General features: G+C 34.9%; 211 protein-coding genes, 4 tRNA genes, 1 other RNA gene, 4 pseudogenes and 4 other annotated features. Of the genes and pseudogenes, 186 read left to right on the forward strand and 34 right to left on the reverse strand.

What is annotated here, in order from left to right:
* The first annotated feature begins 109 nt into the window (after nucleotides 1-109).
* The 6 genes from glmM to glmS all read left to right on the forward strand — a co-directional run bounded on the left by glmM (nucleotide 110) and on the right by glmS (nucleotide 8,041).
* Complete coding sequence (glmM, locus tag C240_RS08210) at nucleotides 110-1,465, forward strand: phosphoglucosamine mutase (RefSeq protein WP_271494223.1); 1,356 nt, start codon at nucleotides 110-112, stop codon at nucleotides 1,463-1,465.
* Nucleotides 1,466-1,685: 220 nt separating this feature from the next.
* A complete protein-coding gene (locus C240_RS08215; protein ID WP_271494226.1) occupies nucleotides 1,686-2,543 on the forward strand; it encodes an SAM hydrolase/SAM-dependent halogenase family protein in 858 nt (285 codons plus the stop codon).
* Between the two features lie 11 nt (nucleotides 2,544-2,554).
* Nucleotides 2,555-3,106: an ECF-type riboflavin transporter substrate-binding protein gene (locus C240_RS08220; protein WP_271494229.1), complete on the forward strand. Its 552-nt coding sequence runs from the start codon at nucleotides 2,555-2,557 to the stop codon at nucleotides 3,104-3,106.
* A gap of 109 nt (nucleotides 3,107-3,215) precedes the next feature.
* Complete coding sequence (locus C240_RS08225) at nucleotides 3,216-4,925, forward strand: ABC transporter ATP-binding protein (protein ID WP_271494232.1); 1,710 nt, start codon at nucleotides 3,216-3,218, stop codon at nucleotides 4,923-4,925.
* On the forward strand, nucleotides 4,922-5,755 hold the full coding sequence (locus C240_RS08230) for an energy-coupling factor transporter transmembrane component T family protein (protein WP_271494235.1): 834 nt from the start codon (nucleotides 4,922-4,924) through the stop codon (nucleotides 5,753-5,755). Before C240_RS08225 ends, C240_RS08230 begins: the two co-directional genes overlap by 4 nt.
* Nucleotides 5,756-6,229: 474 nt before the next feature.
* A complete protein-coding gene (gene glmS / locus C240_RS08235; RefSeq protein WP_271494238.1) occupies nucleotides 6,230-8,041 on the forward strand; it encodes a glutamine--fructose-6-phosphate transaminase (isomerizing) in 1,812 nt (603 codons plus the stop codon).
* A 78-nt stretch (nucleotides 8,042-8,119) separates the two neighbouring features.
* Here the strand turns inward: glmS and C240_RS08240 are convergent, their stop codons facing one another.
* Together C240_RS08240 and C240_RS08245 are read right to left on the reverse strand one after the other, a co-directional pair.
* Nucleotides 8,120-9,622, reverse strand: coding sequence for a sensor histidine kinase (locus C240_RS08240; RefSeq protein WP_271494241.1), 1,503 nt, complete (start codon nucleotides 9,620-9,622; stop codon nucleotides 8,120-8,122).
* The gene (locus C240_RS08245) at nucleotides 9,619-10,311 is read right to left on the reverse strand and encodes a response regulator transcription factor (RefSeq protein ID WP_271494244.1); all 693 of its coding nucleotides are present in this window, start codon (nucleotides 10,309-10,311) and stop codon (nucleotides 9,619-9,621) included. The genes C240_RS08240 and C240_RS08245 overlap by 4 nt, the downstream gene beginning before the upstream one ends.
* Before the next feature lie 121 nt (nucleotides 10,312-10,432).
* Between C240_RS08245 and C240_RS08250 the strand changes: the two genes are divergently transcribed.
* Complete coding sequence (locus tag C240_RS08250) at nucleotides 10,433-10,684, forward strand: hypothetical protein (RefSeq protein WP_271494247.1); 252 nt, start codon at nucleotides 10,433-10,435, stop codon at nucleotides 10,682-10,684.
* Nucleotides 10,685-11,058: 374 nt separating this feature from the next.
* Here C240_RS08250 and C240_RS08255 read toward each other — a convergent pair whose 3' ends face one another.
* Nucleotides 11,059-11,955, reverse strand: a complete 897-nt coding sequence (locus C240_RS08255; RefSeq protein ID WP_271494249.1) for a C40 family peptidase — start codon at nucleotides 11,953-11,955, stop codon at nucleotides 11,059-11,061.
* A 398-nt stretch (nucleotides 11,956-12,353) separates the two neighbouring features.
* Between C240_RS08255 and C240_RS08260 the strand changes: the two genes are divergently transcribed.
* The 3 genes from C240_RS08260 (at nucleotide 12,354) to C240_RS08270 (ending at nucleotide 15,086) form a co-directional block, all read left to right on the forward strand.
* Nucleotides 12,354-12,644 carry a hypothetical protein gene (locus C240_RS08260; protein ID WP_271494251.1) on the forward strand — a complete coding sequence of 97 codons (291 nt, stop codon included), beginning with the start codon at nucleotides 12,354-12,356 and terminating at the stop codon, nucleotides 12,642-12,644.
* 116 nt (nucleotides 12,645-12,760) lie between these two features.
* Nucleotides 12,761-13,738, forward strand: coding sequence for a hypothetical protein (locus C240_RS08265; RefSeq protein ID WP_271494253.1), 978 nt, complete (start codon nucleotides 12,761-12,763; stop codon nucleotides 13,736-13,738).
* Nucleotides 13,739-14,522: 784 nt separating this feature from the next.
* A complete protein-coding gene (locus tag C240_RS08270) occupies nucleotides 14,523-15,086 on the forward strand; it encodes a hypothetical protein (RefSeq protein ID WP_271494257.1) in 564 nt (187 codons plus the stop codon).
* A 216-nt stretch (nucleotides 15,087-15,302) separates the two neighbouring features.
* Here C240_RS08270 and C240_RS08275 read toward each other — a convergent pair.
* A tRNA-Arg gene (locus C240_RS08275) sits at nucleotides 15,303-15,374 on the reverse strand.
* A 59-nt stretch (nucleotides 15,375-15,433) separates the two neighbouring features.
* On the opposite strand from C240_RS08275, the gene rpoN reads away from it, so the two are divergent.
* Nucleotides 15,434-16,756: an RNA polymerase factor sigma-54 gene (rpoN, locus tag C240_RS08280; RefSeq protein ID WP_271494260.1), complete on the forward strand. Its 1,323-nt coding sequence runs from the start codon at nucleotides 15,434-15,436 to the stop codon at nucleotides 16,754-16,756.
* A 204-nt stretch (nucleotides 16,757-16,960) separates the two neighbouring features.
* On the opposite strand, the gene C240_RS08285 is transcribed toward rpoN, so the two are convergent.
* Both C240_RS08285 and C240_RS08290 read right to left on the reverse strand, forming a co-directional pair.
* Complete coding sequence (locus C240_RS08285) at nucleotides 16,961-17,467, reverse strand: GNAT family N-acetyltransferase (protein WP_271494263.1); 507 nt, start codon at nucleotides 17,465-17,467, stop codon at nucleotides 16,961-16,963.
* Between the two features lie 250 nt (nucleotides 17,468-17,717).
* A tRNA-Thr gene (locus C240_RS08290) sits at nucleotides 17,718-17,790 on the reverse strand.
* 185 nt (nucleotides 17,791-17,975) lie between these two features.
* On the opposite strand from C240_RS08290, the gene C240_RS08295 reads away from it, so the two are divergent.
* The 7 genes from C240_RS08295 to C240_RS08325 all read left to right on the forward strand — a co-directional run bounded on the left by C240_RS08295 (nucleotide 17,976) and on the right by C240_RS08325 (nucleotide 27,777).
* Nucleotides 17,976-18,236 carry a zinc-ribbon domain-containing protein gene (locus C240_RS08295; RefSeq protein WP_271494266.1) on the forward strand — a complete coding sequence of 87 codons (261 nt, stop codon included), beginning with the start codon at nucleotides 17,976-17,978 and terminating at the stop codon, nucleotides 18,234-18,236.
* Between the two features lie 67 nt (nucleotides 18,237-18,303).
* Nucleotides 18,304-18,536: a binding site (T-box leader), on the forward strand.
* Nucleotides 18,537-18,598: 62 nt separating this feature from the next.
* Nucleotides 18,599-18,850 (forward strand) — a binding site (T-box leader).
* 67 nt (nucleotides 18,851-18,917) lie between these two features.
* Nucleotides 18,918-19,988 (forward strand): methionine ABC transporter ATP-binding protein, encoded by a 1,071-nt coding sequence (locus tag C240_RS08300; protein WP_271494270.1) that lies wholly within the window; start codon nucleotides 18,918-18,920, stop codon nucleotides 19,986-19,988.
* Nucleotides 19,989-20,016: 28 nt separating this feature from the next.
* Complete coding sequence (locus C240_RS08305) at nucleotides 20,017-20,697, forward strand: methionine ABC transporter permease (protein ID WP_271494537.1); 681 nt, start codon at nucleotides 20,017-20,019, stop codon at nucleotides 20,695-20,697.
* Nucleotides 20,698-20,724: 27 nt separating this feature from the next.
* The gene (locus C240_RS08310; protein ID WP_271494273.1) at nucleotides 20,725-21,558 is read left to right on the forward strand and encodes a MetQ/NlpA family ABC transporter substrate-binding protein; all 834 of its coding nucleotides are present in this window, start codon (nucleotides 20,725-20,727) and stop codon (nucleotides 21,556-21,558) included.
* A 15-nt stretch (nucleotides 21,559-21,573) separates the two neighbouring features.
* Nucleotides 21,574-22,767 carry an amidohydrolase gene (locus tag C240_RS08315; RefSeq protein ID WP_271494276.1) on the forward strand — a complete coding sequence of 398 codons (1,194 nt, stop codon included), beginning with the start codon at nucleotides 21,574-21,576 and terminating at the stop codon, nucleotides 22,765-22,767.
* A 540-nt stretch (nucleotides 22,768-23,307) separates the two neighbouring features.
* Nucleotides 23,308-24,846: an ABC-F family ATP-binding cassette domain-containing protein gene (locus C240_RS08320; RefSeq protein ID WP_271494279.1), complete on the forward strand. Its 1,539-nt coding sequence runs from the start codon at nucleotides 23,308-23,310 to the stop codon at nucleotides 24,844-24,846.
* 80 nt (nucleotides 24,847-24,926) lie between these two features.
* Nucleotides 24,927-24,971: a sequence feature (sodium ion sensor (DUF1646 type); this cis-regulatory element may regulate processes involved in with the transportation of sodium ions), on the forward strand.
* 49 nt (nucleotides 24,972-25,020) lie between these two features.
* Nucleotides 25,021-27,777: a cation-translocating P-type ATPase gene (locus tag C240_RS08325; RefSeq protein WP_271494282.1), complete on the forward strand. Its 2,757-nt coding sequence runs from the start codon at nucleotides 25,021-25,023 to the stop codon at nucleotides 27,775-27,777.
* Between the two features lie 95 nt (nucleotides 27,778-27,872).
* Here the strand turns inward: C240_RS08325 and C240_RS08330 are convergent, their stop codons facing one another.
* The 4 genes from C240_RS08330 to C240_RS08345 all read right to left on the reverse strand — a co-directional run bounded on the left by C240_RS08330 (nucleotide 27,873) and on the right by C240_RS08345 (nucleotide 31,729).
* Entirely contained in the window at nucleotides 27,873-28,802 is a 930-nt protein-coding gene (locus C240_RS08330) for a metal ABC transporter substrate-binding protein (protein ID WP_271494285.1), read from the reverse strand.
* Complete coding sequence (locus C240_RS08335) at nucleotides 28,799-29,656, reverse strand: metal ABC transporter permease (protein ID WP_271494288.1); 858 nt, start codon at nucleotides 29,654-29,656, stop codon at nucleotides 28,799-28,801. Before C240_RS08335 ends, C240_RS08330 begins: the two co-directional genes overlap by 4 nt.
* Entirely contained in the window at nucleotides 29,653-30,405 is a 753-nt protein-coding gene (locus C240_RS08340) for a metal ABC transporter ATP-binding protein (RefSeq protein WP_271494291.1), read from the reverse strand. The genes C240_RS08335 and C240_RS08340 overlap by 4 nt, the downstream gene beginning before the upstream one ends.
* A gap of 139 nt (nucleotides 30,406-30,544) precedes the next feature.
* Nucleotides 30,545-31,729 (reverse strand): serine hydrolase domain-containing protein, encoded by a 1,185-nt coding sequence (locus C240_RS08345; RefSeq protein ID WP_271494294.1) that lies wholly within the window; start codon nucleotides 31,727-31,729, stop codon nucleotides 30,545-30,547.
* A 241-nt stretch (nucleotides 31,730-31,970) separates the two neighbouring features.
* Between C240_RS08345 and C240_RS08350 the strand changes: the two genes are divergently transcribed.
* The 5 genes from C240_RS08350 to mnmA all read left to right on the forward strand — a co-directional run bounded on the left by C240_RS08350 (nucleotide 31,971) and on the right by mnmA (nucleotide 36,897).
* Nucleotides 31,971-32,936, forward strand: a complete 966-nt coding sequence (locus C240_RS08350) for a ribose-phosphate diphosphokinase (RefSeq protein ID WP_271494297.1) — start codon at nucleotides 31,971-31,973, stop codon at nucleotides 32,934-32,936.
* A gap of 93 nt (nucleotides 32,937-33,029) precedes the next feature.
* Nucleotides 33,030-33,926, forward strand: a complete 897-nt coding sequence (gene rarD / locus C240_RS08355) for an EamA family transporter RarD (protein ID WP_271494299.1) — start codon at nucleotides 33,030-33,032, stop codon at nucleotides 33,924-33,926.
* A gap of 81 nt (nucleotides 33,927-34,007) precedes the next feature.
* Entirely contained in the window at nucleotides 34,008-35,153 is a 1,146-nt protein-coding gene (locus C240_RS08360) for a cysteine desulfurase family protein (RefSeq protein ID WP_271494302.1), read from the forward strand.
* Between the two features lie 82 nt (nucleotides 35,154-35,235).
* A complete protein-coding gene (locus C240_RS08365; protein WP_271494305.1) occupies nucleotides 35,236-35,577 on the forward strand; it encodes a DUF1831 domain-containing protein in 342 nt (113 codons plus the stop codon).
* 195 nt (nucleotides 35,578-35,772) lie between these two features.
* Complete coding sequence (mnmA, locus tag C240_RS08370; protein ID WP_271494308.1) at nucleotides 35,773-36,897, forward strand: tRNA 2-thiouridine(34) synthase MnmA; 1,125 nt, start codon at nucleotides 35,773-35,775, stop codon at nucleotides 36,895-36,897.
* 21 nt (nucleotides 36,898-36,918) lie between these two features.
* On the opposite strand, the gene C240_RS08375 is transcribed toward mnmA, so the two are convergent.
* Nucleotides 36,919-37,311, reverse strand: coding sequence for a hypothetical protein (locus tag C240_RS08375; protein WP_271494312.1), 393 nt, complete (start codon nucleotides 37,309-37,311; stop codon nucleotides 36,919-36,921).
* Between the two features lie 218 nt (nucleotides 37,312-37,529).
* Here C240_RS08375 and C240_RS08380 point away from each other — a divergent pair, with 218 nt between their 5' ends.
* Entirely contained in the window at nucleotides 37,530-37,895 is a 366-nt protein-coding gene (locus tag C240_RS08380; RefSeq protein ID WP_271494315.1) for a DUF1033 family protein, read from the forward strand.
* 64 nt (nucleotides 37,896-37,959) lie between these two features.
* Here C240_RS08380 and C240_RS08385 read toward each other — a convergent pair whose 3' ends face one another.
* Nucleotides 37,960-38,670 carry a DsbA family oxidoreductase gene (locus tag C240_RS08385; protein ID WP_271494317.1) on the reverse strand — a complete coding sequence of 237 codons (711 nt, stop codon included), beginning with the start codon at nucleotides 38,668-38,670 and terminating at the stop codon, nucleotides 37,960-37,962.
* Nucleotides 38,671-38,851: 181 nt separating this feature from the next.
* Here C240_RS08385 and C240_RS08390 point away from each other — a divergent pair, with 181 nt between their 5' ends.
* The 3 genes from C240_RS08390 to C240_RS08400 all read left to right on the forward strand — a co-directional run bounded on the left by C240_RS08390 (nucleotide 38,852) and on the right by C240_RS08400 (nucleotide 42,205).
* On the forward strand, nucleotides 38,852-40,933 hold the full coding sequence (locus tag C240_RS08390) for a DNA topoisomerase III (protein WP_271494319.1): 2,082 nt from the start codon (nucleotides 38,852-38,854) through the stop codon (nucleotides 40,931-40,933).
* 641 nt (nucleotides 40,934-41,574) lie between these two features.
* Nucleotides 41,575-41,934, forward strand: coding sequence for a hypothetical protein (locus C240_RS08395; protein ID WP_271494321.1), 360 nt, complete (start codon nucleotides 41,575-41,577; stop codon nucleotides 41,932-41,934).
* Nucleotides 41,935-42,037: 103 nt separating this feature from the next.
* A complete protein-coding gene (locus C240_RS08400; RefSeq protein ID WP_271494323.1) occupies nucleotides 42,038-42,205 on the forward strand; it encodes a hypothetical protein in 168 nt (55 codons plus the stop codon).
* 198 nt (nucleotides 42,206-42,403) lie between these two features.
* Here the strand turns inward: C240_RS08400 and C240_RS08405 are convergent, their stop codons facing one another.
* Complete coding sequence (locus C240_RS08405) at nucleotides 42,404-42,817, reverse strand: hypothetical protein (protein ID WP_271494325.1); 414 nt, start codon at nucleotides 42,815-42,817, stop codon at nucleotides 42,404-42,406.
* A 15-nt stretch (nucleotides 42,818-42,832) separates the two neighbouring features.
* Nucleotides 42,833-43,969 carry a hypothetical protein gene (locus C240_RS08410; protein ID WP_271494327.1) on the reverse strand — a complete coding sequence of 379 codons (1,137 nt, stop codon included), beginning with the start codon at nucleotides 43,967-43,969 and terminating at the stop codon, nucleotides 42,833-42,835.
* A gap of 119 nt (nucleotides 43,970-44,088) precedes the next feature.
* On the opposite strand from C240_RS08410, the gene C240_RS08415 reads away from it, so the two are divergent.
* The 10 genes from C240_RS08415 (at nucleotide 44,089) to cydC (ending at nucleotide 54,710) form a co-directional block, all read left to right on the forward strand.
* On the forward strand, nucleotides 44,089-44,490 hold the full coding sequence (locus C240_RS08415; protein WP_271494328.1) for a DUF1433 domain-containing protein: 402 nt from the start codon (nucleotides 44,089-44,091) through the stop codon (nucleotides 44,488-44,490).
* 189 nt (nucleotides 44,491-44,679) lie between these two features.
* Nucleotides 44,680-45,069, forward strand: coding sequence for a DUF1433 domain-containing protein (locus C240_RS08420; RefSeq protein ID WP_271494331.1), 390 nt, complete (start codon nucleotides 44,680-44,682; stop codon nucleotides 45,067-45,069).
* Between the two features lie 167 nt (nucleotides 45,070-45,236).
* Nucleotides 45,237-45,725, forward strand: a complete 489-nt coding sequence (locus C240_RS08425) for a nucleoside deaminase (protein WP_271494333.1) — start codon at nucleotides 45,237-45,239, stop codon at nucleotides 45,723-45,725.
* A gap of 26 nt (nucleotides 45,726-45,751) precedes the next feature.
* Entirely contained in the window at nucleotides 45,752-46,057 is a 306-nt protein-coding gene (locus C240_RS08430; protein WP_271494335.1) for a hypothetical protein, read from the forward strand.
* Between the two features lie 269 nt (nucleotides 46,058-46,326).
* A complete protein-coding gene (locus C240_RS16370; RefSeq protein WP_442896588.1) occupies nucleotides 46,327-46,413 on the forward strand; it encodes a putative holin-like toxin in 87 nt (28 codons plus the stop codon).
* 1,057 nt (nucleotides 46,414-47,470) lie between these two features.
* On the forward strand, nucleotides 47,471-48,379 hold the full coding sequence (locus C240_RS08435; RefSeq protein ID WP_271494337.1) for a magnesium transporter CorA family protein: 909 nt from the start codon (nucleotides 47,471-47,473) through the stop codon (nucleotides 48,377-48,379).
* 406 nt (nucleotides 48,380-48,785) lie between these two features.
* On the forward strand, nucleotides 48,786-50,204 hold the full coding sequence (locus C240_RS08440; protein ID WP_271494338.1) for a cytochrome ubiquinol oxidase subunit I: 1,419 nt from the start codon (nucleotides 48,786-48,788) through the stop codon (nucleotides 50,202-50,204).
* Nucleotides 50,201-51,226, forward strand: coding sequence for a cytochrome d ubiquinol oxidase subunit II (gene cydB / locus C240_RS08445; protein ID WP_271494340.1), 1,026 nt, complete (start codon nucleotides 50,201-50,203; stop codon nucleotides 51,224-51,226). Before C240_RS08440 ends, cydB begins: the two co-directional genes overlap by 4 nt.
* Nucleotides 51,223-52,953, forward strand: coding sequence for a thiol reductant ABC exporter subunit CydD (gene cydD / locus C240_RS08450; RefSeq protein WP_271494342.1), 1,731 nt, complete (start codon nucleotides 51,223-51,225; stop codon nucleotides 52,951-52,953). The genes cydB and cydD overlap by 4 nt, the downstream gene beginning before the upstream one ends.
* A complete protein-coding gene (cydC, locus tag C240_RS08455; protein ID WP_271494344.1) occupies nucleotides 52,953-54,710 on the forward strand; it encodes a thiol reductant ABC exporter subunit CydC in 1,758 nt (585 codons plus the stop codon). The genes cydD and cydC overlap by 1 nt, the downstream gene beginning before the upstream one ends.
* 202 nt (nucleotides 54,711-54,912) lie before the next feature.
* Here the strand turns inward: cydC and C240_RS08460 are convergent, their stop codons facing one another.
* Entirely contained in the window at nucleotides 54,913-55,893 is a 981-nt protein-coding gene (locus C240_RS08460; protein ID WP_271494346.1) for a polyprenyl synthetase family protein, read from the reverse strand.
* 117 nt (nucleotides 55,894-56,010) lie between these two features.
* Here C240_RS08460 and C240_RS08465 point away from each other — a divergent pair, with 117 nt between their 5' ends.
* From C240_RS08465 to rlmN, 7 genes are all read left to right on the forward strand, one after another.
* Entirely contained in the window at nucleotides 56,011-56,916 is a 906-nt protein-coding gene (locus C240_RS08465) for a prenyltransferase (RefSeq protein ID WP_271494348.1), read from the forward strand.
* 28 nt (nucleotides 56,917-56,944) lie between these two features.
* The gene (locus tag C240_RS08470) at nucleotides 56,945-58,156 is read left to right on the forward strand and encodes an NAD(P)/FAD-dependent oxidoreductase (RefSeq protein WP_271494350.1); all 1,212 of its coding nucleotides are present in this window, start codon (nucleotides 56,945-56,947) and stop codon (nucleotides 58,154-58,156) included.
* A 249-nt stretch (nucleotides 58,157-58,405) separates the two neighbouring features.
* Nucleotides 58,406-60,787: a DNA translocase FtsK gene (locus tag C240_RS08475; protein WP_271494352.1), complete on the forward strand. Its 2,382-nt coding sequence runs from the start codon at nucleotides 58,406-58,408 to the stop codon at nucleotides 60,785-60,787.
* A 226-nt stretch (nucleotides 60,788-61,013) separates the two neighbouring features.
* Entirely contained in the window at nucleotides 61,014-61,715 is a 702-nt protein-coding gene (locus C240_RS08480; RefSeq protein WP_271494354.1) for a GntR family transcriptional regulator, read from the forward strand.
* A 175-nt stretch (nucleotides 61,716-61,890) separates the two neighbouring features.
* Nucleotides 61,891-62,640, forward strand: coding sequence for an ABC transporter ATP-binding protein (locus tag C240_RS08485; protein WP_271494356.1), 750 nt, complete (start codon nucleotides 61,891-61,893; stop codon nucleotides 62,638-62,640).
* Nucleotides 62,630-64,456 carry an ABC transporter permease gene (locus tag C240_RS08490; RefSeq protein WP_271494358.1) on the forward strand — a complete coding sequence of 609 codons (1,827 nt, stop codon included), beginning with the start codon at nucleotides 62,630-62,632 and terminating at the stop codon, nucleotides 64,454-64,456. Before C240_RS08485 ends, C240_RS08490 begins: the two co-directional genes overlap by 11 nt.
* Before the next feature lie 160 nt (nucleotides 64,457-64,616).
* Entirely contained in the window at nucleotides 64,617-65,687 is a 1,071-nt protein-coding gene (gene rlmN / locus C240_RS08495; protein WP_271494360.1) for a 23S rRNA (adenine(2503)-C(2))-methyltransferase RlmN, read from the forward strand.
* 51 nt (nucleotides 65,688-65,738) lie between these two features.
* On the opposite strand, the gene C240_RS08500 is transcribed toward rlmN, so the two are convergent.
* The 3 genes from C240_RS08500 to C240_RS08510 form a co-directional block, all read right to left on the reverse strand.
* A complete protein-coding gene (locus C240_RS08500; protein ID WP_271494362.1) occupies nucleotides 65,739-66,668 on the reverse strand; it encodes a LysR family transcriptional regulator in 930 nt (309 codons plus the stop codon).
* Between the two features lie 80 nt (nucleotides 66,669-66,748).
* Entirely contained in the window at nucleotides 66,749-67,516 is a 768-nt protein-coding gene (locus C240_RS08505; protein WP_271494364.1) for a DeoR/GlpR family DNA-binding transcription regulator, read from the reverse strand.
* 16 nt (nucleotides 67,517-67,532) lie between these two features.
* Nucleotides 67,533-68,297, reverse strand: coding sequence for a hypothetical protein (locus tag C240_RS08510; RefSeq protein WP_271494366.1), 765 nt, complete (start codon nucleotides 68,295-68,297; stop codon nucleotides 67,533-67,535).
* 198 nt (nucleotides 68,298-68,495) lie between these two features.
* Between C240_RS08510 and ulaG the strand changes: the two genes are divergently transcribed.
* The 17 genes from ulaG (at nucleotide 68,496) to C240_RS08595 (ending at nucleotide 82,265) form a co-directional block, all read left to right on the forward strand.
* On the forward strand, nucleotides 68,496-69,560 hold the full coding sequence (ulaG, locus tag C240_RS08515) for an L-ascorbate 6-phosphate lactonase (protein ID WP_271494368.1): 1,065 nt from the start codon (nucleotides 68,496-68,498) through the stop codon (nucleotides 69,558-69,560).
* Nucleotides 69,561-69,575: 15 nt separating this feature from the next.
* Entirely contained in the window at nucleotides 69,576-70,034 is a 459-nt protein-coding gene (locus C240_RS08520) for a PTS sugar transporter subunit IIA (RefSeq protein WP_271494370.1), read from the forward strand.
* 18 nt (nucleotides 70,035-70,052) lie between these two features.
* Nucleotides 70,053-71,528, forward strand: coding sequence for a PTS ascorbate transporter subunit IIC (locus tag C240_RS08525; protein WP_271494372.1), 1,476 nt, complete (start codon nucleotides 70,053-70,055; stop codon nucleotides 71,526-71,528).
* Between the two features lie 21 nt (nucleotides 71,529-71,549).
* Nucleotides 71,550-71,849 carry a PTS sugar transporter subunit IIB gene (locus C240_RS08530; RefSeq protein ID WP_271494374.1) on the forward strand — a complete coding sequence of 100 codons (300 nt, stop codon included), beginning with the start codon at nucleotides 71,550-71,552 and terminating at the stop codon, nucleotides 71,847-71,849.
* 14 nt (nucleotides 71,850-71,863) lie between these two features.
* Nucleotides 71,864-72,502, forward strand: coding sequence for a 3-keto-L-gulonate-6-phosphate decarboxylase UlaD (locus C240_RS08535; RefSeq protein ID WP_271494376.1), 639 nt, complete (start codon nucleotides 71,864-71,866; stop codon nucleotides 72,500-72,502).
* A 6-nt stretch (nucleotides 72,503-72,508) separates the two neighbouring features.
* Nucleotides 72,509-73,366, forward strand: a complete 858-nt coding sequence (locus C240_RS08540) for an L-ribulose-5-phosphate 3-epimerase (protein ID WP_271494378.1) — start codon at nucleotides 72,509-72,511, stop codon at nucleotides 73,364-73,366.
* Entirely contained in the window at nucleotides 73,359-74,069 is a 711-nt protein-coding gene (locus tag C240_RS08545; RefSeq protein WP_442896584.1) for an L-ribulose-5-phosphate 4-epimerase, read from the forward strand. Before C240_RS08540 ends, C240_RS08545 begins: the two co-directional genes overlap by 8 nt.
* 205 nt (nucleotides 74,070-74,274) lie before the next feature.
* Nucleotides 74,275-75,603 carry an APC family permease gene (locus C240_RS08550; protein ID WP_271494380.1) on the forward strand — a complete coding sequence of 443 codons (1,329 nt, stop codon included), beginning with the start codon at nucleotides 74,275-74,277 and terminating at the stop codon, nucleotides 75,601-75,603.
* Between the two features lie 443 nt (nucleotides 75,604-76,046).
* Nucleotides 76,047-77,009 (forward strand): competence type IV pilus ATPase ComGA, encoded by a 963-nt coding sequence (comGA, locus tag C240_RS08555; protein ID WP_271494382.1) that lies wholly within the window; start codon nucleotides 76,047-76,049, stop codon nucleotides 77,007-77,009.
* Nucleotides 76,963-78,009: a competence type IV pilus assembly protein ComGB gene (gene comGB / locus C240_RS08560; RefSeq protein ID WP_271494384.1), complete on the forward strand. Its 1,047-nt coding sequence runs from the start codon at nucleotides 76,963-76,965 to the stop codon at nucleotides 78,007-78,009. The genes comGA and comGB overlap by 47 nt, the downstream gene beginning before the upstream one ends.
* Before the next feature lie 5 nt (nucleotides 78,010-78,014).
* On the forward strand, nucleotides 78,015-78,296 hold the full coding sequence (comGC, locus tag C240_RS08565; RefSeq protein WP_271494541.1) for a competence type IV pilus major pilin ComGC: 282 nt from the start codon (nucleotides 78,015-78,017) through the stop codon (nucleotides 78,294-78,296).
* Nucleotides 78,297-78,304: 8 nt separating this feature from the next.
* Nucleotides 78,305-78,745 carry a competence type IV pilus minor pilin ComGD gene (comGD, locus tag C240_RS08570; protein WP_271494386.1) on the forward strand — a complete coding sequence of 147 codons (441 nt, stop codon included), beginning with the start codon at nucleotides 78,305-78,307 and terminating at the stop codon, nucleotides 78,743-78,745.
* Nucleotides 78,720-79,055, forward strand: coding sequence for a competence type IV pilus minor pilin ComGE (comGE, locus tag C240_RS08575; protein ID WP_271494388.1), 336 nt, complete (start codon nucleotides 78,720-78,722; stop codon nucleotides 79,053-79,055). Before comGD ends, comGE begins: the two co-directional genes overlap by 26 nt.
* Nucleotides 79,009-79,485, forward strand: a complete 477-nt coding sequence (gene comGF / locus C240_RS08580) for a competence type IV pilus minor pilin ComGF (protein WP_271494390.1) — start codon at nucleotides 79,009-79,011, stop codon at nucleotides 79,483-79,485. The genes comGE and comGF overlap by 47 nt, the downstream gene beginning before the upstream one ends.
* Nucleotides 79,475-79,807, forward strand: a complete 333-nt coding sequence (gene comGG / locus C240_RS08585) for a competence type IV pilus minor pilin ComGG (protein ID WP_271494392.1) — start codon at nucleotides 79,475-79,477, stop codon at nucleotides 79,805-79,807. Before comGF ends, comGG begins: the two co-directional genes overlap by 11 nt.
* Before the next feature lie 239 nt (nucleotides 79,808-80,046).
* Complete coding sequence (locus tag C240_RS08590) at nucleotides 80,047-81,054, forward strand: class I SAM-dependent methyltransferase (RefSeq protein ID WP_271494394.1); 1,008 nt, start codon at nucleotides 80,047-80,049, stop codon at nucleotides 81,052-81,054.
* Nucleotides 81,055-81,080: 26 nt separating this feature from the next.
* Nucleotides 81,081-82,265, forward strand: coding sequence for an acetate kinase (locus C240_RS08595; protein WP_271494395.1), 1,185 nt, complete (start codon nucleotides 81,081-81,083; stop codon nucleotides 82,263-82,265).
* A gap of 46 nt (nucleotides 82,266-82,311) precedes the next feature.
* Here the strand turns inward: C240_RS08595 and C240_RS08600 are convergent, their stop codons facing one another.
* The 4 genes from C240_RS08600 to C240_RS08615 form a co-directional block, all read right to left on the reverse strand.
* On the reverse strand, nucleotides 82,312-82,788 hold the full coding sequence (locus C240_RS08600; protein WP_271494396.1) for a universal stress protein: 477 nt from the start codon (nucleotides 82,786-82,788) through the stop codon (nucleotides 82,312-82,314).
* 126 nt (nucleotides 82,789-82,914) lie between these two features.
* Entirely contained in the window at nucleotides 82,915-83,193 is a 279-nt protein-coding gene (locus C240_RS08605) for a hypothetical protein (RefSeq protein WP_271494397.1), read from the reverse strand.
* 67 nt (nucleotides 83,194-83,260) lie between these two features.
* Nucleotides 83,261-83,454, reverse strand: a non-coding RNA gene (ssrS, locus tag C240_RS08610) — 6S RNA.
* Between the two features lie 172 nt (nucleotides 83,455-83,626).
* Entirely contained in the window at nucleotides 83,627-84,916 is a 1,290-nt protein-coding gene (locus C240_RS08615) for a replication-associated recombination protein A (RefSeq protein ID WP_271494398.1), read from the reverse strand.
* A 182-nt stretch (nucleotides 84,917-85,098) separates the two neighbouring features.
* On the opposite strand from C240_RS08615, the pseudogene C240_RS08620 reads away from it, so the two are divergent.
* The 7 genes and pseudogenes from C240_RS08620 to dtd all read left to right on the forward strand — a co-directional run bounded on the left by C240_RS08620 (nucleotide 85,099) and on the right by dtd (nucleotide 91,493).
* Nucleotides 85,099-85,792 (forward strand): annotated as a pseudogene (locus tag C240_RS08620) (DNA-3-methyladenine glycosylase).
* Nucleotides 85,734-86,219, forward strand: coding sequence for a DUF3013 family protein (locus tag C240_RS08625; RefSeq protein WP_271494399.1), 486 nt, complete (start codon nucleotides 85,734-85,736; stop codon nucleotides 86,217-86,219). Before C240_RS08620 ends, C240_RS08625 begins: the two are co-directional and overlap by 59 nt.
* Before the next feature lie 15 nt (nucleotides 86,220-86,234).
* On the forward strand, nucleotides 86,235-87,182 hold the full coding sequence (gene prmA, locus C240_RS08630) for a 50S ribosomal protein L11 methyltransferase (RefSeq protein ID WP_271494400.1): 948 nt from the start codon (nucleotides 86,235-86,237) through the stop codon (nucleotides 87,180-87,182).
* The gene (locus C240_RS08635) at nucleotides 87,183-87,932 is read left to right on the forward strand and encodes a 16S rRNA (uracil(1498)-N(3))-methyltransferase (protein WP_271494401.1); all 750 of its coding nucleotides are present in this window, start codon (nucleotides 87,183-87,185) and stop codon (nucleotides 87,930-87,932) included.
* Between the two features lie 17 nt (nucleotides 87,933-87,949).
* Entirely contained in the window at nucleotides 87,950-88,597 is a 648-nt protein-coding gene (locus C240_RS08640) for a deoxyribose-phosphate aldolase (RefSeq protein WP_271494402.1), read from the forward strand.
* 223 nt (nucleotides 88,598-88,820) lie between these two features.
* Nucleotides 88,821-91,034, forward strand: coding sequence for a RelA/SpoT family protein (locus C240_RS08645; RefSeq protein ID WP_271494403.1), 2,214 nt, complete (start codon nucleotides 88,821-88,823; stop codon nucleotides 91,032-91,034).
* 12 nt (nucleotides 91,035-91,046) lie between these two features.
* A complete protein-coding gene (dtd, locus tag C240_RS08650) occupies nucleotides 91,047-91,493 on the forward strand; it encodes a D-aminoacyl-tRNA deacylase (protein WP_271494404.1) in 447 nt (148 codons plus the stop codon).
* Between the two features lie 67 nt (nucleotides 91,494-91,560).
* Here the strand turns inward: dtd and C240_RS08655 are convergent, their stop codons facing one another.
* Nucleotides 91,561-92,493, reverse strand: coding sequence for an aldo/keto reductase (locus C240_RS08655; RefSeq protein WP_271494405.1), 933 nt, complete (start codon nucleotides 92,491-92,493; stop codon nucleotides 91,561-91,563).
* 158 nt (nucleotides 92,494-92,651) lie between these two features.
* Nucleotides 92,652-92,859, forward strand: a binding site (T-box leader).
* 257 nt (nucleotides 92,860-93,116) lie between these two features.
* On the opposite strand from C240_RS08655, the gene hisS reads away from it, so the two are divergent.
* Nucleotides 93,117-94,415, forward strand: a complete 1,299-nt coding sequence (hisS, locus tag C240_RS08660) for a histidine--tRNA ligase (RefSeq protein ID WP_271494406.1) — start codon at nucleotides 93,117-93,119, stop codon at nucleotides 94,413-94,415.
* A 25-nt stretch (nucleotides 94,416-94,440) separates the two neighbouring features.
* Nucleotides 94,441-96,210, forward strand: a complete 1,770-nt coding sequence (gene aspS, locus C240_RS08665; RefSeq protein ID WP_271494407.1) for an aspartate--tRNA ligase — start codon at nucleotides 94,441-94,443, stop codon at nucleotides 96,208-96,210.
* A gap of 63 nt (nucleotides 96,211-96,273) precedes the next feature.
* Here aspS and C240_RS08670 read toward each other — a convergent pair whose 3' ends face one another.
* Nucleotides 96,274-97,170, reverse strand: a complete 897-nt coding sequence (locus C240_RS08670) for an ROK family protein (RefSeq protein ID WP_271494408.1) — start codon at nucleotides 97,168-97,170, stop codon at nucleotides 96,274-96,276.
* A gap of 172 nt (nucleotides 97,171-97,342) precedes the next feature.
* On the opposite strand from C240_RS08670, the gene C240_RS08675 reads away from it, so the two are divergent.
* The 21 genes from C240_RS08675 (at nucleotide 97,343) to C240_RS08775 (ending at nucleotide 117,430) form a co-directional block, all read left to right on the forward strand.
* Entirely contained in the window at nucleotides 97,343-98,134 is a 792-nt protein-coding gene (locus tag C240_RS08675) for an ankyrin repeat domain-containing protein (RefSeq protein WP_442896586.1), read from the forward strand.
* A 115-nt stretch (nucleotides 98,135-98,249) separates the two neighbouring features.
* Nucleotides 98,250-99,125, forward strand: a complete 876-nt coding sequence (locus C240_RS08680) for a YitT family protein (RefSeq protein WP_271494409.1) — start codon at nucleotides 98,250-98,252, stop codon at nucleotides 99,123-99,125.
* A gap of 197 nt (nucleotides 99,126-99,322) precedes the next feature.
* A complete protein-coding gene (locus C240_RS08685; RefSeq protein WP_271494410.1) occupies nucleotides 99,323-100,162 on the forward strand; it encodes a CPBP family intramembrane glutamic endopeptidase in 840 nt (279 codons plus the stop codon).
* 483 nt (nucleotides 100,163-100,645) lie between these two features.
* Complete coding sequence (locus tag C240_RS08690; protein ID WP_271494411.1) at nucleotides 100,646-101,683, forward strand: sugar-binding transcriptional regulator; 1,038 nt, start codon at nucleotides 100,646-100,648, stop codon at nucleotides 101,681-101,683.
* A gap of 40 nt (nucleotides 101,684-101,723) precedes the next feature.
* Nucleotides 101,724-102,725, forward strand: a complete 1,002-nt coding sequence (gene gap / locus C240_RS08695) for a type I glyceraldehyde-3-phosphate dehydrogenase (protein ID WP_271494412.1) — start codon at nucleotides 101,724-101,726, stop codon at nucleotides 102,723-102,725.
* A 167-nt stretch (nucleotides 102,726-102,892) separates the two neighbouring features.
* Complete coding sequence (locus tag C240_RS08700; RefSeq protein WP_271494413.1) at nucleotides 102,893-104,086, forward strand: phosphoglycerate kinase; 1,194 nt, start codon at nucleotides 102,893-102,895, stop codon at nucleotides 104,084-104,086.
* Between the two features lie 91 nt (nucleotides 104,087-104,177).
* A complete protein-coding gene (tpiA, locus tag C240_RS08705) occupies nucleotides 104,178-104,933 on the forward strand; it encodes a triose-phosphate isomerase (RefSeq protein ID WP_271494414.1) in 756 nt (251 codons plus the stop codon).
* A 159-nt stretch (nucleotides 104,934-105,092) separates the two neighbouring features.
* Entirely contained in the window at nucleotides 105,093-106,391 is a 1,299-nt protein-coding gene (eno, locus tag C240_RS08710; protein ID WP_010763068.1) for a phosphopyruvate hydratase, read from the forward strand.
* A gap of 176 nt (nucleotides 106,392-106,567) precedes the next feature.
* Entirely contained in the window at nucleotides 106,568-107,953 is a 1,386-nt protein-coding gene (locus C240_RS08715) for an aldehyde dehydrogenase family protein (RefSeq protein ID WP_271494415.1), read from the forward strand.
* 198 nt (nucleotides 107,954-108,151) lie between these two features.
* The gene (locus C240_RS08720) at nucleotides 108,152-108,859 is read left to right on the forward strand and encodes a DUF975 family protein (RefSeq protein ID WP_271494416.1); all 708 of its coding nucleotides are present in this window, start codon (nucleotides 108,152-108,154) and stop codon (nucleotides 108,857-108,859) included.
* Between the two features lie 172 nt (nucleotides 108,860-109,031).
* The gene (locus C240_RS08725; protein ID WP_271494417.1) at nucleotides 109,032-109,991 is read left to right on the forward strand and encodes a DUF4822 domain-containing protein; all 960 of its coding nucleotides are present in this window, start codon (nucleotides 109,032-109,034) and stop codon (nucleotides 109,989-109,991) included.
* An 86-nt stretch (nucleotides 109,992-110,077) separates the two neighbouring features.
* Nucleotides 110,078-111,565 (forward strand): sensor histidine kinase, encoded by a 1,488-nt coding sequence (locus tag C240_RS08730; protein ID WP_271494418.1) that lies wholly within the window; start codon nucleotides 110,078-110,080, stop codon nucleotides 111,563-111,565.
* Nucleotides 111,555-112,256 (forward strand): response regulator transcription factor, encoded by a 702-nt coding sequence (locus tag C240_RS08735; RefSeq protein WP_271494419.1) that lies wholly within the window; start codon nucleotides 111,555-111,557, stop codon nucleotides 112,254-112,256. Before C240_RS08730 ends, C240_RS08735 begins: the two co-directional genes overlap by 11 nt.
* Before the next feature lie 24 nt (nucleotides 112,257-112,280).
* Nucleotides 112,281-113,333, forward strand: a complete 1,053-nt coding sequence (locus tag C240_RS08740; RefSeq protein WP_271494420.1) for a hypothetical protein — start codon at nucleotides 112,281-112,283, stop codon at nucleotides 113,331-113,333.
* A gap of 90 nt (nucleotides 113,334-113,423) precedes the next feature.
* Nucleotides 113,424-113,705: an SHOCT domain-containing protein gene (locus tag C240_RS08745; protein WP_271494421.1), complete on the forward strand. Its 282-nt coding sequence runs from the start codon at nucleotides 113,424-113,426 to the stop codon at nucleotides 113,703-113,705.
* A 123-nt stretch (nucleotides 113,706-113,828) separates the two neighbouring features.
* Nucleotides 113,829-114,092 (forward strand): hypothetical protein, encoded by a 264-nt coding sequence (locus C240_RS08750; protein WP_271494422.1) that lies wholly within the window; start codon nucleotides 113,829-113,831, stop codon nucleotides 114,090-114,092.
* Nucleotides 114,093-114,175: 83 nt separating this feature from the next.
* Entirely contained in the window at nucleotides 114,176-114,532 is a 357-nt protein-coding gene (locus tag C240_RS08755) for a DUF2200 domain-containing protein (protein WP_271494423.1), read from the forward strand.
* Between the two features lie 29 nt (nucleotides 114,533-114,561).
* Nucleotides 114,562-115,086: a GNAT family N-acetyltransferase gene (locus tag C240_RS08760; RefSeq protein WP_271494545.1), complete on the forward strand. Its 525-nt coding sequence runs from the start codon at nucleotides 114,562-114,564 to the stop codon at nucleotides 115,084-115,086.
* A 124-nt stretch (nucleotides 115,087-115,210) separates the two neighbouring features.
* Complete coding sequence (locus tag C240_RS08765) at nucleotides 115,211-115,771, forward strand: hypothetical protein (RefSeq protein WP_271494424.1); 561 nt, start codon at nucleotides 115,211-115,213, stop codon at nucleotides 115,769-115,771.
* A complete protein-coding gene (locus C240_RS08770; protein WP_271494425.1) occupies nucleotides 115,768-116,094 on the forward strand; it encodes a hypothetical protein in 327 nt (108 codons plus the stop codon). Before C240_RS08765 ends, C240_RS08770 begins: the two co-directional genes overlap by 4 nt.
* A gap of 388 nt (nucleotides 116,095-116,482) precedes the next feature.
* Nucleotides 116,483-117,430, forward strand: coding sequence for a DUF975 family protein (locus C240_RS08775; protein WP_271494426.1), 948 nt, complete (start codon nucleotides 116,483-116,485; stop codon nucleotides 117,428-117,430).
* Nucleotides 117,431-117,587: 157 nt separating this feature from the next.
* Here C240_RS08775 and C240_RS08780 read toward each other — a convergent pair whose 3' ends face one another.
* Nucleotides 117,588-118,340 carry a MurR/RpiR family transcriptional regulator gene (locus tag C240_RS08780; protein ID WP_271494427.1) on the reverse strand — a complete coding sequence of 251 codons (753 nt, stop codon included), beginning with the start codon at nucleotides 118,338-118,340 and terminating at the stop codon, nucleotides 117,588-117,590.
* A gap of 154 nt (nucleotides 118,341-118,494) precedes the next feature.
* On the opposite strand from C240_RS08780, the gene pfkB reads away from it, so the two are divergent.
* The 17 genes from pfkB (at nucleotide 118,495) to C240_RS08865 (ending at nucleotide 137,370) form a co-directional block, all read left to right on the forward strand.
* Nucleotides 118,495-119,433 carry a 1-phosphofructokinase gene (gene pfkB, locus C240_RS08785; RefSeq protein WP_271494428.1) on the forward strand — a complete coding sequence of 313 codons (939 nt, stop codon included), beginning with the start codon at nucleotides 118,495-118,497 and terminating at the stop codon, nucleotides 119,431-119,433.
* 1 nt (nucleotide 119,434) lies between these two features.
* Entirely contained in the window at nucleotides 119,435-120,847 is a 1,413-nt protein-coding gene (locus C240_RS08790; RefSeq protein ID WP_271494429.1) for a PTS fructose transporter subunit IIC, read from the forward strand.
* A gap of 21 nt (nucleotides 120,848-120,868) precedes the next feature.
* Nucleotides 120,869-121,324: a PTS sugar transporter subunit IIA gene (locus tag C240_RS08795; protein WP_271494430.1), complete on the forward strand. Its 456-nt coding sequence runs from the start codon at nucleotides 120,869-120,871 to the stop codon at nucleotides 121,322-121,324.
* Between the two features lie 6 nt (nucleotides 121,325-121,330).
* Complete coding sequence (gene lacD / locus C240_RS08800) at nucleotides 121,331-122,317, forward strand: tagatose-bisphosphate aldolase (protein ID WP_271494431.1); 987 nt, start codon at nucleotides 121,331-121,333, stop codon at nucleotides 122,315-122,317.
* Between the two features lie 85 nt (nucleotides 122,318-122,402).
* A complete protein-coding gene (locus C240_RS08805; protein ID WP_271494432.1) occupies nucleotides 122,403-123,278 on the forward strand; it encodes an AraC family transcriptional regulator in 876 nt (291 codons plus the stop codon).
* Between the two features lie 166 nt (nucleotides 123,279-123,444).
* Nucleotides 123,445-123,714 carry a 30S ribosomal protein S14 gene (gene rpsN / locus C240_RS08810; protein ID WP_271494433.1) on the forward strand — a complete coding sequence of 90 codons (270 nt, stop codon included), beginning with the start codon at nucleotides 123,445-123,447 and terminating at the stop codon, nucleotides 123,712-123,714.
* Nucleotides 123,715-123,747: 33 nt separating this feature from the next.
* Nucleotides 123,748-123,888, forward strand: coding sequence for a putative metal homeostasis protein (locus C240_RS08815; RefSeq protein ID WP_271494434.1), 141 nt, complete (start codon nucleotides 123,748-123,750; stop codon nucleotides 123,886-123,888).
* A 249-nt stretch (nucleotides 123,889-124,137) separates the two neighbouring features.
* Nucleotides 124,138-125,217 (forward strand): Gfo/Idh/MocA family protein, encoded by a 1,080-nt coding sequence (locus C240_RS08820; RefSeq protein WP_271494435.1) that lies wholly within the window; start codon nucleotides 124,138-124,140, stop codon nucleotides 125,215-125,217.
* Between the two features lie 14 nt (nucleotides 125,218-125,231).
* Entirely contained in the window at nucleotides 125,232-125,993 is a 762-nt protein-coding gene (locus C240_RS08825) for a sugar phosphate isomerase/epimerase family protein (RefSeq protein ID WP_271494436.1), read from the forward strand.
* A complete protein-coding gene (locus tag C240_RS08830) occupies nucleotides 125,990-126,718 on the forward strand; it encodes a ThuA domain-containing protein (RefSeq protein WP_271494437.1) in 729 nt (242 codons plus the stop codon). Before C240_RS08825 ends, C240_RS08830 begins: the two co-directional genes overlap by 4 nt.
* A complete protein-coding gene (locus tag C240_RS08835; protein WP_271494438.1) occupies nucleotides 126,715-127,683 on the forward strand; it encodes a sugar phosphate isomerase/epimerase family protein in 969 nt (322 codons plus the stop codon). The genes C240_RS08830 and C240_RS08835 overlap by 4 nt, the downstream gene beginning before the upstream one ends.
* Nucleotides 127,684-127,715: 32 nt before the next feature.
* The gene (locus C240_RS08840; RefSeq protein ID WP_271494439.1) at nucleotides 127,716-128,747 is read left to right on the forward strand and encodes a Gfo/Idh/MocA family protein; all 1,032 of its coding nucleotides are present in this window, start codon (nucleotides 127,716-127,718) and stop codon (nucleotides 128,745-128,747) included.
* 565 nt (nucleotides 128,748-129,312) lie between these two features.
* The gene (locus C240_RS08845) at nucleotides 129,313-130,929 is read left to right on the forward strand and encodes a right-handed parallel beta-helix repeat-containing protein (RefSeq protein ID WP_271494440.1); all 1,617 of its coding nucleotides are present in this window, start codon (nucleotides 129,313-129,315) and stop codon (nucleotides 130,927-130,929) included.
* A 63-nt stretch (nucleotides 130,930-130,992) separates the two neighbouring features.
* The gene (locus C240_RS08850; RefSeq protein WP_271494441.1) at nucleotides 130,993-131,133 is read left to right on the forward strand and encodes a sigma factor-like helix-turn-helix DNA-binding protein; all 141 of its coding nucleotides are present in this window, start codon (nucleotides 130,993-130,995) and stop codon (nucleotides 131,131-131,133) included.
* A 367-nt stretch (nucleotides 131,134-131,500) separates the two neighbouring features.
* Complete coding sequence (locus tag C240_RS08855) at nucleotides 131,501-133,336, forward strand: LTA synthase family protein (protein ID WP_271494442.1); 1,836 nt, start codon at nucleotides 131,501-131,503, stop codon at nucleotides 133,334-133,336.
* A 32-nt stretch (nucleotides 133,337-133,368) separates the two neighbouring features.
* Nucleotides 133,369-134,124, forward strand: a complete 756-nt coding sequence (locus tag C240_RS08860) for a tRNA 2-thiocytidine biosynthesis TtcA family protein (RefSeq protein WP_271494443.1) — start codon at nucleotides 133,369-133,371, stop codon at nucleotides 134,122-134,124.
* 534 nt (nucleotides 134,125-134,658) lie between these two features.
* Complete coding sequence (locus C240_RS08865) at nucleotides 134,659-137,370, forward strand: cation-translocating P-type ATPase (protein ID WP_271494444.1); 2,712 nt, start codon at nucleotides 134,659-134,661, stop codon at nucleotides 137,368-137,370.
* A gap of 88 nt (nucleotides 137,371-137,458) precedes the next feature.
* On the opposite strand, the pseudogene C240_RS16325 reads toward C240_RS08865, so the two are convergent.
* Nucleotides 137,459-137,660 (reverse strand): annotated as a pseudogene (locus C240_RS16325) (hypothetical protein).
* 174 nt (nucleotides 137,661-137,834) lie between these two features.
* Between C240_RS16325 and C240_RS08870 the strand changes: the two are divergent.
* The 5 genes from C240_RS08870 (at nucleotide 137,835) to C240_RS08890 (ending at nucleotide 143,909) form a co-directional block, all read left to right on the forward strand.
* Nucleotides 137,835-138,671, forward strand: a complete 837-nt coding sequence (locus C240_RS08870; RefSeq protein WP_271494445.1) for a PRD domain-containing protein — start codon at nucleotides 137,835-137,837, stop codon at nucleotides 138,669-138,671.
* Between the two features lie 129 nt (nucleotides 138,672-138,800).
* Entirely contained in the window at nucleotides 138,801-140,648 is a 1,848-nt protein-coding gene (locus C240_RS08875; RefSeq protein WP_271494446.1) for a beta-glucoside-specific PTS transporter subunit IIABC, read from the forward strand.
* 53 nt (nucleotides 140,649-140,701) lie between these two features.
* Nucleotides 140,702-142,171 carry a glycoside hydrolase family 1 protein gene (locus C240_RS08880; RefSeq protein WP_271494447.1) on the forward strand — a complete coding sequence of 490 codons (1,470 nt, stop codon included), beginning with the start codon at nucleotides 140,702-140,704 and terminating at the stop codon, nucleotides 142,169-142,171.
* 486 nt (nucleotides 142,172-142,657) lie between these two features.
* Nucleotides 142,658-143,245: an ATP-dependent Clp protease proteolytic subunit gene (locus tag C240_RS08885; protein WP_271494448.1), complete on the forward strand. Its 588-nt coding sequence runs from the start codon at nucleotides 142,658-142,660 to the stop codon at nucleotides 143,243-143,245.
* Nucleotides 143,246-143,474: 229 nt separating this feature from the next.
* Nucleotides 143,475-143,909 (forward strand): hypothetical protein, encoded by a 435-nt coding sequence (locus C240_RS08890; RefSeq protein WP_271494449.1) that lies wholly within the window; start codon nucleotides 143,475-143,477, stop codon nucleotides 143,907-143,909.
* 400 nt (nucleotides 143,910-144,309) lie between these two features.
* On the opposite strand, the gene C240_RS08895 is transcribed toward C240_RS08890, so the two are convergent.
* Together C240_RS08895 and C240_RS08900 are read right to left on the reverse strand one after the other, a co-directional pair.
* Nucleotides 144,310-144,471 carry a hypothetical protein gene (locus C240_RS08895; protein ID WP_271494450.1) on the reverse strand — a complete coding sequence of 54 codons (162 nt, stop codon included), beginning with the start codon at nucleotides 144,469-144,471 and terminating at the stop codon, nucleotides 144,310-144,312.
* 32 nt (nucleotides 144,472-144,503) lie between these two features.
* Nucleotides 144,504-144,860 (reverse strand): hypothetical protein, encoded by a 357-nt coding sequence (locus C240_RS08900; RefSeq protein WP_271494451.1) that lies wholly within the window; start codon nucleotides 144,858-144,860, stop codon nucleotides 144,504-144,506.
* A gap of 704 nt (nucleotides 144,861-145,564) precedes the next feature.
* Between C240_RS08900 and C240_RS08905 the strand changes: the two genes are divergently transcribed.
* The 33 genes and pseudogenes from C240_RS08905 to C240_RS09060 all read left to right on the forward strand — a co-directional run bounded on the left by C240_RS08905 (nucleotide 145,565) and on the right by C240_RS09060 (nucleotide 183,082).
* Entirely contained in the window at nucleotides 145,565-146,845 is a 1,281-nt protein-coding gene (locus tag C240_RS08905; protein ID WP_271494452.1) for an O-acetylhomoserine aminocarboxypropyltransferase/cysteine synthase family protein, read from the forward strand.
* A 505-nt stretch (nucleotides 146,846-147,350) separates the two neighbouring features.
* Nucleotides 147,351-148,877, forward strand: a complete 1,527-nt coding sequence (locus C240_RS08910) for a 2-isopropylmalate synthase (protein WP_271494453.1) — start codon at nucleotides 147,351-147,353, stop codon at nucleotides 148,875-148,877.
* The gene (gene leuB / locus C240_RS08915; protein ID WP_271494454.1) at nucleotides 148,874-149,920 is read left to right on the forward strand and encodes a 3-isopropylmalate dehydrogenase; all 1,047 of its coding nucleotides are present in this window, start codon (nucleotides 148,874-148,876) and stop codon (nucleotides 149,918-149,920) included. The genes C240_RS08910 and leuB overlap by 4 nt, the downstream gene beginning before the upstream one ends.
* Before the next feature lies 1 nt (nucleotide 149,921).
* Nucleotides 149,922-151,298: a 3-isopropylmalate dehydratase large subunit gene (gene leuC / locus C240_RS08920; RefSeq protein ID WP_271494455.1), complete on the forward strand. Its 1,377-nt coding sequence runs from the start codon at nucleotides 149,922-149,924 to the stop codon at nucleotides 151,296-151,298.
* Nucleotides 151,298-151,885: a 3-isopropylmalate dehydratase small subunit gene (leuD, locus tag C240_RS08925; RefSeq protein ID WP_271494456.1), complete on the forward strand. Its 588-nt coding sequence runs from the start codon at nucleotides 151,298-151,300 to the stop codon at nucleotides 151,883-151,885. The genes leuC and leuD overlap by 1 nt, the downstream gene beginning before the upstream one ends.
* A gap of 81 nt (nucleotides 151,886-151,966) precedes the next feature.
* On the forward strand, nucleotides 151,967-152,719 hold the full coding sequence (locus C240_RS08930) for a class I SAM-dependent methyltransferase (RefSeq protein ID WP_271494457.1): 753 nt from the start codon (nucleotides 151,967-151,969) through the stop codon (nucleotides 152,717-152,719).
* Nucleotides 152,720-153,433: 714 nt separating this feature from the next.
* Nucleotides 153,434-154,555 (forward strand): tyrosine-type recombinase/integrase, encoded by a 1,122-nt coding sequence (locus C240_RS08935; RefSeq protein WP_271494458.1) that lies wholly within the window; start codon nucleotides 153,434-153,436, stop codon nucleotides 154,553-154,555.
* Between the two features lie 630 nt (nucleotides 154,556-155,185).
* Nucleotides 155,186-155,902: a winged helix-turn-helix domain-containing protein gene (locus C240_RS08940; protein WP_271494459.1), complete on the forward strand. Its 717-nt coding sequence runs from the start codon at nucleotides 155,186-155,188 to the stop codon at nucleotides 155,900-155,902.
* A 63-nt stretch (nucleotides 155,903-155,965) separates the two neighbouring features.
* A complete protein-coding gene (locus C240_RS08945; protein ID WP_271494460.1) occupies nucleotides 155,966-160,102 on the forward strand; it encodes a pectate lyase-like adhesive domain-containing protein in 4,137 nt (1,378 codons plus the stop codon).
* A gap of 13 nt (nucleotides 160,103-160,115) precedes the next feature.
* Nucleotides 160,116-160,463 carry an LPXTG cell wall anchor domain-containing protein gene (locus tag C240_RS08950; protein WP_271494461.1) on the forward strand — a complete coding sequence of 116 codons (348 nt, stop codon included), beginning with the start codon at nucleotides 160,116-160,118 and terminating at the stop codon, nucleotides 160,461-160,463.
* Nucleotides 160,460-161,266: a WxL domain-containing protein gene (locus C240_RS08955; protein ID WP_271494462.1), complete on the forward strand. Its 807-nt coding sequence runs from the start codon at nucleotides 160,460-160,462 to the stop codon at nucleotides 161,264-161,266. Before C240_RS08950 ends, C240_RS08955 begins: the two co-directional genes overlap by 4 nt.
* Nucleotides 161,267-161,301: 35 nt before the next feature.
* On the forward strand, nucleotides 161,302-162,081 hold the full coding sequence (locus tag C240_RS08960; RefSeq protein ID WP_271494463.1) for a WxL domain-containing protein: 780 nt from the start codon (nucleotides 161,302-161,304) through the stop codon (nucleotides 162,079-162,081).
* Between the two features lie 271 nt (nucleotides 162,082-162,352).
* Nucleotides 162,353-163,489 (forward strand): DUF916 and DUF3324 domain-containing protein, encoded by a 1,137-nt coding sequence (locus C240_RS08965; protein ID WP_271494464.1) that lies wholly within the window; start codon nucleotides 162,353-162,355, stop codon nucleotides 163,487-163,489.
* A gap of 31 nt (nucleotides 163,490-163,520) precedes the next feature.
* Nucleotides 163,521-164,189 (forward strand): hypothetical protein, encoded by a 669-nt coding sequence (locus C240_RS08970; RefSeq protein WP_271494465.1) that lies wholly within the window; start codon nucleotides 163,521-163,523, stop codon nucleotides 164,187-164,189.
* Nucleotides 164,190-164,208: 19 nt separating this feature from the next.
* A complete protein-coding gene (lepB, locus tag C240_RS08975; RefSeq protein ID WP_271494466.1) occupies nucleotides 164,209-164,895 on the forward strand; it encodes a signal peptidase I in 687 nt (228 codons plus the stop codon).
* 244 nt (nucleotides 164,896-165,139) lie between these two features.
* The gene (locus C240_RS08980; RefSeq protein WP_010764369.1) at nucleotides 165,140-165,427 is read left to right on the forward strand and encodes a TIGR04197 family type VII secretion effector; all 288 of its coding nucleotides are present in this window, start codon (nucleotides 165,140-165,142) and stop codon (nucleotides 165,425-165,427) included.
* Between the two features lie 20 nt (nucleotides 165,428-165,447).
* A complete protein-coding gene (locus tag C240_RS08985; RefSeq protein WP_271494467.1) occupies nucleotides 165,448-165,804 on the forward strand; it encodes a DUF3958 family protein in 357 nt (118 codons plus the stop codon).
* Entirely contained in the window at nucleotides 165,794-167,194 is a 1,401-nt protein-coding gene (locus tag C240_RS08990) for a hypothetical protein (protein ID WP_271494468.1), read from the forward strand. The genes C240_RS08985 and C240_RS08990 overlap by 11 nt, the downstream gene beginning before the upstream one ends.
* A 3-nt stretch (nucleotides 167,195-167,197) precedes the next feature.
* Entirely contained in the window at nucleotides 167,198-167,830 is a 633-nt protein-coding gene (locus C240_RS08995) for a DUF443 family protein (RefSeq protein WP_271494469.1), read from the forward strand.
* Nucleotides 167,831-168,107: 277 nt separating this feature from the next.
* Nucleotides 168,108-168,482: a hypothetical protein gene (locus C240_RS09000; RefSeq protein ID WP_271494470.1), complete on the forward strand. Its 375-nt coding sequence runs from the start codon at nucleotides 168,108-168,110 to the stop codon at nucleotides 168,480-168,482.
* Between the two features lie 24 nt (nucleotides 168,483-168,506).
* Entirely contained in the window at nucleotides 168,507-169,151 is a 645-nt protein-coding gene (locus C240_RS09005; RefSeq protein WP_271494471.1) for a DUF443 family protein, read from the forward strand.
* A gap of 39 nt (nucleotides 169,152-169,190) precedes the next feature.
* Entirely contained in the window at nucleotides 169,191-169,457 is a 267-nt protein-coding gene (locus C240_RS16375) for a DUF443 family protein (RefSeq protein WP_442896587.1), read from the forward strand.
* Between the two features lie 421 nt (nucleotides 169,458-169,878).
* Nucleotides 169,879-170,184 (forward strand): DUF4176 domain-containing protein, encoded by a 306-nt coding sequence (locus tag C240_RS09010; RefSeq protein ID WP_271494472.1) that lies wholly within the window; start codon nucleotides 169,879-169,881, stop codon nucleotides 170,182-170,184.
* Nucleotides 170,185-170,254: 70 nt separating this feature from the next.
* A complete protein-coding gene (locus C240_RS09015; RefSeq protein ID WP_271494473.1) occupies nucleotides 170,255-170,545 on the forward strand; it encodes a DUF443 family protein in 291 nt (96 codons plus the stop codon).
* A 406-nt stretch (nucleotides 170,546-170,951) separates the two neighbouring features.
* Nucleotides 170,952-172,820 (forward strand): hypothetical protein, encoded by a 1,869-nt coding sequence (locus C240_RS09020; protein ID WP_271494474.1) that lies wholly within the window; start codon nucleotides 170,952-170,954, stop codon nucleotides 172,818-172,820.
* A 4-nt stretch (nucleotides 172,821-172,824) separates the two neighbouring features.
* The gene (locus C240_RS09025) at nucleotides 172,825-173,709 is read left to right on the forward strand and encodes a hypothetical protein (protein ID WP_271494475.1); all 885 of its coding nucleotides are present in this window, start codon (nucleotides 172,825-172,827) and stop codon (nucleotides 173,707-173,709) included.
* Entirely contained in the window at nucleotides 173,702-174,436 is a 735-nt protein-coding gene (locus C240_RS09030) for a DUF6339 family protein (RefSeq protein ID WP_271494476.1), read from the forward strand. The genes C240_RS09025 and C240_RS09030 overlap by 8 nt, the downstream gene beginning before the upstream one ends.
* Nucleotides 174,436-177,114: a hypothetical protein gene (locus C240_RS09035; RefSeq protein ID WP_271494477.1), complete on the forward strand. Its 2,679-nt coding sequence runs from the start codon at nucleotides 174,436-174,438 to the stop codon at nucleotides 177,112-177,114. The genes C240_RS09030 and C240_RS09035 overlap by 1 nt, the downstream gene beginning before the upstream one ends.
* A 72-nt stretch (nucleotides 177,115-177,186) precedes the next feature.
* On the forward strand, nucleotides 177,187-178,755 hold the full coding sequence (locus C240_RS09040) for a DNA cytosine methyltransferase (RefSeq protein WP_271494478.1): 1,569 nt from the start codon (nucleotides 177,187-177,189) through the stop codon (nucleotides 178,753-178,755).
* Nucleotides 178,756-178,864: 109 nt separating this feature from the next.
* The gene (locus C240_RS09045) at nucleotides 178,865-179,953 is read left to right on the forward strand and encodes a DNA cytosine methyltransferase (protein WP_271494479.1); all 1,089 of its coding nucleotides are present in this window, start codon (nucleotides 178,865-178,867) and stop codon (nucleotides 179,951-179,953) included.
* Between the two features lie 2 nt (nucleotides 179,954-179,955).
* A complete protein-coding gene (locus tag C240_RS09050; protein WP_271494480.1) occupies nucleotides 179,956-180,576 on the forward strand; it encodes a hypothetical protein in 621 nt (206 codons plus the stop codon).
* Entirely contained in the window at nucleotides 180,573-181,733 is a 1,161-nt protein-coding gene (locus C240_RS09055; RefSeq protein ID WP_271494481.1) for a DUF262 domain-containing protein, read from the forward strand. Before C240_RS09050 ends, C240_RS09055 begins: the two co-directional genes overlap by 4 nt.
* 186 nt (nucleotides 181,734-181,919) lie before the next feature.
* A pseudogene (locus C240_RS09060) lies at nucleotides 181,920-183,082 on the forward strand (IS256 family transposase).
* A 373-nt stretch (nucleotides 183,083-183,455) separates the two neighbouring features.
* On the opposite strand, the gene C240_RS09065 reads toward C240_RS09060, so the two are convergent.
* The gene (locus tag C240_RS09065; protein ID WP_271494482.1) at nucleotides 183,456-183,824 is read right to left on the reverse strand and encodes a hypothetical protein; all 369 of its coding nucleotides are present in this window, start codon (nucleotides 183,822-183,824) and stop codon (nucleotides 183,456-183,458) included.
* 236 nt (nucleotides 183,825-184,060) lie between these two features.
* Between C240_RS09065 and C240_RS09070 the strand changes: the two genes are divergently transcribed.
* Genes C240_RS09070 through C240_RS09080 form a run of 3 tightly spaced genes read left to right on the forward strand, consistent with a single transcriptional unit; the run spans nucleotide 184,061 to nucleotide 185,426 of the window.
* Complete coding sequence (locus C240_RS09070; RefSeq protein ID WP_271494483.1) at nucleotides 184,061-184,372, forward strand: TIGR04197 family type VII secretion effector; 312 nt, start codon at nucleotides 184,061-184,063, stop codon at nucleotides 184,370-184,372.
* Entirely contained in the window at nucleotides 184,372-184,749 is a 378-nt protein-coding gene (locus tag C240_RS09075; protein WP_271494484.1) for a DUF3958 family protein, read from the forward strand. The genes C240_RS09070 and C240_RS09075 overlap by 1 nt, the downstream gene beginning before the upstream one ends.
* Entirely contained in the window at nucleotides 184,740-185,426 is a 687-nt protein-coding gene (locus C240_RS09080; RefSeq protein WP_271494485.1) for a T7SS effector LXG polymorphic toxin, read from the forward strand. Before C240_RS09075 ends, C240_RS09080 begins: the two co-directional genes overlap by 10 nt.
* 136 nt (nucleotides 185,427-185,562) lie before the next feature.
* Here the strand turns inward: C240_RS09080 and C240_RS09085 are convergent, their stop codons facing one another.
* Nucleotides 185,563-187,053, reverse strand: coding sequence for a helix-turn-helix domain-containing protein (locus C240_RS09085; RefSeq protein ID WP_271494486.1), 1,491 nt, complete (start codon nucleotides 187,051-187,053; stop codon nucleotides 185,563-185,565).
* Nucleotides 187,054-187,314: 261 nt separating this feature from the next.
* Here C240_RS09085 and C240_RS09090 point away from each other — a divergent pair, with 261 nt between their 5' ends.
* The 9 genes from C240_RS09090 (at nucleotide 187,315) to C240_RS09130 (ending at nucleotide 197,601) form a co-directional block, all read left to right on the forward strand.
* A complete protein-coding gene (locus C240_RS09090) occupies nucleotides 187,315-187,614 on the forward strand; it encodes a hypothetical protein (protein WP_271494487.1) in 300 nt (99 codons plus the stop codon).
* 59 nt (nucleotides 187,615-187,673) lie between these two features.
* Nucleotides 187,674-188,519: a WxL domain-containing protein gene (locus tag C240_RS09095; protein WP_271494488.1), complete on the forward strand. Its 846-nt coding sequence runs from the start codon at nucleotides 187,674-187,676 to the stop codon at nucleotides 188,517-188,519.
* A gap of 72 nt (nucleotides 188,520-188,591) precedes the next feature.
* Nucleotides 188,592-189,650 carry a DUF916 and DUF3324 domain-containing protein gene (locus C240_RS09100; RefSeq protein WP_271494489.1) on the forward strand — a complete coding sequence of 353 codons (1,059 nt, stop codon included), beginning with the start codon at nucleotides 188,592-188,594 and terminating at the stop codon, nucleotides 189,648-189,650.
* Between the two features lie 151 nt (nucleotides 189,651-189,801).
* Nucleotides 189,802-192,417, forward strand: a complete 2,616-nt coding sequence (locus tag C240_RS09105) for a WxL domain-containing protein (RefSeq protein WP_271494490.1) — start codon at nucleotides 189,802-189,804, stop codon at nucleotides 192,415-192,417.
* Nucleotides 192,418-192,442: 25 nt separating this feature from the next.
* Nucleotides 192,443-193,123, forward strand: a complete 681-nt coding sequence (locus tag C240_RS09110; protein ID WP_271494491.1) for a DNA-binding response regulator — start codon at nucleotides 192,443-192,445, stop codon at nucleotides 193,121-193,123.
* A 161-nt stretch (nucleotides 193,124-193,284) separates the two neighbouring features.
* Nucleotides 193,285-194,697, forward strand: a complete 1,413-nt coding sequence (locus C240_RS09115; protein ID WP_271494492.1) for a C40 family peptidase — start codon at nucleotides 193,285-193,287, stop codon at nucleotides 194,695-194,697.
* A gap of 558 nt (nucleotides 194,698-195,255) precedes the next feature.
* Nucleotides 195,256-196,503 (forward strand): PcsB-like coiled-coil domain-containing protein, encoded by a 1,248-nt coding sequence (locus C240_RS09120; RefSeq protein ID WP_271494493.1) that lies wholly within the window; start codon nucleotides 195,256-195,258, stop codon nucleotides 196,501-196,503.
* Nucleotides 196,504-196,724: 221 nt separating this feature from the next.
* Nucleotides 196,725-197,057 (forward strand): hypothetical protein, encoded by a 333-nt coding sequence (locus tag C240_RS09125; protein ID WP_271494494.1) that lies wholly within the window; start codon nucleotides 196,725-196,727, stop codon nucleotides 197,055-197,057.
* A gap of 61 nt (nucleotides 197,058-197,118) precedes the next feature.
* Nucleotides 197,119-197,601 carry a tetratricopeptide repeat protein gene (locus tag C240_RS09130; protein ID WP_271494495.1) on the forward strand — a complete coding sequence of 161 codons (483 nt, stop codon included), beginning with the start codon at nucleotides 197,119-197,121 and terminating at the stop codon, nucleotides 197,599-197,601.
* Between the two features lie 281 nt (nucleotides 197,602-197,882).
* On the opposite strand, the gene C240_RS09135 is transcribed toward C240_RS09130, so the two are convergent.
* A complete protein-coding gene (locus C240_RS09135; RefSeq protein ID WP_271494496.1) occupies nucleotides 197,883-200,135 on the reverse strand; it encodes a family 10 glycosylhydrolase in 2,253 nt (750 codons plus the stop codon).
* Nucleotides 200,136-200,355: 220 nt separating this feature from the next.
* On the opposite strand from C240_RS09135, the gene murQ reads away from it, so the two are divergent.
* The 8 genes from murQ (at nucleotide 200,356) to C240_RS09175 (ending at nucleotide 207,957) form a co-directional block, all read left to right on the forward strand.
* Nucleotides 200,356-201,258: an N-acetylmuramic acid 6-phosphate etherase gene (murQ, locus tag C240_RS09140; protein ID WP_271494497.1), complete on the forward strand. Its 903-nt coding sequence runs from the start codon at nucleotides 200,356-200,358 to the stop codon at nucleotides 201,256-201,258.
* Nucleotides 201,259-201,299: 41 nt separating this feature from the next.
* The gene (locus C240_RS09145) at nucleotides 201,300-202,607 is read left to right on the forward strand and encodes a PTS sugar transporter subunit IIC (protein WP_271494498.1); all 1,308 of its coding nucleotides are present in this window, start codon (nucleotides 201,300-201,302) and stop codon (nucleotides 202,605-202,607) included.
* A gap of 104 nt (nucleotides 202,608-202,711) precedes the next feature.
* Nucleotides 202,712-203,005 (forward strand): hypothetical protein, encoded by a 294-nt coding sequence (locus C240_RS09150; RefSeq protein WP_271494499.1) that lies wholly within the window; start codon nucleotides 202,712-202,714, stop codon nucleotides 203,003-203,005.
* Between the two features lie 11 nt (nucleotides 203,006-203,016).
* Entirely contained in the window at nucleotides 203,017-203,916 is a 900-nt protein-coding gene (locus tag C240_RS09155; RefSeq protein WP_271494500.1) for an N-acetylglucosamine kinase, read from the forward strand.
* A complete protein-coding gene (locus tag C240_RS09160; protein ID WP_271494501.1) occupies nucleotides 203,916-205,004 on the forward strand; it encodes a DUF871 domain-containing protein in 1,089 nt (362 codons plus the stop codon). Before C240_RS09155 ends, C240_RS09160 begins: the two co-directional genes overlap by 1 nt.
* Before the next feature lie 9 nt (nucleotides 205,005-205,013).
* A complete protein-coding gene (locus tag C240_RS09165) occupies nucleotides 205,014-205,751 on the forward strand; it encodes an alpha/beta hydrolase (protein WP_271494502.1) in 738 nt (245 codons plus the stop codon).
* Between the two features lies 1 nt (nucleotide 205,752).
* Nucleotides 205,753-206,880, forward strand: a complete 1,128-nt coding sequence (anmK, locus tag C240_RS09170; protein ID WP_271494503.1) for an anhydro-N-acetylmuramic acid kinase AnmK — start codon at nucleotides 205,753-205,755, stop codon at nucleotides 206,878-206,880.
* A 225-nt stretch (nucleotides 206,881-207,105) separates the two neighbouring features.
* On the forward strand, nucleotides 207,106-207,957 hold the full coding sequence (locus C240_RS09175) for a MurR/RpiR family transcriptional regulator (RefSeq protein WP_271494504.1): 852 nt from the start codon (nucleotides 207,106-207,108) through the stop codon (nucleotides 207,955-207,957).
* A 51-nt stretch (nucleotides 207,958-208,008) separates the two neighbouring features.
* On the opposite strand, the gene C240_RS09180 is transcribed toward C240_RS09175, so the two are convergent.
* A complete protein-coding gene (locus C240_RS09180) occupies nucleotides 208,009-209,037 on the reverse strand; it encodes a lactonase family protein (RefSeq protein WP_271494505.1) in 1,029 nt (342 codons plus the stop codon).
* A 190-nt stretch (nucleotides 209,038-209,227) separates the two neighbouring features.
* On the opposite strand from C240_RS09180, the gene clpX reads away from it, so the two are divergent.
* Together clpX and yihA are read left to right on the forward strand one after the other, a co-directional pair.
* Nucleotides 209,228-210,481 (forward strand): ATP-dependent Clp protease ATP-binding subunit ClpX, encoded by a 1,254-nt coding sequence (gene clpX / locus C240_RS09185; RefSeq protein ID WP_271494506.1) that lies wholly within the window; start codon nucleotides 209,228-209,230, stop codon nucleotides 210,479-210,481.
* A gap of 88 nt (nucleotides 210,482-210,569) precedes the next feature.
* Nucleotides 210,570-211,151 carry a ribosome biogenesis GTP-binding protein YihA/YsxC gene (gene yihA, locus C240_RS09190; protein WP_271494507.1) on the forward strand — a complete coding sequence of 194 codons (582 nt, stop codon included), beginning with the start codon at nucleotides 210,570-210,572 and terminating at the stop codon, nucleotides 211,149-211,151.
* A 122-nt stretch (nucleotides 211,152-211,273) separates the two neighbouring features.
* Here yihA and C240_RS09195 read toward each other — a convergent pair whose 3' ends face one another.
* Nucleotides 211,274-211,423 (reverse strand): SPJ_0845 family protein, encoded by a 150-nt coding sequence (locus tag C240_RS09195; protein WP_010771573.1) that lies wholly within the window; start codon nucleotides 211,421-211,423, stop codon nucleotides 211,274-211,276.
* A 212-nt stretch (nucleotides 211,424-211,635) separates the two neighbouring features.
* Between C240_RS09195 and yidD the strand changes: the two genes are divergently transcribed.
* From yidD to C240_RS09270, 15 genes are all read left to right on the forward strand, one after another.
* Nucleotides 211,636-211,923, forward strand: a complete 288-nt coding sequence (gene yidD / locus C240_RS09200) for a membrane protein insertion efficiency factor YidD (RefSeq protein WP_271494508.1) — start codon at nucleotides 211,636-211,638, stop codon at nucleotides 211,921-211,923.
* Nucleotides 211,924-211,946: 23 nt separating this feature from the next.
* The gene (locus tag C240_RS09205; RefSeq protein ID WP_271494509.1) at nucleotides 211,947-212,822 is read left to right on the forward strand and encodes an ROK family protein; all 876 of its coding nucleotides are present in this window, start codon (nucleotides 211,947-211,949) and stop codon (nucleotides 212,820-212,822) included.
* Between the two features lie 229 nt (nucleotides 212,823-213,051).
* Nucleotides 213,052-214,218: an ABC transporter substrate-binding protein gene (locus C240_RS09210; protein WP_271494510.1), complete on the forward strand. Its 1,167-nt coding sequence runs from the start codon at nucleotides 213,052-213,054 to the stop codon at nucleotides 214,216-214,218.
* Nucleotides 214,219-214,344: 126 nt separating this feature from the next.
* Complete coding sequence (locus tag C240_RS09215) at nucleotides 214,345-215,223, forward strand: branched-chain amino acid ABC transporter permease (protein WP_271494512.1); 879 nt, start codon at nucleotides 214,345-214,347, stop codon at nucleotides 215,221-215,223.
* A gap of 9 nt (nucleotides 215,224-215,232) precedes the next feature.
* The gene (locus C240_RS09220; RefSeq protein ID WP_271494514.1) at nucleotides 215,233-216,201 is read left to right on the forward strand and encodes a branched-chain amino acid ABC transporter permease; all 969 of its coding nucleotides are present in this window, start codon (nucleotides 215,233-215,235) and stop codon (nucleotides 216,199-216,201) included.
* Entirely contained in the window at nucleotides 216,182-216,958 is a 777-nt protein-coding gene (locus C240_RS09225) for an ABC transporter ATP-binding protein (RefSeq protein ID WP_271494516.1), read from the forward strand. The genes C240_RS09220 and C240_RS09225 overlap by 20 nt, the downstream gene beginning before the upstream one ends.
* Entirely contained in the window at nucleotides 216,958-217,659 is a 702-nt protein-coding gene (locus tag C240_RS09230) for an ABC transporter ATP-binding protein (RefSeq protein WP_271494518.1), read from the forward strand. Before C240_RS09225 ends, C240_RS09230 begins: the two co-directional genes overlap by 1 nt.
* Before the next feature lie 4 nt (nucleotides 217,660-217,663).
* Nucleotides 217,664-218,317 (forward strand): CBS and ACT domain-containing protein, encoded by a 654-nt coding sequence (locus C240_RS09235; protein WP_271494520.1) that lies wholly within the window; start codon nucleotides 217,664-217,666, stop codon nucleotides 218,315-218,317.
* Between the two features lie 252 nt (nucleotides 218,318-218,569).
* The gene (locus C240_RS09240; protein WP_271494522.1) at nucleotides 218,570-219,148 is read left to right on the forward strand and encodes a hypothetical protein; all 579 of its coding nucleotides are present in this window, start codon (nucleotides 218,570-218,572) and stop codon (nucleotides 219,146-219,148) included.
* A 1-nt stretch (nucleotide 219,149) separates the two neighbouring features.
* On the forward strand, nucleotides 219,150-219,926 hold the full coding sequence (locus C240_RS09245; protein ID WP_271494524.1) for a class D sortase: 777 nt from the start codon (nucleotides 219,150-219,152) through the stop codon (nucleotides 219,924-219,926).
* Nucleotides 219,927-219,943: 17 nt separating this feature from the next.
* A complete protein-coding gene (locus C240_RS09250) occupies nucleotides 219,944-220,798 on the forward strand; it encodes a hypothetical protein (RefSeq protein WP_271494526.1) in 855 nt (284 codons plus the stop codon).
* A gap of 84 nt (nucleotides 220,799-220,882) precedes the next feature.
* Nucleotides 220,883-221,116 carry a DUF2969 domain-containing protein gene (locus C240_RS09255; protein WP_271494527.1) on the forward strand — a complete coding sequence of 78 codons (234 nt, stop codon included), beginning with the start codon at nucleotides 220,883-220,885 and terminating at the stop codon, nucleotides 221,114-221,116.
* A 90-nt stretch (nucleotides 221,117-221,206) separates the two neighbouring features.
* A tRNA-Tyr gene (locus C240_RS09260) sits at nucleotides 221,207-221,287 on the forward strand.
* A 9-nt stretch (nucleotides 221,288-221,296) separates the two neighbouring features.
* Nucleotides 221,297-221,368 (forward strand) — tRNA-Gln (locus C240_RS09265).
* A gap of 119 nt (nucleotides 221,369-221,487) precedes the next feature.
* Nucleotides 221,488-221,673: a hypothetical protein gene (locus C240_RS09270; protein WP_271494529.1), complete on the forward strand. Its 186-nt coding sequence runs from the start codon at nucleotides 221,488-221,490 to the stop codon at nucleotides 221,671-221,673.
* A 75-nt stretch (nucleotides 221,674-221,748) separates the two neighbouring features.
* Here C240_RS09270 and C240_RS09275 read toward each other — a convergent pair whose 3' ends face one another.
* On the reverse strand, nucleotides 221,749-222,357 hold the full coding sequence (locus tag C240_RS09275; protein ID WP_271494531.1) for a TetR/AcrR family transcriptional regulator: 609 nt from the start codon (nucleotides 222,355-222,357) through the stop codon (nucleotides 221,749-221,751).
* A 192-nt stretch (nucleotides 222,358-222,549) separates the two neighbouring features.
* Between C240_RS09275 and C240_RS09280 the strand changes: the two genes are divergently transcribed.
* From C240_RS09280 to C240_RS09290, 3 genes and pseudogenes are all read left to right on the forward strand, one after another.
* Complete coding sequence (locus C240_RS09280) at nucleotides 222,550-226,797, forward strand: 2-hydroxyacyl-CoA dehydratase (RefSeq protein WP_271494533.1); 4,248 nt, start codon at nucleotides 222,550-222,552, stop codon at nucleotides 226,795-226,797.
* Between the two features lie 239 nt (nucleotides 226,798-227,036).
* Nucleotides 227,037-227,744, forward strand: a complete 708-nt coding sequence (locus tag C240_RS09285) for a GntR family transcriptional regulator (RefSeq protein ID WP_271494535.1) — start codon at nucleotides 227,037-227,039, stop codon at nucleotides 227,742-227,744.
* 70 nt (nucleotides 227,745-227,814) lie between these two features.
* Nucleotides 227,815-229,220, forward strand: a pseudogene (locus C240_RS09290) (IS3 family transposase).
* Nucleotides 229,221-229,276 lie beyond the last annotated feature (56 nt).

Here is a 229,276-nt window from a genome sequence, read left to right on the forward strand (position 1 = left end):
AAATAGGGGACATCGGACCTATAAGTAGAAGGAGAGCCGCTATTCAAGGAAGCTGAAAGCAGACGTAGAAATAGGGGACATCGGACCTATAAGTAGAAGGAGAGTCATAATGGGTAAATATTTTGGAACAGATGGTGTCAGAGGAATTGCAAATAAGGAATTGACACCTGAATTAGCATTTAAATTGGGACGTTATGGCGGGTATGTATTGAGTCAGCACGAAGATTCAACTCGTCGTCCACGAGTTTTAGTAGGACGAGATACAAGGATTTCTGGACAATTACTTGAACAAGCATTGATTTCAGGATTACTATCTGTGGGTATTGAAGTCTTTCAACTGGGGGTAATTTCAACGCCTGGTGTTGCTTATTTAACTAGACTACAAAAAGCTTCGGCGGGTGTTATGATTTCAGCGTCTCATAACCCAGCAGAGGATAATGGAATTAAATTCTTTGGTTCAGATGGTTTTAAATTAGTTGATGACCAAGAATTAGAAATTGAAGCGTTATTAGATGCAGCAGAAGATAACTTACCACGACCGTCAGCAGAAGGTTTGGGAACTTTAGATGAGTTTCCAGAAGGTTTGTTAAAATATTCTCAATTTTTAGTGCAAACAATTCCAGGAGATTTATCAGGCTTGACGGTTTGTATAGATGCGGCAAATGGTGCAACAGCAACTTCTGTTAATCGCTTATTTGCGGATCTAGAAACAGATTTCTTTACGATGGGAACTAATCCAAATGGTTTAAATATCAATGATGGTGTTGGATCAACACACCCGGAAAAACTTGCAGAAATGGTAGTTGAAAAAGGTGCTGATGTAGGACTAGCTTTTGATGGAGATGGCGATCGTATTATTGCGGTAGACGAGCTTGGTAATATTGTTGATGGCGATAAAATCATGTATATCTGCGCTAAATACTTAGCTGAAAAAAATCGGTTGAAAAAAGATACAATAGTAACGACTGTTATGAGTAATTTAGGCTTCCGTAAAGCTGTGGAAGCAGCAGGCCTTAAAGACGTTATTACTCAAGTTGGAGATCGTTATGTTGTAGAAGAAATGCGTAAAAATGATTATAATTTTGGTGGAGAACAATCTGGTCATATGATCTTTTTAGATTATAATACAACAGGTGATGGTATGTTATCAGGTATTCAGCTACTTAATGTAGTGAAACAAACAGGTAAAAAATTATCTGAATTAGCTGCTGAATTAACAGTATATCCGCAAAAATTAGTAAATATCCGTGTAACAGATAAACATGGCGCAATGGATGTTCCAGCAATCAAGTCGATTGTCGAGGAAATGGAAACAGAAATGAATGGTGATGGTCGTATCTTAGTTCGACCTTCCGGAACTGAACCATTGCTAAGAGTGATGGCAGAAGCACCTACACAAGAAAAAGTTGATTATTATGTAGATAAAATTGCTGATGTAGTCAAAGCTGAAATTGGTGTGATTTAGAAATATTATTAAGCTATAACCCGTAATGCGTAAAAAGCAGCGGGTTATTTTTATTTACGAATATGTATTAGTTTTCATTGTTATTTGTTCGATAATTACATTGACAGAATGAAAAGAAAAGGGTACGATATTTGAGAATTAATAAGGTAGTTAGTTGATAAATTATTTTATTTTTTCAGAAAATTCAAAACATTTAAAAGTGGAGGAGAGGAGTTTCTAGATGGGAAAGTATTTGGTTTTGCAAACAGATTTTGGGTTAGGTGATGGAGCGGTTAGCGCAATGTATGGTGTAGCCCATATGGTAAGTGACGAAGTGGTTATTGAAGATTTGACTCATGAGATTCCTCCCTATGATATTTGGGCGGCTTCGTATCGTTTGTATCAGACAGTAAAATATTGGCCTAAAGGAACTGTGTTTGTTTCAGTAGTTGACCCTGGCGTTGGGAGTGCTAGACGAAGTATTGTTGCTAAGACAAAATCTGGACATTACATTATTACACCAGATAATGGTTCGTTGACTCATGTTTTACATTATCAAGGAATCGAAGAAATACGAACAATAGATGAAGTGAAAAGCCGATTACCTCATTCTGAAGAAAGTCATACATTCCATGGTCGGGATATTTATGCATACAATGGTGCGCGATTAGCAAGTGATGAAATTTCTTTTGAAGAATTAGGAAAAATTGTCTCTGAAGAATCTGTTGAAATATTACCTTTGATTGAGGCGAAACAGGAACACCATGTTTTGAAAGGCAGTATTGATGTATTGGATATACGATTTGGCTCATTGTGGACAAATATTCCACTTGCTTTTTTGCAAGAAGAAGCAATCAATCATGGCGATCAATTACAAGTAACAATTTATCATCAAGGGAAAAAAGTTTACCAAAATATTATGAGATTTGCTAAATCATTTGCGGATGTTAATATTGGAGAACCATTGGTATATGTGAATTCATTGGTGAATATTGGGGTAGCAGTCAATCAAGATTCTTTTTCGAAATTATATCATATTGGAACAGGAACAGATTGGACAATTCAGCTAAGAAAAGCACCAAAAATTATTTTTGAATAGGGGCAGATAAAATGAAAAAAGATTTTTCAGTAAAAACAATTGTAGCAATTGGTATTGGTTCAGCAGTTTTTGTGATTTTGGGACGTTTTGTAGTTATTCCAACAGGATTTCCTAATACTAATTTAGAAACGGCGTATCCTTTTCTTGCTTTAATATCAGCTATTTTTGGACCAGTTGCAGGTGGCTTAATCGGCTTGATTGGTCATACATTAAAAGATTTTACAACATATGGCAGTGCATGGTGGAGTTGGATTGTTTGTTCTGGTATCATAGGAGTGGTCTATGGTTTAGCTGGTCGAAAAATGGATCTTCAGCATGGTGAATTTACTAAAAAAGACATTATTCGTTTTAATATTTATCAAGTCATCGGTAATGCTGTTGTTTGGGGCTTAATCGCTCCAACCTTGGACGTGTTAATTTATAGTGAACCAGCAAGTAAAGTATATACACAAGGCGTTATTGCGGTTGTGTTAAATATTATTTCTGTCGGTGTCATTGGGACGTTATTGATGGCTGCTTATGCTGCAACTCGAACAAAAAAAGGTAGCTTAACAAAAGATTAAACAGTTTTATCAAAACATAGAACGTATAAAGGACGAGGAGAAGCCTGTCTAGTAAGAATTTTAAGGCTTGTCCTGGTCTGTTTTACATAGAAATAAAGGAGCGACAAAAATGAAAAAACCACTAATTCGTTTTAATAATTTTACATTTCAATATCACAGTCAGGCTGAACCTACGTTGTATAATATTGATTTGACTATCTATGAAGGGGAAAAAATTTTGATTGTTGGACCAAGTGGAAGTGGGAAATCTACATTTGCTCAGTGTATCAATGGTTTAATTCCATATAGTTATGAAGGGGAAATCTCTGGTAACGTCACTATTGGAGAGAAAGATTTAGTTGACACTAGTCTATTTGAACTTTCCTTTGACGTTGGGACTGTACTGCAAGATACAGATGGTCAATTTATTGGCTTAACCGTAGGAGAAGATATTGCTTTTGCTCTGGAAAATGATGAAATTCCGCAAGAAAAAATGAAGCAGGAAGTAAAATCATGGGCTGAATTAGTGGAGTTAAATGAGTTTTTACATCATCGTCCTCAAGATTTATCCGGTGGTCAAAAGCAGCGTGTTTCAATGGCTGGTGTTTTAATTGATGAGTCGCCCATTTTATTATTTGATGAACCATTAGCTAATTTAGATCCTTTAGCGGGAAAAGAGACAATTGCTTTGATTGACGATATTCACAAAAAAACAGAAACAACAATTTTAATTATTGAACATCGTTTAGAGGATGTTTTGTATCGGTCAGTGGATCGGGTCATAGTCTTTAATGAAGGTCGGGTGGTAGCTGATCTACCTGCGAATGAGCTATTAAAAACGAATATATTAACGGAGCAAGGAATTCGAGAGCCCTTATATATTACAGCGATGAAGTACGCGGATGTTAATTTAGATAAAGTTGAGCATTTAGCTGACATAAAGAACGTACGCGGAACAAATCTGAAAGAAAAAATGGAGCAATGGTTAAAAAAACAAGATCAGCATATAAAATCTACGTCACGGTCATCACTTTTAGAATTAAAAAATGTGACGTATCAGTATAGAAAAAATGACCGATTGGTATTAAACGACGTATCTGTTTCCTTTAGTCGTGGAGAAATGATCAGCATTGTTGGAAAAAATGGTGCAGGGAAATCAACTCTTAGCAAGGCAATCTGTGGATTTATTACACCTCAGTCAGGGGAAATGATTTGGGAAGAAGCAGATTTAAGTCGTTTTTCAATTAAAGAGAGAGCAGATAAAATTGGTTTTGTCATGCAAAATCCTAATCAAATGATTTCTAAAAAAATGATTTTTGATGAAGTAGCTTTAGGTTTAATTTTAAGAGGTTTGCCAGAAGTAGAAATCAAAGAACGGGTGGAGAAAGTTTTGAAAATCTGTGGACTTTATTCGTTTCGTAATTGGCCGATTTCTGCATTGAGTTTTGGTCAAAAGAAACGAGTGACCATTGCGTCTATTTTAGTTTTAGAACCTGAGATGATTATTTTAGATGAACCAACTGCTGGACAAGATTTTAAGCATTATACGGAGATGATGAGCTTTTTAAAGGATTTAAATAATCTGGGTGTAACAATTGCGATGATTACTCATGATATGTACCTGATGCTTGAATATACTGACCGAGCATTAGTTTTACTTGACGGCAAGATAGTTGCAGATACGACTCCTGTGAATGTTTTGACTGATACTCAATTAGTAGATCAAGCTTCTTTGAAAGAAACAAGTTTATTTACATTTGCTAAACATTTAGGGTTGGAAGATCCATTTCAATTTACAGAATATTTTATGTGTTACGATCAGGAGGTGCGTTTGAAATGAATGAGCATCAAATGTTAGGCTATATTCCTGATAATACGGTTATCCACAAATTAAATGGAACAGCCAAATTAGTTTTTTTGATTTTATTATCAATTGCTTGTATGACCACGTATGACACGCGATTTTTAATTGGAATGACGATTTTTTCTTTGATTTTATTTAAACTGTCAAATATAAAATGGCATCAGATTTCTTTTGTAGTGAAATTTATTTTTGTTTTTTCGTTGCTGAATATTATTGCTGTTTATATTTTTTCTCCCGAGTATGGTGTTGAATTGTATCAATCCAGAACGGTGATCTGGGAAGGGTTTGGTCGGTTTACCTTAACGCAAGAGCAGTTATTTTATGAATTTAATTTAGTTTTAAAATACTTTTGTACGATACCGTTAGTGTTGATTTTCCTACTAACAACAAATCCAAGCGAGTTTGCATCCAGTTTAAATCGAATTGGTGTTAGTTATAAAATTAGTTATGCTGTAGCACTAGCAATTCGTTATATTCCGGATATACAAGAAGACTTTATTAATATTTCCTTAGCTCAACAAGCACGTGGTTTTGAAATGTCGAAAAAAGGAAAACTTTTACAGCGTTTAAAAGGGACTGCTCAAATTGTTTTTCCGTTGATTTTTTCTAGCTTAGATCGGATTGAAACTGTAAGCACAGCGATGGAATTACGACGTTTTGGTGAGAAGAAAAAGCGGACATGGTATGCACAGCAACCGTTTCAGATCTATGATTGGCTAGTTATGGGATTAGCAGTTGTTTTAACAATTATTAGTTTTATGTTGTTCAAAGTGAATGGTGGAAGATTTTATAATCCGTTTTCTTAATAGCAGATTTAAGGAGTTTACTAGTAATTAGTAGGCTCTTTTTGTTTTTTTATCCTGTTTTTAGACTATACCAATTTTCGTATTACATAAAGTTATTGACAGGAGTGTTCGTTATGGTATATGATTATTGCAGTTTCTGTTAACGAATATAAAAGGAGGATCGTATAGACCATTTCAGGGATAGCGCCAGGCCTGTGTTTTCAGGTGACGAGGAAAGAGCTTATCGAAAGATTCGGCGGATAGCTCTAGGGACTGCACTCTAAAAGTTGGAAGAAAAAATAATTGTGAGATTATAACAGAAAAACAACTAAGCAGAATAGAAACGAAATTTAAACGGATAGAAAATATATGAATGATAATTAAACTGTTAATGGATGATTTTAACAGGAATTCATCTCAAGAAACTTTTTAAATTTGTCATCATATTATTTTTGACCCATCACTCAAGACAATCGGAAGGCAGGAAATCATTATATGTGTGGAATCGTAGGAATTATTGGAAAAAATAACGCAACAGAAATTTTAGTCCAAGGATTAGAAAAGTTGGAGTACCGAGGTTATGACTCAGCAGGAATTTTTGTAACAGGAAATGATAATCAAGATTATTTAGTTAAATCATTAGGAAGAATTGCGGATCTACAGTCGCAAATTAGTCCAGAAGTACAAGGAACTGTTGGAATTGGACATACACGCTGGGCAACTCATGGTAAGCCAAGTGAACGTAATGCTCATCCGCATACATCAAGCAATCAACGATTTATTCTAGTCCACAACGGCGTTATTGAAAACTTTGAAGAATTAAAACAGGAATTTCTTCAAGGAAAACAATTGAATGGCGAAACAGATACTGAGATTGTTGTACATCTGGTTGAACATTTTGCAGCGGAAGGCTTATCGACGAAGGAAGCTTTTAAAAAAACTTTAGCAGTAATTAATGGTTCATATGCATTTGCTTTAATTGATAAAAGAGATGCAGAAACAATATATGTAGCAAAAAACAAAAGCCCGTTACTAATTGGTTTAGGTGAAGATTTCAATGTTATTTGTAGTGATGCAATGGCAATGTTGTCTGAAACAAATCATTTTGTAGAAATCGCTGATGGTGAAATGGTTACCGTTAAAGCTGATGGAATCACAATTGAAGACCCCAAAGGCAATACCGTTTACCGTGAATCATATGAAGCTCAATTAGATTTAAGCGATATTGAAAAAGGAACCTATCCTTATTATATGTTAAAGGAAATCGACGATCAGCCAACAGTGATGCGTAGAATTATTCAAGCTTATACGAACAGTCAAGGCGATACCATAATCAATAATGAAATTGTAGAACAGATAACAGCTAGTGATCGTATTTATATCATTGCTTGCGGTACTAGCTATAATGCTGGTTGGGTTGGCAAAACGCTGCTTGAGCGAATGACAAATATCCCGGTAGAAGTTCATCTTTCAAGTGAATTTGGCTATAATATGCCATTGCTTTCTGAAAAACCGTTCTTCATTTTCTTAAGCCAAAGTGGTGAAACAGCTGACAGCCGTCAAGTTTTGGTTCAAACGAACGAACTTGGATTACCTTCACTGACGCTAACAAATGTTTCAGGCTCTACGTTGTCCAGAGAAGCAGATTATACTTTATTACTGCATGCTGGACCAGAAATTGCTGTCGCATCAACTAAAGCCTATACCGCCCAAATTGCTGTTTTAGCAGTACTTGCGAAAGCAATCGGGGACAATAAGAAAAATCCTGTTTCACTTGATTTTGATATTGCTCATGAATTAAGCGTGATTGCAGCGATTATGGCGACGATAATTGATGAAAAAATGGTCATTAGTCAATTGGTGGAAGATTATTTATCTGATACTAGAAATGCCTTTTATATTGGCCGAGGCGTTGATTATTATGTATCAATGGAAGCTGCCTTGAAACTGAAAGAAATTTCCTATATTCAGGCTGAAGGCTTTGCAGCTGGAGAATTAAAACATGGTACAATTGCTTTGATTGAAGAAGGAACACCAGTTTTTGGTGTGATTACTGATAAAAAAACAGCAGCTCATACTCGTGGAAATTTAAAAGAAGTGGAAAGTCGTGGTGCACATAATTTTGTAATTGCCTTAGCATCACTAGCAAAAGAAACCGATCAGATTGTAATACCAGATGTTCATCCACTTTTAACACCGTTAGTCAGTGTTGTTCCAACACAGTTGATTGCTTATTTTGCAACCTTGCAAAGAGGCTATGATGTGGATAAACCTCGTAATCTAGCCAAAAGTGTTACTGTTGAATAAAATTGAGTAATCAATAGATAAAAGGAACTCTTTAAAAGTTGTTTTAACTACTGACAATTTTCTAAGAGTTCCTTTTATCTATTGATTATTCAATTTTATTTTGACATAAAAAATAGTGCCTGTTTCTTTGTTACTGGTGACACTCAAATCGAAGTGATGTCTATCAGTAATTTCTTTGGCAATCGCTAAACCTAAACCAGTGCCATCTGTCGGGACATCAGAATCAGCTTGGTGAAAACGTTGGAAAATATTTTTTTGCTCTTTAGGTGAAATATAAGAATCAAAATTTTGTACGCTAATAATTATATGATCTGCTTTTTGGTTAGCTTGCACGACTACTTGACTTTGATTAGGTGAAAACTTGAGGGCATTTTCAATCAAGATTACAAACAATTGGCGAATTCTACCGTAATCACCAGTAATAATTATAGGTTCAGTTATGAGATTTTCAAGAAGTAATTCTTGATTTTTAGTAGATGCTGTTACTCGTAAACTTCTTAAGCTGTCCGATAAAATATCATTGAGATTCACTGGCTCCATCGTGATGGTGAATTCCGGATTTTCTAATCGAGATAATTCTAGTAAATCATTGATTAAGCGCTCTAAAACGATTGATTCAGCTAATAGTTGCTGATGGTATTGTTCCACTTTTTCCGGTTGTTTAATCAAGCCATCACTTAAGGATTCCAGTGATCCGCGTATAACAGTAACTGGCGTACGTAATTCATGGGAAATGGTTGATAAGAAATTTTTTTGAGCTTGTTCACGGTTTTCTCGTTGAAATTTTGCTTCAGCAAGACGATCTTTTAAAACAGTCAATTTTTTTCCTAACTGGCCAATTTCATCCTTTGTAGCAATATCTAATGAATTATTATAATTTTCAACGACTAATTCTTCAGTGAAGGTACTCATTTGATTGATTGGTGCAATGAATTTTTTCGATAGCAAAATAGAAAGAAGCAATCCGATAATCCAAGCAATTAAAATACTAATGAAAAGCAGTAAGTATCCTTGGTTTTCGTTTTTATGAACACTGGAAATGGCTGAATGCAGTAGGACAACCGCTAATACTTCGCCACTATCATTGGTTATTGGAGCGCCAACAGTAACAGTTGGTTCGCCAATCACATTACTAAAAGCATCGCTGGTTGCTGTTTTCCCGGTATAAACCTTTTTAATCACATCACGTGCATTGGTGGGTAATTCGTTATACTCGGTGCTGTGCATCCCGTGGCCAACTGTAATTGTATTGGCATTTTCGTCAACAATCCAAATATCATCCAGCGCTAATTGATCCATAAATTGAATAAAAGCAGAATATCCCATCCACATCTTCATTGAAGAATTTGACCCCATCATTCCGTGCATGGAAGAGGAACTTTCTGTAGTAGTTTCTTGTTCTGCAAAATAATCATCCAAGGTATTTGCAATAACAACCGCCCGACGTGTCATTTCTTCTGTATGAATGGTGATTGTCTGTCTAGAGAACAAAATACTAAATGCTACACCAATAACTATTGAAAAAAGTAACAGCGTTAGCGAAAAATACAAAACAAGTTTTCTAGTTAGTTTATTTTTCATTTGCGCCCCTCAAATTTGTAGCCTTGACCCCAAACAGTCGCAATTTCCCAATTTGTGTGATTAACTTCATCTAACTTTGCCCGCAAGCGTTTAATATGGGTATCAACTGTCCGAGCATCGCCAAAATAGTCAATTCCCCACAAACTATCTAATAAATTATCTCTAGAAAACACCTTTTCCCGATTTGATAGTAATAGCCAAAGTAATTCTAATTCTCTTTTGGTTAAACAGATTTCTTGTTCATCAATGGTTACTCTTTTCTCTTCCAAGTAAACAATTAAATTATCATAAGTTAACCGAACTATTGTATGTTGGTTTTCTTCAGTTCGTTCAATTCGTCTTAAAATAGCTCGTATTCGAGCCATGACTTCGTTCGGAGAAAATGGTTTTACAATATAGTCATCGGCGCCAATATCTAACCCCATAATCCGATGATAATCTTCTCCTTTTGCAGTAACCATAATAATTGGAACATTGGATATTTCCCTAATCATTTTACAAACACCAAAGCCGTCAAGTTTTGGCAGCATGACATCTAATAAAACGACTTCAATAGGTTGTTTAGAAAATAGTTCTAGTGCTGTTTCACCATCTGAAGCAATAAATGGATTCCAGCCTTCTTTTAGGGCATATTCTTTTAAAACCTCTGTAATTTGTAGGTGATCATCTACAATCAAAATATTTTTCATGGTATTTCCTCCCAGTTTCTGTCTTTATTATAATCAAGAATGATTAGAAAAGGGAAAGTTTTTTTGACACATATTCGACACAATTGCTTGTTATGCTTAAATAAAATAAGGAGGGATAAAAATGAATAAAAAAGTAATGAGTGGACTAATTGTAACGCTATTTGTGGGTATATTTGGATTGGTGATGTTTACTGAAGCAGTGGAGGACAACGTTGTTGGTCATAAGATGGGAAGACAGAGACTACATCATAATGAAATTGTAAGAGATAGATCAAGTAATCGAGAATTGAACAGGCGTAGAAATAGACAAATGAGCGGTAATAACAGTCATTTGGATAATAGAAGGCACGCTTGTAGAGACGATCAGTATTAACTATGTAAAAAAATAAAAAAAATTCCCCCATCGCAGGATGGAGGGAACACAAATCAAATTACACACAAGACTAAAATAGCATACTTTCTCATAATTCTCAACGATTTGTACATATCCATAAAAAAATGAGAATAAATTTAGTGTTAAATCATCAGTGATTAAAACAAATTGTTTTTTTGTCACAGAATCAGTAAAATAATTTGTTTAAATGATGAACAGTACAAGGCACAGTGTGGGGCTTGCTTCTTTTAAAAATTCTAAGAATTGAGGGCTTCGACAATTTCCTAAAACCCGCACAATGCATTTTTATTGCATTGTGCGGGTTTTAGGAAATTGCTCAAGTCTAAACAACTTTTGTCATAACCTCATGAAACTTATAATACTCGGACAGCAAAATCAGGAGAGTAAGACGCAACAGTCGCAATTTGGACTACATCGCCAGGAACTGGTGCATGAATATATGAACCATCACCAGTTGAAATTCCAACATGATACGTTCCGCCATGACTACCCCAAAATACAAGATCACCAGCTTGAGCTTCTGCAACTGAAATGGTTGTTCCAGCTGATTCTTGGTTAATTGTTGTACGACCTACGGGATGCCCGATAGCTGCAAATGCTACTTGAACTAATCCAGAACAGTCAAATGAGTCAGGACCTGCTGCGCCATAAACATATGGATTTCCTAAATGTGTTTTTGCAGCAGCCACAACAGCAGAACGTGTATCCATTTGTTTTGTTTGTTCAGATTTTTGTTGTTTTGCTTCTGCTATTTTTTCAGATAATTGCACTTCTTCTTGTTGAAGTGATTTTTGATTTGTTGAAATTTCAGTTGTTTCTTCTAATAATGAACGATGTTGTTGCTTTAAATCCGTTAATTTTTCTTTTATATCAGTAATAGGATTACTTGATTGTTGACTATTTGAAAGAGTAACTGGTAAACCAGATAAAAGACTTTCTGTAGTGTTGATATTTTTTTCAGAACGTTCACTAACTTTTCCAACTAAATCGAACTTTTCTAATTGTTCAAGACTTTGTTGGGTATCTTGAATTTCTTTGTTTAAATCAGTTAATGTAATGGTATTTTCATTTTTTTGTTCTGAATATTTCTGTTTTGTATCTTTTAATTGGGAAAGTTTTTGAGTAGATTCTGTGATGATCTTCTCTTGAGTATCGGCAGAAGTTGCAAATACTTGATCGGCTAGTAATAAACTGGCAGATAATGTTAAACAGCTAATCAATAATTTTGAAATAAATATATGTTTCTTCAAAAAAACGCTCCTTAGAAGTTAAAATTTTGTTTATTTGATCTTTTTTTTATGATTTATATTTTTAAACCAATTAGTATTAAAACATGTTAGCTACGAAAAGTCTGTAAAAGTAAGGTTAAATGTTTATTTCCAGTTTTACAAAAAACGATCTTTTATTTCATTTTTTCTGTTTTTTGTAATGTAAACGGTATTAGATTTCATTAGCAAATGTTTTTTGTTTTTTTAAGTCTTTTATTTTTTTCTATTTGTAAATAAAAACATTTTTATGAAAAGTAGAAAATAAAAGTTTTGTTAATTCGACTTACTTTATAATTTTAAGTATAATAAAAAACGATTTTAGGTTATGATAATATAGGAGTAGATTAATAAATATAATAAGTAGAAAGTGAGGCATTCGAATGGATAATCGAGTAGAGGTAATGACATTTTCGCAACTAAAAAAAATTGTCGAAGAGTTAGCAGAAATTGAAGCGGTGAATGATGAAACAAAAGTTTTTATAGACACTGGCTGGGATAGCGTACAAGAAGTTGAACCTAATGCGTTTCATGTGGAAAAAGTAACTGAATTTAAAGTTCAGGATGAATTAACAAAAGAATTTTATTATGGTTTTACTTTAGAAGAAAAAGCTGAAAAAATGCAGGCACAAGGTAAAGCAGAGACAGCTATTATTCTTCGAAATTTATATTAATCTAGCAGTTTTTAGTTCTTAGGTTTAAAGTAATATTGAATCCTTTTTGACGTATACACACTAGTTCCCTTGATTGACTATAAAGAACAATAAGGGAAATAATCATTAGAAAGGCGGTGTTTCTTTTGACAAATAAAATTCCATTTCCAAAGAATTATGAACGATTTATTGAATTGGCACAAGAAGAGCTGCAAAAAAATCAACTAACTAAGGCTGTAGAATTTTTTGAGCAAGCTTACGCAATTCAACAAAATTTTTCCTTAAACCATTTACTAGTCAGTACGTATTTAGAAATTGATGAAAATGAGCAAGCATTGTCTTTAGCTTCAGAAATGAAAGAGAGCTATTTTGCTTCCTTGGATTATTTAGAGCTTTATATTCAGCTATTAATTAAAAACCATCTGTTTATCCAAGCGCATAGCATTATTAACGAGCGGATTTTGTTGGAACGAAGTGGCGAATTGCGAAAACTAATTTCATTAAAGAAGAAAATTAGACACGTAGAATTAATGTATCGCCAATTTGAAGTTAGAAAAATTGTTGAATTAGAAGAAGAGCTAAGCCACTTGTGTGAACACAATTATTACGAGCAGTTAGCTATTGTTAAAAAGGCTGGACAATTACCGCAAGATGAATTTATGTCGGTGAGCAAAAAGATTTTGCTGGATAATCAGGTGCACAATTTAGTGAGATCCTGGGTCTTAGAAGAATTGGCCAATTTACATGTAAAAGTAGAAATTGAGTTTTTATGGCGAGATAATCAAATACATACAATAGTTCCAGCAGTAGTAGGGACTCCCGTAGATAGTGCAGCTTATCAAAGAATGTTACTGTTTTTGGAAAAGGAATTGATTAATGATGATCCTATTTTATTGGTAGAAATTATAGAAGAAATACGTTTGCATTCTGCTGTCCTGTATCCTTTAGCGGATGAAATTATAGATAATCCTAAAATGTGGGCGATCAGCTATATTACTACCTATAATGAATCTTTTGCAAAAAAATACCATTTAGAAGAAAATGAGCCTGAACTGAAGAAGATTCAGAAACTTCAAAATGAGATTCGTTCTGAATTAGAAATGATGTTTATATGAGAGAAAGAGTAAGGGGAAATAAGCCCTTTACTCTTTTTTTGTAGAATGACACTATTGTTTTAGAATTTATTTTTTAGCTGTACCTTTCATAAGTAGTAGTACTAGAAAAGAGAGTATAAAATATAAAAGAATGATTCCTTGGATAATAGTAATAATCAAAAATAATAGTTGATAATCAATTTCATTTGAATAATCTAAGTACCGATAAAATATAATTTCTGTAGAAACTAAAAGAAGTGATAGGACTAATAAACGTGAATGACGTGGGCTCAATACAATCAACTACCCCTCAAATTCAGATTTTTTTCTAGAAGTATATAATAACATAAAAGTGCTTTTTTTAATTATCATTTTTTATGATGGAATCTAAGATATCTGAGAAAATATAGTAATTGACGAGATGATATAGAGGATTAGTTTATTTTGATGGTAAACTAATGATATATTTATCGTATGATATAGATGATAAATAGAGAGTTATTTTAAATGGAATTAAATTATTGTTATTGCTTAATTGATAGGTTCTTTATCTAGTTTTTTATTTAACGTCGATTTAAAAATCGTTTTTTTATTTTTTCGTAATTATATTTAATAAAAACTATCTGTAATTACATTTTATTTAATTAAAGAAATTCAGCATGTAGGTTGATAAAAAATCTAATAATATATTTTTACTGATTAAGAAAAGTTAAATAACATATATTTTCTATTAATTTCACTGGATGAGATGAAATATAACAGAAATTTTCGATATACTATTTTCAGAAAGAAGGAGGAGATTTAAATGTTTAAAAAATTACTTGTTCCAATTATTTTTCTAGGGATTTTGTCTGGATGCACTTCAACAGCTCAGTCATCTGAAGACAATAACGCTTCAAACGAACACTCACCCCCAGTTCAAGCTATCACACAAGAAGAAGTTGAAGAGGCACAAGATAGTTGGGCGCAAGGCTTGATTAGTATTGGGGAGTCAGAAAATCCGGAGCAGCGAGCCTCGGAAGTAATTGATGAACTATATAATTATGACGAAGGTACAGTATTATTTAAACCGACAAAAGCTTCTGAAATTCCGTTTAGGGCAACAAAAGAAGAGGCACTTTCTTATTTTGTGGGCGGAGCGATCCAAGAAGATGACGGATTTGCTTTAGAACCTTGGACAAAAATCAGGTTTGATAACCATAATTTTATTTTAAGGGATAATACTGCTTCAGTTGCGGGCGTTTACTATTTTACTTCTAAAGAAACTGAGGAAGAAACCAAAGTAGAGTATACATTTGGCTATACAAGGGCTGAGGACGGGAAATTAAAGATTGACATTCATCACTCTAGCTTACCATATGAAACCTAATAACTAGCAAAACAAGCGATGCGCCGGTCCTAGTGGATCGGTGTTTTTTATATACAAAAAAAATCACTTAAAATAAGTGAGGCGGTAATATTTTAAGTAACAATAAGCTGTAATCTATTCGGGAAAATAAATTTATCTTCAATATGAATTTATGCTATAATCGTCTATAGGCTGATATATCAACAATAATCACGATAAAAGCACAATGAAACGTAACGCGCCCTGAGGGAATCGAACCCCCGTCTCAAGAACCGGAATCTTACGTGATATCCACTACACTAAGGGCGCAAGCACGAATATTAGTTTAGCTGATAATGACATAAAATACAAGGGGGAGGACAAAAAAAATGAAATTTGAGCAACATTTATCTCAACAGCAAAAACAAGTTCAAAAACTGGCCATGACCCAACAATTACAACAGTCAATTCAGATCCTTCAATACAATTCAGAAGAACTTTACGCATACATAGAAGCCAAATCGTTAGAAAACCCACTTATCGATATTCAAAGTGAAACAACCTACAGTGAATACCCAACAATGGGTAGCCAAACATATACAAATGATTCAAATAATTACTTGAACCAGATTCCAGATAATCATACGTCACTTTTTGAATACTTGATTGATCAGATTCATTTAAATTATCGAGATACATATCTACGAACATTAGTGCTATTCTTAGTAGAATATATTGATTTAAATGGCTACTTGACGATTGATCTTGAGGAAGCTACGGAAAAAACTGGTGCAAAATCAATTCAAATGCTGGATGCGTTAATCTTGATTCAGCAATTAGATCCGGCTGGTGTTGGTGCAAGAGGTTTAAAAGAATGCTTACTTTTGCAAATTGAGCGGGATGATACAGCGCCAGACTTGGCATATATTGTGATTGAAGAGGAATTTGATCATTTAGCCAATCGCAAATGGACGTTGATTGCCAAAAAATTTGAGGTAGAACTTTCAGAAATTCAGGCGATTTTTGATTATATTCAAACTTTGTCACCAGCTCCAGGCAGTATTTTTGAGTCTACTACAGGGCTATATATCCGACCTGATTTAACATTACGTATAAAAGAAAATCAATTGATTGTTGTATCTAATAAAACAGGTACTCCGAAGATTCAATTTCAACAAGCTTACTTTGAGCGGATGGAAGCCACGGATGATAAAGAAGTTCAAGCATACATTAAGGAAAAGAAAAATGAATTTGAGTGGTTGGAAAAAACGATTGTCCAGCGTGGAGATACTATTCTACGAGTTGGAACGGAAATTGTTCAACGTCAACAAGAGTTCTTTTTTAAAGATGATCGTCCACTAAAACCCATGACTTTAAGAGAAATTGCTGAAACGCTGGATATCCATGAATCCACAGTTAGTCGAGCCGTTAATGGTAAATATTTAGAAACAGAATTTGGCATTTTTGAACTGCGTTCGTTCTTTTCTTACGGACTTTCAAATGATAATACTGGAGAAGAAACTTCTACAGATAGTGTTAAAAAACAATTGAAAATGCTGGTTGATAATGAAAATAAAGCAAAACCGTTATCAGATCAAAAATTAGTGGATTTATTAAAAGAACAAAAGATTGAAATTTCCAGAAGGACGGTAACGAAATACCGAGAATCTTTAGGAATCCCAGCGTCATCTAAACGAAAGAGATATGATTAAAGAAAGTTGATAGAAAAGTAATCAGCTCCAAGAAGTAAGATGAAATCTACAAAAATTGCCAAGAATCATGATGAACTTATGAATGGCTGGTGATCGGGTCCTGCTTGGAACCTTTCAATTTTTTGTGAATTTCGATCTGTTTCTCGGAGCTGTTTTTGTTTCGCCGTGTATTCAGATTTAAAATGTCTGATAAAACCTTATAAACTAAAGTTGCCAAATTAAATGTTCTGAAGGTAATCCTTCTTCAATTCCTTGCCAAACAGAAACAAAATTATTCTTATTTAGTAATTGTTTAGACGCACTATTTTTAGGATCGATGATTGCAAAAACAGTATGCTTTGATAATAATTCTGAATTTTTAACTATCTGTAAGAGCTTCGAAGCAATTGCTGTTGCATATCCTTTTTGCCAATGGTCTGGTAAAAGCATGTAGCCAATTTCAATTCTGTTTTTATCATCCCAAGAAAGTTTACCAAATCCAATATAGGTTTCATTATCAAAAATTTTATAGTAACCAGTTTGATCACTATGGCTGTTATTATAGGTAAGAATTTTTTTGAAATTATCCTCAGCTTCGGCTGAGGTTTCAGCGATTTCTGTAATGTAACGCATTACACGAATATCTGTTGTTAATATTGAATAAAGTTGAAAATCGTTATTATTATAAAATTCAAATGTCAGGTTGGAATGGGAAGTATTTATTTTTTTCATTGATCAAATCACCTTTCTGCGTATTTATAATAGTTGGAGTAAAGTTTACTAGAGCTATAATTAATAGCTTGTTATTTTTAATCATTCCTAGACTGGTAAGAAATAAGTCTAAAAAACTAGACAGAGAATAGAACTCTTAGTACTGACAATATAGTACTTTAATTTGAAGTTTGTTGCATCGTGTGCCTGATAGTTAAATAAAAATACTGTACTCTCTTACAAATAAGAAGAATACAGTATTTTTATATTAAGCCACCTGCCGGGCTTGAACCGGCGACCCCCACCTTACCATGGTGGTGCTCTACCAGCTGAGCTAAGGCGGCAAAATAGATATTATAGATTACAGATTACCTTAGAAAGTGATGTTTGTCAATCAAATTATCAGCGCTCTTTATCAATGAAACGAGTAAATAAATTTTGTTATATAATTCCTATCAAAAAGTAGTTGTTGGTATTGACATACGTCAAAAAGAATTGATAGACTAGAACAAAAGGGGGAAGAAAAAATATGTTTATTGTTTGGGGAAGTGCTGGTTTTGAAAGAGATTTGGGGGATACGGTAATTCAATGTGATTGTAGCCATTGTAACAATGAAGTGGTTATACAAGGGAAGCTAATCGGAAGGAAGTTTACGTTATTTTGGATTCCATTGTTTACAACTTCATCTAGCCATTATTTGTTATGTCCGATTTGTGGCTACGGGAAAGAATTGTCTAAAAATGTTTTGGAGCAATATCTAGTTTGTTCAGATGATACCGTGGCTGAATAAAAATTAAAAAATGATTTGACATTGATTATATTATCCAGTAAAATACAAATCAAGTTAGAATTAAATAAATGTTCCGTTGAAGAGAAGAGTAAATTTGGACGTGCTTTACTAGAGAGTCTCAGTTGGTGAAAAGAGACAGGCGCAAAAGAATTGAAGATGGCCTCTGAGGATTTGCTGTTGATAGGTAAGCAGCAACGGGAAAGCGTCCGTTATCAATGCAGCGAGTTTTATAGACTCGATCTAAGAAAAGTAAGCAATTACTTTAAAACAAAGGTGGTACCGCGATTATTCGCCCTTTACTAGCAAAATGCTGGTAAAGGGCTTTTTTGTAATCTTACTACATGCCATGAAAAAATTGAATAAATAAAGCAATGAAATGGAAAGTACAGATGGAATTTTATCTAACAGAGAGCTTGGGTAGCTGAAAACAAGCGATAGATGAAATCTGGAAAATGGCCATTGAGCAGCGCTTCGAGTGAGTATTCATAAGACAGCGACGGACGCATCCGTTACCATGCTAGAGTATAATCAATGATTTATTGACGTACTTGATAAGGATATTTACGTGAGTAGGTATTAAAATAGAGGTGGTAACACGCAAAAGCGTCCTCAAATGTATAAGTAGATTATGCATTTGAGGATGCTTTTTCTTTTTATAAAAAAATTTCAGGAGGAGAAATCATGATTGAATTAAAAAATATAGATGTTACGTTTTATCAAAAGAAAAAACAAATTGATGCTGTAAAAGATGTGTCAATCACGATTGAAGAAAAAGATGTGTTTGGGATAGTTGGTTATTCAGGCGCTGGGAAAAGTACCTTGGTTCGTGTGATTAATTTGCTGCAACGTCCAACTGAAGGTCAAGTATTGATTAAAGGGAAAAATATTTTACGCTTTTCCCCCAAAGAGCTCCGTGGGCAACGCAAAAAAATTGGGATGATTTTTCAGCATTTTAACCTAATGAAAGAACGTACGATTTTCGGTAATATTGATTTTTCGCTTAAATATTCTGGGTTAACGAAAGAACAACGCAAAGAAAAAATAGATAAGTTACTAGAGCTAGTAGGATTATCTGACAAAAAAGAAGCGTATCCTAGCCAGTTATCCGGTGGTCAAAAACAACGAGTTGCGATTGCCAGAGCGTTAGCTAACGATCCCGAAATTTTACTTTGTGACGAAGCAACTAGTGCGTTAGATCCTAAAACAACCATTCAGATTTTGGACTTATTAAAAAAATTAAATAAAGAATTGGGTTTAACGATTGTGTTGATTACACACGAAATGCAGGTAGTAAAAGAAATTTGTAATAAAGTTGCTGTGATGGAAGCTGGGCGTGTGATTGAGCAAAACGATATTGTTTCGATTTTTAGCCAGCCTAAAGAAGCCTTGACGAAGGACTTTATCCGCACAGCAACACATATCGATCAAGCATTGGAAACAATTATTCAACATCCTAGCTTAACCGATTTAGGTGGAAATGAAGAGTTAGTGGAATTTTCTTATGTAGGAGAAAAAACGAGTGAGCCGTTGATTGCTCAGCTTTACAGCAAATATCATGTAGTGACCAATATTTTGTATGGTAATGTGGAAATTTTACAGCAAGTGCCGATTGGTAACTTAATTGTGATTCTTTCGGGAGAAGAAACACAACGAGCAAAAGCCTTAAACTTTTTACAAAAACAGGGAGTACAAGTCAAGGTTTTAAAAACAAATGACGAACAAAAAGCGATTATTCCACTACACGTGATTTAAATAATTCAGATTAAAGGAGTGAAAAATGATGCAGAATTTTTTACAAAACTATTTTCCAAACGTTATACAGCTCAAACAAGAATTTGTCGATAGTACGATTGAAACATTATATATGGTCTTTTGGACAGCAATTATCGCAGGTATTTTGGGTACATTATTAGGTGTCATTTTAGTTGCTACTGGTCCGGAAGGGATTTTGAAAAATAGCATAATCTACAGCATTTTGGAAAAGGTCATCAATGTTTGTAGATCCATCCCATTTATCATTATGCTGGCGTTAATTCAGCCAATCACTCGTTTTTTAACAGGAACAACGATTGGTACAACGGCTGCGCTAGTGCCGCTAGTGATAGGGGTAATTCCGTTTTTTGCCAGACAAATTGAAAATGCATTATTAGAAGTTGATCCTGGCGTTGTTGAAGCTGCAGAATCAATGGGCACTAGTCCATTAGGAATTATTTTTAGAGTTTACCTAATTGAAGGTTTACCGAGTATTATCCGCGTATCTTCAGTAACAATTATCAATTTAATAGGCTTAACTGCAATGGCTGGAGCAATTGGTGCTGGTGGTCTAGGAAACTTAGCCATCACGCGAGGCTATAATCGATTTCAAACAGATGTCACTTTAGTTGCGACATTGATTATTCTCGTTTTAGTATTTGCCAGCCAGTTTATCAGCAACACTTTAATCAAAAAAACATCACATTAAAAATAATAACAGAAAAGAGGAAATAGAATGAAGAAAGTCGTAAAAATTATTGGTTTAGCATTAGCAATTGGGGTTGTATTAGCAGGTTGTTCAGCAGGAAGTGCCAAAAGTGAAAAAAATGAAGTCGTAAAACTAGGCGTTGTTGGGGCAAATAATGAAGTCTTAGAATCAGTTAAGGAGCGTTTAAAAGGTGAAGGAATTGATCTTCTGCTAATCGAATTTTCTGACTATACACAACCAAATGCAGCATTAGCGGAAAAAGAAATTGATTTAAATTCATTCCAACATCAAATTTTCTTAGATAATTATAATCAAGAACATAAAACCGATTTAGTTTCAATTGGGAATACAGTCAGTGCACCTTTAGGAATTTACTCTTCAAAAATTAAAGATGTGAAAGAACTTAAAGACGGAGCTGAAATTGCGATTCCTAATGATGCGACAAATGGCGGACGTGCATTGTTGTTACTCCAAAGTGCCGGTTTAATTAAAGTTGATCCAGCTAAAAAACAAACGCCAACAGTCAGTGACATCACCGAGAATAAGTTAAACTTAAAAATAACAGAACTAGATGCTTCTCAAACAGCTAGAGCATTGCAAGACATCGATGCATCTGTGATTAATAGCGGAATGGCGGTTGATGCAGGTTTTGTACCAACGGAAGATGCTATTTTCTTAGAACCAGTGGATGAAACCTCAAAACCTTATGTGAACATTATCGTAGCGCGCAAAGAAGATGAAGATAATGAAACTTACAATAAAGTAGTAGATGCTTACCAACAAGAAGAAACCAAAAAAGTAATCGAAGAAACATCTAAAGGTTCAAGTATTCCAGCGTGGGAAACATTCGGGAGAAAATAAAAGGAGGAATTTTTAATGACAACAACGACAAAGCAATCAATTCAAGAAGAAATTCAACAAAATGCACAAGCGGTGATCGAGTTAAGACGTCATTTTCATCAATATCCAGAAGCAAGTTTGAAAGAATTTGAAACAATTAAAAAGATAAAAGAGGAACTAAATAAGTTAGATATTCCCTTTGAAGAAGTTGGTGAGACTGGCGTACTAGCAACTATTGAAGGCACAAAAGGGACTGGAAAAACGATTATTTTAAGAGCAGATATTGATGCTTTAGAATTAGAAGATGCGACAGGTAAATCGTATCAATCGAAAAATCCTGGTTTAAACCATGCTTGCGGCCATGATGGTCATGCAGCAGCTCTATTAGGTGCTGCTCAAGTTTTGAAAAATCATACGAGTGATTTTGTAGGAACGATCAAATTAGCTTTCCAACCAGCAGAAGAAATTGGTGCAGGTGCCCGTCAATTTGTGAACGGCGGTTTTGTTGAAAATATCGATCAAGTTTTCGGAATTCATTTAGATTCAAGTGTTCCCGTTGGCAAATTAGTAGCGACAAAAGGCCCAACTAATGCCTCTTGTGATATTTTTAAAATTGAAGTGGAAGGGTTAAGCAGTCATGTGGCACAGCCGGATGTTGGTCGTGATGCGTTATTATCAGCAGCTAGTATTGTTGTTGAATTACAAAAAATTGCTGCAAGAGAAGTGAGTCCGCTTGATCCGGTAGTAGTTGGGATTGGGGTTTTAGATGCCGGTACGCGGTATAATATTGTAGCAAATCATGCTGTTATTGAAGGCACCGTTCGTGCATTTAGCCATGAAACACGAGCATTTGTGTTAAAACGTGTAGAAGAAATTGCTAACCAAGTTGCTGAAGCACATCGGACAAAGGTTTCCTCTTTCCATATCCATGATGCAGCTGGTCCACTTATTAATGACGATACTGCAACAGAATTAGCTCAAAAAGTTGCTGCTCAAATTGTTGGTATTGAAAACGTAGTGACGGATCATACAAAGAGTTTAGGGGCAGATGATTTTGCCGATTTTCTAAGCAAAGCGCCTGGTGTTTACGGTCGTGTGGGTACACGAAATTTAGACAATCCGGAAACGCATTACGGACATCATCATGAAAAATTTGATATTGATGAAGCGGGTTTAGCATTGGCAACAGAATTTCATGTGAATTATGCGTTGGCATATTTGAATCAGTAAAAAATATGTGGTTTTCCTGTTAGTGTTTATTTGTGACTGTCGCTGTTGCTTATGAATTCAGCTATCTTGGTTCCATTTATTTAAATTCTATGTTAAACTACTTGCTGTAAAGAAAGGTGATCAAGAATGTTTGTTCTTTCAGATAAATTTGTAGTAAGAATCAGCTCCCAACAGTTAAATGTGATGAAGCATTGTTGCGGAGCCTAATAAAAAGAAGCTTCATCGTTTAAACGAATACTAAATTTTTTAGACTAACAAGATAGTCTTATTTAGTGTTGTTTTTGCGATGGATCATGATTTTTAAATAGCGCTGATTAAAGGACAACGTGTTTCGCACGTTGTCCTTTGTTTGTGCGCTAAAACAAGGGATAAGATGGGGCAGCCTATTTTGATCGCTTGTTTTTTTGTTCAGATTTAAAGCGTAAATAGTATCGATCCAATGTGCGAAACGGTTGTTTAAAATAATGAAAATGACAGAATAAACAATCTAGGTACGAATTCAATTTACAACAAATGAATGATAGAAATGAGGAAAAAACAATGAGTTTATTAACAATTGAACACTTAACCCAACGATTTGGAGAAAAAATTCTATATGAAGATGCATCTCTTCGAGTGAATAAAGGCGATCATCTAGGCTTAACAGGTCAAAATGGCGTTGGAAAATCTACTTTGGTTAAAATTCTAACGGGTGAAATTTTAGCAGATGACGGAACGATTACTTGGCAAAATAATGCAAAAATTGGTTATTTGGATCAGTATGTAGAAGTAGTTGGCAATTTTTCAATCAATGAATTTTTACATCAAGCCTACGAGTCACTTTATGCACTAGAAAGAAAAATTAATGATCTATATGAGGAGTATGGACAAACAGGTGAGGATAAATTATTAGAACGTGCAGGGAATTTACAAACCCAGCTGGATGAAGGTGAGTTTTATCAAATTGATACGATTATCAATGATCTTGCTAATGGTTTGGGGATTACTGCAATTGGTCTGAATCGTCCAATGAAAGAATTAAGTGGCGGACAACGCTCGAAAGTAATTTTGGCTAAACTTTTGTTAGAAGAGCCAGATGTTTTACTTTTAGATGAGCCCACAAACTATTTGGATGACACACATATTCAATGGCTGATTGGGTACTTAAATAATTTTACAGGTACTTTTATTCTGGTTTCCCATGACTTCCATTTTTTAAATGCAGTTACCAATTGTATTTGTGATATTGAATTTGGGAAATTAACGAAGTATACAGGAAATGTAGAAAAGTCATTTGCTCAAAAGGAACAAAACAAAGAAACTTATCTAAAACAGTACCATGCCCAACAAGCAAAAATTGAAAAGGCCGAAGCGTATATTCGGAAATACAAAGCAGGTAATCGAGCTACAATGGCTAAAAGTCGGCAAAAGCAATTAGATCGGGTCGAAAGAATGGCACCTCCGGGTAGCTTGATTAGACCGCAAATTCAATTTCCTTATCAAGGAATTGTCGCTAGTTTGGTTTTAGTGACAAACGAGTTGGTGATTGGATATGATAAACCTTTGCTGGCGCCCATTAATTTATCTGTTCATAGTGGTGAAAAAGTGGCAATTAAAGGTTTTAATGGTATCGGGAAATCTACGTTAATTAAAACACTGACAGGTAAAATCAAACCCATTAGCGGTGATTATCAATATCCTGCCAATACAAAAATTGCCTATTTCTCTCAAGATTTAACATGGGAAAATGATTATTTAACCCCAATCGCTTATTTAAGTGATTGCTTTCCGAGAAAAACAGTCAAAGAAATCCGTACGTATTTAGCAAAATGTGGACTGCCTGATAAATTGGTGAATCAACAATTACGTTTACTAAGTGGTGGTGAGCAAACGAAGGTAAAACTTTGTGAGTTGACGATGGACTCCAGTAATCTTATCTTCTTAGATGAACCGACGAATCATATTGATGCAGCGGCTAAAGAAAGTTTACGCTTAGCTATCCAAAATTTTGAAGGAACAATAGTAATAGTTTCCCATGAAGAAGAGTTTTACGCGGATATTACAGATCGAGTGATTAATATTGAAGAAATGATTGGTTAGAAAATGATGGCGATAGTACAATAGCTGCTGGATATTTTAGTGGATTTTTGTTATACTATGGTTAATAAAATATTTAAACAGGTTGAGCGCAAGCTTCAAGACATAACTTCCAAGGGTGAGGAAGTGTCTTGAACTTGCGCTTTTTTTGTTTGTATTAAATGAAAGGATGACAAGATGAAATTTTATCAAGAAACAACTGATGTTATTTTAAAAAAATTCTCGCTTAATCTGGAGACTGGTTTAACGAAAGAGCAGGTCCTTCAAAATAGGGGGTTATACGGTGAAAATAGACTGCCGGAAGAAAAAGAAGATCCGTATTGGAAAGTCTTTTTGAAAAATTTTAAAGAACCAATCGTTATTGTTTTATTAGGAGCAGTTCTTTTGTCTTTTATCAGTGCATTTTATTCATTTCAGTTTCAAGAGAATTCAAAACATGGAAAAGAAGCGTTGTACGAAGCGATTGCTATCTTAATTCTGATTATCATAAATGCTTTTTTAGGATTTTGGCAGGAGATCAGTGCGCGGAAAAGTTTAAATGCTTTAAAAGAAATGAATAATCGCTCTACTTCTGTATTGAGAGAAGGGCACTGGGAAAATATACCAGTCAAAGAATTAGTCGTTGGTGATATCGTGAAATCTGCGATTGGTGATTTTGTTGAAGCTGATGTTCGCTGGATCGAAGTCAATGAATTACAGATTGTAGAATCTCATTTAACAGGAGAAGCAGATGCGATTCTTAAAATGATCGAACCGATTAATGAAACTGTTGAGGTCGGTGATCGAGTGAATATGGGCTTTTCCGGTTCAACGGTTTCCAATGGACAAGGGATTGGGATTGTTGTAGCAACAGGCAAGGATACAGAACTGGGAAATATCGCACAATTAATTCAAGCAGTCGGCACAAAAAAATCACCACTACAATATACAGTCAATAAATTAACAAAAACATTGATGAAAATTTCTGGCGGAATTGTTGTTCTAACGTTTTTGATTGGGATTATCCGAGCAGGTGAACTAAGTATGGATTCGATCACTTCAGTATTGTCTACATCGATTGCATTAGCAGTTGCTTCCATACCAGACGCATTACCAGCTGTTTTGTCGATTGTCTTAACGATTGGCGCTGCAAAAATGGCTCGGAATAAAGGGTTGGTCAAATCATTAACTAGTGTAGAAACACTTGGGGGAACCTCTTATATTTGCTCAGATAAAACTGGAACGTTGACTAAAAACGAAATGACCGTCGTTAAATATTACGATAATGGTCAGGAATATGAAGTTTCTGGTCTAGGCTATTCGCCAAAAGGTTCGATTACTAATAAAAAAATGCAAGAAAATTTTGAGAAGTCTTCTGAATTTTTACTTGGTTCAGTTTTGTGTAATGAAGCGATGGTTAAAGAAGTAGAGGGGAAATTTAAACCGTTTGGAAATCCGACTGAAGTTGCGTTAACTGTTCTTGGACAAAAAGCGGGTATTATTCGAGAAGAATTACTTGAATCTATGGAGATTGTTCGTACATTACCATTTACAAGCAATAGAAAAATGATGAGCGTTATAGTCAAAAATTCTGATAACTATTTTATTTATACAAAAGGTGCACCGGACGTATTGGTAGAACATAGTCGAGGAATAGTCGTTGATAATCAGTTAGATGACTCAGACAAAGCCAAAGAACACTTTACTTCTATTGTAAATAGCTATGCAGAACAAGCATTGCGGACACTTGCTGTTGGTTATCGTAAATTGACGAAAGAAGAAGCTTTAAATGGTTCAGTTGAAGAATTAGAAACAGAGCTGCTAATCTCTGGTGTGGCTGGCATTATTGATCCTGCGCGAGAAGAAGTGAAAGAGTCAATTAAAACCCTTCATGAAGCGAATATCGAAGTTGTAATGATTACAGGAGATCACGAAAAAACAGCACAAGCGATTGCTTACGATTTAGGAATCACGCCAACAAAAGATGGAGCTGTCATTAAAGGAATAGAAATTGAAGCCATGTCAGATGAACAATTATTCGAAAAAGTGAAACAGACAAAACTTTATGCCAGAGTCTCACCGGAACATAAACAACGGATTGTAAAACAACTTCAAAAGCATGGACAAATTGTAGCGATGACAGGTGACGGTGTTAATGATGCACCTGCTTTACGAGCAGCAGATATTGGCATTGCCATGGGAATTGCGGGAACAGAAGTAACAAAAGATTCGGCCGATTTGATTTTGCTGGATGACAAATTTACTACAATTGAACGATCTGTTCAAGGTGGCCGTACGATTTATGCCAACATTAAAAATTTTATGCGTCATGAGTTAACCACAAATGTTGCTGAAGTACTGTCTCTACTTTTCGGTTTGCTATTTTTTACAAAATCAATTGGAACGGTTTCGGCAACAACACCAACACTAACTGCATTAATGGTGCTTTGGGTAAATATGGTCAGTGATGCTGTTCCATCTTTTTCTTTAGGTTATGATGTGGCTGAATCAGATATTATGAAAGACCAGCCTAGAAATCCTAAAGAATCAATTTTAGCAAATTATACTTGGTCTAGAGTCTTGATTAGAGGAATTGTGATGGGGTTAACGGTTTATGGCGGTTTTGTTTTAGCTGCTCATAGTGGTATGTCGAGTAATCAGGCGCAAACCGTGGCGTTTTTAACTCTTGTATATGGTCAGTTATGGCATGTATTCGATGCTAGAAGTTCAAAAACGTTGTACAGGAGAAATCCATTTAGCAATCCACGTTTAGTTGCAGCGGTTGCATTTGCAGCAGTTTCTTCATTTTTAGTTACGATTATTCCTTTCTTTAATACAGTGATGGGAACAGTTTCACTGCCTGCTCATGTCTATTTATTAGTGATCTTTATTCCTGCGTTGCCAACCTTTATCCTGTCTGGAATAAAAGAACTTTTTGCTATTAAAATTTGGTAGGTAGACTTTAGCAAAAGCAATCAAAAAACTAGCGCCAAAAAATCAGGGGATTCGATAGTCATTTTATCGACTTGATTTTGACGCTAGTTTTTATTTTATTTTGTTAAACCTTCATGGATTTTGTCTAGATTCCATTTCATCATAGAGTAGTAACTATCGCCATCTTCGCCTTTTTTAGCAATAGAGTCAGTGAAGATCGTACTGTAGATTGGCAGATCTGTTTCTTTAGAAACACGTTCCATACTGCGTTTGTCAACACTTGTTTCAACAAAGAGAGCTGGAACGTTTGTTTCTTTAATTTGATCGATAATTTGTTTCATTTGATCGGGTGTTCCTTGACTTTCTGTGTTGATTTCCCAAATGTAAGCAGCTGTTACACCGTAAGCTTTTGAGAAATATTTAAAGGCTCCTTCACTCGTAACTAGTAGCTTTTGATCTTCTGGAATATCAGCAAACTTTTCTTTTGCTTCTTTATCTAAAGCTGCTAGTTTTTCAATATAGGCAGAGGCGTTTTTTTCGTAGGTTTCTTTGTTGTTAGGGTCTTTTTCACTTAATGTGTCTTTGATTGTTTCAACGTAAGAAATGCCATTTTGAATATCTAACCAAGCATGGGGATCTTGTTCATCTTCTTGTCCAGCGCTAGTTAAATACATCGGTTCAACATTTTTACTAACGGCAAAATAGTCTTCATTTTCTTTTTTATTAGCCGTTTCCATTAGCTTTTTAAACCAGCCATTACCACCAGTTTCTAAGTTTAAACCATTGAAGAATAGAACATCTGCTTCGGAAGCTTTCGCAATATCTTCTGGTAAAGGTTCATATTCGTGGGGATCAGTTCCGACAGGGACAATACTGTGTAAATTAACCAGATCACCACCAACATTTTCGACCATATCTGCAAGAATGGAATTTGTCGCCACGACGTCTAGTTTCTCTTTATCTGCTGAATCTGAAGTGTTCGATTGGCAAGCAGCTAGAAAGAATAGCCCCGCTAATGCCGTAATAAAAAGTAATTTTTTTCTCATGATATTGATTCCTCCTGTTTTTGTTTATTGACAAAAAATAGTCCTTTTCTTGGTGAGAATAAAAATGCTAAAACGAAAAATGCTGCAGCGGTTAATACAATAGTTGCTCCGGATGCTAAATTATACGAGTAGCTAAAGAACAAACCGATAATTGAACTTAAAATACCAAAAGTAGAAGCTAAGCCAATCATACTAGGTAGATGGTTTGTTAACAGATAAGCGGTCGCAGCTGGAGTAATCAGCATGGCAATCACTAAAATAGTTCCTACCGTTTGTAAAGATGAAACAGCCACTAAAGTTAGTAAAAACATCAACGCATAGTGGAAAAATTGTACATTTAACCCATAAGCTTGCGCCATAGTTGGATCAAATGAAGTGATTTGTAACTCTTTGTAAAAAATGCCAACAAAAACGATCACGATAATGCCAACGATGACAGTAATCAAAATATCTGAATCTCGAACAGCTAAAACATTCCCAAAAAGAATATGGTAGAGGTCAGTAGAACTTTTAGCGAAAGAAATCATAATGATTCCTAAAGCAAAGAAAGAACTGAAGACAACACCGATAGCTGTATCATTTTTTAGTTGGCTTTTTTGTGTAATAAATCCGATTAATAATGCCGCGATAATACCAAAAATTGAAGCGCCAAAGATATAGTTAACCCCAAACATATAAGAGGCAGCAACTCCCGGCAACACTGCATGAGAAATCGCATCGCCCATTAAAGACATTCCTCGTAATACGATAAATGATCCAATGATTCCTGAAACTAAACCTACAATAATTGAGGTAATCAAAGCGTTCTGTAAAAATTGGTAGCGAACCAATCCATCAATAAAATTTGCAATCATGCGTCAGCCACTCCTTTGATAATAATGTCGCCCATCGTTTCGCCATAAGCAGCTTGAATATTTTTGTTGGTGAACGTTGTAGCGACTGGACCAGCGGCAATTAAACGTTTCTTTAAAATGATGATTTCATCAAAATAATGAGCTACTTTATGCAAATCATGATGGACAATAACGATCGTTTTGCCAGCTTCTTTTAGTTGCTTAAGAATATCCATAATTACTTTTTCACTGGTCATATCGATTCCTACAAAAGGTTCGTCCAACACGATAACATCTGCATCTTGTGCCAGCACTCGTGCAATAAAGACTCGTTGCAGCTGACCACCTGATAACTCGCCAATCTGACGCTTAGCAAAAGCTTCTAGTTGAACCGTTTGTAATGCAGCTAGTGCTTTAGCTTTATCCTCTTTTTTCGGTCGTTTCATGAGACCAAGTTTAGGATAGGTACCCAAAAGAACAACTTCCAACACATTGATTGGAAACGACAAATCTAATGCACTGCGTTGTTCAACATAAGCCACGCGTTTTTTCTGTAGGTCAATTGGTGTCTGACCTAACTTAACGGCTCTTGAATCGGTTTTAAGCAAGTTCAACATGCCCTTTAAAAAGGTTGATTTACCTGCGCCGTTTGGACCAATAATCCCAGTAATTTTTCCAGCTGGAATTTGTAAAGAAATATCAATCAAGGCCTTTTGTCCTTGGTAACTAACAGTAAGATGTTCTATTGAAAGATTATTATTTATAGACATAAAGAAACCTCCTTTTTAGGTTTGCCTAAAAATAGTATAAGTTAAACTTGAATTAAAATCAATCTATTTTTTAGGTGCGCCTAAAAATAAAGAGATTGCTAGGAAACTACATTATTGATTCCTAGCAATCTTTTTTTAATTATTTTGTTTTATACGGACCTAATTGACTGAACAGAGTTGCTGTTAATTGATCGTATGAGGCATTTTTAGGATATTGGTTAGTAAGTAAAATGATCGCATCTTTTCTATCTTTAGAAACATAACTAACCGCTTCGAAGCCACCTTCAATTCCGTGACCACGGATGAAGTTCCCGCAATTGTATAAACCGCCAATAAATTTATTTTGTTTATCATCAGTCCAAAGGGAATCCATTGTCTGTTTATTTACTAGCTTTTCAGCTAATAGATTAGCATAGAAGGTATACAAATCACTCACAGTCATACCCAAACTACCAGTGCCAACTTCCTGATTAAAAAGTAAAGGATCATCAGCAATGTCTGCAGCATAATCTGTATTGTCTTTTTTTTCATAGGCAAAGGTTCGATTTTTTAGCTGTAAAAAGTCATCATAGAAGCTGGTATGATGTAATTGCAAAGGTTGAATGATTTGTTGATTAAGTAGTGTTCGATAGGTAGAACCTGTCAGCTTTTCTAAAATTCCAACTAGTAGATAGTAGTTAATGGCATCGTATTTGAATTCACCAAAAGTTCCCATTTGGGCGTGAGCTATTTCAAATCGGAGAAACTCTTCATCAGACATCATTGCTGTTGGTTTTTCTTGTTGAACTAATCCAGAGTTCATTGAAAGAAGCTGCCGTATCGTTATTTTTGAGCTGTCCGGAATATTTGGATAGAAGTGATCTAATGTTTCGTCTAAAGAAAGTTTTTGCGCTTGAACTTGCTGTAAAACTAAAGCAGCAGTTAAACCTTTTTGACTGGAACCAATTTGAAAGACTGATTGACTATTATTAGCTATCTTTTTTGAGGCATTTGCGTAGCCAAAGCCTTTTTGCATGATAATCTGATTATCTTTGATTACAAGAGCGGAACCAATAAAAGAAGCATCTGTTAATTTTTGATTAATATCCAAAGCAAGATTTGAGCTTGGCAGAACGTCTTGATTTAAATTTTTAATCTGTTCTGTATCCTCTGTTTTTTCTTTTGAAATTTCAGAGGACTCCGTAGATGTTTGAGGCAAAATATTTTGCTGTTTTTCTTTGAAAAATAGAAGATAAATTTCGAAACTAATTAAAGTAAGTAAAAATAGCGTAAACAAAAATTGGCGCCGCCGCTTGTTCCTTTTTTGATGTTTTCCATGATGCATAGTATCACACCTCCGATTATTTTCATTTTACTCATCAAAAAAGGAAGTACAATCTGATCTTGTAAGATTCCGCGAACAATTTTGTAAGTACAATTTTCTTCGTTTAAAAGACATTAAAAGGTCAATTAATTGTCATAATAAAGCAAAAGATTCATGATTTTTTTGAGAATCAATGGTAGAATAGAGATTGAAATTTTTATTTAGACGTATCGAAAAAAATACCTAGATCACGGAGGAAATCATGACCCAAAAATACCAGGATAAAACATTACGAATCTTTAGTTTAAATGCTAATCGTCCGTTAGCAGAAAGAATTGCTGAAGTTGTCGGCACAGAATTAGGCAAGAGTACGGTTCGCCAATTCAGCGACGGAGAAATTCAAATAAACATTGAAGAAAGTATTCGTGGGGACCATGTTTTTCTAGTTCAGTCGACTAATCTGCCGGTTAATGATAATTTAATGGAATTATTGATTATGATTGATGCATTAAAACGAGCAAGTGCTAAAACAATTAACGTCGTTTTACCCTATTATGGTTATGCTCGCCAAGATCGGACTGCAAAGCCAAGAGAACCGATCACTGCAAAATTAGTGGCTAATTTATTGGAAGAAGCTGGGGCAACTCGTGTGTTAACCCTTGATTTACATACAGTTCAAGTACAGGGATTCTTTGATATTCCAGTGGATAATTTGTTTACAATGCCGTTATTTGCGCATAATTATCGTCAGCAGCAGCTAACTGGTGAAGAAATTGTTGTTGTTTCGCCTAAAAATAGTGGTGTTCAGCGAGCGAGAAGTTTATCAGAATATCTAGATGCAACGTTAGCTATCGTCGATCAAGACGAAGTTGATGGTGTACGATCAGGTTATGTTATTGGTGAAGTGAAAAATAAAACGTGTATTTTAGTAGATGATATTTTAAATACAGGTGAAACCATGGCGACTGCTGCTAAAATCTTAAAGGATAATGGAGCAAAAAATATCTACGTTTGTGCTTCACATGGTTTACTTTCAAAAGGTGCTAAAGCTACTTTAGATGCTGCGCCGATAGAACAGATTTGTGTAACAGATTCTGTGTTTATCTCTGATGACCGTAAACCGAATGCGTTGGAAATTGTTTCATGTGCTGAGTTAATGGGTGAAGCAGTCAAACGAATTCATGAAAATACGCCAATGAGTCCGTTGTTTCGTTTAGAGGATGATTAAGTAGAAAATCAATGTTTGCGTAGCGTAAGAAGTCCGGTTTGCCGGACTTCTTTTTTCACTAGTTATCTAATTTTACAAAGTAAGGAGAGAAGTATGGAAGAGCAAAGAAAAGGAATAATTTTCGGATTTATAGCCTATATTTTTTGGGGAGTTATTCCATTATATTGGAAATTGCTGCCGACGGTCGATCCACTAGATATCTTGTGTTATCGTGTCGTTTGGTCATTTTTATTTATGATTATTTATATTTTAGTTACGAAAAAAGGGACAGCTTTTTTTAGTGAAGCCAAAAGTGTTTATCGGGATAAAAAGAAATTAATTGCCATTATTTGTGCATCATTTTTAATTTCTATTAATTGGTTTACTTTTATCTATACAGTGAGTCAAGGGCATGTAACAGAGGCTAGTTTAGGGTATTATATGAATCCGTTAGTGAATGTTTTATTAGCAACAATCGTGTTGAAAGAAAAACTAAGTCGTTTTGGCATGATTGCCTGTGGTTTGGCTTTAACTGGTGTGCTGCTGTTAACGTTTCAGACAGGTGTGATTCCTGTAGCATCATTAATTATGGCGTTTTCTTTTAGTCTGTATGGATTAATCAAAAAAGGCATATCCGTCAGCTCATATACATCTTTGACAATAGAGACATTTGTCATTTTACCAGTAGCTTTAATTTATTTGCTTGGTTTCTCTAAACATGGTTTTATGACATACGAGGTATCGACAAATTTATTACTAATGGGTGCCGGGATTGTGACAGCTATTCCACTTTTATTGTTTTCTGAAGCAGCAAAACGAATTTCTTATATTATTCTTGGCTTTATTCAATATATTAATCCGACAATCATGCTGCTATTCGCTATTTTTATCTTTCATGAACCCTATACATCAGAACAGTTTATCGCATTTGGTTTTATTTGGCTGGCAATTGCTGTTTTTACCTATGGAAATTTTTATATGTATCGAAAAGAGAAGCGTTTTTCTAAGTAAGGAAATGAAGAATCATTCTTTGAGGAACCTTTTTAGTTATGTTAAAATAGTCCCATTAATGAAAGAGAAAGGGCGAGTACAGTGGAATCCATATATTTAGATCATGCTGCAACTACACCAGCACATCCGGCAGTCATAAAAGTAGTAACAGATGAAATGAGTCAAACTTTCGGAAATCCATCAAGCATTCATCATTTTGGGCGTCAAGCGCATCGGAAACTGGAAGATGTCCGGCAAATTATAGCAAGAAGCCTTCAAGTAAAACCTCATGAAATAATTTTCAATAGCGGTGGTACAGAAGGGGATAATACGGCAATTATCGAAACAGCTCTTTCTAGAAAAGACCAAGGGCGGCATTTAATTACAACAGCTATCGAACACCCCGCAGTTTTGGAAACGATGAAATATTTGGAGAAACTGGGTTTTGACGTGACGTATCTACCTGTGAATGAAAAAGGTGAGCTAGCAGCTTCAGATGTGAAAAATGCGTTGCGTGAAGACACCATTCTGGTTTCTGTGATGTTTGGAAATAATGAGATTGGCAATCTATTGCCGATTAAAGAAATTGGTGAACTTTTGCAAGATCATCCAGCCGTTTTTCATACCGATGCGGTGCAAGCATATGGTTCAGAACGGATTTTACCCCATGAATTTGGCATAGACTTATTGAGTATTTCTGCCCATAAAATTAACGGACCAAAAGGGGTCGGCTTTTTATTTAAGAGTGATGAGATTTCACTGCCATCGTTTTTACATGGTGGAGAGCAAGAGGAAAAACGCCGTGCTGGTACAGAAAATTTAGCTGGAATTGCTGGTATGGGAAAAGCTGTTGAACTTTTGACTGAAGACGAAAAAAACGAACGCCAACAAAAATATACTAAGTATCAAGAACTTATTTTAGCCCAATTAGATCAAGCTCAAATTGACTACAAAATTAACGGCAATCCGGAAAATAAATTAGGACATATTTTAAATGTATGGTTTCCAAAAGTGTCCAGCGATTTATTATTAATGCATTTAGACTTAAAAGGCGTGGCAATTTCTACAGGATCAGCTTGTACAGCCGGAACAGTGGAACCTTCCCATGTACTTGAAGCAATCTATGGCGAGAATCATCCGGCAATCAAAGAATCGGTCCGAATTAGTTTTGGTTTAAATAACGATGAAAAGCAAATTCAACAATTTTCAACAATCTTGATCGAAACAATTCAAAAGATCAAGCACTAAGCAAAAGAAAAAAAGATTAGAACTAGCCAAAAACGAATGGAACTACTATAATAAAAGAGACAACGAAAAAAGAGGTGGAAAAATGGCATTTAAAGAAAAAGCAACAGTAGAAGGTTCTGAAATATTTTATAAAGTGAATGAAAAAGCAAAAAAATACACATTGAAAGATAATGGATTTACTGAAACAAATTCAGGAAACTTCCAATTAATTCGTCCATTGGATGCAACACCCCAAAGTAAAGAAGGCTTTAAATTAAAAATCACAATTGCTGGCGATTTAAAAACATTAAAAATGTCAGTAACAACAGCCAATGGTTTAAAATCCATGAATATTTTTAAAAGTGAAAACCATGCAATGAGCCAAGAGAAATTTTACTTTTTAATGGACGGTATGATTAGCCGCGATGTATTAGAAAAAGCGTAATTGAATAATGAAAAATAGGACTCATGCTTTCAGTAAGCGGGTCTTATTTTTTTACCTTTGATTGTGTGTGAAGTTGACAGTCGATTTCAACCCCTTTACATCTTCTAAAATCCTAGTATAATAAGTATCACTGAAAAGTTACGACCTTCAAATCGTAGATGAGTTCAGAATCTAAATTGAAATGATGGTGATCAAATGACAGATAACAGTAAAACTCGTGTCGTTGTGGGCATGAGCGGCGGTGTGGATTCTTCTGTCACAGCGTTGCTTTTAAAAGAGCAAGGCTATGATGTCGTGGGTATCTTTATGAAAAATTGGGATGACACGGATGAAAATGGTGTGTGTACAGCCACCGAAGATTACAAAGATGTAGCAAAAGTTGCAGATCAAATCGGTATTCCTTATTATTCAGTAAATTTTGAAAAGGAATATTGGGATCGGGTATTTGAGTACTTTTTAGCAGAATATCGCCGTGGAAGAACGCCAAATCCAGATGTGATGTGTAATAAAGAAATCAAATTCAAAGCTTTTCTAGATTATGCCATGCAACTAGGAGCAGATTATGTAGCAACTGGACATTACGCTCAAGTTGAAAGAAAAGAAGACGGCACTGTGCGGATGCTGCGCGGTGTGGATAATAATAAAGATCAAACCTATTTCTTGAGTCAACTATCACAAGCACAATTAGCTAAAACTATGTTCCCATTAGGCGGTATGGAAAAATCTGAAGTCCGTGCCATTGCTGAAAGAGCAGACTTGGCAACAGCTAAGAAAAAAGATTCAACAGGGATTTGTTTTATTGGCGAAAAGAACTTTAAACAATTTTTAAGTAACTATTTACCAGCCAAAAAAGGGGATATGGTTACATTAGATGGTGAAATCAAAGGTCAACACGATGGTTTAATGTATTATACGATCGGTCAACGCCAAGGCTTAGGTATCGGCGGAGGCAAAGGCTCTCAAGAACCTTGGTTTGTAGTCGGTAAAGATTTAGAAACGAATACATTGTATGTAGGTCAAGGCTTTCATCATGAACAATTATATGCAACGCATTTAGATGCAAGTGAAATTCACTTTACAGTAGATACAGATATGCCAAAAGAATTTGAATGTACGGCAAAATTCCGCTATCGTCAACAAGATGTGCCGGTAAAAGTCGTTCTAACAGGAGATGGAACAACAGCGAAAGTTATTTTCTCAGACCCTGTTCGTGCGATTACACCAGGACAAGCAGTTGTTTTTTACGATGGCATGGAGTGTTTAGGCGGCGGTCTGATTGACCAAGCTTACCAAGAAGAAAAAGTTTTGCAATATATCTAAAAAAACTGAGTAGGATTTTTCCTACTCAGTTTTTTTATCGGACTGTTGAATATAAGCCCGTGATTCTGGCGATACGATCAAATAACTAAGCGCAGCAAATTCAAGTACCCGAAAAGCCAGCATAATCATTTTTGGAAACATACTAACCATAATTGGCGGATAAAAATACTGAATAAAAATAAAAGGAATAAACAGAATAGCTAAATAATAGCCTCTTTTCCCACCAGTAATCAAGCCGGCAATTAGCACGATATAGATAAGAAAAATTAAAATTTGATACCAAACATCTGCACCAAATGTCCCGCCACCATTGATCAGCGTTTTTAAGGCAATAATTAAAGAAATAATGATTAAAATATTATTATATAGCAAAAAATAAATCGCAATTGAATTCCAAAATACAGGTTTTTTCATAAGTAAGAAACGTTCCTTTCTGTTCTTTTCATATTTTAGCAAATGCAATTTCGATAAGCAATGAATTATATGTGAATAAATTTAATCTTCAGATCCACTAATTTTATGTTAGAATAAACAACGATGAACCTCAGAATTATTTCACAAGCACTTATGTTGAAAGTTTTCACTTAAGTAGCTAGAATAACTCTTGTATAAAGAATTGGAGTGAGCTGTAAATGTATCAAGTTATTACCATGTACGGCGATAATGAGCCTTGGTGGTTTTTTGAAGACTGGCAGGAAGACGTCGTGGAAGAAAAAACATTTAACTGTCTCGAAGATGCAGAACGTTATTACATAAAAAAATGGCAAGAACTTTCTTCTACTTACAAGTACATAAATACAAAAGTAAATTATTTGGCGGCTTTTTGGAATGAAGGCGATGAACGCTGGTGTGAAGAATGTGATGAAGATTTGCAACAGTACAAAGGATTAGCACTTTTGAAAGATTATCAAGCAGTTACGTTTGAAAGTGGCGATGATTTCCATGAACGTCATAATGATTGTGCAAAACCAAAATGTTGTAAAACGAGCATTGTTTAGAAAAGTCAAAAATAGAAGAGGCAAGTATTAGGTTCAACTAATTACTTACTCTTCTATTTTTTGTTTAATCACACACCCATTTACCATCTTCCATATTACAAGCACCATTTTCAGCTTGACTATTTTCAATAATTTCGATGACAGGTGATTCTTTTTCTTGAATTGTCTGAATCGCTTGGATAATTTGCTCGTAAGGTTGGGCACCGTTAATCAGATATTTGCCATTAACAATTAAGGCTGGAACACCAGTTAGCTGATAAGCATTTGCAAGCTGAAAATCTTTTTCAACCAAGCTAAGTGTAGTTGGATCATCAAACGCCTGCTGCCATTTTTCAGTATCGATCGAGCTATGTTGGATTACCGTTTTTATTACATTTAAGTCTTCAATATTTTGGCTGTTAACAAATAAAGCTTCTTGTAAAGCGTCAAAGACTTCCCAATAGCCATTTTCTCCAGCTACCACACCCGCAGCTTTAGCGGCAAGTAACCCATTCTTCGACGTAGGAAAAAGAAAATCAGCTTCTTTCATTCCGTCGATATTAAAACGGTGGCGCTCATCATTTTGATTGGCGTGAACCCAATGAGATAATATTTCATTTTTTGCCTGCTCTCTAGAACCAAACATTTGAGCAAGGTTTTCAGGTTCCCAAGCAAGTGCAAATGAACGATGAACAATGTTTATATCTGGCATTTCCGCTTGAACTCGACGCATACGGTCTGACATAGGGAAACAAAAACTACAAATCACATCGTGAAAAAATTCAATAGTAATCATAACTTCTCCTTTTATTAAGTATTTAACTTACTAATAGTAAGTATATAGTTTTTGAATAGATATTTCAATAAGAATGGCTTAAGTAAGCAGCAATCACCTAATAGAATATGGTAAAATAGAGACATTGAATATGAAATAACTGAAATTTACATATGAAACAAGTTGAAAGTGAGTGAATAATATGGCGAATAAACAGCTGATAATTGCTGAAAAACCTAGTGTTGCCAAAGATTTAAGCAAAGTACTGGGAGCTAATCAAAAAAATAAAAGTTATTATGAAGGACCCACTGTAATTGTTACGTGGGCATTGGGACATTTGTTAGGATTAAAAATGCCGGAAGATATCAATAAAGAATGGCAATCATGGCAAATGGAAACATTACCGATGGTGCCTAAAAATTTAGGAATTAAACCATTACCTAAAACCGGACATCAATTAAAAGCGATCAAACAATTAGCTAACCGAAAAGATGTTTCAGAAGCTGTTATTGCAACTGATGCAGGACGTGAAGGGGAATTAGTTGCTCGCTGGATTTTAGAGTACGTACATTTCAATAAGCCAGTTAAACGTCTGTGGATTTCTTCGCAAACAGATAAAGCCATCAAAGACGGCTTCAAACAATTAAAACCTGCGAAAGAATACGATAATTTATACTATTCCGCATTGGCTCGCGCTAAAGCTGACTGGTTGGTAGGGCTAAATGTGACCCGCGCGTTAACAGTCAAATATCAAGATAGCCTTTCTGCTGGACGTGTACAGACACCAACGCTTTCCTTAGTTCGTCAACAAGAAAAGAAAATCGAGAGCTTCCGCCCGCAAACCTATTTTTCAGTTGATTTACATGTAGAAAAAGAAAAAGCAAAACTAGTACAAAAAAATCCTTATGCCTTTAAAGAACGTAATGACGTTGAAGTATTTGTGAAGACACTTAGCCAAGGAAAAGGGAAAGTTACCGATATTGAAGAAAAAGCAAAATCTGAGCAAGCACCGTTACCCTATGATTTAACAGAAATTCAACGAGAGGCGAACCAACGCTATCAATTTTCAGCTAAGAAAACATTATCATTGGTGCAAAGTCTCTATGAATTTCATAAAATCGTCACGTATCCAAGAACTGACAGCAAGTATCTAACAACCGATATGAGTGCAACCATGAAAGAACGCTTACAGGCAGTTAGTGATTTTGCCCCAGAAGTTAAAACATATATTAAAAATGGCGGACAAGTCAAACTAACGAAGGTTTTCCAAAATGAAAAAGTTACCGATCACCATGCTTTAATTCCGACAGAGCAACGTCCACGCTATGAAAAACTAAGTGGGGATGAACAAAAAATCTACAATATGATTGTAACCCGCTTTTTAGGTTTATTTGCTGAACCGCATAAAACCAAACAAACGAAAGTAACGGTCAGCTTTGGCAAAGAACAATTTATTTTCCGTCAAAGTAAAGTTGAAGTTGCTGGCTGGAAGCAAGAAAAAGAAGCGATTGCTTCAACGATTGACTGGAAAATGGGCATGGTTGTCGCACCTAATTTTACCATTAATAAAGAACTCACAGCACCGCCAAAACCTTTAACAGAAGGCAGTTTGCTAGGATTAATGGAAAAACACAGTCTGGGAACACCTGCCACTCGTGCAGAAATCATTGAAAAACTGATTAAATCAGAATTAATGGAACGAACAACAAGTGGACTAATGGTTTCACCAAAAGGAAAACAATTACTAGAACTAGTTAATCCTTCATTAGTGACACCTGAACTAACCGAAAAATGGGAAAAAACACTTGAAGCAATCGCTAAAGGAAAACAAAGCAGTACTGTTTTCCTAAAAGAAATCGAGCAAGACACGAAAAAATTAGTAAATGAAATCAAACAAAGCGAAAGCAAATACCAAGATTTTTCAATCACACAAAAGAAATGCCCAGATTGCGGGTCAAACTTACGTGAAAAAAATACCAAAGATGGCAAAATCTATGTTTGTACCAATCAAGATTGTAATTACCGCAGAAGAAAAGATCCGAAAGTTTCTAACCATCGCTGTTCTCAATGTCATCGAAAAATGGAAATTATCGACGGTAAAAACGGCGCGTACTTTAAATGTAAGTACTGCTCAATCACTGAAAAAGTCCAAGATAAAAAAGAGCGTAGTAAAAAGTTAACCAAGCATGAAGAACGTAAACTAATGAAAAAATATTCCCAAAAAAATGAACCAGAAGAAAGTGCATTAGCACAAGCACTGAAAGCTGCGATGAAGCAAGATTAAACTGGAACGTTAGAGAAATGGAATTTTTATGTAGTATTAGTTTTCATTTTTATGAATATGGGACAAAATTAAAAATTATTTCTGCTACGCACTTTAAATTCGAATAAACGGGAGAAGAAGCAACTCCTATACTTTGTTTCGAATGCTTTTACAAAAATCATGAACGATTAAGTGAGTGTTAATAGCAAATTTCAATGGTATAGATTCGTTATCTGTTTCTTCATTAATTAATTTGTGCCGTACAAATTTTACAAGTAGAGAAGCCAAATGCAAGACCCAAAAGAGCCAGATCGGGGCAACCGAGCTGACTCTTTTTTTATCGGAAATTACAAAATAAACGTGAAGCTAGCTGTCTTTTTGTCCTTAGAATTTAGCTATTTATTAATGCGTTAGACAATTAAATTGATAAAGATTCCAAGTAAGACGTCAAATAGGGAAATCAAACGAATCACGATGATCTCCTTTTTTGCTGAATATATCATCATAGAAGTTAAGTAAATCAGTGATTAAAAATTACCATAAAGCCAGCCGTATTCCAATTTATGAGTTATTGTTGGATTCGTTTTTTGTAATTATATAAAACTAAATGTTTTATATAACGAACTTTTGTGCTATAATTTATTTTTAAAGGAGTGAATATTTTGGAGAGAATTTTTAATAAGACACCTTTTGAAGTAGAGTCTTTGGTTTACGCTATTCTTTTCTTGATTGTACTGACAATCACTATTTTTGTTACTGGTCTTATAATTGATCACTTCAGAAAAGACAAGTATAAGGTTAACAAGGTTTACTACCGTACTCTTAGCAATAATGTTGGTGGTGGAGAAGAGTATTACTACAGGTATTGGGCATGGCAACCAAATAAAAGGAAATTTTATACAAGAACTTTATTGGAGCAACATGGAATTAATCGACCCTATTTCAGAAAAGCAATGCAAAATAAAAAGTTAAAAAAGAGTGTGCTTCCGTTTAGAAGAGAAATTTATGGAAAAGCTCAATAGTTATTTAATTAATTACGTATACAAAAAAATTAAGTAGTATTGTCAATATGTTTTTTGATATATCTAGTTAGTGAAAAATAAAAATTTTATTGGAGGAACAATAATGGCAAATGTAAAATACATTGGAAATGATACCAAAAAATCAGAAAAAGGAAAGATTCATACTAGAAATGGGAATTATACTGCATGTGGTGCTCGAATAGACGATAACCCGCAAGATTGGGTATCAACAGCTCAATCTATCACGTGTGAAAAAAAAGGATGTAAGTAATCTAAAGCAAATAATATAATTTACTAACGCAATAATAAAGTGTTCGGCAGTACTGCTTAAGTTTTTTGTTCTATAAAAATTCATGCAACTTAGAAGTAGACATCTAAATAAAAACCGAAATCTTAGTAGTTCAAGATTTCGGTTTTTTGTTTTGATTAGAGAAAATTGCTATTTTACTATAGATCATGTGCCCCAAAATTAAGTAACAGCCTCACACATACCACTTGCTTCGAGGACACTGTTTCTCATTACAGACACTTCATGAGAAAAGGAAGTACCTGCTTGACCTTTGACCATATCAGGTGCGTTTTGAACGAATGTTTCCACACTGCTCCCTAGCTCAAACTGTTCACTTATAATCTTATTTTGCATTTGAGCGGCTTCTTCCTTTAGAGGATTAATTACACTGGCGCATTTTGCCTGTAATGCTATTTTTTGTAGTCTTTTTTTCTCTAATTTTTGGTATTGTTCTAGTTGAATCTTATAAAGTGTAATTGTAGCGGTGCTCGGTTCTTTTAGACTGGATTCAAAACTAATTTTCTGCTGTAAATTTGAAATAACATCACTGGAAGATTCACCGCCAATAGCTAAATCCATACCGGGTAAATTCATTTTATCTCTCCTTATTTAAAAACTTGTAGCAATTTGTTCATCTGAAGCTTTAGCTTTAACAGCTGCCATGCGTAAACTTTGAGCAAATTCCCCTAAATTATCGCCAATTGACACCATTTTTGACTTTAACTCGCTGACAACTTCTGGATTGTGGGCGTAGTACTGATCTCCTTTGGAATATGGCGCAACCGCTTTTAAAATATCTTGAATTTCATGATCTTCCAATTCAGAATAAGCACCGCCACTGGCTTCACTTCGGATATGTTTTTGTAACGCCATTATTTCTTCTCCTTCGTCCCACTCATACTGTTCAATTGTTTTTTTGATCCCTAATGCTGTACTTTTCATATCGTCATACTGCGCAGCTGTAGCTCGGAGTAAGGTTGGAGCAAACAAGAGCATAATACTCCCATCTCCATTAAACATCTCTAGAAAAGTATCCGTAGGGTGCCCACCTAACGTTAATAAACTCATAATAAACGTTTCTAATTCTTTATTGCTTTTTGTGTACACTCTTCGGCCTACTAAAGGCATACCAAATTGATCGAAGTTTCCGACACTATCATTCATGTGTGTATAGTTGGTAATTTTATCCGTAGCATGTCCGGCATCAACCCAGTTTTTGGCTGTTTCACTTAATAAGCGATAAATATTAGGCGCAGAAAAAACGGTGGCATATTCTCCAAATTCAGCAGCGACATAAGAAGCTAAGCCAGCACCTAGACTGTGGCCAGTATAATCAAAGGTTGCATTCTTGAATCGAGGATCTTTTTTTACTTGTTCCGCAAAATCTAAAGCGGTATCAAATTGGCTTTTAACTTGAACAGGAAAACGTATCGTTGTTCCTGGAACGGTTACTGTGCTGAATTTATTTTTTTGACCTAAGGTAACTTGCTGGATATCAGCACTTAAATCTCCGTCCAGATCTGCAAGATTGGTTCCTTTATACGAAATCGTGATATTGGACATATCAGGGGTTCCATTGACGATTGGGGCAATAGCAATCCCTTCTGCTCCATTTTTATCTGGATTGTTTAGCACAGAGACAATTTCATATTGCTTTCCTCCAAACCCTTCAATTTGTTCTCCAATTTTTAATCCTTGGTAAGCTCCAGTAGTTATTTCAAAAAAATCTTTATCCTTCTTGCTCATTATCGTTCTCCTTATGTTATACTTATGTTTAGTTATGAAATAAAAAGGACACAAAGACTATGAAAACTAGGTATAAATTTTTAATCGGGATAGGAATAATATTAATAGGAGTGGCAGCAATGAATTATTACAGCTATAAGGACTACATGGACAAACAAAAAGAGCGCATCGAGTTATTCTTTAACTATAACTATAATGATATTAATTCACTTACTTTCACTGAAACAAAAAAAAATCCTATGGGTTCACTAGATTTCTACGGCTATTTTAATTCAGACAAATCAAATCGATTTATAGGAAGTGTAATGCCTTATGACAAAGAATTTGAAAGAAATAATGTAATGAATGGTGAGTTTGCAAGAGCAAATACTAAATTTGAGAATGGAAAAACGTATACTGTTTCTGAAATAGAGAAGATTCAACGAAAGGAACGTCGAGAAAAAAGAGAAGAAAGTTCTGACTCTTGGTTCTCAGATTCTTCCAAAGCATCAGGTGTGGATAATTACTTAACTAAATTTTGAAGAGCCTAGTGCTCTTTTTTAGTATCAACCTTAGTTACTCAGATAAAACAGAAATATTGGAAATATCAGAGATTCCATTAACGATAGGTCCAACAGCAGTTTTGTCTACCCATTTTTATCCGTCTTACTAATTTATTGTTATCTTTATGTTATACTTATATTATTATGCTAAAAAAGGACACGAAGACTATGAAAACTAGGTATAAATTTTTAATTGGGTTAGGAATTATAATACTCGGGATAAAGGGATTAAATTACTACAACTATAATAACTACAAGGCAAAACAAAAGATGCGAATCGAGTTATTCTTTCACTATAATTACAACAATATTGATTCACTTACCTTTACTAAAACAAAAAAAAATCCAATGGGGACATTAGTTTTTTCTGGTTATTTTAATGATGATAAAGAAAATGATTTTACAGCAGATGTTATGCCTTATCAAAAAGAATTTGAAGGTAATATTACAATTAATGGCACATTTGATACAGAGAATGCTAAATTTGAGAATGAAAAAACGTATTCTGTTTCTGAAATCGAGAAGATTCAACAAAAGGAACATCCAGAAAAAGAGTAGAAAGTTCTAAATTCTTAGTTCTCAAATTCTTCCAAATCATCAAATCAGTATTTTCATGTTTAAAGCTACTTTAAACAGCTGATAAAGCGACCCTTTTTAAGATAGTCACAGTCCTAAACAAAACCGTGCTATACTTAACGTAAAGAAAAATGAAGGAGCGATATACAATGGAAAACCACACTGAACGAGCAGCAGAACAGAAAAAAACAGACATTGAATTTATGAAACAAGCCTTAAACCTCGCGCAATCAGCAGCAAAAAATGGCAACGAACCTTTTGGTGCACTATTGGTCAAAGGAGATCAAGTTGTTTTAACTGGAGAAAATCAAATTCATACCGAAAGTGATCCCACATTTCATGCAGAACTCGGGCTTATCCGTGAATTTTGTTCTACTCAAAAAATAACTGATTTAGCGGAGTACACGTTATATACAAGTTGCGAACCTTGTTGCATGTGCACAGGAGCAATGGTTTGGAGCAATTTAGGACGAATGGTTTATAGTTTATCTCATGATGAATTAGCAGAGATTGCAGGGTTTAATATAATGATTGGAAGTGAAGAAATATTTGCAAAAAGCCCAAATCAACCTGAAGTTGTGAAAGGTATTTTACAAGAAGAAGCTGTTCCATTATACACAAACTACTTTCAAAAATAACATTAGAATAAAAAGGAACGATTAAATTGAGAAAAAATGAATACTTAGCTTTAGTAGCAATGGAAGAATGTGCTGAAATCCAACAAGCAATATCGAAAGCGCTTAGATTTGGATTTGACGATCATCACCCAGCTAGAGCAAATGAAACCAATGAAGAACAACTGCTGACAGAGTTTTACCAGCTAACAGCGATGATGGAAGAACTACAGAAGCAAGGAGTGATTAAAGGCTTTACGCAAGATCAAATTGAAGACGTAAAACGAAAGAAAATTGAAAAAGTTTATAAATATATGGACTATTCAAAAGAAAAAGCTCTGTTGGAAGAAAAATAAAATTCAAGATATAAATAACAAAAAGAATGAAAAAAACTTTTTTATGTTACAATGAATAAATGTAGAAAAGTAAAAAGATGGTGTCTAGTTTTCTGGACAAACGCCTTTAAACAATACTGGCAGCAAATCCGCGATAAAAAGCATCGCTATATTTGCTGCCAGTATTGTTTAGGCGCTAAGCAAGTCCATCAAACTTTTCTATGTGGCTAAACTCTTAATAAAGGAGTGTTGCCTATGGACTTAGTTATTACTCCTAGAAAGGAATAACAATGTCAGTATTTGAAGTATTATCACTAATGATTGCTTTTGCAACGTTAGTTTTGCTGATTGTTGACGAAAAAAGACCAAAAAAATAACTATCTTTAAACTTTGACAAGGTTTAGATAGTTATAGTCTATTAAAAATGTCACCGTCTTTAACGGTTCTACATAAGAGAGGTATGTTGACGCATATCTCTCTTTTCATTTTTTATTGTATCATATATCCACATACGTCTTCAAGTCAGGAACACATTCTTAAATCTCCATAAACTTGCTTTTTATCTTCAAGTTTCAATTGACTATTGTAAATTATTTATATAAAATAGTAATAAATAGGACGATAAAAATATAGGCACTCTGCGGAAGATTTGGCGATCCTCCAACAGAGCCTTATACATCAGAGAACACCTGAATGTACAAGTTGCCCGAGTCAATTTTCATTGACCTTCTTTATTTTACTCAAAATGTCAGGAAAATACTAGTCTTTTTCTGCATTTCTGTAAAAAAGTGGTTAATGCTCTTAGTTGTCTTTTGCACGGTATCTGGTAGGTGTCCAGTACCGTTTTTTTTGCGTTCTGTGAGAACTGTGCTACAAAAAAATCCTTTTGTATCCACAGATAGTCTGAAAATAGGTGAATAGTGTCAAGTAATTTCTTAGTAAACACCGGCTTAAGACGCTGGCAGTCATTGTGTTTAAGCGGATAAATTCTACTGACCAAGAAGATCACATTTAAACAAATGGTCAATGACTGAATGAAGCGGACTTTTTCATCGTTTTCAGACTTAATATATAATGTACTTTAATAGAATACTTATGATGAAGAACGATCAAATCAAGAAATCGCTCGTTATATTATAGAGAATAAGAAATCACACACGTTAAATCAGGAAAAGTACATTGTGCTATATTCTGATTTTGATGTTAGTTTGCAGGAGAATAATCATTCAGGTTTTATGTCAGGGGCAAACTATACTAATTGGATGTGGATTCTAAGAAAGAATAATTTTTTGAACAATTGGGAAATAGTTAGACACGGTGTTTAGTTGAAAATGTTCTTTAAAATCCTTCTTGCCAAAGCCTTATAAAGTAAGGTATGCTGTTCTCGTTTAGATTAAAAAAGAGCGTAATCCAGCTCTGTCAAAGGGTGAGTTTATGGAAAATCAACAAGTACTATTTAATCATAGCAAAACATCTTGGATCAGTGTCAATAGTGACAATCCGACAAGTGTTGCTGGCATCAGAGAAAAATATCAATTGAATGAAGAGTTCATCAAGTATGCTCTCGATCAGAACGAACGTGCGCGAGTAGAGTTTGATCCGTTAACTGAATCACTTTTAGTTGTGTATAATGCCCCGCTTGAGGAAAAAGAGGACAATTATTTTATTACAAATCCTGTGACGTTTATCCTTCAAAAAGATCATTTTTTTACATTTACTTCAACGAATACAGCTTATTTGGTCAAAATGATTGAAACGCTAATTCACAATGATCGAGAACAAAGTCAGTATAGTCTTTTATTTAATACAATTTTTGCAATTTCAGATAAATTTATTCCTTTAATTGAAGAAGTAAATAGTGAGCGAAATACGTTAAACAAAGATATTAAGCAAAAAATCACGAATAAAAAATTATTGGCACTTTCTGATTTATCTGTAGGTTTAGTTTATTTAACTACGGCTATTCGTCAAAATAGTGTTTTGCTATCTTCATTAAAAGCGGTGAAAGTATACCGTCAATTAACAGAAGAAGAGAAAGAACAGTTTGAAGATGCGATTATTGAAGCCAATCAAGCAGTAGCAATGGCGCAGTTAGCAACGGATGTCCTGAAACAACTTTCCGATACGTATAATAACTTACTGAATAACAATTTAAATGACACAATGAAAGTCCTAACGCTGTGGTCAATTATTTTAACAGTTCCAGCAATTATTACCGGATATTTTGGAATGAATATTGCCATTCCCTATATCGATGGTGGCGACTCGTGGCTAAAAATTATTGGTCTGTGTGTCTTGATTTCGGCGTGGATCTTTTTGTTTATTTGGCGCAGAATTAAGTAAAAAAATGTGAAGGAATTCTTATTGGAAAATCAGTGCGACTTGGTTAACTAAAAGACTGGTTTAAAGCAAAATAGAAAACGTAAATAGGTGGATTTTCAGTGAGAGAAATGCTATTTAAATTTAATTGAAATTGTTTTTTTGTTTTTATGCTAGAATTGGGCAATATTTTAATGAAAAATGCAAAGAAACATTTGTATTTTCTAAATAAAGGAGTATACTCTAAATTGGAATCATTCTAAAATTAATAAAAAGAGTTTTCACAAATGTTTTAGTTTAAAGTTTGTTTTATTCTGTATCTTTGACTCATTTTTACAGTGCCGACCAACTGTCTAAATAAATGAATCATTTTGGAATAAAATTGGCTTCTTTCTTTTTGTGGAGGCAGTAAAAACAAGGAGGATTATGAATGTTTGATATTGTAACATTAGCAAGGTTCCAATTTGCAATGACGACAGTCTTTCATTATTTCTTCGTACCGTTTTCAATTGGATTAGCACTTGTTGTGGCAGTGATGGAAACGATGTACGTCGTGAAAAAAGATGAACGTTATCGTAAAATGGCGAAATTTTGGGGAAATATTTTTCTATTAAGTTTTGCAGTAGGTGTAGTAACAGGTATTATTCAAGAATTCCAATTCGGTATGAACTGGTCTGATTATTCACGGTTTGTAGGAGATATTTTCGGCGCTCCTTTAGCCATCGAAGCTTTACTTGCATTCTTCTTAGAATCAACTTTCTTAGGATTATGGATTTTCACTTGGGATAAAGTGAATCCTAAATTACATTTGACCTTTATTTGGTTAGTATTTGTCGGTTCAATGATGTCAGCTTTCTGGATTTTAGCAGCAAACAGCTTTATGCAACATCCAGTTGGTTATACATTAAACAATGGTCGTGCAGAGTTAATTGATTTTGGTGCAGTAATTGGTAACCCGAAAGTTTGGTATGAGTTTACCCATGTTCTTTCCGGCGCAATTGTGATGGGCGGAATGATCGTTGCTGGGTTAGCTGCTTTCCAAATCTTGAAAAAACGTGATATTGATTTTCACAAAACATCTATGCGCGTTGGATTATGGATTGCTCTATTAGGGTCATTATCTGTGTTATTCACAGGTGATTTACAAATGAAAGCATTGATTAACGATCAACCAATGAAATTTGCAGCTATGGAAGGCGATTATGAAGATTCTGGTGATCCAGCTGCTTGGACATTGATCGCATGGGCTGATGAAGCTCAGCACAAACAAGTATTTGGGATTCAAATTCCATATATGTTGAGTATCTTATCTTATAATAGCTTATCTGGTTCTGTCGATGGTATGGATACAGTTAACGAACGTTTGAAAGAAGAGTACGGCGATGATAAAAATTATTATCCGCCAGTTAATACATTATTCTGGAGCTTTAGAGTAATGGCAGGTTTTGGTGCGTTGATGTTGTTAGTTTCAGCATTGGGACTATTCTTTTCGCGTAAGAAAAAACCTTCACTTTACGAAAAACGCTGGATGGTCTGGATTGTTGCTTTATGTACATTCGCACCATTTTTAGCAAATACGACTGGTTGGCTAATTACTGAATTAGGACGTTATCCTTGGACTGTTTATGGTCTATTTACGATTGAAGACAGTGTGTCACCAAACGTATCCGTGGCTTCATTATTAACATCTAATATTATTTACTTTATCTTATTTGCTGGTTTAGGTTCCGTTATGGTTTATTTAATTACCGTAGAGATGAAAAAAGGACCTGATTATGAAGAAAAGAAATTAGCAAAAGAAAATTCTACTGATGTAGATCCATTTGATAAGGAGGTCTTCAGCAAATGAGTACATTGCAATTACTTTGGTTTGTCTTGATTGGTATTTTATTCTCTGGATTCTTCTTTTTAGAAGGATTTGACTTTGGTGTAGGAATGTCTGTGCAAACATTAGCACATGACGAAGAAGAAAAAGAACAAATCATCCAAACAATAGGACCTGTTTGGGATGGTAATGAAGTTTGGTTATTAACTGCAGGAGGCGCAATGTTTGCTTCTTTCCCATACTGGTATGCTTCATTATTTAGTGGCTTTTACTTGATTTTGTTCATTATTTTAGTCGGTTTGATTATTCGTGGGGTTTCTTTTGAATTCCGTCACCGTATGCCGGATGGTAAAAGACGTAGAATGTGGAACTGGACATTGTCGATAGGTAGTTTTATTGTGCCGTTTTTCTTTGGTGTGTTATTCATTGATTTAGTTCAAGGAATGCCGCTTGATGCAGATGGCAATATGATGGCGACTTTTACAGATTATATTAATGTATTTTCAGTTGTTGGCGGTGTTGCCTTAGCATTACTATGCTATTTACATGGCTTAAACTATATTACGTTAAAAACAGAAGGTCCTGTTCGGGAACGTGCGCGTAACTATGCAAAATTATTTTACTGGATTTTATACATTGGGTTAGTCGTTTTTGCAGCATTGTTGTACTTTAAAACAGATTTCTTCGATAATCATTTCTTGTTGACTTTATTATTGGTTGTGGGGATTGTTGCAGTAACAGTTGTTGCCAATGTTAGTGTCTTTAAAGAAAAAGAAATGTTGGCGTTTATTGCTAGCGGCTTGACTCTGATTCTTTTAGTGGCATTATTATTTAGCGGTTTATTCCCGCGTGTTATGATCGGTAGTGAAGGCTATTACGATATTTTAATTAAAGATGCATCAAGTAGCCCTTATACGTTGAAAACAATGACTTGGTTATCATTAACAATCTTGCCATTTGTTTTAGCTTATACTGCTTGGTCTTACTATATCTTTAGAAAACGTATTAAACATCCAGCAATCGCTGCTGTGGGGTATGAAGGATGATTGATAAAGCCATCTTAAAAATGCCGAAAATCAAAAAAATTATGATCTTGCTTGCAGGTTTTTCTTTCCTGCAAGCAGTATTTATTATAGGACAAGCATTTTATTTATCTAAAGCCGTAGTTGGGTTGTGGAGTGGTGGCCTTTTAAAAGACCAGCTGTTGAATATTTTGGTGTTCTTTTTGTTTTATACTGGACGGCATGTGGTGACCTATCTTCGGGAGAAAATGTTGGATCAATTTAGTTATGAACGTTCTCGTGAGTTAAGAGAAGCGTTGCTGCAAAAGATTTTCCGATTAGGTCCGACTGTTGTTCAAAAAAATGGTACAGGGAATATGATTACGATGGCGCTTGAAGGAATTAGTCAAACAGAGAATTATCTGCATTTGATTTTAATGAAAATCATGAATATGATGATTATTCCGTGGATTATTCTGGCCTTTGTTTTTACACAAGACATTCGTTCGGGTATTGTTTTGCTAATTGTATTTCCGTTAATTATTATTTTTATGATTGTTCTAGGGTATGCTGCTCAAAGTAAAGCAGATAAACAATACAAAGCTTTTCAATTATTGTCTAACCACTTTATTGATTCGTTAAGAGGTTTAGACACGCTGAAATTGTTTGGTTTAAGTAAAAAGTATGCAGGTAGTATTTATAATACGAGTGAACGTTTTAGAATGGCGACGATGAGTACCTTGAAAATTGCGATTTTATCAACGTTTGCTTTAGATTTCTTTACAACGTTGTCAGTAGCTGTTGTGGCTGTCTTTTTAGGTTTGAGTTTATTGAACGGCGGGATTTTGTTATTTCCAGCGTTAACGACATTGATTTTAGCACCGGAATTCTTTTTACCTGTTCGTGATTTTGCTAGTGATTATCATGCAACATTGGATGGGAAAAATTCATTTCAAGCGATTCAAGCTGTTTTAGATTTGCCGGAAATGTCAGAGACAGATCGTTTGTTGTTGGAAGATTGGGCAACCTCAACTGAATTATCGATGAATGGTTTAAGTTTTACGTATGAAGATGCAGGAAAACCAGCATTAAGTGATTTAACGTTTGGTGCAAAAGGGTATCAAAAAATTGGAATTATCGGTGCTAGCGGTTCCGGGAAATCAACGTTGATTAATGTTTTGAGCGGCTTTTTAGAACCTGATGCTGAAGGCACAAAAATCACGATTGATGGACAAGAAATTCCACATTTTTTACAAAAAGATTGGCAAAAACAAGTGTTGTATATTCCGCAGTCGCCGTACATTTTCCAAGATACTTTAGCAAACAACGTTCGTTTTTATACACCAGAAGCCGTGGATGAGCAAGTTTTAGCGGCGATCCAGTTAGTCGGTTTAGAACCGCTTGTAAACGAGTTGTCAGAGGGTATAAATACAGTGATTGGCGAAAGCGGTCGGATGTTAAGTGGCGGTCAAGCACAGCGTGTGGCGCTTGCTAGAGCTTTTTTGGACCAACAAAGACGTGTTTTACTATTTGATGAACCAACAGCACATTTAGATATTGAAACGGAAGTAGAATTAAAAGAAAGAATGTTGCCATTGATGCAGGATCATTTAGTTTTCTTTGCAACTCATAGACTACATTGGATGGCTGAAATGGATTATATTTTGGTGATGGACAAAGGGCAAGTGGTTGAAATGGGTACCTTGGATGAACTAATAGCGAAAAATGGTTACTATGTGAATTTAATGAATCAAATGAGGGGAGAAAACTAATGGAAAATACCCCGACAAATAAAGAATTATACGAAAAAGATCAATGGGTTAGACCGTTTCTAAAAAAGTATAAAGGTTTATTGTACTTAGCGTTGTTTTTAGGATTTTTAACCTTTTTCAGTGCGGGAGCGTTAATGTTTAATTCAGGCTACTTAATTAGTAGAGCTGCATCGCTTCCTGAAAATATTTTAATGATTTATATTCCAATTGTTTTAACACGTGCGTTTGGGATTAGTCGTCCAGTGTTTCGTTATATTGAACGCTTAGTTAGTCATAATTGGGTATTGAAAATGACCTCTGATTTACGGTTGAAGTTATATTTAGTCCTTGAAAAAGATGCGATTTTCTTTAAATCGAAATACCAAACAGGTGACATTTTAGGTTTGCTTTCTGAAGATATAAATCATTTACAGAATTTGTACTTGCGGACGATTTTTCCAACGATTATTGCTTGGATTTTGTATGTTTTTATCATTATTGGATTAGGTTTGTTTTCTTGGTGGTTTGGTTTATGCATGTTACTAATGCTTGGTGTAGTGGTTTTTCTGTTACCGCTAATTTCAGTTTTAGTAAATGGTGCTCGTCAAGAAAAGCAAAAAGTGTCTAAAAATGAGTTATATAAAACATTGACGGATAATATTTTAGGTGTTTCTGATTGGGTATTTAGTCAAAGAGGACAGGAATTTGTCCACACATATGAGCAAGAGGAAGCTAAATTACGTCAACTTGATGAAAAAATCAAGCGATTTAATCGTTTTAGAGATTTTGTTTTACAAGTAGCTTTTGGCGTTATTACGGTAGCACTTTTGGCTTGGACTAGTGTTCGTTTTCCTGGTAATCATGGTGGGGCAGCTAATTGGATTGCGGCGTTTGTGTTGACTGTTTTTCCACTGATTGACGCGTTTGCACCATTACCGGATGCAGCCCAAGAAACAAATATCTATAAAGATTCGATTAAACGTTTAAATGATTTACCTGAACCAGAAGAAGCCGTTGTTGTAAAAAAAGATATTGTAGTTTCAGATACAACAATTAAAATTAATGATCTGTCATTTTCTTATGAGCATACTGCTAAAAATGTATTGGAAGATTTGGATCTGACAATTAAGCCAAAAGAAAAGCTAGCAATATTAGGGCGCAGTGGTTCTGGTAAAAGTACGTTGGCAACTTTGATTCGTGGGGATTTACAACCGAATAAAGGAACAATCACTTTAGGAAATGTGCCTACAGAAGAATTTGGTGATACGATTACTGAATATATTAGTGTGATTCATCAAACGCCGTATCTGTTTAGAACAACGATTTTAAATAATGTTCGACTTGGACAAGAAGAGGCTTCAGAAGAAGAAGTCTGGCAAGTTTTAGCTAAAGTTGGGCTTAAGGAAATGGTGGAAGGCTTACCAGAAGAGTTACAAACTATGGTTGATGAAGCTGGTTTACGTTTTTCTGGCGGTGAGCGTCATCGTTTAGCATTAGCACGGATTTTACTGCAAGATACTCCAGTTGTACTTTTAGATGAGCCAACAACCGGTTTAGACCCGATTACGGAACAACGATTATTGGAAACATTCTTCACAACATTGGAAGATAAAACGATTATCTGGATTACCCATCATCTACAGGGTGTTCATATGATGGATCGTGTTATCTTTATCGAAGATGGACATTTGGAAATGAGTGGGACTCCACAAGAATTGCTTGCAGAAAACAAACACTATCAACAACTATATGCAATTGACCGTGGAATGGATAAGTAAACGAGGTAAAAATGAAAAAGTAGGAGGTTGGGACAGAAGTGTTTAACTCCGAGAAATAAGAAGAAATTCACGAAAATTGCTCTTTAAATTTTTGTGAATTTGAGCTTATTTCCGAAGGCGTTGCTTCTGCTCCCACCGTTTATTCGGAAACTAAGAGCTTGAAACATAACTTTTTGAGTTATGTCCCAAGCTCTCCCTCTTTCTAAAAAGATCGTTGTAATAATAATTGAGTTAATTGCTGTAAATGTTCTTTTGCTAAACATTCAGGTAATTTTTCAATATCAGTCAGCGCTTTTTCGGTTACTTTTTTAGCAAAAGCTTTCGCATCATTAACGCCGTCTAGCTGATGAACTAGTTGAGCTGTTTCTAAAGCCTCATCAGGCGTGATTTCTGCGCCCTTAGCTAAGTAGTGAGAGAATGATTCAGGTGATTTTTGCATAGCGAAAATCAATGGTAATGTGTAGACACCTTGTGCTAAATCTTCTAAAACAGGTTTTTTCAATGTTTCAGAATCTGCGGTATAATCTAAGATGTCATCATAGACTTGAAAAGCGATTCCGATGTGACGACCAATCCGTGTAGCTAAGCGTTGAACTTCTACAGAGGCATAACCAAAATGAGCACCTTCTAAACAGCTTAGAGAGAACAATTCAGCGGTTTTTCCATTAACACTGCGCAGATAATCCCAAACAGTCATATCGCTCTTATAGCGTGTATGCATTTGATCTAATTCACCCAGCAGTAAACGTTTCATTGCAGAAGCATTCGTGTGTAGAAATGTTGATCCATTCATGGTATCAGCAAGCAGTTCAAAAAATTCTGTGAATAAAAGATCACCTGTATAAACTGCAATATCCTTACCATATTGTGACTGTACCGTAATTATTCCACGGCGCAAGGGAGAATCATCAATAATATCATCATGGATGAGTGTTGCCATGTGTAAAATTTCGATTGAGGCAGCTATTTTGATTAACTGTTGTTCATCTTGCTTATTTTGATCCCCAATTTGGGCGAATAAAAAGAAAAAAGCAGGACGTAAGAGTTTTCCGCCAGAATAGGTTAATTCAACGATCGCTTCTTCAATATCTTTGTTGCGTATTTTTATTTGATTTTTAATTAATTCGCATGTTTTATTTAATTGTTGTTGGACAGTAGGAAACTCTTTCCAAAAATCATTCATAACACAATAATCCTTTCAGTAATTCAATACTATTGATTGTATACGAATTTGAGAAAGAAATACAGTAAATTATTTTATGAGCATTAAATTCAAGTTTAAGAGGAGGTGGGAGTATAATTGAATCGAGAAGTATTTTTTGAGTTAGTAGAGCTAAAAGCGAAGACTGCCAGTGTTTTGCCTTTTCTTTTAGGTATTTGTTTTAGTTGGTACCATTATCAACAGCTGCATTTGGTATATGTCCTTATTTATTTTATTGCAATGTTTATTTTTAACATGGCTGTTGATATTCTAGATAATTATAACGATTATCTCCACGCAAAAGAAGGTCATGATTACAAAGAAAAAACGAATATTATTGGACGAGAAAATTTATCTCTTGCAATGTTACGTCGCTGGATTATTTGGATGATTGTGATTTCTGCTTTAATGGGTATTGTTCTTTCAGTAATTGTTGGCTGGCCGTTGTTGTGGATGGGGCTTTATTGTTATCTGATTGGTATTTTCTATTCTTCTGGACCCAAACCGTTGTCTAGTTTGCCATTAGGAGAGGTTTTTTCAGGATTTACCATGGGTTTTATGATTACGCTGATTTGTGTGTATATCAATACCTTTGATTCTTTTCAATGGACAGCAAGTAATCTAGGCAGTGTTTTCTTGATTTCATTACCTAATACATGTTTGATTGCTAATTTGATGTTGGCCAATAATATTTGTGATTTGGAAGAAGATGAAAAAAATCATCGATTTACCTTAGTTCATTATCTAGGGAAAAAAGCATCTATTAATTTGTTCGTTGGATTGATTATAATTGCGTTTGTATCAATCATTTTAAGTGTGTTATTGCAATTAGCCCCGTGGACGATGCTTTTGACACTACTAACGCTACCGTTTATTTGGAAACAGACTCAGCTTTTCTTGAAAGAACAAGTTAAAGCCAAAACATTTATCTGTGCCGTAAAAATTTTAGCGGTTGGTGCACTTGCACAAGTTGTATTTTTTGCCATAGGATTATGGCTTAATTAATAAATAAAAAGGTTAAGAGGGGATTTAAATGAACAAACATGTCGTTATTTTAGGCGCTGGTTATGCCGGATTGAGAGCCTTACACGAACTTCAAAAAGGGAAAAACGATATAAAAATTACGTTAGTAGACCAAAATGATTATCATTTTGAAGCGACTGATATCCATGAGGTAGCCGCTGGAATTCAAACGTCAGAAAGAATCACATACCCAATCAAGGATGTTGTCAAAACAAGTTGCACAACATTCGTTCAGGGAACGGTAGAAAAAGTTGACAGCGAAAAACAATTAGTTCAGTTGAAAGATCAAGAACCTATTTTTTATGATTATTTAATCGTAGCATTAGGTTATGAGTCAGAATCTTTCGGTATTCCCGGTGTTGAAGAATTTTCACTAAAAATGGTAGATATTCCAACTTCAGAAAAAGTATACCAACATTTGACTGAACAAATGGAAGCTTACAAAGAAACAAAAGACGAAAATTGTTTGAAGATCGTTGTTTGTGGTGCTGGTTTTACTGGAATCGAGTTATTAGGTTCCCTTGTAGAAGGACGGAAGAAATTGGCTGAAATCGCGGGTGTTGAACCAGAAAAAATTCAATTATACTGTGTTGAAGCTGTGACTCGTCTATTACCAATGTTTAGCGAAAAACTTGGCGGATACGGTATCGATCATTTGAAAAAATGGGGCGTAAATTTCCTAGTTGGAAAACCAATCAAAGAAATTAAACAAGATACAGTTGTGTACCTGGACGATCAAGAAACCAACGAATTGAGTGAATTAGCTGCTAAAACAATTATCTGGACAACAGGTGTCAGTGGTAGCCATGTAGTTGGCGATTCAGGTTTTGCGGCGAAACGTGGCCGAGTGATGGTAGAATCAGATTTAACTGACACAGAGCATAAAAATGTGTATATTATCGGTGACTGTTCGGCAGTTATGGACAAAGAGTCAAACCGCCCATACCCAACTACAGCACAAATTTCACTAAAAATGGGTGAACATGCAGGTAAAAATATTAAAGCGCAATTAAATGGTCAACCAACAAAAGAATTTACTTTTAAATCATTAGGATCAGTTGCGTCAATTGGAAATAGTCATGCATTTGGTGAAGTTGGTAAAATGGAAGTTAAAGGGTACCCAGCTTCATTCATCAAAAAAGCGATTATGGATCGTTCTTTATTTGAAACTGGCGGCATTAAAGAAGTCTTAGCAAAAGGTCGTTTTGATTTTTATCGCTAAAACTAACGAAAATTAATCATCATTTAAATGCTCTTGAAAGTTGTCATATCTAGGCAGCTTTTGAGAGCTTTTGATGTGTGTTAGAGAGTTAAAATTTCAATGTTCTCAGGCACTGTGGTAAAGTGAGCATAAATAAATGTCCGTTTAAATGTATCAGTTTTCTTAAAAATTCAACAGAAACAATGGGGGTACTTTTGTTCGGCTCGATTTTTAGGTATAATGGATACTGATTGAAAAGAGGGATGTTAAATGGCACAACGGAAAAAAACAAAAAAGAAAAAGACCAAAAAGCAACAACAACAGCAGGAACATCTTAATTTCATATTTCTAGGGCTCTTTTTTATCCTCTTTGGATTATTTGGCCTATTAAAATTAGGATTTTTAGGAACCTTATTTGCTAACGGTTTACGTGTGGTAATAGGTAATACCTTTCCTATAGCAGCAATCTTACTAATGTTGTATGGTGTGATGTTAATTATTTATGGTAAAGATTTTCCTTTTAAAAAAAGTCGACTATGGATTGGCGCAATTTTTTTATACTTAGGTATTTTGCTATTTATACAAGCTCATATGTTTCGAAACGTCGGGACACAAGATCCTAATGTATTAGGAACAACATGGGATTTTTTACGGATGGATTTAAAAGGCAATACAGTTACTGAAAATGTCGGAGGCGGTATGGTTGGTGCAGCTCTGTATAGTTTGACGTTTTTTTTAGTTGCGCAGTTCGGTAGTTATCTGGTTGCTATTTTACTGATTGTATTTGGATTATTCTTAATGAGTATGTTGGAATTTCAACAGGTAATGAATGGTTTGCAGACTGTTCGTGAGAAACTTAGCGGTATAACTATGCGAAATCAGGAAAATCAAGCTGAGCGAGAAGCTAAACGGGCAGAGAAAAAAGCAGCCAAACAAGCCAAGGCTGAAATGCAAGCTCAAGAGCGTCTTAAGCGTCTGAAAAACGATGTGCGAGAATTAACGCCAGGAGAAAAATTAGCCCAAGAAGCGTGGGAGCAAGAAGAAAAAGAAGTTCAAGAACCAGAACAGCTAACCTTAGTTCCAATTGATAGTTTCCAAAGTCAAGCGGAGGCTCAGCCACTTCATGCAAAAGTGATTTCAGAAGAAACAGAAGCGGACGAAGGCGGAGAATTAGATTTTGAAATTTCAGAAGAAGCAGAAGATCGTGATTACGAACTACCGCCGTCAACATTATTAGATTCAATTCCATCGGCAGACCAAAGTGGGGAATATCAAAAAATTGAGAAAAATATCGGTGTGCTTGAACAGACGTTTAAAAGCTTTGGTGTAGATGCTAAAGTTGTTAAAGCGAGTCTTGGACCTGCCGTGACAAAATTTGAAATTCAACCAGCTGTTGGTGTAAAAGTCAGTAAGGTCGTTAGTCTGACAGATGATATCGCCTTAGCGTTGGCAGCTAAAGACGTTCGGATGGAAGCGCCGATTCCTGGTAAATCACTGATTGGAATAGAAGTGCCGAATAGCACAGTTAGCACGGTTTCATTTAGAGATATTATTGAAGCTCAGCCGAGTCATCCAGATAAGTTATTAGAAGTTCCGCTTGGACGGGATATTTCGGGGATGGTTCAGTCAGCAGACTTAGCTAAAATGCCTCACTTGTTAATTGCAGGCTCAACTGGTAGTGGTAAATCCGTTGCTATTAATGGCATAATTTCCAGTATATTAATGCGGGCAAAACCGCATGAAGTAAAATTAATGATGATCGACCCTAAAATGGTTGAGTTAAATGTCTATAATGGGATTCCTCATTTATTAACACCTGTGGTAACCAATCCTAGAAAAGCGGCACAAGCTTTACAAAAAGTCGTTCAAGAAATGGAATTTCGTTATGAGAAATTTGCAGCTGCTGGTGTTCGGAATATTTCTGGGTATAATGATTTAGTCATTCAGAGAAATCTTGAAGATGGTGAAAACCGTCCAATCTTACCTTTCATTGTAGTAATTGTCGATGAGTTGGCGGATTTGATGATGGTTGCCAGTAATGAAGTAGAAGATGCAATTATTCGTTTAGCTCAGATGGCTAGGGCGGCTGGAATCCACATGATTTTAGCGACTCAGCGTCCAAGTGTGGATGTTATTACAGGGATTATTAAAGCTAATGTGCCTTCTAGAATGGCATTTGCTGTTTCAAGTGGGACAGACTCACGGACAATTATTGACAGTAATGGAGCAGAAAAGTTGCTGGGTAGAGGCGATATGCTCTTCTTACCGATGGGTGAAAATAAACCAATTCGTGTCCAAGGTGCTTTTATTTCGGATCATGAAGTTGAGCGGATCGTTGCTTTTGTAACAGAACAACAAGAAGCGGATTATCAGGAAAGCATGATGCCGACAGAAGAAGAAGCAACAACGACAGGCGGAGAAGCGCCGCAAGACGAACTATATGAAGAAGCTAAAGCTTTAGTAGTAGAAATGCAGACGGCAAGTATCTCTTTATTACAGCGACGTTTTAGAATCGGTTACAATCGAGCAGCTCGTTTAGTTGATGAGTTAGAAGATCATGGGGTAATCGGACCTTCAGAAGGAAGCAAACCAAGAAAAGTCTTTCTTGAACCGATGCCGGAAGATGAAGACATGAATTATACTGAAGAATAAGAATAATTTTAAGTGAGACAGGTGTAAATGCTGGTCTCACTTTTTTGTTGAAAAGAGTTAAAACTATTTTAGAACATGATATTTTGGTATAATGTATGAAATATGTTGGAAATGATGGATGAAAAGTTGAATTTAATTCTGAATGCGATTAAAATTAGAGTATCGTAACGTAGGTCAGTTTACTATTAAGATAATTGTGTTTAATAAAAATATAAGGATGGCTAAAATGAGAAGAAAAAGCGTATTATATCTAGATGTTGCCGAGCAGATCAAATCAGATATTATGAATGGTAAATACCCAGTAGGATCACTATTACCAACGGAAACGGAACTGGAGCAGCTATTTGATGTAAGTAAAATTACTGTACGTCGAGCGATTGAATTATTATCCTCAGAAGAACTTGTAGAAAAAAAGAGTGGCAAAGGCACGACTGTTTTAAGCAATCGACCGTATAATAAATTATCTAAAGCTGGCACATTTACGGAATATCTAAACGATTCAGGACAGAAAGTGACAAAGAAAATTTTAAGTTTGGATAAAGTTACCTTAACTCCAGACTCTGAATTATTTGAGTATTTTGGTGAGCAGGTTGTGAAATTCTCACGACTGTATATATTAGATGACAAGCCTTATATTTATTTTAATTACTTTTTACCTATTGATTTGGCAAACGTACCACTAAAAGATTTTGAGAATGAATCACTGTATCGTATTATGGATCAGCACAAAATAGAGATTTTAAAATTTGAAGATAGTTTCCAAACGGTTCAATTAACAGCCGATCAACAAGAAATTTTAGAAACTTCGGAAAAAAATGGTTTAAAGCGAATTCGTAAGTCAGTGGATTTACGTGGTCAACTTGTTGAATTTTCTGAAGCGATATACAATACAGCCCTTTATCCATATGTCATTGAATATGAAGCCTAAGCGCATAACAGATTACTTACAAAAGTGTAAGTGATCTGTTATTTTTTTCTATGGTGGTTATAGGATATTTCATTTAGACTAAAGTAGAAGTTAAGAGTCATATTTACATTATGAAGAATTTTGAGAAAAATATAAAATATTTGCTGTATTTTACAGCAACAGGGAGCGAGAATAAATGTTACAAGTTGAAAATTTATCTAAAACATATGGAACAGAGATTAAATATCAAGCATTGAATGAATTAAATCTTACTGTAAATGACGGTGAATTTATCGGAATTATGGGACCTTCCGGTAGTGGGAAAAGCACTTTTTTAAATTTGCTAGCAACAATCGATCAACCAACTTCAGGACAAATCTTATTAAATGGCAAAGATCCTAATCAATTAAATCAAGAAGAAGTAGCAAAATTTAGACGTAGAGAATTAGGTTTTGTGTTTCAAAGTTTCAACTTGATGCCAACTCTAACAGTTGAAGAAAATATTGTTTTACCCCTAACACTAGATGGCGAAAAAATTTCTGTAATGAAACGGCAGTTGAATATTTTAGCAGATCGTTTGGGGATTGGCAGATTATTAAAGAAGAGAATTGCTGAGATTTCAGGTGGGCAAGCCCAACGTGTAGCAGTTGCTCGTGCGATGATTCATCAACCACAATTGTTATTGGCTGACGAACCAACAGGAAACTTAGATACAAAATCTTCTAAAGACGTGATGAAATTGTTGCAGCAATTAAACGAAGAAGAACAAGCAACTATTTTAATGGTGACTCATGATCCGTTAGCGGCAAGTTATTGTAAAAGAATTGTATTTATTAAAGATGGTGAATTGGTGGATGAAATTCACCATAATGGAAATCAAAAGATGTTTTATGATGAGATCATGGTAAAACTATCTGAGATTGAAGGTGTCGATAATGAATTTTAAGCAGTTTGTTATTCGAAATACAATAAGAAATAAGCATTTGTATATGGCTTATTTTTTAAGTACCCTGTTTTCAGTGATGGTTTTTTTCACTTTTACAGTTTTTGCTTTTCATCCAGCTTTGGCTAATGGGTTAAATAAAAATGCCCAGATTGGTATGTTGGCAGCGGCAATTATTATCTATGGTTTTTCTTTTTTCTTTGTATTGTATTCAATGGATGTCTTTGTCCAGTCCAGGAAAAAAGAATTTGGCTTATTGATGATTCAAGGAATGAGTCCGAAACAATTGAAAAAAATGGTTTTTATTGAAAATTTAGTGATTGGTTTTTTTGCGACTATCATTGGGAGCATAGCAGGAATTGGTTTTTCTCAAATAATCTTATTGGTTAGCAATAAACTGATTCATGTAAATTTCGGTTTTTATTTCCCGACACAGGCATTAGTAATAACTATTATTTCATTTATCTTGTTATTCTTAGCAATTTCCTTTTTCATTCAGTTTCGTTTGCCGAAATTAAGTTTACAGGAGCTGCTTAAAGCTGGTGACTTAGGTAAAGGAACGCTTAAGAGCTCGCATCTTAAAACGATTTTAGCGATTCTTTTAATAGGTAGTGGTTACGCAATAGCATTGTTAGTTAAAGGAACTATGGTGCCAGTCGTTATGATTCCTGTTATTTTTCTCGTTGTTTTGGGAACACGTTTTTTATTTAACCAATTAAGTGTATCAATTATTGAACGTCTTAAAAAGAAACAATCAATTTTTTGGAAAAAAACCAATATGGTGGTTCTGTCAGATTTGGCTTTTCGTATGAAAGATAACGCACGTTCATTTTTCTTAGTCTCAATTATTTCGACGGTTGCTTTTGCAGCAATTGGGACCCTTTATGGATTTCAAAATATGATTTTAGATGCAATGAATCAGATGCCTTTTGAATTTGAGGTTTCAGGAGCACCAGCAGATACAGCTCAGGTCAAACAGGACTTTAACCAACTACTTGCTAGTCAAGGAATACAAGTCGATGAAGGTGAATTAACGACTTACACAAATGCAGAACACGTGAGTCTTATTAAAGAATCAGACTATAATAAGGTTGCAGAAATGGCAAAAAAACCAGCAATCCAAACGCAAGGGGAAGCTGTCCAATTACGTCCGGCAAATAATAGCGGTGGGATGGAAGTTTCCAAACTAACACAAATTGCCTTATCAGATGGGACTCAAATTCCTGTTGATAAGGAAGAAAAAACGGCTGTTGTTTCGGCTTTTGGCATGATTGCAGTGGTTCCAGATGATACTCAGCTTTCTGGTTTAGAAAGTACTGTTACGACAATTTGGCAACCTAAAAATGTAAGTTATGACAAGTTAGTTGAAATTGGTAAATTCCAAGAAAAAAATATGTTATTATCTGCAAAAACATATACCCAACAATCAATTATTGATAACTTTGCTCCAATTTTATTCGTAGGAATTTTTATTGGAATAGTATTCTTTGTTTCTGCAGGAAGTTTCTTATACTTTAGACTGTATAGTGACATGGATGTTGATGTTGAGAAATTTAAAATGATATACAAAATGGGTTTGAGTAAAAAAGAATTGAAAAAAATGATTTATCAACAAGTTGGTATTTTATTCTTCACGCCAATTATTGTTTCTGTTATTCATGGAGCGGTTGCTTTAACGGCGATGTATCATTTGTTTAATCAAGGAATGCAATCAGCTGGTTGGCAAGTATTAGGTGTGTTTGTTTTAATTCAAGTACTGTACTATTTGATTGCACGAGTCTTTTATTTCAAGAAAGTCTATCGTTTAGTTCAAGCTTAACCATAATAGTAGTATCCTTAAAAGTAGGACAAAATTGTCTGATTTTGAGGATACTTTTTGCTAGCTGTAAGTGTTTAATAAATGCAATACCATATGGACAAATCGGATACAATAAGTTATAGTATGAAGCGAATGTTTAAGTAGAAATGAGGACAAATCAGTGGAAAAAGCATCCATTTATGGACTAACAAAAGAAGAACTTATTTCATGGTTTTTAGAACATGGGGAGAAAAAATTCCGTGCCACCCAAGTTTGGGAATGGCTGTATATCAAACGAGTAACAGAATTTAGCGAAATGACAAATTTATCAAAAGAGACAATTAGCTTATTAGAAGAAAATTTTATTATCAATCCGTTGCGTCAAGTGATTATTCAAGAAGCCAAAGACGGTACTGTGAAGTATTTATTTGAATTACCGGATAAAAACATGATTGAAACAGTGTTAATGCGTCAAGAATATGGTTTGTCTGTCTGTGTCACTACTCAAGTTGGTTGTAATATTGGTTGTACGTTTTGTGCCAGTGGTCTATTGAAGAAACAACGCGATCTAACAGCCGGTGAAATTGTTGCCCAAATTATGTTAGTGCAGCATTATTTTGATCAACGCGGAGAAGGTGAGCGAGTTAGCCATATTGTGGTGATGGGAATTGGGGAACCGTTTGATAACTATGACAATCTAATGAATTTCCTAAGCACAGTTAACGATGCCAAAGGATTAGCAATTGGTGCGCGTCATATTACGGTGTCGACTAGTGGGTTAGTTCCTAAAATTAAACAATTTGCTGACAATGGCTTACAAGTTAATTTGGCGATTTCGCTTCATGCACCAAACAATGATGTACGTACATCAATTATGCGAATTAATCGTAGTTTCCCAATCGAAAAACTGATGGAAGCTGTGGATGAATATATTGAAAAAACCAATCGTCGCGTAACCTTTGAATACATTATGCTCAACAATGTGAATGATCGACCAGAACATGCACAGCAATTAGCGGACTTATTGAAAGATAAGAAAAAACTGACTTATGTCAATTTGATTCCTTACAATCCAGTAAGTGAACACGATCAATATAGCCGTAGTGATAAAGCAGATGTGTTGAAATTTTATGATGTATTGAAGAAAAACGGCATCAACTGTGTTATTAGAAAAGAACATGGTACAGATATTGATGCAGCTTGCGGACAATTAAGAAGTAAGCAAATTAAAAAAGAAGAGCAGAAAGCTTAATATCAAAAAAAACAGTCTAAAATGAGCAAGCTGTTCATTTTAGACTGGTTTTTATTCTTCATGAGCAATAGTAAAACCATAATCAATAATATGTTCTTTTAAGTAACGTAAATATTCTTCTCCCATAGGAGATAACCACATTTGAGCGGGATGGATCCAGCCGATTTCCATAGTTTCGCTGACATCTAAAGGCAATGCAACAATATTTTCATCATTTAGCTCTCGGCTTAGCACACCAGAACTGATTGTATAGCCATCAAGCCCAATTAAAAAATTAAACAAAGTAGCTCGATCGCTAACTCGGATGCTTTTTTTATGATAAAGAGTACTTAAAATTTCTTCTGAAAAATGAAACGAATTCAACTGTCCTTGCTCAAATGAAAGGTAAGGAAAGTCTTCTAAGTCGCTTAAGGAAACTGATTTTTTTCCGACAAGCGGGTTCTTTTTACTAACAAAAACGTGAGGATGAGCAGTGAATAAAGGATGAAAGGTCAGCTGTTTCTCTTTTAAAAGCTTACGAATAACTTTTTCATTAAATGAGTTTAAGTACAAAATCCCTAATTCACTTTGAAACGTACTGACATCTTCAATAATGTTGTTGGTTTGTGTTTCGCGAAAAGTAAATTCGTATTCGTTTTTTTCATAAGACTTGATTAATTGAACAAACGCATGGACAGCAAAAGCATAGTGCTGTGCAGAAACGGAAAAGAGTCTGCGACGAGTTTTGGTTCCTTTATACTTTTCTTCCATTAATTCGACTTGCTCTAAGACCTGACGAGCATAAGATAAAAACTCAGTTCCTTCAGTTGTAAGGACCATCCCTTTTTGTGTTCGTTGAAATATTTGAATTCCCATCTCTGATTCTAATTCTTTCACCGCATTTGAAAGGCTGGGCTGTGTAATAAAAAGATGCTTGGCCGCTTCGTTAACTGAACCTAACTCAACAATTTTGACGATGTAATCCAATTGTTTGATCCGCATAAGCTCCTCCTCTAATGAATCAGTGTCATGTATTTGTTACTGATTATATCACACTAAGGCAAAAACAGCTTATCTAACAGTTAAACTTCCACTTGAATCACTTGAACACCTTGTTCTTCAATTTTACGAATCACTTCCGGCGAGGCAAAAGTATCGGTAATTAAATAATTTATATCTTTTATATTAGCGCTAGTAAAATTTGAGGAAAAGCCAATTTTCCGATAATCTGCGACTACAATTACTAAGTCTTTTGTTCGTTCAATGATTAAAGAATTAATTTTAGCTTCATGTAAAACAGGCGTGGTAATCCCATTTTCGATGCTGAAACCAGAGCATCCGATAATTGTAATATCCGAAGACATCTTTGAAAAAGATTCAATAGCGATGTCACCGACCAAAGCCTCTTTAGGAAAACGAATTTCACCGCCGGACAGGATCACTGTTGAATTTGGATTATGATCAAGGCTGGCAACTTTAACATTATTCGTTACAATTGTGACACGTTTATTTTCTAAATGCTTTAATGAAGATAGTGCGGTTGAACCAGTATTGATAAATAAAGTATCGCCATCTTTAACAAATTCTGCTGCTTTTTTGGCTATAGCATTTTTTAGACTTTCAATTTCTTCATTGTAATCTTCTGTTCCTGTTTTTTGGATAATCATAGCTTTTCCATGCTCTCGTCGAACTAATCCCATTTTTTCCAAGGCAGTTAAATCACGTCGAATGGTTATTTCTGAAACATCTAGCTCGTTACTGATTTCTTTTACTAAAAGACTAGTTTTTGTGTTCAGTAAATCAATGATTTTATCTCGACGATCCCTGATAGTTTTATGCGAACTTTTCATCTCAATTCCTCCACTTTTACATCACTTGAGTAATCGCAAGCGTATTTCCTAAAACCTTCGCTTCTTTTAACAATCGATAACCTTCCGATTTTTGTTCCAATTTTAGCAGGCATTGACCTTTTACATATAGGAGATAGGTTAGCTCTCGATTATTTAATTTATTTTGATTGATTAATTCTAATTCTTGTAAACATTTTTGATTTCTATTTTGGTAAAGATAGTTGATCCCAATGATTTCATGCCAGGAAAATAACCCACGCATTTGTTTCTTATTGGCTGATTGAAGTTTTGTTAAATGTTCTAAAGAAATGTGTAAGTTTTTTTGATCTTTTAAAAAATAATGGCAGTACATTTGCGTATGATAATAGATGAAGAGGTAATCTAAAGTACCGTGGAAAAAACGCTGATGTCGTTCTAAATGTGTCAAACATTCCTGATATTTTCCCTCGTCCAATAAAAGTAAGCTGTCAAAAATAATAATAGACTGTTTGAAGCCGTTAAACAAATCTTTTTTCTGCAAGTCAAGTTTTCTTTGTTTAGCTTTAGTTAAATCACATTCAATCGTTAATGCATAAATCATTTTTTCATAGCTGTTCTTTAGATACTCAAAAAGTAAAACGATACTTAAAACAATAATCCCGATACTGCCAAAAATAACTTTTGTCCCAAACGCTGGCACTGTAAATACTAAATGCCCTATGTAAAATGCAAAGATAAGATAAACCAGCCACAAAATACTTTTTTTACCCAAATAGAGACTTTTCCAAAATATTGATTTCATCATTATCACCTCAAGGTCACTATACCATAAAAAATATTTAGTGAACATAAAAAATGATTATTAAGATCGTTTTTTTGTTTTTACATCCATTAATTGATCTTAAAATTGTGAAACGATCTTATAAAATGATTGAAAACGGTTTATTTTGTTGTAAAATGAAAAGTGTAATTGAGATATTGATAACGACGGAGGGATCATATGACAACAATTCATGATGTGACAAAAGAAAGCTGGATTTTAAGTACTTTCCCAGAATGGGGAACTTATTTGAATGAGGAAATTGAGCAGGAACAAGTAAAAGTTGGAACGGTTTCGCTATGGTGGTTAGGTTGTACTGGTATTTGGCTGAAATCTCATGAGGGAACTAATATCTTATGTGATTTATGGTGTGGCACAGGAAAAAGAACTCATGGCAATGGCAAAATGAAAAAAGGTCATCAAATGATGCGAATGAGTGGATGTGAAAACATGCAGCCAAACTTAAGAACACAACCATTTGTGATTGATCCTTTTGCAGTGAAAAACGTAGATGCCTTGGTGGTTACACATATCCATTCAGATCATCTGGATATTAATACTGCTGCAGCTGTTCATCAAAATTGTCCAGATGCACAATTTATTGGTCCTAAAGAAGTTGTAAATACATGGTTGAGTTGGGGAATACCCAAAGAGAAGACTATTGTTGTAAAACCAGGTGATCGGATTGCAGTGAAAGACATTGAGATTGTTGCATTAGAAGCTTTTGATCGTACGGCTTTAGTAACTTGTGAAGATCCAGAAGTAACCCTAAAAGGAAAATTACCGCAGGATATGGATGAGATTGCAGTGAATTATTTGTTTGAAACTAGTGGTGGTAATATCTATCATGCAGGTGATTCTCATTACTCTAACTTATTTGCGAAACATGGAAATGAGCACAAAATTGATGTTTGTTTAGGTGCTTACGGTGAAAATCCTCGTGGAATTACTGACAAAGTGACTTCTGTTGATATGTTGAGGATGGCAGAATCATTAAATGCGAAAGTAGTCATCCCGGTTCATTATGATATTTGGGCGAATTTTATGGCCGATCCTAAAGAAATAACTGAGATTTGGAAGTTCAAAAAGGACCGTTTAGATTATCAATTTAAGCCATTTATTTGGCAAGTTGGCGGGAAATTTACGTATCCAAACGATAAAGATAACTTGGAATTTAATTTTTATCGAGGCTTTGATGATGTATTTACAACGGATAATGATACGCCGTTTCCATCATTTTTATAAGAGGGGGGATTGCTAATGTTAAAGTATTTTTATGAAAATGACTTAATTCGGATTTGTTCAAAAACACCTGATACGTGGGAAGAAGCCGTTAGCCTTAGTTGTCAAAATTTATTGGAAAAGAAGATTATCACTCAGCAATATATAGATGAAATTATCGCCTGTGTTCAAAAATATGGTGCGTATATCGTAATTGTGCCGGGTGTAGCCATGCCTCACTCATCAGAAGAGAGCCAAGGTGTTTTAGGAACTGCGATATCATTTACGAAAATGAATCAAGATGTGGTTTTTGAAGAGGGGAATACTGAGAAGAATGCGCGTTTATTTTTTACATTAGCAGCTAAAAATAGTGATGAACATGTTGAAAATATCTCAAAACTATCGGAAATGTTAATGACTGATGGGTTAATTGAAGCACTTATGACAGTGGAAACGATGGAAGATTATCGACAGGTGATGACTACTTTTGACGTATAGAAAGAAGGGGAGTAAGAGATGCAAATTTTAGATTTTCTGATGGGAATTTGGGATTATTTTGCTGCAAACATTTTGACGCAGCCAGCATTTTTGATTGGATTTATTGTTCTTTTAGGGTATATTTTGCTGAAAAAACCGTTATACGAAAGTATTGCCGGGTTTCTTAAAGCGACTGTAGGTTATTTGATTTTAACGGTTGGTTCCAGCGGATTAGTGAATAACTTCCGTCCGATCTTAGTTGGTCTAAAAGAACGTTTTGATTTAGACGCAATGGTAATAGATCCTTATTTTGGTCAAAATGCTGTAACTGCTGGGATTGAAGAGACTTTTGGCCGAACTTTTAGTGATACGATGATATTATTATTGATTGCTTTTGTTATGAACATTCTACTAGTTCGTTTTAAAAAATATACAAAATTAAGAGCAGTGTTCACGACAGGGAATGTTCAGATTCAGCAAGCGGCAACAGCTTTTTGGATTTTACTATTTTGTTTTCCAAGCTTAGGTCAAATTCAGATTTTGTTAATTATGGGTTTGATTCTAGGATGTTATTGGGCTGTGGGATCTAATTTAACAGTGGATATTACACAAGATTTGACTGAAGGAGCTGGTTTTGCCATTGCTCATCAACAAATGTTTGGTGTCTATATCTTTGCTCGTTTAGCAGAAAAAATGAAAAAAAATAAGAACAATCGAAAATTGGAAGATGTGCAATTACCAGGCTTTTTATCAATATTTAATGAAAATATGGTAGCCACTTCGATTTTAATGTTGTTTTTCTTCGGGATTATCTTAGTTGTATTGGGTCCTGATTATTTGATTGAAGCAGGATTTATGGTAGAAGGACAAAGTTTCTTATTTTATATTTTACAAACAGCATTATACTTTGCCGTTTACTTAGCGATTTTACAATTAGGCGTTAGAACTTTTGTTTCGGAATTAACGGAGTCGTTTCAAGGGATCTCTAATACATTATTGCCAGGAGCTGTTCCGGGGATTGACGTTGCGGCTACCTTTGGATTTGGTTCACCAAATGCTGTAACAATCGGCTTTTTATTTGGTGCATTAGGACAGTTTATCACGATTGGGCTTTTAATATTATTTAAATCTCCGACAATTGTGATTGCTGGTTTTATTCCACTGTTTTTTGATAATGCGGTAATTGCGGTTTATGCGAATAATCGCGGCGGGTTTAAAGCTGCCTGTATTTTCCCATTTATCTCTGGCATTATCCAAGTATTAGGATCAGCTTTAATTGCTGCATTTATCGGGCTCTCTCAATACGGCGGTTACATTGGTATGTTTGACTGGGCGACAGTTTGGCCGATTATGACGTTAATGATGAAATATTTAGGATATGTGGGAATTGGTTTAGTGGTCGTGCTGTTATTAGCTATTCCACAACTGCAATACCGAGCAAATCCAAAAGGATATTTCTTAATTGCCGAAGACTATGATGAATACGTTAAAACAATGAGTGAAAATAAAGCATAAATTATTTAGGAGGAATTGAAGATGAGAGTATTAGTATCGTGTGCAAATGGATCAGGAACAAGTTTAATGATGAAAAAAAGTGTGGAAAAAGCGTTGAAAGAACTTGGGTTTACGATTACCAATATTCATCACTGTGCTATTTCAGAAGGGAAAAGTACAGCAGGACAATATGATGTTGTTTTTTGTCCAATGAATTTTTTAAATATGTTTGAAGATGCAAAGAAAAAAGGGATTACGGTTGTCGGTGTGAAAAATGTTATGTCTGCTAAGGAGATTATTGAACGTGTCCAAGAAACCGAATTAGCGGCTAAATTCAAATAAAGGGAGACGAATTAATGAAAAGACCTAATTTACAAGTAGCACTGGATCAGTCAGACTTGCCTAATGCATTGAAGGATGTAGCGGCAGTTGGAGATATTGTAGATATTTTAGAAGTCGGGACTATTCTTTGTTTACAGGCCGGTGAAGAAGCGATTCGCTGTATCCGGGCGTTATATCCAGATAAAAAAATTGTCGCAGATACAAAATGTGCTGATGCAGGTAGTACGGTTGCCAAAAATTGTCATGATGCGGGAGCGGATTGGATGACAGTTATTTGTTGCGCTACCATTCCGACGATGAAAGCTGCTGCGAAAGAAGTTGAAGAAGTTCAAGTTGAGCTTTATGGTGATTGGACATTTGAACAGGCTCAAACATGGCTAGACGCTGGCATAACGCAAGCGATTTATCATCAAAGTCGGGATGCACTTTTAGCAGGAGAAACATGGGGCGAGAAAGATTTAAACAAAGTTCAAAAATTAATTGATATGGGATTTCGAGTTTCAGTGACTGGTGGTTTGGATGTGGAAACTTTAACTTTATTCAAAAATCTTGAAGTATACACTTTTATTACCGGACGAGGCATAACTGCAGCTGCTGATCCACGAAGAGCAGCTCAAGCTTTTCAAGATGAAATCAAGCATATTTGGGGGTAATTGCCAATGGCGACAGTAGGAATTTATGAAAAAGCCTTGCCGAAAAATATCAGTTGGAAAGAACGGCTTCTAATGGCTAAAAGATTAGGCTTTGATTTTGTTGAAATGTCTATTGATGAAACGGATGAACGGCTGGCACGATTAGACTGGACAAAAGCAGAACGAAAAACGGTTATTGATGCAATTCATGAAACAGAAGTGAAAATTTTATCTATTTGTTTGAGTGGACACCGACGTTTTCCTTTTGGTTCACAAGATAAAGAAAAGAGAACGATAGCACTAGAAATCATGAAAAAAGCCATTGATCTCGCCTCAGATTTAGGTGTGAGGACAATTCAATTAGCTGGCTACGATGTTTATTATGAAGAAAAAACAGTGACCTCAAGAGAATACTTTATTGAGAATTTAAAGCGAGCGGTCAAAATGGCGGCAAAAAAAGAGGTTGTACTATCTATTGAAATTATGGATGATCCATTTATGAATTCCATTTCTAAGTTTCTGAAATTAAAAAAACAAATTCGGTCGCCGTATTTACAAGTATATCCTGATCTAGGAAATCTTTCGGCATGGAATGAAAATGATATTGGCTATGAATTGGAATTAGGAATTGACCAGATTTCAGCAATCCATTTAAAAGACACCATAGCTGTTACTGAAAAATTTTCCGGTAAGTTTAAGGAAGTTCCTTTTGGGAAAGGCTGTGTTGATTTTAAAGGTTGTTTAAAAACCTTAAAAAGGCTAGGTTATAGCGGACCATTTATGATCGAAATGTGGAGTGAAACAAGTGCCACTCCTGAACATGATATTGAAAAAGCAAAAGAGTTTCTAATGCCTTATTTGAAGGAGGCTGGCTATTGTGAGTAGTGAAGTAATCATTAATGAGATGAAAAAAAGAGTTTTTGACGCAAATTTAGCACTGCCTAAAGCTGGTTTAGTCAAGCTTACATGGGGAAATGTGAGTGAAATCAATCGTGAGTTGGGTGTAATTGTTATCAAACCAAGTGGTGTACCTTATCATTCAATGAAGGTTGAAGATATGGTTGTGACAGATTTAAAAGGTAATTTATTAGAATCAGAAATGAAACCCTCCTCGGATTTACCGACACATATAGTATTATATCGGGATTTTGAAGGGATTAATGCAGTCGTACACACACATTCAAAAAATGCAGTGATGTGGGCACAAGCAGGTAGATCACTTCCAGCCTATGGAACGACACATGCAGATACTTTTTTTGGAAACGTTCCTTGTACACGACAATTAACGCCAGAAGAAGTAGCAACTGCTTATGAAGTGGAAACAGGTGAAGTAATCGTAGAAACCTTCAAAGAAAATAACCTTGATCCTTTAGCTATTCCTGGTGTGTTGGTTTATGGTCATGGTCCCTTTACTTGGGGACAAACACCACAAAAAGCAGTAGAAAACAGTATCATTTTAGATGAAATTGCCGATATGGCAAGCGTAACAGAACTAGTAAATCATAAAGTCCAACCGATTCCGCAATATCTTTTGAACAAACATTATTTTAGAAAACATGGTGAGAATGCCTATTATGGTCAGTTGTAAAAACTAGAATTTCTTCTTGTTTCCAAGGAAACTCCCTTTTTCTCGTCATTTATTTGGATTTAAAGTGTGGAGCAAAACTGGTCTTTAGTTTTGCTCCACATTCTATTTTTTTATTTTGCCTTAAGTAGCGTTTTAGGAAGTACTTGAATTTAATTTGAGAAAAGTTATACTAGAACGTAACTTAAAAAATAGAAAGAGGACGATTATGGAGGAGAATCACTTAAAGCGTGAAATTTCGATGTTTGGCGCTTTTTCGACAGTTATGGGTACTGTTATTGGTGCAGGAGTGTTTTTTAAAACTGCAAGTGTTGTAAGTTTCGCTCAATCGCCTAGTTTAACAATTTTTGCTTGGATATTGGGAGGAATCTTGACGATTTGTGCAGGTTTGACTAGTGCTGAATTAGCCACTGCTATCCCTAAAACGGGTGGAGCAGTAAAATATATTGAATATACATACGGAAAACTTCCTAGTTTTTTACTTGGATGGGCTCAAAGTGTGATTTATTTTCCTGCAAACATTGCGGCGCTATCGATTATTTTCGGAACACAGTTTATAAATTTATTTCATTTAAATGAAACATTTATTTTGCCGATTGCTTTAGTTACAGGTTTAAGTATAACGTTAATTAATTTATTGGGAACAAAAACAGCGGCTAATTTACAATCATTAACATTAGTTGTAAAAATGATTCCTATCGCTTTGATTGTTTTATTTGGATTATTCATGCCGGCAAATGTAGAAGTTTCTTTATTTCCTGTTAAAACGAGTGGAGATGGCAGTTTCATTCAAGCTTTGAGTGGTGCGTTGTTGGCAACGATGTTTGCTTATGATGGCTGGTTAGGTGTGGGGACAGTTGCTGGAGAAATGAAACGACCGGAAAAAGATTTGCCTAAAGCTATTTTTCTTGGTCTAACGTTTATTACCATTGTTTATGTATTAATTAATTATGTCTTTCTAAAAACATTACCGATTGAACAACTTTCTGGGAATTTAAACGCAGCATCAGAAGCTTCGACTCAAATTTTTGGTTCTATGGGTGGCAAATTGGTTACGATAGGAATTCTAATCTCCGTTTATGGTGCTCTTAATGGCTACACTATGACTGGAATTCGGGTGCCTTATGCCTTGGCATTAGAAGATATGATTCCATTTAGTCAACATTTTCAAAAGCTATCTAAAAAATTTGTAGCACCATACGTTGCTGGAATTTTTCAATTTAGTATTGCTGCGGTGATGATGTTTTTAGGTAGTTTTGATTTGTTAACGGATATGTTGATTTTTGTAATGTGGTTGTTTAGTATTTTAATTTTTGTTGCCGTGTTTATTTTAAGGAAAAGGGAACCAGAGTTAGTTCGTCCGTATAAAGTACCTTTATACCCTGTTGTTCCAATTATTGGTATTATTGGTGGAATTTTTATTTTAGTCACAACATTATTTACGCAAACGATTTTAGCTAGCATTGGAATTGGAATTACATTATTAGGTATTCCAGTTTACTTGATACATCAAAGAATAAGAGTAGGAAAAGATTGATTAAATGTGCAATTTGTTTGTATTGTTTAGTTTAGTGTAACGTGTTGATGGCAACCGAAATACTAATCTGGTATAATAGATATGATCTAAGTCTTTGTCATTAGATGAAGCAAGTACTCCTACTTATCCCTTTATAAGTGGGAGTTTCTTTTTTCTCAAAAATTTTAATAAAATTCACAATTTCTGAAAGACATAAGCATTATTTTTTTAGTATAATAGTTATATCAAAACGATAAACTATTTTGGGGAAGATAGTGCGTCAGAACTCTTGATAGAGCTGTAAATGTTGGATATCAGCATTTGCGGCTTTTCTTTGTGTAAATTGTACAAATTTTTTTATTTATTTGAAGGAGTAGAAAAACTTTTTTTAGTTTTTTTCTACTCCTTCTTTTTTTTCAATGATTTTTTATTTAATTGCGTAGATTATTTTAAGGAGGTAAAAAATGGATATAAAGCAACTTTCTATAAATTTGATTGAATGGGGGTCAGGCTTATGTATACAAGATATTTATATTTTGCCGAAAGGAAATAGCGTTCAAATTTTTACTAGAAAAGGAGACCAGCGAGTATTTTTTAAAGAGTTAAGCGAAATTGAAGGCGAAAAGTTAATTTTTCATTTTAAATTTATTGGTGGAATGGATATTGGAGAAAAACGTAAAGCTCAGGTGGGGGCAGTAACGTACGTAGTGAATAATGAAGAAAAGCGGTTACGGTTATCAACTGTAGGTGATTTTAGACAAAGAGAAAGTTTGGTTATTCGCTTTTTGCATAAATTTGGAGCTAGCCAAGAAAATTACTTCTTGCCAAAACAATTATCAATTATTCAAAAACAGGTCAAGCGTCGAGGTTTACACTTATTTTGCGGACCGGTTGGCTCAGGGAAAACAACCTTAATGTACAAACTTGCTAAAGAAACAGATCAATTTCAGCAAGTAATCACAATAGAGGACCCAGTGGAAATTGAAGAAGAGCGTTTTTTACAATTACAGACAAACCCTAAGATTAATTTAACTTACGATGCATTAATTAAGGCTTGTTTACGCCACCGACCCGATATTTTAATTATTGGTGAAATCAGAGATGGGCTCACTGCACAAGCAGCTATCAGAGCAGCTCTTACAGGTCACACTGTATTTGCAACAATTCATGCTAGAAGTATTCTTGGTGTTTATGAAAGATTGGTCGAATTAGGAGTGGAGTCTAGAGAAATTACTGAATGTGTATCTGGTGTTATCTATCAACGACTACTACCTTTTATAACAACTTCAGGAGAAGAAGTGAACGGTTTATTGATGGATTATAGTTTTTCAAAATTAAAAACTTCAAAGTGGTTACAAGAATTAAGAAAGGTTTGGGCATATGGGTTTATCGATAATCAAACATTTGAAAAAGAAAAAGAACCTTAAATTATCAAAAAAGCAACAACATTTGTTTATACAATTACTGGCTGATTTACTGTTTAATGGTTTTACAATTCAAGAAAGTTTATTGTTCATGCATAAATCTCGGTCAATCTCAAAGCAACCCATTGATTTTTTACTTCAAATGATGGAGCGTGGAGAAAATTTAAATAGCGGATTAGTTGAACTTGGTTTTAAGCCAATGATTGTGACACAAATTGAATTTGCTCAAATACATGGAGATTTAGCTGGTACATTGAAAAAAATTAAGCAACATCTGAGAATTGTGGAACAACAACGACAGAGTTTATATAAAGTACTGAGTTATCCCTTATTATTACTACTATTTTTGCTGGTTGTTTTAATTAGTATTCGACAAATATTGTTACCGCAATTAATGGCTAATGGGACTGTTCAAGCAAGTAATTTAGGAATATCATTTATTCAAAAAAGTCCATATTATTTAGTAATCTTTTTGAGCATCTCTTTAGTTTTAGGATTGTCTATTTTTAAGTTCTTAAAGAAGCAACAGCCATTAGCAAGAGCAACACTACTCGCAAAAATACCCCTATTTAGGATTATTTATAAAGAATATAATTCTGCCTTTTTTGCACTTGAGTGGGGGAAATTATTTGCTCAGGGAATGGAAATAAAAACAGTCATTAAATTAATGCAGCTATCAACTCAAGATTCTTTATTTAGTGAGCTAGCTGGAGCAATCGAAAAACAATCATTACTTGGGTATAGCTTTTATGAACAACTGCCAGCCTTTCCATTTTTTGCTCCAGAACTTGCTTTAATTATTCAACAAGGGGAAGTTAAAGGAAATTTAGGTAAAGAGCTGATTTTATATAGTGAATTGTGTTGGCAACGATTCTTCACAAAAATGGAACGAACAATTCAATGGATTCAGCCGTTGATCTTTTTAATTGTTGCTTTGTTAGTCGTAAGTATTTATGCTGCTATGCTATTACCGATCTATGGAGGAATGGAGGAATTTTTATGAAAATAATGAAGAAAAAACAACGGATCGACTATTCTGGATTCACTTTGTTGGAAATGTTAGTAGTGCTGCTGATTATTTCTGTGTTGATTTTATTATTTGTCCCCAACCTGTCAAAACACAAAGAAGGTGTTGATAAACGAGGAAATGAAGCAATTGCTAAAATTATTGATACACAGATTGATTTGTATACCATGGAAAAAAATCATACGCCCTCAGTAGAGGAACTTTTGAAGGAACAATACATTACCCAAGAACAATATGATAAATATCAATCGAGTAAGAAGTGAGCTGCTTTATGAAAGGTTTTACCTTAATTGAGTCTCTTCTCGTCTTGTTCATATGCAGTATTTTTTTACTGCTACCAACACTTTCTATCAAACAATGGCAACGTACTTTGGAAGTTGAACAGTTTTTGTCATCTTTTGAAAAACGGATCCTTCTTACACAGCAGATGGCGATAGTAAATAGTGTTAATACGCAGATTTTATTCTCAGACCAAGGGAATCGAATTACATTTATTTCGCCTAAAATTTCCGCTAATTTGGAAGAATACCAGTTAATTATTCCATCTTCTTTGCTAGCAGATGGGCCCGGGAAAATTACATTTAAGAAAGGCTCTGGTAATAACGGGAATTTAGCTAAATACTCCTTTGTGTGGGAGGAAAAGCAGCAAGTCATTGAATTCCAATTTCAGCTAGGGAGCGGTCGTTATGTTAAAAAAATCAAAGACATATAAAGGCTATATTTTGCTTGAAGGGATATTTTCCTTAGGATTATTATGTTTGATTATCGGCAGTTATGTTTCATTTAATCAGTTTCTTTTACAAAAAAATCGACAAGCTCAAGACCAGCTATCATTGTATAGAGTGTTGTATGAAGAAATAAAACGTTACGAAAATTATGGTGGGAAATTACAAGCAGAAATACCTGTAAACGGAATTAATTATCAGTTACATTTTTACAAAAATCATCAGGAACTGCTTGAGGTGGAAATCACAGATGGAAAAGAATTTTTATCAATCAAAAAAGCGACTAATAAAAAGTAGATACGACGGATTTACTTTGTTGGAATGCTTGCTTGCATTATTCATACTCTCAACTGTATGTTTACTTTTTACAGCAGTTGTCAAAAACGTATCTATTGTAACAAAGCAACTAGAAAATGAAACTGATAAAGCTTGGCAAATTTTCCTCATACAACTAGAAAATGAACTGAAAAATTGCGAATATGAAAGCACGCAAGAAAATAAAATAATTTTAAAAAACAACAAAAATGCGAATGCTGTCTGGATTGAATTTAAATTGGGAAAAATTGTTAAAGTAGAAAATGGCGGTTATCAGCCTTTACTAACAAGAGTAGCAAATGCAAAGTTTATCGAGGAGAACAATTCTGTAAAAATTAGTGTAACCTTTGAAAATCAACTATCTACCGAAGCAAAATGGATTATAATACAGGAGCATGAGAATGAGATATAACTATAGAGGCGGTATTTTACTAACTGTATTGCTTTTCATTTTTTTATTTAGCTTTTTATTTACATTAGTTATTGAAGATTTTAAAGCGACGCAATATTTTTCGAAAAACACCAAAGACTATTATGCTGCAAAAATTATGGTAAGTATGTTTCTTTTTGAAGTGAAGCAAGAGCAACATTCACTTGAAAAAGAGGGACAACAAGTTTTTTCTGAAGGTGTCTTAAATTATAAGTGTGATGAAAGAACAATTTATTTCACTGTCGAGCTACAGCAGCAGAGCTATACTTTTCAGGAAAACTATTCAATTGCTAAGAATGATTAGTCATAAGAATTAACAATAATCAAAAATTTGTGAAATGTGTATCAAAGAATTTTTATTAAAACTAGTACAGAAAGGACAAATAGATTTGTTAAAGATATCATAAGCTCATGGGTAAAAATGAGAATAGTTTACTGTTTTATAAATATTGTTAGGAAATTGATTGATTATTAGCTGGTTTTTCGTTAAAATAGAACAGGTATGAAAATTGTTATATTATTGATGGAAATTGAGGTGTTTTTTTGTTCCCTGAAAAAATAGAAAAGGCTTTCGATTTAATGGAGCAGTCAATTCAATTGCTTAAACAATCTCTAGATACTTCCTTTTTAGATGCGTATACGGAAAATGGTGAAAATATCATTGATAACTATCAAGTACGTGTGCTCGATGGAGTGCCGGATGAGCAAACAGTTCAGCAGCTAAAAACCATTTATCAGCAATTACAAGCAATCGAGTTGCAGCCGGAAGAAATTCGTCGTTTGTCGCAGTTAGTTTTACTAAAAGGGAATAAAGCTGAGTCTTTACAGGCGAATCATCAGTTAACACCAGATAGTATAGGATTTTTATTTGTTTATCTTATTGAGCAGCTTTATGCCAAAGAGCAGCCATTGAAGATCTTGGATATTGCATCTGGGATGGGGAATCTACTGTTAACGATTATCCTTAATTTGAATTTAGCTGAATACCAAGCTCAAGGTTTTGGTGTAGATATTGATGACACATTATTAGCAGTTTCTGCAACCAATAATGAATGGACACATGCTGCAATTGATTTATTCCATCAAGATGGCTTGCAAGATTTATTGCTTGACCCTGTTGATGTAGCGGTGAGTGATTTACCAATCGGTTTCTATCCAAATGATGAAAAAGCGCAAACTTTTGATTCAGCTGCTGATGAAGGGCACAGTTATGCGCATCACCTGTTAATGGAGCAAGCGATGAAATTTGTTAAACCTGATGGCTATGGCTTATTCTTAATTCCAACCAATATTTTGGAGACAGAGCAAAGTTCTTTCTTTAAAAATTGGCTGCAAAAAAATGTTTACCTACAAGGAATGATTCAATTACCAGATGAGTTGTTCAAATCAGTTCAATCAAGAAAAAGCATTTTATTTGTCCAAAATAAGGGTGAACATAGCGAACAAGCGAAAGAAGTTTTAGTCGCAAAATTAGGTTCACTAAAAGATCCTGCTAAAGTCACACAATTTTTTCAACAATTTGAGGCTTGGAAGTCTTCAAATTTAAAATAAAACTAACCGATAAAGAGGAGAGTATTATGTCTAAAACAATCGCAATTAATGCTGGAAGTTCAAGTTTAAAATGGCAATTATACCAAATGCCATCAGAAGAAGTAGTTGCTAAAGGAATCGTTGAACGTATTGGTTTAAATGATTCAATCTTTACAATTAAATATGGCAACGATGAAAAATATGAAGAAATTATCGATATTAACGATCACGATGTAGCGGTAAAAATGTTGCTAGATAAATTAACAGAATTAAACATTTTAGCTTCATTTGATGAAATTACAGGTGTTGGTCATCGTGTAGTTGCTGGTGGTGAAGACTTTAAAGATTCTGTTGTCATTGATGATGAAGTGTTAACAAAGATTGAAAAGCTATCAGAACTTGCACCGCTTCACAACCCAGCTAACGCAATGGGAATCAAAGCGTTCAAAAAAATCTTACCAGATATTGTCAGTGTTGCTGTTTTTGATACATCTTTCCATACAACTATGCCAAAACACAATTATTTATACAGTATCCCAACTGAATACTATGAAAAATTTGCTGCTCGTAAATATGGCGCACACGGAACAAGCCACAAATATGTTTCACAACGTGCTGCTGAAATGCTTGGTCGTCCGCTTGAAGAATTAAAAATCATTACTTGTCATTTAGGTAATGGCGCTTCAATTACTGCCGTAGATGGTGGTAAATCAGTTGATACATCTATGGGCTTCACACCACTTGCTGGTGTAACGATGGGAACTCGTTCTGGTGACATTGATCCTTCATTGTTAGCTTATTTAATGGAAAAACTTGAATTAACAGATATCAAAGATATGATTGATATTTTAAATAAAAAATCTGGTTTACTTGGTTTAACTGGTATCTCAAGTGACATGCGTGATTTAGAAGCAAATATGGACAACGAAGCAGTTCAAGTTGCTTACGACATTTTCACTGACCGTATCCGTAAATATATTGGTAGTTATGTAACAGTTTTAAATGGAGTAGATGCAATTGTCTTTACTGCAGGAATTGGTGAAAATGATTCACACGTTCGTAGTGAAGTAATTAAAGGCATGACTTGGTTTGGCTGTGAGTTAGATGCTGATAAAAACAATGTACGTGGAAAAGAATCAATTATTTCTACAGAAGATTCAAAAGTTAAAGTATTATTGATTCCAACTGATGAAGAATTAATGATTGCTCGTGATGTTGAGCGTTTAAGATAAGAACTAAAAAAGCGATCCGATTTTATTCGGGTCGCTTTTTATTATGTTATTCATCTTCATCAATAACTGGTACTTTGTTATCCAAGTCTGTTCTTACTACTAAGACATCACAGGCTGCATTACGAATAACATATTCAGAAACGGAACCAATGAATAGTCTTTCCACTGCATTTAAACCAGTTGCACCTAACATAATTAAGTCAACATCATGTTCTTTAGGAAGTTGTTTAGCAATCCAAGGTTTTGGTGAACCATATTCAATGATACTAGAAACTTTTTCGCAACCATGTTCTTTTGCCTGTTTTTTGTAACCTTCCAAAGTTTGTTTAGCCATTTCAGTTGCCTGTTCAGCTAATACCCCGTCAAAAGAAGAAACAGATTGGAAAGCTCTCGTATCAATAACATGAGCTAAAAGTAATTCTGCGTCATTTCTCATAGCAACATTCATGGCTTTTTGAAAAGCTAATTCTGATTCAGAAGATCCATCCACGGCTACCATAATTTTTCGATAATTTTGTAACATAATAAACACTCCTTTCGTTTTTAAGGAACTACATATTTAATTAACATAACACTTACATGGTGTTATTCTTTCTACCTCAATTGTAAAACAAAACCAAAAAAAAGCAAAATAAAAAAGAAGAGTCATTTACAGAATCTTCTTGGCGAACATTATGCTGAATACAGCTGAGATAATCAATAAGCTAAAAATGTAAAATAGTGAAAAAAATGTCAAATTAAAAAGTCCAACAACTACACCAATCCCAGCCAAAATTAAATAGAAGAAACCAAATTGGTGTAAAAACTGCGTATTTTCATCTGGATCTCCTTTATGCAGCAATGGCAAAAAGGTTTCTGTTTTCTTTAATAAATAAATGCCAATAATAACTAGTAATCCAACTGATAAAAAAATTAGTATCCGAACCATAAATAAACCTCCATCAAATAAAAAACAATTTGCCTGTAGCAAATTGTTAGGTAGTCGAATAAAAATGGTAAAATCCGTCGATGCCGTTATTCGTCTTGTAGTATTGAACCCGCAAACAAAGCAGGTGGGTTCCACGACCATCAGCTTTGAACTACCAAATGATAAGGCATGTTACCAGCTTAGGTACCAGAAGGATCCCAAGATATCAATAAAATGTTCGGTCAACACAGAAAGAAGACAACTCGTACATCACAGATTTACCACCTTTATAATAGCACAATCTCAAATAAACGGCAATGAGAGCGCTCAGTTTTTGAAGGATAATGAAAGTCGTAAAAACTTGAAAATTTGATAGAATCGAAATAGTAATTGTATAACAATTTTTACTGAGCGAAAGTGGTTAAATAGCTCATATTTTGTTGTGAATAGTGTTTTATTTTTTAGATTTATTTTCTTTTTTCCATTCTTGGATTCTTTGATATTGTTGGTGCAATGCTTGTTCATATTTTCCTGTATCAATGGGTTCGTAGTAGTGAGCATGTTTAATTTTGTCTGGTAAGTATTGCTGATTTACCCAAGCATTTTCGAAATTGTGAGGGTACTGATAACCGATACCTCGATTTAAATCTTTTGCACCTGAATAGTGACTGTCTCGTAAATGATCTGGTACATCGCCAGCTTTTCCTTCACGAATATCGGCTAATGCAGCATCAATTGCACTGATTCCAGAATTAGATTTAGGTGAAAGGCAAAGGTCAATGACAACACTCGCAAGTGGGATACGCGCTTCAGGGAAGCCTAGTTTTTCTGCTGCTTGAACAGCAGTTACAGTTCGGGCTGCAGCGGGCGGATTGCCTAAACCAATATCTTCATAAGCAATGACCATCAGACGGCGACAAATAATTGTTAAATCACCAGCTTCAACTAGCCTGGCAAGATAGTGAAGAGCAGCATCCACGTCGCTTCCACGAATCGACTTTTGAAAGGCAGAAATGACATCATAGTGAGCATCACCATTTTTATCATGAGTTAGTGCTTTACGCTGAACACATTCTTCAATAATTGAAAGAGTAATGACTATTTCTTTCTCTTCATTTTCAGGAGTAGATTTGACAGCTAGCTCTAAGCCATTTAAGGCACTTCGCAGGTCTCCATTGGTAGCACGTGATAAATGCTGGAGAGCTTTTTCTTCTAAAATCACAGAATATTCGCCTAATCCACGTTCTTTATCAGATAAAGCTTCTTTGATCGCTGTTTGAATGTCTGTTTCCGATAATGGTTTTACTTCGAAAATTTGAGTTCGGCTGCGAATCGCTGGATTGATAGTAATATATGGATTTTCTGTCGTTGCACCGATCATAATAATTCTGCCGCTTTCTAAATGGGGCAAAAGAAAATCTTGTTTCGTTTTATCTAGTCGATGGACTTCGTCCAGTAAGAGAATCACTGTACCACTCATTTTGGCTTCTTCTGCGACAATTTGCAAATCTTTTTTAGTGTCCGTTGCGGCATTAAGCATCCGAAAAGCATAATTGGTTGATCCGGCTATTGCGCTGGCAATACTTGTTTTTCCAGTGCCGGGTGGACCATACAGAATCATGGAAGAAAGCATATGTGCTTCAACCATGCGCCGAATAATTTTACCAGGACCAACTAAATGTTGCTGCCCAACGACTTCATCTAAATTACGTGGTCGCATCCGATAAGCTAAGGGTTGTTGCATCGTTGGACCTCCTTTTTCTTTCTATTTCATAAGTATAGTATACCATAAAGAACGTATGTTTGTTTGATGAGCTAGTTAGGCAACAAAAGATAGATAAATCAATACTTTACTGTATAAAAGGATTGTTATTTTCAATGGATAATCGCTTTTATTTCGTGTATGATAGAAAGTGGTGAAAAATAATGAATGAGACGATAAATTTTTTTAATACACAATCAACAGAAGACATCGCTCAGTTTTTATTGGGAATGTATTTAGAACATGAGACGACTGAAGGAATATTGGCAGGCTATATTGTAGATGCTGAAGCTTATCTGGGCCCTGAAGATGAAGCTGCACATAGTTTTGGTTTAAGAAATACACCGCGGTTGAAGGCTATGTATGAAAAACCTGGAACAATTTATTTATATACGATGCATACTCATTTAATTTTAAATATGGTTACACAAGAAAAAGGCAAACCTCAAGGAGTTATGATTCGGGCGATCGAACCGGTCGAAGGAATTGAGAAAATGGAAGTAAATCGCAATGGTCGAAAAGGCAGCGAATTATCAAACGGTCCCGGTAAATTAGTCACAGCGTTAGGCATTACCAAAGAACTTTATGGCCAATCCATTTTCAATAGCACTTTGCGAATTGTACCGGAAAAAAGAAAAGTACCGAAAAAGATAGTTGCTTTACCACGAATCGGAATTCCTAATAAAGGTATTTGGACAGAGTTGCCCTTACGTTACGTGGTTGCAGGTAATCCCTATATTTCAAAACAAAAAAGAAGTGAAATAGATCAAAAAACTTTTGGCTGGAAGGAAGAAAATTAATGAAAAAAGCAACGATGTTGACTTATTTAGACGAACGTATTACCAAAGAAATTACTGAATATGATGTAGCACTAGATTGGAATGCTAAAAATCATTCAATCGAAGTCGTTTTCCGTTTGTTTGCTGAAAATACGGATGGAGAACAAATTGATGATGTGGAAGGAACTATCTCAGAAGAAGAAATTATTGAGTTTGAGGATGGTGTCTTATTTTACAACCCTGAAAAATCTACAATCGATAAAGAAGATTACTTGGCTGTAATTCCATATGAAGGAAAAAAAGGTATTAAAAAAGCTGTATTAGATGGTTTTGTTGCATATTTAAACGAGGTATTAACTGAAGGACAAAGTGATTTATTAGATTTTTTAACTGATGAAGAACAAGAGTTGTTTGAATTAAAATGGTCAGATGAAGCATTTGAAATAGCAGTTGAAAGATACACAAAAGCAGATAGCGACGAATATATCGCTTATCCAAGTTATTAAGGAAGAGGTGACGATATGAAGTGGACAGAGGTAAAAGTAGAAACAGCCAGTGAAGCGGTTGAAGCAATATCCAATATTATGATGGAAGCCGGTGCTAGTGGTGTTGCTATTGAGGATTCTTTAGATGTAGAAAATTTTCAAAGTGATCTTTATGGTGAATTATTAGATAAAGAACAATTTACTCATATTAAAGATGGTGCGTTAGTGATGGCCTATTTTCCTGAGACAACATTTTTACCGGAGATATTACCGTTTATTAAAGAAAGTATCATTCGATTGCCTGAATTTGGTTTGAGGATTGGTAAAAACGAAATGACGGTTAGTGAAGTTGCGGAAAGTGATTGGGCGACCGCTTGGAAAAAATATTATCATCCAGTTCGTGTTACTCGTTTTCTAACAATTGTACCCAGTTGGGAAAAATATGAAGTCCAAGATGATACAGAAAAAATTATCACTTTAGATCCCGGTATGGCTTTCGGTACTGGGACACATCCAACTACTCGCTTAACTTTACAAGCGTTGGAGACAGTTTTACGTGGCGGCGAAACATTACTTGATGTTGGTACTGGTTCGGGTGTGTTGAGTATTGCTAGTAAATATCTAGGTGCGAAAAATGTTTATGCTTATGATTTAGATGATGTTGCCGTAACAGCAGCGAAAGAAAATATGGATATGAATCCAATAGCTGCTGATGTTCAAGTTTCGGCAAATGATTTACTAAAAGGGGTAACAATCGAAGCCGATGTGATTGTTGCTAATATTTTGGCGGATATCATTGTTTTAATGATTGAAGATGCCTATCGTTTATTAAAAAATGACGGTACGTTGATTGTTTCCGGTATTATTCATGAGAAAAAAGCAATGATTATCGAGAAAATGAAAGAAGTTGGTTTTCTCGTAGATCAAGTTTTTCAGCAAGGTGACTGGTACGCGATTATCTTAAAGAAAACTGAGGAAGAGTAAATGCAGCGCTATTTTATAGAGGAAGCTTACGAAGTAAAAGAAACTTATTCAATTAGTGGTGAAAATTATCATCATATGGTCCGCGTGATGCGGATGGAACCGGGGCAGCAAGTTTTTCTAGCGTTTAGTGATCGCTTAGCAATTATTGCTGAAATCACTGAGATTACGGATTCGGTAGTACTGTTAAAAGAAATTAGTAAGGAACAAAAAGAAAAAGAGTTGCCAATTAATGTAACCATTGCCAGCGGTTATCCAAAAGGCGACAAATTAGAGTGGATTGTACAAAAAGGGACAGAACTCGGCAGCCATCAGTTTATTGGTTTTCCTGCAAAAGCTTCAGTTGTTAAATGGGATCATAAAAAGTTGGCAAAAAAGACAGAGCGTTTAAATAAAATTGCCACGGAAGCAGCAGAACAGTCTCATCGTCAGTTTGCGCCGAGTATTGCATTATTAGAAAAAGTGCAGGAATTAATTGAGCTTTTTTCTTCCTATGATAAGGTTCTAGTGGCCTATGAAGAATCTGCTAAAGAAGGGGAACAAAGTAGTTTTGCAAAAACATTAGCTGAATTAAAAGTAGGTGAAACACTGTTAATTGTTTTTGGACCGGAAGGTGGTTTTTCACCAGAAGAGATTAAGGTATTTACAGAAAACCAAGCAATTCTCTGCGGATTGGGGCCGCGGATTTTACGAACAGAAACAGCACCACTATACGTGTTGAGTGCGATTAGTTATCAATTTGAATTAGTGTAAGGTTTAGGGGGCCATTTATGGAGTTAAAGTTACAAAAACTTTCAATCATGTTAATTGATTCATCAATGACAGATCAACAGTTTACAGAAGAAATTCTATTTTTTAAGCAGTTTCCAGTTCGTTCTATTTTTGTTTTACCATACAATGTATTGCGAGCAAAACAATTATTAACAGGTACGACGATTCGAGTCAGCAGTTTTGTTGATTTTCCTTTAGGTAACGGTATGTTAGCCAAAAAAGCTTTTGAAACTGGACAAATGTATAGAGAAGGAGCCTCCGATGTTTTTGTGACGATGGCACCAGAACAATTGAGGACTGAAGGGAATCAGAAATATCAGGTGCTGGAGCAATTATCGTTTGGACGAAATGCACTGGGATTTTTTCTGGATAGCAGCAAAATGACGGATAGGCAAAAAAACAAACTAGCCTCTGATCTGGCTGGTTTGAATATTCCAAGTCTTGCATTAGGGTTGAATTTAACGATGGAACAAGCAATTTATGATATGAGTATTTTCCGTATAGGTCATCTCAAGAATGTTGCTTTCCAAGTAAATGTTCAGGCACCGACGTTACTGGAAATTGAGTTGTTATTTCAAGCTGGAGTTTCTCAAATTGGTATTAGCAATGGTCGTGAGGTTTTACCTTTGATTTCAAAATGGAATTAAAGTACCGAGAATTGAAAATCTAGAGAAATCTAGTATAATAAATATGTTGGAAGTGCTACTGTTTCAAGTGGTACTTTTCTTTTTTTAAAATAGTCCATATACATAAAATTATTATACGGAAATGAAAATATTGCTATGTGTGAATCATTTTAAGCACTATTTACCGTATTCATAGCTATGCTGACTGCGAGAAAGCAACGCAGAAGCGAAAGGAGTGATCGTTATGCCAAAAGAAGAAATTATGACCGGACCAGGAGTTATTAAGCTTGTATCAAAATATATGGCGCCTCAGCATGTTGCCTTTGTTCAAAAAGCGTGTGACTATGCAGAAAAAGCGCATGAGGGCCAAGTCAGAAAATCTGGTGAACCCTATTTTATTCATCCTATTCAAGTTGCAGGGATTTTAGCGGAATTACGGATGGACCCACATACAGTTGCAACTGGATTTTTACATGATGTGGTAGAAGATACAGATGTAACGTTAGAAGATCTAAAAGAAGAATTTGGTGCAGATGTTGCTATGCTAGTCGACGGTGTGACCAAACTGGGTAAAATCAAATATAAATCCCATGAAGAACAATTAGCTGAAAATCATCGTAAAATGCTTTTAGCGATGGCTCAAGATTTACGAGTAATCATGGTGAAATTAGCTGACCGACTTCATAATATGCGTACCTTAAAACATTTAAGAGAAGATAAGCAACGTAGAATTGCGCAAGAAACGCTTGAAATATATGCACCGCTTGCACATCGTTTAGGGATTAGCCGAATCAAGTGGGAATTAGAAGATACAGCATTACGCTACATTAATCCAAATCAGTATTACCGTATTGTTAATTTGATGCAAAGTAAACGAGATGAACGGGAAGATTATGTTGAAGAAGCAGTAGAAGATATTCGTTTAGCTACAGAAGATTTAGATATTTATGCTGAAATCTATGGACGGCCTAAACATATTTATTCCATTTATCGTAAAATGAAAGATCATAAAAAACAGTTTAATGAAATCTATGATCTGTTAGCGATTCGGGTAATTGTTGATTCAATTAAAGACTGTTATGCAGTTTTAGGTGCCATTCACACCAAGTGGACACCAATGCCAGGACGTTTTAAAGACTACATTGCAATGCCTAAAGCAAATATGTACCAGTCTATCCATACAACGGTTATCGGTCCAAAAGGAAATCCGGTAGAAGTTCAAATTCGTACACACGAAATGCATCAAATTGCTGAGTTCGGGGTTGCGGCTCACTGGGCGTATAAAGAGGGGAAAACCGAAAAAGTAGATGAAGATACGGATACCAAACAATTAAGTTGGTTCCGTGAAATTCTTGAATTGCAAGATGAAAGTTATGATGCATCTGAATTTATGGAAAGCGTTAAAGGGGATATTTTCAGTGATAAGGTTTATGTCTTTACCCCAACTGGTGACGTAACAGAATTACCCAAAGGTTCAGGTCCACTGGATTTTGCTTATAGTGTGCATACTGAAATTGGGAATAAAACCACTGGTGCTAAGGTCAATGGAAAAATGGTTCAGCTTGATTATACATTAAAAAACGGTGATATCATTGAAGTGTTGACCTCTCCGAATTCGTTTGGTCCAAGTCGTGACTGGTTAAAAATGGTTGCGACAAGTAAAGCTCGAAATAAGATTAAACGATTTTTCAAAGTACAAGATCGTGAAGTTAATATTATCAAAGGACACGATGCAGTAACTAAATATCTTTTGGATCATGGTTTTGCCCCGAAAGAGTTTTTAGGTAAAGCAAAAATGGCGGAAGCACTGGATCGTTTTAATTTTCAAACTGAAGATGATTTATTTGCAGCCGTTGGTTATGGTGAGATTAGTGCCCAAGTTGTGTTTAACCGTTTAACCGAAAAAGAACGTAAGGAACAAGAAATTGAGCGGCAAAAACAAGAAGCAGAAGAACTAATGACTCAACCAGTCAAAAAAGAAACAGAAAAAATGAAAGTTCGTCATGAAGGCGGAATTGTCATTCAAGGTGTTGAAAACTTACTTGTGCGGATTAGCCGTTGTTGTAATCCAGTACCAGGAGATGAAATTGTCGGCTATATTACAAAAGGCCGCGGTGTTTCAATTCATCGGGCAGATTGCCCGAATGTCCAACATCAAGAAGAGCTTGCTCAACGTCTAATTGAAGTCGAATGGGAAGATTCGAATAATTTAAATAAAGAATATGATGCGGACTTAGAAATTTATGGCTACAATCGCAGCGGCTTATTAAATGACATTTTACAAGTTATTAGTTCAATGACTAAAAATCTTGTCAGTGTAGAAGCGAAACCGACTAAAAATAAAATGGCGATGATCCATGTAACGGTAAAAATTCAAAACTTGGCCCATTTAAAAACGATTGTAGACAAAATTAAAAATGTACCAGATGTATACAATGTTCGTAGAACGAATGGCTAAAAGGAGAAAGTAATGCGAGTAGTTATTCAAAGAGTCTCACAAGCTGAAGTTGTGATTGATAATCAAAGTGTAGGGAAAATAGAGCGAGGTTTCATGATTCTAGTAGGAATTCATGAAGAAGACGGACCAGAAGACGCAGCTTATCTTGTTCGTAAAATTAGTAAACTTCGTGTTTTTGAAGATGAAGCTGGAAAAATGAATTTAGGCATTCAAGAAATTAATGGCAGTATTTTAAGCGTTTCGCAATTTACTTTGTACGCTGATACAAAGAAAGGCAATCGTCCTAGTTTTATTGAAGCAGCTCGACCGGAAAAAGCTATTCCGCTGTATGAATCATTTAATCAGCAACTTAGAGATTTAGCAATTCCTGTTGAAGCGGGTGAGTTTGGCGCTGACATGGCCGTTTCTTTAGTCAATGATGGACCCGTTACGATTATTATTGATACTAGAGAAAAATAATTGAACAGCGAGTAGTTAGGTAAAAGGTTTAGACAATCTTTTACCTAACTGCTCGCTGATTTTTTATTTACCGAAAAATAGTATCAATTTTTTGATAATCTTCATTTGTCAGTGTGATTGCCATTGCTTTGGCGTTTGCTTTCACTTGTTCTGGTTTTTTAGCACCTGGAATTACAACTGCAACTAAAGGATTTTTAATGTACCAAGCTAAAACAATTTCAGCTACAGTTGCATTATAGTCGGCAGCAATTAGTTTCAGTTGATCGACTTTTTCAAGGATTTGTTTGTAACGTTCACCTTGAAAATCAGGTTTTTTACTGCGTAAATCATCAGCAGGAAACGTCACATCTTTTTCGTATTTACCTGTTAAAAGTCCAGAGGCCAAAGGGAAATATGGTACAAATGAAATATTATGTTCTTGTAAATAAGGCAGTAGTTCTTTTTCAGCCCCACGATGAATTAAACTATATTCATCTTCAACAATGTCTACAAAGCCATCTAAATTGGCTTCTTTAATTTGGGCTAAACTAAAATTAGAAACCCCAATAGCTTTAATTTTTCCGGCTTTTTTTAATTTTTGTAAGGCTGCCACAGCTTCATTTTTCGGTGTAGTTTCATCTGGAAAATGAATATAAAAAATATCAATATAGTTGGTCTGTAGTCTAACTAAAGCCTCTTCAACTGAACGTGTTAAAAATTCGGGCGTATTGTTGAATGCACCGTCTTTAGCTGGATCATGAGCGGCTTTAGTCGCAATAATTACTTTATTTCGATCAAAATCTTTTAATACCTCTCCAATCAATTCTTCTGAACGCCCTAAACCATAAGCGAAAGCTGTATCCAGCATCGTAATACTGTTTTTCAAAGCAGCTTGAACCACTTCTTTCCCAACTTCATCATTTAAATTTGGAAAAAGATTGTGACCGCCAACAGTGTTGGTTCCTAAACCTAAAGGTGTTGAATAAACCGTTGTTTGACCAATTTGTACATTTTTTTGCATCATAATTCCTCCAAACTTTTTCTTTGTATTTAGTTTAGTTGATATTTTTAAATCCGTGAAGTATTTCGTTTTAAAAAATGAAAACAGAAAAACCAATGATTTATCTGATTTTCCCTTGACTTTAGTACTAATTTTTAGTAGTTTATATATATTATCTATTAAAATCGATGAAAGAACGAGTAGGTTTTATTCTAAGCGTAGAAGAAAAAGTTGCCTTGGCTGAAAGCAGCTTCATTAGAAAAATCGAAAGACATTCTGGAGATGAACGGAGGAAAAGCCGTTCCGTTGCGAGCGTTAATCGTTAGAGGAAAGAGCAATCTTTCGAATTTAGGTGGTACCGCGTGTGTCTATTCACTCGCCCTTGTATTTATACAAGGGCGAGTTTTTGTTTTGAATTTAAGCTCCAATCAATTTCTCTACGCGCCAAAGCTTTAATAATTTAAGGACTACGATTTAAGTCAAAGCAAATGGAGAACAATACTTAGCTGCCAAAACAAGTCAAATTTTTTAAAATATGAAAGTGAATGTTTGAAAACCTGACTAGCAATTAATTACTAACAAAAAAGTGGATTTTTCCAAAATAATTTCTCTAAAAAAGCTAAAATAAATAGGAGATGAAACCAATGCGTTATCAAAAACCAAAAGGTACCAACGATTTATTGCCGGGAACTTCAGAAAAGTGGCAATTTGTTGAAGAAACAGCCAGATTAATTTTTCGTGATTACCAATACGAAGAAATTCGTACACCAATTTTTGAACATTACGAAGTAATTGCGCGTAGCGTAGGAGATACAACAGATATCGTTTCAAAAGAAATGTATGATTTTTATGATAAAGGTGATCGTCATGTCACATTGCGCCCAGAAGGAACAGCACCAATTGTTCGTTCTTTTGTTGAGAATAAACTTTTCGGACCTGAGTTTGCTAAACCTTATAAAACGTATTATATGGGACCCATGTTCCGCTATGAACGCCCGCAAGCAGGCCGTTTAAGACAATTTCACCAAATCGGAGCAGAAGCTTTTGGCAGTGAGAATCCCGCTGTAGATGTAGAAAGCATGGCAATGGCGCTGGACTTTTTCAAACAATTAGGGATTCAAAAATTTAAATTAGTAATTAATTCTTTAGGTGATAAAGAAACCAGAGCAGCTTATCGTCAAGCGTTGATTGATTATTTAGAGCCAAAACAAGATGAACTAAGTGATGACTCAAAACGTCGTTTACATGAAAATCCACTTCGCGTACTTGATAGTAAAGATAAAAAAGATCGTGCAATCGTAGCAGAGGCACCTTCAATTTTAGATTATTTGAGTGAATCATCTAAGACACATTTTGAAACGGTTAAAATAATGCTGAATGAATTAAACATTCCTTATGCAGTTGATAGCAATATGGTTCGCGGGCTGGATTATTATACAAATACCATTTTTGAAATTATGAGTGAAGCACCAGGAATCGGGGCTCAATCGACAATTTGTGCAGGTGGTCGCTATGATGGATTAGTTGAAGAACTTGGCGGACCAGCAACTCCAGGTTTTGGTTTTGCATTGGGAATTGAGCGGCTTTTAATTACAATGGCAGCGGAAGAAGTCGTTATTCCGGCAATTAATGAAATCGACGCATACGTTGTAGGAATTGGTGCGGAAACCAATATTGAAACATTAAAACTGGTTCAAGTAATTCGCAACTTTGGTTTTTCAGCAGATCGAGATTTTATGAACCGTAAACCAAAAGCTCAATTTAAAACAGCAGACAAAGTCAATGCAAAACTAGTCTTGACTTTAGGTGAAAATGAATTAAATGAAGGAATCGTCAATGTTAAATCAATGGCAAACCGGAATGAAATAGCATTTCCACTGGCAGATATTTATGATCGCTTTGATGAAGTTTATGATGAAATGATGACAGTAATGTTTGACTAAATAAAAAATGAAAAGGGGTAAAATAATGACAAAAAGAACAGCATACTGCGGAGAAGTATCGGCAGATTTGGTAGGACAGATTATTACATTAAAAGGATGGGTACAAAAACGCCGTGACTTAGGCGGAGTAATCTTTATTGATTTACGTGACCGTGAAGGAATTGCTCAAGTTGTTTTCAATCCAGCTCACTCTACAGAAGCGTGGGAAATTGCGGATAAATGTCGTAGCGAATATGTAATTGAAATTACAGGAGAATTGACATACCGCGATAAAGAAGCAATCAATCCTAAAATGAAAACTGGTGAATTTGAAGTGATGGCAACCGACATCACAATTTTAAACGTAGCGAAAACACCGCCATTTTTAATTGAAGATGAAAACAATGTTGGAGACGAATTACGTTTGAAATATCGTTATCTAGATTTACGTCGTCCAAAAATGGCAGCAAATATGAAGTTGCGTCATCAAGTGACAAAATCGATTCGTCATTATCTGGATGATACTGATTTTATGGACATCGAAACGCCATATTTAGGTAAATCAACACCTGAAGGAGCTCGCGATTATTTAGTTCCTTCTCGTGTCCATGCTGGTCATTTTTATGCCTTGCCACAGTCACCGCAAATCTTCAAACAATTATTAATGAATGCTGGATTTGACCGTTACTATCAAATCGTACGCTGTTTCCGTGATGAGGATCTACGTGGAGACCGCCAACCTGAATTTACGCAGGTGGATATTGAAACAACATTCTTAACAGTCGAAGAAATTCAAACGATGACTGAAGAAATGTTAGCCAAAGTAATGCGTGAAACAAAAGGGATCGAAGTAACATTACCATTCCCACGTATGAGTTATGATGAAGCAATGGCACGCTATGGCAGCGATAAGCCAGATACCCGTTTTGACATGGAATTAATAGATATTGCTGATGTTGTAAAAGACGTTGATTTTAAAGTGTTCCAAATGGCGCTTGAAAACGGCGGACAAGTCAAAGTCTTAAATGCTAAAGGTGCCGCTGATAAATATTCAAGAAAAGACATGGATAACTTGGGTACCTATGTTAGTCAATTTGGAGCTAAAGGATTGGCTTGGTTAAAAGTTGAAGAAGATGGACTAAAAGGTCCGATTGCGAAATTTTTAACAGATGTTTCAGATGATTTGATTAAAGCAACTAACGCAGAAGTTGGCGATATTTTAATGTTTGGTGCTGACAAACCAGAAGTTGTAGCAGCAGCATTAGGAGCAATTCGCTCTCGTTTAGGTAAAGAATTAGGTTTAATTGATGAATCTAAATTTAACTTCTTATGGGTTGTTGACTGGCCGTTGTTTGAATACGATGAAGAAGCAGGTCGTTTTGTATCTGCCCACCATCCATTTACACAACCAAAAGAATCTGATGTTGAATTACTTTCAACCGATCCGGCAAAAGTTTATGCTGATGCATATGATATTGTGTTAAACGGCTATGAACTTGGCGGAGGTTCATTACGTATTCATAAACGTGAATTACAAGAAAAAATGTTTGAAACACTTGGATTTACCAAAGAATCTGCCCAAGAACAATTTGGCTTCTTATTAGATGCATTAGACTACGGATTCCCTCCACACGGTGGAATTGCATTAGGACTTGATCGCTTAGTTATGTTATTAGCAGGTGAAAACAATATTCGTGAAGTCATTGCTTTCCCTAAAAACGGAAAAGCAGCTGATCCAATGACAAGTGCACCTAGCACCGTTTCACCATTACAATTGTTTGAATTAAACATCGATGTAACAGCAGTTGATGAATAAATAAAAAAAGTCAGAGTAACCAAGGGTGATTTTGGTTACTCTGTTTTTGTGTAGTGAAATTAGTTAAGCATGTCGCTGTATGAAGTTAAAGTATGCGCCGACCAAGTTTGCGTTATTTCCTAAAGTACTTAAAACGACATTTGGCAAAATAGTTTCTGAAAAAGGACCGAGATTTAATTGATTTCGGTTTCTTTCAATGCTTTGTTTTACATAATCTAATAAAATTAATTGACTACTAATGCCACCGCCTAGAACAATTTTTTCTAGATCTAAAATGGTTTGTAAATTCCAGATTTGAATAGCCAAAGAATCGCAATACTCTTGTAAAATAGCTTGAGCAGCTAAGTTTCCACTAACAACAGCTTTAAAAAATAATTCTCCGCTAACGTCATTTAGTTTTTTCCCACAAGCTGCGGCAAAAGGTTTAAGTATGCTGTAGACGCCATTTTTTACACCAAAAAGATTAGTAGCTAACATAGTTTCATTCGTTTGTACAAAGGATAATTCACCAGCAGCTTGATGGGCTCCGCGTACTATTTTGCCATTTATAATTAGGCTTCCGCCAACCCCAGTTCCAAGGACGATCATTGCAGCATTGGATGTTTTTTTGAGCTGACCTTGATGAAGTTCACCTAAAATAGCAGATCTGGCATCATTTTCAACAGCAACTGGACAATTAAAAATAGATTGGTAAAACTCAAGTATATTCATATGATTGATAAACTTTAACGAGCCGCCATGAATCGCATAACCAGTTTCTGCATTAATAATTCCCGGCATCGAAATAGAAACACCAGATATAGTTTCTGAAAATCCATCTATAATAGCTTTTAAACAAATTTTAAATGAATCCAGCGTTTGAGGTGTTTTCTTCTTATCAACCGTTCCTAGTTTTTCATTTGTCATCAAACCAAACTTTATAAATGAACCTCCGATATCTAAAACAAGAACTGTCTGCATAATCATGTCTCCTTAAATTCAATCTTTTTACTCAAAATTTATTTTATTTTACTATATAAATAGTAACATAAGTCCAAAAACAAGTTCTAAAGAACATGACCTACAATTTATAATTTGTTTATATTTATCCTTTATACTGATATCAGAAACATAGTTAAAGGACGTGATACGGATGAAAATTTTCCGAGTTTTTTTATTAAGCAGCATACTAGTCTTTATTTTTTCCGGCTGCCAAGAACAGGACGACCAATCAAATCAAACAACAAAGGAGAGTTTATCAATGAATACGGAGAAATCAACTGCCAAAGAAAGTGAAACAACAATTGAAGAGACTCAATCAACTACGCAAACAGAAAACAGTCAAGTGTTTCCAGCAGGATCTTTAATTCAAGCAGTTACAAATAACGACTATGACCAAGTTCAAATAATTCTTCAAGACAAAAGCTATGTTGTTGATGAAACAAATGCTCAAGGTGAAACGCCTCTTTTGATTGCCACACATGAGAATTATATTGAAATTGCTAAGCTCTTGATTGACGCAGATGCTGATATTAATCAACAAGATCAAATTTCTGATAGTCCCTATCTTTATGCTGGAGCCCAGGGAAAAACTGAGATTCTTGCATATATGTTGGAGAAACAAGTACCAGATCAACGAAAAGTAAACCGCTATGGTGGCAATGCTTTGATTCCCGCAGCAGAAAAAGGGCATCTTGAAAATGTTAAACTACTGTTAAATGATGGAAGGGTAGATATTAATCATCAGAATAATTTTGGTTATACTGCTTTGATCGAAGCTGTAGGTTTGAGAGATGGTTCAGAAATTTATCAGGAGATTATCAAAGTCTTGCTTAATGCGGGGGCAGAAAAAGATTTACGTGATAACACAGGTCGAACAGCGACAGATTACGCTAACCAATTAGGCTATGTTGAAATGGCTAAAATTTTGAATTCTTACAATTAAAATTGAAAACAACAATTTTTTCATTAAATATTAAAAGATTCTCCTTTTGTTCTTTGCATAAAGCACGTATAATAAAAAACAAAACAAACAGACAAACAAAGTGAGGCTTTTACATATGAAAAAATTTTTTGAAAGTTTACCTATCCATGATTACACAACAAAACTTTCAGTATCCATTGTTTACGCTATTTTAGCATCAGTTGCGATGAACTTCTTTTACCAACCAGGAAATATTTATTCCAGTGGGATTACTGGTCTGGCACAGATTCTTACTACATTGTCAACGAGAATTGTAGGTTTTAATATACCGGTTTCTGTTACACTATACGCTTTAAACATTCCTTTATTCTTTGTTGCATGGAAAAAAATTGGTAAAAAGTTCACTATTTTTACTTTTTTAACAGTAACCTTAACTTCCATATTTATGCAGATTGTACCACAAACAGTTATGTCTGATGATCCAATAATTTGTGCAATTTTCGGTGGAGCAGTAATGGGTTCAGGGATTGGCTTTGCTTTGAAAAACGGCTTGTCATCAGGTGGTTTAGATATTTTCAGTATCACTATTCGTAAGAAAACAGGTCGTTCTATCGGATCTATATCAATGTATTTTAATGGCTTGATTATTTTTGTAGCAGGCTATCTATTTGGATGGCAGTATATGTTTTATAGTGCGTTGTCAATTTTTGTAAGTGGTAAGGTAACAGATGCTGTTTATACGAAACAAAAGAAAATGCAGGTTATGATTATTACTAAAAATCCAGATGCGGTGATTAATGGGATTCAAAACAAAATGCGTCGTGGAATTACGATTATTCATGAAGCTGAAGGGGCTTATCGCCACGATAAACAAACACTTTTGTTAACAGTAGTGACTCGTTTCGAACTTCCATCGCTCGAAGCGGCTATGAAAGATGCTGACCCGTCAGCTTTTGTCAGTATATCTGATAATGTGAAAATCCTTGGACGATTTTATGAAGAGGATCTATAGATGTAAAAAATCCAGATTAATTCTGGATTTTTTTATTATATTAAATGTTTTTATGTAAAAAAGAAATTTTAACGATAATAAAATGAAAATAATCCTCGTTTTCGAGTCGTAAAAATGTACGGGAAATCTCACGCTTGGTATAATTTCAATATAATCTAGCTATTTTTAAATTGATTATAATATAGGGAGGTATGGAAATGGTGGCACGAAGAGAAGTTGCAAATGATCGTTTTTGGTTTGAGAAAAATAACGGAGAAGATTTCCCATTTTATGCAGGTCAACCGATCGCCTTATCTTGGGGAAAATGGCTTGCTTGGGTGATTATCACGATCGGGTCGTTTTTCGTATTTAGCGGTATGATTTTAAAACCGATCATCGATTTATTACATTTGAAAGAAAATTCCAATGTAGCTGCAGAGCATCCTTTTAGGGTAATGTTAATCACTTTTGGAATATTAGCAATTGTCTTTTTAATTATTTTTTTAACCTATTGGATAATTAGTGGACATCGCTGGAACGCTCTATTTAAGAAAATGAACTTTAAAGAGTTTGGATTTTCAGCGTTGTTAGGGATCATTGGAATGATTATTGTAGTACTTTATACTAGATTTATTTTGAACGATATTTTCCATATCAAAACGGTTGCTGATTCTGCAGTTCAGACAAATCATGCAGGTGCTGTGGGAATTCATCTTTCTAATTTCATTGAAATTGTTATTCAACTTATTGCGGAAGAAATGTGGGCAATTGTACCGTTTTTGTTTGTCCTAATGGTTTGTTATAAATCTTTTTCTATGAGTAGAAAGTCAAGTATTGTCATTGCTTGGCTAATATCTTCTCTAATTTTTGGTCTGTATCATATTCCATCATATGATGGAAACATAGCACAAGCAATCTTAGTAATTGGTGTTTCTCGTTTGTTCCTAACGTTCACTTACTTGCGTTATAAAAATATTTGGGCATCATATACAACTCATGTATTCTGGGATCTTATTCCGATTCTAGTTGCATTAATTCAAGGGTTTGCTGGTAAATAGTAGTGAAAAATAAAACCAATACGATTTTGATGGAAAACATCAATCTTTTATTGGTTTTATTTTTTTTAAGATTGAAGTTTATTTAATGTTTTCATTCTGTTCTGAATCAGTAATTGAATTATCTTGATCGTTGTATTTCCTCATTAAGTTCTTTAAATAGAAGTGCTAGAAGTACGAAAACTATATGATAAAATCTTGAAATTAGTACAGAAAAAGTATGATAATTAAAAATGCTAAGGCAGTAGATTAAGTTAGGTGAGGTGTTAGTTTCTAAATAGTAAAATATGTAGCTAAAAAAATAATCTCTTTTTCTTGAAAAGAAGAACAAAAACTGGTAAACTTACTTTGTAGGATTGAGGGACGCTTTTAAGACTGTTAATAGAATTTAACAAGGCAAAAGAGAACATCAATTTTATTTTTTTAAAGTTCATAGGTCGTTTTTAGTCTTACTTGGACATATTTAGACCAACGAAGGAGCGCATCATGCTGGATGAATTAAAAATGATTGAAGCTGTTGCTCCAGATTTGCTTGATATAATGCAGGAAAGGTTTCATATTCTTCGTAATATTTACTGGATGCAGCCTATTGGACGTCGAAGTCTATCTGATAGTATGGGAATTACAGAACGTGTCTTAAGAACTGAGACAGATTTTCTAAAAAACATACAGTTAATTCAGACTTCAAAAAGCGGAATGACACTAACTGAAAAAGGTTTGACTGTTTATCAAGGATTAGAAACAGTAATGAATCAATTACTTGGCATGCATCAGATCGAAAAAGAAATCAGTCAGTATTTTGGAATTAAGCGTTGTATCGTAGTTGCTGGCAATAGTGATAGTCAAGAAAAAGTACTTTATGAATTTGGGGATATATTGACCGATTCACTTGATTTGCTTTTACCTGAAGGAAATAATATTATTGCTGTAATGGGCGGTACCACAATGGCACTGACCGCAGAACACATGGGAACGTTGGAAACTGAGAAACGTCATAACTTATTTGTACCAGCAAGAGGCGGCATTGGCGAAGCAATGACTGCTCAAGCAAATTCAGTAAGTGCAGTAATGGCTACTAAGACCGGCGGACATCATCGGGCGTTATACGTACCGGAACAATTAAGTCGTGAGACATATAATTCTTTATTACAGGAACCATCCATTCAGGAAGTACTGACATTGATTGAACAATCTAATTGTGTTGTTCATAGCATTGGTCGTGCATTGCATATGGCGGCTAGACGTAAAATGTCTGATGACGAAATGGTCATGTTAAAGCAAAATAATGCTGTAGCAGAATCTTTCGGATACTTTTTTGATGAAGAAGGCGAAGTCGTTTACAAGATTCCTCGGATCGGACTTCAATTAAAGGATGTTCAAAAAATTCCCAATGTCGTTGCAATCGCAGGCGGTAAAACAAAGGCCAAGGCAATCCGCGCCTATATGAAAAATGCACCAAAACAAACGTGGCTCATCACTGATGAAGCTGCCGCAAATGAGATTTTAAAAGGGGCAACCCTTTAAAATAAAAAAATTTTTGATTTTCATAAGGAGGAAATCTTTAATGACAGTTAAAGTAGGTATTAATGGATTTGGACGTATCGGACGCTTAGCATTCCGTCGTATCCAAGATGTAGCAGGAATCGAAGTAGTAGCAATCAACGACTTAACAGATGCTAAAATGTTGGCTCACTTGTTAAAATATGACACAACTCAAGGACGTTTCAACGGAACTGTTGAAGTTCACGAAGGTTCTTTCAACGTAAACGGTAAAGAAGTTAAAGTTCTTGCTAACCGTAACCCAGAAGAATTACCATGGGGCGAATTAGGTGTAGATATCGTTCTTGAATGTACAGGATTCTTCACTTCAAAAGAAAAAGCTGAATTACACTTAAAAGCTGGTGCTAAACGTGTTGTTATCTCTGCTCCTGGTGGAAATGACGTACCAACAATCGTTTATAACACTAACCATGATATCTTAACAGGTAAAGAAACAGTTATCTCAGGTGCTTCATGTACTACTAACTGTTTAGCTCCTATGGCTAAAGCTTTACAAGATAACTTTGGTGTTGTTGAAGGTCTTATGACTACAATCCACGCTTACACAGGTGACCAAATGACTCTTGATGGACCTCACCCAGGTGGAGACTTCCGTCGTGCACGCGCTGCAGCAGAAAACATCGTTCCTAATACAACTGGTGCTGCTAAAGCAATCGGTCTAGTTATCCCTGAATTAAACGGTAAATTAGACGGAGCTGCTCAACGTGTTCCTGTAGCAACTGGTTCATTAACTGAATTAGTAACAGTTCTTGACAAAAACGTAACAGTTGAAGAAGTTAACGAAGTTATGGCTAAAGCAGCTAACGAATCTTACGGTTACAACACAGACGAAATCGTTTCTTCTGATATCGTAGGTATGACTTTCGGTTCATTATTCGACGCTACACAAACAAAAGTAATGACAGTTGGCGACAAACAATTAGTGAAAACTGTTGCTTGGTACGATAACGAAATGTCTTACACTGCACAATTAGTTCGTACTTTAGAGTACTTCGCTAACCTATAAGATATTCTTATAATTAGTGAAATTTGAACAACTGTGAAATATTAGGCGGGGAAGCAACGCGCTTCTCCGCTTTTTTTATGAAATACAGTAAATGAATTGAACAATTTAAAAAAGTTTCGTTAGAAACTATTGATTATTAAATTTTATTAGAATAGGAGTAACTTCTAATGGCTAAAAAGACTATCAAAGATGTTGACTTAAAAGACAAAAAAGTTCTAGTACGTGTGGACTTTAATGTTCCTTTAAAAGACGGCGTAATCACTAATGATAACCGTATTGTTGCGGCTCTTCCAACAATTAAATACGTTATCGAAAATGGCGGAAAAGCAATTCTATTTTCTCATTTAGGCCGTGTAAAAACAGAAGAAGATAAAGCTGGCAAATCTTTAAAACCAGTTGCTGAGCGTTTAGGTGAATTATTGGGTAAACCAGTAACTTTCGTACCTGAAACTCGTGGTTCTGAATTAGAAACAGCTGTAAACAATATGAAAGACGGCGATGTTTTAGTTTTTGAAAACACTCGTTTTGAAGATATTGATGGTAAAAAAGAAAGCGGCAATGACGCTGACCTTGGTAAATACTGGGCTTCATTAGGCGACGTATTTGTCAATGATGCATTTGGTACAGCTCACCGTGCACATGCTTCTAACGTTGGTATTGCATCAACTGGTATCCCAACTGTTGCAGGATTCTTAATGGATAAAGAAATCAAATTTATCGGTGAAGCAGTTGAAAGTCCAAAACGTCCATTTATCGCTATTTTAGGTGGAGCAAAAGTTTCAGATAAAATTGGTGTTATCGAAAATCTAATTTCTAAAGCAGATAAAATTCTTATCGGTGGAGGAATGACGTATACATTCTATAAAGCTAAAGGTATCGAAATCGGTAACTCACTTGTTGAAGAAGACAAAGTTGCTTTGGCAAAAGAATTAATCGAAAAAGCTGGAGACAAATTAGTTTTACCAATCGATTCAGTATGTGCCAACGAATTCAGTAACGATGTTGATACTGTTGTAACTGACGGCGAAGCTGTTCCAGAAGGATACATGGGCTTAGATATCGGTCCTAAATCTATTGAATTATTCACAAAAGAATTAGCTGGTGCTAAAACGGTTGTATGGAACGGACCAATGGGTGTATTCGAAATGAGTAACTTTGCTAAAGGGACTATCGGTGTTTGTGAAGCAATCGCTAACTTAGAAGATGCTACAACAATCATCGGTGGCGGTGACTCTGCAGCAGCAGCCATTCAATTAGGTTTTGCTGACAAATTTACACATATCTCAACAGGCGGCGGTGCAAGCTTAGAATTATTAGAAGGTAAAACATTACCTGGCTTGGCAGCAATCAACGATAAATAAATTGATAAAAAGATGTTTAAAAACAAAAGTTGTCTTTTGAACAATTTTTTAAATCAATACACAACATAAATAGAAAAGGAAGTGTTCTTTCATGCGTAAACCAATTATCGCTGGTAACTGGAAAATGAACAAAACCTTAGCAGAAGCTCAAAGCTTCGCTGAAGCAGTTAAAAACGCTGTTCCATCAAAAGACGTAGTTGATTCAGTAATCGGATCACCGGCTTTATTCTTAGCTCCATTAGCTTGGAACCTTAAAGATTCAGAAGTTCAATTATCTGCACAAAACTGCTACTGGGAAAATTCAGGAGCATTCACTGGTGAAAATTCACCAGCTGCTATTGCAGATTTAGGAATCGAATATGTTATTATCGGTCACTCTGAACGTCGTGAGTATTTCCACGAAACAGATGAAGATATCAACAAAAAAGCTAAAGCAATCTTTGCTAACAACATGACACCAATCTTCTGTTGTGGTGAATCTTTAGAAACTTATGAAACTGGTAAAACTGCTGAGTGGATTGAAGGTCAAATCACAAATGGTTTAGTTGGTTTATCTAACGAGCAAGTATCTTCTATGGTTATCGCTTATGAACCAATCTGGGCAATTGGAACTGGTAAATCAGCTGATGCTAACATTGCTGATGAAATTTGCGGCGTTGTTCGTTCAACAGTCGAAAAATTATACGGTAAAGAAGTTTCAGAAGCTGTACGTATCCAATACGGCGGTTCTGTAAAACCTGAAAATATTGCTGAATATATGGCAAAAGAAAACGTTGATGGTGCTTTAGTCGGCGGAGCAAGCCTTGAAGCTGAGTCATTCTTAGCATTGTTAGCAGCTGTTAAATAAGACACGCTTATAACAATATACGCAATAAAAAGAAGAATCATCGAATATTCTATGAATTATGCAAAAAATGTTTGCATAGGACGCGTTTATTCACTACAATCATAATTAAGGGAAATCGAATCCCCTTAGTATAAAACAAACTCAAAGGAGAGACAAAACATGTCAATTATTACTGATGTTTATGCACGCGAAGTCTTAGACTCACGCGGTAACCCAACAATCGAAGTAGAAGTATACACAGAAAGCGGAGCTTTTGGCCGTGGAATGGTTCCATCTGGAGCTTCAACTGGTGAATACGAAGCGGTTGAATTACGTGATGGCGACAAATCTCGTTACTTAGGTAAAGGGGTTGTTAAAGCAGTTGACAACGTTAATAACATCATCGCTGAAGCAATCATTGGCTACGATGTACGTGACCAAATGGCGATTGATAAAGCAATGATCGATTTAGATGGAACTCCTAACAAAGGTAAATTAGGCGCAAACGCTATTCTTGGTGTTTCAATCGCTGTAGCTCGTGCTGCTGCTGATTACCTAGAAGTTCCTTTATACCACTACTTAGGCGGATTCAATACAAAAGTATTGCCAACTCCAATGATGAACATCATCAATGGTGGATCTCATGCTGACAACAGTATCGACTTCCAAGAATTCATGATCATGCCTGTAGGCGCACCTACATTCAAAGAAGCTTTACGCTACGGTGCTGAAGTATTCCACGCATTAGCTGGAATCTTAAAAGCTCGCGGTTTAGCTACTTCAGTTGGTGACGAAGGTGGTTTCGCTCCTAACTTAGGTTCTAACGAAGAAGGCTTTGAAGTAATTATCGAAGCAATCGAAAAAGCTGGCTATGTACCTGGTAAAGATATCGTTCTTGCTATGGATGCTGCTTCTTCAGAATTCTACGATAAAGAAAAAGGTGTTTACGTTTTAGCTGATTCAGGCGAAGGCGAAAAAACTACTGAAGAAATGATCGCATTCTACGAAGAATTATGTGCGAAATACCCAATCATCTCAATCGAAGATGGATTAGATGAAAATGACTGGGATGGTTTCAAAAAATTAACTGTTGCTTTAGGCGACAAAGTTCAATTAGTTGGTGACGATTTATTCGTTACAAACACAACTAAATTAGCTGAAGGTATTGAAAAAGGTATTGCTAACTCAATCCTTATCAAAGTTAACCAAATCGGTACTTTAACTGAAACATTCGAAGCTATCGAAATGGCTAAAGAAGCTGGCTATACTGCAGTTGTATCTCACCGTTCTGGTGAAACAGAAGATTCAACAATCTCTGATATCGCTGTTGCAACTAACGCTGGTCAAATCAAAACAGGTTCATTAAGCCGTACTGACCGTATTGCTAAATACAACCAATTATTAAGAATTGAAGACCAATTAGGCGAAGTTGCTGAATACAAAGGTTTGAAATCTTTCTACAACTTAAAAAACAAATAATTTAGTTGAATATAAAGCAAAAAGGGACAACTGATCTCTTGATCTTTTCTCCTTATACTCAAACGTGAATTCCTCTTGTGAAAGCAAGAGGAATTTTTTTATTTTACGAACATTGCTTCTATTATTCAAAAGAAAAAATCGGTGCTATACTAAAAAGAAAACGAGGAGGATGCACAATGAATCAATCAGATCTCCAAACTATCATGAAAAAACAACGAATTTTTTTCAATACCAATCAAACAAAATCTATTTCTTTTAGAAAAGAGCAACTTGAGCAATTATTAAAAAATGTAAAAAAACATGAAGAAGATTTCTATTGGGCGTTTGAAAAAGATTTAAAAAAACCTAAAGCAGAAGTTTATGCGACAGAGTTTGGGTTAGTTGTATCAGCTATTAAAGATATGCTTAAAAATCTCGATAAATGGACAAAACCTGCTAATAAACCTAGAGCTGTTTCATCTTTATTAAATAAAAATACTGTCTTTTTAGAGCCGTTTGGAACAGTTTATATTATTGGTCCTTTTAATTATCCTCTTCAATTGACATTAGTTCCGCTAATTGGTGCACTAGCTGCTGGAAATTGTGCGATTGTAAAACCTTCATCAAGAACACCAAATGTTGCTGCAGTAATAGGAACAATCCTTGGTGAAACTTTCGATGAAAAATACGTTAAAGTTCTCTCGCCTAATTCTATTGATAACGCTGCGGTCTTGAAAGAACGTATGGATTTTATCTTCTTCACAGGAAGTACGACCGTTGGTAAAATTGTAATGGAAGCTGCTTCTAAAAACTTAACGCCAGTTGTTTTAGAACTGGGTGGTAAGAGCCCTGCGATTGTTACGGCACAAGCAGATATCGAATTGGCTGCGGAACGGATTATTTGGAGTAAATTGCTGAATACCGGACAAACTTGTATTGCAACTGATTATGTTCTAGTCGATGAAAAAGTTAAAAGCCAATTGTTAGCTGCCTTAAAAGAAAAAATTACTGAATTTTATGGAAAAGATATTCAAAATAACTCTGATTATGGTCGAATCGTCCAAGGTCCTGCTATAGAAAGACTAGTTCAGTTAATTGAAGAAAACCGTCAATCAGTGATTTATGGCGGTGAGTACGAGACTAAAACAAGGTTTATTACACCAACATTGTTTGATATCGAATTGAATCGTGAAAGTAGTTTAATGCAAGAAGAAATATTTGGTCCACTGTTGCCAATCTGTACGTACAATAATTTGGAAGAGGCAATTTCATTTATTAAAGCTGGTGAGAAACCATTAGCACTATACTTATTTTCTGACGATAGAGAGGTTCAAAAACAGATTTTACGTGAAGTCTCTTTTGGTGGCGGTGGTATTAATCAAACAATTTTACATGTTGCGAATGATGATTTGCCTTTTGGCGGTGTAGGCGCTTCAGGAATGGGCAATTATCATGGGAAATACAGTATTGAAACATTCTCCCATAAAAAATCAATCGTTTATGGTCGAAAAGATTCTATGGCTAAACTGGTTTATCCACCGTATGATCAGAAAAAATTTGATTGGTTAAAACGTTTATTATAATTAAATCGTGGATGCTTTCGTTCAACTATTTATTTGGATGCAGCGTGTGGAGAAAATCAGATTTTTGGTTTGTTTACACGCTTCTTTTCTCAATAAATGAAGATATCTCAAATAAAGAGTGACTTTAAACGCATATGTTTTTTTCAAAAACAATATATTTGCTATACTGATTATAACAAATTGAAAGGAGGACATTTTATGAAAACAACAGCTGAATTGAAAAGTGAAGCTAAAGGAATCCTGCGTGGACGCTGGAAAGATAGTGTATTAATGTGTTTGGTACCAACATTGGTTGCAATTGCAATTGGACTGCTTTTATTTTTCTTATTGTTATTACCTGCTATTACATTTTTACAAAATAACTCTGATATAATGAACAGTACTGCAAGCTATGACGGAAATTCAGGCGGTGGCAGCGGCGGTTTTGTCGGAGGAATCATTGGGGCTTTGTTTAGTGTAGGTATTTCTTGGACATTTCTTGATCTATTAAGAGGTAAAAGACAAGAAATTCGCCCATTTTCAGATGCGTTTCGCGGTTTTGCAGGTCCAGTTATTTTAGCTGTAATCTGTATTTACTTACTAATGACTATTTTCATTTCTTTATGGTTATTATTATTAGTTATCCCAGGGATTATCAAGGGATATTCTTATTCACAAGCATATTTTATTTTTTATGATGAATTCGAAGAAACTGGGCAACGACCTGGTTTTCTAAGTTGTATCACTCAGAGTAGACATTTGATGAAAGGTCACAAAGGGCATTTGTTCGTATTGGACTTAAGCTTCATTGGCTGGCATATCTTAGCACTTTTAACATTCGGGATTGGCTATTTATGGCTAACACCATATATTAGTGCTACTAAAGCAGCCTTTTATGAAAATTTACCTAAAGCAACGACTGTTTAAAAAAATCAAAAGCTGGAATGTAATTCTTTAATTAGAGTTATGTCCCAGTTTTTTTGTATGTTCTAAAAGGAATTCAATTGTTTATAATTTGTTTATTTTCTTGTTAGCCTCTGTTTAGAATTACTCCTTATACTAAAGATAACAATAATTAATTAAGGAGTGACAAAATATTATGAGTAAAAAAATGATGATTGTAGGAGTTACTAGTTTAGCTATCCTACTAGCAGGTTGTGGAGCAGAGGCTGAAGAAAGTGTTAGTACAAAGGATAATAGTACACCAGAGACGGAACAACTAACTGATAAAAAGCAAACAACAAAAGGAGATAAGCTTACTAAAATTTTAGGTGAAAGCAATTGGCAAGGTACAAAAGTTTATGACAAGGATCATAATGATTTAACAAAAGAAAATGAAAACTTTATTGGATTAGCGAAATATGAAGCTGAAACAGGTAGATATGAGTTTTTTAATGCACAAACAGGTGAAAGTCGCGGTGATTTAGGAACATTCTTCATTACCAATGATGGAGCAAAAAGAATTCTAATTTCAGAAACAATGAATTACCAAGCTGTAGTAGATATAACAGAATTAACAAATGATAAGTTCACTTATAAAAGAATGGGAAAAGCTAAGGACGGTAACGAAGTAGAGGTATTTGTAGAACATATTCCTTATAAAGAAAAAGAATTAACCTTTACAGAACCAGAAAAAGATTTAAATACAACGACTGGTAAAATTGATACGAAAAAAAGCGGCGCTGAAATCTTAAGTAAAACACTTTGGAATGGTACTAAAGTTCTTGATGAAAAGGGAAATGATGTAACAGAGTATAACGCAAATTTTATTAGTTTAGCTAAATTTGATGCAATGAATAACAAATACGAATTCTTTAATCTAGAAACAGGAGAAAGTCGTGGTGATTTTGGTTACTTTGATGTTTTAGATCATAATAAAATTCGTGCTCATGTCTCAATTGGAGAGAATAAGTATGGTGCAGCCTTGGAATTAACCGAATTAGATGCTAAAAAATTTACTTACAAACGGATGGGGAAAGACCAATCTGGGCAAGAAATTTCAATTTTTGTCGAACATGAACCATATAAAGGTAACTTCAAACCTGACTTTACCTTCTAAAAAGTAGTTTACTAAAAAAATAAAAGGGCAGATACGTTGATTAAACTAGGTTTTTCCGCTATAAATGAAACAAAGGAGAAATAATTATGACGATAAAAAAAAGATTTCTTATTTCATATATTGGCGGTATAGCTATCGCGTGTCTGTCTTTAATTTCGATTATTTGTATTGTACTTTATGTGACAACTGGAAAAATTCCAAGTCCGGGATCATTATATCGAACATTTACACAGCAACGTTCACTTAGTCCAGAAGAAGAGTTAGCTTATATTAAGCTAAGGAACATAGCAAAAAGCAATCCAGATCAGCTACTTGATCCCAAAGGTGAGTTAGCAGAAACGATTCAGCAATTTGAAACTGAATCTTTAGGAATTGTTGTTCGTAAACAAGAAGAAATCACTTATTTTTCTCAAGATTTAGTCGAAAAATCCCTCGTTGTACATTTTCCAAAATTCGATGAGAATAACTTAGAAACACGAGGAACGATTGATAATGCTGGACGATTATATCGCTATATGAAATTTGATTTTCATTTTAGTGACCAAGTTCCTGGCACTTTATTGGTTTTAAAACAAGAAAACAATATTCTGGAATTTATGACAAAGTGGGGAATTTTGATTATCGTTGCTATTTTGTTTCTGTCCGTCAGTGCAGTTTTGTTTTTAAATTATATTCTGAGGAAAACGGTGATTTATCCTTTGGAAGATTTAGGAACAGGGATGGCGGAGATTCGGAAAGGTCATTTAGAAGTTGTGGTACCACACCGCACAGATCAAGCAGCTCTAGAAGTAAAACAGTTAACGGATGATTTTGAAAAAATGCGAAGTGCCTTAATTCAATTTACAGAAGAACAGGAAAAATTAGAAAACAACCGCAAGGAATTAGTGGCAAGCATTTCCCATGATTTAAAAACGCCGATTACATCTATTATCGGTTATGTTGAAGGGTTGCTTGATGGAGTTGCTGACTCGCCGGAAAAACAAGCTAAATATTTAGAAACGATCCATTCCAAAGCCTTATCACTGAACGATTTAATTGAAGAACTATTTTTGTATTCGAAGTTGGATGCAGATGCAGTGCCTTTCCATTTTGAACAAATCCATTTAACTGAATTTTTAAAACATAGAATTGAAGAGTTCTCTTTACAAGATCAAACAGTTGCTATTCATTTAATTTCACCTGAACTATTGGACTCCTACATTTGGGCGGACCGTTTACAATTAAATCGAGTATTTATTAACTTGATTGAAAATAGCTTGAAATTTAAAGCTGTTGACCGTCCGTTGATAATTGAGCTTTCTATCGTGGAAAATGCTGATACGGTAGCTGTTTCGGTTACGGACAATGGACAAGGAATTCCTAAAGAGCAGCTACCATTTGTCTTTGATCATTTTTATCGAGGTGAAAAAGAACGGTCAACTCAAACTGGAGGTAGCGGATTAGGTTTAGCAATTGTGAAACAGATTATTGAACGACATGAAGGTAAAGTGCAGATTGAAAGTCAGTACACTAAAGGGACAACAGTTACAATTATCTTGAACAAAGTTAAAGGGGGAACATTAGATGCAAACTGAAAACGCACATGTTTTATTGATTGAAGATGATACCAGTATTGCTGAGTTACAAAAAGATTATTTGGAAATTAACCAAATGACCGCTGAAATTGCTAGTGATGGTTTAGAAGGTCTAAACCGAGCACTGAACGAACCCTTTGACTTAATTGTGATTGATATTATGCTGCCCTCAATGGATGGCTTTGAAATCTGCCGCCGTATTAGAGAAAAGAAAAATATTCCTTTGATGATTGTTTCCGCTAAAAAAGAAGATATTGATAAGGTTAGAGGTCTAGGTTTAGGTGCAGATGACTATTTAACCAAACCGTTTAGTCCGAGTGAATTAGTTGCCCGTGTCCAGGCACACATTAAACGCTATCAAATGTTGACAGGTTCCGATCAGTCTAACGATAAGATTGAAAAAGGAGCAATCATGATTGATAAAAGTGCCCGCAGAGTTTTTGTTTTAGGTCAGGAAATTATTTTTACAACCAAAGAATTTGATTTATTATTATTTTTTATTGAACATCCTAATCGTGTTTGGATGAAAGAACAATTATTTCGTCAAGTTTGGGAAATGGATGAGCTGGATAGCGATATTTATACTGTTGTTGTACATGTCGGTCGAATTAGAGAAAAACTGAAAAAAGCGAAGCTGTCAGAAATTCCGATTGAAACGATTTGGGGCAGCGGTTATCGTTTTAATACGTAAATAGAAAATTTAAGGAGCATTTTTATGAAAAGAAGCAACATACTTGTCGGCCTATTTTTGGTTAGTTTGGTTGCTTTAGCAGCTTGTAAACCAGATCAAAAAGTCACGAAGGAAGCAACAGAACATTCATCTAGGGCACCAATTTTTAATCCAGCTACTTCAGAAACAACGGCGGCTTCAACGATAAATGAAGCTGAACCAAAGCAGGCAAATGAGCTAACGTTTGAAGAGACTTCTTATAATTATGATGTTGTGACTGGAGCTACTCAAACGACTTTTGGTTCTAATCCAAAACCCCTTTATACATACGAGGAAAAATTAACCAAAATGTTTTGGTCAAATCAACCGCCGTTAGGATTGATGGAAGGGAATTATTTTACCAACGAAGGCTATTTTGATGTTGGAAATAAAGGAATTGTAGAAATTGTTACGGATACGGATGGTAAGATTATTAATGTGGAGTTTAATGAGTTTGGAGCAGAAAATTATTATGAATCAAAATACGCTGGTGCGAATAAACGACTTTCTGATTATGCTTTTTTCCAAGCACAAAATCCCAGAACAGATACAACTTTAGTGACTGTGGTGAATGGTATCACTTTTGTAGAAAAACAAATGCGTGAAGAAAATCGTGTTGATGGAAATTTTGAGACAGTGAAAGGTTCGTCAACGACTGCTAGAGAAGGCTTAATGGCAATTGCAGCTGAGTTATCAGATCAAATACGTGAACCCTCAAATACTAAGTATATTGGCTATGCAGAAGATTTAGGTAATGGCTTAATTGGTCGCATCCAATTGACTGTAACGAATGGGAAAATTGAAACAGCTCGCTACGATGAATACTTTGCCGACCAGCCGGATAAAATCAGTGATAATCAATTAAAGGAATACTATCGTCAATCAAAATATTATTCTCTAAACTATAATCAAGCAACAAACAATGATTTTATTCAATTTTCCGATGCGCTAACTAAAATGATTGTGGATAACCAAAGCTTAACGATTGAAAATAACGAACTAACAAAACATCCATCTTTCCCAACCTATCAACGACTAATCGAACATATTCAACTATAAAGAGCTTTTTCATCAAAATAGAATTTTGACACAATTTCGCCATATTTTACTTTTATAATTTAATCAAACGATTTAGTTAGGAGAGAGAGTATGAGTCATTGTTCAAATTTTATTAATAGAGGTGGTAGCGGAATGATGGGCGGTGGAATGTTTGGAATGGGTTTTCTATGGTGGATTGTAATTGCTCTAGCTATTGTCGGTGTTGTTTATATAATGAGAAATAGTACAACCAAACAAGGAATAAGAAATAATAGCCCTGAACGAAATACTGACCAACTTCCTTCAGCCTTGGAAATTTTAGATCAAGAATTTGCTAAAGGAAATTTGACTGAAGAAGAATATTTGAATAAAAAAGAACTGTTAATGAAATAAAGCGAAAAAGTCGAGAACCTAGAACGCATTTTGTTCTAAGGCTCGATTTTTTTATTTATTCCTCTTGGCAGAATAGAATCTTAACGGTACACTTATTTTATAAAGGTAAAGAGGAGAAATGTGATGATAGTTAGTGTAATTGTTTTGGTTGTATTTGTATTATGTGTAGTATTAATTGATAAAAAAATGCAGACGAAAAGTAATTCTGAACCTCAAAAAAAAGTACCAACAAAGTCATTGACGTTGGATGAAAAAATAAATTTAGAGAAAACAGAAATTATTCAACAATTGGTTTCAGTAATTGCTCAAATTGAACAAAAGTCTATTAATGAAGTTAAAGCAATTATAGAACAAGTGAAATCAGATGAAAAGGTTCCTGATAAATAAGAAAGCGGAAAAGTTTAACGGGATCTAAATTAATTGTATAATGATAGGAAACAATAAATTAAAAAAATGAAGGAATGAAACTAATGGAAGCGAAAAAACCGAAAATTTTTACAATGTCTTTTGCCAGTGTTTATCCATTATATATTCAAAAAGCTGAAAAAAAAGGACGTACTAAAGCCGAAGTTGATGAAATTATTTTTTGGCTGACAGGATATGATGAATCATCTTTACAAAAACAGCTTGATCAAAAGGTCGATTTTGAAACTTTTTTTGAACAAGCACCTCAATTAAACAGCAATGTATCATTGATTACTGGCGTAATTTGCGGCTATCGTGTAGAAGAAATAGAAGATGAGCTAATGCAAAAAATTCGCTATCTGGACAAACTAGTAGACGAATTAGCTAAAGGAAAATCTATGGAGAAAATCTTAAGAAAATAGCGAGTAAAAATTGAGAGGATTGGGAATTGTTGAACGTAGAAATTAGGCCATGTACTGAAAAAGATTTAGATCTATTACAAAAAATTAGTATTGAGACTTATACAGATACATTCGGCGCACATAATACAGCTGAAAATCTTCACGCATATTTAACCGAAGCCTATGCACCGGACAAATTAAAACGAGAGTTGCTAAATCCAGAGTCACACTTTTTCTTTTTGTATGTTGACGAGCAACTTGCAGGTTACCTTAAAGTAAATACAGGTGCAGCACAAACCGAAGATAAAATAGCTAATGCGTTAGAAGTTGAACGGATTTATGTAGACAAAGCTTTTAAGCGAATGGGTTTAGGCAAACGTCTCATCGAAAAAGCACTATCGTTAGCAAATGAATATCAAGTCGAAAATGTGTGGCTTGGTGTTTGGGAATATAATGAAAATGCCCGTAAATTTTATGAAACGCTAGGATTTGTTTATACTGATTCGCATTCATTTTTTATGGGAGACGATGAACAAACGGATTTGATTGTAGTGAAGTCATTGACTGAAAATTAATATTAACCAAAAAACAAGTTAATTAGCTTGTTTTTTTTTCTTTAAGTTTGGTATTTTGTTCTAAAAGGTTTTAACTTATGTTACTATAAATATAGTTGAGAAAAAAGGATAAAAGGAGTAATCAATGGAAATAGCAAATAATGTACTCGAAACGTTTGGTTTAAATTCAGGCGGAAAGAATAAAATAAATACAGAACGAATTTCAGTAAAGAAGAACGTTATTACCTTAGATGAACGGACATTGCAGATTAGTAATGTTTCTCAGATCTACGTAGCAGAACCAGCTTCCAAAATACCAGTTATTGCTATCATATTATTTTTTGTGTTTGTAGGTTTCTATTTTATGGGAAGCATCTTTGCTTTTTTTAGTTTGTTGGGAATGGTCTTTGCGGGTTTTTATATTTATTTAGTGATTATGGATAATTTAACCAAAGGATATTTTATTTATCTTAATTTAAATTCAGGATTTACTTATCTAATCCGTTGTCAAAATAGACAATTTGCAGAAGAAGTACGAGAGGTAATCGAAAACTGTATCAATGATATCTATCATAAACAAGACGTCACGATAAATATGAATCAAGAAGTAATTAAAATAGGTCAGCAGATTGTAACTATCGATCAAAGTACTAACATTAACGATAGCACAGTAGTTTCTGGCGATCATAATGAGGTGAAAAAATGAAAATAACAGGAAATGACTTTAGCAATATTAATCATTCAACAGTAGTTATTGGGAATAATAATAAAGTCACTCATGGGGGAAATGAGGAGATTGACTGGGATAAATTTTCTGCTGAAATCATAAATATTTTAGCAAAATTACCACAAGTGAGTGAAGAGTTTCAAGTATGTTCTAAACTGTTAATGGAATCTTCTTCAAAAGATCAGAATAAAGTAACGACATTTTTGAAGAAATATGCTCCGCAATTTACTTCGGATGTGTTTAGTAACTGTGCCAGTACCTTTCTTTCGGATGTTGTAAAGAAATTAATGATGGGGATGTAAGGTGATTTCAACAAAGGTAATTTGGTACGAATTCAAGGTGAAAAATAAATCATTAAAAGATTCGTACCAAAATTTATTGGAAAAAGAATAATTCAAAACTGTTTTACAAGTTTTTGTAATCATTGGTTTATTTTTAATGAAATAAGCTTATTTTTTGCTGTCTTACTTTATTTGAGTGAGTGGATTGAAATTGTTTAGGCTGTTTGGGTATTTTCTGTGGTTTATTTTCCTATTCCGTTTTAGTATAAGAGCGGGACTTCTTCATTCTTTTTTTGAGATTACTAATTTTAAAAATCTCTAACATTTTATCTACATTACGGGGTATAATAAAAAGAAATAGATAAACGGCATTAAACAGATTGTTTATGTAGCTAAAAGGAGAATAAATATGATTCGAAGTGAGTTAAAGAAAACAGCGCAGCGTTATTTACATGGGAATTATGGAAACTGGAGTTGGATCGTGTTGCTACCTGCTATTGCATTGTTTTGTTATTTCTTTTTTGTAATTTTCCTATCTTCATTGTCAGCTAGTGTGATGCAGCAACCAGATTCGTTATCTTTGTATGACGATTACTCTGGAAGTGCAAATCAAGCGATTATTGATTATCAACAAGGCTACGAAGATGGCTATATCGAAGGATATAATGAAGGTTACGATGATGGTTTGTTTGAAGATGATACTTATGATGATGAGTTTGAATACGAAGAAAAAAATCTTCATTCTCCAGTGACTACAACTAATATGATGCCCCTACAGAATTCATCTCGGTCAGTTAATTACAGACATACGAGTAGTGCAACTGGAATTATTGCTAGTTTCTTTTTATTCATTTTAGGAGTGGCGGCAATGGCGGTTGCGATTTTGTATCGAGGAATTATTCAATGGGCAGCTATTGATAATGTTGAAGAACGCTCGTTTAGTTTAAAAACAGTTCTCATTGATTTTATCAAAGTGAATGGGAAACGTACGGTGGTTGCGAACTTGTTAGTTACTCTGTATACGTTTCTTTGGTCGTTATTGTTCGTTATTCCCGGAGTTATTAAGCAATTATCTTACAGCATGACAAATTACTTACTTAAAAAAGACCCTAATTTAACTGCTAAAGAGGCGATTGCGCTTAGTCAAGAATTGATGCGTGGGTATAAACTTGAATATCTAATTTTTTCATATTCGTTTATTCTTTGGCAATTTGCAATGACATTTAGTTTTGGCTTAGCAGGTGTATATGTGATCCCTTATGCTGGTGTATCTGAAGCTTTATTTTTCGATCAAATAATTGCGGATAAACATCATTTATTTTCAGAAGAAAAAGAAGCAGGATTTGCTGATTTTTAAATAATAAAAGCGATTAGTAATTTAGTAATTCAAAAAAGAGGCTGCTTTTTTTAGCCGTTTATTCGGATCTAGTGAGTGAAACAAAACTGATTTTTAGTTTTGTTCACTCACTTTTTGTTTGGTATAATACGACCGCTTTTTTTATTTTTCTTCGTTACTATAACTCCTGACTGGTCCGAATTGCGTAGGAATCCAGTAAAATCCTAGCCATCACTGAAAGAGGCAATCGCGATCGTACTTCGTACTCGGGAAAATAAGAACCTTCTGATTTAAAACCAGTAAAAACAATTTCAGATAAATGTGCTAAAGGACTACTGGAATTAGCAGTTAATGTAATCGTGCTGACTTCATTTTTTAAACAATTATTGACAGCAGTCACAAGTTCTGGTGTCTCCCCATTTAGTGAAACTAAAAGAACGATGTCTTTTTTATCAATCTTCTTACTGATACTAGTAATAATATTAGGGTCAGCATGCATTTCGCAATATTTCCCCAAAAGTTGAAATTTCACGGTCATCTCCTGAGCGATCAATTCCGAAAAACCTCGAGCGAAAATAACGATTTTATTTGCTGCTTTTATTTTTTGAATGGCATCTTCAATGCTGCCACTGTCTAATTTATTAATCGTACGAATAACCTCTTGCTCATTTTTCAAAATAGCCCGTTTAATTTCGCCATCGATTTTTTCCACACCTGCAAAGTTAACCGAAGTATTCGACTGATCTTTTAAATGATGCTTAAAGGAAGTGAATCCCTCATACCCTTTCTTTTTCATGGCGCGGACAATTGTCGCAGTTGAAACATTCGCTTCTTCACTAAGTTTAACAATCGAATAATGAGGAATGTCACCAAGATGTTTATCAATAAAGGACCACAAATATTTTTCAGACTCACTTAATGGTTTTTCCATGATGAATATTCCGCCTCTCTATTTTTCTAAATCATAGCATTTCTCTAAGGCAGAAACAAAGGTTGTATCAATTTACTTTTGATTATCAGAATTATGAAAACATTTACATAGAAAAATAGTCGATAATAGAATTGTAAGGAAAGGGGCGACGAACATGGCAAATGTCTATACCTGTACAATGAATTTAGCCATCGATCTATTTATTGAAACAAATACGCTAAAACCCAACGTAGTTAATCGAACGCTGGATGACGATATTCAGGCAAATGGCAAAGGTGTTAATGTTTCATTGATTTTAAAAAAATTGCATACAGATAGTACGGCATTAGGATTTAGTGGTGGTTTTACTGGAAAATACATTGAAACTTTTTTACATGAAAATGAAATTGCAACAAACTTTATCACTGTTTCAGGGAATACCCGCATTAATGTCTTTACCCAGGTGCTTCAAGAAAAAAATGAATATAAGTTAGTCAACAAAGGACCGGAAATTTCTCAAGAACAAATTGACGCATTATTAAATGTCATAAAAAGAATTGAAACAGGAGCTTTTCTTTGCGTCTCAGGAAGTTTACCACAAGGAATTGATGAAAGAATTTTAGTTGAAATTAGTAAAATTGCGAACGAAAAACAATTTCATTTAATACTAGATAGTAGTTATCAAAGTGTGTTGGATTGTTTAAATTATCAGCCGTATTTACTGAAACCAAATGAAGAAGAGTTAGCCTCATGGTTTGGGAAAAAAGAAATCTCATTAGATGAGAGTCCGCTTTATTTGGACCGATTAATTGCTTTAGGTGCGCAACGAGTTTTATTATCATTTGGTAGTCAAGGTTGTATTTACGCTGATAAATCAACTTTATTATATGGTAACGCTCCTAAAGGTGAAGTAGTCAATACCGCATGCGCGGGTGATACGTTATTAGGGACATTTATTCACGGATTAATTGCTAAGAAATCATTAGAAACCTGCTTAAGAAAAAGCATTGCTGCGGGAAGTTCAACTGCATTTAGAAAAGGATTAACCGATTTTAGTGATAGTGAAACATTGGAAAAACAAATTGTCATTACCCCATTAGAAAGGAAGAACTAACATGGCAAAATATCAAATTATTGCAGCAACAGGATGTCCGACAGGAATTGCACACACGTACATGGCGCAAGAAGCATTAGAGCAAGCAGCAAAGGAAAAAAATATTACTATCAAAGTTGAAACCCACGGACAAATTGGTGTGGAAAATGAGTTAACAAAAGAAGAAATTCAAGCAGCCGATGCAGTAATTATTGCGGCAGATAAAGATGTTCATGCAGAACGCTTTGCAGGAAAAAGAGTGATTGAAGTTCCCGTTAGTAAAGGGATTAAAGAAGCAAGTCAATTAATAGATGATGCGTTAGCAGGGAAAGGAAAAATTATAGGCGGTACAAAGGAAATCAACGTTGATGCATTAGAAGAAAAAGAAAGTGAAACTAAAGGAATTGGTCATAGCATTTATAAAAATTTAATGAACGGTGTTTCTCATATGTTGCCATTTGTTGTCAGTGGCGGAGTTTTGATAGCGATCTCATTTTTGTGGGGAATTTATTCAGCTGATCCTGAAAGTGTTCAGTTTAATCAGTTTGCTGCTACGTTAAAAGAAATTGGCGGTTTGGCAATGGGGATGATGGTTCCAATTCTTTCCGCGTATATTGCTGAAGGAATTGCCAAACGTCCTGGCTTAGCCGTTGGTTTTGTTGGTGGATTAGTCGCTAGTAACGGCGGAACAGGTTTTTTAGGTGGAATTGTATCAGGTTTTCTAGCAGGATATGTTGTACTTGGATTAGGTTATATGTTCAAAATTTTACCAAAATCGTTAGATGGTTTGAAAGCAATTTTCCTATATCCAGTTTTAGGAGTAGCTGTCACAGGTTTGATTATGTATGTCATATCTGATCCAATGTCTTCAATCAATGAAGGGATGATGAGTTTTCTAGCTGGTTTTGAAAATTCAAGTCCATTAGTTTTAGGGATTATTGTGGGATGTATGTGTGCTTTTGATATGGGAGGACCAGTTAATAAAGCGGCATATGTAACAGGAACAGCTCTTTTAGCACAAGGAAATACAAGCTTTATGGCAGGTGTTTCAGCGGCCTGTATTGCCCCACCATTGATTACAGGATTTGCCGTTTTATTTTTCAGAAAATATTTTGACACAAATGAACAAAATGCTGGTTTGGTTAATTTTATTTTAGGCTCTACTCATATTACGGAAGGAGCAATTCCCTTTGCTGCAAAAGATCCGTTAAGGGTTTTACCAACCATGATGTTAGGTTCATCAATTGCGGCGGTTTTAACATACTTGTTTAAAGTTCAAGTGCCAGCTCCTCATGGCGGTTTCTTAGTATTGCCAGTGGTTACCCATGGTTTGTTATGGGTACTTGCGATTTTAGCAGGATCTATCGTGGGTGGTTTTATCTTAGGGATAATCCAAAAGCAAAGAGTAGAAAAAATAGAGAAAACAATAGCTTAGATCATGAAAAGAGGAATTTGTATGAGCTTAATAAATAGCAATCATGTTTTTATTGATAAAGAAATCGAAACGAAAATAGCGGCACTTGAATTTTTAGTAGCTGCAGCACAGAGCTTGCAAGTAACAACCGATTCTAAAAAAGTTTTTGCTAGTTTTCAAGCAAGGGAAGCAGAAGGAAGCACAGGAATGATGGACGGCTTTGCGATTCCTCATGCGAAAAGTCCGGCAATTAAAGAAGCGAGTATTCTGATTGTTAAAACTAAAAAAGGGATTGAATGGGATAGCTTAGATGGTCAACCAATAAAAATTATCATTGCTCTTTTAATTCCAGAAACAGAAGCTGGTACAACCCATTTAAAACTACTATCAAAAATAGCTCGCTTATTAATGAAAAGTGAATTTAAAGAACAACTTGAACGTCAGCAAACAGCAGAAGAATTAGCTGATTATGTAAATCAGAAACTAACGGAGGAATAGAAAAATATGAAGAAACTATCTGAAAAAAAACGAGCAGCACTAAAACAATTAAGTAATGAAAATGGCGTAATCGCGGCACTCGCAATCGATCAACGTGGTTCCCTAAAAAAAATGATCGCCAAAGAAAGTATAGGAGAAGTTACAGCAGATGAGGTCATTTCTTTTAAGGAAATCGTTTCTCGTGAGTTAACACCGTATGCTTCTGCGATTCTTTTAGACCCAGAATATGGACTATCCGCAGCAAAAGTCAGAGATAGCTCAGCTGGTTTACTGATTGCTTATGAAAAGACTGGTTATGACGCTAATGAACCGGGACGTTTGCCCGATTTACTAAAAGATTGGTCAGTTAAACGAATCAAAGAAACGGGTGCAGATGCTGTCAAATTTTTACTTTACTATGATATAGATGAAAGCGAAGAAATTAATGAACAAAAGCATATTTTTATTGAGCGGATCGGATCAGAATGTGAAGCAGAAGAATTACCTTTTTTCTTAGAACTGGTTTCCTATGACGCAGAAATAGCAGATGTTTCCAGCAAAGAATATGCTAAAGTAAAACCGCATAAAGTAATTGATATGATGAAAGAATTTAGTAAACCACGTTATAATGTTGATGTTTTAAAAGTTGAAGTACCAGTTAATATGGCGTATGTAGAAGGTTTTGGACAAGATAGTTGTTATTCGAAAGCCGAAGCACAGCAATTATTTAAAGAACAAAGCGAAGCAACCAATCTGCCGTTCATTTTTTTAAGTGCAGGGGTAAGTAGTGAAATGTTCCAAAAAACGTTGTATTTTGCCAAAGAATCTGGCTCAACGTTCAACGGTGTGCTGTGTGGTCGAGCTACTTGGAAAGATGGCGTAAGTACATTTGCCAAAGATGGGGAAGCAGCAACTGAAAAGTGGATGAGAACTTTAGGTAAAACAAATATTGAGGTTTTGAATAAGGTTTTAAAAGAAACAGCAACTGCATGGTATGAAAAAATAGAAGAATAGTTTAGACTTGACCCAAGACTGATCCTTTAGTTTTGGGCTGTTTTTTGTTAAAGTAAGAAGTAACAGAAATCATCGGAGGAAAGCTATGAGTATGTATCTTGAAATGCCTGAATTTGACAATAATCTTCTGTTTAGATCGTTTATCAATGATGGGATGACGCTCGTTTATCCTCATTGGCATAAAGAAATTGAAATCATTTATTCTATTCGTGGAACAGTTAATATAGGTGTGGGTGACGAAATTGTTCATGTGTCAGAAGGGGAAATCTATTTTTTTGCTAGTGGTGAGCCGCATTATTTTTTAGCGTCACCTGATAGTGAGCGGATTGTTTATCAATTTGATCTGAGTATTTTTGACGAGCAGAATTTGAAAGTAGCTGCTGATATTTCATTGACCGAACTATTCGAAAGAGGACAAAAGCATAGTTCAAACTGGTCGAAATCCTTAATATTGGATGTTAGAAAATTGCTGCATCAACTATCTGAAGAATATGAAAAAAATAATTCTGGCAAAAACTACGCTATTATGAGTTCATTATTTCAGCTAGTCATTTTATTTTATAGACGCTTACCACAATCACAAACGAAGATAAAAAAAGGTGCCAAAGCTTCTACGATAAAGTATAAGGAAAATTTAGAGCATTTGGATAAAATTTTTACCTATGTGGAAAACCATTATGAAGAATCAATTACGTTGGAAGATGTTGCTAAGTTCAGCGGTTTTAGTTCTTACTATTTTACGCGATTTTTTAAAGCCAATACGGGTACGACATTTATGAGCTTTTTAACGGAATATCGCATTAATCAAGCCAAGTTTATTCTAGCCAATGAAAATGTCCCAATGGTTGAAGTGGCTGAAAAGTCTGGTTTTGCTAGTGTGAAGACCTTTCATCATGTGTTTAAAGAACAAATGGGGATCTCACCGCTGAAATATCGGAAGACTCTTACTGGAACTCTATAACGAAAAAGAATAACTCTTTTAGTTCGTTTAAGAAGATGAACTACGAGATTTATTTTTTTTACAGTTCTTTTTTTAAAGACTTGCCAATTTTTTGATTTAATGGTATCCTTAGTCCTCTTAAAACGTAATTGTTACGATTTAAGCTTAACAATCAGGAGGTGAAAAAATGGCTAAAAAATCCAAAATTGCTAAAGCAAAACGTCAACAAGATTTAATCGAAAAATATGCAGCTATTCGTTTAGAATTAAAAGCAAATAATGACTATGAAGCACTAGCAAATCTACCAAAAGATTCTAACCCAAATCGGTTAAAAAATCGTGATTTAATTGATGGACGTCCAAGAGCTTATATGCGTAAATTTGGTATGTCTCGGATCAATTTTAGAACTTTAGCACATCAAGGGAAAATCCCTGGAGTTCACAAAGCCAGTTGGTAGTAGGAAATAATCTTAAGTTAATGGAGTGATTTGATGGAAAAACAGGATATTTCAAGTGCCCGCAGACGATTAAAGTGTGCGAATCGTAAGACGAGAAAACGAGCGTTAAAAATTATTCAGCAATATAAACGTGAGAAGAGAAGTCGGGTCTTAGCGTCAGCTAGTGCTGATTGAATTGGATAATGTTAATAAAAAATAAAGTTCTTCCTTTAAATTGAGGGAGGGCTTTTTTGTCGTAGTCGTAGCTATTGAGAAAATTCTATTAAAGTGAAGTCATTCATAACAATTCACAGCAATATTCAGGAATTTTTCAGCTATAAACTAGGAAGAAAGCTCTTTCAAAATTTTGTATAGTTGTACTGTAGAAGTGGAAACGTTTTATTTATCCACAAAAAATAGGTACAAATTACAGGAGGGTTTCAGATGTCGTTAAAAGTTGGAATTATTGGTTGTGGTGGAATTGCGAATGGAAAGCATCTACCAGCTTTAGCTGAAGTGAAAGAAGTTGAATTAGTAGCTTTTTGTGATTTAATCGTTGAACGAGCTGAGGAAGCGAAAATGCATTACGGTACTTTAACAGCAAAAACATTTACAGATTATCAAGAAATGTTAAAAGATGTGGAATTAGATATTGTTCATGTGTGTACACCAAATAATTCACATGCGGAATTATCAATTGCCGCAATGAAAGCGGACTGTCATGTTATGTGTGAAAAACCAATGGCAAAAACTGCTGAACAAGCTCGCAGTATGATTGAAGCAGCGAAAAAAACAGGTAAAAAGCTAACAATTGGTTATCAAAATCGTTTCCGTAAAGATTCAATGTATTTACATGAAATTTGTCAAGAAGAAGAGCTAGGAGATATTTATTTTGCTAAAGCTCACGCGATTCGCCGTCGTGCCGTACCGACCTGGGGCGTTTTTCTTGATGAAGAAGCACAGGGTGGCGGACCATTGATTGATATTGGGACGCATGCACTAGATTTAACGCTATGGATGATGAACAATTACAAACCAAAATATGTAGTCGGTAATACCTATCATAAATTATCAGAAACTGAAAATGCAGCGAATGCATGGGGACCTTGGAATCCAAAAGAGTTTACGGTTGAAGATTCTGCCTTTGGCTACATTGTAATGGAAAACGGTGCAGCAATTTTCTTAGAATCAAGCTGGGCATTGAATAGTTTAGATGTTAAAGAAGCAAAAACTACACTTTCCGGAACTAAAGGTGGAGCAGATATGAACGATGGATTGACGATTAATGGTGAAGATCACAGTATGTTGTTTGAGAAGAAAATTGAGCTTGAACCTGGTGGGGTTGATTTTTATGATGGCGCAGGCGATAAACCAGAAGTGCTCGAAGCCCAATCATGGATCGATGCTATTTTAAATGATACAGATCCAGTCGTGAAACCGGAAGAAGCATTAGTTGTAACGGAAATTCTTGAAGCGATTTATCAAGCATCTCAAACCAATCAACCAGTATTTTTAAATCAATAATAGAGGAGCAAACAATGATGAAAGCTAAAATAGCATTACAGCTATGGAGTATTCAAGAAATGATGCAAAAAGATTTTTTTGCTACTTTAAAGCAAGTCAAAGACATGGGCTATGATGGCGTTGAGTTTGCTGGTTATGAAGGTGTTCAAGCTAAAGAACTTGCTGAATTTTTAAAAACAATTGACTTAAAAGTAGCTGGATCACACATTGGCTTTGAAGCGTTGGAACATCGTTTAGAAGAAGTCGTTGCCTTTGAAAAAGAAATTGGGAATCAACGAATTATTTGTCCGTATGCAAGCTTTAAAACATTAGAAGAATGGCAGCTGTTTTTTTCAAAAATGAACAGCATACAAAAAAGGTTAGCCGAAGTTGGAATGACGCTGATTTATCATAACCATAGTCATGAATTCACAGAAATTCCAACGGTTAGTATTTTAGATGAAATGCTTCAAACTGTCCCTAATGTTAAGTTAGAAGTAGATACGTACTGGGTTCAAAATGCGGGTGAACAAGTGATTCCTTGGTTAGAAAAACATCGTTCTTCGATCGCGTTACTTCATATTAAAGACATGCTTATAATGAGTGATGGAGAAAAAGAAAGTACTGAAATTTTGTCAGGTATTTTACCGATTCGTTCATATGTTGAGTGGGCAAAATCAGCAGATATTCCGTGGCTAGTCGTTGAACAAGAAGCTTTTCAAAGATTGACACCAATGGAAAGCGCAGCTAAAAATATTCAAGCACTAAAAACTATTGTTGAGGAGGTATATGTATGATTCAAGTAACCGTTTGGAATGAATATCGTCATGAAAAAACGGATGAAGCTGTGAGAAAAGTTTATCCTGAGGGCATTCATCAACAAATTGCTGCATTTTTAAAAGAGGATAATTTTACCGTTCGTACAGCAACATTGGATGAACCAGAACATGGTTTGACAAAGGAAGTTTTATCAGATACAGATGTTTTAATTTGGTGGGGACATGTTGCCCATCAAGAAGTTTCTGATGAAATTGTTGAACGAGTACACCAACGTGTGTTGGAAGGAATGGGCTTAGTTGTTCTACATTCTGGGCATATGTCAAAAATTTTTATGAAACTAATGGGCACATCTTGTGATCTAAAGTGGCGGGAAGCAAGCGAAAATTGTCGAATTTGGTCCGTTAATCCCAGCCATCAAATCGTGGAAGGTATTGGCGAATATATTGAATTAGAAAAAGAAGAGATGTATGGTGAACATTTTGATATTCCAGCTCCTGATGAATTGATTTTTATTAGCTGGTATCCGGGAGGCGAAGTGTTCCGCAGTGGCTGCACGTATCGTCGTGGTAATGGGAAAATTTTTTACTTCCAACCGGGGCATGAAACCTATCCATCTTATTATAATAAAGATGTTCAAAAAGTGATTAAAAATAGTATCCGTTGGTGCTGCCCAACCAGAAATGTCTACCCAAAATATGGTCATCACGAACCATTAGAAAAATTAGGAGGAATTGAAGCATGAAATTAGGTGTATTTACCCCATTATTCAATAATTTAAGTTTTGAAGAAATGATTGATACAGTTGCTAAATCTGGTTTAGAAGCAGTAGAAATTGGGACAGGCGGATCACCAGGCAATGCCCATTTAGATATTGATAAATTATTAGCAAATTCAGAGGCTAGAAAAGAGTATTTGGCAAAATTAGCCGACAAAGGATTAACGATCAGTGCTTTAAGCTGTCACAATAATCCGATTTCCCCAGTAAAAGAAACGGCACAAGAAGCTGATGAGCTTTTACGCAAAACGATTAAATTAGCTTCATTAATGAATGTTTCTGTGGTAAATGGTTTTTCTGGCATATCTGCTGGTAATCCAACTGATACCCAAGTTAACTGGCCTGTTTTACCGTGGCCGACCGAATATGATGATAATTATAATTATCAGTGGGAGCAAAAACTAATCCCCTATTGGAAAGATATTAATACAGTTGCAGAAGATGCTGGGGTAAAAATTGGTATTGAACTGCACGGCGGATTTTTGTGTCATACACCGTATACTATGTTGAAATTACGTGAAGCAACAGGAAAAGCCATTGGCTGTAATTTAGATCCGAGCCATTTATGGTGGCAAGGTATTGACCCAGTTGCGGCAGTCAAAATTTTAGGTGAAGCAGATGCGATTCACCATTTTCATGCTAAAGATACTTATTTAGATCAAGACAATATCAATATGCATGGACTGACAGATATGCAGCCATACGGTAATGTGAAAACACGTGCGTGGACTTTCCGTTCGGTCGGTTGCGGACACGATGTAAAAGTTTGGTCGGATATTATTAGCGCACTCAGAATCTACGGTTATGACTATGTTTTAAGTATTGAACATGAAGATCCGATCATGTCTACAGACGAAGGCTTAAACCGAGCGATCACCAATCTTAAGAGCATTATGATTAAAGAACAGCCTGCTGATATGTGGTGGGCATAATAAAAATCTTTAGTATAGGAAGGATTTTCTAAATGACAGCAATCAATTTTGCCATCATCGGCTATGGAGGAATGGGTTCTTACCATGTTCACAACATCATGCCGAATGAAAATGAGCGAATCCATGTCGTTGGAACATACGATGTGTCAGGCGAACGCCAAAAAATTTCCAGCCAGCATAATCATAAAATCTATCAATCGTTTGAAGAAGTTTTAACAGATGAAACGATCGAAGCTGTACTAATAGCTACACCCAACGATTCCCATAAAGACTTAGCTATCCAAGCATTAAAAGCAGGTAAACATGTGGTCTGCGAAAAACCAGTAGCAATGAACGTACAAGAATTAGATGAAATCATAGCAGTTGCTAAAGAAATAGGGAAAACATTTATGGTTCATCAAAACAGACGCTGGGACCCGGATTTTCTCATCACACGAGAACTTTACAAAAATCAGCAAATTGGCGAACTTTTTCAAATCGAAACCCGCGTTCAAGGTGCCAATGGAATTCCAGGAGATTGGCGTCATGAAATCAAACACGGCGGCGGAATGGTCTTAGATTGGGGCGTTCATTTATTAGACCAACTATTATTTTTAGTCGATAGTCCAATCAAAAAAGTCTCAGCAGATTTAAGTTACATTCTTGGTGATGAAGTTGACGATGGATTTATCGCGTATATTATCTTTGAAAATGGTATACGGGCAATTGTAGAAGTCGGTACAACGAATTACATTTCCTTACCGCGCTGGTATTTAAAAGGGACTGAAGGAACAGCTCTCATTCAAGATTGGGATTTAAATGGCGAGATGGTAATTCAATCAGAAGTCAAAAATATAGATGCACCTAAACCGATTCAAGCTGGTGTAGGATTAACGAAAACAATGGCGCCGCCTTCTGAAGAAGCTACAATCACCAAAGAACTACCTAAAGCATCAGCTGAATATGATCCATTTTATAAAAACTTTTACAAGGTAGTGAGAGAACAAGCAGAACCAATTGTTAAAAATCAAGAAGTCCGTCGAGTGATGGAGTTGATTGAGCAAATTTTTGAAGCAGTAAAGTAAATTCGACAGTTTTGAGTCGAAAAAGTATGTACACTGAAAAAAATAGAGTTATGGAATCAGCTAATAAAAGTATTCTTATACTTTTTGATGTTTAGAAAATTGAATATGGAAAAAGTTGCTCTGTGTCAACTAAGGTTACTTAAGAGCCATAAGGAATCCTTCAAAAATTGTACGTGAAATTGACAATTTTTGAAGGATTTTTTGATTGAAAAATATAGTTACAGGTAGCTCACCATGTAAACGTAAAAATAATTAGCAGTTGAAAGATTATTGAGAGAAAGTCGAAAGGTTATAGGCCTGTATAACTACTATACTTTATGTAGACTAAGGCATCATTCAGTAAATCTGTAGTCTATGGCTAAAAATAAAATATAGTGGAAAGGAGTTTTCAACATGGAAAAAGACGAATCCGCTTTAATTTAGGAAAATCAGTGGTTAGATAGACAAAGGTCTTCAGTAATTTTTTTATTAATTGAAATTTAATCAAAAGGAGCTGTATTAGATGATGAATAGTAATAAAACTAATGATACAAGGAATATCGTAGTTATAGAGGACTTTCCAATATTGAATGGAGAAGTAGATGACACTTTAAGGTTTCAAAGAGCTATTAATGAAGTTAGACGAATTGGTGGAGGAACCCTGCAATTAGGTGGTGAAACTTATATTTTAAGTAGCCTTTTAACGTTAACGTCAGATTTAACTATTGCTGGTGTTAAAAACTTAACAATGTTGGATGCCCAAACCTTACCGCTTGGAAACCAAAACACTAGACCATATTTAATGCAAGGGATAGGAAGTGTCAAGAAAACGTTAAGATCAACTTCTGCTATTGTTGAAGGGCAAACAAGAATTCCTATTTCAGGAGATTTAACAGATGTCCATGTTGGTGATTTATTAGCGATAAAAAGTCAAGAGAGACAATATATCAATGCCGGATCACATATTCCTTATAAAGAAGAATTACAAAAAATTGTTGAAGTAGATCAGGTTAATGCAACAATAGTAGTGGATGGTGGCCTGATGTTTGATTATCATGAAGATAGTCAGTTACTATTTGATGTAATAGCCCCAATCTCTAACGTTACTTTAAAGAATCTGGAAATTACAATGGGAGGCAAAGACAGTATTCATGGCGGGATTCAATTTTCATATGCCTTTAATATTGTATTAGATAATATTATTGTTAATGGTGCTGAAAATGTAGCGGTAAATATGGCAAGAACATATAAATTTATGATTCAAAATAGTGTATTTTTGAATAGTACTTCTCCAAATAGTATCAATTTTAATTCTGGTTATGGGGTAAATGTGACTTCTACATCTTGTTATGGGAAAATATATTATAACGTATTTGATAACTGTAGACATGGAATTGCTGGTGGAAATCACGCGCCACATCATATTGAAATAGCTGAGAATTTATTAACAAACTGCCGAATTGGGTACGCTATTGACTGCCATGAACCTTGTATCTACTGGACGATTAAAGCGAATACGATAAGAGGTTGCGTTAGTGGTATAACAGCTAGAGGAATGTATGTAACCGTATCAGATAATATCATTAATAATCTTACCGGTGTAGGAATCTCAGCTGGAGCCACCTCTACACTGCCGCTGCCTTTTATTAAACAGTATATTATTCGTAATAACCGAATCACTAACACTGAAGGACGTGCGATTAATGTTACTGGAACAAATGGAGAAATAGATGATGTAATTATTCAAGGAAATGTATGTGTGAACACAGAACGTATTCGTGTAAATAACAGCAAAAATATTTTAGTGACCAACAACTTTATAGATCAACAAAAAGTAATAAATCCTACGCGAAATTCATTGCAGTTTGTAGATTGTCAAAATATTGATGTTCACAATAATCAATTACTAGGCATCGGCGGATATGGTGTATTGATTGAGAACGGATCAGATATTAGGATTACAGGAAACTTAATGGAACAAGGTGGGGTTTCACCAAATGCTAACGATGGTATTAGAGCAATTGATTGCCAGCAATTGCAAATAATAAGCAATCAGTTTAAAAATATGATCAGATTATCTACATTTACGTCAAATTCAGATCATATTATATTCTCAAATAACATGATAAAAGTGAATAATGAAGATAACTTTCGGTTTGCTGGTGCACAGAATGTGATTGAGACAGCCAACATATTTTTGTGAAAGTAAAATTTATTTGATTATATTCCTTTTCTTAAAAATTAATCATAGTATATTGAAATAAATTTGGAGGAGTATAGAATACCGCTTGTATTATATTATTATTCAGGTTTTCGCATTAAGGTTATCTCGAGACAACTCAAGATGTCTGTGAATACTGTAAAAACCAGAATTGTTCTAGACATTTTTTTGTTGGGTATAATTTAAATGTTCATCGTAATGAGAAAAATTCTACCAATTTGAAGCCTAATTGGAAATTAGCTATTTATTGCATTACAATTGCTGGGTTAATTCTACTGATACTTGATTTTATGAATTTTGAAAGTGAATTCACTAAAGAGGAATCTTCATCTATTTTTATGTGCGTGAAGCTAAGACAAAAGTATTTAGGTCCAAGAAATAAGTCTAAGTAGTGTTTTTTCTCTCTGTTTATTCATTCTTTTTTTGCAATGTTAATCTTTTTTAGCGATAGTTTATAAGAAAGTAAAGCTCTAACTGGACGGAGCTTTACTTTTTTTTCGACTAAGCATAGAATATTAAAAGAGATATTTTAGTTAAAGAGAAGGAGAATAGTTTGGAAAAAATAAAACAATTATTCAGTAAAAAATCAATCAAATACCCACTAATAATCATTGGAATATTATTCTTAGTATTATTCAGTAACTTGTATTTACAATGGTGCCAGAACAATTTATCGTGGGACTTAGCTTTTAAATTTGCTTTTTCATGGCACACAGAAAAATTTTTATTAGGTAGTCTTGTGCTGCTGATTTTTTTACTTTTCTTATGCAGTTTAGCTGGATCAATTGCTTTAGGAAGCTTACTTTATGCAATTTCGATTGGTATTTTAGGTTTTGCTGATTATATGAAAATGTATTACCGTACAGAACCTATTTATCCAGATGATTTAAAAATGATTACGGAATTTAGTTTACTAAAAGAAATGATTGGTACGATTCCATTTATTGCAATTTTACTGGTCGCTCTTGTCGGACTGTTCTTTTTTGGCAGAGCGATATACAAAAGTAGGCTTTTATCGAAAAAAATGCAGATTGTTCGTCTTTCCAGTTTAGTCATTACGATTGGGCTACTGGTTTATGTGAGTAATTTTAACAGTCCAAATAATCTTTTGCGAAAAGCCTATGACCGCACAGCGCTCTGGATTCCTTATAGTCAAAAAATGAATTACTATAATACAGGTTTTATGGGTGGCTTTTTGTATAACTTAAAAGTCGAAGCGATGGATGAGCCGGAAAATTATTCTAAAAAAACGATTGAAGATATTACTGACAAGTATTCAAAATTAGCAGAAGAAACAACTGTTACAGAAGAAGAGCAGCCAAACATTATTTTTGTGATGAGCGAAAGTTTTTCAAATCCTCAACATTTAAATGGTGTAACAGCAAATAAAGATCCTTTAAAAGACTACTATGATATTGCTAATTCAACCTACAGTGGTCAAATGCTTTCACAAAATTACGGTGGCGGCACTGCTAATATAGAATTCGAAGCACTGACAAGTTTTTCAATGGAACTATTTAATCCACAATTAACAACACCGTATACAATGTTAGTTCCTAAAATGGATGAGATTCCTTCAATTGTTTCACTGTTAAACGGACAAGACTATCAAACAACAGCAATCCACCCTTACAATACGTCAATGTATAAACGTAAAGATGTTTATAATATCATGGGCTTCGATCAATTTCTTAGTGAAAGTACGATGAACTATACGGATAAAATTGAGAATAATCCATATATTTCTGATGAATCAGCTTATAAAGAAGTCTTAGATTTGTTGGATGATGAAGAAAATCCACAGTTTGTTCATTTAGTGACGATGCAGACACATATGCCATACAGTGATAAATATACTAGTTCAGATTATTCATCTCAAAGCAAAGGGAATAAAACAGCAATCGATAGCTACATGCAAGATGTTGCTTATAGCAGTGAAGCACTGAAACAATTTACTGAATCACTAAAAGACGTGAAACGACGGACGTTAGTTGTTTTTTGGGGCGATCACTTACCAAGTATTTACTCAGATGAAATTAAAGCCGATAATGAAGAAGTTGCAATGCATCTAACCGAATTTTTGATGTACGATAACCAGAATAAATTAAGCGAAAAGAATACCCATGATGCTATCAGCAGTCCATTTTATTTCGCTCCAACCTTGTTCAACCAAAGCGGAATGCAGTTAACAGGTTTTTATCAATTATTGACTGAACTGGAAAAAGAAGTTCCAGCATTTGAAAAAGGTTTTTATTATAAAGATAAACAATGGAGCAAAACACTTTCGCTGAACAAATCACAAGAAGAATTATATGAAGCCTACCGTTTAATTCAATATGATATCGTTTCTGGTAATCAATATAGTTTAAAAACCGATTTTTTTAAATGAGCCAAAACCAAATGAGTAAAAAGGAGTTTCTCATGAGTTTTAAAAAGAAAGATAATCAAACGTATTATAATCCGATCCGCCGAGCTATTTTGAATCATCAGTTGATCGAGCCGGGAGATAAAGTGGCTATTGGTATGAGCGGTGGAAAAGATAGTACAAGCTTGCTGTATTTTCTCGACACAATTAGTAAACAAAAGCGTTTAGGTTTTGAATTTGAAATCGTGCCGATTACTTTAGTGATGGGATTTGACATGGATATTTCACCACTGCAGGAATTTGTTGAAGGACTGGGTTATGAACTAGATATTGTACCGACAAATATTGCTCAAGTTGTTTTTGATATTCGTGAAGAACGCTCACCTTGTTCTTTATGTGCAAAACTGCGCCGCGGTATTCTCTATAAGCGCGCAAAGGAATTAGGCTGTAATAAAGTTGCTTTGGGACACCATTTGGATGATGCAATCGAAACGTACTTTATGAATTTTCTTTTTCATGGTCAATTAGCCAGTTTTGAACCACGCAGTCATTTGACTAAAACAGATATTACATTGATCCGTCCATTGCTGTATGTAGAAGAAAAACAAATTATTCAGTTTGTAAGTCGTGAGGAATTACCACTAATCTTTAATCCTTGTCCTGTTGATAAAAAAACGAAACGAGAAGAAATTAAGCATCTCGTCAGTAATTTAGCCCAAACATATCCTGATATCAGAGAAAAATTTGTAATGGGTATGGAACAAGGCTTATCAGAAAACTTTTGGACCAAATCAATGGTTCCAGCTAAATAACTATAAAATTAGGAGGCTGAGACAAAAGCGTTTAGTTCTGAGAAATTGTTGTAATCGGAACGAAGTGCAGTAGCTGCTTTTTTCTCGCCGTTTATTCGGATCTAGTGAGTGTGACAAAACTGATCTTTAGTTTTGTCACACTCACTTTTTCATTTCTGAATAGCAATTGTTTCAAAAGAAACAGAAATCTTTCTGAAAATCAACAACTTTCATTTGAAAAACAATGAAAGAACAGGTATAATTAACTTCAAGCAATAATTATTGGTGATTGATACTCAATCAATTGCCCGCATATTTATTTTCATGAGGGAGTAACTGACGGCGATAGCCGTGACAACATCACCAACTCCGAAAGAAATTTCTGGTGTTGTCTTAAATGGTGAGACTTATGTATGTTCTATTTAGTTAGCATACACAGGTCTATTTTTTTTCGTTTTGGCTAGAAACGGATGACTTTATTCATTATCGTGTTCGTTTTGTACTATATGAAGTAAAATAGACTTAAGTAGCTGCAAATCACAGAGGAGGAAGAACATGTCAGAAGAAAAAAAGGTTCAATTATCTGAAGCATTCTACACGCAGTCAGAAGAAACAGTTTTACAAAAGCTGGAGACAACTGAAGCTGGCTTATCAGATCAAGAGGCCAAGAAAAGGTTAGAAAGTTATGGTGCAAACGCATTAGATGAAGGGAAAAAGAAATCAATCGTTGTGAAATTCTTTGAACAATTTAAAGATTTTATGATTATTGTCTTGCTTTTTGCAGCTGTGATTTCTGCAGTCTTTTCACATGATGTTGTTGATTCAATCATCATTTTATTAGTGGTTGTCTTAAATGCAATTTTTGGTGTGATTCAAGAAGCGAAAGCCGAACAAGCAATCGAAGCATTAAAAGAAATGTCTTCGCCAAATGCGAATGTTCGTCGTGATGGTCATGTTATTACTGTTAAAAGTGACGAACTAGTCCCAGGTGATATCGTTTTACTTGAAGCAGGTGACGTAGTACCAGCGGATCTACGTTTGTTAGAAGCTGCCAGTTTAAAGATTGAAGAAGCAGCATTAACAGGTGAGTCTGTTCCGGTTGAAAAAGAAGCATCTGTCTTAGAAGGTACGCCTGAAGATATTGGGATTGGCGATCGAGTGAATATGGCATACTCTAATAGTAACGTAACTTATGGGCGCGGACTTGGTGTGGTTGTTGGTACAGGAATGAATACTGAAGTGGGTAAAATTGCTGGTATGTTAGCCAACGAACAAGAAACAGAAACACCATTAAAACAAAACCTAAATCAATTAGGTAAAATGTTGACAATTGCAATTTTAATTATTGCAGCAATTATGTTTGTCGTTGGGATGATGAACGGCAGAACCTGGATCGACATGTTATTAACATCAATTTCCTTAGCTGTTGCGGCAATTCCGGAAGGTTTACCAGCAATTGTAACGATTATTTTAGCTTTAGGAACTCAAAAAATGGCGAAGAAAAATGCGATTGTCCGCAAATTGCCAGCTGTTGAAACTCTAGGTAGTACGGATATCATTTGTTCCGATAAAACAGGTACATTAACCTTAAATCAGATGACAGTTGAAGCACTTTTCACTGACAATAAAGTTGCACCTGCAACAGATGACGTTTCATTAGATAATATGGCATTAAAAATTATGAATTTTACTAATGATACAAAAATTGCTCAAGATGGAACGTTAATCGGTGATCCAACTGAAACGGCTTTAGTTCAATATGGATTAGACCACGGTTTTAACGTAACGGAAAAAGTTGCAGCTGAACCTCGTGTGGCAGAAATTCCATTTGATTCTGATCGTAAATTAATGACGACTGTTCATCAATTAGCTGATGGCAAATTCTTAGTAGCTGTTAAAGGTGCGCCGGATGAGCTATTAAAACGTTGTAGCCAAGTATTATTAAATGGTCAGACAACTGCACTAGACGAAAAAGAGCGCAAAGAAGTTTTAACAAACAATACGAAAATGGCAAAACAAGCACTACGTGTTTTAGGTATGGCGTATAAATTTGTTGATGCTGTTCCAGCTGAAATGGATTCTGATTTAGTTGAAAAAGACCTTGTCTTTGCTGGATTGGTTGGGATGATTGACCCAGAACGTAAAGAAGCGGCAGAAGCAGTAAAAGTTGCTAAAGAAGCAGGCGTTCGTCCGATTATGATTACTGGTGACCACAGAGATACCGCTGAAGCGATTGCTGCTCGTCTTGGTATTATCAAGGAAGGCGACGATGATGCAGTTATTACTGGTGCTGAATTGAATGAATTATCAGATGAAGCATTCGCCAAAGTAGTTGAACATTATTCTGTATATGCTCGAGTTTCGCCTGAACATAAAGTTCGTATTGTGAAAGCATGGCAGCAAGAAGGTAAAGTTGTTGCGATGACTGGTGACGGTGTAAACGATGCACCAGCCTTAAAAGCAGCAGATATTGGTATTGGAATGGGAATCACAGGTACTGAAGTATCAAAAGGTGCATCAGACATGGTTTTAGCGGATGATAATTTCTCTACGATCATTGTTGCTGTTGAAGAAGGACGCAAAGTCTTCTCAAATATCCAAAAAACAATTCAATATTTACTTTCTGCCAACTTAGGTGAGGTTTTGACGCTCTTTATTGCAACGATGTTGGCTTGGGATACCTTATTACCTGTTCACTTATTGTGGATTAACTTAGTAACAGATACCTTCCCAGCGATTGCTTTAGGTGTAGAGCCTGCTGAACGTGATGTTATGAGCCATGCACCACGTGGGAAAAAATCTAATTTCTTCTCTGGCGGTGTGTTAAGCAGTGTGATTTATCAAGGGATTGCCCAAGGTGCATTGACCTTAATTGTCTATAAAATGGCAATTGAATTCCCAGCCCATACAGCAGCAAATATGCCAAACCTATCAGCATCTGCCTTGTACGATTTACAGCATGGCGATGCGTTGACAATGGCTTTTGCGACATTAGGATTGATCCAGTTGTTCCATGCGTTTAACGTTAAATCAATTTATCAATCTATTTTCAAGGTTGGCTTGTTTAGAAATAAATCATTTAACTGGGCAATTTTAGTGTCATTCTTGTTATTGGCAGCAACGATTGTCATTCCAGGATTCAATGATCTATTCAGTGTAACATCGCTAGATGCATACCAATGGGCAATTGTTGCAGGAACATCCTTTGCGATTATTCCAATTGTTGAGATTGTAAAATTTGTTCAACGTAGAATGGGTAAAGGTTAATAAGTTAAAATATCTATTGAGTGGGACAAAACTAAAAATCAGTTTTGTTTCACTCAATAGATCCAAATAAACGGCGAGAAAAAAGCAGCTACTGCACTTCGTTCCGATCACAACAATTTCTAAGAGCTAAAGCTCTAAGAATTGAAGGCTTCGGAAATAAGCTGAAATTCACAAAAATTTGAAAAGCACCTAGTAGGTACCAATCATCATCCATTTGCCAGCTCATGGTGATTCTTGGCAATTTTCGTGAATCCCTTCTTATTTCTCGGAGCTAAACGCTTTTGTCTCAGCCTCTTTTTGTGTAAAAATTCTTTTTAAAAATTATTGACAGCGCTATCTTTCTATGTTAAATTAGTGCCATAGAACAACAGGAGTGTAACTGATACGATCAGGCACCACCAAGTCTATAGTAGGTAGTAGCTACTTTAGTTTGGTGTTTTTTTGTTTTTTGAGAGGTGATGACGATGTATACAACGGTTAAATCACTAAATAATAACTTAGTTTTAGTTACTGATGAGCACCAAGAAGAGTTGATTCTTTTTGGGAAAGGAATTGGGTTTAAAAAGAAAAAAGGCGATGCGATAACCTCTGATCTAATTGTAAAGATTTATCAAATGAAAGGGAGTCAACCTGTTTCGATTTTGGATGAGATTTCGCCTGAAGTTCTTTCTGTAACAGGGAAAATCATTCAATTAGGAGAAGAAGGACTGAATCAAAAACTAAGCTCGACAATTCTGATTTCTCTAGCAGATCACCTTCAATTTGCTATTGAAAGAAACCAAATGAATACACAGCTAAGTGAAAATACGCTGCAATGGGAAATTAAATTTTTGTATTATAAAGAATTCGAGTTGGGGAAAAAAGCATTAGAACTGGTGAAAGAAGAGCTAGGAATTGATTTGCCGGAGGCTGAGGCATCTTTTATTGCACTGCATTTTGTGAATGCTCAAGACGATCAAGAATCAAAAAATGAAACCTTGCTGATCGCAAAGATTACCAAAAGTATGGTGAAAATTATCCAATCGTTATTTAATGTTTCTTTGAATAAAGAAAGTATCAATTATTCGCGTTTTGTCACTCATATTCGCTATTTTATGAATCGTCAGCTGCATAATAAGGTTGAGGCAAAACAAAGTGATGGGAAACTTTATCTGATTATTCAAGAACAATACCAGAAAAGCTATGCTTGTGCATTGATGATCCGAGAGCTATTAAAGAAGGAATACAATTTAGTAATCAGTGATGATGAAATGATTTATCTGATTATTCATATCGAACGAGTAGTATCTGAAGCAAAGTAAATAATCAGTTCTAGGTGTGTAACAAGTAGGCATTAACCTAGGTGATATACGTAAACGAGCCATGAAATATGGACGGTTATTTATATCACCTAGGTTTTTATTTTATCAAAATGAGCGGAGGAATTAAGAATGAACTACGAAAAAATGGCGCAAGAAATCATTAAAAATGTTGGTTCTGCAACAAATATAAAAGATGGCACCCATTGTTTTACCCGTTTACGCTTAGCTATTAATGATAAAAAGAAAGTTGATTTAGAGGAATTGAAGAAAATTGATGGTGTGATTGACGCAAGATTTCAAAGTGGACAACTACAAGTGATTATTGGCAACAATGTAGGAAAAGTATTTGAAAAAATTAGTCCTTATTTAACGAATTCAGATGAACCAGCCAAAGAAAAACAAAGTATTTTAGATACTGTTTTTACGACAATCGCAGCAATTTTTACACCGATTTTACCAGCAATTATTGGAGCAGGTTTAATGAAAGGAATACTGCCTCTATTAGTAATGCTGAAACTAATTGTAGAAGGCAGCGATACGTATCAGATTTTAACAATTGTAGCAGATACAAGTTTTAATTTCTTACCTGTTTTAATTGCTGTTTCGGCTTCCAGAAGATTTAAAGTAAATGAGTTTCTTGGTGTGACATTGGCGTGTTCTTTGTTATATCCTACAATTTTAAATGGTGAAGGTACGCTTTATTTATTCAATATAATTCCTATTCCCGTGATGAGTTATACTTCTACGGTTATTCCTATCATTTTAGGCGTATGGGTGATGAGTTACGTGTACCGCGCAGTTGATAAAATTGTTCCAAGTGTTGTGAAAATGATTTTTACGCCGTTATTGGTGTTATTAATTATGATTCCACTTACGTTAGCTGTATTTGGACCAATTGGCTTTTATATTGGTAAAGGTTTGGCAGTAGTTTCTTTATGGTTAGCTGAGACTGTACCATTTCTTTATGGAATAGTTATCGGTGGTTTTTATCCGTTGATTATCATGACAGGTATGCATTATGCCTTTTTCCCAATGATGTTGGAAAATGTTTCACGATTAGGATATGAAAATGGCTTTTTACCAATTAGCTTATTTGCCAACATTGCGATGGCTGCTGCAACATTAGCAATCGCTTTTAAAGTTAAGAATAAAGAGATGAAAGAAATTTCTTATTCATCTGCTGTATCAGCTTTCTTCGGTATTACAGAACCGGCACTATATGGCGTAATCTTAAAATATAAAAAAGCGTTATATGCTGTAATGATTGCTGGAGGAATAACGAGTTCAATCATGATAACCCTAGGCGTAAAAATGTTTTCGTTCTTAACACCAGGAATTTTATCATTACCCGTTTTTGTAAATCCAGATGGAACAAGCAATAATTTTATTCTAGCACTGATTGGTATTGCTATAAGCGGTCTTTTGGCGTTCTTCATTACATTATTGGCAAAAATAGACTTTAATCCTAATTCTACTAAAGAGCAAGTTGAAGCGAGCAATCAAGCCAAAACGGAAAAAAATATTCCTGCTATATTAGCACCTGTTTCAGGAACAATTAAGAATTTAGAAGAATGTTCAGACAGCGTATTTTCAGAAGGTTTGTTAGGAAAAGGAATTGTTATTTTACCAGAAGAAGATCAACTTTTTGCCCCTTTCGATGGTGTAGTCAGTGCGCTTATGCCGGAAAAACATGCAATTGGCCTTACGTCAAAAGATGGTGTGGAATTACTGATTCATATCGGAATTGATACGGTTGCAATGGGTGGGAAAGGGTTCAAAACATTTGTTTCTATTGGGGATACGGTTACTTCTGGTCAGAAGTTAGTAATGTTTGACCGTCAATTGATTGCAAGTCTTGGGTATTCAATAGAAATTCCAATAATTGTAACAAATACTGCTAACTATTTTGAAATTGTACCTATGACTACAAATGAACAAGTCGTTGCCGGGGATGAATTGATTACAATTGTCAATTAAAAAAGGGATTATCTAACAATTAATCATATAAATAAAATTTAGGAGGAACAAACATGGATACAAAACAAACTGGATTTCCAAAAGGATTTTTATGGGGCGGTGCAACGGCAGCCAATCAAATAGAAGGCGCCTATCTAGAAGACGGTAAAGGACTTTCAACCTCTGATTTAGTTGCTTATAAAGATCCATATGCTAAAGGTACAGTTGATAATTTTACGTTTAATGTTAATTCAAGTGAGTTAGAGGAATATCTTGTTCATCCAGACAAATATCTTTTTCCAAAACGTTGGGGGATTGACTTTTATCACCGTTATCAAGAAGATATTGCGTTGTTTGCAGAAATGGGTTTTAAAGTTTTTCGTTTGTCGATTTCATGGGCAAGAATTTTTCCAACTGGTTTGGAGACAGAACCGAATGAAGCTGGGCTGGCATTTTATGATAAAGTCTTTGACGAATGTTTAAAATATGGTATAGAACCTTTAGTAACTATGTCTCATTATGAGATGCCTATAACTTTGACTCAAAAATATAATGGCTGGCTAAGTCGTGAATTAATTCCATTGTTCGAAAAATTTGCAACAGTTATCTTGGAGCGCTATAAAAATAAAGTGAAGTACTGGATTACCTTTAATGAAATGAATATGACATTGAATAGTTTATATACAGGATCTGGTATTTTAGAGGATCTAGCTGAAAATAAACTAGAAGCAGCATATCAAGCGAGTCATCATCAATTTTTAGCGAGCGCATTGGCAGTAAAAGCAGCACACAAAATCATCCCAGATGCAAAAATCGGTTGTATGATTAACCAAATTGAAGCGTATGCAAAAACAACTAAACCAGAAGATCAATTACAAGCAGTTAAATCAAATCAGTTAAATATGTTTTTCCCTGATATTCAAGCAAGAGGCACTTATCCAAGCTATATGGCAAGATATTTTTCTGAAAACGATATTGAGATTAGAATGGAAGCTGGCGATGAACGAATTCTAAAAGAAGGCACAGTTGACTTTGTGGCGATCAGCTATTATATGTCACATGTAACTGAAGCTCGTGAAGATGCTTCTGAATTAGCCGTTACGTTTGATAGCCCGATTAAGAATGAGTATCTGGAATTGTCGCAATGGGATTGGCCGATTGATCCAATTGGCTTACGAATTTCTCTTATGAAGCTTTATGATCGATACGAACTACCATTATTTGTCTGTGAAAATGGTTTAGGGGCAAAGGATGTTATTGCAGCTGATGGAAAAATTCATGATGACTATCGTATTGACTACATCAAAAAGCATATTGAACAAATGCAAGAAGCCATCGAAGATGGTGTAGATCTAATGGGGTATACAACATGGGGCTGTATTGATCTCATCAGTTGTGGAACTTCACAAATGTCAAAACGCTATGGTTTTATCTATGTAGATCAAGATGATCGAGGCGATGGAACGTTGAAACGTACACCAAAAGATTCATTTTATTGGTATAAAAAAGTCATTGAAACTAATGGAGAAAAGTTGGAAGGATAGCTGAAAAAGAAAGTCACGAATGAAGTGGCTTTCTTTTTTCTTGATAAAAGTGTTAATGAAATTTTTAAGGTCAAAACAAGTCAAAAAAGTGGACAAATTTTCTGAATAAGGTATTATTAGTATAGAGAATTAGCTTAGCAGGCTAGCTTTTCAGAAACTAGTTACTGTAAAGGTCAGTATTCTTATTTTTTGTTGAGAGTACTTGATATCTGTTCAGCTTTAAAAATTATCTAGCTTCATGAGCTAATGTCTCGGGAAAAAGATAAAAATTGCGTGCAGCAGAAAACACTGCATTTAATTTTTCCTATTTTCCAGTCGGCATTATGCAAGCTCATTTAGCTTTAAAAATTATCTAGCTTAACAAGCTAGTCTTTCAGAAAAAAGATAAAAAATAATTATGGCAAAAAACACCACCTTTATTTTTCCTATTTTTCGATCAAGACTAGACGAGCCTGTTTAGCTTTTAAAATTAGGAGGTCATTGGACATGAATTATTTAGATGAAAATGAAGAAAAAGAAGAACAGCAACAGCCGAATGTTTTTATGAAAAAACTATTTGAAGAACGTACAATTTTAATTTATGGTGAAATCAATCAAGATTTGGCGAGAGAGGTAACATCTCAGTTACTTTTATTATCTGCAATGGGTGACGAGCCAATTAAAATCTTTATTAATAGTCAAGGTGGTCATGTGGAAGCTGGCGATACAATCCATGATATGATCAAATTTGTAAAACCTGAAGTAATCGTTGTTGGAACTGGTTGGGTAGCAAGTGCTGGTATTACAATTTACTTAGCTGCAGAGGCTAAAAACCGCTACAGCTTACCAAATACACGTTACATGATCCATCAACCTGCTGGTGGTGTTCAAGGTCAAAGTACAGAAATCCAAATTGAAGCAAAAGAAATCATTCGTATGCGTGAACGTGTAAATCGTTTGATTGCTGCAGCCACAGGACAAACATATGAAAAAATTGCGAAAGATACTGATCGTAATTTCTGGATGTCAGCAGAAGAAGCAAAAGACTATGGTATGGTTTCTAAAATCATCCAAACAAGTGATGAAATTTTATAAAAATTAAACTTGAACTAAGAGTGAGGATCAGATAGAAGAAATTACTTCTGTTCTTACTGTTTATTAGAGTATAGTGTGTGGGGCAAAACGGCTCTTTCCGTTTTGCCCCACACATCTTCTTTTTTTAGGCTAATAATGTGATTAAATCGGCATTTTGCAGATTCTTCTTGTCATAGACCCGTATAAAAGTGTAAAATTAATTGATTACCAAAAGAAAGTAGGAAATAGTATGAAACCAAATTTAGGTTATTATGTTCAAAACATCAATGATATTGTTAAAGAAACAGAAGAAGTCGGAGAAAAAATGAACGACTATTATGAAGAAGTTCGTAAAGCAATTGACGAAAATAAAACAGCTGATCTAACATCAGAACGAATTGCTGAGATTCAACATATTTTCCAAGATGGAACAAAAGAATATACAATGATGTTGGAAAAAGTTACTCAATTACGTCCGCCTGCACGAGTAGTAGGGATTCATAAAAAATTCGAACGTTCATATATTGAATATTTAGCAGGATGTAACGAAATGATCTTGTCTTTAGATCCGGAAAAAGGAATAGATGTTGATTTATTCAATAAATCAGAAGAAAAACAAGATAAGGCAACAGATGATATTTCGTTCTCGATTACAAGAATGAGTAATCTTTTGCTCAAAAAATAAAAAAATAACCAGAAAAATGACCAAAAAAAGGAAGACTTCATTTTATTTTAATTTTTTTATTAGTAGACAAATAAAAAAATCTGTTGTATTATTAATCCATACCAACAACAACCTTTTTATTTTTCATTTTACTCTTATTGAGTAATACTCCTTTTCCATCGGCTATCCTAGCCGGTGGTTTTTTATTTATTCAAGTTCTTTCTTTTTACTTATGAAAAATAAATGTTATTTTATATAAAATTGTGAATTTTATGACGTATAAAAAGGACATTGTTAATTAAAAAGAAAGATTAAACTGAGCACATAATAGCACAGCTTAATCTTTCTCAAAGACTTAATTTAGTATGAAAGAGCAGTAGTTGGCTCTTAAACATGTTCTTTCTACCGGATATAGGACTAACTAGTTTTCTACATTACGAACATAATCATCAAAATACTGAACTAGATCAGATTTAATTTTTTGATACTCTTCTTCTGTGTATTCACGTTCTTCGATTTTTCCATTAAAGAATGGAATTTCCAACTCTTCGCGCAGGCGATCTAACACTTGGCTTTGATCCATTTGAACACCTTCTTTACCTATTATCTACTCTATTATAAAACATTAAAATCATTCGTCAACTGCTCAAAAGAATCTTTCATGGCAGTTAGCTTGTTGTAAAGTAGAATGTTGTTATCATCTTCAAGGAAGAAAGTTTGTTTTAACTCAAAATAAAAATCTTCAAAAGCTTTAAAAAAAGGCAAGACATTCGAAGTAGTTAACTCTTCATTGCTGTAGTAAAAAATGCGGACACTGTGGTAGTAAGTGAATACCTCATTGATATTCAAAATCATCCGATTGTCCTCAGTACGTGGGCGGCTAGTTACTAAATCATACAAAGATAAACTTTTAGTATGAATTTCAGATAGATAAGATAAGAGTATTTCAACTTTTTCATTTGTTTCTGACATTAAATCAACCTCCAATTTTCCCTATTATAATAAAAAATCAACAGAAAGAGAAATAGGATACTCAAACGGAAAATTAAATGTTTATATAATGAAAAAATAATAAAAAAATGTTGACAAATAGATGAGTGTAATCTAATATATATTTTAATATAAAAACTCATTGAAAAGAAGAGTACACAAGCAGACATTGAAATTCAACTGTTTAATATAATGAATAGTTGGAACTAGAGAGCTTTCATTTGGTGAAAGAAAGTAATGATCACTTGTCGAAAATGATCTTGGAGAGGAAAAATCATTTTGGTTTTTACGGCAGCTACCGTTAAAAAAGCACCAAATCATGAATCTATTCATCGTTTGGGATGAGATGGAATTTTTCCAATAAAGGTGGTACCGCGATTGTCGCCCTTTACTAGCAAATGCTGGTAAAGGGCTTTTTGCTGCGAATCACTACACTTCGTTACGATCGCATCAATTTCTAAGAGCTAAAGCTCTAAGAATTGAAGGACTACGATTGGCTTTACCAGAGCAGATGATGGGCAATGTTTGGCAACCAAAGGATTAGCAACAAACTAAATCTTCAAACCAAAATCTTCCCAATGAGAATAAAAAACAGAAAGAGGTGGTCATTATGCAAGAAGGTGATATGTACACGACCAAAGTTCCAAAAATAAATCAAATAACGAATAGAAAAGGAATGAAGCATAATGACAAACTCTAACTATCATTTTGAAACGATCCAAATTCACGGAGGTCATACTCCAGATAAAGACACTAATTCTAGAGCAGTTCCAATTTATCAAACAACTTCTTATACATTTGATGACACACAAGATGCAGCTGAAAAATTTTCTTTAGCCAAATCCGGAAATATCTATACTCGAATTACGAATCCTACCACAGCTGTTTTAGAAGAACGATTGAATGAACTAGAAGGAGGTATAGGAGCTGTTGCAGTTGCTTCTGGTTCAGCGGCGATTACTTATGCTATTCAAAATATTGCTAGTGCTGGCGATCATATCGTATCAGCTTCAACGCTATATGGAGGAACCTTTAATTTATTTGCCCATACCTTACCTGAGTTTGGGATTACGACGACATTTGTTGATCCTGAAAAATTAACTAATTTTGAAGAGGCAATTAAAGAAAATACAAAAGCCATTTTTATTGAAACAATTGGTAATCCACTTACCAACGTGGCAGATATTGAAGCAATTGCAGAGATAGCTCATAAACATGAGATACCTTTGATTGTGGACAATACTTTTGCAACTGCCTACTTAAACCGTCCTTTTGATTTTGGAGCAGATATTGTTGTATATTCAGCAACAAAATTTATTGGCGGGCATGGTGTGGCTTTAGGTGGCGTTGTGATTGATTCAGGCAAATTTAATTGGGCAAACGGTAAGTTTTCTAAACTTGTTAATCCAGATCCGAGCTATCATGGACTTTCTTATACAAATGATGTAGGTGCTGCGGCATATATCACTCGCTTGCGTGTGTCATTATTGAGAGATACGGGAGCTGCGATTTCTCCATTTAATAGTTTTCTGTTAATTTTAGGTTTGGAAACACTGTCACTTCGTTTAGAACGTCATGTAGAAAATGCAGTGAAAGTAGCAGAGTTTTTAGAAAAGCATCCCAAAGTTGCTTGGGTTAATTATCCTGGTCTGTTGAATAATCAATATCATTCGTTAGCAGAAAAATATTTACCTAAAGGAGCTGGTTCGATTTTTACATTTGGTGTTAAAGGCGGTTCAGAAGCAGGGAAAAATTTAATTAACCATGTCGAATTGTTCTCATTACTTGCTAACGTCGGCGATGCTAAATCACTGATTATCCACCCAGCGTCAACGACACATTCACAGCTAAGCGAAGCCGAATTAAAAGCATCTGGCACTTCGCCAGAATTAATTCGAGTATCGATTGGTCTTGAAAATAGTGAAGATATTCTTGCTGATTTAGAACAAGCATTATCTAAGATTTAATAGGTAATTCAGAGAATAAACACAAGAACCAGTTGTGTTTATTCTTTTTATTTTGTGTAAACTATTTTTGTTTCTTAAAATTTTTCTCATAAAACTATTGACTTTACGTCAAAATTTCTGTATCTTTATTGTTATAGTTTGAATTATTCAAAAATTCTGACAATAAGGATGTTGATAACGATGAATAAACATACGACAACTACATTTTTATTATTAATTAAGGACTCATCACACTGATATATAGAAACTAGCTGTAAAGCAGCTTTTCTTATCAGAAGTTGAGAGTCCTGTTTTCGCATTGCATGAACGGGATGACAAGCATCCCATATCGTGGGATGCTTTTTTGTTGCAAGACACAGCGATTGTCACCAGAGCTGAATGTCTTGCAATACTTGGCGAACGCAGTGAGCGAAGTTCAAAAAAGTAAACACATTTATTACCATTACAACAAATATCAAACAACAAAAAATGAAGAAAATGTTTAACCAGAAAGGACGTATGAAAAATGAAAACAATCCAATTCTTTGATACGACTCTAAGAGATGGGGAACAAACACCTGGCGTTAATTTCAATACAAAAGAAAAAGTTCAAATTGCTAAACAACTTGAAAAATGGGGAATAGATACAATCGAAGCGGGCTTTCCGATTGCATCAGTTGGTGATTTTGAAGCAGTTCAAGCAATTGCTGAAAATGTTGAAAAAATGACGGTAGCTGGTTTGGCACGTTGCCAAAAAGCCGATATTGACAGAGCCTACGAAGCGCTAAAAAATGCGAAACATCCGCAAATTCATGTGTTTTTGGCAACTAGCCCAGTTCATATGGAATACAAATTAAAAATGACACCAGATCAAGTAATTGCTTCTATTAAAGAACATGTTAGTTATGCGAGAACCCAATTTGAAAAAGTCCAATTTTCACCAGAAGATGCAAGTAGGACGGAAAAACAATTTCTTCTAAAAGCAGTTCAAACGGCAATCGATGCCGGTGCAACGATCATTAATATTCCTGATACAGTTGGCTATTCTAATCCAACCGAGTATGGTGCGCTATTTAAATTTTTGCTTGAACATATCCAAAGCGATCAGGAAATAATTTTTTCTTCACATTGTCACGATGACCTAGGAATGGCGACAGCTAATGCTTTAGCAGCAATTGAAAATGGGGCTAAACGTGTAGAAGGAACGGTTAATGGTATCGGTGAACGCGCTGGAAACACTGCTTTAGAAGAAGTAGCACTGGCATTATATATCAGAAAAGATTTTTACCAAGCGCAAAGTAATATTGTTTTAAACGAAACCAAAAGAACAAGCGATCTGGTCAGTCGTTTATCAGGTGTGGCTGTTCCAAGAAATAAAGCTATTATTGGAGCGAACGCTTATGCTCATGAATCTGGTATTCACCAAGACGGAGTTTTAAAAAATCCTGATACGTATGAAATTATCACGCCATCATTGGTTGGTGTAAACGAAAATTCGCTACCATTAGGTAAACTTTCAGGCCGGCATGCTTTTGCAGCGAAAATGGATAGCTTAGGTTACCAGCTAACAGAGGACGAATTAAAGGATGCATTTAAACGCTTCAAATCATTGGCAGATAAGAAAAAACAAGTTACTGAAGACGATTTAATTGCGTTGATGGTAGGACAAACTCAAGAATGTAATGAAATTTATCGCTTAGAGCGGATGCAGCTACAATACGTTTCTGATGGGAATCAAGGTGCGGTTGTGTCAATTAATACTGGTGAAACAGAAACGAAAACCGAATCTGCCATTGGTTCTGGAAGTATTCAAGCGATTTACAATTCTATCGACAAAATTTTAGAGCAAAAACCAACCTTAAAAGAATATTATATTAAAGCAATTACAGGTGGTGAGGATGCACAAGCAGAAGTCCATGTTACTTTAGCCAATAGTGAAACAAATCAACAGTTCAATGGCATTGGAATTGATTTTGATGTTCTTGAAGCTTCGGCTAAAGCTTATGTTAAAGCAAGTGAACAATTTCAAAAAGAAGTGAGGAACGTCAAATGAGCAAACGAATTGTAGCTTTACCGGGAGACGGAATTGGAACTGAGATTATGGATAGTGCATTAGCGATTTTAGAAGAGATCATGATTCAGGATGAATTGGATTTTGATATTGAGAAATTTGCTTTTGGTGGCGCAGGTATTGATGAAAAAAGTGATCCTCTGCCGCAGGAAACCTTAGAAGCGTGTGAAAAAGCAGATGCTATCCTTTTAGGCGCGATTGGGGGACCAAAATGGGATAATGCACCTAAAAGACCGGAGCAAGGTTTACTAGGTTTACGAAAAGCATTAGGTCTGTTTGCTAATATACGTCCAATTTCAGTACCAGCTGCAGTGGTTCATTTATCACCGTTGAAAGAAGAAAATGTTCGTGGTGTTGATTTTGTCGTTGTTCGTGAGCTAACAGGCGGGATTTATTTTGGAGAAAAAACGTTAGGTGAAACAGAAGCCTCAGATCTTTGCACCTATTCAAAAGCTGAGGTTGAGCGGATTATTCGTAAAGCATTTGAAATTGCTCAAACTAGAAATAAAAAAGTAACTTCAGTTGATAAAGCAAATGTGTTAGCGACAAGTAAATTATGGCGTCAAACAGCGGATGCAGTAGCAAAAGAATTTCCGGACTGTGAATTAGAGCATCAACTAGTCGATTCTGCAGCCATGGTTATGATTACCAAACCAAAATCATTTGATGTTATTGTTACTGAAAATCTATTCGGTGATATTTTAAGTGACGAAGCCTCTGTGATTCCTGGTTCATTAGGAATGATGCCAAGTGCTAGTCACAGCGAGTCAGGTCCATCGTTATATGAACCCATTCATGGCTCTGCACCAGATATTGCGAATCAAAATATAGCGAATCCAATGTCGATGATTTTGTCTACAGCGATGATGTTGCGACAATCATTTGCTTTGGATCATTCAGCTAAAAAAATTGAAAACGCCTGTGATCGCGTGATGAATCAAGGAATTTTAACAACTGATTTAGGCGGAAGTGCAACAACAACAGATTTTACCGAAGCAGTGATTAAAGAATTGAGAGGTGCTTAATATGGGAAAAACGCTATTTGATAAACTTTGGGAACAACATGTAGTTACAGGTGAAACTGGTGAGCCTCAATTGCTATATGTGAATCTTCATCTAATTCATGAAGTAACTTCACCACAAGCTTTTGAAGGCTTAAGAGAAGCTGGGAGAAAAGTTCGCCGACCTGATCGAACATTTGGCACGATGGATCATAATGTACCGACGAAAGATATTTTTAATATCACTGATTTGGTTGCCAAAAAACAAATTGAAGCACTTCAAAAAAACTGCAAAGAATTTGGTGTAACACTTTGCGATAATGGCAGTGACCGTCAAGGAATTGTGCATATGGTTGGACCGGAAACAGGTTTAACGCAACCAGGGAAAATTATTGTTTGCGGGGATTCTCATACAGCAACACATGGTGCTTTTGGTGCACTAGCTTTTGGTATTGGAACAAGTGAAGTGGAACATGTTTTTGCAACACAATGTATTTGGCAGAATAAGCCTAAATCAATGGGCGTAAAAATTACTGGTAAACTAGCAAAAGGTGTTTATGCAAAAGATATAATTTTAGCGTTGATTGCAAAATATGGTGTTGATTTTGGTGTCGGACATGCGGTTGAATTTTACGGTGAAACTATTGAAAGTCTAACTATGGAAGAACGAATGACCATCTGCAATATGGCGATCGAAGGTGGAGCAAAAATGGGCATGATGGCACCAGACGAAAAAACATTTGAGTACATTCGTGGTAGAGAATATGCGCCAAAAGATCTGGATGCAGCAATCGAAGATTGGAGAAAATTGCCAAGTGATCCTGATGCAGCATATGATGTAGATCTTGAATTAAATGCCGATGAATTGGTGCCGTTTATTACTTGGGGAACCAATCCGGAAATGGGCATTCCAATTACAGGAACATTCCCTGAAATTAAAGATATGAATGATGAACGCGCATATAACTATATGGATCTTAAACCGGGGCAGCGACCGTCTGATATCGAAATCGGTTATGTTTTTATTGGTTCATGCACCAATGGCCGTTTGTCTGATTTGGAAGAAGCAGCCCGTATTGTGAAGGGGAAAAAGGTTAAAGAAGGGATCACTGCTATCGTTGTACCAGGATCAAGACCAGTGCGTAAAGCAGCAGAAAAAATCGGTTTGGATAAAATTTTCGCCGACGCAGGATTTGAGTGGCGGGAACCGGGATGTTCGATGTGTCTGGGGATGAATCCAGATCAAGTTCCAGCAGGTGTTCATTGTGCTTCAACATCAAATCGAAACTTTGAAGGTCGTCAGGGGAAAGGAGCCAGAACGCATCTTTGCAGTCCGGCGATGGCGGCAACCGCTGCAATTGAAGGAACATTTGTAGATATTAGAGAGGAGCTTGGGGCATAATGGAGGCATTTACACAACACACAGGAACTACAGTACCATTGATGAACGATAATATTGATACAGATCAAATTATTCCAAAATCGTTTCTAAAGCGAATTGAAAAAACAGGTTTTGGTGAGTTTTTATTTGATGAGTGGCGTTATTTGCCAGATCGTTCACCAAATCCAGATTTTACCTTGAATGAACCGCAATACAAAGATGCAACAATTTTGATTTCTGGTGATAATTTTGGTTCAGGTTCCTCTCGGGAACATGCAGCTTGGGCGCTGGATGACTATGGCTTTCGAGCAATCATTGCAGGAAGTTTTAGTGATATTTTTTATATGAATGCGACGAAAAATGGGCTATTACCAATTGTACTTGAAAAGGAAGAACTGACAGCTTTAGCGAGTCTAGGAGCACAAGAAACAATTACGATTGATTTACCAAATCAACTAGTTGTTACGCCTTATGCCTCATACAACTTTGAAATTGATGGAACATGGAAGCATAAGCTTGTAAATGGTTTGGACGATATTGCTATTAGCTTAACTCACGCTGATGAAATTACAGCTTATGAAGAGAAAATTCCAGCATACTGGCAGTAAACGTTTTGTTAAGGAGATAGCTTTACCGAAAAAATTAATTGGTGAAGCTTTCGATCGAGTACAAATCGTAGAAAAGAGTGAATGAATATGGAATGGGATGCGCAAAAATACAAAACAAGTCATGATTTTATTTATAAATATGGTGCTGGATTACTAGATTTACTGCCAAAAGAACCAAAAAAAGTTTTAGATATCGGTGCTGGAACAGGTGATTTAACGAATCAAATTGCTCAATTAGGTCATGAAGTTACAGGGATCGACCAATCAATAAATATGATTGCACAAGCAAAAAAATCTTATCCAAAATTAAATTTTTTAAAAGAAGACATCTTAGCTCCTTCAATTCAGCTGAAGACATATGACATTGCTTTTTCAAATGCTGTGTTTCACTGGATACCAGATCAAGATTGTTTATTAAAAAATATCAACAAACTGCTGAAAGCGAAGGGAAGATTAATCTGTGAATTTGGTGCGGTAGGAAATGTTGGCTTGATTAGATCGGCTTTTGGGCAGGAATTAGCTAAATTAGGAATCCCTTTTAATGAACCTTTTTGTTTTACACCTGTGGCTGAATATAGGGAATTGCTTGAAAATAATCAATTTGAAGTGGTTGAAATTTTAGAATATGATCGACCGACTCCTCTTAAAGATGGTGATGTTGGTTTAAGAAATTGGATGGAGCAATTTTATTCTAAAGAATTAAATGAATTAACAACGGCTCAAAAAGCAATTGTCCTTGAAAATCTAGAAGAGGAATTACAGCCGCTTTTATGGAAAACAGATCACTGGGAAGCAGATTATCGAAGAATGAAGATACATGCGGTAAAAAAATAGTTATAAAAACTAAATGAAAATATTTTTTATACTATAATAAAAACAACTACTGATAAGTAAGCGAGTGTGGCAATAATTAGAGAGAAATCTGATTATTGCCACACTCGCTTTTTTGCTGTCTAATCTTTAGGAAGTAATTTACTTTCAGATATTCCTAGATGATTTGACTAGTCACTCACAAAATATTGGTAAATAGAAATATCTCTGTAAAGATAGCAAATGAACAGAATAAGCAACAAATCACAAATTTAAATACTAATATCTAGTTAGTGTGAAAACGTTAATTGAAATTTTTTGAAATTAATATGATAATTAGATATAATATTTAATTTTTCACTGCAAAATAAAGATAAGAACATTAGATTCATTTAATCAATGTCCTTATCCTTATTTGTTTTTTTATGTACAGTCTTTATTTATTATTTTTTTATAAAAAAATATCTTGAAAGAATTAAGTTCAAGATATTTATATTCTCTATATGAGAAATCAAAAAGTCAGAATTGATTACTTATATAAGTATATTCTATTATTTTTAATTAGTCTAGCACAATTTTATCATTTTATTCTCAATTTTTTATTTAAAAACAAAAATAAATGATAATTTAAAATTGTTTTTCACGCTTATTTCATTATAAAAAATAGATATTAGTGTGGATGATTCATTATTAGCCGTCAAAAACCGTCAAATTTACATTATTTAGGAGGAACAAATTATGTCAAAAAGAGGCGAAAATATTTACAAAAGAAAGGATGGTCGTTGGGAAGGCCGTTATAGAAAAGGAAGAAACAAAGAGGGCAGAATTATTTATGGATATGTTTATGGAAAACAGTATAATGAAGCAAAAGAAAAATTATCAAAAAAAAATGCAGACTACACTATATATGGAGAACCAGTGAGACGAGAAGAAATTACGATGGATGAATGGTTAAACTATTGGCTGAACATTTTAATGAAAAATAGAATTAAACGCTCTACTTATTCTAACTATAGAGGAAGAATTGAGAGGCATATTTCTCCATTTTTTAAAGATAAAAGATTATCTGATGTAGAAACGGCTGATATCGATAAATTCATCTATTCGTTGCACCTGTCTAAAATGTCTTCTAATAGTATTCGTAGTATTATCAGTATGTTAAGGAGTGCTTTAAAAAAAGCTGTAACTGATAATAGAATTGCTAAAAATCCATGTTCAGGTGTACTTTTGCCTACTTTAACTAAAACAGAAGTAAAAAGCTTAGACAGAAAACAACAAAAGAAATTAGAACAAATTGCGTTATATAAAAAGGATTGCTCAGCAGAAATTATCGCCTTGTATACAGGGATGCGAATCGGAGAGATTAGTGGCTTAAAATGGGAAGATATTGATTTTAATAATAATAAAATTTTTGTAAAACGAACAATTTCAAGAATTCCTTCAGTTACAGCAGAAAATAAAACAGAAATTATTATCGGTAAACCAAAATCTATCAATGGAGAGCGAGTAATACCAATATCAAAAAATTTAAAACGATATTTAATTGAAAAAAAACAAAAAAGTACGAGTATGTTTGTGATTTCTTGTAAAAATAATTTCACAGAACCGCGGATTATTAATTATCGTTTCAAAAAACTTATAGAAGAATCTGATATCGGACCTGTACATTTTCATGCTCTGCGCCATACCTTCGCTACTAGGTGTGTTGAATCAGGAATTGATATTGCTACAGTCAGCAAAATATTAGGGCATGCTTCTACTAAAATGACTCTGGACATCTATACAGATTCTTTATGGGAAACTAGACAGTCTGCAATAATGATGATTGATAGTCAGTTAGAATATGATAAGAATAATTAAATAACCAAAGTAAGTGGACGAGATAAAAGCGTTTAGCTCCGAGAACCGGGTAGGTACTGTGCAACATCAACTCGGTTCTCGTTGTGTTTTACAGCAATAAGAAGGGATTCACGAAAATTGCCAAGAATCACCATGAGCTTGCGAATGGATGATAATTGGTACCTACTCGGTGCTCTTCAAATTTTTGAACCAAGTAGGTACTATTCTACATCCGTTCGTACCTCACTGTGTTTCATAGCAATTTCAGCTTATTTCCGAAGCCTTCAATTCTTAGAGCTTTAGCTCTTAGAAATTGATGCGATCGGAGCGAAGTGAAGGAGCTGCTTTTTTCTCGCCGTTTATTCGGATCTAGTAAGTGAAACAAAACTGATCTTTAGTTTTGCTCCACTTACTATTTTTTAGCCGTCATTTGAGTCGTCAATTTTTTTCGCGAAAGCCGTTTATAACCAGTCTTTGCGAGAGAATATCTTGAACTTAATTCTTTCAAGATATTTAACTATGTTCCTTTTTACTATTAGCATGACAATCAAAAGCTTAAGATCAAAACATCATCTACTAGTATTTTACTTTTGAATGCACATCACGAAAAGTTTTTAGTTCGGGACATAAATTTAATAGGAGGTATCTGTGATGTACACTATCGGTATTTTTCGAGATTTGACTCAACCATCTTTTGAGTATCCTAATGAATTGGCACGGATGGGATACGAAATTATGACGCTGCAAGAGGCTGATTTAGGATCTGATTTGGCTAATGTAGATGCAATTATTATTGAAGAATCAACGGTAACTGAGCTATCTAGTATTTGTAAAAACATTTTGGAATTAAGAATGGTATTAAACAAATTAATCTGGGTGATATTAATTGATGAAGAAGAAGCCAAAACAAAAAAGAAAATTTACCTACAATTGGGTGCAGACGGTGTATCTGTTTATGAAGAAGAATTTGTTTTACAATTTTCTAACATTTTAAAACGGATTGAAAGCAATGAAGTTGATAAAAGTGGGGAATCCAAATTAACTACAGCTCCATTATTAGAGTTGCTTCCTGATAATCTTAGTGTTTTAAGAAAAGGTAAAGATGAAATTAGTCTAACAAAATTAGAATTTAAAGCCCTAGAACTACTTCTTAATGAACATGATAAAGCATTGACCTATGAAGAAATCTATCAAAATATCTGGGAAAATGAACGTGTTGAGAAAAAAGAGTATCGAGTAAGTAATATTATTTTTCATTTAAGAGGAAAAATTGAAGAAGATCCTACGACACCGCAATTTATTAAAACTGTTCGAACAAAAGGTTATAAGCTAGTGCTGAATGACCGAGTAAGAAATGTTGGAATGTAGAAAGCTTAAAGGAGGTGAAGAAACTAAGGACACTGTATTAAAACTAATAGGGTAGGAGGGAAAATGAATGAAATGATTAAAAAAAGAAAATTTCAATTAGTTGGAATGAGCATAGCCATTCTTTCAATTCTTATTTTAGCTATGTTTTTACAATTACATTCTTCCACAAATAAAATTTTTGCCAAGTCACCCGCTTCAATAACCACTGTTGAAGCTGACATTTATGCAAATGAATTATTTCATGTAGCTATTTCTGATACAAGGGATGAAAGTGAACTTAAAAAATCTGATGAGAATAATCCATCAAATGATTCAAAAGAATCTAAAAAAGATTGGCAAGTTGTTTTACCTGAAGGAATACTATTTGATGAAACGGAAGAACGAGCAATGCTTTTAGCCGAGGACCCAGAAGCTGAGTTGCCTGTATTTAATTGGAATGAAGAAAAACGAATTCTAAATATTACGGTTAACAGCGATCAAACTTCACTAAAGCTAACATTGCTAGCAGAAAAAAGTGGTACTTATTCACTGTCGTTAACAGATGAAGCTGAAAGTTTCTCTAAACAAGAATTAAAGCTTGTTGTAAAAGATTCAAAAGGGACTACTACAGATAGCCAAGGGCAAACAACCGCTGATTTAGTTCAACCGAGAACGCTAAGTACTCGTGCTGCTGGAACAGCTGAGGTAACGAATTGGCAAAGTTTTGTTGAAGCGATAGCGGATAACACAGTCAATACTATTTCATTACAAAATGATATTTCGTTGTCTGGGACGCTCAATAACTATAATGGTTTGTTCAGTACTGCTTCAGTGGATATGGCAAGTGCCCAAAATGTTTACTTGTATATTAACAAAAATGCTACTGCTCGTTCATTAACGATTGACGGAAATGGTCATGACTTTAATTTTGGAAACTTGGCAATAGGCTTCCTCAATCAAAGTAGTTATGTGACAGGAAATTCAGGGACTATTTTTGGCTATTGGGATTTAAAATTTCAAAACATTAATATGATTTCGTCGAACTATTCTGGACCATTTTATATTTCGTCGTATACGGCAAGTGAAAGTGCAACGAATGGATTAACAAGCACGATTAGAAGTAATGCTAATATTTCTTACGATCTTGCTTCAGCTACTAATACGAGAAACGTGACAGACTTTTTAGGTTATACGATTGGGCTTAATGATCCATGGGTAACAAATGTGGAATTGTTAAGTGATATCTATACAAATGCACCAACCTATTCTTCTAGTTATTTTATTTACAGTCCGTATTTACGTTATTCACAAAATGTAACCTCGGCAACATCGATCGGTATTGCTTCTGGTGGAGAGTCTCACATGTATTTCCAACTACAAGGGAATGCAAGGACGGTTAAGGTTAACGGAAACAATTACACACTAGATTTCGGTTCCCTATGTTTCACTTTTCAAGCGTACAATAACTACGGATCAAAAGCGTGGGATATCCAGTTTAGTAATATGACGGTCTATCACGGTAACTATTGGGGCGCAATGATTTTCAATAATGGTTCCTATGGCGGAAAGATGACCATGGATAATTATACTGGCTACGGAACTCAATTCTTAGAGTCGCAACAAACAGATTTGACACTGAAAAACAACGTACATTTGGAGCAACAACGTACTTGGACATCAGTAAGAAAAGACGGAACAACAATTCGTACATGGAATGTTAATAACTACCAACAAGGAAGTTTAGCAATTTCAACAGCAAAAGTAGAAGATAATGCAGATGTTTATATTTCTTCACTTGGTTCTAACGTACTGTATATTCCATCCGGAAGTTTTGCAATCGGGAAAAATGTAAACCTAAAATTAGAGCGCGGCAATCAAACAACTACAGCTGAGTACTACAATACAAACTTGAATATTTCAGGTGGTGTATTATCCGTAGGGGAAGGCTCAACTGTTGATATTGTAAACCATCATGCAACTTATGGCGGTGCTGTCTATCTAGGTTCAGCATCATCACAGCTGATTATAGGAAAAGATGCCACGGTGAACATTGATACAGATGCTTATTCAGGAACTGGGAATGCGAATATTAACTACAATCCTATTTATATGAATGGTGGTTCCATTGATGTTTCCGGGAATTTAAATATTAAAGGGACGAACATGGGCGCAAGTACAACGGATTTATTTTATGTTGCAAACAACTCAACGTTTATTGTGCAGCCAAATGCTTCTTTTGATATTCAAAGTGATAGCACGTCAATTTCGCAATACTTATTACGAATGGGTGGGGCAGCGTCAACATTTAAATTCTCAGATGCTAAACGTGTAAATCTTCAAAAAAGTAAAGCTTTAACAAGTGGTACAACTACTAATAATGGGTTGATTTGGTCTCAAGGAAATTTAGATGTATCAGTCCAAAATGTTTTCCAATGGTCATTGAATAATGTGGCTGGCGGAGCAGATGGAGATAGTGGTTATACGTATGACTACGTTCCTATGAGTAATATGCGATTAGCATATGGTAGTGGATTTAACCCGACGATTACAGCATCTAATGCAATGACAAATGAAACCTTAACTAGATTTAACGCGAATTTTACAACTAGAGGGCAACAACGAGTGCTATTTACCCGAGTACCGGATCCAAATATTGCGATTCATAGCATTGCAACAGATAATCGTGGTAACAATAGCTCGACCACAGTGTCAGGCTATGCGATTCCAAATGCCTATGTTCGTATTTGGGATGTACCTGTAAATAACTCTATTGCAGCAGCTTTTGATCCATCAACGGATAGCGTGAAATCACCTGTAGAAGATACGTCTACACCAGCTGAATATCGTGCGAATTTTACAACAAAAGCAGATGCGGCAGGAAACTGGTCAGTAACTGTACCGGCAGGTCATTATTTTACCGCTGGAAGTGTCATTCATGCTTATGGATTTGCGAATCTGAAAGCAGAAGAAGTTACTCAGACAGTCTTAGATAAAACACCACCGACGGCTTCACCAGTGACGTATTACATGACCAAAGGTGATGCATTACCTGCACCAAAAGATATGGTGAAAGATGTTAGTGATACGAGTCCAATCAATACTGGTTTTGACTATGCTTATACCGATCCGGCAGCCGCAGCAACAGCAGCGAATACGCCAGGAACACACACGGTGCAAATTAATGTATCAGACCAAGCAGTTGATGCAGATGGAAATCCAGCACCAAATACCAGAGTCGTTGATTCAACCTTTGTTGTTTATGACCAAGCTTCGAGTATTTCGGGATCTGATTTTGAAGCCTCTTATGTAGATATTCGTAATCTGTCAGAAACCGAATTGAAGGATTATATTGTACAACACAGTAATCCGGAAGCTTTTAAAATAGCGAACGGAACTAAAACGGATCTTACTCAATTTGTGACGGTAACGGACTTTGGCGGTTTAAATAATCTCGCTGGGCTGGAACCAAAAGCTTACACTGTAACATTAGCGGTAAAAGCAGCTGATTCAGGCTTACCTACAGATATTACAACGACAATTCAAGTAACAGTGGTTGATGTTGATGCTGTATTAACAGTCGAATTTTTAAATGAAGCCAACCAAGTTTTATCTGGTTATACAGTTAAAATAAATACGCAAGTTGGGGACACGGTTAACTTAACACAAGAAGAAAGTGTCACCACACAACTTACGAATTTAACTAATGCTGGTTATGACATTGCTGAACGACCAGCTAATGAAACAGCAGTAACTATCAATAATACGGCACTAACAGTCCAATACAAATTGCAAGGCGTATTGAGTTTGACCTCAGTTCCAAGTGCTTTAGATTTTGGTTCATTGACGTATAACGCAACAACTAAACGAGTGGAAGACCCAGAATTTGATGAACAATTAGTTGTTACAGATACTCGGGCAGACGCTACGAATGGTTGGCGCTTAACAGCTACATTATCCACACCGATGAGAAATGGCAGCGGTCAAGAATTAGTCAATGCTTTGCGCTATGTTACAGGCGGTAATGAAACGATTTTAAACAATAATGCGCAAGTCGTTTATACCAATAGTAATGGTACAGCAGGCAGCTATGATGTTAGCGATAGCTGGGGGAAAACGGCAAATACTGATGGCATAAAATTACAAATTGATTCTTCAGATACTGTTTATACAGGAGATTATGTCGGTGTAATTACTTGGAAAGTCATGGCCGGCCAACCATAAAGGAGAGTGGAAAATGAAACACAAAACAATAAAATTAATCGTCTGCTCTCTGATTGTGTTGATGGGCATGTTTAGTTACTCAAGTAGTTCAAGTGCAAATGAAGGAACTGGCGGACAGGTAAATCGAGGTGGTAAGATTTCTTTTTACGAAGAGTCTACTGAACCATCTGATTCATCTACTAGCACAGAGCCGAGTTCAAACACACCGACGACACCAAGTTCAACAGTGAAACCAGCTGGGAAAAGTCTTCCTAATATGGGTGAGCTAATGAAAAACTACGGCATTTTCGGTATAGGTATTTTACTTTTATTAGTGTTAGTTCTCTTTTTACGAAAACGTAGAAAGGGGGAGCAAAAATGAAGTTAAAACAAATCGGTGTCTGGTCTTTATCAATCGCCAGTTTAATCATAGCTACGCAAACCAGCATTATTGCGCAAGCTGCTCCAGAGAATCTTGACCATTCGGGTTCGGTAAGTATCAAAGGAAGTGTTGTGACAAATCCTGTTGATCCTGAAAATCCGGGGGATGTAGTCGATCCGGGAGAAAGTCCTTCAACTGAAGGTCCACTGCGTATCGATTATGTATCTGCTCTTGATTTTGGTGAAAGTAAGATTTCTAAAAATGGGCGGGAGTATCATGCTCTTGCACAGCAATTCTTTGGCGAAACAGGTCCTAGAGGCAGTTATATCCAAATTACCGATCAACAAGCAGAATCGTCTGGTTGGACCTTGCAGGTAAAGCAAAACTATCAATTTACCAATCCAGTTATTCAAGAAACTAGCGAGCAAGATTTAAAAGGTGCTGTTCTTTCATTAGATAAAGGATGGGCTAATTCAAGTGGGACTAGCGAAGCTCCTACAGTGATGCGGGAAACCATTGCATTAAATTCAATTGGTTCAGCATATGAAGTAGCAACTGCCAGAGCAGGTAGCGGTAAAGGCGTTTGGACCATTGCATTTGGCGCATCGGATACTAATGCTAGCGATCAACCTGCAACACTGACACCTGTAGTAGATCAATCAGGAAAACCAGTGATGGACAGTATTTACAATAAACCAGTGTATAGCAATTCAGCAATTACACTAACAATACCGGAATCGACTAAAATTCATCCGGTAGAATATCAAACGGAGATAACTTGGATATTAGCCAAGTTGCCTTAATAAATAACACACAAACAATTAGGAGGAACATTAATATGAAAGCAAGAAGTCTTTGTGCAACAACATTAGTAGCAATTTTAGGAGTAACAGTTTTAGGAACAGCAACACCAGCATTCGCAGCACCAACTGAGTTAGCTTCAGAAGGTACAGTAACAGTTACAGAAGGTACTGCCGGTGGTGGCGGAACAGAAACAGTCGATCCGGAAAATCCAGATGAAGTATTACCAAATCCTGATCCAGAATCTCCAGATGAAAACACAAATACAGAACAAGGATCATTAGTTATTGAAAAAACAACTAATTTAGATTTTGGTTCAATTGAAACATCTGCAAATACAGTAACAAGCTTTGCAAAACCAATGACATTTAACGGTGGAACAACAACTCGTGGAGCATATGTACAATGGGCTGACGTTCGTGCTGGAGGCGTTTTTGGGTATACAATTACAGCACAATTAACAAAACAATTCACATCAGGAACAAATGTATTGACTGGTTCAACAATTGACTTCAGCAATGGACTTGCTGCAGCACAAGGTGACAACACAAATGCAGTTCCTTCAAACGTACAAACTGGATTCCAATTAACAGAAGCAGCAAACGATGCAAAAACTGTTGTCGTTGCTGATAAAGATAATAAAGAAGGAAAAGGCCGTCACATCATTGAATTCGGTCAAAGTTCAACTTCACAAAACGGAACTCCAGGAACAGATGCTGAATCTGTAAAATTAACAATTCCTGCAGCAACTGCTTCAAATATGGCTGTAGCTGATTACACTGCTACTGTAACTTGGAAAATTACTGCTGCTGAATAATTTTTAAGCATTCTAGTAAGGCTGGTACAAAAGCGATTAGCTCCGAGAAATAAGAAGGAATTCACGAAAATTGTTCTTCAAATTTTTGTGAATTTCAGCTTATTTCCGAAGGAGTTGCTTTTTTATCGCCGTTTATTCGGATTAAAAGTGTGGACAAAACTGGTTTTTAGTTTTGTCCCCCACTTTGCTTTTTAGCTGAAAAGCTTAGTAACCTTCTTGTTTTATCAGCTTACATAGGATAAAAAATAATTGAGAATATACGAGGTTTGTAATGAAAAAAAACATAAAAACAATCAACCAATGGCTTTTGCCAATCTTAATCGTGACCATCGGTATTTTTTTAAGTCCATTAACAAGTCATGCCGAAGGGGAAGAAAATAGCGATGTTGCTGGAGCAACAGGTTTTACCTACAGTATTACGTTTCCAGATAATCAAATCCAAAAAGATTTAGGCTATTTCAAATTACAAATGAATCCAGGTCAGAATCAACAAATTTCCATCGCGTTAAGCAATCCTGGTACTGAAAAAGTGACGATTGATGTTAAATTAAATGGTGCAAAAACCAACCAAAATGGTGTTATCGAATATGGTGAATCGACAATTGAAAATGATCCGTCATTACAATTTGATTTTACTGACGTTGTAACTGGACCTGAATCAGTTGAATTAGCACCAGGAGAGACCAAAAACCTTGACTTAACAATCCAAATGCCGGAAACTGGTTTTGATGGAGTTCTTGCTGGAGGTATTCAATTAATGCGAGCCGATCAAAATGGAACGACCTCTAATGAAGGTGGATCAAAGATTATTAATCAATATGCTTATGTAGTTGGTGTAGTCTTACAAGAATCAGAAAATCCCCTTACACCTGATCTAGAACTAAACAGTGTGAAAGCTGGACAAAGCAATTACCGAAATGCTATTTTTGTTAATTTTTCTAATGTTATTGCAGCGTATTTAGATGATATGACTGTGGAAGTTCAAATCACAGCTAAAGGTAAAGATACTGTTCTCTACGATCGTAAACAAACAGCAATGAGAATGGCACCGAATTCCTTTATTGATTTTCCTGTAAGTATGAATGGCGAGCGGATGGTAGCTGGTGATTATGTAGCCAATATTCTAGTAACCTCAGGCGATAAAAAATGGGCATGGACAGAAGATTTCAAAATTTCAGATGAAGATGCCAATAAATTCAATGAGCGGGATGTTGGTTTAGTTCAAGAAAAAGGCTTAGACTGGAAATTGATATTACTAATCGTTGCAGGAGTTTTAGCGATTATTATTATTATTTTCATAATTATCATGATCCTTCGTAAGAATAAACAAAAAAAAGAATTAGCTTTAAAAAAAGAACGTAGAAAAAAGAAAAAAACAGGTTCATCTAATGGAAAAAGCAGTAAATAAAAGGATTAGTAGAGTATAGGAGCTGAAGTGTATGTCTATTTTAGATTGGATTTTCATCATAGGGATTGCACTAGCAATTGTTGCGCTCCTCGGATCAGGTTATTTTTTAGTGCAATTTTTTCGAATGCGTGGTATGCTAAAAAAAGTTCCAAATAAGAAATTTAAGAATAAAAAGAAAAACAAACGAATCGCAGTAAAAAAACAGCAGTTAACGAAAAAGAAGAAAAAGAATTTACGACTATTCTTCGTTATGTTGCTAGTAACAGGTGTTTTAGCCGGTGGTGCTGCCTATTTGTCCTATTACCAGTCGATGAATTTAACGACAGATGATTCAGATTCTGTTGTCAAAGGCTATTATCTTTTGAGGGATTTTGAAGAACAGATCATTTTAGCTCGTGATAAAGGCGATGACGAAGAAAAGTTACAAAAAAATATTCGTTATTTAGCCACAGCCATGGCAAGCTATGGGACAAAAAAAGCAAGTGACGTCAATTCAAAAGAAGGACAAATCACCCTGAACCGATACTATAATGCGATCAAACAGTTAGGTATGAATGCAAGTACCCAAACGAAAAACTTTTTCGGGAACCAAGAACTAGTTGACGGCTTTTTGACTGATATCAAGCAAGCGCAAGACTACGAAAAAGCAGCATTTGACTACTATAAAGTAAACGAATCCGCCTTTAAAGAAGAAAAGTAATCTGAGTGAGTGATTTCCTATGGATAAAGAACCAAAGCGTACAGTAAAAAAGAAAAGAAAGCCAGCAACGAGAAAAACGCCGCCTCCTGCCAAAAAAGCAAAACCAAAAAACACGGGTAATAACAAAAAAAGGCCAGTTACTAATAAAAAGCCTAAACGTAAGAAACGCCGTGTAAGAAACTATGTGAAAGAACTGGTTTTTGCAATAATTTTGGGAGCAGTATTGACGTTTGTTATCGGCTCTTTTTTCCTTTCAATAGTAAATGTTCGAGGCTTTAGCATGATCCCGACTTTAAGGGAAGGTGATAAAGTACTCGTCCAAAAAACAACTGATCTAAAACGCTTTGATCTAGTTGCTTTTAAAAGTGGCAACGGAGATACACAAATCAGACGAGTGATCGGTCTGCCAGAAGAAAAAATCGCTTATACAGATGATACGCTTATGGTAAACGATCAGCCAATAGATGAAAAATTTATTATTGATGAAATTAACGAAAGCCAACGAAATGGTAAGAATTATACAGAAGATTTTACTAATCGAGAGTTAGCTTCTTCTGTTGTGATACCAGATGATTATTATTTAGTTTTAGGCGATAATCGTCCCTATGCGACGGATAGCCGCCACTACGGTTTGATTGCAAAAGAAAATGTCATTGGGAAAGTTAAAATGCAGCTTTTCCCGTTTGATGAGCTTAAGAGCTTTTAGCGTTGGTTATATAAAATGATTGAGGATGGATATTTTCCATCCTTTTTTTTGTATCCAATGTTGAAAAATAGAACCGATACTCATGTCATAAATGTATTTTATAATTTCCTTTTAAGTAAGCAAACGGAACTTTTGAAAATTATATATTTACATTGAGTTGTTTACGAATTACAATTAAGTATATATACTATTATAAAAACTAAGTCGTTAGACGTTTACTTTTTAATTATAGGAGGAAAAAACGATGCCAAAGGATATAAACAGTAATTCCGCAGTAGCACAAGCTGTCGCTACTTCTATAGCATCATCGGTGAGTTCTTTAAATCAAGGAACAACAATCACAAAAGATACCCAAACGACCGTTGCAGGTAATAGCAATGCGCAACAAGCAATCACGCAACTAACGACCTTTAATACCTCACTTGTCCAAGCCATTACCCAAGCAAGTAACAATATCCGGTCAGTGGCAGCTGAATTCGAAGCAGTTGATCAACGAATCGCTCAAATGCAGTATAACCAAATGCTTCCTTAAACTGAAAGGAGGAATAAAGTATGTCCAACCTTGAAAAAATCAATCAACAAAAAATCCAACTCGAACGTGAACAAGAAAAACTCGAAGATCTAAAACGTGACATTAACCAAACAGAAGAACACTACGAAGAATATTTTTTCTATCAAAAGCAATTATTCAATGAATTACAAGAAGAATTTGCTCAAAGCCAGACAGATATGTTGTATCAAGATATGGCCGAGCAAATCAACTGGCAAAGCCGAGGCGTTCAAGATTTTTTAGAAGAGCAACAGCAAGAACTAAAAAAACAAACAAGAGCGTTAGAGGATCAACAAGAAGACTTACATTGGCAAGAAATAAAAACAAAAGAAGAAAGGTCGGAACGGCATGAGTATTGATATGTACCTCGGTCAAGCGAGAAGCCAAGCGTCCAGCGTGAAAAGTGCATGTAGTCAATTAGCACAAGGCTATACATCGTTGATGCAAAGCAATCAACATTTTATGAGTGCAGGCGAACTATCAAGTAAAGGCTATGACTCTGCCAAAGAATTCTTTGCGGCAGTGATCCAACCTTTAGTTCAAGGTGGCGAAGTAGGCGCAGACATGACAGCAGAAGCTTGTCAAAAATTTGTGGATCAATATACATCTGAGGTCGATAGTATTGATTTGAAGTCAGATGACTTAGAAAGACGAATCCGACAAATCAATACGTCGATCCTGAATATGGAGAGTATTAATCGAGGCTTGCCAAAGCTTCCGACTGGAACGAATCCGTTGGAACAAGCCAATCGGCGGATTATTGAATCGTTAGAGACGACAAAACGTGATTTAGAGAAGAAGTTAGAGAAATTAATGACGTTTAATGGAACATCTCCTACTATTTTTGATGGAGTGAATAGTTTTTATTTGACGTTGGCACAAGGCTTGCAGCAGGCGAACAGTGGGTTTAATCCTGCGACTGGGACGTTTTCGGTTCCTAAAGGGAAAGCGTTGGATTGGACGAAAACAGTACAAACAGCTTATCAAAAAGCAAATCAGAAAAAGCTAGATAATTTAATGAAATTACCTTATTCAATAGAAAACGCAATTAAGGTCTATGAGATAGCTCAAAAAGATCCATCAATGAGGTTAGACGAAAAAGCGATTAAATGGTTTAGAGAACATAAAGATGATTTACAAGGATTATTTGTTGATTTTAGTATGTCTACAATAGAAGAAACACTTAAACACAATGGAGATGAACTTGCACTTTCTCTCGGTTTGATGTTTGGGACATTATACAAAAATGCACCATATGGTTCATGGATGGGCGCAATAAACCAAGGATTAACAGCTGGTATTACAAGTTCTGCTAATAGTATGTTCAATGCCACGACAGACTTTTTAGGGTCCACAGCAAAAGCAACTTCACTTGGCTTAGGAATAGGAACCGTATTGGGTCTTGCCTCTGGCGATTCATTTGGTCAAGCTTTTGCAAGCTCTGCTGTTACGACTGGAGTTTCTTTAGGAATAAATAGTTTAGTTACAACAGGTTTTGCAGTTGCAGCTGTGGCGACACCTGTTGGCTGGGCCGCTGTGGGAGTTGCTGCTGTCGTCACTGTTGCAACCACTATTGCATTCAATAAAAACTTTTTAGGAATGAAAGATTTAGCAAAAAATACGGGGAATTTGATTGATGATGGTTTGGACTGGACTGGAAAAAAAGTAAATGATATTGGGAAAGGGATTAAGCAGGTACGCAGTGCGGTTGATGGTGCTTGGAATTCTCTAACCAATTGGAGTTGGTGAAAAATGATCGAAAAAACTACAAATAAGCGATATAAACAATTTAATTATAAAAATGAAAGTGTTTTACTAGATATGGATAGTAATAAAATAACTTGGTTTCTCCCTTTTTTAGTTTGGTTTCTTCCTGTTAAAGGATATAGAAATACTCCCCTACCATCTGATAAGACAGGGGAGAAAAAAACAAAAGGTGGTATAGTTTTTTCAATACCGATTTTATCAATCCTCCTTATCCGTCTGACAGATGGTGGTTTTGGTGATTTATCAAAACTTTCAAATTATCGAGAAATAATTATGGTTATACTGTTTAGTTCAATGATTTTGGTCTATTTAATTCGCTATTTTTGGAGATACAAAAAAAATAACTTACTTATGCAAGATAAAGAAATAGTTTACTTGAAATTTAGCTTTAATAAAGGAATTATAGGAAAATACGAATATATCTATAAAGTCTTTATTCTTACAATAGTTTGTTACGGGATTGTTATTTTTTTTAGTAGCTACTTTATAAATGACTATCCTAATATTATTATTTTACCGCTCATTCTTCTTGTGGAATACTTTTTATTGATTATTAATACTACAATTGCACATCCAGAGAAAGACTGTACATTTGTTGTTACTAAAGAAAAAAAATAAATATGAAATCAATGACATTTGGAATACTCTAATTGATTGGGGTTGTTAATAATATTTAGTGGAAGATTCAAAGAAGTAGAGGTAAATAACAAAAAATGTTAGTAGATTTAGATACATCTAAACTGGCATGGATAGTACTTGGGCTGTATGGCTATTCCCAAAGAATGCTTATCATTATGGGTCTCTAAAAACAGATAAGTAACAAAAAAAGAAGAGTTCGACAAAAGGATTGATTGTATTAACTAGTTCAATTTTAGCTAGTGTTTTGATTAGGAACATGGATAAAAGTTTTGGTGAATTACGTTACTTACAAGGGCATCCTATGGAGTTATTTCTTTGCCTTATTGTTGTAACAGCATTTGTTTTTTATTACAGATGGTATAGTTCAAATCGTGAGTTAAAAAGTCTTAGTGATATTAAAAAATATGAAATAGTAGTGTCAAAAATGACTAGTGGATTGATTAACCAATTGATAAAAGTATGTGTAGGAATCTTTATCTCAATTGTAGCGTTGTATTTCTTTGGAAGTATATTTATCTTTAAAGGAAATATTTTAGGTTTAGGTGTATATTACTTTTTTCTGATAAATATTTTGTTTAGAAACTATAGTGAGAAAATCCCTGAAACTGCAAAGTTTTCTCTAAAAAAATAGATTTTATGAGATTGGTTGAAGTTGATGAATGTGCTAGTAAAAACTGAAAATAAACGTTATAAGCAAGTGACCTATAATGGTCAAAAAATACTATTAGATATGGATAGCAACAAATTAACTTGGTTATTCCCTTTCTTAGTCTGGTTTTCCCCAGTTAAAGGATATATGAACGAAGAACTGCCTATTATTAAAGAAAGCAATTCAAAAGGAAAATCATCTGGAGCAATTGTATTATCTTCGTCTATTTTAGCAAGCATTTTGATTAGAATGACGAATAAAGGATTTGGTGATCTCAGGGGATTTTCAAATCCACAATTAGTTGCAGGAACATTATTATTTTGTTCTATGGTAATAGTTATACTTATTCGCTATTTTTATAGATACAGAAAAAATCACGTGTTACTTTCGAATGAAAAAGTTGCTTTAATTAGATTTAAATTTATGGATGGTTTTAAGAGCAAATATAACTATATAGGGAAAGTGTTACTAGTTGTCATTTCTTGTTATGCATTTGTGATCTATTTTAGTATTACTTTTGTAATGTCTTATCTTAATATTATCCTTATCCCAGTTATATGTATGGTTGAATATCTAATCTTAATTGCTAACACAACGATTGAGCCGCCAGAAACGGATGTAGAATTGTTGATTGAAAATAAAAATAAATAAATAAAATTACAAAAAGAATAGCGAAAAAATACATTTAGTATGAAAAGTCAGATTATAGAAAATACAAATAACAAGAGATATAGACTGTTTGTGAAAGAGAACAAAAAATATATTATTGATTCAGATACAAATATCATTTCAATTATTTTTCCGTGGCTTATTTGGTTGTTTGCATTAAATGGTTACGAAATTGAAGATATTCAAAGTTTACAAATAGATAAAAACAAAAAAAGAAGGAAAAAAAGGTGGTCTAGTGCTTACTTCCTCCGTTTTAAGTGTAGTAATGATTCGGATAATACCTTCTAAATATATTCTTGGAAAACCATTTCCCGATCATGAGTTATTCTTAACGCTCCTTATAATGTGTTTTATAGTTTCTCTTTTTCTGTTCAGAATGAAGGTATCTAAACAGAGATTATATAAGGGTGAGGTCAAGAGTTCAATTAAAGTTAAGCTAGATTTTCTTAAAGACTTTAGGCCTAATGTAAAATCATTAATAGCATATTTGGCTGGACTGGTTATTGGTAGGTTGTTTCTAATAGAGATGTTTAAGATATTTATAGTCGGTGGAAATCCACTAGTGTTAGGGATATTTCTGATGGTTTATACGTTTCTTATATTTGCTAACCAAACGATGCAAACGCCTATAAAATATGATGTTAAAATAATGAATTTGAGTAATAAATAAAGCAGAAAATAAAAATAACCAATAAAGGAGAGTAAAATAATGCAGACATTAGGAACGATTGTCTACTTAAAAGATGGACGAGCTAAAGTAATGATAATCAATAGAGGACCTATCGTGGAAAAAGAAGGGATATCATTTTTATATGATTATGCGGGTTGTGTTTATCCTATTGGAATGAATCTTGAACAAGTTTTATATTTTAATGAAGAGAACGTTGATAAAGTTTTATTTGAAGGATACCATGATGAGGATGAACAACGATTTGAAGAACTCTATAAAAAATCTGTCGAAAATTTAGGAGATTCTGTGATGAAAGGATTGCCTAATTTAAACCTTAAAAGCTAGATAAAGTGTTCATCTTATTTATAATGGAGAGGAAAAATAGCGGTATAGTAGCGCTAGATGTTGAGATATAATGAAAGTTTATGAATCTACAAATAAAAGGTACAAACTAGCTGAACTAGATACAAACTATTATTTAATTGATATGGATAGCAATATATTGGCTTATTTTCTCCCTACTTTAGTTTGGTTCTTCTCTTTTAGAGCAGTTGAGATAGATAAAGAAATGTTTAATAAGCTAGTGTCCAATGGTCAAAAAGAGTATGATATTATGGCTACTGTTGTTATATCGATGTTTATTGGAAGACCAGTTTACAAACTATCGATTATTTTTTTCAAGAGCTTGATGTTACTTCTGAAATAGATAAACATGCAATTAATTTACTGATAACTTGTGGCTGTTTGCTTTTTTTTAGATCTATCATTATGTTCTACAATAAGCAAAAAATTAGAAAAGCGATATTTGGAGTAGGTTACAATGTAACAATAGAGATTAAGAAAGGTAGCGTTTCTAAATATTACAAGTCGCGTAGTAGCTTTCCTGAAAAAATGAAACAAGATGTATTATAGGTATCTCTCATTTTTTCTAAAAATGAATTATTCAAGTAGATATTTTTCTTCTTAATTTTTACTTTTTCTTTTAAGATTATAATTGATGATTTAAAAAAGCGTATAAATGATTATTTTTCATGATGTTGATTTGTTATTTTATTTTATAATGTATTTAATTACTTTATGATAGAAATGAATATTAAATAGGAGGTAGAAAAATGAACTGGAGTTTTCCTTCCAATAATTTTGGACAGATAAACGGTATAAGTGATTCAGGAATTGAAACGTTTCTTGGTGAGCCAATAAAGTCATTAGCTAGAGAGATTTGTCAAAATTCTATCGATGCTATTGTCGATGAAAATGAGCCAGTAGTAATTGAATTTCAAAAATTTTCTTTAAATTTTGATGACATTCCAGGCGCAAAGAACTTACTTGAAGCTTTGAAAATGGGAAATGAATTTTGGAAAGTTCAAAAATCAACAAAACCAAAACGATTTTACGAAGAGGCAATTGAGCGTTTTGATAACGAAAGCATTCCAATGCTTCGTATAAGTGATTTTAATACCAAAGGTTTGAAAGGTTCAAAAGAATTATATAATACACCTTGGACAAACCTAATAAAATCTTCTGGAGCATCAGATAAAGCAGGTTCTGCTGGTGGTTCTTTTGGAATAGGGAAATTTGCTCCATTTGCCTGTTCAAGTTTTAGAACAGTTTTTTATAGTACTTTAGATGATAGCGGAAATAGTGCATTTCAGGGAGTTTCTAGGCTAACAACTTTTAAGAATAATGATGGTGAACTAACTCAAGGTGTTGGTTATTATGGGAAAGCGAAGAATATGCCCATATTCGAACAAAAAAGTCTTCAAAAGGATTTTAAAAGAGAGTATACACATTCAGGAACTGATATTTTTATTTTAGGGTTCTTTTTTGAGGATAGTAGTTGGGAAGAATCAATTATAGGTGCTGTGTTAGATGGTTTCTTAAATGCAGTATATTCTGGGAATCTTATAGTTAAAGTAGGAAAATATGAAATTTCGAAGGATAGCATAGATGATCTTATCAAAGTTTTTCCAGATGCATTTACAGAGAAAGCTCCAAATTTTTATAAAGTTTTGATTTCATCTGAAACGGTTTGGTTTGAACAAGACTTTAAAAAAATGGGAACTATTAAGTTAGGATTGTTAGTAGATGATTCAATGCATAATAAAGTTGCGATGGTTAGGAAAACTGGAATGAAAATTTTAGATTATCCTATTAGAAATCCACTAGTTTCTGTGGGAGGAGTTTTTCTAATATTAGGAGAAAATTTAAATGAATATCTAAGAAGTATGGAAAATCCTCAGCATACTAAATGGGAACCAAAAAGATTAGGAACTAGTGAACCAAGAGCAAAACAAGATATTATTGCTTTGCGTAAATTTATAATGCAATCTTTAAATACGTTAATACAGGAAGAGGAAGAAGAAGAATTAGATTCAGGGGTTGGCGAATATTTACCTCTAGATATGGATAAAGTAGATGGAGATCAACAAAAAAGTGAAGATATTACTGGAAAAATTACGGAAATTAAAGTGACAGAAGTATCACCAAGATTAGTAAAAAAAATATCAGCTAGATTAGGTAAAATGGAAACAGAATTTGAATATACTGATGATATAAATGGAGTTGATAATGTAGATAATTTTGTTGGAAAAAAAGAAAAAAGAGGTAAGGGAAACGGAAAATCTGGTATTTCAAGAGAGTCTTCAGAGGGAACAGGGTATGGAAGTGAACATGATTATAAAAAAGGGGAAAAGAAACCAGTAGAGATAAAGAAACCAAGAATAATAGCTTTGAATAAAGATGAAGGAAGATATTCCGTTTCATTTATTCCTGAGAGAACAGTTACTAATTCTGAAATATCTTTAATAATAGTTGGAGAATCACAATCAAATCAAGCGGAAATAATTTCTGCACAACTTATATCTTCACCAACATTGAAAATAGAAAAAAATAGAATTATTGGTGGGGCACTTGAAAAGGGAAAATTGGTTAGATTAATTGTTAATATTTATTCATCCGATTATTTATCGATGGAGGTATGAGTAAATGGATATTAGAGAAAAGCTTTACCCGTATCCTGTTTTAACAAATTATTCAGATGATTATATTGAAAGTAAATTTGAAACTGATGTGAAAATTGAGATTATCGGATATGAAGTAATTTTAAGTTTTACTTCTGTACTTGATAATTGTGAGTTATTGAATTTAATTAGAGATGGAAAGGCAAAGTATGCTTATCATATTGAATGTACTCAAACTTCATATAGGCAAGTTGTCTTAACTGATGAAGCTACAAATATTCATCATATTACTGATGATAAAATAAATGGGAAAATAAGTATTTGCCCATTTATTATCGCAGTAGATAAAATTGAAGAATTTTTTAGCGATGACTTCAATGATGTGTATAAAGGCTTCACTTTTATGTTTGAAGAGGGATGTATTATTGGTGTAGGGCAACAATTTAATATTTCAATACAGAAAAATCGTGAAGACTTGACTAAGACACCATCAATTTTTAGTATAGTAAAATATTATGGAGACAAAAACAATAACTCAATAGATATGTTTTCAAATAAAATAGTTATTCGTATACCTGAAACTGAATTTATAAGATATCAAACTCTAAGTAAAACAGAAGCATTAATCCCAGTTTTAAGTTCAATGATTATCTTACCGGCTCTTGTGTATGTAATAGAGCGGTTAAGTAACTTGAATGACGAAGATAAATTAGAGTTTATGGATTATACTTGGTTTAATTCTTTAGATTCTATATTGAAAGAAAGATTCCAAATTGAATTGCTTAGTGAAGATTTAAAAGACCATAGTAGTTTCGAATTGTCTCAAAACTTAATAGCGAATCCCATTTCCGATGGATTAAATAGGTTATGGCTTGGTTATAGTGAGAATGGAGATGAAGAAGATGAATAATATTGAAATAGTAAAATCAGAGTCTCTTCAAACAATTAAAAATAATTTACCAATATTAGAAAGACATTTTTATTATGAGGCTAACAATAAATTTTTAGAATTTTTTAAAGATGATTATCCATTTACAAATTCAAAAATTGAATTAGAAAATTTTGATTTAATAATGAACAGCGAAAAACCATTTTTCACAGAATTAGAAAATATAAAAAGAGTATATAACCGTTTAAAATTCTTAACTGATTCTCAGGCTTCAGATGAAAGGTTATGGGCAGGATTGTGTATAACAAGGTTTTGGGAATATACCAAATATAGATGGAAAATAAAAACAAGTTCAGATATAGAAAACCATTTTTTCTTTGGTTACGGAGCGAGACGATCTTTGACAAGAAATGCACTTTCTAGATTGTGGTGGATCGGCCGACTTTCTTATGATGAAACAAGAAAGAATCCTTATGAATTAACTGAACTATTATGTGAAAATTCAAATTATATTCAAGATGTGCTAGAACGTAATACTTTTAACAATCCTCAGATTACCAGAGCTTTTCTCACAGCAATTCTCCAATTAAGGGAGGAAAATATTGTTATTAATAAAAGAGTTATGGCTGAGTTATCAAAATACTTGAATCTATTGGGAGGAACATATCTCCTTGACTGTATAGACATGAAAACTATTGAATTAAAAATTTTTGAAAAAGGGATTCAGCTTTACGGGAGTGAATTTTAATGGAATCTGATTTAGATATTCTTTTTGAAGATAGCAGATTTAAAAAGATTCAATACTTTTTAAATGAGCAAGGGATTACTGATTTTGATGAGCTATATGCATTTGATTTAAATGAGATAATTTTTATTCCTGGATTAAGTCTAGAAATAATAGAGAAATTTAAGGAAAACGTTTATTCACATAAAGAAGAAGCTAAAGCTAAATTGAGCATGTCAGATGACGTAAATAATAATAATAATGAGTATTTGGATATTCCAGAGTGGTTGATGAATACAAATATTTTATCAATTATTGATAGAAAATTAATTAAAAAAAATTTAGAAAATAATTTTAAAGTTAGTCATATAGAGACCGTTAAGGACTGGCTTTACGTAAAAAAAAATGAAATGTCTGGTATAGGGAAAAATAGTTTAATTAAGTTTGAAAATGAAATAACAAAAAAAATTAATGAATTAAAAGTTATGGATTTAGTTGCAGTACCTAATGAATATTTTAATTCAGAGATAGAAAATATACCTATAAATTTTTTACCGGAACTATTACAGAAAAAGATATCTGAAATTTTCAATGGAATATATATTACAAAAATTTCAGATATTTACAGTTTAGAATTAACACCTATACAGTGGTTTTTACTTGAACAGGAGTACAACGATTTGAATAAGTCGTTAGATAACATGTACTTAGATAAAATAAAGAACATAGATGAACGTAGTTTGTCAATATTGAGAAAGAGAGCATCGGGAGAAACTCTAAACACAATAGGAACACAATGCAATTTGACTAGAGAAAGAGTTCGTCAGATTATAAAAAAAACTATTTCTAAAATTATTAAATATGCTGAAATAAGAGCATTGTCAAGAGTATCTGTTAATAATCCTTTTATTAGATTAGAAGACTTGTGTTTTGATGAAGAAGAAGAGCGAAAATTGTATTTTTTTATTCTTAAAAATTCTAATGAAATTATATTTAGTGAAATGTTGGATAAATTCATTTTCAAATCTAGTAGCAGTATAGAGGTAGATTTGACACTTACAAAAATCATGAAAAATACAATTGGACAATATGGAAATCTATATGATTTAATGGACAAAATAATTGAAGAGTTAGAAGAAAAAAATTTAGATTTTATTGATATGGATGACATTCAAAACTGCTTAATAGCAAATAATTATACTTTTTATGGAGATTTTGTTATTAAACGAGGTAGTTCATATGTATATTCTTGTATTGATGCAATACGACGTTATTTTACCTTTGACCTAAAATTAGATCAAGATGAAAGCAATGAAGATATGAAAAAATTGAGAAATATAATTTTTTTAAAGTATCCTGGAATTGAATTACCAGAAAAAAATCGAGCACTTTTTGCAAGAATTACGGATTTCCCAGAAATAATACTTTCTGGGAGAGGGAGATATTGCCCCATTGAAAAAGTTTACTTTCCTAATGAATTGATTGAGGATATCAGAAAACATATTTTAAAAAAAGAACAAAATACTTTCTATTATTCGGAACTTTTTGAATTATTTAAAGGAAGACTATTTTTAGAGAGTAATATTGATAATTACAATTTTTTACATGGCATTATTAAGTGGTGTTATCCTGATGATTTTGAATATAGAAGAGATTACTTAAATAGAAATTCTAAACTGTCTGATGAAACATATGATGACCGAATAATTAGTTTAGCTAAAAAAGGACCAGTAACCAAAAAAGAAATAAAAAAATATATACCAGGTATACAAGACTATACTATAAGTTTTATTTTAGAAAGAAATAAAAAAATAATTATTTGGGACACTCATACCTACGTACATGTTGATAGTCTAAATATTAGTCAAGAGTTCATTGAAAAGCTTGATCGTATTTTACAATATAACATATTAAAATATGATGGATTTATTAGTGAACAGATTTTATACGATGAATTTATGAAAATAGACTCAAGTATAGATTATACATCAAAAAATTTATTTTATATTAGTTCATATTTTTTTGATGAACTATATGATTTTAGAACTCCAAATATTGCCAAAAAAACTTTAGTTAAGGGGAACTTATCAACTGAGAAAATTGTAGAAACTATGTTAATTGATAAGCAGACAGGTTATTTTGAATATGCTAATCTGGATAAATTTGCAAGTAAGATGAAGTGGAAGTACATTACAAAAAATAATGCTATGAACAACTTAACTTCAAAGTTAATTAGAATTGATCAATATACGTATTTAAAAAAAGATAAATTCTATCTATCTGGAAATAAAGTCAATAAGATAAACCAATCATTGGGTTTGTTGCTTGAAAAATACGACTTCATGCCATATGAAAGAATTGTAGATTTTAGAAATTTTCCTGATATAAATTTAGAATGGAATCATTATCTTCTGCGATCAATCATTGAAAACTATGACTCTAGTTATCGTTCTATAAATAAATTAGCTAAAGATATTAGATATAACAAAAGTTTTATTGTGCCAAAAGAGAGTGAACTATACAGTTATGAACAAATCGTAATTAGTGTACTCGAGAATAGAAATTTAATTGAAATATCAAAAATTGAGCTCAGAAATATTCTTTTGTTTGAAGGATTGACTAACGAAAATATTCCTCAAGAACTATATAGTGGAAATAATATCTCATATGATAAAAAGAAGGAAAAGTTTATATTAAAATAATGAAAGTAGATTACAAAATAATCTAGTTGTCTTATAAGTGGTTAATTTTTGTGAACAGAGGTAGAAAATGTAATGTATAACATAATAGATTTATTTGCCGGTGCTGGTGGACTGAGCCTAGGGTTTAGTGAAAATAAAAATTTTAATATTGTTGCAGCTGTTGAAAAAGATAAATATGCAAGAGAAACATACATCTATAATCACAAAAATGAGAATATAGATATTTTATCAGATGTGAGAGAAGTAGATTATTTTAAATTTAAAGAAAAATTTGGAACAGTGGATGTAATTATAGGTGGTCCACCTTGTCAAGGTTTCTCGAATGTAAATAGACAAAAAAATAATATCATCAACTCTAATAATATCTTAGTTAAAGAATATGTTAGAGCTGTAAAAGCATTAAATCCAAAAGTCTTTATCATGGAAAATGTGAAAATGCTTACTTCTGAAAAACATAGGTTTTATTACTCTAAGAAAGATCAAGCAGAAATAGACTTTTTAGATCTTGCTCTTAGGTCTGACCATGTATTTGTAACAAATGGGAAATACAAGGACTTTGATATTTTAGAGATTGCAAGATGTGGAAAATATGGAGAATATTTAATAAAAGACTCATTATATAATTTATTAAATACATTATTCCGAAAAAAAAGGGATACTATCGCTGTAGAGAAATTTTTAGATAAGAATTTACAAAAGATAGAAAATTTAATGGAAATTGATAAAAGTAACTCAAGTATTTTTGCAAAGGACTACGATCTATTTTTATCTGTCTTTCGTACTAGAAAATACTCTATAAATTTTTTTGATCATTTTGATTCGTTTATAAATTTTCAAAAAGGTATTAAAATAATCGAGGAATTAAAAAGGAATGAAATAATTGCTACTTATTTTAGTAAGGATAATGTAGTATATGCTGAAGTTCAATCTTATTCAGTTGTTGACTATTTAAATGAGGTATTTAAAGAGAACTATGAACAAACTGTCGGAGTTGTTAATGCAATTAATTATGGTGTTCCCCAAAAACGTAAAAGATTTATATTAAGTGGTGTTAGAAAGGATCTTAACTATAAAGATATATCTCAAATTTATAAACATACTAGTAAAGAGTATACCGTAAGAGATGCTATTGAAGATTTGGAAAAAATAAAACCAGAATTAGAAGTGAATTCTGCTCCAAAAGGTTATATACAGAATAATCTGTGTGAGAATGAGTTTTTAAAAGAAATAAATGATTCAGATCTTATCTACAATCATGTTGTAACTGCAACCAGAGAAAAAGCTTTAGAGAGATTCAGAACTTTAAAAGAGGGTGAGAATTTTCATAATTTAGATAAATCTTTAAAAGATACTTACACAAATCCTGAAAGAACCCAAAATACAATATATCTCAGAGTGAGCTATGATAGGCCTGCTGGTACAGTAGTAAATGTGAGGAAATCGATGTGGATTCATCCAGTTCTTAACCGAGCGATAAGTATTAGGGAAGCGGCAAGATTACAGTCTTTTCCTGATAGCTTTGTGTTTAAAGGGACCAAGGATTCTCAGTATCAACAAATAGGAAATGCTGTTCCTCCCAAATTATCGGCAATTATTTCTAAGACAATTTTTGAGTTATTGAGAATAAATGAAAATAGATAAGAGTTACCTCTTTTAAGATCGTCATAAGAAGAATAAAGTGTTAAAATGTGTAAGTAAAATATTAACTAAAGATGATCAAACAACTATTATAAAGTAAAAGAGGGATATTTTGGAAATAAAAGTTTTTTCTTTTTTTTCAGGTTTAGGTTTACTTGATTTAGGTTTTGAAGCAAATGGCTATAAAATATTAGAAGTTTTTGAATACTATAAACCTTTTTTAGAAGCTTACAAGTATGCACGGGAAGATATGAATATTGAAGCTCCGAAATATGGATATACTCAAAAAGATATTTCGGAGCTCAATAAAGATAAAGAATTTGAAAATAAGGTTTTAGTGGAAAAAGAGGAAAATATTTTAGGATTTATTGGTGGTCCACCTTGTCCAGATTTTTCAGTTGCAGGTAAGAATAAAGGTTCAGAAGGAATTAATGGGAGGTTAACTACAGATTATTTTGAATTAATTAAAAGGAATCATCCACACTTTTTCTTGTTTGAAAATGTAAAGGGGATTTGGAGTACAAAAAGGCATAAAGAATATATTAGAGAAAAAATCTCTGATATGGAAAATGAAGGATATTTGGTTTCTTACGGGATACTAAATTCTGTAAATCATGGTGCTCCACAGAATAGAGAACGATTTTTCATCTTTGGTTTAGACAATGAAAAATCTATCGAACTAGGCATTTATAACCAATTTAATCTTTTGGAAGCAGCTTTATTTACAAATAATATTGACATTTCGCAGTATAATTGGCCAGGAATTGACACTTTTATTGAAGGATCTGACTTACAACCTAATGAGAATATTTTAGAGAATTTAACTGTTGAGTTTTGGTTCAGAAGGAACAATGTTTATGATCATTATAATTCTTTAGATTTTTTTCAACCAAAATCGTTGGAAAAATTTAATACAATTACAGAAGGAGATGTATCCAGAAAATCTTTTAAAAGATTACATAGATGGAGATATGCGCCAACTGCTGCGTATGGCAATAATGAAGTTCATTTACATCCTTATTTGCCAAGGAGAATTAGTGTTGCGGAGGCTTTAGCAATACAATCAGCACCCAAAGAATTAAAAGTGAAAAAAGAACTAAGTATGACAGATAAATTTAAATGTGTTGGAAATGCAGTTCCTTTTTTGCTATCCTCGCATATTGCAGAAACTGTAAGACGATATTTAGAGGGGAGATATTGATTTTGAGTTTTTTAGACAAAGAGAAGGAGGATATTTTAATTGATTTAAATACCATGACATCAAAAGAATTCTATGAGGAGTATGTTATGTGCACTCGAATATGGTATTTTGAAAGTGTGTTATTGCAAAATGAAGTTAAAGAAGTAGATGATTTTAAAAAAATTATTTCTGAAGAGTTTAAGATAGAAAGAAGTGAATCTCATTTAGTTGGGAGCGGAAAATTAGGATTTAGTCTAGCTCCTCATAAAAAATTCAAGTCATTTAAACTAGAGGAATCTGAAGATCAAGAGCTTTCTGACTTAGATATTGCAATAATATCTCCTGAATTATTTAAAGTAACATGGGAATGTTTAAAAGAGTATAAATATGAACAAATAATTAGTGAATATAAGGCATTATCTTCTTCTGTATTTAGAGGTTTTATTAATGATAAAAATCTATTTCAACAATTAGGACTCAATGCTAAAGCAATAGATAGGATTGATAAATGTAGTATAAGATTAAGAGATCATTTTAATATCATTCATCCTATAAATTACAGAATATACAATTCTTGGAGAGACCTTGAATTATATACGCTTAGTGGGATAGAAAGATGTAAAGGAGGGAGCTGTAAAAAATGAAATTTAAGTATACTGAGAATACTAAAACAATTTCTGAGGTCCATAAATTAATAAAAAATGAAGATTTGATAGTTGATCATTCCTATCAGAGGCGAGCTATTTGGAGTGAAAAAGATCAAATCAGACTAATAGAAACAATCCTTTTAAACTATGTCGTTCCCTCTGTTTATTTCTGGCAAAGTGAAATTGATTCAGAAACTGGAGACTCAATAACACACATTGTAGATGGACAACAAAGGCTAAATTCAATTGACCAGTTTGTAAAAGGAAATCTTATTTTAATGAAAAAAGACTTATTAGATGAGGAGGCTAAAAAATTATATGGGGATAAATCTTTTGCCCAACTAACAGAGGACGAAAAAAAAGATTTTTGGGGGTATAAGATATCTGTTATTGAGATTGATCCTAATGCAAATGAAGAGAATGTTATTAAGATGTTTAACAGACTTAATTTGACTGAGTATACATTGAATACTCAAGAAAAAAGACATGCAAATTTTGGTAGTGGTATGTTTCACGAATTTGCAACTGAGTTGTCAGAGAATAATCTGTGGGAGGATATACAAATATTTTCTGCAAGAGATATAAAAAGAATGCAAGACGTTACTTTTTGTGCTAATATAATAATTCTTTCGAAGAGAGGTATTATCGATCAAGCAAAAATTGATGAGCCTATTAATGAAGCTTATGAAAAATATAAAGATAATTATCCAGAGATAAATGAAGATAAAATAATAATCGAACAAGCAATAAAATACTATTATAATATTGTTGAAAAGATAGGTGCTAATAGGTTTATTAAAACAAAAATTCAAGTTTATAGTCTATTTTCATTGATATTTTATATGATAAGAGAGGATATAGAATTTCTTCCAGAACATTATGAAAACCTAAGTATCTTTATTAAACTTTACAACAATCATATAAACAATGATTCGCAAAATATGGGACTGACTAGTGATCAATCAGATCTGTACGATCAAATAAATAAATATAAATTGTCTTCATCAGAAGGTGTTAATAAACTATCTAACAGATCTACAAGATTTTTTGTTTTAAAAGATTTAATATTAAAATCTAAGTTTGATATATCTACCTATGATAGCCTAAATAATATACTTGTAACTATCAAATCAGAAGCAAAAAAGAGAGTGTAAAATAAACTGTGTAAGTAGCGAATTTTAGATAAGCTACTTATACAGTTTTTCTTTTCGTGTAAAGGAAATTCAGATAAAATAAAAATGAAAGGATGCGAGAATATGGCAAGACAGAAAAAAGATCCTAAAACTGTGGAAGTAGCGAAAACCATTCTAGAAAGCTATAATCCTGAAAATGTCGATGACATGCAAGACGCTCTAAAAGATATTTTTGGTCCCTTATTTGAACAAATGCTTCAAGGCGAAATGACGCATCATTTAGGCTACGATATCCACTCAAAACAGGAGAAAGAAACGAACAATCGAAGAAATGGATTTGGCTCTAAGAAAGTAAAAACAAGTTTTGGAGAAGTCCCTATTGATATACCTAGAGACAGAGAAGCCACGTTTGAACCAGAACTTATCAAAAAACGTGAACGTGATGTTTCAGCTATAGAATCAAAGGTCTTATCCATGTATGCCAGAGGCATGTCTCAAAGAGATATCGCTCATACCATTGATGATATTTATGGATTCTCCATTTCTCACGAAATGATTTCTACGATCACCAATTCTGTTCTTTCGGAACTGGAGGAATGGCAAAATCGCCCTTTGGCGAAGTGTTATGCCTTTGTTTTGTGGATTGTATGTATGTGACGTTAAGAGAAAATTATGAAGTCAAAGAATACGCTGTCTATACAATTCTTGGGTATGATTTAAAAGGTAAAAAAGATATTTTAGGGTTGTGGCTGAATGAAACCGAGAGTAAAAACCGCTGGATGCAGATTTTTGATGAATTGAAATCTCGCGGTGTACAGGATATTTTCTTTATGTCTATGGATGGTGTTTCTGGTCTTGAAGATGGTGCAAAATCTATTTTTCCAAAGGTGATCGTTCAACGCTGTATTGTCCATTTAGTGCGTAATGCGCTTCGGTATGTTCCTTATAAAGACTACAAAGAATTTTCTCGGGAAATGAAGAAATTTTATGGTGCTCCTTCGTTAAAAGCTTGCCAGAGTACTTTTGATACCTTTCAAAAACGGTGGTCTCACTACTCTGGTGCTGTAGAGGTTTGGAAACGGAATTTTTCTCATGTGGAACAGCTTTATGATTATGGTAGCGCAGTGCGTAAAATTATGTACACAACAAATGCGGTTGAGAGTATTCATTACAGTTTTAGAAAAGTAACTAAAAAAGGGGCGTTTCCAAATGAAACCGCTCTTTTAAAGCTTCTTTATCTACGAGCAACAGAATTGGAAAAGAAATGGACAGCTGGGTTTATTCCCAATTGGCCGATGGTCTTAAATCAATTAATGGCGAATGAGCAGTTTTCTGAACGCATCAACACTTATAGCTTATATATTTCTTAGTCATTGGAACATCAAAAAGAACATCAAATTTTCCTTTGATGGTAAGGTTTCTTTCGTGTACTCTTTTAACCAAAGTTTATTTAGGAATGATTTAATGTTCTTTTTCGTTCTTGATTTTGTCAGTTACACACTTTAGTTGACAAACCCGCAAAAAAAAGCACGTTAATCTTTATGCGTTTTTCTAAATAAGTGAAATGTGCCTAGAATTTTTTTACTAGGGACATCTCACTTATATTATGATAAAAACAATCCTCTTTTATAACATAAAGAACTCGGCTATCGCAACGAAATTTCCACGTTTTAACCATAAAATAACAACAAAAATGCTGCCCTTATATATAAGATAAAATAACAAAAAAATTTTCTCTACAAATTAAAACTCAGACCAATCATCATCATTTTCCACCTTTTTCCGTTCAGCTTCTTTTTTCTCAGAAGTTTCAATCTCAGTTCGTTGTTTCCGGATAAAGAAATAAAAAATTTTTTTCACTCCGCCAATAATACCTAATTTCTGAATCCCGAAACCAATACAAACAACCGCAGAAGTTAAGAAAAAAATCAGAATTGTAATCGGTGTTGGCTCAGATAAATTTGCTTCAACTACTACCATTAAAAAAGTTCCTACAACTAGTAAAATAGCACCCCAGAATCGATCAGAAGCACGTTTTTTTAGAGCTTCCTGTTCTCGGATAATTTTTCTCATTTCTTTTTTCGATAACCTTCTTCGATCTGCTTTATTCATTTCCCGTTAAACATCCTTTTTTCTTTTTCATAGATACTTTCTGTTAATAGTAGACCATCCGATAAATTAATTCAAGATGCTGAGTAAGAAAGCTTTTTTTGCAAAATTATTGACCATTGATTTGCAAATTTTTTAAATTTTCAAGAAAAATTTGATAACTATTAGATATAAAAATATGCCAAAATGATGATAAGGGATTTCATATATGAAAAGATGAAATAAAGGGGTTTAGGAACATGAGTGAAATTAAAAGTAGCTTAACAGTGGCAGAAGAGATTTCGGTACAATTTAGTCAAGTAGCTAGCGGTTTTTTAGCAGTCAATGAAGTAATAGATACGGCCGAACGAACCACAGTCAGTGGGAATACTAACGCCAAAAATAGTTTAGCTAGCCTTCACAATCGCGCACAACGTTTATCTAATGCACTTACTCGTGATGGCAATAACATCCATTCAGTAGCAAAAGAATTCAGTGCCATTGACCAAAAAATCAAAAACAGCTTTGAGTTATCGCCATACTCATCTTCATTAGGAGGTGGCAAAAGCTGATGAATATAGAAGAAAAAGAATTAAAAATTAACCAAAAAATCCGACAAGTTAGTTTAGCACAAGAACTTAAAAGCCGTGAAATTAGAGAATTAGAAGATTTAGAAGCAGATTATTTTTCTATCCATCAACAAGAACAACGGTATTACCAAGAGTTAATTGGCAATAATTCGGGATCAAAGTATGTGAATCATTTTATCGAATTAGATGAAGAAGCCAATCACCTACATCAAATTGAACGTCAGCGCCTAGAAGATATTGCCGAACGTTTAGTCGATGAAGAAGTTGCCTTGCGAATTAAGGAAGATGATTTATATAACGAAAGAAAGCACTTATTTTCTGATCCGGAAGAAACGGAGGAAAGTAACTCATGGGTTTAGACTTTTATATAAGTGAAGTGAACACTCAAAGTGCCGCTGCAAAACAATTAGCCAACGACTATATTCAATTTTGTAAAACCCTGACTGACAGTGTTGAAAACTTTATGAATGCACCACTTTCGGGAAAAACATATGATTCAGCTAAACATTATTTTTCGACAGTCTATCCTCCATTAGCCAGCGGATTTATCCTAACGTGTGAGGCATTAATTGAGGCACACAGCAAATTTCCCGAAGAATTTCAATCAACCGTTGATACATGTGATGTGATCGAGGAACAAATCAAAGCAGAAATTGCCCAAGGTCAAACCTTGTTAGAAATGATAGCAAGAACAATGGACAAAGAAAAAGAACCCAATTTACGCACAGAACAACGTTATATGGGCGTTCAAAGTTCCATTCAAAAAAATCAAGAGAAATTAGCAAAACTATATGAATTTAATGCAGACTCACCTAATTTATTTGCAGCGTTTGAAGCACAATTAGCTAATTTAGATGCAGGTTTGGCGGAAGTTGAAAAAGGCAATGCGTGGAATCAAGGTTCAGGAACATTTGATATAGGACAGATGAATTTAGCTTGGAGCAAATCAATCAACCAAGAGTGGGACAAACGCCAGAAGAAGATTGATGTATTAAGAGCTGAAAAAGTAATTAAGAGCATAGAGAACGACTTGTGACCTAGTTTTTTCAGAGGGACTAATTTTAGTAGTTGCCAATTAGTGAATACTGACAGCGACGATTGTATCATGGTGAAAATAGCAAAAATGGCATTCCTATCCGATTTAATAGATAGCAATGCCATTTTTGTATAAACTAAATATCGATATCTACACTAAATGTGGTTTTATATTTTTTGCTCACTCTAGGATCAATATACTGAACTAATTTATTCCAGTCTGCAGCTGTTGGGATATAGCTAAATAATAAATAGTGAACATCTTTCGGCAAATCAAAAATATATTCACTAAAGTTTGTAACTACTAGCTGAATGGATAATCTATCAATTTCTTCTTCTAATAAAGTATGTGCATGGAAAAAGTACAGCGTATGGTTGGATGGAATATACATATGTGTAAGTTCTTCAAGCACAGTAGTAACTTCAGTAGGTCCTTCAAATAAAAAAGCAATATTAACATGTTTAACAGTGCTCTTATATATTAATCGGATGCTAGCTAAAAGTAAGTTATTTTCAAACTTAGCAGGCGTAGTATGCCAAAAGCCATCTGGATAATTCGAAAGAAGCTCCTTTAATGTTTTTAGTTCACTTTGGTAATTTGTTTCAAAATAGTTTGTGACTGATGGTGGAAAAAACAAACATGTAGGAGAAGCTTCATTTTTCAAATAATATAAATGGAAAAAAGATTGAAGATAATTTTTAGTTAAAGTATCCATTGTAATATCCAGTTCTTTACAGAAATCATGAATTAATGGCGAAAATATCGCATCTAAGTCGCGGCTATTGGTTGAAGATAGAAGTAATTTATCATCATAAGAACCTGAATCTAAAAGGATTAACATTAAATAGGCTAAATCAGAACTAGGTAAATCAAGTTCGGTCTGTTTTTCAAAAGATAACTTTAGCTCCTGCATTGCATTAGCTAAATTAGAGTTTAACAAAGTATCGATAATATCATCACTTATTTTTAATTCATAACCTAGACTAATTCGTTGGTACGTAATAAATAGTAGATAGGCCAACTTATAATGTGGGACATTTAAATGCAGATAATTAAATTCGGTCATTGATAAGTTGCTCACAACATTATTAATTAAAATAGAAGGGAGGATAAAATGTGGTAACGTATCTTCTTCATAAAAGATGACCAAAAAGAAATTGCGGATATCGATTTCCTTACCTTCGATAAACAATAAAGATTGATAATTTATGTTTAATTGATAATGTTCAAGAATAGGTTCAACTTTCTTCAAATAAGAAATAAGAGTTCTATCAGATAAGTATGAACGGTCAGCCCATTCAAAGATTGAAAGTTGATCTCCATAAAATATACCTGAAAGAATCGTTAGAATAGGTTCATATTCTAATAGTTCTTTTTTTTTATCCAGATACGCTACCTTGTCATTAATTGTGAGTGTAAATCCATTAGTTGAAGATGTAATGGAGGCAGTTTGCTCAAAATAAGTTTTAATTTCACTAATATTCGATGTGATTGTCCTTGGAGAACTTTCAAGGAGGTTAGCTAATTCTTTTGTAGACAAACTAGATGATCGCTCTAAGTTAGCCAATATTTGAAACCATCGTTTGTTGTTAGTGTTAACCAGTAATTGCAGTTGAGTAGTATTCATAATTGTACCTCCGTTCACTACTATTGTATCTTGAATATTTAAATTTATCTAAGAACATGTTTTGCTAACCCCTTAGCAAAAACCTTCGTGAAGTGAAGCAGAATTTTTGATAAATTAGTTCATGTAGGCAGCGTCAAACAGTTTAGACAAGCAAGTGACTGAGAAGTATGTTGGTGCCTGCGCTAACAAAATTTACAACTAGCAGGAAAGGAGTGCTATATGAAAATAGAGCGGTTTTTCTTTTTGACGAAAGCCATAGGAGTGTTTCTTCTGTTTTTATTGATAAATCCATCGATTACAGCAAAAGCAGAATCTGTTTCTTCAACTGAAACAGAAAGTGTTGTGAGTTTCTATGGTAAATACGAGTCAGAAAGTGAACCACAACCCAATCCGCCGGATGGCGCTCACCTTGATACGCCCAATCAAACAATAACTAAACCTGGTGGCGGAAAGTTACCACAACTAGGGCAGCTGGTTCAGTACCAGTGGTTAGGAATAGCTATTTTGGTAGTAGGACTTATGATACATAACCGCAAACAGCGCTATGGTAGAGTCAGTTAACAAAATATTAAGTAACAGAAAAACAAAAAAATAAAACAGTGAAAAGAGGACATTTACACATGAAATTACTAAATTTAGCAACAATCGGATTATTATCAACAAGTATCTTAGCAGGCGGCGTAACAGCCTTTGCAGAAGAAGTACGTAACGTAACAACGGATGGTGAAATTTCATTTACTGCTGTTGATGAAGATGGAGAAGGTGAAGATACAGAAGTTATTCCTCCAGAAGGTGAAGATGGACCGGATGTTGAAATCCCCCCTGTAGAAGGACCAGATGGCGGAAACAAAGGACCGTTAACGATTGCTTATGCGCCAACTATGAACTTTGGTTCACAAGTAATTTCTAATCAAGATAGAGCATATAGTATGGTTGCAGAAATGCAGCAATTAGCTGGAACAACTGGTGATGAGAACAAAGTACCATATACAAGTTTTGCCCAAGTTCAAGATACTCGTGGAACGAACGGTGGTTGGGATTTACAAGTTAGCTTAAGTAACTTTACTTCAGGTACGCAAAACGGAACGTTGACAGGTGCAGAAATTTCATTGCGTGATCCACGTATTCAATATGAAGGAAGCAATGCAGCTAACGCTCCAGCAGCGCATGCAAGTAGATTAAATTTACGCCCAGGTACAGGTTCTGTGTCAGTAATGACTGCGGATCCAACAAAAGGGGCAGGGGTTTCATCAGTAGTATGGGGGAACCAAGCTGATCTTGATGAACAATTTGAAGATGATGATGTAGATGTTGTCAAAAATGATGCGATTGTATTGTCAATTCCAGGCTCAACTGCGAAAGATGCTGCAACGTATAGCTCGACACTAACGTGGGAATTAACAGCGACTCCTGGGGATGACGTAGATGAAGACGACGAAGAAGATGAAGATGACACAGACGCATAATTAGTTTTAGTTAAATATTAAGAGCAGCGTTACATATAACTGTAGCGCTGTTTTTTCAAAAAGGATGGTTAAATGACTATACATAGAAATCGAAAAATCAGTAATTGGTTCGTGAAGTTGAGTATTATTATGATCAGTTTCATTGGTTTGTTTCCATTGAGTGCACAAGCGGAAGAAGGAACCCTTAAATTTCATGTAACACCTGAATTTCCCAAGAGCCAAATAGAAGATTCCACAAGCTATTTTGATCTAAAGATGAATGTAGGAGAGACAGAGACATTGACTTTAAAGCTTCAGAACGCAGGAAGTGAGCCAGTTAAAGTACAAATCACGCCGCACACTGCCTACACGAATGTGAATGGGGTAGTTGAGTATGGAAAGGATGCGGAAGTACCTGATTCAACATTAATTTATTCAGTAGAGGAACTAATTGAAACACCGGATATCATAGAATTAGCAGGAAATGAAGCGAAAACAGTAACACTAAACTTACAGATGCCTGATGAAGAGTTTGAAGGACTGTTAGCGGGTGGTTTACGAATTGCGGAAGTAACGGAAGAAAGTGAAGTAGAAGATACTGGTGAAGGCGTAGCCATAAAAAATGAATTTGTCTATATCATCGGAGTCGTTTTAAGGAATGATCGTACATCTGTCCAGCCGGATTTAGAGCTGTTAGATGTATTTGCGGATCAGTTAAATGCCCGAAATGTAATTAGTGCGACGATCCAGAACTTTACGCCAACCTTTGTCAATCGTTTAGCTGTGGAAGCCACTGTTCAAAGAGAAGGTGAAACTGAGGTACTGTATGAAGCCCATCAAGAACAAATGCAAATGGCGCCGAATTCATATTTTGATTTTCCTATCTCATTAGAAGGAGATCGTTTTAGAAGTGGCACCTACGTCTTGAACATGACTGCTCGCTCTGGCGAGCATGAGTGGACGTGGAGTGAAACTTTCACGATTGATGCAGATCAAGCACGTCGATTGAACCGAGAAGATGTGACGATTGATACGAGTATGAATTGGTGGATGATTGGCGCACTGATATTACTGATAGCTGTGATTATCTTAGTAGTGATTCTTTTGGTTAAACGAAAAAAGAAACCTAAAAAGAGGAAAAAAACGAAGTAAGATCAGGGTGAATTGGTTAGAAATGAAGATGTGATGAATAAGTAGTCTATAAACAAAAACCTATAGTAATACTAACGTCATATACAAGCTGAAATTCGATAGGCAAAATGATTGAATGAGGCTGAACAATAGCGGAAGGATGATTGAATCAATGAACAACGGAAGAAAAAAACATTCTGTAAGGCGAATCGCTCTACTCTTTATATGCTTGTTAGTTGTAGGCTATTTGTTTACAGGCGCGGATTTGTTTGCGCGAGAAGAACAAGAAGAAGTGGACTATAACGAACCAATTGACTCTGAAATGTTTACAGAACACCCGATTCAATTAGCAGGTTTTAATGAACTACCAGCCCCAGTAGAAGATGAGCGATTGGTTGAGAATTTAGATGAGCCGATTCAAGAGTTTTCGTTTGTGAATAAGACTTTTCGAACCACAGTTGATCAGTTAATTTTGGTGCGATTTACGAGTAAGTTGGCCGCGGATAAAGTTCTAATTCGTATTCCGACAGAAGGTAATGTCCTAACCACACATTTCTCAAATGGTGAATCGATTCACCATTCTCATGGCGAATATTGGACTTTACAAACCCAGACCAAGCAAATCGAATTTGAACTCCCTGTGGCCTTTGTTTCTGCTGGGCAGTATTTTCTGACCATTGATCATGATGCAGATCAGTTTTACTTGGAAGTGGAAGAGGTGAAAGAAAGCTTTCAACCAGAAAAAGAGGACAACACGAACGGGGAAAAAGAACTCTCTGGTGAAGAAGGACAATGGGATACAGAAAATCACGCCTCAAAGGAAATAAATGATCAGGAAAAGCCTCCGTTGCTTGAAGTCGTAGAGCATTATCTGACGATTTCAGACAATCTACTTGAGTTAGAAGATGCCCGTGTTTTAGAAGAGACCCGAGATCCTCAAGAGCGCTCAACAAGTAATGTTGGAAACTGGACTCAATTTCGATCTGCTTGGAATAATTCATCGACTACTGTGATTCGGATTACTAGTCTGATAAGTGCTGGATCTCTTTCGTTAAATGCAAGATCCACATCAGTTATAGTATCTGGAAGCAATTTGAATTTTGAAAATACTGGACATAGCTTAGTGATGAATGGTTCAGCAAATCTTCAGTTAGCTATTGGAGTAATTTATGATCGACCAGCTAACTTAGGAAGAGATTCTAGAACTTCTCCAATAATTGTTCATAATGGTAGTGGCACAGTTGACCTTTCTAGGTGTAGTTTAGTTATGATAACTGGTACAGCAAGTTCTGCAATTGTTGGACAAAATATAAATGTCGTAGACTCATACGAAATAAGGGCTCAAAATGCTAGTAGCTCTTCAGCGACAGTTAGAGCTACAGCAATTCAAATTCTCCGTGGTGGTACATTGAACATATCATACTCATCTGGGATGGTAGGATATATAAGCTCTAGTGCTGGATCAGGATTAAAACCGATTCTTTCTGATTCCACTAGTACAATAAATATTGAGTCTTCTCGAACTACGATGTCAATCCCAATTGATTCAGGGCATGGGCCATTAAATTCCTGGAATAGTGTACATGCTAAATTAGGCGGGCTTAATGGTGAAACAGTCCTGCATAGTGATGCTAATCCCAATGATTTTCATGAAAGATATCCAGTTACATTCAACGACCCTCAGTATGGAGCACTAATTTTTAACGCAACTGGCTCTGACTGGATAAACCCACCAGTAATGTCTTATGATCTTGCTTTACATGCTAGTCCCATTGAAGCAGGAAGGCCTACTTCGGAAGTGACTACTATAGATCAAGGAGCCACGACAATAATTACTGCAAATCCGAATCAAGGATATAATTTTGTCCACTGGGAGATTGTTTCTGGTATAGGATCAAGTATCGCTTCATTATCTTCTGAGACAACAACTTTCACAATGGGAAACCAAAATACAGTTGTTCGCGCAGTTTATGAAGAAAATCAAGCAAGTGAAGTTCATGTGTATCATACTGATCGAGATGGCCGTGAATTGATCGAACCAGATATTCTTACAGGTTCTATCGGTGAAGCATACCAAACTAATCCAGCAGAAATTGAAAATTATCAATTGGTTGAGACCCCGGACAATGCCTATGGTCATTATACAGATGAAACGATTTCCGTTGTCTATGTTTATGATATCGCAAAAGTAACTCCTGTAGATCCGCTAGATCCAGAAGTTGAAATTAATCCGGAAAATAAACCGGAACTTCCGGAAAATCAAGGGCTATTAAGCATTGATTTTGCTTCAAAATTCCAATTTGGCAGACAAACAATTTCAGCACAAGATCAGCAGTATTATGCAGAACCACAACGACTACTGAATGAAGATGGAGAAGTGAATGACGAAGAACGTCCAAATTACGTTCAAATTAGTGATCGTCGTTCAGCAGATGAGCGAGGAGGCTGGCAATTGGCAGTTACACAAAATACGCCATTTATAAGTGAACAAGAACAAATCTTAGCAGGCGCCCGTTTACGCCTTACGAATCAGCAATTAGCAACAGCACAAAATGGTACAGCACCAGAGTTCCAACAAACCAATCCCTTATCCTTAGTACCAGGAAGTAGAAGAATTTTATTAATGGCGCAAGGCGACGAAGGTACAGGAACGTGGATTTATCGTTTCGGAGATGAGAACAGCGCTGGATCAAGCGTCGTTTTAGATGTACCAAGAGGTGCAACACCAGATGCGACATCATACAGCACCACATTAACATGGGAACTAAGTGCAGTTCCAGGTAATTAGAAAGATCCAAAGGAGACCGTACTGAATGTACAATATAGCAGTATTTAATAGAAAAAACCATCCGATTCTTATTTCTCAAAAATTAAAACTAATTGAAGTAGCTGATGAAAGTCAGTTGCTTCATCAGTTGAATTTTATTGATGGCGTTGTAATTCATCGCTCTGAAGGAGAAGATCAAAATAAAGTACTTGAGTTATTATTAAGCATTAAGCGCCAAAAATATTTTCCGATCTGGATTAGAGAAGAAAATGGGGATCGGTTGATTCGTAAAGTGGCAATAGAGCTGGGCGCTTTGTCGGGCTTTGATTCTACATCTTCCTCAGATGAAATTGTTCGGGTCATTGAAAATACACTTCATTTAATTTACCAAAAGAGATTGGTAGATTCTGGAGAGAACGAGAAGGGGACTGAAATTGGGCTAAACGAGCTGAATCTTAGTATAATTATGCCGAATAATACAGAAATTCGTTTGACACAGCTAGAGTATAAATTAGTATCATTATTAGCGAGTAATAGGAATCAAGCATTTGTTTACGAAGATATTTACAAGCATGTGTGGCCCTCTGATAATGAGATGAACACGGGTCACAAAAAATATCGAATTGCTAATTTGGTATTTCATACAAGAGCCAAATTAAAACAACATAAAGTCAATCCGAACGTTTTGCAAACAGTTCGATCTGTGGGCTATCGACTAAATATATAGAAAACCATTTCTATAACAAGCGTTCTCTGAGTTGCAATACAGTTGCAATCAAATTGTGATCTTCTATCAGTTTTTGTTCATCAGGAAATGTGTTACAATTTTGTTATCACAAATACATAAGTGATAAAAATGAACTAACTAAAAACTAGGAGGAAAACGGAGTGAGAAAAAAATTATTTTCGTCTGTGCTACTATGCTCATTAACACTGGCTACTATTACCGCCCCGGTTACTACCTTAGCCGATAGTTTTGATCAAAAACTAGCAGAAAAAAATCAAGAAATTTTAGACTTACAAAACAAACAAGCCAGTACGCAAGAACAATTAGCTGCATTAGAAGGTGAAGTTGGACTTATCAATGAAAAGGCCCAAACTTTACTAGCGGAACAAGCAGAAATAAGCAAACAAACAGCTGAATTACAGCAAGAAATCAAAAATTTAGAAGTGCGTATTGAAAAACGTGAGGAAGCAATCCGCAACCAAGCAAGAGACGTTCAAGTGAACGGACAAGACGCAAGTGTTCTATCAGCCATTTTAAATGCTAATTCTTTTTCTGATGCAATTAGTCGTGTCCAAGCTGTCACAACAATGGTAAATGCCAATAATGATTTAGTTATCCAACAGAAAAAAGATAAAGAAAATGTAGAAGCTAAGAAGTCAGAAAATGACCAAAAATTTGCTCAGTTAAATGAAAACCAAGCCGTTTTAGAACAACAAAAAGGCGAGTTGGAAAAAAGCCAAGCAGACTTAGCGGTAGTAAAAGCTGATATGGCTTTACAACAAGCAACAAAAGAAAGTGAAAAAGAAGAAATCAGCCAGCAAAAAGCAAGCGCTGAAGCAGAACAAGCCCGTATTCTTGAAGAAAACCGCCTGATTGAACAAGCGGCTAAAGAACGCGAAGCAGAACAAGCTGCGGCACAAGAAACGCCAGCTTCTACGACTGAAAGTGAAACAGAATCAACCAATACGGCTGAAGCTGAAAACGATCAGCAAGTTTCTGAAGATACTGTAGAACAAGAAACAGCTAATACGGAAGAAGAAGTTGTTACTTCACCAGAAAGTACAGACAATACTGAAGTAGCCGTTACAAATCCTTCAGTAACACCGCCTGTAAGTGAAGGAACTGGAAATTCTACTACAGATTCCAGCCAAACAACACCGTCACAGCCTACAGCTCCAGTAGAAACTGAAAAACCTGCAACACCAGCGCCGCCAGCTTCAAGTAATGGTTCGGCAATTGTTGCAGAAGCGTATAAACATATTGGAAAATCTTATGTTTGGGGAGCAAAAGGCCCGGATTCATTTGATTGTTCTGGTTTTACTCGTTACGTTTATCTACAAGTGACTGGCCGTGATATTGGCGGTTGGACGGTTCCTCAAGAAAGCGCAGGAACACAAATTTCAGTATCACAAGCACAGCCTGGAGATCTTTTATTCTGGGGTTCTCGTGGTGGAACATACCATGTAGCAATTGCAACAGGTAATGGTGGATATGTCCATGCTGCTAACCCTGCTCAAGGTGTTTTAACAGGTTCAGTTTCAAGTTGGGCACCTGATTTTGCAGTACGTATGTAATAAAGTAGATAATTTTTATCGATAGAAATGACGTTTCAATAATAATTTTCTAAAAAGAGCTTATCAGTGAGTGAAAGATTTCATCATTGATAGGCTTTTTTTTTTGCTTTAAGAAGACTTTAGAAATAATACCAATCCTTTGTAATAAAATTGTAAAAACAAAAAAACAGAAACCATGAGAACCTCAATGATTTCTGTTTTTTTCTTGAAATTTAACGGTTATTTTTTGAATGGTTAACCCTATTGCCATTATCATACCAACGATTGTCGGTGCAACAATGAAACTAAAAAATTCGTAGACCATAATGTCTCCCTTCTGGTCAATGAACCAAAAATGAGTATAGCATAAAAATAAAAGTCAGTATAGAGCTCTATTTTCAGATTGTCTTTGTTTGCTAAAATAGTTTAAAAGCCTTAGAATAATAGAGACCGAAAAAATCATGTGACTACTTGGATTGCTATTTTTAATTTAAGTGTAATATTTTTGTCTTATGATATTAAAACAACTATGGTAAAGTAAGTAAATAATGAGATTGGGTATAACAGGAGGATATAAGTGTGAAGAAAAAAAATCTATTTATGACATTTTTATACATAAGCAGTGTAGCTTTAACAGCTGTGCCGCTGACATCAATGGCTGAATCAAATTCTCAAGCTATTGATAATAAAGATAAGGAAATTTCAGCTTTAAAATCACAACAATCAGAAGTGTCACAACAAATTTCTTCTTTAGAAGATGAAATAACAACAATTTATGACAAAGGAATCGATTTAAACCAACAAAAAACAAAATTAACGCAGTCTTCTGAAAAATTAGAAAAAGAAATTACAGATTTAAATGCCCGTATTGAAAAACGTACCGAAGCAATTCAAAATCAAGGAAGAAATGTTCAAGTTAATGGTCAAGGTTCAAAAATGCTGGACATTGTTTTAAATTCGGAGTCAATTAGCGATGCAGTAGGTCGTATTCAAGCAATTTCGAATATTTTAACAGCCAATAATGATTTAATAAAACAACAACAAGAAGATAAATCAGCGGTAGAAACCAAGAAATCTGATATCCAAGAAAACCTTAAATCTGTAGAGAAAGCTAACGAGCAACTTTCAAAAGAGAAAGAAAATTTAATCGCAAAACAAGCAGATTTAAATGTATTAAAAGGTGACATCGATTCTCAAACTTCAAGTGCTGAAAACTCTAAGAACACTTTATTAAAAGAACAACAAGATGCCCTTAAAGCACAAAAAGAAAGTGCAGCGAAAGCTGAAAAAGAGAAAAAACAGGCTGCAGCAACAGAAGCTACAACAACTGCTAAAGCAGAACAAGCGTCTTCTGAATCAGAAACTACAGCAGCAACAGATAGCCAAACAACAGCATCAAATAATACAAATGAAAGTACTAGCAATAATAATAGTTCAAATCAAGGAAATACGACGGCACCTGTAACGCCACCAACAGTTACAACACCACCGTCTAACTCTTCTGATGCTACATTCCAAGCTTTGAATGCTTTGCGAGTAGCACACGGCTTGCATCCAGTAAGTTGGAGTGATGGCTTAGCTGCGTCTGCTGCTGGAAGAGCTGCAAGTATGCAAGATTATCAAGTACCAGCTGACCATTGGAATAGAGGCGATGAAGTGATTGCCTTTATGTTTGCTCCAGGAAATTCAGTAATTATGGCTTGGTACAATGAAACAAATATGACTTCTCCATCAGGTATGGGACATAGAAATTGGGAATTAAATCCCAATATGACTAGCGTTGGTTTTGGTTATGCTGGAGATGTTATTGTTGGACATTCTGCATAGTCTTGTTTAATCAAATAAATATCAATTATCTATAAAAGAAAGTGTGATCCTGACTGTTTATTTAAAGTAAGGGTTGCGCTTTTTTGTTGTTCATAAAAATTTTAAGCTAACCAGTTGGCAATCTTACATAATTGGAAGTTACCAATATTTTTATTGAAAGCTATAATATAAAGATGGGGGCTTAAAAAATAGCTGACAAGGATAAAAAGGGGAGTGTTACTATGCTTAAAAAGGAGTCACAAAAGCGTTTGTTGTTTGTTTTACTTTTAATATTGCTACCAATAATTATCGGATTTATTTTTGGTTTATTTGTAAAAATTCCTACTCTTTACATAATAAGTGCGTTTTATGCACTCATGCTTATATTTATGATTCCTTCTGATGTTTTTTCCAGAAGTAGTTTAGACTATACGATCAAAACAGTCAATCCAACGTATAAACATGAATTACCAAAGATTAGTGGATTTGAAAATAAGAATCAATTGATTGATTTTCTGATCGTGGCGGTGATGTTTGCTATTTGCTTGTTGATAGTTTTCTTGACGACTTCTTGATATAATAGCTGAAATATATTGGTTCTACAGTTCTTGAATTCATAGAAAGGGCAGCAGGGAAATGGAAAAGAAAATAGAGACAGCTTTATCACTTAGAAAAAATGGTGAGTTTATAAAATCAAATCAGCTATTACTTGAATTAGTACAAGAAAATAAAGATAGTCCTTATTTGAATTATCAAGTTGCTTGGAGCTTTGATATCATGGAAAAGGAGAACGAAGCAGTTTTTTATTATGAAGCGGCTATAAAAAATGGATTGAGCGGGACAGATTTAGAAGGAGCTTATCTTGGGTTAGGTAGTACTTATAGGACACTAGGTCAATATGTATTAGCAGAAAAAACATTAACTAAGGGAATGGAAGAGTTCCCAGAAAATAATGCTCTTAAGGTTTTTTATTCAATGGTATTATATAATTTAGAACGTTATTCTGAAGGAATGGCTATTTTATTGTCCTTACTTTCATCAACTTCTGGAGATAAAGACATTGTTGAATATAAAAAAGCAATTATGTTTTATGCAGATAAGTTGGATAAAATTTGGTAAGTATAATATTTAAAAATTAAGCGTACGTATTATGTATTCTTAATTTAAAGGAGGGTCAGTCAGAAAAGGCTGTTTCTGATCCCGTCGTAAAATGTGAGGTTGTGACAAAAGTCGTTTAGACTTGAGCAATTGGACTAAAACCCGCACAATGCGTTTTTATGCATTGTGCGGGTTTTAGGAAATTGTCGAAGCTACGTCATATACATTATAAAACTGAATGAACAGCGGAAGTAAAAACAATTCTGCCAAAAGTAAGCTTTTAGCAAATCCTCAATTTATTTTCAACGTTTACGTAAAATTAAATATCTTCCAGAAAGTAAAAGCAACAAAACGCCAATAAACAAAATAGAATAAGTCGTCACTTCACCCATAGAGGGTAAATTCTTTTTGCCAGTGGTTTTTTCGGTTAACTGACTAGAATTCGTTGTATCACTTGGTTTAGATACATTTTCACTTGACGAGCTTGAAGATGTTTCCGATTCACTTTGGCTAGTACTAGTTGTTGTAATTGATTCGTAGGTATAAACAACTGTTTGAGCTACATCAGAAAAGGAACCAGTTGCATTTATTGGAGCTGCTATTAGTTTATAGCCTTCAAATTCTTTCGCTTCAGATGTATATTCTTCACCAATGTTGCCTTCCAAAATTAAATCTTCTGTTAATTTTATTTGGTCTTGTGTTTGGTAAATAACGGTTACTGTTTCACCTTTTGTTTCTTCAACTGCTTCGTCGATTTTAGCTGCACCTGATTCTATGCCTGCTGCATCAACTGCGGTTATGAAATAATTTGTTGTTGCTCTAGTTTGCTGCTCTTCAGAATCAACATAAGAAAAAGAGGTTTCATTTTGATCTTTCCATATTCGTTTAACTATATTTTCAGGTTTTGCTAGGACTTCTTCTTCGGTTCCAGAGCCTTTATAAACGACAAAGTAACGAGTACTGTTTACTTTAGTATCATTCCAAGATAGTGTCGTTTTAGAATTTGCTGTTTCTTGAGCAAATCCTGTTGGTTCAGCAATAGGTTGATGAGAAAGCCAAGGTTTTTCAGGTACTAAAGCATAAGTATTAAAGTACTCAGACTTGAGTAGATTGATGGAGTCATTTTTTGCTTGATGGCGTTCTTTTAAGGTTGGATCTAAGCTATCAATATTGGAAGGCATAATGTCGTTATAACTAAATAAGGTACTGCCTTTGATTGCTGGATAATTTTGATTAAATTTAATTTGGTTTGGAATTTCTTCAGGGTTTAGCCAAGATGCATCCCAGCCGCCGTTACTAACATGTTTATAATTGGCATGACCGATATAAACTTGTGTATTCGTTACTTCTGCAACATCATTCCACCAACGAGTTAGCTCACCATAAGGGGCAGCAGCTTGATCGAAACTCCAGTAAATTTGTGGTGTCACATAATCAATTAAGCCTTCTTTAATCCATTTATACGTATCAGCAAAAATACTATTAGAATACGATTTTGAAGAGCCTGTTGGTGTATTAGAACCTCGTGGATCGAGTGCTTTGTGTTCCCAAATACCAAAAGGACTAATACCAAACTGAACCGCTTTTTTATTCTCTTGATTATGTTGATCCAGCATTGCTTTAACACCACTTACTAAATCAGTGATATTATCACGCCGCCATTCTTCAATATCAGTGTAGCCTGCGCCATATTTTTTAAATGTTTCCTGATCTTCATTATTCATACCAAAATAGTTGGTTTCAGAAAGACGGTACGGATAAAAATAGTCATCAAAATGAATTGCGTCTATATCGTAATTTTCAACAACTTCTTTCATTGAATCAATCACTTGAGCTTGGACTTCAGGAATACCGGGATTTAAAAAGAATTTTTCATCAAACATTAGAACGTGGTCTGGATGCTGAACAGCGTAATTATCTGCTGCCAAAATGCCTGCTTTTGCTAGAACTTCAATTTGTTCAGGAATTGTTAAAGCTAAAAGATCTTCTTTTGATAGTCCTGTTTTATCCAAAATTGTTTGGGTTGAAAGTTTCGTATTGGTTACGCGATATGGATTAAACCAAGCATGATATTCCATTCCAGCTTCATGGGTAACATCAACCATCCAAGCTAATGGATCATAACCAGGATCTTTTCCTTGAGAACCACTTAAAAATTCTGACCACGGATTTAATTCAGATGGGTACCAAGCATCTAGCAATGGACGAACTTGGAAAATCATGGCATTCATATTCCATTCTTCGAATGTAGCTAAACGCTCCAAATAACTGGCTTTAAAGGCTGCTTCATCTGTAGGTTTTGGAAAATTTAAATTGGCGATCGTTGCAACCCAAGCACTTTGAAATTGATTTTTAGGATGAATATACTCGGTTGGAATTGTTACGGTCTCAGTAGATCCGTTGTAAAATGGAACAGTCGAACTTAAATCATATCCTAAAGAATTATCTTCTTTTCGGATAAACTTGTGCAAAGGCTCAGATGCCCCCTGTACCTGAGTTGGTAGTAAAAGTAGCATTGTACACGCCAATAATAAAACTGATAGTGTTTTTTTCAATTGTTTTTTACACTCCTTCGATTTTTTTGGTAACGCTAACAAAATATTTCACGATTAATATATCATTTATAAAATAAAATTTCAACATAATGCGAGTTTTATATGTAATTTTATTTCTTTTAAGGAATTTTATTTCTTTTTTTGTAAAAAACTATTGAAATTTATGTTCTAATTAGTTATATTCTATGTGAACCAATTCAAATAATAAAGGAGGGAACAAATGCTTGACTCTTTAGCAACAGAAAAAAGAAACAACGCGACTTTAGCTTTAGACAGTTTTTCAGTTGAAGAAATTGTTACTGCAATGTGTGAAGAAGATAAAAAAGTAGCAGATGCAGTTCAAAACGAATATACTTCGATTGTAGCGTTGATTGAAGCAGTCGTTACTTGTATGGATAATGGTGGAAGCCTTTTCTATATCGGAGCAGGTACAAGTGGACGTTTAGGTGTGCTTGATGCTGCAGAATGTATTCCAACATTTAATACAGCACCAGAAACAGTTCAAGGCTTAATAGCTGGAGGAATGAAAGCGATGACAGTCGCCGTTGAAGGGGCAGAGGATTCTTTAGTACTCGCCAAAGAAGAGTTGAAAGCGCATCAATTAAAAAAAGAAGATTTTGTTTTAGGGATTGCTGCAAGTGGGCGCACACCATATGTTATTGGCGGATTAAAGTATGCTCGTGAAATCGGAGCTGCAACCGGGTCACTTTCTTGCAACAAACATGCCATTATTTCAAATTATGCTGATTATGCAATTGAAGTTGAAGTAGGGCCCGAAGTACTAACAGGTTCCACACGTCTTAAAGCTGGTACCGCTCAAAAGTTAGTGCTAAACATGATTTCTACAGCAAGTATGATTCGCCAAGGAAAAGCTTATCAAAATTTGATGGTTGATGTTCAACCAACGAATGAAAAGTTAGTGGAGCGTGCAAAACGAATTATTGTTGATGCAACAGATTGTTCGATGGAAGAGGCTGCGTTTTATTTAGAAGATTCTAATCAGAATCCTAAATTAGCAATCGTTCGAATTCTTTCGGGGGAAAGTAAAGAAGTAGCAGAATCTTTACTGGAAAAACACAAAGGATTTGTCCGAAACGCAATTGAAGACACTAAAAATGAATGAGTTGAAAAATGTAAGTTAAACTTAGGGAGATGAAAATAGTAATGCAAAAAGTATTAAATTGGATTGAAGATAAATTAATGCCGCCGATGGCTAAATTTGCTGAGCAACGACACATGAAAGCGATCCGTAACGGGGTAATTTCTACCTTGTCACTAATCATGATCGGAACGTTGTTTCTAACAATTTCAAATTTACCGATTCCGGGATTTGAAGAATGGATCATGCCGTATAAAGCGGATTTAGTTATTCCGTTCCGTATTACAATGGGATTATTGGGAATTTATGGATCATTTAGTATTGGTTATAACTTAACTAAGTCCTATAAATTAGATGGGATCACTGGTGGGATGTTGTCACTTGCAACATTTTTAATGTTAACGATTCCACAAAACGTTGATGCTTTGCTGCCAGAAGGAGAAGGCTTAGGTTTAGCTTGGGTTATGCCAATGGACTATCTTGGTGGTTCAGGAATGTTCTCAGCAATTATCGCAGCAATCTTTGCTAGTGAAATGTACCGTTTATTTACTAAGCACAACATTACGATTCGTATGCCGGAACAAGTACCACCAGCAGTTTCTCGTAGTTTTGAAGCTTTAATTCCAGGTTTTATTATTATTACAATCGTTTGGGTTATTCGTGTGTTAATCGGATTTGACGTAAATAAATTCTTAATGGATATCTTTGCTCCATTAGTAGATATTATGGGTAATAATTTACTTGGGGTACTTTTACCAATGTTCTTTATTCACTTATTATGGGCAGCCGGTGTACATGGTATGAGTATTATTGGTTCTCTCGTTCGTCCAATGTGGTTAGTGATGTTAGATGCAAATGCGGATGCGTTCGCTTCTGGAACACCAATTACAGAATTACCATATATTGCTCCTGAGCAATTTTATCAATGGACAGTAACGATTGGTGGAGCTGGAGTATCCATTTCAATCTGTATCTTGTTGTTATTCTGTCGCTCAAAATTTTTGAAACAAGTCGGACGTTTTTCATTATTACCGGGTATCTTCAATATTAATGAAATGTTGATCTTCGGGGTACCGATTATTATGAACCCGATTTTAGCTTTACCTTTTATTGGAGCACCTTTAGTAACAACAACAATTAGTTATTTTGCTGTAAAATTTGGTTTGGTAAATGGGTTTATTAGTAATCAGGCATGGACCTTACCGGCACCAATTGGAGCGTATCTATCTTCAGGAAATGACTGGCGCATGATTGTACTGGTTGTTGTTAATATCTTAGTTGCAATGGTGATCTACCTTCCATTTGTTCAAATGTATGACAAACAAATGTTGGCAGAAGAAAAAGAAAACGAAGCTGCTACACAAACAGCATAAAAGTTTAGTGTAGATCAACGTTAGAATATAGTTGGAACAAACTGATTGGCGTTGCTAGTCTAATTTGTTCCAACTTCATTTGGCTTTTAGAGAGGAAGAAAAACATGTTAAAATTCATACTGATTGCTGCGATTATAGGATTTATCTTATTAGGAGTTGGGCTTACTCGCTTGTTGGAAAAAAATAACTGGCTGCCAAGCCGTTGGATTACTGGTTGTTTAGTATTTTTAATTATATTAGTTCCAAGTATTGTCTTTCCGCAGTTGCCTGATCCGGTTAAAATAGTACTTTACTTAATTAGTGGTATTTTGGCAGTTGTCTTTTTTGAAACAACACGGGGATTGTTAGAACGTAATGAGTATAAGGGAATTGTCAATACACAAACCAAGAGAAAGTAGCGAATGAAAGCATGAAGTATATCATCGGAATAGACAGCGGCGGAACAAAAACTGAAGCAATCGTCTATGATTTAGCTGGTAACGAACTACAGCAAGCGATCACAGGTTTTGGCAATATGTTGGTTGACCATGAACAAGGATTATCCAATATCAAAGCAGCCATTCAAGCAGTATTGAAAACACGTCAGATAGAGGATTGTCAATTGTTAGTCTTAGGTTTAGCAGGTATTGACAGCGGTGGTTTGCGTGATGTCTTATCAGAAGAGTTAGCGGAATTTAAGGTTCCAGTCGTACTGTTGAATGATGGTCAATTAGCTCATTATGCAATGCTTAAAGGTGAGTCAGGTGTACTTGTTATTGCTGGTACAGGTTCTGTTTGTCTTGGTATGAAGCAGGACGAATGGTATCGTGTTGGCGGCTGGGGGCATTTATTTGGTGATGAAGGTAGTGCATATTATATTGGGAAATTGGCGATTCAACGAGCACTTGCTGAATATGACTTAGGGAATCAACCTAGTTTATTGACGAGAAAAGTATTAATTTATTTTCATGTTTCAACTATTTTAGAGTTGGTGAAAGCAGCTTATCAAGCAACCAAAGATCAAATTGCCGGACTTGCTAAAGTTGTCGCTGAATTAGCTGAAACCGAGAAGATCGCTGCTACTATTTTAACAGCGTCGGGTATAAAACTGGCTGAAGAAGTAGAAAAAGTTGTCGTCAAAATGCAAGCAAATAAGCAACAAATTAAAGTCGCTTTAAATGGCAGTGTGATTGAAAAAAATGAATATGTACGTCAGGCTTTTTTCACTTACTTAAAACAATGTTCCTTCCAAGTACAAATTATAGAAAAAGAAAATTCTGGCGCAAAGGGTGCGTATTATTTTTATCAGAAGAATGGAGAATCAATGTAATGAGAAGATTAGGTATTTCGGTTTATCCAAACCATAGTAGTGTTTCAGAGATCAAGGAATACATGACTTTAGCGGCAAAATACAACTTTAAACGAGTGTTTACATGTCTATTATCAGTTGAAGAAGGCAAAGAAAAAATTGTAAAAGATTTTACCGAAACAATTACTTTTGCCAAGTCTTTAGGAATGGAAGTTATTGCTGACGTTAGTCCAAAAGTTTTCGGCGAATTAGAAATCAGCTATAATGATTTATCATTTTTCAAAGAAATTGGTGCAGACGGTATTCGTTTAGATCTTGGTTTTACAGGAAGTGAAGAGTCAATCATGACCTTTAACCCACAAGAGTTGGATATTGAATTGAATATTAGTTCTGGCACGCGCTATTTGGAAAATATTTTAAGCTATCAAGCGAATCCTGATAAATTATTAGGTTGTCATAATTTTTATCCTCATCGCTATACAGGTTTAAGCTACGATCATTTTATTGAAACAACTCAAGTTTATAAGGACCATGGGATACATACGGCAGCATTCGTTAATTCTCCATCGGCAACAATCGGACCGTGGCCAGTCGAAGAGGGATTATGTACATTAGAAATGCATCGTGAATGGCCAATTACAACTCAAGCGAAACACTTATGGGCGACTGACTTAGTTGATGATGTCATCATTGCTAATTCATTTGCAACAGAAGCAGAACTAAAAGCTTTAAGTGAAATTGACCCATACAAATTAACGTTCGATTGTGTGATTGAAGAAACTACACCAGAGTTAGAACGTAAAATTATTTTAGAAGAATTCCATTTTAACCGCGGAGATGTATCAGATTATGTGGTTCGTTCAACACAAAGTCGTGTGAAATATAAAGGGCATAAATTTGAGCCATTTAATACAGTTAATATGGAAACCGGTGATATTATTGTAGAAACTTCTTTATATGCTCATTATGCTGGAGAATTACAAATTGCATTACTACCGATGGAAAATTCAGGCAAATCTAATGTTGTTGGAAACATTACTGAAGCTGACCGAATCTTACTTTCTTACTTACGTCCATGGCAAAAATTTGCATTTAATGAAGTTAAATAGGAATTTATTATGGCGATTATTCACGGCAGCTTCTATTCAGAAACATTATATAAATTAACCAATTATACCGCAATTCTTCCTGAACAACCTTATGATGAGGTAGATGTTATGTACCTTCTACATGGACGATCGGGAAATTGTCAATCTTGGGTGAATCAAACGGGTGTTAGTCGTTACGCAGCAGATATGCCATTAGTCATTTTTTGTCCAGAAGTGGATTTGAGTTATTATTGTAATATGGCTTGTGGTGGAAAGTATTGGGATTTTCTAACAAAGGAATTTCCGCAAAAAATGGCGCAATTTCACCCTTATATTTTTTCTAAAACATACGTTGTGGGAAATTCAATGGGTGGTTACGGCGCTTTAAAATGGATGTTAGCTGAACCAACAACGATTGATTTTGTTGGCTTACTATCTCCATTAGTAGATGTTAGACGTTTACTAACGTTATTTCCAGAAACGAAAACTGAATTTCAAGCAGTTTTCCAATCAGAAGAAATTTACGATCATTCAGAGTATAATTTATTAACGAGATTAGCTTCAGAAAAACTAGGTAAGCTACCGAAAATTATGCATATATGCGGAGAGCAGGATTTTCTTTACCAAGATAATCTATTATTAGAAAAAGCTTTAACGTCAGTTAATAATGACTATTGGTCTTCGTTCGATCAGGGGAGTCACGATTGGTATGAATGGGATCGTGGAATTCAACAAATACTGAATTTTTTAAAGAAAAGCGAGGGGTAATATGGTATACGCAGTGGGCTTAATGTCGGGAACATCTTTGGATGGAATTGATGCAGCTTTAGTAGATATTTCCGGGAAAAATGAACAAACTTCAGTAACATTAGTTGAATTTATAACTATGCCGCTAGCAGAAGAAGTATTGAAAAGAATTCGGGAGACTATTTCATTAGAAGAGTCTGATGTAGAAAAAATCTGCTCTCTTAATGTTGAACTGGGCGAACAGTTTTCAAAAGCCGTTTTAACCGTTTGTGAAAAAGCAGAAATCAATTTAGCGGATTTAGCTTTTATCGGCAGTCATGGACAGACACTGTTTCACATTCCTTTTGCTAGAGAGTCATTTTTTGCATCTACTTTGCAAGTTGGAGATCCAGCTGTAATTTGTGAAAGAACGCAAACGACAGTGGTGTCCAATTTTCGTGAAAGAGATATGGCTGTTGGTGGTCAAGGTGCGCCAATTGTTCCATATTCGGAATACATTCTCTATAGAAGTGAAGAAGCTACACGTATTTTACAAAATATTGGTGGCATTGGTAATCTGACAGTTCTTCCCCAAAAAAGTAGGTTAGAAGATATGATTGCTTTTGATACTGGACCAGGAAATGTTATTATGAATGAATTGTGCTTGCATTTCTTTAATGAAGAATATGACAAAGATGGTGCTCATGCCAAGCAAGGAAACGTCAATCAAGCCTTGTTAGCTGAACTGATGGCTCATCCTTATATCCAAAAACCGTATCCTAAAACAACTGGACGGGAAGATTTTGGGAAACAATTTACTCAAAAGCTGATTGAAAACTGGACCTTAGCACCAGAAGATTTTATAACAACCGCAACCATGTTTACAGCAAAATCTATTGCAGAAGCCGTTAAACCTTTTAGTGATGGGGAAACAGAATTAATTATCGGCGGTGGCGGAAGCTTTAATCCAACGCTGATTTCAATGATTAAAGAATCGCTACCTAACGTTAAGGTCATGATTCAAGAAGAAATCGGTTTTTCTTCGGATGCAAAAGAAGCTATTGCAATGGCGATTTTAGCCAACCAAACATTACAGCACGGCATTGGAAATGTTCCAAGTGCGACTGGAGCAAAAAAATCGGTTCCTCTAGGTAGTATTACTTATTATTAATATAAGAAAAAACAGATGGAAAAGTATTTTCTCAATAAGAGGCGGTGCTTTTCCATACGGTTTTGTGTAGAAACAAGTAACCTTCAAAGCAAAGATTGCTTATTTTAATGCTAACAGTTAGTTTGATCTTTGATAGTTTAGAAGAGAATGTTATCATATATATTGTATGTACATATAATTTTTACAGTGAAAATAATTAAAAATAGTAAAATTGGAGATGAGCTAATGAGTGGGGAAAATATTCAAGGAAGAATTATCAGTATATTGGACTTATTACCGAACTCCGAGCGAAAAATTGGAAAAGTCATTTTAGACAATCCATCAAAAGTAATCGAAATGACCGCCTCAGAATTATCAACGTATGCTGGAACAAGCCCGGCAACTGTCATACGGTTTTGTAAAAAAATTGACGTGCCTAGTTTTACCCAATTAAAAATACGATTGTCAGCAGAAATTGAAGCACCTGTTTTCGAGGGTTATTCAGATATTGCAGCGGATGAGACGATTCACGATATTAAAACAAAATTACTGGGTAATGCTTATCAATCAATGCAGGAAACTGTATCATTATTAAATGAACAGCGCGTTGAAATAATTGTAGATTTATTGGTAGCAGCACCGATCATTTATGTTTTCGGGATAGGAGCTTCATACTTAGTTGCAGATAATATTGCTCAAAAATGGAATCGAATCGGTAAAACAGTTGTCTGTGTTCAAGATTCTCATGTCTTGGTAACAATGTTAGTTTCGGCACCTAAAGATGCTGTTTTTTTCTGTATATCTCATTCTGGTGAAACGAAAGAAGTTCTTCGCTTACTAGATGTAGCTCAAAAACATCAACTCAAATCAATTGGATTATCTCAATTTGGCAATAACTCTTTAGCAACTAAAGTAGACTATTCATTACAGACGGTACGTTCCAATGAAGCAGTTATTAGAAGTGCTGCGACGACTTCTTTGCACGATCAATTTATTGTAGTAGATGTCTTATTCTATGCTTATGCTTCACGTAATTTTGACCAAACAATTGAAATGATTCACGAATCAAAAACAGTCATTAAAAACTATGAAAAATAAAAAAGCTGCTGAACGAAAGCTGTTCAGCAACTTTTTTTGATTTAAACGATTTTATTTAAAATAAACACAGACGCATTCAGGAGCATACACATCTTTTTGAATAATTTCCAAAAGACCAGTTGCTTCATCACGACGGTAGAGAGTTAAGTTATCAGTATTTTGATTAGCCGCAACAGCGAATTTTCCAGAAGGATCTAAAGCAAAATCTCTAGGGATTTCGCCTTCAGTTGAGATTAGTTGAATCCGATCAACAGAATCACCAGCGTCATTAACTGCAAAGACTGCAATTGAATCATGTCCACGATTTGATGCATAAACAAAGCGACCATCATTAGAAATACGGATTGCTGCGCCACCGTTAAATTCGTTAAATCCATCAGGTAAAGTAGATACTTTTTGAACTTGTGTAAACGAACCATCAGCAGCGTTGTAAGCTAAAACAGTCACAGTACTATCCAATTCACCAAAAAGATAAGCAAATTGATTATTTGGGTGGAAGACTAAATGACGCGGACCAGTTCCAGGTTCTGCTACATATTGAGCAACTTCAGAAAGTTTTCCTTCAGCACTTACATCATACGTATATACGCGATCAGTTCCTAAATCACAGACCACTAAACGGCGATCAGGTGTTAAATCGGTATAATGAACGTGAGCGTTATCTTGATTTTCATGAGGTCCAGTTGGTTCATCATGAACAATTTTATCGGCATCCTCTAAGTGGCCATTAGCTAAAATGCGATAAACATGAATAATACCTTGGTGGTAATTAGCGCCAAAGACTAATTGTTTTTCTTCATCGATAGCTACATAACAAGGAGGAGCGCCAGCTTCTGAAACTTTATTGATTAAATCAAATTGACCATTATGATTAGCATAAGCTGCCATGCCGCCATTGCCATCTACAGAGGTCACATTAAATAAATCACCTTTTTCATTTAAAGCCAAGTAAGTTGGACTAGTTTCTTCTATTAATAAAGAAGCTTCCGAAAGGACTTCTTTTGACGTATCCAGAGTGATTTGGTAAATTCCTTTACTCACGCGACGAGTGTATGTTCCTAGTAAAATTTGTTCCTGCATGAAATTCCCTCCATTTTTTGTGGCGTTTTCATTTCAATAGCCACGCATTTTTTTCTCTTTTAGTATAACACAAGTATTCATTAATTTATAAAATCTTTATGAATCCAATGTTCGCATTTTCACTAGTTTTGTGCTATTATATTTGAAGACTGTAAGGACAGTCATTTTTAATTTAAGAGGGGTGACATACATGTACGATAATACAAATAGCAACAATGGTGCAGTTCGCTGTTCATTTTGTGGCAAAACACAAGAAGAAGTGAAAAAAATCGTTGCCGGACCTGGTGTCTATATTTGTAATGAATGTATCGACTTATGTAAAGAGATTATTGATGAAGAATTTTACGATGAAGCCGTACGTGAATTGACAGATGTTCCTAAACCCCAAGAAATATTGGACGTCTTAAACGAATATGTAATTGGACAAGACCAAGCCAAACGTGCTTTATCGGTTGCGGTCTATAATCACTATAAACGTGTAAATCAAAAAGAAAATGCAAGCTCTGAAGATGTAGAATTACAAAAGAGCAATATTTGTTTAATTGGACCAACGGGTTCTGGGAAAACATTTTTAGCCCAAACATTGGCTAAAACTTTAAATGTACCATTTGCAATTGCAGATGCAACAAGTTTAACTGAAGCAGGTTATGTCGGTGAAGACGTAGAGAATATTCTACTGAAACTTTTACAATCTGCGGACTTCAATGTTGAACGTGCTGAAAAAGGCATCATTTACATTGATGAAATTGATAAAATTGCACGGAAAAGCGAAAATGTTTCTATCACTAGAGATGTTTCAGGTGAAGGCGTACAGCAAGCACTACTTAAAATCTTGGAAGGAACAGTTGCTAGTGTGCCACCACAAGGCGGACGCAAGCATCCTCACCAAGAATTTATTCAAATTGATACAACGAATGTGCTATTTATCGTTGGTGGCGCTTTTGATGGAATCGAAACGATCGTTAAAAACCGTTTAGGTGATAAAACAATTGGATTTGGGTCAAACAATAGCAAACTAAACGAAGATATTAGCGTGATGCAGCAAATTATACCAGAAGACTTATTGAAATTCGGCTTAATCCCTGAATTTATCGGTCGCTTACCAGTAACTGCTGCTTTAGAAAAACTAACGACAGATGATTTGGTTCGTATTTTGACTGAACCGAAAAATGCGCTAGTAAAACAATATCAAAAACTATTATCATTAGACGATACTGAGTTGGAATTTGAACCGGATGCACTACGCTCAATTGCGAATAAAGCAATAGAACGAAATACAGGTGCTCGTGGCTTACGTTCAATTATTGAAGCAATCATGATGGACGTGATGTTCGATGTGCCATCGGATGAGACGATTGAAAAAGTTATCATCACTGAAATGGCTGCCGAAGGAACAGGTAAACCAGCGATTATTTATGATAAGAAAGATAAAAAAGCAGGTTAAATGAGGTTGGGACAGAAGCGCTTATTTTAGAATGCGTTGCTTCTGTCCTCTATTTTTATGAAAATTTTGAGTAATAGGAGGGTTTATAATGAAAGTACATAATGCTGAAATTGTCATTAGTGCTGTTTCGCCAAAACAATATCCGGAAACAAGTCTTCCTGAAATTGCTTTAGCAGGCCGTTCTAATGTAGGAAAATCATCATTTATTAACACCTTAATCAATCGAAAAAACTTAGCTCGCACATCTGGTAAACCGGGAAAAACCCAGACTTTAAACTTTTACTTAATCGAAGATGCACTACATTTTGTCGACGTTCCGGGATATGGTTATGCGAAAGTGTCAAAAACAGAACGTGCGAAATGGGGCGAAATGATCGAGACTTATATGACAACTCGTGAGCAATTAAAAGCAGTTGTTTCATTAGTAGATTTACGTCATACACCGACCCAAGAAGATATTCAAATGTACGAATTTTTGAAATACTATGAGATTCCGGTTATCGTTGTTGCAACAAAAAAAGATAAAATCCCTCGTGGTAAATGGAATAAACATGAAAGTATGGTCAAAAAAGCCTTGAACTTCGATAAATCAGATGACTTTATTCTTTTTTCTTCTCAAACTAAAGAAGGCAAAGAAGAAGCTTGGCAGGCAATTGAGAAATATCTATAAAAAAGAGAGGGAGACAAAACTAAAAATCAGTTTTGTTTCCCTCCTTAAATACGTATAAACGGTGAGAAAAAGCAGCCGCTTTAATTCGGAAATAAGCAGGATGCAGTTACCGTAGACTTTTTCTATTGTTCTTTTTTCTTTTCTTCTTTTTGTTCAGCTTTAGCAGCTTGTTTTTCTAATTCCTCTTTTGGCATTTCAACTTTTTTAGGATCAACGGCAAAAGAATCAAATAATTTATCAAGATCATCTGTACGTTCAAATTTTAAACCCATTTCTATTTGCTCCATTTCGTTTTAGATTATAGAAAAGCTGTTTAGTCTATGCTGTTCAGCTTCTTTTTCTTAGTTTAGCACCCTTTTGTAATTTTGAATAGGATTCTTTTACAGTTTAATAGTATTTTATAAAAAATTTCGACAGCTGGTTAACTTGCAATCGGTTATAAAAAAAGGTATAGTTTTTTCGGAAAGAGAAATGAGGGACACACATGGCTAAAAATGTTTTTGTAGGAATCGTCCGTTTTTATCAACGATTCATTTCGCCAGCACTTCCATCAAGATGCCGGTATTATCCAACTTGTTCGCAGTATACAATTGATGCGATTCAGACACATGGAAGTATTAAAGGTGTAACGATGGGAACAGCTCGAATTTTACGATGCCATCCATTTGTAAAAGGCGGTATTGACTATGTTCCGCTAAAATTTAGTTTAAAAAGAAATCCGGATCAAGAATACCATGGTCCTTATAATTATAGACGACATAAGCACAAATAAAAGAGACGAAGGTGGCGTTTGAAATGGCAATTTTGACAATTGATTTTGGCGGTTCGGCAGTAAAATATGGGGTTTGGAACGGAATAGAAATCATCAACAAGGGGAAATTCAAAACCCCTGATACATGGAATGAAATGAAAGCGTCTTTATTAGCGATGTTTAAGGAAAATGAAGTGCCAGTTGAAGGAGTAGCTTTAAGCGCACCGGGCGTTGTCGATGTTCAAAAACAAATGATTAATGGGATTTCTGCGATTCCTTATATTCATGGGTTTAATATCTATAGTGAATTAGAAGAACTTTTTAAACTGCCGGTCGCTATCGAAAATGATGCAAACTGTGCTGGGATGGCAGAAATTTATGAAGGAGCAGCTAAAGGGAAACAAGAAGTTGCATTTGTTGTTATTGGAACAGGAATTGGCGGGGCAATTTTTCATAAAGGCGAAATTACCAAAGGAGCTCATTTGTACGGTGGTGAATTTGGGTTAATGTATTTAAATAATGGTCAAACGTTTAGTGAATTAGGTACAGCAGTTCAAATGGCTTGGCGTTACTGTGAGCGAAAAGGGTTAGATAAAGACACTTATACAGGAGAAGAAGTCTTTCAATTTGCTGAAGCTGGTGATGAACTGGCGCGTGAAGAAGTGAATAATTTTTATAATTATCTAACGCAGGGATTGTTTGGTATTCAGTTTTCATTAGACCCGGAAATTATTGTTCTTGGCGGTGGTGTTTCTGCTAAAAAAGGATTATTGGATGAAATTAATTCACGTATGCAAGAAAAACTTAAGGAATTTGAGCTAAATGATTTTGTCCCTGAGATTGTTACTTGTCAGTATAAAAATGATGCAAATCTAATTGGTGCTGCGGCTAATTTTCTAACTCAAAAAAATTGGGAATAACCTAATAAAGTAAGCGTCTTATTACGAAAGTAATAGGGCGTTATTTTTGCAATTTATTAGATGTTGCCCGACCATAAAATACAAGTCTTTCCCTGGAAAAAATATCTTAATAATTTGAATTATAGAAATTTTCTGAAAATTCGTTGACATTTCTTTCGTTATTGATTATATTTGTATACATAACTCTTTAATAATTATATTGACGAAGACATTTCGAGGGGGAAATAGAATGAAAAAATTTAGCTTTTTATTTGCTAGTTTGTTTTTACTAGCGGCATGTGGTCCAGCTGCTGGCGGCGGAGCATCAGGTGAAGGAAACAAAACAGAAGGCGACACAATTAAAATCGGTATGAACATGGAACTTTCTGGGGATGTTTCAGCATACGGTAATGCTGAAAAAGAAGGGATTGTCTTAGCTGTTGAGGAAATCAATGCGGCTGGTGGAGTTCTTGGTAAGAAAATCGAATTAATCGAAAAAGATAATAAATCAGAAAATGGTGAAGCCACTTCAGTTGCGGCTAACTTAACTTCTAAAGATAAAGTCGTGGCAGTCGTAGGGCCAGCAACTTCAGGTGCTACAAAAGCAACGATTCCAAATATGACTAAAGCTGCTGTTCCGGCAATTACACCTTCTGGGACAGATGACAGTATTACAGTTGTAAATGATAAAGTACAAGAATATATTTTCAGAGCTTGTTTCCAAGATACATTCCAAGGTGTTATCTTAGCAAACTTTGCACAAGATAACCTAGATGCGAAAAAAGTTGTCATTATTGGTGATAACTCGAGCGACTACGCAATTGGATTGACGAAATCATTTAAAGATACTTACAAAGGTGACATTGTAAAAGAAGAAACATTTACAGCTGGGGATAAAGATTTCCAAGCTATCTTAACTAAGATCAAAGATCTAGATTATGATGCGATTTACATTCCAGGTTATTACTCTGAAGCTGGTTTGATTATCAAACAAGCCCGCGAAATGGGTATTGATAAACCGATCCTAGGAGCGGATGGTTTTGGTGATGAAAAATTAGTTGAAATCGCTGGTGCTAAAAATGTCTCTGATGTTTATTACACTGGTCACTTCTCAGAAAAAGCTCCTGCAACAGATAAAGTTAAACCATTTGTTGAAGCATTCAAGAAAAAATATAATAAACAACCATCAGCATTTAATGCGTTAGGTTATGACTCAGTTTATATGCTGAAACAAGCAATGGAGGACCAAAACTCTGCTGACTCAAAAGAAATCAGAGAAGGTCTAGCTTCACTTAAAGATTTTGTCGGTGTAACAGGAAAAATGACGATGGATAAAGATCACAATCCTGAAAAATCTGCCGTTGTATTAGGTTTAACAGATGGAAAAGAAACTTCTGCAGAAGCAGTAAATCCTTAAAAATTAGCAGTATTAAAAAAATAAAGTAAGCAATACTAAAGAGGGTGAGACAATTTGTTCGTTTTGTCCATCCTCTTTTTTCTTTAAAGAAAGCAACATTATTCTAAAATATTGGAAGTGATAAACATGGAAATCGTTATCCAGCAACTAGTAAATGGGCTTTTTCTAGGCAGTATCTATGCTTTGTTAGCATTAGGATATACAATGGTTTACGGTATTATTAAATTGATTAACTTCGCCCATGGTGAAATTTACATGTTGGGTGGATTTATGGGCTACTTTTTCATTAATAAATTAAATTTAGGTTTTTTCCCGGCACTAATTTTATCGATGGCAGGTGCGGCAGTTATTGGGGTGGTTATTGAATTTTTAGCTTATCGACCACTTAGAAAATCTACGAGAATTGCAGCTTTGATTACAGCTATTGGGGTATCATTTCTATTGCAAAATGGGATGATTTACTGGTTAGGACCAGAAAAAAAATCGTTCCCTCAAGCAATTGAATTTAAAAATTATCAACTAGGCTTTATTCAAATCTCAAATATTCAAGTACTTATTTTAGTTATTTCACTAGTATTGATGATTGCTTTACAATTAATCGTTCAAAAAACAAAAATGGGTAAAGCGATGCGTGCTGTTTCTGTAGATGCAGATGCAGCTCAATTAATGGGAATCAATGTAAACCGCACGATTTCATTCACATTTGCGCTAGGTTCAGCATTAGCGGCAGCTGCTGGTATGTTGATCGGTTTGTACTATAATTCAATTGATCCTATGATGGGTGTTGTACCAGGGCTTAAATCCTTTGTTGCAGCAGTTTTAGGTGGAATTGGGATTATTCCGGGTGCAGCATTAGGTGGTTTTGTGATTGGGTTACTTGAAACAATCACCATTGCACTTGGCTTTTCAGACTATAAAGATGCAATGGTATACGCATTATTGATTATAATTTTACTCATTCGTCCTGCTGGTATTTTAGGCAAAAATATTAAAGAGAAAGTGTAGGTGACAGGCATGAAAAAGAATTTAAAATATAATCTCATTTGGCTTTTAATTGCTGGAGCAGCTTATGCTTTGATCTATGTTTTGTATTTAACTGGAGTAATTACGCCTTTTACTGAATATACCTTGATTACAATTGGTATTAACATTATGTTAGCGTTAGGTTTAAATTTGATTATTGGGTTTTCTGGACAATTTTCTTTAGGACATGCTGGATTTATGGCAATTGGTGCTTATTGTGCCGCGATTATGTCGGTCAAGTACCCAACGATGGGCGGTTTCTTGAGTGGGATTTTACTAGGAATCGTTTTATCTGGAGTGGTTGCTTTGATCGTTGGTATTCCAACATTGCGCTTAAAAGGTGATTACTTAGCAATTGCGACACTAGGAATTTCAGAAATTATTCGTATCATCATCATTAATATGGGGGACTTAACAAATGGACCTGCCGGGATTTTTGGGATTCCGCCAATGGTCAACTGGTCAATGGTTTTTGGTTTTGTTGTCGTTGTGACTCTAATTATTGTTAATTTCATTCACAGTGGTCCGGGACGCGCAACAATGGCGATTAGAGAAGATGAGATCGCTGCTGAGTCAATGGGCGTTAATACAACAAAATATAAAGTTATTGCCTTTATTATTGGTGCTATTACGGCAAGTATGGCTGGGGCGATTTATTCGAGTTACGTTCAAACAATTGCACCAAAAGATTTTGGTTTTATGAAATCAATTGATATTTTAATTATCGTGGTGTTTGGCGGTATCGGTAGTGTTACTGGAACCTTTATATCAGCAATTGTTCTAGGTATTTTAAACATGTTCTTGCAAGATGCTGGTGCACTAAGAATGATTATTTATGCGTTGGCTTTAATCATTATTATGATTTTCAAACCTAGTGGACTTTTAGGAACATGGGAATTTTCGGTAAAAAAATTATTCACTAAAAAGGGGGACAAAACTAATGCCTCTATTGAACGTTAGTAATTTAACTAAAAATTTCGGTGGATTAGCTGCTGTTTCAAATGTTAATCTTTCACTGGAATCCAATGAATTAATTGGATTAATTGGGCCAAACGGCGCTGGGAAAACGACACTATTTAACCTACTTACAGGAGTTTACGAACCGAGCGAAGGTACAGTTACCTTAGATCTTTTAGGAAAAGAACATGTGTTAAATGGTATGAAACCATATAAAATTGCAGATATGGGCTTAAGTAGAACCTTTCAAAATATTCGTTTATTCAAAGATTTAACAGTAATGGATAATGTTTTGATTGCGATGAATAGCAAAAATAAAGAAGGGATTCTCTCGAGTATTTTACGTTTTCCTACTTTCTATAAAAAAGAAGAAGAAATGGAAAAGAAAGTTTTAGAACTGTTAGCTATTTTTGGCTTAGAAGACAAGGTACAAACTCTTGCAAAAAATCTTCCATACGGGGAACAACGTCGATTAGAAATTGTCCGTGCTTTAGCAACTCAGCCAAAAGTATTGTTTTTGGATGAACCGGCAGCGGGAATGAACCCTCAGGAAACAGCTGATTTAACTGAATTAATTAGAAAAATCCAAAAAGAATTCCAAATTACAATTGTATTAATTGAACACGATATGAGTTTGGTCATGGAAGTTTGTCAAAGAATCTATGTGCTAGAATACGGCAGAATTATCGCTGAAGGCAAGCCGGAAGCAATTAAAAATGATCCTCGTGTAATCGAAGCTTATCTTGGAGGTGAACTATAATGTTAACAATTGAAAATCTATCCGTTCATTATGGTGTAATCCAAGCAGTCCGTGATGTTAATTTTCATGTAGAACAAGGGGAAATCGTTTCCCTAATCGGTGCAAACGGAGCCGGTAAAACGACGATTCTTCGAACTATTTCAGGATTAAATCGTCCATCAAACGGAACAATTACCTTTGAAGGGCAACAAATTCAAAAAATGCTGCCTCAAAAAATTGTTGCTTCAGGGCTTTGTCAGGTACCAGAAGGTCGTCATGTTTTTTCTGGATTAACAGTTCAAGAAAATTTAGAAATGGGTGCCTTTTTAAGAAAAGACGGCGAATTAAAGCAAGATTATGATAAGGTATTTGAACGTTTTCCAATTTTAAAAGAACGTAAAAATCAAGATGCGTCCACTTTGTCTGGAGGAGAGCAGCAAATGTTGGCAATGGGACGAGCTTTGATGTCTAAACCTAAATTACTATTATTGGATGAACCATCCATGGGACTTGCTCCAATATTTATTCAAGAAATTTTTAATATTATAAAAGAAATAAATAAACAAGGAACAACCGTTTTATTAATTGAACAAAATGCTAAAATGGCATTATCTATAGCAGATCGTGGTTATGTGTTGGAAACAGGTGAAGTTGTTTTAAGTGGTCTAGGTAAAGACTTACTTGAAAGCGAAGAAGTGAAAAAAGCATACTTAGGAGGCTAGACGTATGAGTGTAAGTGATTTTATGACAAAAAATTTAGTTGTTGCTGATCCGGAAATGAAGATTTTTGATGCGGTAGATTTGATGAAAAAAAATAATATTCATCGTTTACCAGTTGTCAAAAACGAACGCTTAGTAGGACTGATTACAGAAGGAACGATTCAATCTGCGTTACCTTCAAAAGCGACGAGTTTAAGTGTTTATGAAGTGAATTATTTATTAAATAAAACAACTGTGGCAGATGTTATGGTAAAAGAAGTACTGACAATTAAGCCGGAAGCATTGCTGGAAGATGGTATTTTTCAAATGCGTCAAAATAATATTGGTGTGTTACCTGTTCTTGATGGAAATGATGCTTTAGTGGGTATTATTACAAATAATGATATCTTTGATGCATTTTTAAAAATCACTGGCTATAATGACGGTGGAACGAGGATTCAATTGCGAATTCCAGAAGATCATCAAGGAATTTTAGCAGATATTACCAAGCTTTTAGCAGCAAGTGACTTTAGTATTTTAACAGTCGTGGTTAATCGTAAAGAGCTAGAGACAATTATTGAATTGCAAATCGAAAGTCGCGAGACTCAAAAAATTGAAAGCATCTTAATAGAAGCTGGCTACGATGTTTTTGAGGCAACGCTAGTATCAAAAAAAGTTTAAATATTCATTGTTAGAGAATATTTCCGTCAGAGAAATATTCTCTTTAAAACAGTTTGACTATTATTTGGGCTTGTGATAATTTTATAGAGTAAGGTAAAAAAATTAGTATTTTAGATTAGTAAAATATTAAAGTAACAGTAGTACTTTAATGTTTTTTCGTTATGCTTTCAGAATTGTTAGGGAATGTTGTTGGTATAATAGTACAGAATTTTCTGTAATTTATTATAAATATTTAAGATAGGAGGGAAACAAATGAAAAAAGTTATTGGATTTGTTGTTGCTGTTTTAGCAGTGGTGAGTTTTGCAACACCAGCTTCAGCTGATGGAGCTATCTCAACAGTAGAACAGTCTGTACTTAATGAATTGAATGCTGGCGCTACAATTGGAGGCAAACAATTTTATTTTGATGCAGCTGAAACAAATGCAGCTGAAAATCACTTGAAACGTGTTGATTTGACACAAGCTCAAGCAGATGAAGCTGTCAAAAATATTCAAGCGGCTCGTGCGTTAGTTCAAGGAGTATCAGTAGATGCTTCTGGAGCAAACACTCTTGGTGACGCGCTAAGACTATTGCCGGCTAACGTAATTTCTCAATTGAAAAACTACGTTGTTGCAGCTGGTAATGCTGTTGGTGTGAAAATTACTTTTGGAGCTGGCGGAAGCTATTCTGCAGTTACAATCACTGACGCAAACGGATCACCTGTATACAGTACTGGAACACCAGTGAAAAATACAGGATCAAATTACGCATTAAGCGGAATTACTTTTGGCTCATTAATCGTTGCTGCAGCAGGTGCAGTTTTCGTGAGCAGAAAAAACAAACTAGCATAATATGAAACAACTGAAAAGAGTAGGGGCATTTTTTTATGTGCCTCTTCTCTTTATGTGTTTTGGCTATCTCATTATTTACATAATTGGTGCACCTGTCATTAATTTTGCTACTTCAGCAGTTGAATTAATCTCATTAAATGATGCTCCGACTTTCGATCAAAGTGGAACAAATTTATTTGCAGAAAGAACAGCAGGTAAAACTTCTTCTTCAAAAGATCAAACAGAAAGTCAGAGTGAAACTGGTTCTAATAATGTTTCTGGAAATACTACATCCGGTGATGCCACTGGAAGTGAAGGGACGCAGACTAGAGAATCAGGAGAAATTGCATCTTCGAAAATGGTTTATCCGACAGGCGGAGATCAGTTTGGAGAAGTGGTTATCGACAAAGTCAAAATTAATGAACCATTGTATTACGGAGATAGTGAGGAAATCTTGAGTTTAGGCGCAGGACAATATATTGGCAGTATGATTCCTGGTGATCTTGGGACGACCTTAATAGGAGGTCACAACTTACCTTCATTTGGCAAAATTTACTATTTGGAACCAGGGGATGAGATTCAAATTCATACCCATTATGGTGATTATACTTACCAAGTAACAGATGTAAAAATTGCAAATTATAAAGATCCATCAATTAATACAAAATTAGCAGATCAATCTAAGCGCTCACTGATTCTATATACTTGCTATCCATTAGATGCTATTGGTTTAACACCGGAACGTGTATTTGTTTCAGCAGATTACGTGTCGGGGCCGCTCATCGATGAAAAGTCATAAAAAGGAGAATCAGTAAAATGAAAAATAGTGCTCATTTAATGAAAGTTACTTCACGTTTTTTTATTGCGTTTTTATCTTCGGTTTTTCTATTTGCCTTTTTGATTTTACTAACATTAAGAATCACTCTGTTCAGTGAAAATTATATGATTAAGCAGGCAGAAAAAGTAGATTATTATTCAACACTAACCGATGAAATCAATCGGCAAATTGTAAATAGTTCGTTAGGAAATAACATTCCAGATGGTGTGCTTAACCACTCAGTTAGCCAAGAAAATGTTGAAACAGACGTAAATGCGTATTTTAAAGCAATGTACAATGCTGGAACAAAATATTCAATTTCAACAGAAGATGATATTGAAACTTCGGTTTCTCAGAAAATTGAAAGTTATATGAAAGAAAAAGGTCTTGAAGCAACAACAGATTCACAAAATGCAATTGATGGACTAGCTAAAAATGCTGTTACGATTTATAAGGGCTATGTTGAACTACCGTTTTTAGTTTCTTATGGACGGAAAGTTATGAACTATAAATCTAAACTAGTTTTATTTATGGTTATTTGCGGTGTTTTATGGGCGTTGCTAAGCTTTTTCTTGTATTCTTCCTTAAAGGGATATTTTCATCGTCTATTTCGATATTGGGCCTATATTTGCGTAGGAAGCGGTTTGATGATGGTAGTTGTTCCTACAGCTATTTTAGTTCAAGGTACGCTGAAAAGGGTTGGTATTCAGTCTAAAGCGATGTATGATTTCGTTCAAGGCTATCTTTCCAGTTTTTTATGGTTATTTATCATAGTGGGCTGTGTTTCTATTCTGGCAGGAATCATCTTTGCCGTTTTGAGTGAAATTAAACGCAAGCAATTGTTTAGTACCTAATTTAGAAAGATTATGCATCTGTCTCAAATGGATAGGTGCTTTTTTTTAGATTACATGATACCATAGACACTTGGAGGGATAAACATGTCAAAAAAGAATAAAGATATCGAAGTACGAATAGAAGAAACACAGAAAAAAATGAACGGTGAAACAATTACGGTCAGTACATTGATGATCGGTAAAAAAGAAATCGGCCAGGTTATACCACAAGATACAAAAAAGTTTGCCGTGATGATCGATGGACGCAATGAAGCAACTGTAAAAACGCTAGATGAAGCGATTGAATACATCATTCGTCAATGGAATTTAAACGACTAAAATAAATAACGATTTTTTTTCAAAATATGCTTGCATTTTGCTCGGAAATTTTGTATTATAACTAAGTCAGGTTTTTTACTAAAACCTTTTGGAGGAATAGCGAAGTGGCTAAACGCGACGGACTGTAAATCCGTTCCTTAGGGTTCAGTGGTTCGAATCCACTTTCCTCCATTTTACTTTTGGGGTATGGCCAAGCGGTAAGGCAACAGACTTTGACTCTGTCATGCGTTGGTTCGAATCCAGCTACCCCAGTTTTGTTAGAACAACTCAGTTGGAGTTGTTCTTTTTTTATAAAAAAAAGAGCAGTAACTTTTATTCTCTTTTTCAGCGATGTATGATAAAGTGGATAAAAAGCCTAAGGAGCGGATAATATGGGAATTAAAGCAAAAATAACTGAAACAGCTGAAAAAGTCTATGACTTAGCTCGTGAAGGAAAATATGATGTAAAAGTCAATCTTTTTTCTAAAAAAACACATGGTGATAAAGCTTCAGGTATTAAGGTTGTCTCTGCAAGAGATACAGCTCACACGAAAAAATGGCGTGCGAAGAATCGTTAATAATTTTGCTGAATAAAAATAGTCTCACTCAAAATGAATTCGTTTTGAGTGAGACTATTTTTTATTAAATACGGGCTATTTTTCAATTTCAATTCCTAAAACAGTTAAGTGCCCATTTCCTACCAATTTAATAACAAGTCTAGCTAAATGATTTGGCGACATATCTGTGTCACTTGTAATCCACCAATGAAGGGTTCCAACGAAGATCGATGTCATATACTCAATAATAAAATCAATAGGGACCTCAATGTCATTTTCTGTGATTTTAAGTTTGGAAAAAATATCGGCATACTTTTCATAAATAATTTCGGCTAAATTTTTTCGTAATAGTTCATTGGAGCTGCCATCCATAATTGTTAAAAAGAAATTCTTATTTTTATGGATGTTTACATAAATACTTGAAAGCAGTGCCTCAATTTGTTTCACTTTGATTCGATTACTGACAATTATTTGTTCAGTGTCTATAACAGAGGTAAAAGCATTAATTGCAAAATCAAAAATTTGTTCATAAAGGTCTTGTTTGTCTTTGAAATGAGCGTAGAAGGTCGCACGATTAATCATGGCTTCATCTGCGATATCTTGAATCGTTACGCAATCATATCCTTTTTCTTCTACTAAATGAAAGAAAGCTTCAATAATCATTTTGTGTGTTCGCAATACCCGTAGGTCTGTTTTCTTTGACATAAAAATTTCCTTTCGAAATAATCAACAGTTTTGAAAAGTTTGTTGCTTATCTCACAAATTTGGGTGTTTTGCCTGTTGCAAATAAATTAGAATCTTTCTAAAATATACATAAGTATTATATCAGACACCTTGTTGGATAATCAACAAAGTGTTGGAAAATAAAAGGGTATGTAATTTAAGGAGCTAAAACGTATGACAATAAGAGCTGGAATAGACGTAGGTTCAACAACTGTGAAATTAGTAATTATTGACGAAGAAAACCATACCAAATTTGCAAAATATGAACGTCATTACTCTGATGTAAAAGCAGCCACCGAAAAAGTGCTGAAAGAAGCGATGAGTAAAATTGGTGAAAATACGCCACTGACGATGACTATTACAGGATCGGGCGGAATGGGATTGGCAGAAGTTTTAAATATTTCTTTTGTTCAAGAGGTCATTGCTTGTACTCGAACAGTCGAAGAAATTATTCCTGAAACTGATGTAGCAATTGAACTTGGCGGTGAAGATGCGAAGATTACTTTTTTTGAAGGTGCACTAGAGCAACGTATGAACGGAAGTTGTGCTGGTGGTACTGGAGCGTTTATCGATCAAATGGCCGTTTTATTAAAAACCGATGCTAATGGTGTAAACGAATTAGCCAAAAATTACCAAACGATTTATCCAATCGCTTCAAGGTGTGGCGTGTTTGCAAAAACAGATGTTCAACCTCTGATTAATGAAGGAGCAGCAAAAGAGGATATCGCTGCAAGTATTTTTCAAGCAGTTGTGAACCAAACAATAGCTGGATTAGCAGCTGGCCGAAAAATCAAAGGAAAAATCGCTTTTTTGGGCGGTCCATTATTCTTTATGTCAGAGCTTCGCAAACGATTTATTGAAACATTGGATGTTCAACCAGAAGATGTGATTTTCCCTGAGAATCCTCAACTTTTCGTTGCAAAGGGTGCTGCAATTTATTCAGAAGGAGCTAAACCAACAACACTAACAGATATAATCAATCGTTTAACCAAAGGCGATCAGGAACAATTAAAACCAACTGACACTTTAGAACCTTTATTTAAAAATGAAACTGAATTAAAAGAATTCAGAGAACGTCATGGTCATGCTAAAGCACAGGAGAAACCACTTTCTGAACATCGCGGCGTAGCTTTCCTAGGAATTGATGCGGGTTCGACAACAACTAAAGTAACGTTGATCGATGAAGATGGAAATCTATTATTTTCTTTCTACGGTAATAACCAAGGGCAACCTTTAGAAACAACGATGAACGTCTTGAAAGATTTGTATCAACAATTACCTAAAGATGTTTTTATCGGAAAATCTGCGGTGACAGGCTATGGCGAGCATTTGATCAAAAATGCTTTAAAAGTTGATATTGGTGAAGTTGAAACAATGGCACATTATAAAGCAGCCAATCATTTTCAGCCGGGGGTCGATTTTATTCTAGATATTGGCGGTCAAGACATGAAAGCTATGACTATCAAAGATGGTGTCTTATCATCAATTCAATTGAATGAAGCCTGTTCATCTGGCTGCGGATCATTTATTGAAACCTTTGCCAAATCACTAAATTTTGATGTAAAAGACTTTGCTCTGGAAGCATTAAGTTCCAAAGCCCCTGTTGATTTAGGTTCACGCTGCACGGTATTTATGAATTCTAAAGTAAAACAAGTTCAAAAAGAAGGCGCATCTGTTGGTGATATTTCAGCTGGACTATCTTACTCAGTGATTAAAAATGCCATTTATAAAGTAATCAAAGTCCGTCGTCCAGAAGAATTAGGGCGGAAAATTGTCTGTCAAGGCGGTACATTTTACAATGAAGCTGTTTTGCGGGCTTTTGAAATGATAAGTGAACGCGAGGTAGTCCGTCCATCCATTGCTGGTTTAATGGGAGCGTATGGAGCTGCGCTGATTGCTTTAGAAAATTATGAATTAGGCGAAGAAACTACTACTCTTGGACTGGATGAACTAGATTCCTTTACAGCTGAAAAAGAATTTACTCACTGTGGTCTTTGTGAAAATAACTGTATGATGACTGTGACTATTTTCTCTGATGGGCGTCAGTTTATTACAGGAAATCGCTGTGAACGTGGTGCTAGAATCAAAGTGAAACGGGAAGATCGTAAAGTTAATTTAGTTGATTACAAATACCGTAAATTATTTAAATATCGACCACTAAAAGAAAAAGATGCGGTGCATGGACGAATCGGAATTCCTCGTGTGTTGAATATGTATGAAAACTATCCATTGTGGCATACCTTTTTCACTGATTTAGGTTTTCGGGTAGAATTGTCACCTCGTTCAAACAAAGAGTTGTATGAACAAGGAATGGAAACAATCCCTAGCGATACAGCTTGTTATCCGGCAAAAATTGCGCATGGACATATTCAGGCTTTAATTGATGCAGAAGTACCGATGATATTTTATCCGGGTGTGGTGTTTGAACGACAAGAATCAGCTGAAGCGGATAATCATTTTAATTGTCCGATCGTTCAAAGTTATCCAGATGTGATTAGAAATAATGTTGATGATATTCGCGACGGAAAAGTCGATTATCGCAATCCATATATAAATTTAGCGGATGAAGCTTCAGTCGCCAAAGTATTAAGTGAAACTTTCGCAGATCTAGGAATTTCTCCAGAAGAAGTTTCAAAAGCATTACGCCATGCTTTTGAAGAATTAGATGCTTTTAAAGATGATATACGCGCAAAAGGAGAAGAGACACTAATATCTTTGAATCAGAGTGGACAGCGTGGCATTGTTTTATCTGGACGACCGTATCACTTGGACCCAGAAATCAATCATGGCATCGCAGAAGTCATTACTCAAGAAGGATTTCATGTATTAACGGAAGATAGTATTTCTCATTTAGGTGATGTAGGGAATTTACGTGTAGTGAATCAATGGGTTTATCACTCTCGTTTATATGCTGCTGCTCGTGTCGTTGCAAAATCTAAAAACTTAGAGTTGGTTCAATTGAATTCGTTTGGCTGTGGTTTAGATGCGGTAACTACGGATCAAGTAGAAGAAATCATGGATCAATATGGTAAAATTTACACTGTCTTAAAAATAGACGAAGGTTCGAATTTAGGGGCTATCAGAATTCGTTTGCGTTCTCTGAAAGCAGCAGTTGGCGAAAGAGATAAAATGAATTTTGAACCAAAATTACAGCATGATGAACCTGAAAAAATTATTTTCACAAAAGAAATGAAGAAAACTCATACATTACTTCTGCCGATGTTAAGCCCAATCCATCAATCAGGCTTAGTTGACGTTGCTTTGAAAGCATCAGGTTACAATGTTGTTTGTTTACCTGCGGATGATCGAGAAGCGGTTAATGTGGGCTTGAAATACGTTAATAACGATGCATGTTATCCGGCTATCATCTCAATTGGTCAATTGGTTGAAGCGTTGGAAAGTGGTGAATATGATTTAAATAATGTCAGTGTTATGATGACGCAAACTGGCGGCGGTTGTCGTGCAACAAATTATATTCCACTGCTTCGTAAAGCTTTAAATGACGCTGGTTTTCCTCAGGTTCCTGTTGTTTCAGTCTCTATGGGAAATAAAGGGGTAGAGTCTAATCCGGGCTTTAAGTTTACTTTACCGATGTTGAAACGTGTAGCTGTTGCCTTTTTATACGGTGATTTATTTGAACGAGTTGTTTATCGCACACGCCCATATGAAACAGAAAAAGGAATGATTGATGCTCTCCATGACAAGTGGCTAAAACAAGTAGAAAAGAACGTTAGAAACGGTTCATTAACTCTATTTAATCGAAATATGAAAAAGATCATCAAAGAATTTGATGAAATCCCGCTAAATGATATTCAAAAACCGAAAGTCGGCATAGTGGGTGAGATCCTTGTAAAATATTCGCCAACTGCTAACAATGATATTGTTCGTTTATTAGAAGCAGAAGGTGCAGAAGCTGTTGTTCCTGATATTATCGGCTTCATGAACTATTCTCTATATAATCAAATTTGGAAATATGAAAATATGGGCATGTCTAAGCAAAGCAAAAATCTTGCCCAATTCGCTATAAGAATTATCGAATATGTTGAAAAACCATTAGACAAAGCTTTGAGAAATTCGAAGCGATTTGATGGTCTTAGCTCCATTTATGAACTTGCTGAGGATGCTGGGAAAATTCTTTCGATTGGAAATCATACTGGTGAGGGTTGGTTCTTAACAGGTGAAATGATTGAATTGTTGAAGAGCGATGTTAATAACATTGTATGTATGCAGCCATTTGGTTGTTTACCAAACCACGTTGTTGGTAAAGGTGTTATTAAAGAGTTACGCCGTCAATATCCTAAAGCTAATATTGCGCCGATTGATTATGATCCTGGTGTTTCTATCGTCAATCAATTAAACCGAATCCGTCTCATGATGGCTACAGCAAATAAAATGATGGAAGAAGCTAAAATGAAATCCTAGCTTAAAATATTGGGTGATTGGGACGAAGCTTCGACAATTCCCTAAAATCCGCTTAATGCGTTTTTATGCATTGAGCGGATTTTAGTCTAATTACTTAGGCCTAAACAACTTCTGTCACAATTTTTTTGAGCATACCAAATTAACTTAGATAACCGATAATTTACCTGAATTTGGAACTTTTGGTTGTTTGTTAGGTATATACCAGTTATAATGAAAGAGAATAAAAAGGAGGAAGTGTGATGGTATCAAGCTTACCAGTTTATATTCAAATTCATGACAAAATTAAAAATGACATTGAACACGGTGTTTGGAAAATCGGTGATAGACTTCCATCAGAACGTGAATTGGCGACACAATTTAACGTTAGTCGGATGACACTGAGACAAGCGATTCAAACATTAGCTGATGAAGGAATTCTAGAACGTAAAATTGGTTCAGGAACTTATGTAGCTCGTAAGAAAGTTCAAGAAAAAATGACAGGAACGACGAGTTTTACGGATATTATGCTTTCGCAAAATCGCGTGCCTTCCAGTAAGACTGTCTCTTATTACGTTGCCAAACCAAGTTCTAGTGAAATGGAAAAGTTAAAACTAAAAGAAAATGAACAAATTGTACGAATGGAACGGATTCGTTTTGCTGACGACTTACCTATTTGTTTTGAAGTGGCTAGTGTGCCTTATTCTTTGGTGGATCAATACAGTAAGACAGAAATCACTAGTTCGTTTTACAAAACCCTAGAAGAAAAAGGTGGCAACAAGATCGGGCATGCGAACCAAACAATCTCTGCTATGCTGGCTTCGGAGCAAATCGCTGATTATTTAAAAATCAAACGTGGTGATGCAATCTTGCGGTTACGTCAAATTTCTTATTTTGAAAATGGCCTTCCGTTTGAATATGTTCGCACACAATATGTGGGTAATCGCTTTGAGTTTTATTTGGAAAAATAAAAAAGCGGCAGGGAATGAGCCGACCCCCAAAAGTTAGACCTGGAAATCTAACTTTTGGAGGTTTTTTTGTATGGCAAAATACAGTTTTGAATTTAAACTTAAGGTTGTCCATGACTATTTATCTGGTCAAGGAGGTACACGGTTTCTCGCAAAAAAATATGGGTTTAAAAATAGTTCTCAAATAAGGAAATGGATTAATGCCTATAAAGAACTTGGTGAAGAAGGACTACTTCGTAGTCGAAAAAGTAAGAATTACTCTGTTCAATTTAAGTTAGATGCGATAGAGTTGTATTTAACTACAGAGTTCTCCTATCAAGAAGTGGCCAATCTTCTCAAAATGAACAATCCACCATTAATTGCGAATTGGCTTAAAACATATCGGAATCTTGGTATAGATGGACTCTCCAAACAGAAAGGACGTCCACCTATAATGCCTAAGAAAAAACGAAATGAAACCCAGCCATTATTACCCAGTGAACAATCTCAATTAGATAAACTAGAAAAAGAAAATAGAATGTTAAAAATTGAGAATGCCTATTTAAAAGAATTGAGGAGGCTGCGTTTAGAGGACGAACAAAAAATGAAAGAATCGCGCGAACCATTCACAGCCTCCGAGGACACTTTCGATTAAAAGATATTTTGGAAACCCTAAGGTTTCCAAAAGCCACTTACATGTACTGGCAAAAACGCTTCGACAGAACAACTTCAACACAAATGATTGAAGAAGAAATTCAAGCGATTCGTAAGGAACATCAACATTATGGCTATAGAAGAATGACACAGGAATTGAAACGACGTGGATATCAAGTAAATAAAAAGAAAGTACAGAGATTAATTCAAAAGCTACAGTTACAAGTCAAAGCATTTACCAAGAAATCTAGGAAATATAATTCATATAAAGGAACTGTTGGGAAAGTAGCTAAAAACTTGATTCATCGAAGATTCAAAACTTCGGTCTCTCATCAAAAAATTACGACGGATACAACTGAATTTAAATACTATGAAACAGATGATGCGGGCATTCTTCGACAGAAAAAACTATATTTAGATCCGTTTATGGATATGTATAACAGTGAAATTCTAAGTTACAGCTTTTCTACTCAACCAAATGGTAAAACAGTTATGGCAGGGCTAGAAGAAGCAATTTCTCAAACAAATGATTGTCCCTATCGTCGCACCTTCCACTCTGATCAAGGCTGGGCTTATCAAATGAACACCTATATACAAACATTAAAGGATAATCGTATCTTTCAAAGTATGTCTCGGAAAGGAACCTGCTTAGATAATTCTCCTATGGAGAATTTCTTCAGTATTCTAAAGCAAGAATTGTATTATGGAAAAGTTTATCAAAGTCAAAATGAGTTACGACAAGCCATTGAGAACTATATTCATTATTACAATCATTATAGAATCAAAGAAAAACTTAACTGGAAAAGCCCAGTAGAATTTCGACATTTCAATCAAAAAACTGCATAAAAAATAGAGTGGAGAAATCCACTCTACAAAAAGTCTAACTTCTTGGGGTCACTACA

Origin of the sequence: Enterococcus sp. 5H (genome assembly GCF_028128615.1) — a bacterium.
Lineage (GTDB): Bacteria > Bacillota > Bacilli > Lactobacillales > Enterococcaceae > Enterococcus_L.

Coding starts and splice junctions, on each gene's coding strand:
- C240_RS08550 (WP_271494380.1), top strand. CDS start 74,275: ATGGAGGAGAATCACTTAAAGCGTGAAATTTCGATGTTTGGCGCTTTT.
- C240_RS08765 (WP_271494424.1), top strand. CDS start 115,211: ATGGAAATAGCAAATAATGTACTCGAAACGTTTGGTTTAAATTCAGGC.
- C240_RS08460 (WP_271494346.1), bottom strand. CDS start 55,893: ATGAATGATTTTTGGAAAGAGTTTCCTACTGTCCAACAACAATTAAAT.
- yihA (WP_271494507.1), top strand. CDS start 210,570: ATGAAAGTACATAATGCTGAAATTGTCATTAGTGCTGTTTCGCCAAAA.
- C240_RS09150 (WP_271494499.1), top strand. CDS start 202,712: ATGTTAAAATTCATACTGATTGCTGCGATTATAGGATTTATCTTATTA.
- C240_RS08245 (WP_271494244.1), bottom strand. CDS start 10,311: ATGAAAAATATTTTGATTGTAGATGATCACCTACAAATTACAGAGGTT.
- C240_RS08385 (WP_271494317.1), bottom strand. CDS start 38,670: ATGATTACTATTGAATTTTTTCACGATGTGATTTGTAGTTTTTGTTTC.
- C240_RS08685 (WP_271494410.1), top strand. CDS start 99,323: ATGGTGGCACGAAGAGAAGTTGCAAATGATCGTTTTTGGTTTGAGAAA.
- rarD (WP_271494299.1), top strand. CDS start 33,030: ATGGAAGAGCAAAGAAAAGGAATAATTTTCGGATTTATAGCCTATATT.
- comGA (WP_271494382.1), top strand. CDS start 76,047: ATGGATATAAAGCAACTTTCTATAAATTTGATTGAATGGGGGTCAGGC.
- C240_RS09015 (WP_271494473.1), top strand. CDS start 170,255: ATGAAAGTTTATGAATCTACAAATAAAAGGTACAAACTAGCTGAACTA.
- C240_RS09255 (WP_271494527.1), top strand. CDS start 220,883: ATGTCAAAAAAGAATAAAGATATCGAAGTACGAATAGAAGAAACACAG.
- C240_RS16370 (WP_442896588.1), top strand. CDS start 46,327: ATGTCAGTATTTGAAGTATTATCACTAATGATTGCTTTTGCAACGTTA.
- C240_RS08240 (WP_271494241.1), bottom strand. CDS start 9,622: ATGAAAAATAAACTAACTAGAAAACTTGTTTTGTATTTTTCGCTAACG.
- C240_RS08780 (WP_271494427.1), bottom strand. CDS start 118,340: ATGGAAAAACCATTAAGTGAGTCTGAAAAATATTTGTGGTCCTTTATT.
- C240_RS09000 (WP_271494470.1), top strand. CDS start 168,108: ATGGATAAAAGTTTTGGTGAATTACGTTACTTACAAGGGCATCCTATG.
- C240_RS09160 (WP_271494501.1), top strand. CDS start 203,916: ATGAGAAGATTAGGTATTTCGGTTTATCCAAACCATAGTAGTGTTTCA.
- C240_RS08540 (WP_271494378.1), top strand. CDS start 72,509: ATGGCGACAGTAGGAATTTATGAAAAAGCCTTGCCGAAAAATATCAGT.
- C240_RS08475 (WP_271494352.1), top strand. CDS start 58,406: ATGGCACAACGGAAAAAAACAAAAAAGAAAAAGACCAAAAAGCAACAA.
- C240_RS08875 (WP_271494446.1), top strand. CDS start 138,801: ATGAACTACGAAAAAATGGCGCAAGAAATCATTAAAAATGTTGGTTCT.
- C240_RS08970 (WP_271494465.1), top strand. CDS start 163,521: ATGTCTATTTTAGATTGGATTTTCATCATAGGGATTGCACTAGCAATT.
- C240_RS08795 (WP_271494430.1), top strand. CDS start 120,869: ATGAGCTTAATAAATAGCAATCATGTTTTTATTGATAAAGAAATCGAA.
- C240_RS09085 (WP_271494486.1), bottom strand. CDS start 187,053: ATGAATACTACTCAACTGCAATTACTGGTTAACACTAACAACAAACGA.
- C240_RS08985 (WP_271494467.1), top strand. CDS start 165,448: ATGTCCAACCTTGAAAAAATCAATCAACAAAAAATCCAACTCGAACGT.
- C240_RS09035 (WP_271494477.1), top strand. CDS start 174,436: ATGGAATCTGATTTAGATATTCTTTTTGAAGATAGCAGATTTAAAAAG.
- C240_RS08415 (WP_271494328.1), top strand. CDS start 44,089: ATGAATTATTACAGCTATAAGGACTACATGGACAAACAAAAAGAGCGC.
- comGD (WP_271494386.1), top strand. CDS start 78,305: ATGAAAGGTTTTACCTTAATTGAGTCTCTTCTCGTCTTGTTCATATGC.
- comGB (WP_271494384.1), top strand. CDS start 76,963: ATGGGTTTATCGATAATCAAACATTTGAAAAAGAAAAAGAACCTTAAA.
- C240_RS09235 (WP_271494520.1), top strand. CDS start 217,664: ATGAGTGTAAGTGATTTTATGACAAAAAATTTAGTTGTTGCTGATCCG.
- C240_RS08295 (WP_271494266.1), top strand. CDS start 17,976: ATGTTTATTGTTTGGGGAAGTGCTGGTTTTGAAAGAGATTTGGGGGAT.
- C240_RS08500 (WP_271494362.1), bottom strand. CDS start 66,668: ATGCGGATCAAACAATTGGATTACATCGTCAAAATTGTTGAGTTAGGT.
- rpsN (WP_271494433.1), top strand. CDS start 123,445: ATGGCTAAAAAATCCAAAATTGCTAAAGCAAAACGTCAACAAGATTTA.
- C240_RS09205 (WP_271494509.1), top strand. CDS start 211,947: ATGGCAATTTTGACAATTGATTTTGGCGGTTCGGCAGTAAAATATGGG.
- C240_RS09010 (WP_271494472.1), top strand. CDS start 169,879: ATGCAGACATTAGGAACGATTGTCTACTTAAAAGATGGACGAGCTAAA.
- C240_RS09040 (WP_271494478.1), top strand. CDS start 177,187: ATGTATAACATAATAGATTTATTTGCCGGTGCTGGTGGACTGAGCCTA.
- tpiA (WP_271494414.1), top strand. CDS start 104,178: ATGCGTAAACCAATTATCGCTGGTAACTGGAAAATGAACAAAACCTTA.
- dtd (WP_271494404.1), top strand. CDS start 91,047: ATGCGAGTAGTTATTCAAAGAGTCTCACAAGCTGAAGTTGTGATTGAT.
- C240_RS08220 (WP_271494229.1), top strand. CDS start 2,555: ATGAAAAAAGATTTTTCAGTAAAAACAATTGTAGCAATTGGTATTGGT.
- C240_RS09230 (WP_271494518.1), top strand. CDS start 216,958: ATGTTAACAATTGAAAATCTATCCGTTCATTATGGTGTAATCCAAGCA.
- C240_RS08730 (WP_271494418.1), top strand. CDS start 110,078: ATGACGATAAAAAAAAGATTTCTTATTTCATATATTGGCGGTATAGCT.
- C240_RS08770 (WP_271494425.1), top strand. CDS start 115,768: ATGAAAATAACAGGAAATGACTTTAGCAATATTAATCATTCAACAGTA.
- C240_RS08645 (WP_271494403.1), top strand. CDS start 88,821: ATGCCAAAAGAAGAAATTATGACCGGACCAGGAGTTATTAAGCTTGTA.
- C240_RS09240 (WP_271494522.1), top strand. CDS start 218,570: ATGAAAAAAGTTATTGGATTTGTTGTTGCTGTTTTAGCAGTGGTGAGT.
- C240_RS08930 (WP_271494457.1), top strand. CDS start 151,967: ATGAATATGGAATGGGATGCGCAAAAATACAAAACAAGTCATGATTTT.
- C240_RS08825 (WP_271494436.1), top strand. CDS start 125,232: ATGATGAAAGCTAAAATAGCATTACAGCTATGGAGTATTCAAGAAATG.
- C240_RS09195 (WP_010771573.1), bottom strand. CDS start 211,423: ATGGGTTTAAAATTTGAACGTACAGATGATCTTGATAAATTATTTGAT.
- C240_RS08350 (WP_271494297.1), top strand. CDS start 31,971: ATGACCCAAAAATACCAGGATAAAACATTACGAATCTTTAGTTTAAAT.
- cydB (WP_271494340.1), top strand. CDS start 50,201: ATGAGTACATTGCAATTACTTTGGTTTGTCTTGATTGGTATTTTATTC.
- C240_RS08865 (WP_271494444.1), top strand. CDS start 134,659: ATGTCAGAAGAAAAAAAGGTTCAATTATCTGAAGCATTCTACACGCAG.
- C240_RS08285 (WP_271494263.1), bottom strand. CDS start 17,467: ATGAAAAAAATAAATACTTCCCATTCCAACCTGACATTTGAATTTTAT.
- C240_RS08960 (WP_271494463.1), top strand. CDS start 161,302: ATGAAAGCAAGAAGTCTTTGTGCAACAACATTAGTAGCAATTTTAGGA.
- C240_RS08895 (WP_271494450.1), bottom strand. CDS start 144,471: ATGGATCAAAGCCAAGTGTTAGATCGCCTGCGCGAAGAGTTGGAAATT.
- C240_RS09030 (WP_271494476.1), top strand. CDS start 173,702: ATGAATAATATTGAAATAGTAAAATCAGAGTCTCTTCAAACAATTAAA.
- C240_RS16375 (WP_442896587.1), top strand. CDS start 169,191: ATGAAAAGTCAGATTATAGAAAATACAAATAACAAGAGATATAGACTG.
- C240_RS08675 (WP_442896586.1), top strand. CDS start 97,343: ATGAAAATTTTCCGAGTTTTTTTATTAAGCAGCATACTAGTCTTTATT.
- C240_RS09100 (WP_271494489.1), top strand. CDS start 188,592: ATGACTATACATAGAAATCGAAAAATCAGTAATTGGTTCGTGAAGTTG.
- C240_RS08720 (WP_271494416.1), top strand. CDS start 108,152: ATGAAAACAACAGCTGAATTGAAAAGTGAAGCTAAAGGAATCCTGCGT.
- C240_RS09065 (WP_271494482.1), bottom strand. CDS start 183,824: ATGAATAAAGCAGATCGAAGAAGGTTATCGAAAAAAGAAATGAGAAAA.
- C240_RS08320 (WP_271494279.1), top strand. CDS start 23,308: ATGAGTTTATTAACAATTGAACACTTAACCCAACGATTTGGAGAAAAA.
- anmK (WP_271494503.1), top strand. CDS start 205,753: ATGGTATACGCAGTGGGCTTAATGTCGGGAACATCTTTGGATGGAATT.
- C240_RS08680 (WP_271494409.1), top strand. CDS start 98,250: ATGAAAAAATTTTTTGAAAGTTTACCTATCCATGATTACACAACAAAA.
- C240_RS09110 (WP_271494491.1), top strand. CDS start 192,443: ATGTACAATATAGCAGTATTTAATAGAAAAAACCATCCGATTCTTATT.
- C240_RS08595 (WP_271494395.1), top strand. CDS start 81,081: ATGTCTAAAACAATCGCAATTAATGCTGGAAGTTCAAGTTTAAAATGG.
- murQ (WP_271494497.1), top strand. CDS start 200,356: ATGCTTGACTCTTTAGCAACAGAAAAAAGAAACAACGCGACTTTAGCT.
- C240_RS08365 (WP_271494305.1), top strand. CDS start 35,236: ATGGCATTTAAAGAAAAAGCAACAGTAGAAGGTTCTGAAATATTTTAT.
- C240_RS08470 (WP_271494350.1), top strand. CDS start 56,945: ATGAACAAACATGTCGTTATTTTAGGCGCTGGTTATGCCGGATTGAGA.
- C240_RS08905 (WP_271494452.1), top strand. CDS start 145,565: ATGACAAACTCTAACTATCATTTTGAAACGATCCAAATTCACGGAGGT.
- comGC (WP_271494541.1), top strand. CDS start 78,015: ATGAAGAAAAAACAACGGATCGACTATTCTGGATTCACTTTGTTGGAA.
- C240_RS08815 (WP_271494434.1), top strand. CDS start 123,748: ATGGAAAAACAGGATATTTCAAGTGCCCGCAGACGATTAAAGTGTGCG.
- C240_RS08300 (WP_271494270.1), top strand. CDS start 18,918: ATGATTGAATTAAAAAATATAGATGTTACGTTTTATCAAAAGAAAAAA.
- C240_RS08405 (WP_271494325.1), bottom strand. CDS start 42,817: ATGAATTTACCCGGTATGGATTTAGCTATTGGCGGTGAATCTTCCAGT.
- C240_RS08835 (WP_271494438.1), top strand. CDS start 126,715: ATGAAATTAGGTGTATTTACCCCATTATTCAATAATTTAAGTTTTGAA.
- C240_RS08505 (WP_271494364.1), bottom strand. CDS start 67,516: ATGAAAAGTTCGCATAAAACTATCAGGGATCGTCGAGATAAAATCATT.
- C240_RS09210 (WP_271494510.1), top strand. CDS start 213,052: ATGAAAAAATTTAGCTTTTTATTTGCTAGTTTGTTTTTACTAGCGGCA.
- C240_RS08345 (WP_271494294.1), bottom strand. CDS start 31,729: ATGCATCATGGAAAACATCAAAAAAGGAACAAGCGGCGGCGCCAATTT.
- prmA (WP_271494400.1), top strand. CDS start 86,235: ATGAAGTGGACAGAGGTAAAAGTAGAAACAGCCAGTGAAGCGGTTGAA.
- C240_RS08440 (WP_271494338.1), top strand. CDS start 48,786: ATGTTTGATATTGTAACATTAGCAAGGTTCCAATTTGCAATGACGACA.
- C240_RS09245 (WP_271494524.1), top strand. CDS start 219,150: ATGAAACAACTGAAAAGAGTAGGGGCATTTTTTTATGTGCCTCTTCTC.
- C240_RS08520 (WP_271494370.1), top strand. CDS start 69,576: ATGTTAAAGTATTTTTATGAAAATGACTTAATTCGGATTTGTTCAAAA.
- comGG (WP_271494392.1), top strand. CDS start 79,475: ATGAGATATAACTATAGAGGCGGTATTTTACTAACTGTATTGCTTTTC.
- C240_RS08625 (WP_271494399.1), top strand. CDS start 85,734: ATGAAAAAAGCAACGATGTTGACTTATTTAGACGAACGTATTACCAAA.
- C240_RS09105 (WP_271494490.1), top strand. CDS start 189,802: ATGAACAACGGAAGAAAAAAACATTCTGTAAGGCGAATCGCTCTACTC.
- C240_RS09080 (WP_271494485.1), top strand. CDS start 184,740: ATGGGTTTAGACTTTTATATAAGTGAAGTGAACACTCAAAGTGCCGCT.
- C240_RS09275 (WP_271494531.1), bottom strand. CDS start 222,357: ATGTCAAAGAAAACAGACCTACGGGTATTGCGAACACACAAAATGATT.
- C240_RS09075 (WP_271494484.1), top strand. CDS start 184,372: ATGAATATAGAAGAAAAAGAATTAAAAATTAACCAAAAAATCCGACAA.
- C240_RS08635 (WP_271494401.1), top strand. CDS start 87,183: ATGCAGCGCTATTTTATAGAGGAAGCTTACGAAGTAAAAGAAACTTAT.
- C240_RS08670 (WP_271494408.1), bottom strand. CDS start 97,170: ATGCAGACAGTTCTTGTTTTAGATATCGGAGGTTCATTTATAAAGTTT.
- glmS (WP_271494238.1), top strand. CDS start 6,230: ATGTGTGGAATCGTAGGAATTATTGGAAAAAATAACGCAACAGAAATT.
- C240_RS08955 (WP_271494462.1), top strand. CDS start 160,460: ATGAAGTTAAAACAAATCGGTGTCTGGTCTTTATCAATCGCCAGTTTA.
- C240_RS08270 (WP_271494257.1), top strand. CDS start 14,523: ATGTTTAAAAAATTACTTGTTCCAATTATTTTTCTAGGGATTTTGTCT.
- leuB (WP_271494454.1), top strand. CDS start 148,874: ATGAGCAAACGAATTGTAGCTTTACCGGGAGACGGAATTGGAACTGAG.
- glmM (WP_271494223.1), top strand. CDS start 110: ATGGGTAAATATTTTGGAACAGATGGTGTCAGAGGAATTGCAAATAAG.
- gap (WP_271494412.1), top strand. CDS start 101,724: ATGACAGTTAAAGTAGGTATTAATGGATTTGGACGTATCGGACGCTTA.
- C240_RS09220 (WP_271494514.1), top strand. CDS start 215,233: ATGAAAAAGAATTTAAAATATAATCTCATTTGGCTTTTAATTGCTGGA.
- C240_RS09055 (WP_271494481.1), top strand. CDS start 180,573: ATGAAATTTAAGTATACTGAGAATACTAAAACAATTTCTGAGGTCCAT.
- C240_RS08885 (WP_271494448.1), top strand. CDS start 142,658: ATGAATTATTTAGATGAAAATGAAGAAAAAGAAGAACAGCAACAGCCG.
- comGF (WP_271494390.1), top strand. CDS start 79,009: ATGGAAAAGAATTTTTATCAATCAAAAAAGCGACTAATAAAAAGTAGA.
- C240_RS08945 (WP_271494460.1), top strand. CDS start 155,966: ATGAATGAAATGATTAAAAAAAGAAAATTTCAATTAGTTGGAATGAGC.
- C240_RS09070 (WP_271494483.1), top strand. CDS start 184,061: ATGAGTGAAATTAAAAGTAGCTTAACAGTGGCAGAAGAGATTTCGGTA.
- mnmA (WP_271494308.1), top strand. CDS start 35,773: ATGACAGATAACAGTAAAACTCGTGTCGTTGTGGGCATGAGCGGCGGT.
- C240_RS08900 (WP_271494451.1), bottom strand. CDS start 144,860: ATGTCAGAAACAAATGAAAAAGTTGAAATACTCTTATCTTATCTATCT.
- C240_RS08715 (WP_271494415.1), top strand. CDS start 106,568: ATGAATCAATCAGATCTCCAAACTATCATGAAAAAACAACGAATTTTT.
- C240_RS08380 (WP_271494315.1), top strand. CDS start 37,530: ATGTATCAAGTTATTACCATGTACGGCGATAATGAGCCTTGGTGGTTT.
- C240_RS09025 (WP_271494475.1), top strand. CDS start 172,825: ATGGATATTAGAGAAAAGCTTTACCCGTATCCTGTTTTAACAAATTAT.
- lacD (WP_271494431.1), top strand. CDS start 121,331: ATGAAGAAACTATCTGAAAAAAAACGAGCAGCACTAAAACAATTAAGT.
- C240_RS08750 (WP_271494422.1), top strand. CDS start 113,829: ATGATAGTTAGTGTAATTGTTTTGGTTGTATTTGTATTATGTGTAGTA.
- C240_RS09020 (WP_271494474.1), top strand. CDS start 170,952: ATGAACTGGAGTTTTCCTTCCAATAATTTTGGACAGATAAACGGTATA.
- C240_RS08740 (WP_271494420.1), top strand. CDS start 112,281: ATGAAAAGAAGCAACATACTTGTCGGCCTATTTTTGGTTAGTTTGGTT.
- cydC (WP_271494344.1), top strand. CDS start 52,953: ATGGAAAATACCCCGACAAATAAAGAATTATACGAAAAAGATCAATGG.
- C240_RS08880 (WP_271494447.1), top strand. CDS start 140,702: ATGGATACAAAACAAACTGGATTTCCAAAAGGATTTTTATGGGGCGGT.
- C240_RS08390 (WP_271494319.1), top strand. CDS start 38,852: ATGGCGAATAAACAGCTGATAATTGCTGAAAAACCTAGTGTTGCCAAA.
- C240_RS08990 (WP_271494468.1), top strand. CDS start 165,794: ATGAGTATTGATATGTACCTCGGTCAAGCGAGAAGCCAAGCGTCCAGC.
- lepB (WP_271494466.1), top strand. CDS start 164,209: ATGGATAAAGAACCAAAGCGTACAGTAAAAAAGAAAAGAAAGCCAGCA.
- C240_RS08830 (WP_271494437.1), top strand. CDS start 125,990: ATGATTCAAGTAACCGTTTGGAATGAATATCGTCATGAAAAAACGGAT.
- comGE (WP_271494388.1), top strand. CDS start 78,720: ATGTTAAAAAAATCAAAGACATATAAAGGCTATATTTTGCTTGAAGGG.
- C240_RS08600 (WP_271494396.1), bottom strand. CDS start 82,788: ATGTTACAAAATTATCGAAAAATTATGGTAGCCGTGGATGGATCTTCT.
- C240_RS08420 (WP_271494331.1), top strand. CDS start 44,680: ATGAAAACTAGGTATAAATTTTTAATTGGGTTAGGAATTATAATACTC.
- C240_RS08755 (WP_271494423.1), top strand. CDS start 114,176: ATGGAAGCGAAAAAACCGAAAATTTTTACAATGTCTTTTGCCAGTGTT.
- C240_RS08735 (WP_271494419.1), top strand. CDS start 111,555: ATGCAAACTGAAAACGCACATGTTTTATTGATTGAAGATGATACCAGT.
- C240_RS08530 (WP_271494374.1), top strand. CDS start 71,550: ATGAGAGTATTAGTATCGTGTGCAAATGGATCAGGAACAAGTTTAATG.
- leuD (WP_271494456.1), top strand. CDS start 151,298: ATGGAGGCATTTACACAACACACAGGAACTACAGTACCATTGATGAAC.
- C240_RS08425 (WP_271494333.1), top strand. CDS start 45,237: ATGGAAAACCACACTGAACGAGCAGCAGAACAGAAAAAAACAGACATT.
- C240_RS08725 (WP_271494417.1), top strand. CDS start 109,032: ATGAGTAAAAAAATGATGATTGTAGGAGTTACTAGTTTAGCTATCCTA.
- aspS (WP_271494407.1), top strand. CDS start 94,441: ATGACAAAAAGAACAGCATACTGCGGAGAAGTATCGGCAGATTTGGTA.
- C240_RS08225 (WP_271494232.1), top strand. CDS start 3,216: ATGAAAAAACCACTAATTCGTTTTAATAATTTTACATTTCAATATCAC.
- C240_RS08490 (WP_271494358.1), top strand. CDS start 62,630: ATGAATTTTAAGCAGTTTGTTATTCGAAATACAATAAGAAATAAGCAT.
- C240_RS08605 (WP_271494397.1), bottom strand. CDS start 83,193: ATGGTTCGGATACTAATTTTTTTATCAGTTGGATTACTAGTTATTATT.
- C240_RS09005 (WP_271494471.1), top strand. CDS start 168,507: ATGAATGTGCTAGTAAAAACTGAAAATAAACGTTATAAGCAAGTGACC.
- C240_RS08410 (WP_271494327.1), bottom strand. CDS start 43,969: ATGAGCAAGAAGGATAAAGATTTTTTTGAAATAACTACTGGAGCTTAC.
- C240_RS08375 (WP_271494312.1), bottom strand. CDS start 37,311: ATGAAAAAACCTGTATTTTGGAATTCAATTGCGATTTATTTTTTGCTA.
- rpoN (WP_271494260.1), top strand. CDS start 15,434: ATGAAATTTGAGCAACATTTATCTCAACAGCAAAAACAAGTTCAAAAA.
- C240_RS08935 (WP_271494458.1), top strand. CDS start 153,434: ATGTCAAAAAGAGGCGAAAATATTTACAAAAGAAAGGATGGTCGTTGG.
- C240_RS08965 (WP_271494464.1), top strand. CDS start 162,353: ATGAAAAAAAACATAAAAACAATCAACCAATGGCTTTTGCCAATCTTA.
- C240_RS09125 (WP_271494494.1), top strand. CDS start 196,725: ATGCTTAAAAAGGAGTCACAAAAGCGTTTGTTGTTTGTTTTACTTTTA.
- C240_RS08690 (WP_271494411.1), top strand. CDS start 100,646: ATGCTGGATGAATTAAAAATGATTGAAGCTGTTGCTCCAGATTTGCTT.
- C240_RS08655 (WP_271494405.1), bottom strand. CDS start 92,493: ATGCAAAAAAATGTACAAATTGGTCAAACAACGGTTTATTCAACACCT.
- C240_RS09250 (WP_271494526.1), top strand. CDS start 219,944: ATGAAAAATAGTGCTCATTTAATGAAAGTTACTTCACGTTTTTTTATT.
- C240_RS08640 (WP_271494402.1), top strand. CDS start 87,950: ATGGAGTTAAAGTTACAAAAACTTTCAATCATGTTAATTGATTCATCA.
- C240_RS09130 (WP_271494495.1), top strand. CDS start 197,119: ATGGAAAAGAAAATAGAGACAGCTTTATCACTTAGAAAAAATGGTGAG.
- C240_RS08940 (WP_271494459.1), top strand. CDS start 155,186: ATGTACACTATCGGTATTTTTCGAGATTTGACTCAACCATCTTTTGAG.
- C240_RS08820 (WP_271494435.1), top strand. CDS start 124,138: ATGTCGTTAAAAGTTGGAATTATTGGTTGTGGTGGAATTGCGAATGGA.
- C240_RS08860 (WP_271494443.1), top strand. CDS start 133,369: ATGAGTTTTAAAAAGAAAGATAATCAAACGTATTATAATCCGATCCGC.
- clpX (WP_271494506.1), top strand. CDS start 209,228: ATGTACGATAATACAAATAGCAACAATGGTGCAGTTCGCTGTTCATTT.
- cydD (WP_271494342.1), top strand. CDS start 51,223: ATGATTGATAAAGCCATCTTAAAAATGCCGAAAATCAAAAAAATTATG.
- C240_RS08250 (WP_271494247.1), top strand. CDS start 10,433: ATGAATAAAAAAGTAATGAGTGGACTAATTGTAACGCTATTTGTGGGT.
- C240_RS08890 (WP_271494449.1), top strand. CDS start 143,475: ATGAAACCAAATTTAGGTTATTATGTTCAAAACATCAATGATATTGTT.
- C240_RS08535 (WP_271494376.1), top strand. CDS start 71,864: ATGAAAAGACCTAATTTACAAGTAGCACTGGATCAGTCAGACTTGCCT.
- C240_RS08310 (WP_271494273.1), top strand. CDS start 20,725: ATGAAGAAAGTCGTAAAAATTATTGGTTTAGCATTAGCAATTGGGGTT.
- C240_RS08840 (WP_271494439.1), top strand. CDS start 127,716: ATGACAGCAATCAATTTTGCCATCATCGGCTATGGAGGAATGGGTTCT.
- C240_RS08525 (WP_271494372.1), top strand. CDS start 70,053: ATGCAAATTTTAGATTTTCTGATGGGAATTTGGGATTATTTTGCTGCA.
- C240_RS09095 (WP_271494488.1), top strand. CDS start 187,674: ATGAAATTACTAAATTTAGCAACAATCGGATTATTATCAACAAGTATC.
- C240_RS08980 (WP_010764369.1), top strand. CDS start 165,140: ATGCCAAAGGATATAAACAGTAATTCCGCAGTAGCACAAGCTGTCGCT.
- C240_RS08335 (WP_271494288.1), bottom strand. CDS start 29,656: ATGATTGCAAATTTTATTGATGGATTGGTTCGCTACCAATTTTTACAG.
- C240_RS08950 (WP_271494461.1), top strand. CDS start 160,116: ATGAAACACAAAACAATAAAATTAATCGTCTGCTCTCTGATTGTGTTG.
- C240_RS08330 (WP_271494285.1), bottom strand. CDS start 28,802: ATGAGAAAAAAATTACTTTTTATTACGGCATTAGCGGGGCTATTCTTT.
- pfkB (WP_271494428.1), top strand. CDS start 118,495: ATGGCAAATGTCTATACCTGTACAATGAATTTAGCCATCGATCTATTT.
- C240_RS09280 (WP_271494533.1), top strand. CDS start 222,550: ATGACAATAAGAGCTGGAATAGACGTAGGTTCAACAACTGTGAAATTA.
- C240_RS08230 (WP_271494235.1), top strand. CDS start 4,922: ATGAATGAGCATCAAATGTTAGGCTATATTCCTGATAATACGGTTATC.
- C240_RS09175 (WP_271494504.1), top strand. CDS start 207,106: ATGAGTGGGGAAAATATTCAAGGAAGAATTATCAGTATATTGGACTTA.
- C240_RS08315 (WP_271494276.1), top strand. CDS start 21,574: ATGACAACAACGACAAAGCAATCAATTCAAGAAGAAATTCAACAAAAT.
- C240_RS09155 (WP_271494500.1), top strand. CDS start 203,017: ATGAAGTATATCATCGGAATAGACAGCGGCGGAACAAAAACTGAAGCA.
- C240_RS08910 (WP_271494453.1), top strand. CDS start 147,351: ATGAAAACAATCCAATTCTTTGATACGACTCTAAGAGATGGGGAACAA.
- C240_RS08305 (WP_271494537.1), top strand. CDS start 20,017: ATGCAGAATTTTTTACAAAACTATTTTCCAAACGTTATACAGCTCAAA.
- C240_RS08790 (WP_271494429.1), top strand. CDS start 119,435: ATGGCAAAATATCAAATTATTGCAGCAACAGGATGTCCGACAGGAATT.
- C240_RS08260 (WP_271494251.1), top strand. CDS start 12,354: ATGGATAATCGAGTAGAGGTAATGACATTTTCGCAACTAAAAAAAATT.
- C240_RS08805 (WP_271494432.1), top strand. CDS start 122,403: ATGAGTATGTATCTTGAAATGCCTGAATTTGACAATAATCTTCTGTTT.
- C240_RS09270 (WP_271494529.1), top strand. CDS start 221,488: ATGGGAATTAAAGCAAAAATAACTGAAACAGCTGAAAAAGTCTATGAC.
- eno (WP_010763068.1), top strand. CDS start 105,093: ATGTCAATTATTACTGATGTTTATGCACGCGAAGTCTTAGACTCACGC.
- C240_RS09215 (WP_271494512.1), top strand. CDS start 214,345: ATGGAAATCGTTATCCAGCAACTAGTAAATGGGCTTTTTCTAGGCAGT.
- C240_RS08480 (WP_271494354.1), top strand. CDS start 61,014: ATGAGAAGAAAAAGCGTATTATATCTAGATGTTGCCGAGCAGATCAAA.
- C240_RS09180 (WP_271494505.1), bottom strand. CDS start 209,037: ATGCAGGAACAAATTTTACTAGGAACATACACTCGTCGCGTGAGTAAA.
- C240_RS09225 (WP_271494516.1), top strand. CDS start 216,182: ATGCCTCTATTGAACGTTAGTAATTTAACTAAAAATTTCGGTGGATTA.
- C240_RS08700 (WP_271494413.1), top strand. CDS start 102,893: ATGGCTAAAAAGACTATCAAAGATGTTGACTTAAAAGACAAAAAAGTT.
- C240_RS08340 (WP_271494291.1), bottom strand. CDS start 30,405: ATGTCTATAAATAATAATCTTTCAATAGAACATCTTACTGTTAGTTAC.
- C240_RS08485 (WP_271494356.1), top strand. CDS start 61,891: ATGTTACAAGTTGAAAATTTATCTAAAACATATGGAACAGAGATTAAA.
- C240_RS08510 (WP_271494366.1), bottom strand. CDS start 68,297: ATGAAATCAATATTTTGGAAAAGTCTCTATTTGGGTAAAAAAAGTATT.
- C240_RS08870 (WP_271494445.1), top strand. CDS start 137,835: ATGTATACAACGGTTAAATCACTAAATAATAACTTAGTTTTAGTTACT.
- C240_RS08745 (WP_271494421.1), top strand. CDS start 113,424: ATGAGTCATTGTTCAAATTTTATTAATAGAGGTGGTAGCGGAATGATG.
- C240_RS08775 (WP_271494426.1), top strand. CDS start 116,483: ATGATTCGAAGTGAGTTAAAGAAAACAGCGCAGCGTTATTTACATGGG.
- C240_RS08615 (WP_271494398.1), bottom strand. CDS start 84,916: ATGCAACAACCCTTAGCTTATCGGATGCGACCACGTAATTTAGATGAA.
- C240_RS08325 (WP_271494282.1), top strand. CDS start 25,021: ATGAAATTTTATCAAGAAACAACTGATGTTATTTTAAAAAAATTCTCG.
- yidD (WP_271494508.1), top strand. CDS start 211,636: ATGGCTAAAAATGTTTTTGTAGGAATCGTCCGTTTTTATCAACGATTC.
- C240_RS08995 (WP_271494469.1), top strand. CDS start 167,198: ATGATCGAAAAAACTACAAATAAGCGATATAAACAATTTAATTATAAA.
- C240_RS09145 (WP_271494498.1), top strand. CDS start 201,300: ATGCAAAAAGTATTAAATTGGATTGAAGATAAATTAATGCCGCCGATG.
- C240_RS09165 (WP_271494502.1), top strand. CDS start 205,014: ATGGCGATTATTCACGGCAGCTTCTATTCAGAAACATTATATAAATTA.
- ulaG (WP_271494368.1), top strand. CDS start 68,496: ATGACAACAATTCATGATGTGACAAAAGAAAGCTGGATTTTAAGTACT.
- hisS (WP_271494406.1), top strand. CDS start 93,117: ATGCGTTATCAAAAACCAAAAGGTACCAACGATTTATTGCCGGGAACT.
- C240_RS08215 (WP_271494226.1), top strand. CDS start 1,686: ATGGGAAAGTATTTGGTTTTGCAAACAGATTTTGGGTTAGGTGATGGA.
- leuC (WP_271494455.1), top strand. CDS start 149,922: ATGGGAAAAACGCTATTTGATAAACTTTGGGAACAACATGTAGTTACA.
- C240_RS09285 (WP_271494535.1), top strand. CDS start 227,037: ATGGTATCAAGCTTACCAGTTTATATTCAAATTCATGACAAAATTAAA.
- C240_RS08435 (WP_271494337.1), top strand. CDS start 47,471: ATGGAAAATCAACAAGTACTATTTAATCATAGCAAAACATCTTGGATC.
- C240_RS08400 (WP_271494323.1), top strand. CDS start 42,038: ATGGCAAATGTAAAATACATTGGAAATGATACCAAAAAATCAGAAAAA.